Annotated in this window: 197 protein-coding genes, 2 tRNA genes, 5 pseudogenes and 1 riboswitch; of the genes and pseudogenes, 98 read left to right on the top strand and 106 right to left on the bottom strand. The window is 60.7% G+C overall.

Annotated features, from left to right (window positions below; translation table 11 throughout):
* Positions 1-1,074: 1,074 nt before the first annotated feature.
* Both M0D69_RS00005 and M0D69_RS00010 read right to left on the bottom strand, forming a co-directional pair.
* Positions 1,075-1,296: pseudogene (locus M0D69_RS00005) on the bottom strand (DDE-type integrase/transposase/recombinase); the annotation flags it as partial.
* A gap of 45 nt (positions 1,297-1,341) precedes the next feature.
* Positions 1,342-2,241 (bottom strand): LysR family transcriptional regulator, encoded by a 900-nt coding sequence (locus tag M0D69_RS00010; RefSeq protein WP_301780067.1) that lies wholly within the window; start codon positions 2,239-2,241, stop codon positions 1,342-1,344.
* A gap of 121 nt (positions 2,242-2,362) precedes the next feature.
* Between M0D69_RS00010 and M0D69_RS00015 the strand changes: the two genes are divergently transcribed.
* The 9 genes from M0D69_RS00015 (at position 2,363) to M0D69_RS00055 (ending at position 9,951) form a co-directional block, all read left to right on the top strand.
* Positions 2,363-3,145 (top strand): glucose 1-dehydrogenase, encoded by a 783-nt coding sequence (locus M0D69_RS00015; RefSeq protein ID WP_301780068.1) that lies wholly within the window; start codon positions 2,363-2,365, stop codon positions 3,143-3,145.
* A gap of 55 nt (positions 3,146-3,200) precedes the next feature.
* Positions 3,201-3,608 carry a nuclear transport factor 2 family protein gene (locus M0D69_RS00020; protein WP_301780069.1) on the top strand — a complete coding sequence of 136 codons (408 nt, stop codon included), beginning with the start codon at positions 3,201-3,203 and terminating at the stop codon, positions 3,606-3,608.
* Positions 3,609-3,640: 32 nt separating this feature from the next.
* Complete coding sequence (locus M0D69_RS00025) at positions 3,641-4,051, top strand: nuclear transport factor 2 family protein (RefSeq protein WP_301780070.1); 411 nt, start codon at positions 3,641-3,643, stop codon at positions 4,049-4,051.
* Between the two features lie 207 nt (positions 4,052-4,258).
* On the top strand, positions 4,259-5,326 hold the full coding sequence (locus M0D69_RS00030) for a porin (protein ID WP_301780071.1): 1,068 nt from the start codon (positions 4,259-4,261) through the stop codon (positions 5,324-5,326).
* A gap of 154 nt (positions 5,327-5,480) precedes the next feature.
* Entirely contained in the window at positions 5,481-6,221 is a 741-nt protein-coding gene (locus tag M0D69_RS00035; RefSeq protein ID WP_301780072.1) for an SDR family oxidoreductase, read from the top strand.
* 115 nt (positions 6,222-6,336) lie between these two features.
* Positions 6,337-6,663 carry a putative quinol monooxygenase gene (locus M0D69_RS00040; protein WP_062089694.1) on the top strand — a complete coding sequence of 109 codons (327 nt, stop codon included), beginning with the start codon at positions 6,337-6,339 and terminating at the stop codon, positions 6,661-6,663.
* 126 nt (positions 6,664-6,789) lie between these two features.
* Complete coding sequence (locus tag M0D69_RS00045; RefSeq protein ID WP_301780073.1) at positions 6,790-7,137, top strand: EthD domain-containing protein; 348 nt, start codon at positions 6,790-6,792, stop codon at positions 7,135-7,137.
* A gap of 12 nt (positions 7,138-7,149) precedes the next feature.
* Entirely contained in the window at positions 7,150-7,911 is a 762-nt protein-coding gene (locus M0D69_RS00050) for an SDR family NAD(P)-dependent oxidoreductase (protein ID WP_301780074.1), read from the top strand.
* Between the two features lie 891 nt (positions 7,912-8,802).
* On the top strand, positions 8,803-9,951 hold the full coding sequence (locus M0D69_RS00055) for a porin (RefSeq protein WP_301780075.1): 1,149 nt from the start codon (positions 8,803-8,805) through the stop codon (positions 9,949-9,951).
* A gap of 68 nt (positions 9,952-10,019) precedes the next feature.
* Here the strand turns inward: M0D69_RS00055 and M0D69_RS00060 are convergent, their stop codons facing one another.
* The 3 genes from M0D69_RS00060 to M0D69_RS00070 all read right to left on the bottom strand — a co-directional run bounded on the left by M0D69_RS00060 (position 10,020) and on the right by M0D69_RS00070 (position 13,357).
* Positions 10,020-10,988, bottom strand: coding sequence for a VOC family protein (locus tag M0D69_RS00060; protein ID WP_301780076.1), 969 nt, complete (start codon positions 10,986-10,988; stop codon positions 10,020-10,022).
* Positions 10,989-11,065: 77 nt separating this feature from the next.
* Complete coding sequence (locus M0D69_RS00065; RefSeq protein ID WP_301780077.1) at positions 11,066-12,493, bottom strand: MFS transporter; 1,428 nt, start codon at positions 12,491-12,493, stop codon at positions 11,066-11,068.
* 75 nt (positions 12,494-12,568) lie between these two features.
* Positions 12,569-13,357: a glutathione S-transferase family protein gene (locus tag M0D69_RS00070; protein WP_301780078.1), complete on the bottom strand. Its 789-nt coding sequence runs from the start codon at positions 13,355-13,357 to the stop codon at positions 12,569-12,571.
* Between the two features lie 65 nt (positions 13,358-13,422).
* On the opposite strand from M0D69_RS00070, the gene M0D69_RS00075 reads away from it, so the two are divergent.
* Positions 13,423-14,265, top strand: a complete 843-nt coding sequence (locus M0D69_RS00075; RefSeq protein WP_301780079.1) for a TetR/AcrR family transcriptional regulator — start codon at positions 13,423-13,425, stop codon at positions 14,263-14,265.
* A 38-nt stretch (positions 14,266-14,303) separates the two neighbouring features.
* On the opposite strand, the gene M0D69_RS00080 is transcribed toward M0D69_RS00075, so the two are convergent.
* The 3 genes from M0D69_RS00080 to M0D69_RS00090 form a co-directional block, all read right to left on the bottom strand.
* Positions 14,304-15,467, bottom strand: a complete 1,164-nt coding sequence (locus M0D69_RS00080) for an FAD-dependent monooxygenase (protein WP_301780080.1) — start codon at positions 15,465-15,467, stop codon at positions 14,304-14,306.
* Between the two features lie 118 nt (positions 15,468-15,585).
* On the bottom strand, positions 15,586-16,053 hold the full coding sequence (locus M0D69_RS00085) for a cupin domain-containing protein (protein ID WP_301780081.1): 468 nt from the start codon (positions 16,051-16,053) through the stop codon (positions 15,586-15,588).
* Positions 16,054-16,065: 12 nt separating this feature from the next.
* Positions 16,066-17,799 (bottom strand): CocE/NonD family hydrolase, encoded by a 1,734-nt coding sequence (locus M0D69_RS00090; protein ID WP_301780082.1) that lies wholly within the window; start codon positions 17,797-17,799, stop codon positions 16,066-16,068.
* A 322-nt stretch (positions 17,800-18,121) separates the two neighbouring features.
* Between M0D69_RS00090 and M0D69_RS00095 the strand changes: the two genes are divergently transcribed.
* The 3 genes from M0D69_RS00095 to xth all read left to right on the top strand — a co-directional run bounded on the left by M0D69_RS00095 (position 18,122) and on the right by xth (position 21,105).
* Positions 18,122-18,697: an NADPH-dependent FMN reductase gene (locus M0D69_RS00095; protein WP_301780083.1), complete on the top strand. Its 576-nt coding sequence runs from the start codon at positions 18,122-18,124 to the stop codon at positions 18,695-18,697.
* A gap of 110 nt (positions 18,698-18,807) precedes the next feature.
* Complete coding sequence (locus tag M0D69_RS00100; RefSeq protein WP_301780084.1) at positions 18,808-19,668, top strand: fumarylacetoacetate hydrolase family protein; 861 nt, start codon at positions 18,808-18,810, stop codon at positions 19,666-19,668.
* Positions 19,669-20,328: 660 nt separating this feature from the next.
* Entirely contained in the window at positions 20,329-21,105 is a 777-nt protein-coding gene (gene xth, locus M0D69_RS00105) for an exodeoxyribonuclease III (RefSeq protein WP_301780085.1), read from the top strand.
* 161 nt (positions 21,106-21,266) lie between these two features.
* Here the strand turns inward: xth and ntrC are convergent, their stop codons facing one another.
* The 3 genes from ntrC to glnA form a co-directional block, all read right to left on the bottom strand.
* A complete protein-coding gene (ntrC, locus tag M0D69_RS00110) occupies positions 21,267-22,772 on the bottom strand; it encodes a nitrogen regulation protein NR(I) (RefSeq protein WP_301780086.1) in 1,506 nt (501 codons plus the stop codon).
* A gap of 144 nt (positions 22,773-22,916) precedes the next feature.
* Positions 22,917-24,062 (bottom strand): nitrogen regulation protein NR(II), encoded by a 1,146-nt coding sequence (glnL, locus tag M0D69_RS00115; RefSeq protein ID WP_301780087.1) that lies wholly within the window; start codon positions 24,060-24,062, stop codon positions 22,917-22,919.
* Positions 24,063-24,229: 167 nt separating this feature from the next.
* Complete coding sequence (gene glnA, locus M0D69_RS00120; RefSeq protein WP_047896391.1) at positions 24,230-25,645, bottom strand: type I glutamate--ammonia ligase; 1,416 nt, start codon at positions 25,643-25,645, stop codon at positions 24,230-24,232.
* 366 nt (positions 25,646-26,011) lie between these two features.
* Here glnA and M0D69_RS00125 point away from each other — a divergent pair, with 366 nt between their 5' ends.
* The gene (locus tag M0D69_RS00125) at positions 26,012-26,476 is read left to right on the top strand and encodes a rhodanese-like domain-containing protein (RefSeq protein ID WP_301780088.1); all 465 of its coding nucleotides are present in this window, start codon (positions 26,012-26,014) and stop codon (positions 26,474-26,476) included.
* Positions 26,477-26,511: 35 nt separating this feature from the next.
* Here the strand turns inward: M0D69_RS00125 and M0D69_RS00130 are convergent, their stop codons facing one another.
* From M0D69_RS00130 to M0D69_RS00145, 4 genes are all read right to left on the bottom strand, one after another.
* Positions 26,512-27,324, bottom strand: a complete 813-nt coding sequence (locus tag M0D69_RS00130) for a molybdopterin-binding protein (protein ID WP_301780089.1) — start codon at positions 27,322-27,324, stop codon at positions 26,512-26,514.
* Positions 27,325-27,345: 21 nt separating this feature from the next.
* Positions 27,346-28,203, bottom strand: a complete 858-nt coding sequence (locus M0D69_RS00135) for an EI24 domain-containing protein (RefSeq protein ID WP_301780090.1) — start codon at positions 28,201-28,203, stop codon at positions 27,346-27,348.
* Between the two features lie 175 nt (positions 28,204-28,378).
* Entirely contained in the window at positions 28,379-29,404 is a 1,026-nt protein-coding gene (locus M0D69_RS00140) for a sterol desaturase family protein (protein ID WP_301780091.1), read from the bottom strand.
* Positions 29,405-29,491: 87 nt separating this feature from the next.
* On the bottom strand, positions 29,492-30,505 hold the full coding sequence (locus M0D69_RS00145; protein ID WP_301780092.1) for a beta-propeller fold lactonase family protein: 1,014 nt from the start codon (positions 30,503-30,505) through the stop codon (positions 29,492-29,494).
* Positions 30,506-31,039: 534 nt separating this feature from the next.
* Here M0D69_RS00145 and bamE point away from each other — a divergent pair.
* Positions 31,040-31,552 carry an outer membrane protein assembly factor BamE gene (bamE, locus tag M0D69_RS00150; protein WP_301780093.1) on the top strand — a complete coding sequence of 171 codons (513 nt, stop codon included), beginning with the start codon at positions 31,040-31,042 and terminating at the stop codon, positions 31,550-31,552.
* A gap of 60 nt (positions 31,553-31,612) precedes the next feature.
* On the opposite strand, the gene hrpA is transcribed toward bamE, so the two are convergent.
* Positions 31,613-35,779 (bottom strand): ATP-dependent RNA helicase HrpA, encoded by a 4,167-nt coding sequence (hrpA, locus tag M0D69_RS00155; RefSeq protein ID WP_301780094.1) that lies wholly within the window; start codon positions 35,777-35,779, stop codon positions 31,613-31,615.
* Between the two features lie 559 nt (positions 35,780-36,338).
* Between hrpA and M0D69_RS00160 the strand changes: the two genes are divergently transcribed.
* The 3 genes from M0D69_RS00160 to M0D69_RS00170 all read left to right on the top strand — a co-directional run bounded on the left by M0D69_RS00160 (position 36,339) and on the right by M0D69_RS00170 (position 38,607).
* A complete protein-coding gene (locus M0D69_RS00160) occupies positions 36,339-36,572 on the top strand; it encodes a hypothetical protein (protein WP_301780095.1) in 234 nt (77 codons plus the stop codon).
* A gap of 294 nt (positions 36,573-36,866) precedes the next feature.
* A complete protein-coding gene (gene argA / locus M0D69_RS00165; RefSeq protein WP_047896385.1) occupies positions 36,867-38,237 on the top strand; it encodes an amino-acid N-acetyltransferase in 1,371 nt (456 codons plus the stop codon).
* Between the two features lie 94 nt (positions 38,238-38,331).
* Entirely contained in the window at positions 38,332-38,607 is a 276-nt protein-coding gene (locus M0D69_RS00170) for an oxidative damage protection protein (RefSeq protein ID WP_047896384.1), read from the top strand.
* A 473-nt stretch (positions 38,608-39,080) separates the two neighbouring features.
* On the opposite strand, the gene M0D69_RS00175 is transcribed toward M0D69_RS00170, so the two are convergent.
* Positions 39,081-39,236, bottom strand: a complete 156-nt coding sequence (locus tag M0D69_RS00175) for a hypothetical protein (RefSeq protein ID WP_301780096.1) — start codon at positions 39,234-39,236, stop codon at positions 39,081-39,083.
* Here M0D69_RS00175 and proP point away from each other — a divergent pair.
* A complete protein-coding gene (gene proP, locus M0D69_RS00180) occupies positions 39,235-40,701 on the top strand; it encodes a glycine betaine/L-proline transporter ProP (RefSeq protein WP_301780097.1) in 1,467 nt (488 codons plus the stop codon). The two genes, M0D69_RS00175 and proP, sit on opposite strands and share 2 nt — an antisense overlap.
* A gap of 117 nt (positions 40,702-40,818) precedes the next feature.
* On the opposite strand, the gene M0D69_RS00185 is transcribed toward proP, so the two are convergent.
* Both M0D69_RS00185 and M0D69_RS00190 read right to left on the bottom strand, forming a co-directional pair.
* Positions 40,819-41,283: a metallophosphoesterase family protein gene (locus tag M0D69_RS00185; protein ID WP_301780098.1), complete on the bottom strand. Its 465-nt coding sequence runs from the start codon at positions 41,281-41,283 to the stop codon at positions 40,819-40,821.
* Positions 41,284-41,353: 70 nt separating this feature from the next.
* Complete coding sequence (locus tag M0D69_RS00190; RefSeq protein ID WP_301780099.1) at positions 41,354-41,938, bottom strand: TMEM175 family protein; 585 nt, start codon at positions 41,936-41,938, stop codon at positions 41,354-41,356.
* 257 nt (positions 41,939-42,195) lie between these two features.
* Between M0D69_RS00190 and M0D69_RS00195 the strand changes: the two genes are divergently transcribed.
* The 3 genes from M0D69_RS00195 (at position 42,196) to M0D69_RS00205 (ending at position 44,317) form a co-directional block, all read left to right on the top strand.
* Positions 42,196-42,280 (top strand) — tRNA-Leu (locus M0D69_RS00195).
* A gap of 249 nt (positions 42,281-42,529) precedes the next feature.
* Positions 42,530-42,901: a nuclear transport factor 2 family protein gene (locus M0D69_RS00200; RefSeq protein WP_277047247.1), complete on the top strand. Its 372-nt coding sequence runs from the start codon at positions 42,530-42,532 to the stop codon at positions 42,899-42,901.
* 198 nt (positions 42,902-43,099) lie between these two features.
* Complete coding sequence (locus M0D69_RS00205) at positions 43,100-44,317, top strand: MFS transporter (RefSeq protein ID WP_301780100.1); 1,218 nt, start codon at positions 43,100-43,102, stop codon at positions 44,315-44,317.
* Positions 44,318-44,352: 35 nt separating this feature from the next.
* Here M0D69_RS00205 and M0D69_RS00210 read toward each other — a convergent pair whose 3' ends face one another.
* From M0D69_RS00210 to M0D69_RS00230, 5 genes are all read right to left on the bottom strand, one after another.
* Entirely contained in the window at positions 44,353-44,778 is a 426-nt protein-coding gene (locus tag M0D69_RS00210; RefSeq protein WP_301780101.1) for a response regulator, read from the bottom strand.
* Between the two features lie 13 nt (positions 44,779-44,791).
* Positions 44,792-45,424 carry a response regulator transcription factor gene (locus M0D69_RS00215; protein WP_301780102.1) on the bottom strand — a complete coding sequence of 211 codons (633 nt, stop codon included), beginning with the start codon at positions 45,422-45,424 and terminating at the stop codon, positions 44,792-44,794.
* A 115-nt stretch (positions 45,425-45,539) separates the two neighbouring features.
* Positions 45,540-46,133: a bacterioferritin gene (locus M0D69_RS00220; RefSeq protein WP_301780103.1), complete on the bottom strand. Its 594-nt coding sequence runs from the start codon at positions 46,131-46,133 to the stop codon at positions 45,540-45,542.
* Positions 46,134-46,288: 155 nt separating this feature from the next.
* Positions 46,289-46,450 (bottom strand): DUF1328 domain-containing protein, encoded by a 162-nt coding sequence (locus tag M0D69_RS00225; protein WP_074264073.1) that lies wholly within the window; start codon positions 46,448-46,450, stop codon positions 46,289-46,291.
* 172 nt (positions 46,451-46,622) lie between these two features.
* Positions 46,623-46,799, bottom strand: a complete 177-nt coding sequence (locus tag M0D69_RS00230) for a DUF1328 domain-containing protein (RefSeq protein WP_301780104.1) — start codon at positions 46,797-46,799, stop codon at positions 46,623-46,625.
* A 230-nt stretch (positions 46,800-47,029) separates the two neighbouring features.
* On the opposite strand from M0D69_RS00230, the gene M0D69_RS00235 reads away from it, so the two are divergent.
* Together M0D69_RS00235 and M0D69_RS00240 are read left to right on the top strand one after the other, a co-directional pair.
* Positions 47,030-48,436 carry a sensor histidine kinase gene (locus tag M0D69_RS00235; protein WP_301780105.1) on the top strand — a complete coding sequence of 469 codons (1,407 nt, stop codon included), beginning with the start codon at positions 47,030-47,032 and terminating at the stop codon, positions 48,434-48,436.
* Between the two features lie 319 nt (positions 48,437-48,755).
* A complete protein-coding gene (locus tag M0D69_RS00240; protein WP_277047233.1) occupies positions 48,756-48,896 on the top strand; it encodes an entericidin A/B family lipoprotein in 141 nt (46 codons plus the stop codon).
* A gap of 145 nt (positions 48,897-49,041) precedes the next feature.
* Here M0D69_RS00240 and M0D69_RS00245 read toward each other — a convergent pair whose 3' ends face one another.
* Positions 49,042-50,673 carry a Fic family protein gene (locus M0D69_RS00245; protein WP_301780106.1) on the bottom strand — a complete coding sequence of 544 codons (1,632 nt, stop codon included), beginning with the start codon at positions 50,671-50,673 and terminating at the stop codon, positions 49,042-49,044.
* A gap of 244 nt (positions 50,674-50,917) precedes the next feature.
* On the bottom strand, positions 50,918-51,871 hold the full coding sequence (locus M0D69_RS00250; protein ID WP_301780337.1) for an EamA family transporter: 954 nt from the start codon (positions 51,869-51,871) through the stop codon (positions 50,918-50,920).
* Positions 51,872-52,429: 558 nt separating this feature from the next.
* Positions 52,430-52,558, top strand: a riboswitch (TPP riboswitch).
* Positions 52,559-52,735: 177 nt separating this feature from the next.
* Here M0D69_RS00250 and thiC point away from each other — a divergent pair.
* The 5 genes from thiC to M0D69_RS00275 all read left to right on the top strand — a co-directional run bounded on the left by thiC (position 52,736) and on the right by M0D69_RS00275 (position 58,036).
* Positions 52,736-54,667, top strand: a complete 1,932-nt coding sequence (thiC, locus tag M0D69_RS00255; protein ID WP_301780107.1) for a phosphomethylpyrimidine synthase ThiC — start codon at positions 52,736-52,738, stop codon at positions 54,665-54,667.
* 334 nt (positions 54,668-55,001) lie between these two features.
* The gene (locus M0D69_RS00260) at positions 55,002-55,214 is read left to right on the top strand and encodes a glycine zipper 2TM domain-containing protein (RefSeq protein ID WP_301780108.1); all 213 of its coding nucleotides are present in this window, start codon (positions 55,002-55,004) and stop codon (positions 55,212-55,214) included.
* A 248-nt stretch (positions 55,215-55,462) separates the two neighbouring features.
* Positions 55,463-55,843, top strand: coding sequence for a hypothetical protein (locus M0D69_RS00265; RefSeq protein WP_301780109.1), 381 nt, complete (start codon positions 55,463-55,465; stop codon positions 55,841-55,843).
* A gap of 251 nt (positions 55,844-56,094) precedes the next feature.
* Positions 56,095-56,217, top strand: a complete 123-nt coding sequence (locus tag M0D69_RS00270; protein ID WP_301780110.1) for a hypothetical protein — start codon at positions 56,095-56,097, stop codon at positions 56,215-56,217.
* 220 nt (positions 56,218-56,437) lie between these two features.
* Positions 56,438-58,036, top strand: coding sequence for an L-lactate permease (locus tag M0D69_RS00275; protein ID WP_301780111.1), 1,599 nt, complete (start codon positions 56,438-56,440; stop codon positions 58,034-58,036).
* Positions 58,037-58,054: 18 nt separating this feature from the next.
* Here M0D69_RS00275 and arfB read toward each other — a convergent pair whose 3' ends face one another.
* From arfB to recC, 4 genes are read right to left on the bottom strand one after another with little or no spacing between them, the layout of a single operon-like run.
* Positions 58,055-58,468: an alternative ribosome rescue aminoacyl-tRNA hydrolase ArfB gene (gene arfB / locus M0D69_RS00280; protein WP_301780112.1), complete on the bottom strand. Its 414-nt coding sequence runs from the start codon at positions 58,466-58,468 to the stop codon at positions 58,055-58,057.
* Positions 58,465-60,492 carry an AAA family ATPase gene (locus tag M0D69_RS00285; protein ID WP_301780113.1) on the bottom strand — a complete coding sequence of 676 codons (2,028 nt, stop codon included), beginning with the start codon at positions 60,490-60,492 and terminating at the stop codon, positions 58,465-58,467. Before M0D69_RS00285 ends, arfB begins: the two co-directional genes overlap by 4 nt.
* The gene (recB, locus tag M0D69_RS00290) at positions 60,489-64,166 is read right to left on the bottom strand and encodes an exodeoxyribonuclease V subunit beta (protein WP_301780114.1); all 3,678 of its coding nucleotides are present in this window, start codon (positions 64,164-64,166) and stop codon (positions 60,489-60,491) included. The genes M0D69_RS00285 and recB overlap by 4 nt, the downstream gene beginning before the upstream one ends.
* On the bottom strand, positions 64,166-67,546 hold the full coding sequence (gene recC, locus M0D69_RS00295) for an exodeoxyribonuclease V subunit gamma (protein WP_301780115.1): 3,381 nt from the start codon (positions 67,544-67,546) through the stop codon (positions 64,166-64,168). The genes recB and recC overlap by 1 nt, the downstream gene beginning before the upstream one ends.
* Before the next feature lie 254 nt (positions 67,547-67,800).
* Here recC and M0D69_RS00300 point away from each other — a divergent pair, with 254 nt between their 5' ends.
* Positions 67,801-70,467 (top strand): FUSC family membrane protein, encoded by a 2,667-nt coding sequence (locus M0D69_RS00300; protein WP_301780116.1) that lies wholly within the window; start codon positions 67,801-67,803, stop codon positions 70,465-70,467.
* Between the two features lie 38 nt (positions 70,468-70,505).
* On the opposite strand, the gene M0D69_RS00305 is transcribed toward M0D69_RS00300, so the two are convergent.
* Together M0D69_RS00305 and M0D69_RS00310 are read right to left on the bottom strand one after the other, a co-directional pair.
* Positions 70,506-70,712, bottom strand: a complete 207-nt coding sequence (locus M0D69_RS00305; protein WP_301780117.1) for a hypothetical protein — start codon at positions 70,710-70,712, stop codon at positions 70,506-70,508.
* A 122-nt stretch (positions 70,713-70,834) separates the two neighbouring features.
* Positions 70,835-71,311 (bottom strand): Lrp/AsnC family transcriptional regulator, encoded by a 477-nt coding sequence (locus M0D69_RS00310; protein ID WP_075645426.1) that lies wholly within the window; start codon positions 71,309-71,311, stop codon positions 70,835-70,837.
* A 148-nt stretch (positions 71,312-71,459) separates the two neighbouring features.
* Between M0D69_RS00310 and M0D69_RS00315 the strand changes: the two genes are divergently transcribed.
* Positions 71,460-72,002: a cysteine dioxygenase family protein gene (locus tag M0D69_RS00315; protein ID WP_301780118.1), complete on the top strand. Its 543-nt coding sequence runs from the start codon at positions 71,460-71,462 to the stop codon at positions 72,000-72,002.
* Positions 72,003-72,051: 49 nt separating this feature from the next.
* Here M0D69_RS00315 and M0D69_RS00320 read toward each other — a convergent pair whose 3' ends face one another.
* Both M0D69_RS00320 and M0D69_RS00325 read right to left on the bottom strand, forming a co-directional pair.
* A complete protein-coding gene (locus M0D69_RS00320; protein WP_301780119.1) occupies positions 72,052-74,622 on the bottom strand; it encodes a mechanosensitive ion channel domain-containing protein in 2,571 nt (856 codons plus the stop codon).
* A 160-nt stretch (positions 74,623-74,782) separates the two neighbouring features.
* Positions 74,783-75,268 (bottom strand): hypothetical protein, encoded by a 486-nt coding sequence (locus M0D69_RS00325; protein ID WP_301780120.1) that lies wholly within the window; start codon positions 75,266-75,268, stop codon positions 74,783-74,785.
* Positions 75,269-75,578: 310 nt separating this feature from the next.
* On the opposite strand from M0D69_RS00325, the gene M0D69_RS00330 reads away from it, so the two are divergent.
* From M0D69_RS00330 to M0D69_RS00355, 6 genes are all read left to right on the top strand, one after another.
* Positions 75,579-75,887, top strand: a complete 309-nt coding sequence (locus M0D69_RS00330; protein ID WP_301780121.1) for a hypothetical protein — start codon at positions 75,579-75,581, stop codon at positions 75,885-75,887.
* 688 nt (positions 75,888-76,575) lie between these two features.
* The gene (locus M0D69_RS00335; RefSeq protein ID WP_301780122.1) at positions 76,576-77,406 is read left to right on the top strand and encodes an IclR family transcriptional regulator; all 831 of its coding nucleotides are present in this window, start codon (positions 76,576-76,578) and stop codon (positions 77,404-77,406) included.
* Between the two features lie 469 nt (positions 77,407-77,875).
* Positions 77,876-79,237 (top strand): MdtA/MuxA family multidrug efflux RND transporter periplasmic adaptor subunit, encoded by a 1,362-nt coding sequence (locus tag M0D69_RS00340; protein ID WP_301780123.1) that lies wholly within the window; start codon positions 77,876-77,878, stop codon positions 79,235-79,237.
* Between the two features lie 33 nt (positions 79,238-79,270).
* Positions 79,271-82,390, top strand: coding sequence for an MdtB/MuxB family multidrug efflux RND transporter permease subunit (locus M0D69_RS00345; RefSeq protein WP_301780124.1), 3,120 nt, complete (start codon positions 79,271-79,273; stop codon positions 82,388-82,390).
* Positions 82,391-82,394: 4 nt separating this feature from the next.
* Positions 82,395-85,706, top strand: coding sequence for an efflux RND transporter permease subunit (locus M0D69_RS00350; RefSeq protein ID WP_301780125.1), 3,312 nt, complete (start codon positions 82,395-82,397; stop codon positions 85,704-85,706).
* A 98-nt stretch (positions 85,707-85,804) separates the two neighbouring features.
* Complete coding sequence (locus M0D69_RS00355; RefSeq protein WP_301780126.1) at positions 85,805-86,461, top strand: SDR family oxidoreductase; 657 nt, start codon at positions 85,805-85,807, stop codon at positions 86,459-86,461.
* Here M0D69_RS00355 and kdpE read toward each other — a convergent pair.
* From kdpE to M0D69_RS00380, 5 genes are all read right to left on the bottom strand, one after another.
* Entirely contained in the window at positions 86,437-87,135 is a 699-nt protein-coding gene (gene kdpE / locus M0D69_RS00360) for a two-component system response regulator KdpE (protein ID WP_047896345.1), read from the bottom strand. The two genes, M0D69_RS00355 and kdpE, sit on opposite strands and share 25 nt — an antisense overlap.
* Positions 87,122-89,968: a sensor histidine kinase KdpD gene (locus M0D69_RS00365; protein WP_301780127.1), complete on the bottom strand. Its 2,847-nt coding sequence runs from the start codon at positions 89,966-89,968 to the stop codon at positions 87,122-87,124. Before M0D69_RS00365 ends, kdpE begins: the two co-directional genes overlap by 14 nt.
* A gap of 465 nt (positions 89,969-90,433) precedes the next feature.
* Entirely contained in the window at positions 90,434-91,408 is a 975-nt protein-coding gene (locus tag M0D69_RS00370) for a quinone oxidoreductase (protein ID WP_301780128.1), read from the bottom strand.
* 57 nt (positions 91,409-91,465) lie between these two features.
* A complete protein-coding gene (locus M0D69_RS00375) occupies positions 91,466-91,852 on the bottom strand; it encodes a methylglyoxal synthase (RefSeq protein WP_047896342.1) in 387 nt (128 codons plus the stop codon).
* 38 nt (positions 91,853-91,890) lie between these two features.
* Positions 91,891-92,670, bottom strand: coding sequence for an SDR family oxidoreductase (locus M0D69_RS00380; RefSeq protein ID WP_301780129.1), 780 nt, complete (start codon positions 92,668-92,670; stop codon positions 91,891-91,893).
* A gap of 356 nt (positions 92,671-93,026) precedes the next feature.
* On the opposite strand from M0D69_RS00380, the gene upp reads away from it, so the two are divergent.
* The 9 genes from upp to rng all read left to right on the top strand — a co-directional run bounded on the left by upp (position 93,027) and on the right by rng (position 101,664).
* The gene (upp, locus tag M0D69_RS00385) at positions 93,027-93,680 is read left to right on the top strand and encodes a uracil phosphoribosyltransferase (protein WP_047896340.1); all 654 of its coding nucleotides are present in this window, start codon (positions 93,027-93,029) and stop codon (positions 93,678-93,680) included.
* A gap of 393 nt (positions 93,681-94,073) precedes the next feature.
* Positions 94,074-94,802, top strand: a complete 729-nt coding sequence (locus M0D69_RS00390) for a YebC/PmpR family DNA-binding transcriptional regulator (protein WP_301780130.1) — start codon at positions 94,074-94,076, stop codon at positions 94,800-94,802.
* Positions 94,803-95,366: 564 nt separating this feature from the next.
* Positions 95,367-96,656: a phosphoribosylamine--glycine ligase gene (gene purD / locus M0D69_RS00395; protein WP_301780131.1), complete on the top strand. Its 1,290-nt coding sequence runs from the start codon at positions 95,367-95,369 to the stop codon at positions 96,654-96,656.
* A gap of 190 nt (positions 96,657-96,846) precedes the next feature.
* A complete protein-coding gene (hemF, locus tag M0D69_RS00400; RefSeq protein ID WP_301780132.1) occupies positions 96,847-97,770 on the top strand; it encodes an oxygen-dependent coproporphyrinogen oxidase in 924 nt (307 codons plus the stop codon).
* 93 nt (positions 97,771-97,863) lie between these two features.
* On the top strand, positions 97,864-98,520 hold the full coding sequence (locus tag M0D69_RS00405; RefSeq protein ID WP_367619666.1) for a nicotinate-nucleotide adenylyltransferase: 657 nt from the start codon (positions 97,864-97,866) through the stop codon (positions 98,518-98,520).
* A 4-nt stretch (positions 98,521-98,524) separates the two neighbouring features.
* Positions 98,525-98,962 (top strand): ribosome silencing factor, encoded by a 438-nt coding sequence (gene rsfS / locus M0D69_RS00410; RefSeq protein ID WP_301780133.1) that lies wholly within the window; start codon positions 98,525-98,527, stop codon positions 98,960-98,962.
* A gap of 65 nt (positions 98,963-99,027) precedes the next feature.
* Positions 99,028-99,498: a 23S rRNA (pseudouridine(1915)-N(3))-methyltransferase RlmH gene (gene rlmH, locus M0D69_RS00415; RefSeq protein ID WP_047896334.1), complete on the top strand. Its 471-nt coding sequence runs from the start codon at positions 99,028-99,030 to the stop codon at positions 99,496-99,498.
* Between the two features lie 68 nt (positions 99,499-99,566).
* Positions 99,567-100,187 carry a nucleoside triphosphate pyrophosphatase gene (locus M0D69_RS00420; RefSeq protein WP_301780134.1) on the top strand — a complete coding sequence of 207 codons (621 nt, stop codon included), beginning with the start codon at positions 99,567-99,569 and terminating at the stop codon, positions 100,185-100,187.
* Positions 100,188-100,194: 7 nt separating this feature from the next.
* Positions 100,195-101,664, top strand: coding sequence for a ribonuclease G (gene rng, locus M0D69_RS00425; protein WP_301780135.1), 1,470 nt, complete (start codon positions 100,195-100,197; stop codon positions 101,662-101,664).
* 43 nt (positions 101,665-101,707) lie between these two features.
* Here rng and M0D69_RS00430 read toward each other — a convergent pair whose 3' ends face one another.
* On the bottom strand, positions 101,708-102,901 hold the full coding sequence (locus M0D69_RS00430; protein ID WP_301780136.1) for a glycosyltransferase: 1,194 nt from the start codon (positions 102,899-102,901) through the stop codon (positions 101,708-101,710).
* A 434-nt stretch (positions 102,902-103,335) separates the two neighbouring features.
* On the opposite strand from M0D69_RS00430, the gene M0D69_RS00435 reads away from it, so the two are divergent.
* The 4 genes from M0D69_RS00435 to M0D69_RS00450 all read left to right on the top strand — a co-directional run bounded on the left by M0D69_RS00435 (position 103,336) and on the right by M0D69_RS00450 (position 109,022).
* Positions 103,336-103,557: a hypothetical protein gene (locus M0D69_RS00435; protein WP_301780137.1), complete on the top strand. Its 222-nt coding sequence runs from the start codon at positions 103,336-103,338 to the stop codon at positions 103,555-103,557.
* 452 nt (positions 103,558-104,009) lie between these two features.
* Positions 104,010-107,237 (top strand): multidrug efflux RND transporter permease subunit, encoded by a 3,228-nt coding sequence (locus M0D69_RS00440; RefSeq protein WP_301780138.1) that lies wholly within the window; start codon positions 104,010-104,012, stop codon positions 107,235-107,237.
* A 270-nt stretch (positions 107,238-107,507) separates the two neighbouring features.
* Entirely contained in the window at positions 107,508-108,587 is a 1,080-nt protein-coding gene (locus M0D69_RS00445) for a TIGR03118 family protein (protein WP_301780139.1), read from the top strand.
* 135 nt (positions 108,588-108,722) lie between these two features.
* Complete coding sequence (locus tag M0D69_RS00450; RefSeq protein WP_301780140.1) at positions 108,723-109,022, top strand: hypothetical protein; 300 nt, start codon at positions 108,723-108,725, stop codon at positions 109,020-109,022.
* A gap of 116 nt (positions 109,023-109,138) precedes the next feature.
* On the opposite strand, the gene msbA is transcribed toward M0D69_RS00450, so the two are convergent.
* The 6 genes from msbA to M0D69_RS43655 form a co-directional block, all read right to left on the bottom strand.
* Positions 109,139-110,866 (bottom strand): lipid A export permease/ATP-binding protein MsbA, encoded by a 1,728-nt coding sequence (msbA, locus tag M0D69_RS00455; RefSeq protein WP_301780339.1) that lies wholly within the window; start codon positions 110,864-110,866, stop codon positions 109,139-109,141.
* A gap of 751 nt (positions 110,867-111,617) precedes the next feature.
* Complete coding sequence (locus M0D69_RS00460) at positions 111,618-112,907, bottom strand: O-antigen ligase (protein ID WP_301780141.1); 1,290 nt, start codon at positions 112,905-112,907, stop codon at positions 111,618-111,620.
* A complete protein-coding gene (locus tag M0D69_RS00465) occupies positions 112,904-114,040 on the bottom strand; it encodes a glycosyltransferase family 9 protein (RefSeq protein ID WP_301780142.1) in 1,137 nt (378 codons plus the stop codon). Before M0D69_RS00465 ends, M0D69_RS00460 begins: the two co-directional genes overlap by 4 nt.
* Positions 114,041-114,099: 59 nt before the next feature.
* A complete protein-coding gene (locus tag M0D69_RS00470) occupies positions 114,100-115,329 on the bottom strand; it encodes a nucleotide sugar dehydrogenase (protein WP_301780143.1) in 1,230 nt (409 codons plus the stop codon).
* Between the two features lie 141 nt (positions 115,330-115,470).
* Positions 115,471-116,241, bottom strand: a complete 771-nt coding sequence (locus tag M0D69_RS00475) for a glycosyltransferase family 4 protein (RefSeq protein ID WP_367619667.1) — start codon at positions 116,239-116,241, stop codon at positions 115,471-115,473.
* Between the two features lie 2 nt (positions 116,242-116,243).
* Positions 116,244-116,576, bottom strand: coding sequence for a glycosyltransferase (locus M0D69_RS43655; RefSeq protein ID WP_367619668.1), 333 nt, complete (start codon positions 116,574-116,576; stop codon positions 116,244-116,246).
* 350 nt (positions 116,577-116,926) lie between these two features.
* On the opposite strand from M0D69_RS43655, the gene M0D69_RS00480 reads away from it, so the two are divergent.
* Positions 116,927-117,694 (top strand): glycosyltransferase family 2 protein, encoded by a 768-nt coding sequence (locus M0D69_RS00480; RefSeq protein ID WP_301780144.1) that lies wholly within the window; start codon positions 116,927-116,929, stop codon positions 117,692-117,694.
* On the opposite strand, the gene M0D69_RS00485 is transcribed toward M0D69_RS00480, so the two are convergent.
* Together M0D69_RS00485 and dnaE are read right to left on the bottom strand one after the other, a co-directional pair.
* Positions 117,663-118,754, bottom strand: coding sequence for a glycosyltransferase family 4 protein (locus tag M0D69_RS00485; RefSeq protein WP_301780145.1), 1,092 nt, complete (start codon positions 118,752-118,754; stop codon positions 117,663-117,665). The genes M0D69_RS00480 and M0D69_RS00485 overlap by 32 nt on opposite strands.
* A gap of 11 nt (positions 118,755-118,765) precedes the next feature.
* A complete protein-coding gene (dnaE, locus tag M0D69_RS00490; RefSeq protein WP_301780340.1) occupies positions 118,766-122,326 on the bottom strand; it encodes a DNA polymerase III subunit alpha in 3,561 nt (1,186 codons plus the stop codon).
* Between the two features lie 238 nt (positions 122,327-122,564).
* On the opposite strand from dnaE, the gene M0D69_RS00495 reads away from it, so the two are divergent.
* Both M0D69_RS00495 and gluQRS read left to right on the top strand, forming a co-directional pair.
* Positions 122,565-123,500 carry a sulfurtransferase gene (locus M0D69_RS00495; protein WP_301780146.1) on the top strand — a complete coding sequence of 312 codons (936 nt, stop codon included), beginning with the start codon at positions 122,565-122,567 and terminating at the stop codon, positions 123,498-123,500.
* A 40-nt stretch (positions 123,501-123,540) separates the two neighbouring features.
* Complete coding sequence (gluQRS, locus tag M0D69_RS00500; protein WP_301780147.1) at positions 123,541-124,425, top strand: tRNA glutamyl-Q(34) synthetase GluQRS; 885 nt, start codon at positions 123,541-123,543, stop codon at positions 124,423-124,425.
* 122 nt (positions 124,426-124,547) lie between these two features.
* Here gluQRS and M0D69_RS00505 read toward each other — a convergent pair whose 3' ends face one another.
* The 3 genes from M0D69_RS00505 to M0D69_RS00515 form a co-directional block, all read right to left on the bottom strand.
* Positions 124,548-126,131 (bottom strand): DEAD/DEAH box helicase, encoded by a 1,584-nt coding sequence (locus M0D69_RS00505; RefSeq protein ID WP_301780148.1) that lies wholly within the window; start codon positions 126,129-126,131, stop codon positions 124,548-124,550.
* A gap of 551 nt (positions 126,132-126,682) precedes the next feature.
* Positions 126,683-128,140: an aldehyde dehydrogenase family protein gene (locus M0D69_RS00510; protein WP_301780149.1), complete on the bottom strand. Its 1,458-nt coding sequence runs from the start codon at positions 128,138-128,140 to the stop codon at positions 126,683-126,685.
* 18 nt (positions 128,141-128,158) lie between these two features.
* Positions 128,159-129,811, bottom strand: coding sequence for an acetolactate synthase large subunit (locus M0D69_RS00515; protein WP_301780150.1), 1,653 nt, complete (start codon positions 129,809-129,811; stop codon positions 128,159-128,161).
* Positions 129,812-129,840: 29 nt separating this feature from the next.
* Here M0D69_RS00515 and M0D69_RS00520 point away from each other — a divergent pair, with 29 nt between their 5' ends.
* On the top strand, positions 129,841-130,026 hold the full coding sequence (locus M0D69_RS00520) for a hypothetical protein (protein ID WP_301780151.1): 186 nt from the start codon (positions 129,841-129,843) through the stop codon (positions 130,024-130,026).
* Between the two features lie 40 nt (positions 130,027-130,066).
* On the opposite strand, the gene M0D69_RS00525 is transcribed toward M0D69_RS00520, so the two are convergent.
* From M0D69_RS00525 to purT, 3 genes are all read right to left on the bottom strand, one after another.
* A complete protein-coding gene (locus tag M0D69_RS00525) occupies positions 130,067-130,411 on the bottom strand; it encodes an MliC family protein (protein ID WP_301780341.1) in 345 nt (114 codons plus the stop codon).
* Positions 130,412-130,592: 181 nt separating this feature from the next.
* Positions 130,593-130,739, bottom strand: coding sequence for a DUF6726 family protein (locus M0D69_RS00530; RefSeq protein ID WP_367619670.1), 147 nt, complete (start codon positions 130,737-130,739; stop codon positions 130,593-130,595).
* Between the two features lie 67 nt (positions 130,740-130,806).
* The gene (gene purT, locus M0D69_RS00535) at positions 130,807-132,057 is read right to left on the bottom strand and encodes a formate-dependent phosphoribosylglycinamide formyltransferase (protein ID WP_301780152.1); all 1,251 of its coding nucleotides are present in this window, start codon (positions 132,055-132,057) and stop codon (positions 130,807-130,809) included.
* A gap of 383 nt (positions 132,058-132,440) precedes the next feature.
* Between purT and M0D69_RS00540 the strand changes: the two genes are divergently transcribed.
* Together M0D69_RS00540 and M0D69_RS00545 are read left to right on the top strand one after the other, a co-directional pair.
* Positions 132,441-132,965 carry an META domain-containing protein gene (locus tag M0D69_RS00540; protein WP_301780342.1) on the top strand — a complete coding sequence of 175 codons (525 nt, stop codon included), beginning with the start codon at positions 132,441-132,443 and terminating at the stop codon, positions 132,963-132,965.
* Between the two features lie 347 nt (positions 132,966-133,312).
* Positions 133,313-137,071, top strand: a complete 3,759-nt coding sequence (locus M0D69_RS00545) for a DNA translocase FtsK (RefSeq protein ID WP_301780153.1) — start codon at positions 133,313-133,315, stop codon at positions 137,069-137,071.
* Between the two features lie 61 nt (positions 137,072-137,132).
* Here M0D69_RS00545 and M0D69_RS00550 read toward each other — a convergent pair whose 3' ends face one another.
* Together M0D69_RS00550 and M0D69_RS00555 are read right to left on the bottom strand one after the other, a co-directional pair.
* Complete coding sequence (locus tag M0D69_RS00550; RefSeq protein WP_301780154.1) at positions 137,133-138,194, bottom strand: CorA family divalent cation transporter; 1,062 nt, start codon at positions 138,192-138,194, stop codon at positions 137,133-137,135.
* Between the two features lie 125 nt (positions 138,195-138,319).
* Positions 138,320-139,642, bottom strand: coding sequence for a lactonase family protein (locus M0D69_RS00555; protein WP_301780155.1), 1,323 nt, complete (start codon positions 139,640-139,642; stop codon positions 138,320-138,322).
* Positions 139,643-139,776: 134 nt separating this feature from the next.
* Between M0D69_RS00555 and M0D69_RS00560 the strand changes: the two genes are divergently transcribed.
* Positions 139,777-139,929: a DUF3096 domain-containing protein gene (locus M0D69_RS00560; protein WP_075583384.1), complete on the top strand. Its 153-nt coding sequence runs from the start codon at positions 139,777-139,779 to the stop codon at positions 139,927-139,929.
* Positions 139,930-140,075: 146 nt separating this feature from the next.
* Here the strand turns inward: M0D69_RS00560 and M0D69_RS00565 are convergent, their stop codons facing one another.
* A complete protein-coding gene (locus M0D69_RS00565) occupies positions 140,076-140,324 on the bottom strand; it encodes a hypothetical protein (protein WP_301780343.1) in 249 nt (82 codons plus the stop codon).
* 396 nt (positions 140,325-140,720) lie between these two features.
* Here M0D69_RS00565 and M0D69_RS00570 point away from each other — a divergent pair, with 396 nt between their 5' ends.
* Both M0D69_RS00570 and M0D69_RS00575 read left to right on the top strand, forming a co-directional pair.
* Positions 140,721-142,586 carry a glycoside hydrolase family 15 protein gene (locus M0D69_RS00570; RefSeq protein WP_301780344.1) on the top strand — a complete coding sequence of 622 codons (1,866 nt, stop codon included), beginning with the start codon at positions 140,721-140,723 and terminating at the stop codon, positions 142,584-142,586.
* Between the two features lie 456 nt (positions 142,587-143,042).
* Positions 143,043-144,314 carry a polyhydroxyalkanoate depolymerase gene (locus M0D69_RS00575; RefSeq protein ID WP_301780156.1) on the top strand — a complete coding sequence of 424 codons (1,272 nt, stop codon included), beginning with the start codon at positions 143,043-143,045 and terminating at the stop codon, positions 144,312-144,314.
* A 110-nt stretch (positions 144,315-144,424) separates the two neighbouring features.
* Here the strand turns inward: M0D69_RS00575 and M0D69_RS00580 are convergent, their stop codons facing one another.
* Entirely contained in the window at positions 144,425-145,057 is a 633-nt protein-coding gene (locus tag M0D69_RS00580) for a TetR/AcrR family transcriptional regulator (protein WP_301780157.1), read from the bottom strand.
* Positions 145,058-145,548: 491 nt separating this feature from the next.
* Between M0D69_RS00580 and rsxB the strand changes: the two genes are divergently transcribed.
* The 3 genes from rsxB to M0D69_RS00595 all read left to right on the top strand — a co-directional run bounded on the left by rsxB (position 145,549) and on the right by M0D69_RS00595 (position 147,609).
* On the top strand, positions 145,549-146,442 hold the full coding sequence (rsxB, locus tag M0D69_RS00585; protein WP_301780158.1) for an electron transport complex subunit RsxB: 894 nt from the start codon (positions 145,549-145,551) through the stop codon (positions 146,440-146,442).
* A 5-nt stretch (positions 146,443-146,447) separates the two neighbouring features.
* On the top strand, positions 146,448-147,092 hold the full coding sequence (gene nth, locus M0D69_RS00590) for an endonuclease III (RefSeq protein ID WP_301780159.1): 645 nt from the start codon (positions 146,448-146,450) through the stop codon (positions 147,090-147,092).
* Positions 147,093-147,177: 85 nt separating this feature from the next.
* A complete protein-coding gene (locus M0D69_RS00595; RefSeq protein ID WP_301780160.1) occupies positions 147,178-147,609 on the top strand; it encodes a DUF1841 family protein in 432 nt (143 codons plus the stop codon).
* Positions 147,610-147,713: 104 nt separating this feature from the next.
* Here the strand turns inward: M0D69_RS00595 and M0D69_RS00600 are convergent, their stop codons facing one another.
* A complete protein-coding gene (locus tag M0D69_RS00600; protein ID WP_301780161.1) occupies positions 147,714-148,094 on the bottom strand; it encodes a c-type cytochrome in 381 nt (126 codons plus the stop codon).
* An 89-nt stretch (positions 148,095-148,183) separates the two neighbouring features.
* On the bottom strand, positions 148,184-148,549 hold the full coding sequence (locus M0D69_RS00605) for a c-type cytochrome (RefSeq protein ID WP_089160670.1): 366 nt from the start codon (positions 148,547-148,549) through the stop codon (positions 148,184-148,186).
* Between the two features lie 366 nt (positions 148,550-148,915).
* Between M0D69_RS00605 and M0D69_RS00610 the strand changes: the two genes are divergently transcribed.
* From M0D69_RS00610 to M0D69_RS00635, 6 genes are all read left to right on the top strand, one after another.
* Positions 148,916-149,758: a MoxR family ATPase gene (locus M0D69_RS00610; protein ID WP_301780162.1), complete on the top strand. Its 843-nt coding sequence runs from the start codon at positions 148,916-148,918 to the stop codon at positions 149,756-149,758.
* A 13-nt stretch (positions 149,759-149,771) separates the two neighbouring features.
* On the top strand, positions 149,772-150,383 hold the full coding sequence (locus tag M0D69_RS00615; protein ID WP_301780163.1) for a GNAT family N-acetyltransferase: 612 nt from the start codon (positions 149,772-149,774) through the stop codon (positions 150,381-150,383).
* Positions 150,384-150,401: 18 nt separating this feature from the next.
* On the top strand, positions 150,402-151,577 hold the full coding sequence (locus M0D69_RS00620; RefSeq protein ID WP_301780164.1) for a VWA domain-containing protein: 1,176 nt from the start codon (positions 150,402-150,404) through the stop codon (positions 151,575-151,577).
* 142 nt (positions 151,578-151,719) lie between these two features.
* Entirely contained in the window at positions 151,720-152,907 is a 1,188-nt protein-coding gene (locus M0D69_RS00625) for a benzoate/H(+) symporter BenE family transporter (RefSeq protein WP_301780165.1), read from the top strand.
* 271 nt (positions 152,908-153,178) lie between these two features.
* Positions 153,179-154,132: a transaldolase gene (gene tal / locus M0D69_RS00630; protein ID WP_301780166.1), complete on the top strand. Its 954-nt coding sequence runs from the start codon at positions 153,179-153,181 to the stop codon at positions 154,130-154,132.
* Between the two features lie 160 nt (positions 154,133-154,292).
* Entirely contained in the window at positions 154,293-154,709 is a 417-nt protein-coding gene (locus tag M0D69_RS00635) for a VOC family protein (protein ID WP_301780167.1), read from the top strand.
* A 54-nt stretch (positions 154,710-154,763) separates the two neighbouring features.
* Here M0D69_RS00635 and M0D69_RS00640 read toward each other — a convergent pair whose 3' ends face one another.
* The 5 genes and pseudogenes from M0D69_RS00640 to M0D69_RS00660 all read right to left on the bottom strand — a co-directional run.
* Positions 154,764-155,873: an FUSC family protein gene (locus tag M0D69_RS00640; protein WP_301780168.1), complete on the bottom strand. Its 1,110-nt coding sequence runs from the start codon at positions 155,871-155,873 to the stop codon at positions 154,764-154,766.
* Positions 155,874-156,015: 142 nt separating this feature from the next.
* Positions 156,016-157,566: a monocarboxylate uptake permease MctP gene (gene mctP, locus M0D69_RS00645; RefSeq protein ID WP_301780345.1), complete on the bottom strand. Its 1,551-nt coding sequence runs from the start codon at positions 157,564-157,566 to the stop codon at positions 156,016-156,018.
* Positions 157,566-157,820: a DUF3311 domain-containing protein gene (locus M0D69_RS00650; protein ID WP_047896274.1), complete on the bottom strand. Its 255-nt coding sequence runs from the start codon at positions 157,818-157,820 to the stop codon at positions 157,566-157,568. The genes mctP and M0D69_RS00650 overlap by 1 nt, the downstream gene beginning before the upstream one ends.
* A gap of 260 nt (positions 157,821-158,080) precedes the next feature.
* Positions 158,081-159,001, bottom strand: a complete 921-nt coding sequence (locus M0D69_RS00655) for a spermidine synthase (protein ID WP_301780169.1) — start codon at positions 158,999-159,001, stop codon at positions 158,081-158,083.
* Positions 158,998-159,105: pseudogene (locus tag M0D69_RS00660) on the bottom strand (DNA-deoxyinosine glycosylase); the annotation flags it as partial. The pseudogene M0D69_RS00660 and the gene M0D69_RS00655, both read right to left, overlap by 4 nt.
* Positions 159,106-159,244: 139 nt before the next feature.
* On the opposite strand from M0D69_RS00660, the gene M0D69_RS00665 reads away from it, so the two are divergent.
* Entirely contained in the window at positions 159,245-159,940 is a 696-nt protein-coding gene (locus M0D69_RS00665) for a mobilization protein (RefSeq protein WP_301780170.1), read from the top strand.
* Positions 159,941-159,969: 29 nt separating this feature from the next.
* On the opposite strand, the gene M0D69_RS00670 is transcribed toward M0D69_RS00665, so the two are convergent.
* The 4 genes and pseudogenes from M0D69_RS00670 to M0D69_RS00685 all read right to left on the bottom strand — a co-directional run bounded on the left by M0D69_RS00670 (position 159,970) and on the right by M0D69_RS00685 (position 165,221).
* On the bottom strand, positions 159,970-160,494 hold the full coding sequence (locus M0D69_RS00670; RefSeq protein WP_301780171.1) for a DNA-deoxyinosine glycosylase: 525 nt from the start codon (positions 160,492-160,494) through the stop codon (positions 159,970-159,972).
* A gap of 11 nt (positions 160,495-160,505) precedes the next feature.
* Positions 160,506-161,051, bottom strand: a pseudogene (locus tag M0D69_RS00675) (chorismate lyase); the annotation flags it as partial.
* A gap of 640 nt (positions 161,052-161,691) precedes the next feature.
* Positions 161,692-163,599: a molecular chaperone HtpG gene (gene htpG, locus M0D69_RS00680; protein ID WP_301780172.1), complete on the bottom strand. Its 1,908-nt coding sequence runs from the start codon at positions 163,597-163,599 to the stop codon at positions 161,692-161,694.
* A 179-nt stretch (positions 163,600-163,778) separates the two neighbouring features.
* A complete protein-coding gene (locus M0D69_RS00685) occupies positions 163,779-165,221 on the bottom strand; it encodes a PLP-dependent aminotransferase family protein (protein WP_301780173.1) in 1,443 nt (480 codons plus the stop codon).
* Positions 165,222-165,534: 313 nt separating this feature from the next.
* On the opposite strand from M0D69_RS00685, the pseudogene M0D69_RS00690 reads away from it, so the two are divergent.
* From M0D69_RS00690 to M0D69_RS00705, 4 genes and pseudogenes are all read left to right on the top strand, one after another.
* A pseudogene (locus tag M0D69_RS00690) lies at positions 165,535-166,197 on the top strand (VOC family protein); the annotation flags it as partial.
* Positions 166,198-166,583: 386 nt separating this feature from the next.
* On the top strand, positions 166,584-167,780 hold the full coding sequence (locus tag M0D69_RS00695; protein ID WP_301780174.1) for a PLP-dependent aminotransferase family protein: 1,197 nt from the start codon (positions 166,584-166,586) through the stop codon (positions 167,778-167,780).
* A gap of 124 nt (positions 167,781-167,904) precedes the next feature.
* Entirely contained in the window at positions 167,905-168,369 is a 465-nt protein-coding gene (locus M0D69_RS00700; protein WP_301780175.1) for a RidA family protein, read from the top strand.
* A gap of 599 nt (positions 168,370-168,968) precedes the next feature.
* Positions 168,969-171,374: an EAL domain-containing protein gene (locus M0D69_RS00705; protein ID WP_301780176.1), complete on the top strand. Its 2,406-nt coding sequence runs from the start codon at positions 168,969-168,971 to the stop codon at positions 171,372-171,374.
* A 136-nt stretch (positions 171,375-171,510) separates the two neighbouring features.
* Here the strand turns inward: M0D69_RS00705 and M0D69_RS00710 are convergent, their stop codons facing one another.
* The 5 genes from M0D69_RS00710 to M0D69_RS00730 all read right to left on the bottom strand — a co-directional run bounded on the left by M0D69_RS00710 (position 171,511) and on the right by M0D69_RS00730 (position 179,343).
* On the bottom strand, positions 171,511-171,969 hold the full coding sequence (locus tag M0D69_RS00710) for a CopD family protein (protein WP_301780177.1): 459 nt from the start codon (positions 171,967-171,969) through the stop codon (positions 171,511-171,513).
* Positions 171,970-172,116: 147 nt separating this feature from the next.
* Positions 172,117-174,429: a DNA topoisomerase IV subunit A gene (gene parC, locus M0D69_RS00715; RefSeq protein ID WP_301780178.1), complete on the bottom strand. Its 2,313-nt coding sequence runs from the start codon at positions 174,427-174,429 to the stop codon at positions 172,117-172,119.
* A 59-nt stretch (positions 174,430-174,488) separates the two neighbouring features.
* Positions 174,489-176,504 carry a DNA topoisomerase IV subunit B gene (locus tag M0D69_RS00720; protein WP_301780179.1) on the bottom strand — a complete coding sequence of 672 codons (2,016 nt, stop codon included), beginning with the start codon at positions 176,502-176,504 and terminating at the stop codon, positions 174,489-174,491.
* 305 nt (positions 176,505-176,809) lie between these two features.
* Complete coding sequence (locus tag M0D69_RS00725) at positions 176,810-178,747, bottom strand: ATP-binding cassette domain-containing protein (protein WP_301780180.1); 1,938 nt, start codon at positions 178,745-178,747, stop codon at positions 176,810-176,812.
* Between the two features lie 191 nt (positions 178,748-178,938).
* Positions 178,939-179,343, bottom strand: coding sequence for a DUF4399 domain-containing protein (locus tag M0D69_RS00730; protein ID WP_301780181.1), 405 nt, complete (start codon positions 179,341-179,343; stop codon positions 178,939-178,941).
* A 366-nt stretch (positions 179,344-179,709) separates the two neighbouring features.
* On the opposite strand from M0D69_RS00730, the gene M0D69_RS00735 reads away from it, so the two are divergent.
* On the top strand, positions 179,710-179,892 hold the full coding sequence (locus M0D69_RS00735) for a rubredoxin (protein WP_122176332.1): 183 nt from the start codon (positions 179,710-179,712) through the stop codon (positions 179,890-179,892).
* 44 nt (positions 179,893-179,936) lie between these two features.
* Here M0D69_RS00735 and M0D69_RS00740 read toward each other — a convergent pair whose 3' ends face one another.
* Both M0D69_RS00740 and M0D69_RS00745 read right to left on the bottom strand, forming a co-directional pair.
* Entirely contained in the window at positions 179,937-180,671 is a 735-nt protein-coding gene (locus M0D69_RS00740) for a bifunctional 2-polyprenyl-6-hydroxyphenol methylase/3-demethylubiquinol 3-O-methyltransferase UbiG (protein WP_301780182.1), read from the bottom strand.
* A gap of 42 nt (positions 180,672-180,713) precedes the next feature.
* Positions 180,714-181,517, bottom strand: a complete 804-nt coding sequence (locus tag M0D69_RS00745) for a hypothetical protein (protein WP_301780183.1) — start codon at positions 181,515-181,517, stop codon at positions 180,714-180,716.
* Between the two features lie 175 nt (positions 181,518-181,692).
* On the opposite strand from M0D69_RS00745, the gene M0D69_RS00750 reads away from it, so the two are divergent.
* Positions 181,693-181,983, top strand: coding sequence for a hypothetical protein (locus M0D69_RS00750; RefSeq protein ID WP_301780184.1), 291 nt, complete (start codon positions 181,693-181,695; stop codon positions 181,981-181,983).
* Between the two features lie 111 nt (positions 181,984-182,094).
* Here the strand turns inward: M0D69_RS00750 and M0D69_RS00755 are convergent, their stop codons facing one another.
* Positions 182,095-183,711 (bottom strand): hypothetical protein, encoded by a 1,617-nt coding sequence (locus tag M0D69_RS00755; protein ID WP_301780185.1) that lies wholly within the window; start codon positions 183,709-183,711, stop codon positions 182,095-182,097.
* Between the two features lie 669 nt (positions 183,712-184,380).
* Between M0D69_RS00755 and M0D69_RS00760 the strand changes: the two genes are divergently transcribed.
* Positions 184,381-185,187, top strand: a complete 807-nt coding sequence (locus M0D69_RS00760) for a dienelactone hydrolase family protein (RefSeq protein WP_301780186.1) — start codon at positions 184,381-184,383, stop codon at positions 185,185-185,187.
* 28 nt (positions 185,188-185,215) lie between these two features.
* Here the strand turns inward: M0D69_RS00760 and M0D69_RS00765 are convergent.
* Positions 185,216-185,287, bottom strand: a pseudogene (locus M0D69_RS00765) (FAA hydrolase family protein); the annotation flags it as partial.
* A gap of 6 nt (positions 185,288-185,293) precedes the next feature.
* The gene (locus tag M0D69_RS00770) at positions 185,294-185,719 is read right to left on the bottom strand and encodes a diguanylate cyclase (protein WP_301780187.1); all 426 of its coding nucleotides are present in this window, start codon (positions 185,717-185,719) and stop codon (positions 185,294-185,296) included.
* A gap of 410 nt (positions 185,720-186,129) precedes the next feature.
* Here M0D69_RS00770 and M0D69_RS00775 point away from each other — a divergent pair.
* Positions 186,130-186,204 (top strand) — tRNA-Arg (locus M0D69_RS00775).
* 613 nt (positions 186,205-186,817) lie between these two features.
* A complete protein-coding gene (locus M0D69_RS00780; RefSeq protein WP_301780188.1) occupies positions 186,818-187,078 on the top strand; it encodes a hypothetical protein in 261 nt (86 codons plus the stop codon).
* A gap of 47 nt (positions 187,079-187,125) precedes the next feature.
* On the opposite strand, the gene M0D69_RS00785 is transcribed toward M0D69_RS00780, so the two are convergent.
* From M0D69_RS00785 to M0D69_RS00805, 5 genes are all read right to left on the bottom strand, one after another.
* Entirely contained in the window at positions 187,126-187,302 is a 177-nt protein-coding gene (locus M0D69_RS00785) for a hypothetical protein (protein ID WP_301780189.1), read from the bottom strand.
* Positions 187,303-187,488: 186 nt separating this feature from the next.
* Complete coding sequence (locus tag M0D69_RS00790; protein WP_301780190.1) at positions 187,489-187,680, bottom strand: hypothetical protein; 192 nt, start codon at positions 187,678-187,680, stop codon at positions 187,489-187,491.
* 166 nt (positions 187,681-187,846) lie between these two features.
* Entirely contained in the window at positions 187,847-188,020 is a 174-nt protein-coding gene (locus M0D69_RS00795) for a hypothetical protein (protein WP_301780191.1), read from the bottom strand.
* A gap of 89 nt (positions 188,021-188,109) precedes the next feature.
* On the bottom strand, positions 188,110-188,313 hold the full coding sequence (locus M0D69_RS00800; RefSeq protein WP_301780192.1) for a hypothetical protein: 204 nt from the start codon (positions 188,311-188,313) through the stop codon (positions 188,110-188,112).
* A 56-nt stretch (positions 188,314-188,369) separates the two neighbouring features.
* The gene (locus M0D69_RS00805) at positions 188,370-188,591 is read right to left on the bottom strand and encodes a hypothetical protein (RefSeq protein WP_301780193.1); all 222 of its coding nucleotides are present in this window, start codon (positions 188,589-188,591) and stop codon (positions 188,370-188,372) included.
* A gap of 260 nt (positions 188,592-188,851) precedes the next feature.
* On the opposite strand from M0D69_RS00805, the gene M0D69_RS00810 reads away from it, so the two are divergent.
* Positions 188,852-189,250: a DUF1090 family protein gene (locus M0D69_RS00810; protein WP_301780194.1), complete on the top strand. Its 399-nt coding sequence runs from the start codon at positions 188,852-188,854 to the stop codon at positions 189,248-189,250.
* Between the two features lie 76 nt (positions 189,251-189,326).
* Positions 189,327-189,680 (top strand): hypothetical protein, encoded by a 354-nt coding sequence (locus tag M0D69_RS00815; RefSeq protein WP_301780195.1) that lies wholly within the window; start codon positions 189,327-189,329, stop codon positions 189,678-189,680.
* A 17-nt stretch (positions 189,681-189,697) separates the two neighbouring features.
* Here the strand turns inward: M0D69_RS00815 and M0D69_RS00820 are convergent, their stop codons facing one another.
* Both M0D69_RS00820 and M0D69_RS00825 read right to left on the bottom strand, forming a co-directional pair.
* Positions 189,698-189,856, bottom strand: coding sequence for a hypothetical protein (locus M0D69_RS00820; protein ID WP_301780196.1), 159 nt, complete (start codon positions 189,854-189,856; stop codon positions 189,698-189,700).
* Positions 189,857-189,970: 114 nt separating this feature from the next.
* Positions 189,971-190,645, bottom strand: a complete 675-nt coding sequence (locus M0D69_RS00825; protein WP_301780346.1) for a TetR/AcrR family transcriptional regulator — start codon at positions 190,643-190,645, stop codon at positions 189,971-189,973.
* Between the two features lie 172 nt (positions 190,646-190,817).
* Between M0D69_RS00825 and M0D69_RS00830 the strand changes: the two genes are divergently transcribed.
* The gene (locus tag M0D69_RS00830) at positions 190,818-191,270 is read left to right on the top strand and encodes a hypothetical protein (RefSeq protein WP_301780197.1); all 453 of its coding nucleotides are present in this window, start codon (positions 190,818-190,820) and stop codon (positions 191,268-191,270) included.
* A 35-nt stretch (positions 191,271-191,305) separates the two neighbouring features.
* Here M0D69_RS00830 and M0D69_RS00835 read toward each other — a convergent pair whose 3' ends face one another.
* Entirely contained in the window at positions 191,306-192,712 is a 1,407-nt protein-coding gene (locus M0D69_RS00835; protein ID WP_301780347.1) for a GGDEF domain-containing protein, read from the bottom strand.
* A 206-nt stretch (positions 192,713-192,918) separates the two neighbouring features.
* Between M0D69_RS00835 and M0D69_RS00840 the strand changes: the two genes are divergently transcribed.
* The 6 genes from M0D69_RS00840 to M0D69_RS00865 all read left to right on the top strand — a co-directional run bounded on the left by M0D69_RS00840 (position 192,919) and on the right by M0D69_RS00865 (position 197,166).
* Positions 192,919-193,062 carry a hypothetical protein gene (locus M0D69_RS00840; protein WP_301780198.1) on the top strand — a complete coding sequence of 48 codons (144 nt, stop codon included), beginning with the start codon at positions 192,919-192,921 and terminating at the stop codon, positions 193,060-193,062.
* Complete coding sequence (locus M0D69_RS00845; protein WP_301780199.1) at positions 193,055-193,558, top strand: YbhB/YbcL family Raf kinase inhibitor-like protein; 504 nt, start codon at positions 193,055-193,057, stop codon at positions 193,556-193,558. The genes M0D69_RS00840 and M0D69_RS00845 overlap by 8 nt, the downstream gene beginning before the upstream one ends.
* Before the next feature lie 121 nt (positions 193,559-193,679).
* The gene (locus tag M0D69_RS00850; RefSeq protein WP_301780200.1) at positions 193,680-195,047 is read left to right on the top strand and encodes an MFS transporter; all 1,368 of its coding nucleotides are present in this window, start codon (positions 193,680-193,682) and stop codon (positions 195,045-195,047) included.
* A gap of 267 nt (positions 195,048-195,314) precedes the next feature.
* Complete coding sequence (locus tag M0D69_RS00855) at positions 195,315-195,671, top strand: DUF1488 domain-containing protein (RefSeq protein ID WP_301780201.1); 357 nt, start codon at positions 195,315-195,317, stop codon at positions 195,669-195,671.
* 56 nt (positions 195,672-195,727) lie between these two features.
* A complete protein-coding gene (locus M0D69_RS00860) occupies positions 195,728-196,327 on the top strand; it encodes a hypothetical protein (protein ID WP_301780202.1) in 600 nt (199 codons plus the stop codon).
* A gap of 386 nt (positions 196,328-196,713) precedes the next feature.
* Complete coding sequence (locus M0D69_RS00865) at positions 196,714-197,166, top strand: PA2169 family four-helix-bundle protein (protein ID WP_301780203.1); 453 nt, start codon at positions 196,714-196,716, stop codon at positions 197,164-197,166.
* 245 nt (positions 197,167-197,411) lie between these two features.
* Here M0D69_RS00865 and M0D69_RS00870 read toward each other — a convergent pair whose 3' ends face one another.
* Positions 197,412-197,729 (bottom strand): hypothetical protein, encoded by a 318-nt coding sequence (locus M0D69_RS00870; protein ID WP_301780204.1) that lies wholly within the window; start codon positions 197,727-197,729, stop codon positions 197,412-197,414.
* A gap of 188 nt (positions 197,730-197,917) precedes the next feature.
* The gene (locus tag M0D69_RS00875; RefSeq protein ID WP_301780205.1) at positions 197,918-198,250 is read right to left on the bottom strand and encodes a BON domain-containing protein; all 333 of its coding nucleotides are present in this window, start codon (positions 198,248-198,250) and stop codon (positions 197,918-197,920) included.
* Positions 198,251-198,735: 485 nt separating this feature from the next.
* On the opposite strand from M0D69_RS00875, the gene M0D69_RS00880 reads away from it, so the two are divergent.
* Complete coding sequence (locus tag M0D69_RS00880) at positions 198,736-200,220, top strand: RNA polymerase factor sigma-54 (RefSeq protein WP_301780206.1); 1,485 nt, start codon at positions 198,736-198,738, stop codon at positions 200,218-200,220.
* Between the two features lie 59 nt (positions 200,221-200,279).
* Here the strand turns inward: M0D69_RS00880 and M0D69_RS00885 are convergent, their stop codons facing one another.
* From M0D69_RS00885 to M0D69_RS00920, 8 genes are all read right to left on the bottom strand, one after another.
* The gene (locus tag M0D69_RS00885) at positions 200,280-201,179 is read right to left on the bottom strand and encodes a YihY/virulence factor BrkB family protein (protein ID WP_367619669.1); all 900 of its coding nucleotides are present in this window, start codon (positions 201,177-201,179) and stop codon (positions 200,280-200,282) included.
* Positions 201,180-201,375: 196 nt separating this feature from the next.
* Positions 201,376-202,818: an alpha,alpha-trehalose-phosphate synthase (UDP-forming) gene (gene otsA / locus M0D69_RS00890; protein WP_301780208.1), complete on the bottom strand. Its 1,443-nt coding sequence runs from the start codon at positions 202,816-202,818 to the stop codon at positions 201,376-201,378.
* A 199-nt stretch (positions 202,819-203,017) separates the two neighbouring features.
* The gene (locus M0D69_RS00895; protein ID WP_301780209.1) at positions 203,018-203,281 is read right to left on the bottom strand and encodes a hypothetical protein; all 264 of its coding nucleotides are present in this window, start codon (positions 203,279-203,281) and stop codon (positions 203,018-203,020) included.
* Positions 203,282-203,428: 147 nt separating this feature from the next.
* Positions 203,429-203,686 (bottom strand): hypothetical protein, encoded by a 258-nt coding sequence (locus tag M0D69_RS00900; RefSeq protein ID WP_301780210.1) that lies wholly within the window; start codon positions 203,684-203,686, stop codon positions 203,429-203,431.
* 337 nt (positions 203,687-204,023) lie between these two features.
* Positions 204,024-205,430, bottom strand: a complete 1,407-nt coding sequence (locus tag M0D69_RS00905) for a sigma-54 dependent transcriptional regulator (RefSeq protein ID WP_301780211.1) — start codon at positions 205,428-205,430, stop codon at positions 204,024-204,026.
* A 384-nt stretch (positions 205,431-205,814) separates the two neighbouring features.
* A complete protein-coding gene (locus M0D69_RS00910; RefSeq protein ID WP_301780212.1) occupies positions 205,815-206,075 on the bottom strand; it encodes a hypothetical protein in 261 nt (86 codons plus the stop codon).
* A gap of 96 nt (positions 206,076-206,171) precedes the next feature.
* Complete coding sequence (locus M0D69_RS00915; RefSeq protein ID WP_277049478.1) at positions 206,172-206,489, bottom strand: YqjD family protein; 318 nt, start codon at positions 206,487-206,489, stop codon at positions 206,172-206,174.
* Between the two features lie 60 nt (positions 206,490-206,549).
* Positions 206,550-206,885 (bottom strand): hypothetical protein, encoded by a 336-nt coding sequence (locus tag M0D69_RS00920; protein ID WP_301780213.1) that lies wholly within the window; start codon positions 206,883-206,885, stop codon positions 206,550-206,552.
* A gap of 494 nt (positions 206,886-207,379) precedes the next feature.
* Between M0D69_RS00920 and M0D69_RS00925 the strand changes: the two genes are divergently transcribed.
* The 3 genes from M0D69_RS00925 to M0D69_RS00935 all read left to right on the top strand — a co-directional run bounded on the left by M0D69_RS00925 (position 207,380) and on the right by M0D69_RS00935 (position 210,386).
* Positions 207,380-208,450 carry a sigma-54-dependent Fis family transcriptional regulator gene (locus M0D69_RS00925; RefSeq protein ID WP_301780214.1) on the top strand — a complete coding sequence of 357 codons (1,071 nt, stop codon included), beginning with the start codon at positions 207,380-207,382 and terminating at the stop codon, positions 208,448-208,450.
* Between the two features lie 872 nt (positions 208,451-209,322).
* On the top strand, positions 209,323-209,877 hold the full coding sequence (locus M0D69_RS00930; protein WP_301780215.1) for a hypothetical protein: 555 nt from the start codon (positions 209,323-209,325) through the stop codon (positions 209,875-209,877).
* Complete coding sequence (locus tag M0D69_RS00935) at positions 209,874-210,386, top strand: hypothetical protein (protein ID WP_301780216.1); 513 nt, start codon at positions 209,874-209,876, stop codon at positions 210,384-210,386. The genes M0D69_RS00930 and M0D69_RS00935 overlap by 4 nt, the downstream gene beginning before the upstream one ends.
* Before the next feature lie 31 nt (positions 210,387-210,417).
* On the opposite strand, the gene M0D69_RS00940 is transcribed toward M0D69_RS00935, so the two are convergent.
* The 3 genes from M0D69_RS00940 to M0D69_RS00950 all read right to left on the bottom strand — a co-directional run bounded on the left by M0D69_RS00940 (position 210,418) and on the right by M0D69_RS00950 (position 214,334).
* On the bottom strand, positions 210,418-210,663 hold the full coding sequence (locus M0D69_RS00940) for an autotransporter outer membrane beta-barrel domain-containing protein (RefSeq protein WP_301780348.1): 246 nt from the start codon (positions 210,661-210,663) through the stop codon (positions 210,418-210,420).
* 463 nt (positions 210,664-211,126) lie between these two features.
* On the bottom strand, positions 211,127-212,461 hold the full coding sequence (locus M0D69_RS00945; RefSeq protein ID WP_301780217.1) for an AAA-associated domain-containing protein: 1,335 nt from the start codon (positions 212,459-212,461) through the stop codon (positions 211,127-211,129).
* A 91-nt stretch (positions 212,462-212,552) separates the two neighbouring features.
* Positions 212,553-214,334 (bottom strand): ABC transporter permease subunit, encoded by a 1,782-nt coding sequence (locus tag M0D69_RS00950; protein WP_301780218.1) that lies wholly within the window; start codon positions 214,332-214,334, stop codon positions 212,553-212,555.
* 657 nt (positions 214,335-214,991) lie between these two features.
* Between M0D69_RS00950 and M0D69_RS00955 the strand changes: the two genes are divergently transcribed.
* Both M0D69_RS00955 and M0D69_RS00960 read left to right on the top strand, forming a co-directional pair.
* Complete coding sequence (locus M0D69_RS00955) at positions 214,992-216,668, top strand: sensor domain-containing diguanylate cyclase (RefSeq protein ID WP_301780219.1); 1,677 nt, start codon at positions 214,992-214,994, stop codon at positions 216,666-216,668.
* 117 nt (positions 216,669-216,785) lie between these two features.
* Positions 216,786-217,049 (top strand): hypothetical protein, encoded by a 264-nt coding sequence (locus M0D69_RS00960; protein ID WP_031362550.1) that lies wholly within the window; start codon positions 216,786-216,788, stop codon positions 217,047-217,049.
* Between the two features lie 96 nt (positions 217,050-217,145).
* Here M0D69_RS00960 and M0D69_RS00965 read toward each other — a convergent pair whose 3' ends face one another.
* Both M0D69_RS00965 and M0D69_RS00970 read right to left on the bottom strand, forming a co-directional pair.
* A complete protein-coding gene (locus M0D69_RS00965; RefSeq protein ID WP_301780220.1) occupies positions 217,146-218,498 on the bottom strand; it encodes an ATP-binding protein in 1,353 nt (450 codons plus the stop codon).
* Positions 218,482-219,204, bottom strand: a complete 723-nt coding sequence (locus M0D69_RS00970) for a response regulator (RefSeq protein WP_047896230.1) — start codon at positions 219,202-219,204, stop codon at positions 218,482-218,484. Before M0D69_RS00970 ends, M0D69_RS00965 begins: the two co-directional genes overlap by 17 nt.
* Before the next feature lie 218 nt (positions 219,205-219,422).
* On the opposite strand from M0D69_RS00970, the gene M0D69_RS00975 reads away from it, so the two are divergent.
* On the top strand, positions 219,423-219,983 hold the full coding sequence (locus M0D69_RS00975; protein WP_301780221.1) for a periplasmic heavy metal sensor: 561 nt from the start codon (positions 219,423-219,425) through the stop codon (positions 219,981-219,983).
* Positions 219,984-220,245: 262 nt separating this feature from the next.
* On the opposite strand, the gene M0D69_RS00980 is transcribed toward M0D69_RS00975, so the two are convergent.
* Positions 220,246-220,944, bottom strand: a complete 699-nt coding sequence (locus tag M0D69_RS00980) for a pirin family protein (protein WP_301780222.1) — start codon at positions 220,942-220,944, stop codon at positions 220,246-220,248.
* 506 nt (positions 220,945-221,450) lie between these two features.
* Here M0D69_RS00980 and M0D69_RS00985 point away from each other — a divergent pair.
* The 4 genes from M0D69_RS00985 to M0D69_RS01000 all read left to right on the top strand — a co-directional run bounded on the left by M0D69_RS00985 (position 221,451) and on the right by M0D69_RS01000 (position 225,428).
* Positions 221,451-222,140: an ABC transporter permease gene (locus tag M0D69_RS00985; RefSeq protein WP_047896227.1), complete on the top strand. Its 690-nt coding sequence runs from the start codon at positions 221,451-221,453 to the stop codon at positions 222,138-222,140.
* A gap of 120 nt (positions 222,141-222,260) precedes the next feature.
* Positions 222,261-222,974 carry an ABC transporter permease gene (locus M0D69_RS00990; RefSeq protein WP_301780223.1) on the top strand — a complete coding sequence of 238 codons (714 nt, stop codon included), beginning with the start codon at positions 222,261-222,263 and terminating at the stop codon, positions 222,972-222,974.
* 20 nt (positions 222,975-222,994) lie between these two features.
* Complete coding sequence (locus tag M0D69_RS00995) at positions 222,995-223,774, top strand: ABC transporter ATP-binding protein (RefSeq protein ID WP_301780224.1); 780 nt, start codon at positions 222,995-222,997, stop codon at positions 223,772-223,774.
* 538 nt (positions 223,775-224,312) lie between these two features.
* On the top strand, positions 224,313-225,428 hold the full coding sequence (locus M0D69_RS01000; protein WP_301780225.1) for a porin: 1,116 nt from the start codon (positions 224,313-224,315) through the stop codon (positions 225,426-225,428).
* A 640-nt stretch (positions 225,429-226,068) separates the two neighbouring features.
* On the opposite strand, the gene M0D69_RS01005 is transcribed toward M0D69_RS01000, so the two are convergent.
* From M0D69_RS01005 to zwf, 3 genes are all read right to left on the bottom strand, one after another.
* Positions 226,069-227,997, bottom strand: coding sequence for a bifunctional transcriptional regulator/glucokinase (locus M0D69_RS01005; protein ID WP_301780226.1), 1,929 nt, complete (start codon positions 227,995-227,997; stop codon positions 226,069-226,071).
* On the bottom strand, positions 227,975-228,697 hold the full coding sequence (gene pgl / locus M0D69_RS01010; protein WP_301780227.1) for a 6-phosphogluconolactonase: 723 nt from the start codon (positions 228,695-228,697) through the stop codon (positions 227,975-227,977). Before pgl ends, M0D69_RS01005 begins: the two co-directional genes overlap by 23 nt.
* A 180-nt stretch (positions 228,698-228,877) precedes the next feature.
* Entirely contained in the window at positions 228,878-230,338 is a 1,461-nt protein-coding gene (gene zwf / locus M0D69_RS01015; RefSeq protein ID WP_301780228.1) for a glucose-6-phosphate dehydrogenase, read from the bottom strand.
* Positions 230,339-230,686: the final 348 nt, after the last annotated feature.

Genomic DNA, 230,686 nt, shown 5'->3' on the forward strand with positions numbered 1-230,686 from the left:
CCTTGTTGCCGTCGCGATAGGACTCGCGCAGGAGGATCGCGGGTGGCGAGTTGCGGTTGGGGACGTGTTCGATATACATGAACACCAAGTAAAGCATATATAACGGAAAAATCAAGGATAAAACATGCATTTACATGGCTACATTTACCTTTCAAAAATAGCCGAAACCCAGTGCTAACGTGCGTTCCGGCTAATTGACGGGTAAAAGTTCGGGCTAGCGCCTCAAGTGCATAGACAAACTCATCCCACTGCGCGCCCGTGTGTAGCTCTTTGCACCCGGCACGATTCGCTCCCATGCATCGTTTTTGGACCATCATGCGAATCGCGAAACGGCTCGTCAATACCCCCTCCGACGGTGGAACTGCACGATCGGAATTGGGCGGAATACGCAGGAAACCGGTGGAACAGAAAAATATTCTTTCTACCCTACCCCAACCATCGCCTTTCGCAGATGGACATTTCGCAGCCCAGAGGCAATGAGCAAGCAAACTGACGCGTAGTGACGTGCGGCTAAACGCGCGTCACCTGCCAACCAGCATCCCGTAGTGAGCAATCCCCAACGGAGCGCCGGCAAACCTCAATCGACCATCCCGGCAAACTTGACCCGATAGCTCTGCGGACTTCTCGCGCGCACATCGCAAACCGGCGAACGTGAGCTAGCCTACATGTGGCGGAAACCTGTCAGACTGAGGCTATACGCCGGCGTGGCCGCAGAATAGTCCTGCTCAAAATCGCCCGGATGACCTCGTGAACTTCGGGATCGGAGTCAACATACTGACATTGTCGATCCCGCCGACTCGATAGACGCAATGATCCCAATCTCTCCGCCGCGCTGACAGACTTTTGGCACAGAACCCACGGAATCGCACGGGTGACCACGCAAACTCAGCGGATCAACGTCGCAGAAAATGTCGAATTCTGCAGCCGAAATACAGCATTGAAAAAGTGATGGCAGGATAGGCTACCGCCAGTTCTAGGCGCCATGTGCAACGCACTTCTACTAGATAAGCATGACAGCGGGCTTTGTTGCGGCAAGGATCGAGACGCGAGCGAGATCGATATGCGAAATACTGCTTATATAGCAAGTTTGCAGAATTGATCCGCGGCCGACAGATGGGCTCCGCGAGCGAACTTCATCCGTCCTTTCACGATCATGCGCATCAGTTCGACGCCGGCCAGAAAGATTCGGGCACAGCGAAAAGTCTTGAATCCCAGCATGGGCCGCGTTCGTCGCTTGATCGCCCGATGGTCCTGCTCGACAAGATTATTGAGATATTTCGACTGGCGAATCTTGAGGTTGGCGTCGTAGCGCCGGCGATCGGTTGACGGTTGTCTGCCAATTCACGCAGACGCGAACAATGAAGCTGCCCAATCAGCAAACACCCTGACCTTGGTGCTATATCGTCGGCTAGGCGGATATGCGATATACACCTCGAGCGGATCCGGCCGCCATTGCGCGAGAATGGGCACGAGCTGTTTTTCCTCAATGGACGAGCGAACCATGAAGTCCATGGTGTGGACGATCCCCAGACCAGCCAGTGCGGCTGCATGGTGTGCATTGCTCTCGCTGACAAGAACGTCATTGCGTACGCGATCGAGCGTTATCGTCTCTTCGCCGCGGCGAAAGGCAAGGGGCTGCGTCATACCCGTACTTGCAGAGAAATATCCAACAACAGGCATGTCCTTATCCACGATTTCCTGCGGATGTTTCGGTCTACCGTACTTCGCGAGATAAGCGGGACTTGCACATGTCGTCCATGCAGCCGTGCCGATCGAATGCGCGACGACGTCCGGGTCATCGGAGGTGCTTCGAATTGCACAGTCTATGTTCTCTGCGACGAGATCCACAGTACGGTCAGTGACGCTAAGCTGAATCCGCATCGTGGGATAGCGCGCAAGAAAGGCCGGCAATTGGGGAATGAGGATACAGCTTGCGGTCGATCCTCCAACGTCGACTCTCAGCACCCCGCGTGGGCTCGCCTGTTCCCGACCGAGTGTGGCCTCGAGATCATCGAGTTCACTGAGCAGTTGCCTCGCGCGCTCAAAGTAAGCAGTGCCATCGCTCGTCACACTGACCCGCCGCGTATTGCGCTCAAGCAGCTTTACACCAAGATGCGCTTCCAGCGATTTGACCCATTTGCTTGCCGTGGTGTTGGGCATATTCAGAGAAAGGGCAGCCCGCCCAAAGCCTCCTGTCTCAACAACGCGGACAAAAACACGAATTGCCTGCAAATGGTCCATCGAACCACCTCCAATTATCCACGCATGTGCGTAGAGTGCCCACAATACACGTATTTATCTACACGTGTACGCAATGTAAGCTGAGGTCATTCGTCCATGCAGATAGCCAAGGAACCCTGAAATGACAGCCTCACTCTACGACAACATTCATTCCACCAAGCACGCGGGCAAGGTTGCGCTTGTGACCGGCGGCAGCACCGGGATTGGTCTGGCCACCGCCAAGCGCCTTGCGCGAGAAGGCGCCACGGTGTTCATCACCGGGCGACGTCAGGCGGAACTGGATGCCGCAGTATTGGAAATCGGCCACGGCGCGCGCGCGATTCGCGGCGACATCTCCTCTGCGGCCGACCTTGAACGCGTTGTGGAGACCGTGTCGGAGGCTCACCAAAGAATCGACATCCTCTATGCCAATGCTGGTGGCGGCGAATTCGTGCCCCTTGGCGAGATCACCGAAGCACAATTCGACAAATATGTCGGCATCAACGTGAAAGGCACGTTGTTCACAGTCCAAAGCGCATTGCCATTCATGCCCGCGGGTAGTGCGATCGTTATCACAGGATCGATCGCAGCGGTAAAAGGCATACCCGCGTTCAGTGTCTATGCCGCTACCAAGGCGGCCTTGCGGGCCTTCACGCGCTCCTGGGCAAACGATCTCAAAGGCCGTGACATCCGCGTCAACGTGGTCGCCCCCGGAGTCATCATCACGCCCGCCTACAAGACCGAACTCGGGATGAGTGATGAGCAGATTGACGCGTACTCCAAGGACGTCTCCGGGACGACTCCGCTTGGCAGGGTTGGCACTCCCGACGAGATCGCCAAGGCGGTCTCTTTCCTGGCATCCGACGACGCCAGTTTTGTAACGGGCGCCGAGCTGTTCGTCGATGGTGGACTCGCGCAGGTCTGATCTTTCGACGCCGCGCTCAACCGAATGTGGGGGCGGCATCAGGAGGAGAAATACGATGGGCTCGCAAGAAAAATTTCGTCTCGCTCAGCAGTTTCTTGAAAGACTGCGCTCGGGTGCGGCGCCTGATGAGATTGCGTCGTTGTGTACACCCGATCTCGACTGGAATGTTCCGGGCGACCCAGGCGCGCTGCCCTGGATCGGGCGCAAGACAGGGCGCGAAGCAGTCTCGCATTTTGTTCGAGATGCGCGAATGATGGTCGAAGACATCGGCTTCGATATCAAGGAGGTTCTCGCAAGCGACGATCGCGCTGTCATTCTTGGTCACGTGCACTCGCGGATCAAAGCCACTGGGAAACTGATCGACAGCGAGTTTGCAATCGTGCTCACGTTCGCCGGCGCGAAGATCGCAAGCTTCCTGCTGCTGGAAGACAGCTTCGCCGTATCGTTGGCCGCCCGACACTAACTGGTCCAGCAACCTTCAACACGAAGGATCGTATGCCAGTCGCACTATCGCTCAACCTGATCCCAAATTACTCAAAGGAGTCCACGATGCATTTCTCGGTGAATGAGCTTCTGAGCCGAAACCTGCTCGCCATTTTTGGCGAGCGAGATTCTGCTGCGCGCATGAAGGAACTGGAAACCATCTGGCTGCCGGAGGGCTGCTTCGTCGATCCCGATGGCCGAATTGTCGGACTCGACGCCATCAACCGCAAGGTCGCTACGTTACAGGCAAGATTTCCCGATTTCGAGTTTGTTGAGCGTGGACCAGTTGAAGTCATGCATGGAATCGGGCGCCTCGCTTGGGGATTTGGTCCTGAAGACGATCGAACGGTCGTAACGGGCGTCGACATTGCGATTACACGAGACGGAAAGCTTCTCGAACTATACGCGTTCATAGATCGATGATATTCGAGAATCGTGCGGACACTGCTCCGCCTTCACGATTCTCGCCCACGTGATCCTGTACGGCTCCATTGTCTGCCGAGCCCTTCTTCAAATTTCGGAGTTGTGCCATCTATATGTCTGTCGCGTGAAATTATTATACATAGCATAACTATATAAAAGAGGGGATAAGAAAGGAGACAGAGGGTGAGGCGAAACAACCGCATAAGGATGGGTCTGCGCGGCGCCGTCGCGCCAGCGTTGTTCGCGGGATCGATAGGCTGTGCATACGCGCTGAGCAGCGTAACGCTGTACGGAATCATCGATGACGCATTGTCTTATTCAAGCAAGACCTTGAATCCATCGACAGGCCGCGACGGAGGTCGTCAGATCGCGATGATTGATGGTCAGGCTTTTGGATCGAGATTTGGCATGACGGGTATCGAAGATTTGGGGGGAGGAATCAAGGCTTCTTTCAAACTCGAGAGCGGTCTTAAGACCGCAAATGGCGGTCTAGGCAACTCGAACGGAAACCTGTTCGGCCGGCAGGCATGGGTCCAACTAGCGGGCAATTTCGGCTCTGCCACGGCAGGCGTGCAATTTTCTCCATTCGTCCTCGCGTTAATCGAGTCGGATGCGCGTGGAGCATCAGATTTCGGCTCGCTCGCGCCAATCTACGTGGACAACGTCATCACGACCGGGCTGTTTAACTCCAATGCGATTACCTACTCGAGTCCGACTTTTGCAGGACTGCAGGGAAGTGTCATGGTCGCCCTCGGTGGAGAGGCAGGTAATTTCCGGGCTGCAAGGCAGTACTCGGGAAGCCTGACCTATAACCGGAACGGCTTCTTCACAAACGCGGCCTTCTATCGCGGCGACGCAGGAGATGCAAATACTTCTGCTCCGGCAATCTCGACGGTAGCGTTCACGGGAAGCACCATTGGGGCGGGCTATGCATTCGGCAATTTGACACTCAAGGCGGCGTTCGTGACTTTCAGGGTTGCGGGATCCTTCGACAGCCGTGTGTATGGAGGCGGCGTAAGTTATACCGCGACCCCCGCGCTAGTTCTCGACGCCGGTGCGTGGCTGACTCGGGACGGCAACGACTCGAGCAATCATTCGATCCTCGCCTCTGCCGGTATGCGGTATTTCCTCTCGAAGCGGACGATGCTCTATACACAGTTCGGCTATGTGAACAATAGCGGAAAGATGAACACGGGTCTTTCCAACGATGGGCCTGTGTATTTGCCATCCGGAGGAACTTTCGGAGCCAATGTCGGGATCACCTATTCCTTCTAGCCCCAGGTCAAGTGCAGGTGCACAGTGTTTGACACTCAAGCAGTCAATGATGTTTGACGCGACATTGCGAGAAGGGTCCGTTCATATCGAACGAGCTACCGGAGCGGATCAGAAGCGGAACATCCTTTTTTGACGAACGGAACGGAGACATTAGATGGGAAAGCTAACAGGAAAGGTCGCGCTAGTAACCGGAGGCGCACGCGGGATTGGCGCTGGCATCGCTCAGCGTCTTGCCAGGGAAGGCGCGCACGTCACGATCACCTATCCAGGTGCGTTCGACGGGCCCGATCACGTGCTGCGTGCGATTAAGGACGAGGGTGGCAAGGCGTGGGCAATCGAAGCGGATAGCGCAGTGCCTGAAGCTGTAACCGCTGCGGTCGATCAGGTGGCGCGGGAAAGGGGCGGCATGGATATTCTCGTGAACAACGCCGGCATCATTGTTGTTTCGCATATCGATGAGTTCTCGGCCGAAGATTTCGAACGCATGATGGCAATCAACGTCCGCGGTGTGTTCGTGGCCTCGCAAGCTGCGGCACGACATATGAAGGAAGGGGCGCGCGTCATCACCATCGGAAGTTGTAACGCCGACAGAATGCCGTTTGAAGGAGGTAGTGTGTACGCGTTGACGAAGGCAGCCGTAGCCGGATTCACCCGCGGACTGGCTCGCGATCTTGGTGCGAGGGGGATCACAGTCAACAACGTTCAACCCGGTCCCACGGATACCGATCTGAATCCGTCCGACGGCCCTTATGCGCCGACCTTCCGGCAGATGCTTGCACTACCGAGGTTTGCTCACGTGGACGAAATCGCAGGAATGGTTGCCTGGCTCGCGAGTCCGGAGGCGGCGTTTGTGACAGGTGCCAGCCTGACGATTGATGGAGGGTTTAACGCATAAGAAGGCGGATTGGTTAGGGGCACACGTTCCCGTCGCGTCAGGATCGCCACTGAGGCGGACATTCGTGGCGACGAGAACGAATTCTTTGTGAGTTCTGTGATTCAAGGAGATGGAGATGAAAGACCGTTTCGCCGCTGTGGTCCACCTGAAGATCAAGCCTGAGAAACTCGACAGGATCAAGGCTTTGCTCTCGGACGTTGGGGATGCGATGAGCGCGGAGAAAGAGTTCGTTCACGCATGGGTGCATCATTCGAAGGACGATCCGACATCGCTGGTGATCTACGAAGCCTGGTCCTGCGACATCGACTATTTCATGGAGAACCTGTTTAGCAAGCCCTATCGGAAGACGTACGAAGCCGAGATTGCCAGCGCTCTGCGGGAGGAGCGGAACATCGAAGTTCTCGACTACGTTCAGAGTTATCCGGGACGGCGGGAGAGCTAGCAAAGTGGGAGCGCCGGCTGCACGCACGAGTGCCATCGGCGCGCACCCCATCAGTATTCGCCGGCAAAGAGAACCTGTTTCCTGCGTGAAAAAGTCCAGCGATTTAGAGATGATTGGAGACGCGCTTTGATCAAACTAACAGTATTGCTGCCGAGGAATGCTTCGATGACTCGAGAGGAGTTTGTGAACTACCATCGAGAGATTCATGCGGCGTTGCTTCGCGGAGACGAGTTCACGAGATCGCTGGTAAAGCGGTACGAGCAGGCGCACAACACCGGCACGACGATCCCCGGCATTGATCTTCCAGACCATCATTTTGATGGAATCGCGGAACTGTGGTTCGACAACGTCGACGACCTCGTTAAGTACTATACCGACGACCACTATTTCGAAGTAGTACAGCCAGATGAAATGCGCTTCATCGATTACTCGCGGGCACTCGTCATGATCTCGACTGTCAATGTCGTGTTTTGAGGACATCTAGCTATGCAAGCGATATTTGAAGAGAACCGTTCGGCCCGCCCTTCTCTCGAAGGAAAGGTAGCCATTGTGACCGGCGCGAACGGTGGTATCGGTTCTGCAATCGCACAACAATTTTTGGCCGACGGCGCGTTGGTCGTACTCACGGATCTCGCACAATCAGGCGAGCAACTGGCGTCGCCGGGCAAGCGACCAATTTTCCTCAAGCATGACGTCTCGCAGGAACAGGCTTGGAGCGAGGTCGTAGAGCAGGCGCTAAGTAGATTCGGAAAGATCGACGTCCTGGTTAACGCCGCAGGAATTCATCGGCACGGTGTGATGACCGACACAACAGTCGCCTCGATGGAGGCACTGTTCCGCGTCAATCAACTGGGCACGTTCCTCGGCATGAGAGCGGTCGTCGACGCATTTACGAGCAACCGCCATGGTGCGATCGTGAATATCTCCTCCTGCCTCGCGACGCGCGGCGTGCCCGGACAGTTCGCTTACGCAGCGTCTAAGTGGGCTGTTCGAGGTATGACGAAAAACGCGGCGCTCGAGCTTGCATCGCTGAACATCCGAGTGAACGCGGTTATGCCAGGTCCAACTGATACGCCCATGTTCCGCGGGCTTCCTGAGGCAGACCAGTCGGCGATCGCGGCAATGATTCCGTTTGGGCGAGTAGCGCGCCCCGACGAGATTGCGGCTGCGGTTGCCTTCCTATCTTCAGATGCCGCAGGCTATATTAGTGGCGCCGAACTGGAAGTCGATGGCGCGGTCTTCGCATAGCGCAGCTTCTCGATTGTTGACTTTCCTCGTGAACAATCGCTGCGATCTTATCGACTATCAACAGGCACGGACGGCAGGCTGGAGACCTGTTTCGCCAAGCGGTTCCCTCATTTTAGATCGCCTGAGTTCACCCGACACTGAACCGTCCCTCCCCATTTCTTATCCACTCCCGTGGATCTCGGATGGTGCTGCTGATTACGCTGCATGGACCTCACGGCAGACGGACTTCAGGCGTACCGCAGTTGAGGGCCGCCACGCCGATGGCCGCTTTGGCCTGCTTGGCATTGGGGACGCCTGCTCGTAGAAGTAGTTTGCAGCATGAGCAATCTGCCCAGGAGTGACCAAAAGATGCGGCGACATCGATGGATTCGTGGACCGGAGTCCAAGGCGCAGATTACGATGACTTTCCTGGCCATGATCGCTCCTCTGCTCGTACTTTCGATGTCATGCCTCACGGCTCGTCACAGATGATCTGGGCCTGGCTTCCCGGGGAAGCTCCGCGCTGTTAGCAAAGGCACCACGGAGTTGACCACCCCGCCATGTCGTCAGATCGGCCGAGCCGCTTCGTGCAACGACTAAGGGAAATCCTTCCCAACCAGTCAATTGACAATTCCCCATTGTAGGAATATAAATTTCATCCATGCAATCCCATTCGTGATGCGAAGCACGGCTTTGCGCACGCGATCGGATTCAGCATCGCTGTCTGGCGCGTTTCGGTCGCGAGAACTGTAGTCGCATCTTCAGCGAAGTTGCCCGATAGAGAAAGCGCCGGTGGCCCACCGCGCACCAAGGGAACGCGAAAAGGCCGGAGGTCGCCAGACGCTCGGGTGAAATGTTTTTTAAACCGCTTCACATCAATTAGTACTATTAAAATATACATTGGAGACAGGCATGAATCGGATCACAGCGATCTCAGGCGTTCTCGTAGCTGCGCTCGCTTCAACGTGGTGTAGTGCGGCCCGCGCCCAGAGTGTCACGCTATACGGAATCATCGATACGGGCATTGAATATGTGAATCACGCGAACCCAGCGGGCGGTTCGCTCGTGCGGATGCCAGGCACCACGGGCGAGCTACCCTCACGGTGGGGCGTGAAAGGCTCGGAGCCGCTCGGCGACGGCTACAACGCGGTGTTCACACTCGAAAGCGGTTTTGCAACCGGCACGGGCAGCCTCAATCAGGGTGGCCGGTTGTTCGGCAGACAAGCCTTTGTCGGGATTGACGGTCCGCTCGGTGCGTTGACCTTCGGTCGGCAGTATTCAATGTTGTTCTGGTCGCTGCAACCCGCTGATCTCGTTGGCACCAACATCTATGGACTGGCCTCGCTCGATGCATGGATTGCGAATCCTCGCAGCGACAATACGGTCGTTTATCAGAAGCACGTTGGAGGTCTGACGGTCGGCGCAAGCTACTCGTTCGGTCGCGACGCGTCGCCGGCAAACGGATTCAATACACCCGGAGAGGGGACGTGCGCAGGTAGTATTCCCGGCAATGCCGCGGCATGCCGGGAATGGTCGCTCCTGCTGAAATACGACACCAGCAACTGGGGCGCCGCTGCGAGCTACGACCGTCAGAATGGTGGTCCAGGTGCCGCGGCCAGCCTGTTCAACGGCCTGACACCCGTTGCTTTGACCAGCAGCGGCAATCGGGACGCGCGTCTGGTGCTGGACGGGTATGCGAAGGTGGGCAAGTTCACCTTCGGGGCAGTATGGCTGAATCGTCACGTGAACTCAGCCTCAACGACAACACCCACCATTACGTCGAATCAATATGCGCTGGAGGCGGACTATCAGATGTCGCCGGCCCTGTTTTTTGACATGCTGCTGCAGCGGATTATCGATCGCCAGCAAGATACGCGAGCAAGCATGGAAGTGGCCCGCGCCACCTACCTTTTGTCGCCACGCACGGCAGTGTATGCGCAACTTGGTTTTCTGCAGAACAGCGCTAAAGCCGCTTATTCCGTAAGCGGCGGCGGAGCGTCCACGCCAGGCAAAGGGATGAGTCAGGCGGGCAGCATGCTTGGCATCCGGCACTCGTTCTAGCCGCTCCCCGATGAACGGCCGCCTGCTCGATTGTTTTAAGGCTGGCCGTTCTGATGCAAACCTTCCGGCTACTCCGGAATGCTGGCCAGTTCGGGATCGATCTCGGCCAGCAGCCTCACATCTTCCTCGGGATGCTTGATCAGAAACTCCGGCAGATTCGCAACCCAATGCTGATTTGCAAACGGCGGGTTCCATGTCCTCGGTTGCCAGCGATCGTCCAGACAGTCGGTATCGGCCGAATACTCCGCCTCACCGCCTGCTGGATTGTTGATGTAAGCGTAAATCGTCGAAGAAAGCCGGTGTCGCCCGAGCCCCAGGTTGCTCGTCCAGCCCGTGCGTTGCATATGATTCGCACCAGCCACAAGCTCATCCAGATTTTCTACCCCGAACGAGATATGGACAAATCGGGCGCGCGTGTCTTTTAGCCAGAACAGGTTGTGATGATCGGACCGTCCGTCGGCTCGAAGAAATATGCCGCGATCGCGCGAAACATCCGTTACGCGAAACTTAAGTCGATCCCGATAGAACCGGGCCGCCTTCTCGTAATCCGGGCAGGCAAAGACGACATGATGGATGAGCTGAGGCGCCGCCCGCTTGAACCATTTACGGTGGCGATTCCAGCGCAGCGAGCGGCCAGGCGAGTTGACCAGCTCCTCGTCCGAAATCAGCGGTTGGCGCTCGAAAAGACCAAACCCGATTGACAACCCCGCATCGTCGAGACAATAAATCCGCCCGTTAGCGTCTTTTTCGACGGCACGGTCGCGACGCAGGTCAGCCTCGATCGCGTCGAGGCTTTCCTGGCTATCGACTCCCCAGATAACCTGCCGGACACCCGGACCCGAACCGAAAGACGGCGGCAGCGAGGAATCTGCACTTTGCCGCAGAACCACGTTCGAACCTTCGCGTAGTTTGTACTCTACGGCATCGGTATCTTCTTCGGTATCTCCTCTCACCAGGCCAAAATCATCGAAGAACTGTGTGCAGCGCGCCATATCGTCGACGCCGAACACCACTGTTTGCACACCCAATATAGCCATTTTTATCTCCATTCAATAAAGCGAAAAAGCCGCTTATTCCAATTCTCCGAAGCGGCCACGCTGTCGCAAAGACAGCTTCAAACGGAGATTTCTTCGAGAATGCGGCCCTTGGTTTCGATCGCGGCAACGGCAACCGTCAGGCCACCGATCAATCCCATCGCGGCAAGGAAGAGAAACACCGCACCAACGCCGATGTGGCTAAGGAGTGCTCCAATCACAAGCGGACTCACCACCTGGGCGACACGCAGCCAGGCCATGGCCGCGCCTGCACCTAGCGCCCGCATTCGGGTCGGATAAATTTCAGTGGCATAGGTATGGATACTACCGAGCCCGATTGCGAGCAGGTAGTTGCTCACCGTCAGCAACGACACCACCGCGAGCATCGGCACCTGGCCGGCCAACCCCAGCGCGATCAGCGGCACGGCGCTGCCGAACAACGACAACATGAAAGTGCGGCGACGGCCGATGCTGTCGATCACGAGAACGCTCGTAATGGCACCAGACAGGCCCGCGATGCCCAGCACACTGCTCAGCAGGAACGTGTTGGTAAGAGTGACGTGATAGACGGTCTTGTAGATCGTCGGCAGCCAGGTGATCAGCGCATTGCCACATGCGGACATGCAGAACATCAGAACCCAGATGCAGACGGTACGAACCGCGTAGCCGTTGCGGAATAGATCCGCGAATCGGCCGTGTCGCCGTATCGGATGAAGTGTGAGCGGGCCGACCGCCGGAAGGGTTCGCGTGCCCTGCTTCGATATGGCCGCCTCGATACGCTCCGTGGCCGCGGTGGCCTCATCGATCCTGCCTCGCAACGCGAGCCATCGCGGCGATTCCGGGACCACGCCGCCAATCACAAATATCAGCAAGCCCGGCAGCGCGCCCAGGTAGAACATCGATTTCCAGCCAAACTGCGGAATCAGCCAGACCGCGGCGAATGACGTCAGAAAAAGACCCGCGGCGAATATGCTCTGTAACGAACTGATAACGCGGCCACGAAAACGGGCCGGTGTTAGTTCGTTGACCAAGGTGGCGGCAACCGGCACTTCGCCACCGAGCCCCAGTCCCTGGATCAGGCGCAGGATAACGAAGGTCATGTAGCTGCCGGCGAAGGCGGTCGCCAGGCTAAGAACGGCCATGATGCCCAGCGCGAGACGCAGTACGCGAAGGCGCCCGAAGCGTTCCGACAACCAGCTCAAGCCGATCGCTCCGACGATCTGCCCGAGATACCCGATGGAAAAAACCAGACCGACCTGACCCGGGGAAAAGTGCCAGAGTTCGATCAGTACAGGCAGCACGAGCGCAATGGCCAGCGAGTCGAACGCATCGAGCAGATGCGCGATACCGACCACGGTAACCAGGCGCACATGCCAGGAGGAGAACGGCAGTCGCTCGATACGTGCGGTGATCTCTGCCGCAGCGGCCGCATGATTGGCATCGGCCGCTGTTGCCGGCGAATGGGTTGCATGCTCCTCAGTGGGAACGATTGCTTTTACCGTCAACACGTCAAGTCTCCTGATATCGTCTGCCCGTCGACGAGGGCAGTTATTATTGAACGTCGATTCCGACGATGAATGAATCTAAGCTTGTCCCACCATGCGGCCGATGTCTGGCCAGGGATCGACGGAAATCTCTTCGAACGGCGCCCGATCCACCGCCGCCATGCTGCTGACGATTGCGCGCTCGACCGCCGGACGCTTTCGCATGCGCTCGTACCATGCCGCCACATGAGGATAGGAATGCCACATTGGCGCGAGGCGCAACATGTCCAGACGGATCACATAGGGTATGACCGCGATATCCGCGAGCGAGAATTTGTCGCCGGCCAGAAAGTCATGATCGAGCGTTGCACGTTCGATCCACTGCAATAGCTTGATGAAATGCCCAACTGCCTCGACACAGAATTTCGAGTCCATGCCTTGGGCTATCACATCGCGCTTGTAGTCGGAACGCTTCTGGTTCGGTGCGCCCGATAGATAGCTTTCGCGGTTGACCGGATCCATTTTCTGGAAGCGTGTCCGGAATGCGATAGCAAAAGTCAGCACAGTGCACGCGTTATGCACGTACTCGTCAATGAACTTGTTGAATAGCCGCACGGTAACGCGATCCATCGGGTCTTCCGGCATCAACCGCACGTCAGGAAAACAATCCTCCAGATAGTAGAGGATGACCGACGATTCGATGACGGGCTGTCCGTCATGGATCAACGTCGGAACCACCCCGTTCGGATTGAGCTTGAGATAGGCCTCGTCGAACTGGTCGCCACGTAAGGTCATCTGATGGCTTTCCCAATCCAGTTCCTTTTCTGCCAGTTCGATCCTGACTTTCTGGGCGCAGACGGAGTTCACCGTGTGATAAAGCTCGAGCATTGACTTTCTCTCCTATCCGCTGAACACTGTCAATGATTTAATTCCCATTTATGGGAAATGTCAATATGCTTCGACTACGGGTACCGCCAACCTCGTCCTCACTACAATCGCGGGTTGGGCATAATTCCGCTGAGATGCTCCAATCCCCGAGTACGATTACCCTTCACCACCAGGAAAAGAACCACCCGGATATGCCAGCTCGAAAAACTGAAAAGACTCGACGCCCCCAGGGCCGCCCGTCCACGTCTGGGGCCGTCGGCAAGGAAGCCATCCTGGCCGCGGCGCGGGAGACACTGAAAACCGTACCGCCGGGAGAGATCACGTTCCAGCAGGTAGCGCTGCTGGCAGGCATCGACAAGCGGTTGATCCGCTACTACTTCGGCCAGATGCCGGATCTTCTCAAGGTGGTCGCCATCCAGATCACGGAGGAACTGCGCAATCGCTTCATCGCCTCCAACGTCCGCGACGGTTCCGTCAGAGATCGCCTGCGTCTGCGCATCTCGATCTTTTTGGACTTTTTCGGGAGCAACCCGCACTATCATCGTCTGGTGGTCGACTATCTCTTCAACACGATCGGCCCCGAGCGTGATGCAGCGCTCGACAGGTTCCGGCATTCCATCGGCGAATTGCAGACGCTCCTGAGCGGTGAACATGCTACCGGACAAGCCTATCCACTAGACGCGCGGTTTATTCACGTTTCGATTGCTGCGCTTTGCGAATTCATGTTCAGCGCGAAACCTGTCTTCACTGCATTGTTCGGCAACGAAGTCGACGCCCCCGCATTCAAGGAACGATTTTGCGACTTCGTCACCGATCTGGTGATGGGCTCCGCCGCAATCAACGTAGCGGCGAGCGACAAAAGCACGGACAAGTTATCGGCAACCGCGCGAACGCCGCGCAAGAGATGACCAGTGAACCTGCTCCCTTCACCGTTCTCCGACACTATCTAGATCGGCTCCGCGAGGCGCCGTTCGTGCGGCCGCGGCTGCGGGTCCTGGAAGGCAGCGCGCATTCGCTCGTTGCGCAGTTCGCAAAGGACGGGGTCGTCGAGATTGCCGTCCTGTCCGATCTGGTGCGAGATGTCCTGCACGAATTTGCAACGCTCATAGCGGCGTTCCATGAACCTCGCGAGCGTTTTCTCCACGCCCTCACCCTCCGAGATCAACTCCGCCAGCACGACGGCATCCTCGATCGCCATGGTCGCTCCCTGCGACACGTGTGGACCGGAGGCATGCGCGGCATCGCCGATTAGCAGCACACTGCCTCTGTACCAGGGCGATGGAATGATGACCTCCTCGATCGGACCATAGATGACGCGTGCCGGGTCTTCGATCTGTTCGCGGATCTGTCTGACGAGAGGCGCAGTAAATGATTGCAGGCGTTCGCGCAGCAGGCGCGGAAGCTGATCGGCTTCGAACCGCGGATTGCCGGGTTCGTTGGTGACCAGCAGGAGATACATCTGGTCCTTGGAGACTGGCATGATCCCCGCTTTAACCCCCACACCGAAATACATGATCTGATGGTCGATCTCAGCGGGTCGGGTGGTCGTAAAACGCCAGACACCGTGACCCGTGTATTGAGGGTCGAACTGATTACCGAATAGCAACGACCGGACCCGCGAGCGGATGCCGTCTGCCCCCACGACGAGATCATATTTCTCCCGTGAACCATCGGTCAGAGTGACATCGACCTCGTCGCCGACCTGTTCAAGCGCCTGCACGCTCAACCCCAGCCGAATCCTCGCGCCAAGAGCCGTAGCCGTCTCCGTCAGGATGCGGTGCAGCGCCGTGCGCGGCAAACCGTTGACGGCCGGAATATCCGGACTGGCGATCCGCAGCAGCTTCATTCTGGCAATGAACTCGCCGTCACTGTCGTTCATCACGTAGTAGTCGATCTGAAGCCCTTCGGCGAGACAACGCTCCATCAGCCCAAGACCGTTCAACGCACGCAGCGCATTACCGGGCTGGATGATGCCCACACCGTAGACGTTGTGTTCAGACTTGATCTCGACGATCTCAGCCTGAATTCCCCGGCGCCCCAATGCGACGGCCAATGACAGACCGCCGATACCTCCACCCACAATCAGCACCCGCCTAATCGGCTTCATCATATTTCCTTTCATAGTGTTCAACTGCTGAGGATCTTCATTCATAAATTTGCGAATCATGCAGGCAGTGCGGCTGTGAATCACCGGCAGGTGACCAGTACCGACGACCGGTGTCTTTGCATCATCCGACCGCGCTCATCGCGTCGCCCGCGATCGTCACCGGCGCGGCATCGATCAGGACAAAAGCAATGACACATGGCGCATCACCTCGATTGACCCAGTTGTGAATCGTGCCGCGCTGCACGAGCACGTCTCCAGCGCGCAGCACCACGGCCTCGTGATCGATTTCCATCGTGATCTCACCGGCGAGCACGATGGCGTAGTCGATCGAATCGGTCCGATGATTGCGCGGCGCGACACCCGGCGCGTATTCGATGACACGGAAGACCGAGCGCCCTTTCATCGCAGTGCCCACGATCTGTTTCGCTCCGTCGTTCGGGTCGTCGTTATCGGCCGGCAACGCTGCCGACCAGATATTGCAGACGGTGGCGCCTGGACGGAAGCTGACAACATCGTTAGACGGTTCGTCGATCAGGATCGTGGCCTCGCCGTTCGGCTTGTGTCCGGTGACTACCCTTCGAATCTGCATCGCCTGGTCCTCTCAATCGTTAGCGCTGGGGATATGGGGAAGCGTCAGATAGGACGCACGAGTCCCGCCGGTCAGAATGCGAGTGCTGCCATGGAAGGTGGCGCCGCCGCGGTCGGATGCGTGCTTGTGCAGAATCCGGCCCGGAATGTCGGGGAACTCGAAATCCTTGCCCATAATGGTCAACACCAATCGATAGCCCTTCGGAAAGACCATCGACGTTGGCCAGATCTCGACGTCCACTTCATAGAACTCACCCGGCACCAACGGCTCGACCCGGTCATGAGCATGGAAGGGACGTAGCGCATTGCTCCGCTGTGGATCGAGCCTGCGATGCGACACGCGCAGCCAGCCGCGCGACACGGGAGACGCTTCGTGCGCACCATTGATGACGAGCTCCTTGCCGGCTTCATCGACGATTCGCAAGACGGCAAACAGGTCCATGTCTTCCGTCGACGATGACACCCAGAGATGGGCCGTGATGAAGCCGGTAAATTCGGTATCGACTTCAAAGGGTGCTGTCGTGAAGCTCACCCCGTCCCCCATCGCGTCGAAGATCGCGCTGCACTCCTCTGCAGGACAATCGGTGGAGAGCATGCCCGACGAGACGTCGAGGTAGTGGCGCGTGAGTTGTGTCTCCGGCAGTGGGAACGACGACGCTGTGTGCACCCGATCGCCTCGTGGATCGCGCACAACGATCCGCACTTCAGGCTCGTTCTGCCAGCCGTTCTGCTCATCGCGCAAAAAATGGTTGAAGAAGCGTTTCTGCATGGCGACGTATTCGGGAAGATAGAACCCCTCCCAGTGCTTCCCGACGTGCAGGGAGAGCCACTTCTGCTGCGAACCCGTTCCGAGAAAACCCTCGATGTTTCCGCGTAGATGCATGCCGGGACCGCCCCAGTTGCCGGCCGACAGCACCGGCACCTCGATACGATCGAGCACCGGCGTTCGTTCACGCCACCAGGCGCTATCCAGCGAGTGCCGCAGAATATCGGCGACGTAGTCAGTGCGATTGGCATTGAGCTCCTGTTCACTCAATGCCTCTTCGCCGGTGACACGCTTGCCGGACTCCCGTTCCCGATGCGGCGAGGCGCCGTTGCCGTGCTGCACGGCGAGACATTGCTTCGGCCACCAGTAATTAGCGAAACCGCTGCTCAGGATGCCGCCGTGATGCGTGCTGTCGCGGTAGTAGTCGGTATAACCCTCCCAAGGGCAGATCGCTGCCAGATGTGGCGGCCTCAACGTCGCGACGCGCCACTGCGTCACGGCGTAGTAGGAAATACCCAGCAAGCCGATTTTGCCGTTCGACCAGGATTGCCGGGCCGCCCATTCGATAGCGTCGTAGTAGTCCACGATCTCGCGCGGCGAGCGAGGATCCAGGTAGCCGGGCGACTTTCCGCTTCCCCGCGAATCGATCTGGATGATCACAAAACCGTCCGGAACCCAACGTTCAGGATCGGCTGTTTCCCAACGAAGATATTTGCCTGTGGAACCGTTGCTGCAGAGATCCGGATATACGCCGATTAGCTGATCCCATTGCGTCTTGAAGCCGTCCTCGAAATGGAGATCCTTGCCGTATACGCCCTGCGCCATGATCACGGGAAAGTTGCCTTCTGCATCCGGACGGAATACGTTCGCACGCAGAACGAGCCCGTCGCTTACGGGAATGGGAACGTCCTGTTCGAAGATCACGCCGTAGGAATTTTTCTGATCCAACTCGCTTCGTTCCAATCCTGTTTCTTCAGTCATCCTCATCCTTATCTCCACCTCTTTGCACTGGACCGATGCCTTCATCGGTCGCTTTTCTGAACAGCCCGGAACACGTAGCCCATCCAGACCGTGGACGACACCGATCGCCCATGCTTTCGTGCAATATATTCCCCATAATGGGAATATGTCAAGACGGTACTCACCTCCTTCGGTGACTGTCCTGCCTCACGGAACAACAGCCTCGAAGGCGAAAAGAAATGCGACTTCCACGGAAGTCTTTGGATTTCAGTTGAAATATTCCTATTTTTAGGAATAAACTGGCGACTGCATGATCTTCTGAGCACACATCTGGAGAATTTAAATGGCTGATCAACCTGTTTTGCTTGGAATCTCGGGAAGTCTGCGCAAGGCTTCGCTCTGCACGGCAATCCTGCAAAACATCGCTGGCCTCACTGAGAGCCGCGCGACACTTGAAATTTTTCCGCTCGACGCTGTGCCCTTGTACAACCAGGATCTCGATAACGAATCGCCTCCCGAGTCGGTGACTGCCCTGCGGCAGGCAATCGAACGCGCGGCAGGTCTGGTGATCGTCACGCCGGAATACAACTACGGCATGTCCGGCGTCCTGAAGAACGCGCTGGACTGGGCGTCCAGACCCTACGGAAAATCAAAACTGAAAGGAAAATCCTTCCTGACGCTCTCGGCATCGCCGGCCTTCACGGGAGGAGTAAGAGCACAGGCGCAACTCAACGAAACACTGCTCTCGAATGCTGCATTTCTCGTGCTGCGTCCGCAGATCGTCATCGGCATGGCGCATGAAAAAATACGGGACGGCCGGGTCGTTGATCAGGAAACCACACGATTTCTTTCCGACGGATTAAACGATCTGCTCCGCGATATCGCCGGCAAGACAACAGTCGCCGATCGGGAAGCCTGAGCCGTCCCGTAACAGCTATTCGTTCACCGTGCTTGCGTATCGGTATCTATGGCAAACGTCCGGGATAGTCCCGGCAAAGTCGTCGCCTCAGTCGACGCAATGGAGATAGCATGAAACTTCTGTCTTACGAGTTCGAAGGCGCTGCCCGTCTAGGGGCGCTCGTTGATGACGGTGTCGTCGACATCGGCAGGCGGCTCGGCGTGAACAGCTTGCGCCAATTGCTCGAGGCCGGGAAGCTTGCGGCGGCGGCTGAATTTGAGGGGGCACAACCCGACCACGCTCTCGGCGACGTGGTCTTCCTGCCGCTTATCCCTGACGCTGCCCATTTCTATTGTGTCGGCGTTAACTATGCGGACCATTTGAAGGAAGTTCAGGATGCCGGCATCGCACGCCCGAAGCCGAAGCACCCATCGCTGTTTCCCCGTTTTCCGGAATCGCTGGTCGCGCATGACCAGCCTCTGCAGATACCCAAGGTATCGGACGAATTCGACTACGAAGCAGAACTGGCCGTGGTCATCGGAAAAGGTGGGCGCTATATCGACGAAGCCGACGCATTGAGCCATGTCGCCGGATATACCTGCTTCAACGACGGCAGCGTGCGCGACTGGCAATATCATTCGAGCCAGGTCACCTCAGGCAAGAATTTCTGGCAAACCGGTGGCCTCGGTCCGTGGCTTGTCACGGCAGACGAGATCCCCGATCCGGGTTGCCTTGACATCAAACTTTTGCTCAATGGCAAGACCCTTCAGGACAGCAATACCCGCCACCTGATCTTCGGTGTCGCGCAAATCATCGCTTATGCGTCGGCACTCATACCGTTAAAACCGGGCGATGTCATTGCCACTGGAACACCATCTGGTGTGGGCTTCTCCCGCACGCCGCCGATTTTTATGAAAGCCGGCGACATTTGCGAAGTCCAGATCGAGAAAATCGGTACCTTGCGGAATATGGTGGAGAAGGCAGTCGGGTAATCCGTTCGCCGCGCAGGCTGCCGCTGAAGCAACGCCATCGCCTCGTAAGGCAACAGGCTGATCGTGAACAGCAATGTCAGACCTGATTTGCACGCGGTCCCGGGTAGAAATACGGTTGATCCAGCCGGAGGGTCAGTGCGGCGGAACAACCGCACGATCGCATTCCTCGATATGAGCCGGGCCATCGTTCTAGTTTTTCCGTGCGATCCGGCACTTTGATGTCCGCTCGGCATCCATAAGGCACCGCTCGATTGACTGCGACTCAGGTCGCGTCGTCGGACAACTAGCCACTCGATTGATGTTTCCCGGATCATTCATTGCAGGTGGGGCGCAGCGTCAAGCTATGTCTCCGTCCCGCGAGGCTCGTGGCACCGCCAATTCGCGCCGTCAAATTTCAGAACCGCTATCGGAGTAACATGGCGCAATTTCTTGGTAAAGCGGAATGAGATGATTACCAACTGCCGAGTCCGGCCGACGACTATAGGTCCGGGAAGAAACCCTGTGATTCCGCCTGGGACGCCACGACTAGCCTGCGACGCAGGGCCGGCGTGGCGTGTGAGCTCTGAGTATTGGCACCACACGTGAAATCGTATATCAATACGTATATCACCCGCTGAACCAAGCAACATATCTACTTATAATCAACGTATTACGTCATTGATGAAAATCGCCACCTGGAACGTCAACTCACTCAAAGTCCGCCTGCAGCATGTCATCGACTGGCTGGCGACGAGTGGCATCGACGTGCTGTGCCTGCAGGAACTCAAACTCACTGACGACAAATTCCCTGTCGCTGAACTCGCGGCCGTCGGCTACAAAAGCTGGTTCGCCGGCCAAAAGACCTACAACGGCGTCGGTATTCTGGTTCGCGACGGCCTGAGCGTCGACGAGACCACCATCGTTCGCAACATCCCCGCGTTCGAAGATCCGCAGCAACGCGTGATCGCCGCGACCATCGAAGGCGTGCGGATCATCTCGGCCTACTTCCCTAACGGCCAGGCTCCAGGCACCGAAAAATTCGCCTACAAGATGCGCTGGCTCAAGGCGTTGCGGGACTGGATCGAGGGCGAGATGAAGACCTATCGGCAACTCGCGCTGCTGGGCGACTACAACATCGCGCCGGAAGATCGGGACGTCCACGATCCGAAAGCATGGGAAGGCCAGAACCTCGTCTCGCCGGAAGAACGCGCCCATTTCGTGCAGTTGGTAGAACTCGGTCTTACCGACACCTTCCGCAAGTTCGAGCAGCCCGAGAAGCTTTATACGTGGTGGGATTACCGGATGCTGGGATTCCGCCGCAACGCAGGGTTGCGCATCGATCACATTCTGGTGACGGCCGAACTCGCCGCACGCTGCACGGCGTGCGAAGTGGACAAGGTGCCGCGAAAGTGGGAACAACCGTCGGATCACGCACCGGTGATCGCAACGCTTGGCTGAAGGGGCGATGGTTCTAGAGGCAGAGCGCTAGCGCAAAAGCTGCGCCAAGCGCTTGGGCAATGGCTGGACCGAACACGTGGACGCTTAAGGCTCATTGCTAACGCACGCTTAAAAACGCGCGGCGAAGCGTCGCCAGGCCCGCCCCGCCGCGAATATCGCGATCAAGCGTCCAGATGCAACTCCTGGATCTTGCGCGTGATCGTATTCCTGCCAATCCCCAGCCGCTCAGCCGCTTCCACTTTCCGGCCGCGCGTGAAGTCGAGTGCCTCACGGATCACCGCAGCCTCAAACCGGCGCGCGAGTTCGTCCATGACATCGGCGGTATTCTCGCGCAGCAATCTCGCGACCTCGGTCCGCAACCCGTTTTCCCACACGCTGGCGGGAATGCCGGCAAGCGGTACGCCGAGCGAAGCCGGCAAACCGCTTACGCCGCCCGGCAGGGTCGCGTTCGACCCACCGCCCATTTCCACGACCGACGCTGTCAGCGCCGTGCTCTCACCGGCATATTCCTGAGTCGGCGTGAGATCGGGCGGCAAATCCTTTTGTTCGATCGTCTGCGCCGGCGCCATCACGGTCAGCCAGTTACACAGGTTTTCAAGTTGCCGGACGTTGCCGGGAAACGGCAGCGACGCCAAAAACCCAAGCGCATCTTCCGATACGCGTTTCGGCTCGACACCCAGATCACGCGCGCTTTTTTGCAGGAAATGCCGCGTCAGCAGCGGAATGTCTTCGCTGCGCTCGCGTAACGCGGGCAAGCGCAAGCGAATGACGTTCAGCCGGTGATACAAGTCCTCGCGAAACAGGCCTTGCCGCACGCGCGATTCGAGATTCTGATGGGTCGCCGCAATCACGCGGACGTTCGCCTTCAACGGGTTATGCCCGCCCACGCGATAAAACTGCCCATCGGATAACACACGCAACAAACGCGTCTGCAGATCGAACGGCATATCGCCGATTTCATCGAGGAACAGCGTGCCGTTTTCCGCCTGCTCGAAACGCCCCTGACGCATGGCCTGCGCACCGGTGAACGCGCCACGTTCGTGGCCGAACAGCTCGGACTCGAGCAGGTCCTTCGGGATCGCGGCGGTGTTCAACGCGATGAACGGTCCGTTCGCGCGCGGGCTATGGCGGTGCAACGCGCGTGCGACAAGCTCCTTTCCGGTGCCTGATTCGCCCGTGATGAGCACGGTGGCCGCGGAATGCGACAGACGGCCGATGGCGCGGAACATGTCCTGCATCGCCGGCGCCTGACCAAGCATTTCGGGCGCTTCAGTGAGACTGTTGTCGTAAGCCGCTTCGCCACGCATGCTTTCATCGACGGCGCGCCGGATCAGCTCCACCGCCTTGTCCACATCGAACGGTTTCGCCAGATATTCGAACGCACCACCCTGGAATGCGGCGACGGCGCTGTCGAGATCGGAGAACGCCGTCATGATGATGACAGGCAAACCGGGCAACTTGTCGCGCACGGTCTGCAACAATTCAAGGCCCGAACCGCCCGGCATGCGGATGTCGGACACGAGCACTTGCGGACTCTCCTGTTCAAGCGCCGTCAGCGCGTCGCGGACGCCGGAAAAACTGCGCGTGGCGAAGTTCTCTCTTGCGAGCGCTTTTTCGAGCACCCAGCGGATGGATTGGTCGTCGTCTACTATCCAGATCGGCTTCATATAGTTCGGCGAGATGTCTTCGTGTGGTTCGGTATAAGCCCGTCGAAACGGTCAGGCGCACTAGCGCTTTTCAAAATGTCGATGAACCCTCGTAATCGATTCTTGACTCCGTGCTTCGGTGCTTCGTCCTTCATATGAGCAAGCTCACCCTTCGAACGGCAACAAGATGGTGAACTCAGTGCAACCCGGCTTGCTTTCCACTTCGATCAAACCATCGTGCTGCTGCACGAAAGTCTGCGCGAGCGTGAGGCCCAATCCGCTGCCGTCTTCTCGTCCGGACACGAGCGGATAAAAGATCCGGTCGCGTATTTCTTCCGGAATGCCGGGACCGTTGTCAGTGATATGCAAGTCCAGTGCCAGTTTGTGTAAGCGTTTTCCAATCGTCACTTTGCGCGCAATGCGCGTACGCAATTCAATACGTGCATCGCCTTGCGAAATACGTTCGCGCAGCGCTTCCGCCGCGTTGCGCACGATGTTGAGCAGCGCCTGGATAAGCTGCTCCTTGTCGCCTCGCAAATCAGGGACGCTCACGTCGTAGTCGCGCTCGAGCGTCAGGCCGCGTGGAAATTCCGCGAGGATCACGGCGCGCACGCGCTCGCAGACTTCGTGAATATTCACATCGCCGACAATATGAGGATGCCGGTGCGGCTCAAGCAACCGGTCGACCAGCGTTTGCAGCCGATCCGATTCCTTGATGATCACCTGCGTGTATTCGCGCAATTCATCGCGTTCGCGCGCACCCAACTCGAACTCGAGCAGTTGGGCAGCGCCCCGAATGCCGCCAAGCGGATTCTTGATTTCATGCGCGAGATTGCGAATCAGTTGCTTGTTGACTGCAGTCAGATCGTGAATACGCTCTTCGCGGTCAGTCTTCAGATGCCGCTCGTTCTCGAACAGTTCGAGCAACACGTAATTCGGTGCAACTTCCAGATACGCGACAATCGCGTGAATGTGCAGCGGCTCGCGGCCGGGACGCTCGAGCACGGCGTCAAGATGCGTCGCGTTAAAACGATGATCGGCAATCGACGCAATGGTCGTGACCAGTTCGTCTGCATTGGCGAACAGTTCGGGCCACGCGGTTTGAGCCAACTGCTTGCGTGAGCGCTCGAGCATGGCTTCCGCCGACGGATTCGCAAACGCGATCTTGAGGGTCAGCTTGTCCAGCACGAGCACGACTGTGGGCAGCGCTTCCATGCCCGGCAGTAAATGAGTAGCGACGAGCGCTGCGTCGTCGGACAACGAGTTGTCGGGAGGACTCTTTCTCGCCTTGATGAGATTCTTGAGAACCATCGTGCAGTGAGACCCCGTCTTGAAACTTGTCAGGAGAAGCGCCGGCGATTAAAAAAAGGGACGGCACGCCGTCCCTTTTTCGTTCATCCGACACTTCTGCTTCGCGTCACACGACGCGCTTCTCCGTGATACGGCAACCAGAGAAGCGCGCACGCCATGTAAGACGCTTACAGCGAGTAGTACATTTCGAACTCGATCGGATGCACAGCCTGGCGATAGCGCTGCAATTCGGTCGTCTTCAGTTCGATATACGCGTCGAGCATCGAGTCCGTGAACACGCCGCCAACCGTCAGGAACTCACGGTCAGCGTCGAGCGCGTCGAGCGCCTGGTCCAGACCGGAACACACGGTCGGGATCTTTGCATCTTCTTCCGGCGGCAAGTCGTACAGGTTCTTGTCCGCTGCTTCGCCCGGGTGGATCTTGTTCTGCACGCCATCCAGACCGGCCATCATCAGCGCCGAGAAGCACAGGTACGGGTTCGCCATCGGATCCGGGAAACGCGTTTCGATGCGGCGGCCCTTCGGGTTCGACACGTGCGGAATGCGGATCGAAGCCGAACGGTTCTTCGCCGAGTAGGCGAGCTTCACCGGTGCCTCGAAGTGCGGCACGAGACGCTTGTACGAGTTCGTCGACGGGTTCGTGATCGCGTTCAGCGCGCGAGCATGCTTGATGATGCCGCCGATGTAGAACAGCGCGAATTCCGACAGGCCTGCATATCCGTCACCGGCGAACAGGTTCTTGCCGTCCTTCCAGATCGACTGGTGAACGTGCATGCCCGAGCCGTTGTCGCCAACGATAGGCTTCGGCATGAACGTCGCCGTCTTGCCGTACGTGTGCGCCACGTTCTGGACGATGTACTTCAGTTGTTGCGTCCAGTCAGCGCGCTGAACCAGCGTCGAGAACTTGGTGCCGATTTCGTTCTGGCCCTGGCCCGCCACTTCGTGGTGGTGCACTTCGACCGGAATGCCGATCTGCTCGAGCAACAGGCACATTTCCGAACGGATGTCCTGGAACGTGTCGACGGGTGAAACCGGGAAATAACCACCCTTCGTGCCCGGACGGTGACCCGTGTTGCCACCTTCGAATTCCATCGACGACGACCACGGCGCTTCTTCCGAACCAACCTTGACGAAGCAGCCCGACTGGTCCGCGCTCCAGCGCACCGAATCGAAAATGAAGAATTCCGGCTCCGGGCCGAAGAAAGCAGCGTCGCCCAGACCCGAGCTCTTCAGGTACGCTTCAGCGCGCTTTGCCAGCGAACGCGGATCGCGTTCGTAGCCCTTGCCGTCCGACGGTTCCACGACGTCGCACGACATCACGAGCGTCGACTCTTCATAGAACGGGTCGATAAACGCGGTGTCAGCGTCCGGAATCAGCAGCATGTCCGACGCTTCGATCCCCTTCCATCCGGCGATAGACGAACCGTCGAAAGCGTGGCCGCTTTCAAATTTGTCTTCGTCGAATGCCGAGACCGGCACCGAAACGTGTTGCTCTTTACCGCGCGTGTCGGTGAAACGGAAGTCGACAAACTTGACGTCCTCGTCCTTGACGAGTTGCATGACGTCGGCCACGGATTTGCTCATTACCTATCTCCTGATTAACAAAAGTCGACGAACATCCATTCGCCGCCTAACCGATTCGAAACCATCGGCAAAGTCAAAAGCAGCTTCCATGCCAAGTGCACCAATGTTGCGCTAAGCGATTGAAGCTGCGCGCTTTTTCGGGGAAGCACCATCACCCTTCAAGGGGCTTACTCGATCAAAGTCGTGTCGCAATGCACATTTTAGGTGCATGCAATTGTGGGACCCATTACGTTAGCACTGATTCAGGGCAATTTAAACGCTTCGCACCAGCCCGATGCGTCCCCCGCCTCAAGCAACCGAGCACGATCGGACCGCTATCAGCACGCTAGAATGCCTGATTAAAATGTCCGATTGGAGACCCTGTCCATGAGCACGCTCGAGCAGTTGTACGCCCAGGCCATACATCGCGCCGATCAAAACCAATTGCCTTACGCGGGCGCCATTCTCCCCGCCGAGGCCTTCGAGCTTCTGCAACTCGACCCCTCCGTTCGTCTGGTCGACGTGCGCACGCGCGCCGAGCTCGACTGGGTGGGCCGCCCTGCCATCGATACCGCGCAATACTCGCACATCGAGTGGATTCAGTATCCGGGTTCGGTTCCCAACCCAGTATTTATCCAGCAGTTGCGCGAAGTGGCCGCGCCCGACACGCCTGTCCTGTTTCTCTGCCGCAGCGCTGCACGCTCGAAACTCGCAGCCGTCCTGGCCCAGAAAGAAGGTTTCACCAAGGCCTTCGACCTGCTCGAAGGCTTCGAGGGCGACAAAGACGGACAAGGTCACCGCAAAACCACTTCGGGATGGTGCTTCCGCGGTCTGCCCTGGATCGGCGCGTAAAACTTTTAGCGCAACGGCCGACCTCGTAGCGGCGTCTAAACCGCTGTGCCCGGCTCGACCTCGACCATCTCACCCCCGAGCGCCGCCACGCCCTCGCGCAGCCTGGCGAACGCGGCATTCGCCGCTTCCGGCTCACCTTTGACGCCCAGATCGATGTGAGCGCGCTCGAACACCGGTCCGCGCGCCGCGTCGCCAACGCTTGGCAGGCTGAAGACACGCACCCCGGTGAAGTCGCGTTCGATCGCCTCCATCAGCGGCGTGATACGCGATTCCGGCAGTCCGAAGACCAGCACCGACCGCTCGACATAAGGTGTCGCGTGATGCAAGTGTGCGTATTTCGTGTCCAGCACCCATTCGATCATCGGCCACGCCATGACAGGGAAACCGGGCACGAAATGGACATTCCCGACTGAAAAGCCGGGAATCCGGTTGTAGCTGTTCGGAATGATGCTCGCACCCTTCGGGAACGTGCCCATGTTCAGCCGATGCAGGTTTTCCGGCAACTCCAGATCGACCGGCTTGTCGCCCGCTGTTTCCCGTATGCGCGCGCGGATCAGTTCTGCGGCTTCCTGATGCAGTTCGAGCGGCACACCGAGCGCGGCGGCGGCACACTGCCGCGTGTGATCGTCGGGCGTGGCGCCAATGCCACCCGTCGAAAACACGATGTCGCCGGACGCGAAACTCCGTTTGAGCGTGGCTGTAATGCGTTCCCGGTCGTCGCCTATATATTCCGCCCAGTCGAGCGCCAACCCGCGTGCCGACAACAATTCGATAACTTTCGGCAGATGCTTGTCGGTCCTGCGACCGGACAAAATCTCATCGCCAATGATGACCATGCCAAAGCCCATGAATGCTCCCTGATCTTGAAATTAGCCGGAAATTCGGAATTCCGGTGGCTCGCCGGGACCGCCCAGCGGCGGCGCGACAGCAGCCGTTTCCACACGCAGGCGTTCGAGCGCGTGCAGGCAGTAATGTGCGAACCAAAGCGCCGAGAAAACGAGAATGAACGCGTAGATCCAGATGGTCACGGCCGCGACGACTGGAAACAACGGCAGCAGCCAGACGGACCACGCCCACAGCATGGTCGGCAAGGACCCGAGCAGGCCGCTGATCACGCCGATACCCAGGAGAGGCCAGCGCGCGCGCCGCACGATAGCCCGCCGCTCCTCCACGCTCGCGTGCAACGCGAGCGCGTCATACGTCATCACGCGATAAGTCAGCCAACCCCAGAGCAGAGGCGGAATGATCGCGAAAAATGGCGGAATCAGCCACAGCGGCAGCGTCACAACCAATAGCACCAGACAAACGAGCGTCGTGATGACTGAATGCCCGAGACTCCCGTACCAGGAGCCGCCGCGCCGCATTTCGAGTGCCGCGTACTGGCGCCGCGTGAGCAGCTTGAGCACTGACGGCATGGAAAGCGTCGCGATGAGCAACAAAATAGTCACGACGATCAACGGGATCGCCATGATCACGATGAAAAACGGCGCAATCACCGCGTGCAAAGCCGAGAACCCGATGGAATCGAAGAGCCGGTACATTGCCGACGTGAACGCCCAGCCGTCGAGCCAGTCACGCGCCGCGCCCGTCAGCGTTTGCCAGGAGAACCACAGGACAGCGCCCCACACGGCAGTTGCCACGGCAAATGGCATGAACGTCAGCCACAGCATTCTCGGGTGAAAAGCGTTCGCGAGCGCGCGCACGAACGAACGCAGCAAGTCATTCATGCAAGGATCGTTTGAAGAGGAAAGAAGACAGGATAAACCAGAGAGCGTTTGCCGCGCTGCTCGTCCGGATGGCTAACGCTGCAGGCTAAAACAGGAGCGCCGGCGGGCGGCCGGCGACAAGGTCTGAGGCAGTGCGTTGCGGTACGTTATGCACGCGTCGGACCCAGACCGCAGATCACACAGCGGCCGCGTCCGAATCCGAACCTGGAGCGCTGGTTGCCCGATTCGACGCAATGCGCGCCCCGATGCGTTTAAACGCAAGCCAGTGCTGCTCGATAAAGCTATCGCCGTAATTGCAGCCCGGCGCGCCGTTCACCGCGAGCTGATCGCGAATGCCGGTAGGTTCGAGTTCGCGATTCCACGACACGCTCCTGAAAAGCATGTCCCACCACGGCAGCAACACGCCGAAATTGCACCCGTAAGCGGTGCCTTCGTGGCCATAACCGACCGCGTGATGCCGCCGGTGGAACGTCGGGCTGACGAGCAAACGCTCGCCAAGCCAGCCGTAATGTAACCGGATATTGGCGTGTTGAAGGCTTTGCATCAGATTGGTGACCGCCACGAGCACCACGAACTGCGATGGTTGCACGCCGATCACCAGCGCCACGGTGGCGAAAAATCCAGCCTGCAAAATGTCGTCGAGCAAGTGGTTACGATCGTCGGACCACAGCGACATCTTTTGCTGGCTGTGGTGAACCGCGTGCAGCTCCCACCAGATACCGATCCGGTGCTCCATCCGGTGATACCAATACCCGGCGAAATCGAGCACGACAAGATAGATAGCGAACGCGACGAGCGGCTGGGAGGTCACGCCCGGCCAAAGGTTGTCGAGATCGATGTTGGCGATGTTGTGCAGCCGCAGCCAGCTTTGAAAGCTGTCGAAGAAAGGCTGGAAGGTGAAGAAAAAGAACAGGTTCAGGAGCCCGAGCTTGACGATCCATGTGTAAAGCGCGTCCACGCGCACGCCCTTGCGATCCGGCCACTTCTCAGCGGGCCGCAACGCTTCCAGCGGACGCAGGATGGCGTACATGGCGAGCACCTCCAGTACACCCACGATCACCCAATACAGCGCGTCGTAGGTGCCCTCGTCGTAACCCATCAAGCCGGTTTTGAACATGAACGGCTGCACCAAGTCGATGTAAAGCCACGTCTGTACGGTCGAGACGAAGCTGTCGAAAAGGGAGAAGATCGAATGAAACATGGTGCTCCGGTACAGGGTGCTGCTTGCTAGTCAATCCGCGATTCACGCGCAGGGAGAGATTTGCCCTCCCCGGCCCTACGCGCGCGCCTAGCCGCCATTCGGCCCGGTCACTGGCGCGCGATCGAAAAAGTAGATCCCGTGCGGCGACCGGCCGACAGCGATCGTCTGGATCAGTTTGCGATTGGTCATATCAATGATACCGATATGCTTCGCGAAGCGGAACGTCACCCAGAGATAGCGTTTGTCAGCAGAAAGTTCCATGTCGTCGGGTCCTGGCATCAGACCGGTGATGTCGCCAACGTTCGTCAACGCATCTTCGTCGATGATGCTGATCGTGCTCGCCACACGGTTGGACACAACCACATGCTTGCCGTCCGCGAGCGAGCGGAAATTGTGCGCGCCGTTGCCTGTCTTGATCGTCTTGACGATCTTCTGCGCCTGCCAATCGACAACCGCTACGTAGTCGGCGCCGGTCATGCCGACGAGCAGGTATTTGTCGCCGGGGGTCATCCAGAGGCCAGCCGGCACCTTGCCGACCTTCATCTTCCACTTGATCGTCTGGGTCGCCAGGTCGATTGCCGCGACTTCGCCTGAAACCTGCAGCGAAATAAATGCCGTCTTGCTGTCGTTCGTGAACGCGATATGGCTTGGCATGACCGCTAGCGGCAAGCGCTTCGCAATCGAAATGTTCGCGCCGTCGTAGCGATAGATATCCACGCGGTCGAGCCGCAATCCGGTTGAGACGAACCACTTCTTGTCCGGCGAGAACCCAACCTGATACGGATCCTCGATGTTCTCCACCCAGCGCTGCGGCTTGCCCGTCTTCGGGTCGACGAACATCAGGTTGTTCGACACCGAATTTGCCACGATCAGGGACGCGTTGTCGGGCGTCGCCATTAGATGGTGCGGCTCCTTGCCCGTCGGGACGGTGGAAACGACCTGATGAGTGGTCTGGTCGATAAGGCTCAGCGTGGCCTCACCGGAATTCAGCACGATGACGTTGTTGGCGCGCGCAGGCGCGGACAATGACAAGGCGGCGACGATCATTGCAGCGCCGGCAGCGGACGCGCGAACGAGACGGATAGGGAAAGAGTTACGCATGAAAGCTCAGGTCGGAAAACAGCGGCCATTGTAGAACGTTTGCGCCCATCGAAGTGTTGATCCAAAAGGGAGTTTTCTGCGTTTTTTGGCATCCGCGGCACAAATGCGACGGCGGCCGCCCTGAAGCGTCGTTCTCGCGAGTGGGAGCGTACCTATTAAGAGTGAATTGAGAATAAGCCGCGATGGCGCTCTCGACCAATCGCATCGCACAGAATGAAGCGACAACATTTCACGTAATTTTTCATTAGTTTGCATTCCAAAGTTTATGTAGTGCAATCCGATATTTTTTAGGAAAGATCGTGTATTTCACAAGCTCAATAAACGGGATCATCCCGAGCTTCTGAGTCCGAAGCGTAGCAATGCAGGAAGGCTGTCCGACGCCCGATCGGGCCAGAATTTACGAGGCGGAAGATCCTCGTTCCAGGGAGTGTTCGCGTTCAGGTGTCTTCCTATTACGTTAGGCAGGCTCGGACGCGATGTATTCCATCGATCCATCCGACATGTATTTGTCAAATTGTTAGACATCCTTCTTTCATGAATAGAATCTTTAAAGCAATCTGGAACGAATCCTCAGGCACCTGGGTTGATGACGGTGGCCAGGATCAACTGGTATTCCCGGCAGTCGAATCGGCGTCGAATCGCGGCGCCAGCTATCGGTCGACCGATGCCCTGCGCAAGCTCAAGCCTGGCATGAACAAGCCCCAGATTGCCAGCCTTCTGGGTCGTCCGCAGTTTCATGAGGGGTTCTTTGGCGTGCGCGAATGGGACTACGTGTTGAACGTGACGAACGACGCAGGTGCGCTGCAAATGGTGTGTCAGTTGAAGACAGTGTTTACGTCGCATGACGAAGCGGGCAATTTCTATCGCAAATGCGGCGACAGCGTGGAAACGCTGACTGACGGCAAATGGCAGAAATACCAAGCAACTCGACAGGATGCGCAAACGAGTGGGCAAGTTAACGCTCAGGCCGCCACCCAACCTAGCGTTCTGGTAGCGACGCCCCTGAACCTTGAAGTCGTCCAGACCTCGAGCGAATCGGCGAAGTAAAATCTTGTAGAAACCGGAAAGCGCGAGACTTGCTTCAGCAGGTCCCGCGCTTTTCTCAGTTTACCGCTGCATCGATTCCCACACCTTGTACAAGCGCTTGACCGATATCGGCATGGGCGTACGAAGTTCCTGCGCAAACAGCGACACGCGCAGTTCTTCCAGCAGCCACCTGTACTCACTCAATCGCGCATCCGCCACACCACCGCGTTGTGCAATCGCCCGCTGATAGTTTTGCAGCAGCGGCGCTATCTCCGCCGACAACCGCGCGTCTCTCACCGCATCGGCTTTGAGCTTTTCGATACGTAAGGCCATCGCGTTCAGGTACCGCGGAAAGTGCGATAGCTGCGTGTACGGCGTATCGATAACAAAACGCTTGCCGATCAACGCATTCAACTGCGCGATCATGTCCGTGTATGGCGTGCCGAACGACTTGGCCTGTGTCAACTTCTTCGATACCGACGCGTACTCGGACAGGATCTGCCCCGCCAGGCGTGCGATCTCCTGCGCGAGCAAGGTCAGCCGGCTCTTCCCCTGATCACGTCGCGTGTAGAAATCACCATCGTTATCAGGCAGCGGATCTTGCAGGCACGCGCGATCCAATGCCGTTTCGATAATCTGACTCCCCAACTCCTCTTGTGTGCCCAGCGCCATGTATTGCAACGACATCTCGCGCAAACCGCCGAGATTACGCTCGAGATAGCGAATCGGTTCACGCAACTGCAGCGCGAACAATCGACGCAAACCCGCCCGATGAATCCGCGCCGCTTCCTCCGGCGAATCGAACACTTCGACGTCGCAATGTGTGACCCGATCGACGAGCGCCGGATAGCCAAAAAGCGTCTGGCCGCGCCGCCGAATCTCCAACAGTTCGGGCAGCTTGCCGAAGTCCCACGTGGTCAGGTTTTCGTACAGCGCGGTGCTGGAACTGGAACCGGACGAATCGGATGTTGAGGCGGCTCGCGTGACCGGTGTCGCTACATCATTGCCGCCATCCAACGTCGCGCCCGCAGCCAGCTTCTGAAAATGCTGCTGCGCCTGTCCGCCAAGTTCAGTTCGCAATTGCGCCAGATTGCGGCCCATCGCGAGCTGCCGGCCGTGTTCGTCGATGACCTTGAAGTTCATGAACAAATGCGCCGGCAAAGTTTCGAGCTTGAAGTCCGACGGTTTCATCGCGATCTGCGTTTGCTCGCGAATGTCCGCGATCAACGCTTCGAGCAAACCGCCCGCGCCGAACGTCTTGCCGCTATGCCGCTCGACCACGCCGGCCGAGAACTCGGGCAAGGGCACGAGATGCCGCCGCAACTTCTGAGGCAACGACTTCAGCAGCAACTGTATTTTCTCTTTCAACATGCCGCGAACCAGCCACTCGGAGCGGCGTGCATCGACTTGATTCAGACCAAATAGCGGCACGGTCAGGGTCACCCCGTCGCGTGGAGAGCCCGGCTCGAAGTGATAGGTCAGCGTCATTTCGATGCCGGCCATCGTCATCCGTTTCGGAAACAGGTCGGTCGTGACGCCGGCCGCTTCGTGACGCATCAAGTCGTCGCGCGACAGGAACAAGAGACGCGCCGCGCCGTCCTTCTTCTCCTCATCCCGATACCAGCGTTCGAACGCCGCGCCGGAATAGATGCCCTTTGGCACAAGTGAATCGTAGAAAGCGAAAATCAGTTCATCGTCGACGAGCACGTCCTGGCGACGCGACTTGTGTTCCAACTGTTCGATATCCGCCAGCAGCTTGCGGTTGTGCGCAAAAAACGGCAGCTTCGTCTCGAACTCACCGTCAACTAGCGCACCGCGAATAAACAACTCGCGTGCGCGCACCGGATCCTGCTTGCCAAAACTCACACGACGTCTTGCATAGACCGTCAGGCCATGCAACGTCGCGCGCTCGAAAGCTGCGACCTGCGCCGCCTTCTTTTCCCAATGGGGTTCCGAGATCGATTTGCGCAGCAAATGCGCGCCGACTTGCTCAAGCCATTCCGGTTCGATTTTCGCGATGCATCGCGCATACAACCGGCTCGTTTCGACAAGCTCCCCTGCCATCACCCAGCGCCCGGCTTTCTTCAACAGCGCCGAACCCGGCCACAGATAAAACTTGATGCCGCGTGCGCCGAGGTAATACGGCTCGTCGTCGGCTTTCAGGCCCACGTTGCCGAGCAAACCCGTCAGCAAAGCGAGATGAATCTGCTCGAACGTGGCTTCGGATTCGTTCAGGCGCCAGCCGTGTTCGCGCACGACAGTCAGTAATTGCGAATGCACATCGCGCCATTCACGCAGACGCACGTGATTCAGGAAGTTCGCGCGGCAGGCGTCAGTGAGCTGCTTGTTCGATTTCTTGTGCGCGATGGCGTCATCGAACCATGTCCACATCCGTGTCCATTGAAGGAATTCGGAGCGCTCGTCGGCGAATTTCTTGTGCGCCTGGTCGGCCTGCTCCTGCGCCTCGATCGGCCGGTCGCGCGGGTCCTGAACCGACAACGCGCTCGCGATGATCAACACTTCGCGCAACGACTGATGGTCGCGCGCGGCAAGAATCATCCGGCCAACGCGTGGATCGAGCGGCAAACGCGCCAGCTCGCGGCCGAGCGGCGTGAGGGCGTTGTCGTCATCGACAGCGCCGAGCTCGTTCAAAAGCTGATAACCGTCGGCGATCGCGCGGCCCGGCGGCGGTTCGAGGAACGGAAACGTCTCTATGGCCGTCAGGTGCAGCGACTTCATCCGCAAGATCACCGAAGCAAGCGAGGACCGCAGGATTTCCGGATCGGTGAAACGTATTCGAAGGTTGTAATCGTCTTCTTCGTAGAGACGAATACACACGCCGTCCGCCACCCGCCCGCAACGGCCTGCGCGCTGATTCGCCGAACTTTGCGAAATCGGCTCGATCTGCAACTGCTCGACCTTGTTTCGATACGAATAGCGTTTGACGCGGGCAAGCCCGGTATCGACGACATAACGAATCCCCGGCACCGTCAGCGACGTTTCCGCGACGTTCGTCGCCAGCACGATCCGGCGCGTGTTCGATGTGCGGAACACCCGCTCCTGCTCGGCGGCGGAAAGGCGCGCGAACAGCGGCAGGATTTCCGTGTGCGGCGGATGGTGCTTGCGCAACGCTTCGGCAGCGTCGCGGATTTCGCGCTCGCCGGGGAGGAACACGAGGACGTCGCCGGGACCTTCGCGGCAGAGTTCATCGACGGCGTCGACAATCGCTTCCATCAAGTCGCGATCGTTTTCGCGCTGGGTCTTTGGGCGATCCGGACGATCCGGACGGTCTTTTTGCGACGTTCCCGACGTCGTTCCCTGCGCAGCCTTGATGGCCGGACTGTCTTCCTCGACCGGCCGATACCGCACCTCGACGGGATACAACCGCCCGCTCACTTCAATGACCGGCGCGGGTTTTTCATCGCTGCCGAAATGGCGCGCGAAACGGTCGGCATCGATCGTCGCCGATGTCACGATCACCTTCAAATCAGGCCGCCGCGGCAGGATTTCGCGCAGATAACCCAGCAGGAAATCGATGTTCAAGCTGCGCTCGTGCGCTTCGTCGATGATGATCGTGTCGTACGCGGCGAGCATCGGGTCGGTTTGCGTTTCAGCGAGCAAAATGCCGTCGGTCATCAGTTTCACCGACGCGCCGGGCGAGAGGTTGTCCGTGAAACGGACCTTGTAGCCGACTACCTCGCCGAAAGGCGTACCGAGTTCTTCCGCGATCCGCCGTCCTGTCGCCGATGCCGCAATCCGCCGCGGCTGCGTATGGCCGATCAGCCCTGTGCCGCCCGCCCCGAGCCCGCGCCCGAGCGCGAGACAGATTTTTGGCAGTTGCGTCGTCTTGCCGGAACCCGTTTCACCGCTCACGATCACCACTTGGTTCGCCTGGATCGCGGCAGCAATTTCGTCGCGCCGGGCGGAAACCGGCAGCGCTTCAGGGAAACGGATTGGCGGAATGGGGTTCGGTTCGACTACGCGGCGCGGGCGTGGGGTGTCGCGTTGTTGAGGACGCGCGTCGGGGCGTGTGGCGTCGGGTTGCGGGCGAGCGACTCGCCCGGCGGCGTCAGGCTGCGAGCGAGCTGCGAGCCGGGCAGCGTCCGCTGGGGGACGCGCAGCAGGCCGCTTAGGATCGCGTTCTGGTCGGCGGCGCTGTTGCGCATTTTCTGGTGAGTGTCCGTCTTCCTGCTCGCGAGTGTCGCTCGCGCCCGGTTTCTGATCGCTTCGATTGTTCGCAGGTTGCACATGAGCGCTAACCACCGGTTGCACGATATCGGTGCGTTCACCAATGCGGGATTCCTGCGTACGTTGAACATTTGCGTCCTGTAAAGGACGCTCACCGCCGACGCGTTGTTGTACAGACGCATCGGCTGGCTTATGAATCCGGGGTTTCCGCTGATCGCTTCGCGGCCGGGTATCTGAAGCTGACCGTTCGTCCGTTTTTTTCGCCGAACCGCCAACCATCGCCGCGGTTTGCGCTTTCGTTTCAGGTTCGCGCCGCAGCGACGTTTCGATGGCTGGCTTCCCCTGCTGCCCCGACCCAACCCGGGAAACGCGGTCACTGCGCGGTACGTTGAAACTGGCAGCCGACGCAACGTTGGCGCCACTGTTCGCAGCCCCCGGACTTCTCGAACCACCGGTGGACACACGTTCGTCCCGCGCCGTCGTTGGCGTCGTTGGCGTCTTCACTGCATCGGTTCGTTTTGTCGCCGGGGCGCCCTCCTGGGTACCGACACGCACAGTCGCGCTTTCACCACGCCGCTCGGAGGCCGCAGCAGGAGCCGGAGAACTGGAGGGGATTATCTTGCCGGACGACAAAGACAATGACGCCAGCGCTGACAGCGACGATAACGAAACCGCGCCGCCGCGCTCGTCTTTTCGCGCCGAACCTTGCCGCGAGGCGGAAGACGCGGAAGACGCGGAAGACGCAGAAGACGCAGAAGACGCAGAAGCAGACGTAGAACCGGACGAACCTTTCGGTTCACTTCGGGAAGAAGAAAAAGACGGAGAAGAAGAAGGCGAAACCGCCCCCTTCTGAACGCTTTTTTTCGATGCTTGCTGACCAGCAGCCGAACCCGCAGCGGAACCGGACGCCGCACCGCCCGCTGCTGCCCCCGACACCCCTGCAAACCGCCGCGCAGCCGCTTCCTTCTTGCGATTCGAGGCGCTTTCAGCACCGCCTCCCGCGTCATCTTCGCCATCGCTTTCGCGCGCCGCTGCATCGCGCAGCAGCGCTTCACGCAGCTTTTTCAACTGCTCCTGGGGGTCAAGCTTGTCCGCATCGGCGGGACGTTTGGAAACATTCGGCATAGCACGGCATTATAATCCCGGCATGAATTCTCAAACCGACCTCCCCGCCGCGCCTCCGCCGGTTACGACCGAGCCCGAAGCGCCTGATGACCACGCCCAGTTCGTCGACTGGATGCGCTCGGTCGCCCCCTATATCCACGCGTTCCGCAACAAGACCTTCGTGGTTGCGTTCGGCGGCGAGCTGGTGCAGGAAGGACGTCTGAACGCACTCGTCCAGGACGTCGGGCTGCTGCACGCCATGGGCATCCACGTCGTGCTCGTGCACGGTTCGCGACCCCAGGTGGAAGAGCAGTTGAATCTGCACGGCGTGGAATCGGAGTTTTCGCACGGCTTGCGCATCACCGACGCCCGCGCGCTCGAATCCGCGAAGGAAGCCGCCGGCGAAGTGCGCCTCGACATCGAAGCGGCGATCAGCCAGGGCTTGCCGAACACGCCGATGGCGCACGCGCACATCAGCGTCGTATCGGGCAATTTTGTGACAGCGCGGCCAGTCGGCATCCTGGATGGCGTCGATTTCCAGCACACCGGCGTGGTGCGCAAGATCGACGGCGATTCCATTCGCCATTCGCTTACCAGCAGCAAACTCGTTCTGCTTTCGCCACTCGGCTTTTCGCCGACAGGCGAGGCGTTCAATTTGTCGATGGAAGATGTGGCGTCGGCGGCGGCAATTGCACTGCGCGCCGACAAGATCATTTTCCTCACCGAAACCCCTGGTCTCGTCGATGAAAACGGCGAACTAGTGCGCGAAATGTCGCTGGACGATGCCTACAGGCTGCACGAAAGCGGTGAATTGCAAGGCGACGCCGCGTTTTACCTGAAGCACACCATTCGCGCCTGCCGTGGCGGCGTGGCGCGGGCGCACATTATTCCCTACGCGCTCGACGGCAGCATCCTGCTGGAATTGTTCCTGCACGATGGCGTGGGCACGATGATCTCGTACGAGAACCTCGAAAGCCTGCGCGAAGCGACACCGGATGACGTCGGCGGGATCTTGACGCTGATCGAGCCGCTGGAAATGGACGGCACGCTCGTGCGGCGCGGCCGGCACCAGATTGAACGCGATATCGACCATTTTTCGGTCATCGAGCACGACGGCGTACTGTTCGGTTGCGTGGCGCTGTATCCGTACACGCAGGAACGCATCGGCGAAATGGCTTGCCTGACGGTCTCGCCCGAAGCGCAAGGTTCCGGCGACGGCGAACGTTTGTTGAAGCGCGTCGAGCAGCGTGCGCGCGCCCGCGGCCTCACGCATATCTTCGTGCTGACCACGCGGACCGAGCACTGGTTTCTCAAGCGCGGCTTCGTGAAGGTGACCGTCGACGATCTGCCGGAAGACCGCCGCCGGCTGTACAACTGGCAACGCAAATCGCTTGTGCTGATGAAGCAGCTTTAATCACTCTATTTGGAGACGTCCGTCGGACGAAGGCGCCAATTAACGCGCCGCTCGACACGAGGCGTCCAGCTACCCCGCTACAGGAGAATGACAGATGGCTCGAATGGTTCAATGCGCGAAGCTCGGCAAGGAAGCCGAAGGACTCGACTTTCCGCCGCTGCCGGGCGAACTCGGCAAGCGGATCTATGAAACGATATCGAAGGAAGCGTGGCAAGGCTGGCTCAAGCAGCAAACCATGCTGATCAACGAAAATCGTCTCAACATGGCTGATCCGCGTGCGCGTCAGTACCTGTTGAAGCAGACGGAAAAGTACTTCTTCGGCGAAGGCGCCGACACCGCCCAAGGCTACGTGCCGCCGACGCAGAGCTAGTCGAACCACGCCGTTCCGGACTAGTTTCGGTCGACAAAAAGCCGGTCTTTCGAGGCCGGCTTTTTCATTTCCGAGACCGGGGTCCAAGGTCCCCCGCAGCCCACCGGTTTGCGCATCGTCTGGCATCGTGCTAACATCTCCCCCTTTCCAACTGCAATTCAAAGTCAATTTCTTAGCAATGACGCGCCTGAAGCATGCTTTCAAGCGCTAATTCGAGATATCGGCGAGTGTTGTGGAGGCTTCCCCGGGTCTGGATTTTCCCGTGGACAAGTTGAACTCAAGCCTCTTCAATCGTGACGCAGCATGCAACAGGACAACAGCGCCGTTGGCGCCCCCCGTTGTCAAATTTCGCCGCGTCCAGCCATCAATCCCCGTAGCACCCGTGTAGTTATCCACGAGTTATCCACGAAGTGCCCTTTCGCGACCATCGCCGCGAGGCATAGGCATTGTCCAACGCGCCATCGACACATCTCTCATGCGTGCGGCGTGCGGGCAACGGCTTTCAGTTCACGCACGGGAATTCGCCAACTCGCCTCGTCGCGAAACTGCACTTTCCCGGCAACGTGCGCCTGGCGCACGCCGAACCGTCCCGTGGGCGGCTCGGCAACAAACCTGGAGCTTTTCTTCATGGCAACACCGAACGACGGCCTCTGGCGACAAACCCAACCCGAAAAAGACCTGTCGCTCGACGACATCACCATCGTCGATAAATCGCTGCTCAAGCGTGCAGTCGGCGCGATGGCAATCGGCAACGCGATGGAATGGTTCGACTTCGGCGTCTACAGCTATATCGCGGTGACGCTCGGCAAAGTGTTCTTCCCGTCGGCCAATCCGGGGGCTCAATTGATCGCCACGTTCGGCACTTTCGCCGCGGCGTTTCTTGTGCGTCCGCTCGGCGGCATGGTGTTTGGACCGCTGGGGGATCGCATCGGCCGCAAGCGAGTGCTCGCGATGACGATGATCATGATGGCCGTCGGCACGTTTTGTATCGGCTTGATTCCGGCTTACGGAAGCATCGGCATTTTTGCGCCGATCCTGCTACTCGTCGCGCGTTTGGTGCAGGGCTTTTCGACGGGCGGCGAGTATGGCGGCGCGGCGACGTTCATCGCGGAATTCGCGACGGACAAGAAGCGCGGTTTCATGGGCAGTTTTCTCGAGTTCGGCACGCTCGTGGGGTATGTGCTGGGCGCGGGATGCGTTGCTGTTCTGACCGCGACGATGTCCGAACAATCGCTGCTCTCCTGGGGATGGCGCATTCCGTTCCTGATCGCGGGACCGCTCGGGTTGATCGGTTTGTATATCCGGCTGAAGCTCGAAGAGACACCGGCATTCCAGCGTGAAGCCGATAAACGCGAGAACGAAGCGCACAGCACGCCCAAAGAGCAATTGCGCGATATGTTGGTCAAGCAGTGGAAACCCATGCTGCAATGTGTCGGGCTCGTGCTGATTTTTAACGTGACCGACTACATGGCGCTGTCTTATTTGCCGAGTTATCTCTCCGCCACGCTGAAATTCAACGAAACGCACGGACTCTTCATCGTGCTGGTCGTGATGGTGCTGATGATGCCGATGACGCTTGGTGCCGGCCATCTGTCGGACAAGGTCGGGCGCAAGCCGGTGATGCTGTTTGGATGCGTCGGTTTGCTGCTGTTGTCGATACCCGCGCTGACGCTGATCCGCATGGGCACCGTGTTGCCCGTCTTCAGCGGCATGCTGATTCTCGGCATGTTGCTGTCGTGCTTCACCGGTGCGATGCCGTCGGCGTTGCCGGCGCTCTTCCCCACCAAGATCCGCTATGGCGCGCTTGCTATCGGCTTCAACGTATCGGTTTCGCTGTTCGGCGGCACGACGCCGCTGGTGACGGCGTGGCTGGTTTCATCGACGGGTAATCTGATGATGCCGGCGTACTACCTGATGGGGGCATCGGTGATCGGGATTGTCTCGGTGCTCGCACTTCATGAGACCGCCAGGAAGCCGCTGAAGGGATCGCCGCCGTGTGTGGGTTCGCGCTCGGAAGCGCATGCCGTGATTCGCGGTGTGCGGCAAGCCGCCGAAATGGATGACCGAGTGCCGGAGGTGACGGCACACGCGTAACGCTGGGCAACGAGTTGTTCAGCTAACAGCAAAGAGGCCGTTCCAAGTCACGTGGAACGGCCTCTTTGCCTTTCGGTCGCGTCAAGCCAACCGCTAACACTACGTTCACCCCTGCTTTCACTCAACCAGCCGCACGATCTCGACCTGCACCTCGCCCTTCTCGATCAGCATGATGCCCAACGTCACCGGCAACTTGAATCGACGCGGCCCGGCGCTTCCCGGGTTCACGAAAAGCGTCGCGCCGCGGCGCTCGACTAATGGCTTGTGCGAATGGCCGGTGACCACCACGTCGATACCGTCGAGCTGCTCTGGAACATCGGCGATATCGTGAACGACATGAATCGCCGTATCGCCGATACGAAATGTCCGCGCTTCCGGCAAGTCGTCGATCAGCGCGCCCGAGTCGTTATTGCCGCGGATCGCGGTGACGGGCGCGAGTTCGTTGAGGGTATCGAGGACGGCGGGATTGCAGATATCGCCGGCGTGGATGATGTGCTCGCAGCCGCGCAACGCATCGAGCGCTTCGGGACGCACGAGGTTGTGGGTATCGGAGATGATGCCAATGCGGATCACGGATGACATGGGCTTCGCTCGCAGAACTTCATGGCCCGAGCGTAGCACTGTTCATGCCGATGAAATCAGCGCGCAAAGGTCATTGCTCTTCCGTCAGCAAGACTTTTTCCACGCGCCGGTCGGGCACGAGCCATACGACTGCCACGATCGCGTATAAGGCCGCGGCAACCCACGGCTCCCAGAACGACGCGGCGATTGCAACCAGATACAGCACCACTGAAATCTTGCCCTTGCGGTCCGAGCCGATCGCGCGTTCGAGCATCGAGTTGGCCCCGTGCAGGCCGATCAACGCGCGCGTGAGGATGTACCACGCAACCGCCGTCATGAAGAGATCGAAGCCGTAAAGCGCGGTGGGCCATGACGCGAGATGGCTCTCGCCCATCCAGTTGGTAGTAAACGGGAACAGAGACAGCCAGAACAGCACGTGGAGGTTCGCCCACAGCACGCTGCCGTTGACACGCTTGGCCACGTGCATCAGGTGATGGTGGTTGTTCCAGTAGATGCCGACATACACGAAGCTCAGCACGTAGGCGCAGAACACGGGAGCGAGCGCGCCGAGCGCCGCGAGATCGGCGCCGTGAGGCACCTTGAGTTCGAGCACCATGATCGTGATGATGATGGCGATCACGCCGTCGCTGAATGCCTCGATCCGGTTCGTGCCCATCTTCGTCCTTTCTCGTGCTTCGTCGTTTTGCCGCTGGGGTCCACCGTCCGGCGCACAGGTGCTGGCCTTTGAGGTTGAGGGAAGCGTGTCCGCGTGACGTGGCACTCCCCGATTGCGGCCGCACCCAGGCCGCGCGCAGCAAATTATGCGTGAGCGGCCCGGCGTTGTCGATTTAGCGTGAAAGAAACCGCATGCGCGACGCTAGCGCCTGTCTGGATTGGCCCCTCAGCCGTCCGATGGTAGAATCGCGTCCGCCTGGCGGGGTGATGAAATTGGTAAACATAGCGGACTTAAAATCCGCCGCCTAACGGCTTGCCGGTTCAAGTCCGGTCCCCGCTACCATGCGTCAGATTCAACGAACGTTTCCGGATCAAAGAGGGCGTTTGGCTGCCGCGCGCAGATCAATGCGATGATCACTGTATATTCATACAGCAACGTATCGACGCCATTGCGCGCCTTCCCGGATTTCATACGCTTCGGTTGAAAGAAACGAGAAGCCGTGGACACGCTTTATCGATGCGAAACCGCTAGTCACCTGTCTTCGCCTAACCGACTGAAGTAGACTGCGCGTCCTACCTAGCGCGAGCCATCATGAAACATCGAACCTTTTATGCGGTGGCCGCTGCTGCCGTTCTTACCTGCACTGCAGGTTGCACAACGGCGTATCGCAACGGCCAGGAATGCAAGGCCAAGATGGTCGAGACCTATCCGGCCTCGAAACCCAAGCTGAGTTACGACCCGCCCCGAGTCGCTTATGAAGGCACGCGTGTCGTGGTCGAGGGAAGCTACACCAAAAAAATCCCGCCGACGGGCGTCACCCCCATCAAGACGACGTCGCAGACGGTGCCGGCAGCGGTCGAATGTACGTTCGCAAGCGGCACGCTCAAGACGTTCCAGTGGCTGACACCGGCGGACCTCGCAGAAAAGTACCCGCTGAAGCCGGGCACCGACGACACGGAGTAAGTGCTTCGTCAGCCAGCGCAGGAATGTGGCCCGATTGGCTCGCCTATGAAAGCCTGGGTTCGTGCAGGCAAACGCGGACGCCGGACATGCCGGCAGCTTCTCCAAAGTAAAACGCACCCAGCGTCACGGTCAGCAGACTCCGATCGTCTTTAGTATCATCAGCGGCTCGCTTCATGCCTTGAATCATCGAGCCCCGCCATGTCCGCTGCCGCCACCGATTCCGATTCCAGTTCCACTTCTCACGCCCCGCATCATCCGCACTACTCGCGCGCCACCTTGCTCGTCCTGGCGACGATCGCAGGCGTATCGGTGGCGAATATCTATACGAATCAGCCGCTGCTCGCGGCATTTCGCGCGTCGTTTCCGGAAAGCGCGGGGCTGATCGGTGCGGTGCCGGCTGTCACGCAACTCGGCTATGCGATCGGCATGTTATTGCTGGCGCCGCTCGGCGATCGCTTCGACCGCCGCCTGATCATTCTTCTGCAACTGGCCGCGCTCGGCATCGCGCTGGTCGGTGCAACGGCCGCGCCCACGCTCGGCGTGCTGATCGCCGCGAGCCTCGCGCTCGGCATTGTGGCAACCATTGCACAGCAAGCGGTGCCGTTCGCCGCCGAACTCGCGCCGCCGGCGCAACGCGGTCACGCGGTCGGCACAGTGATGAGCGGCTTGCTGATCGGCATCCTGCTCGCGCGCACGGTCTCGGGTTTCGTCGCGGAATACTTCGGATGGCGCGCCGTCTACGGCGCTTCGGTCGCGGCGACAATCGGGCTCGCCGTACTCGTCGTGATGCGCCTGCCGCGCAGCAAGCCGACGTCCACGCTGCCCTACGGCCGCCTGCTCGCATCGATGTGGCATCTCGTGGTCGAAACGCCGGCGCTACGCGAAGCATCGATGACAGGCGGCGCCTTGTTCGCGGCGTTCAGCATCTTCTGGTCCGTGCTCACGCTGTTACTCGCGGGCGAGCCGTTCCATCTCGGTCCTCAAGCCGCCGGCCTGTTCGGCATTGTCGGTGCGGCGGGCGCGCTGGCCGCGCCGCTCGCGGGCAAGTCGGCGGACAAGCGCGGACCGCGCGCAGTGGTTTCGCTGTGCATCGTGCTCGTGGCCGTGTCGTTCGTGGTGTTCGCGCTGTCGGGACGCAGTCTCGTGGGGCTGGTGATCGGCGTGATCGTGCTCGATATCGGCGTGCAAGCCGCGCAGATATCGAATCAATCGAGGATCTACGCGCTCAAGCCGGAAGCGCGCAGCCGCGTGAATACCGTGTACATGGTCGTGTATTTCATCGGCGGCGCAGCGGGATCGGCGGTCGCATCGCTGGCGTGGCATGCGTTCGGATGGGTCGGCGTGTGTATGGCGGGGCTTGCGGCCACCGGGCTTGCCGGGCTGAGCCATTCGCGAAGCCGGTTAAAGAAAGCCTGAGCGAATCACTGAGACACTCAAGCACGCTCCCGCGATCAACCCCGCTCGCGCGCGTAGTGATGCAGCGCGTCGAGGACGCGGTCGAATTCCAGGGATTTATCGAAGAAATGGCGCACGCCGTATTGCAGGCAGCGCTCACGATACGCCGGCAGCGCATGGTTCGTGAGCACGGCGGCGAAGGCCGACTCGGTCATGCCGGTGCGCTGCAAATACGCCAGCACCTCAACGCCCGAACCGCGCTTCAATTGCAGATCGACGATCACCGCATCGAATCTCTGCGATGCCAGCAGCGCAATCGCAGTCTCAGGCGTGTCGGCCCATGCGGTGACCCGCAGTTCGCCGGACGCATCGATCGCTTCCACCAGGCTGCGCCGGATCAACGGCGAGTCTTCGATCAGCAGTACGCTCAGCGGCCGCTCACGCGCGAATCCGGTTCCGTCGACGATCGTTTGTTGGCCCACGGCGGGCATCCTCCTACTCGATCAAGCCGTTCTTGATCGCGTAATACGTGAGATCGGCATTGTTCGCGAGCCGCATTTTTTCGAGAACGCGCGCGCGATATGTGCTGATCGTCTTCACCGATAAATGCAATTCCTCCGCTATTTCCGTCGGAATCTGGCCGCCCGCAAGCTTGCAAAAAATCTGGAACTCCCGTTTGGACAAAGTCTCGTGCGGGCGCTCGGTCGCGGGTTTCTCGAGCTTGTCGGCAAGCGCATCGGCGATAACTTCCGACAGATACCGGTGGCCCCGCGCCACCGTGCGAATGGCCCGCACGATCTCGTTGGGCGCCGCGTCCTTGTTCAGATAACCGTTGGCGCCCGCGCGCAGCAGGTTGATCGCATACTGGCTTTCCGGATAACCCGACAGCATCAGCACGCCCTGCTCCGGGCGAATCTGCTTGATCACGCGCAAGGTGTCGATACCGTTCTTGTCCGGCATGGCGATATCCAGCAGCACGACATCGAACGCGCTTTCGCGCACGAGCGCAATGGTTTCGTCGCCGCTGGACGCTTCGGCGGCGACTTCCATGTCGGGTTCATCGGCGACGAATTGCCGGAACCCGCTTCGCACAATGGCGTGATCGTCCGCTATCAACACTCGAATCATCTGCGCTGCCCGCGGGCGTTTTTATGGTGAGTCATTGTACTGACGACGCGCGGCGGGAAAAATCCCGACGCGCGTCGTCCTGGAGCTTCGATATTCCTATACCACCAACCAACGATCAGCCGTCGAGACCGTCGAGCAGGTCCGCCATGTCGTCGGCGTGCTCTTCCTCGACTGCCAGGATCTCTTCGAAGATTCGGCGCGTGGTGACATCCTTTTCGCCGAGATAGTGAATGATTTCACGATACGTATCGATCGCAATACGTTCAGCGATCAGGTTCTCGCGAATCATGTCGATCAGATTGCCGCCTTCCTTGTACTCGGAATGCGAGCGCGACGCGAGGCTATCGGGTGCGAAATTCGGCTCACCGCCCAATTGCACGATGCGTTCGGCAATGGTGTCGGCGTGTTCCTGCTCTTCGGTCGCGTGCTGCGCGAATTCCGCCGCGACGGCTTCCGAATGAATGCCCTTGGCCATGAAGTAGTGGCGTTTGTAGCGCAGCGTGCAGACAATCTCGGTCGCGAGCGAGTCGTTCAGCAGTTTCAGTACGACTTCCTTGTCGGCGCCGTAGGTCGATGTGACGGGGCCATCGTCCATGTGTTGACGCGCATCGGCGCGGATTTTTTCCACGTCCAGCACGAACGGATCGGACTTGCGGCCGGATTCCTTCGATGGTGCCGGTGCAGCTTTTACAGCAGACGATTTCGACATGGACATGCTCCAGAAAGAGGGTGTTTTTCGTTCTACGGCAGGACAGGTTCGTGACAGGAGCTTTGCCGGAGACCGGCTCGCGCGCGGGCCACAGTCACTTTGCGCAGTCACTCGGAGATCGTTCGCATACGGCGTGCCTGCTCGCGCCATGAACATCACGTTCGAAACACGCCCAGCAGTAACGTGACAACGAACACCACGAGAAAAATGTAGAACAGGATCTTCGCGATCTCGGCGGCGCCCGCGGCAATGCCGGTGAAACCGAACACGGCCGCGATGATCGCGATGATGAAGAAAACAACGGCGTAATGAAGCATGGCGACCTTCCTCCTGTTGGTTTTTTCAGGCCTCAGATCAGGCATCGAATCCGGCTTTGCCGGGGCGGACCTGTCACGTGGGTCGTGAAGCGGTCCACCCGGTGAACGGGTATCGAATAAAGCCGGTCGAAGCGTGTGAGGGCGTGATAGCACTAGCCAAGGATTAAAACCGCTAATCGATTATTTTCTTCGTGACGACAAAGCCGAGCACGAGGAACACCGCGCACAAGATCAGGAACAGTACGAACAGGAACTTCGCGATGCTGGCCGCGCCCGCTGCGATGCCGGTGAAGCCGAGCAAGCCCGCGACGATGGCGACGATGGCAAAAAACAATGCCCACTTCAACATGATCGGTTCCCCAATAAGGTTGGACTAGTAACGGGATGTTAGCGAGGCGGTCGCGGACTGCCATCTGGACGCACGCCGTTTTTCGTGTAGGACTCCACCGACAAACGCTTTCAATTCACCTTTAATCCGTCGCAAATCGTGTGCGATTCATGTGCGGTTCATGTGCGATTCAGCCACCCCGCGCGGCGCGAAAAGTTACACTGGCCGAACGGAAAACCCGGCGACTCCCTATGACTTCCTCTTTGCACGATGGCGGCGCGGCGAACCCGGTAGCGGGCGTCACGCGGCGCGCGACCCGGTTCGGCATGCGTTTGAACGGCTGGATGCGCCGCTGGAGCTGGGCCGTCGCAATGACCGTGGCCATTGTGATTACCGTCGGCGGCCTCGTGATACTCGAATCCGGCCGCATGCGCATCGCAGCGGAATACGAGACCGCGCTCGAGGCGAAAAGCGCGACCACGCAGTTGACCTCGCTCGCGGCAGATATCGCGTCACTCACCGCCGATGAGCGCGCGTTCCGCCTCGCACCCGATAACACCTACACCGCGCACTACGACGCGACGGCGACGCGGATCCGGCAAACGGTGGGCTCGCTTGATGCGTACTATCGCCGCAAAGCCGACGACACCGCGCTCACCAGTTTCAATCAGGTCAGCGCGATCCTTGACGCGCGGATCGGCGCGGGACTGGCTGCACGCTCCGTGTCGCAAGCAGGAGCAAGCCCCGATACCCTCGACGGCGCCCTCGCCCTGCTCCGTCTCAATGAAGAACGCCGGGCGCAAGCCGCGCTCGACGCAAGCCGCGCCGATCAACGAATTTCCACGTTCTGTGTGGGGGCGTTGTGCGCGTTGAATATCGTGTTGTTCCTGCTGTTGTTCCGCAATCTCGGCATTCAACTGGACAAGCAGGATCGCGTGCAGCAAAAGCTGATTACGCAGCAGGAAGAGCTCGATCAGCTCGTGTTCGAGCGCACGCGGCAACTTGAAGCGCTCGCGTGGCATTTGCAATCGGTGAGTGAAAACGAGAAGACCCAGCTTGCCCGCGAACTGCACGACGAACTCGGTTCGATCCTGACGGCCAGCAAAATGGATGTGGCGTGGGTCAACAACAAGCTTAAAAGCACGGAACCCGCGATGGCCGAAAAACTCGGCCGGGCGCTCGCCAATCTCGACCAGGGGATCGCGCTGAAGCGGAGAATTATTGAAGACATGCGGCCGACCGTGCTCGCCAACTTCGGGCTGGTCACGGCGCTGCGCACACTCGCCGATGAAACCGCGCAACGCACCGGCTGGACGCTCGAACTCGCGCTCCCGGAGGAGGACATCAAGCTCGGCGAAGAGGTCGAAATCGCGTTGTTCCGGGTCGCGCAGGAGTCGCTTACGAACGCGGCCAAATACGCGCGCGCGTCGTGCGTGTCGATCGCGCTGGCGCTGGACGACGAGCGGGTATCGATGCATATAGCCGATGACGGCGTCGGCATCCTCCCGCAGGATCTGCTGCGCACGCACACGCACGGGCTGCTGGGCATGCGCCAGCGGGTCAGCGCACGCGGCGGGCGTATCGAGATCGAACGGCGCCAACCGCATGGCACCGATATCCGCGTGACCATGCCGCGTGTGCGCAACTTCGATGTCTAAAGCGCGCCTCCGGTTTCTGTCGCTCATGTAGGACGGCGCCTACGCAAGATACAGACCGCGCCTACGCGATAAAAACATCTGCGCCTACAGCCGGCGAACGCGCAGTTTTTTATGATTCTCCAGACCGGTGTGGTCGATCGAAGCGGTTGTCGGCAGGGGTTGTCGCTGGATGTTCAAGCCCCGCGAAGGCGTTTCAAGGATCGGTCGTAGCCAAGGCCGCACTGCGTTTGAACGCCGGGTGGCCGGGATTCGAACATCGGGCACGCTTTCATGGCTACAGCGGCCAGCGTACCCGGATCAAACTCAAGGGGAATTGCTCATGACTCGACTCATCGTTTTGCTGTTGATCGCTGGAACCGCCGCACTTGCGGGTTGCAATACGATGGCCGGCGCCGGCCAGGACATTTCGAAGGGCGGCAACGCAATCACGAATTCCGCCGACAAGCACGGCGCGGAGTAACAGGAATGGCCAGGGGGGCCTTGCTTGTCCTCCGCTGGCTCATCTGCGACCCCGTCCGATGCGCTACTGGCGCCGGCTAGTGCCGGCACACCGGGATCGAGAGCTGGATTGAAAAAGAACCTCCTCGCGGAGGTTCTTTTTTGTCTCACGCAAACGCACGCGAAGAATCGGAATCAGGCGGTGGAGCTGTCCAGCTTCCGGACTCGGGGCGCTGCGTAATGCGCTCGATAGGCTCAGCCGCTTGAGACTCGATCAGTCCGCAAATCAAATCGGCGAAAGGCTTGATGTTTCGATACGTGCTCGCTTGCTCCAGCGCCGCGAGATACGCCGTTCGGGATTGCACGGTCACGATAGTCCAGGGATAGCCGCCTGTTGTCAGCAAGTAGTTCATCAGAAAACGGCTAAGACGGCCGTTACCGTCCATGTACGGATGGATGAACACAAAGATGAAGTGACCGAGTACGGCGCGTACGCCCGGATGATCTTCAGCCAGCAGCAAATCGAAGAGCGCGGGCATGCAATCGCGGACGGCTTCCGGCGCGAGGGGCACATGCAAGGCATTCCGAATAAACACATTGTTGTTGCGATAACCGGCCAGGTCGCTGGCCTTCAGGATACCGGCGGTGACGCTCGACGAAAACAGCGTCACGTACCATTGTGAAAAGTCCCGTCGCAGAGTGATAGCGGGTTCGGTCATTTGCGACACCACCTCGCCAATCAAGAGGCGAACTCTTTTGTGGGCTTCGGCGTATCCCTTGGCTGCCATCGCGTCGCGCACCTGGCGGTCCTCTTTGTTGATCAACGGACTCCAATCGCCGCTGCGGACCTTTTCGATAAGGTCCGTGCCTACCCGATAACCTTCGATAGACAGCGAGTGGTACGCATCCGCCACGTACCTCGCTTCGATATCGTGGAGAAGCGCTTCGCTGTCGAGATTCGACAAACGTGGAATGCCCTTGAACCGGTCGATCACGATTTCCCGCATGCTCGACCACATGGCCTGGATGCGCTGCACGTACGGGGACTCATTCATCCGGCCGCCAATATGGGCCAAGGGCCGCTCGAACGGATTGTCTTCGACCACTACGTATGTTGCCGCCCTCATCGTCTGGACGAGCTGCTCGGCGTCGGTGGCTCTGCCGACCGCCCGGAGCGCGCCTGCCATGCGACCGGCGACGACGCTGTGACCGCCCTCGAGTAATCGGGCCGTGAGTGCACTGATGTCAACCTGACGCGTCACAATTTGCGCCGCAAGCTCATGCGTGTGGAAAAAACTCGGACTAGCTCGAATCAATGCTTCGGGCAGGGGGACGAGCAGCAGCCCGCTTGCATTCGGCGCACGACCGTCAGCTAGCAACTCAGGCTTGGTTTGATAGAGGAACATCGAGCAGCCGTGGGGCAATGCCTGCGGCTGATTGGCCGCCAAGGGCGAATGCAGCAGGATTTGTTTCTCGACGCTCGTGTAGCCGCTGTGCTTGAGAAGCGAGAGCTCAGGGCTCAACTGCCATTGATCGCCGAACCTGGCGTGGGCGTATGCCGCCACGAACGTCTCCATGTTCGCGTACCAGTGCGTGGAGTGGCCCTCGTCTTCTCCGGGATTGTTGGACTGGTACCAACCTTGTATGACTGGCTTGAGGAATCCGGCCGCGAGGAGCCTTGCGCGGTGTGTACGAGTAAGCTCGGGATGCGCACTGCCCCGGAATACCGAAATACCACGGTCCTGCAGCGCCTTGAGAATCTGCAGGGAAGACGCAAGTTTTTCGTTGGGTGCAGCCACGAGATTCGCCCCGAGAAGTCAGACCATATATAGAGTTTTGTGTCGTATTATATCCAGAGTTTTGCGTCGTACTATTTATAGAGTTCTGTGCTTTACTAGAAACAGAGTTTTGTGCTTTTTTTGATGCATATTTCATATGGACATTGGCGTTGCCAACGATCACATGTTGCCGCGAGTTCAAATAAAACGGCAGACTGTTTCGGAAAAACAGTCTGCCGTTTTTGCCCCCGGTCCTCACACTCCTTCAAACCAGCCCACGCCTCTTGTAGTCGAACCAGAACGACAAACCGACGCTCGCCAGGATGATCAGCGTCGCCATCACCGTCCATTTCGTGATCACCTCGCCGAGGAACAGCGCGCCTATCACGACGGCCACCACGGGATTCACGTACATGCAGCTGCTCGCAATGATCGGGCTCGTATGCCGGATCAGATAGGCATACGCAACATACGCTGCCATCGAACCGACCAGCATCAGGTAGAGGTAGGCCAAAAACGGCGTGAACCCCATGCTCACGATGCGCTCACCCGACACCCACGCGACAATCGTCGCCATCGCGCCGCCGAGGCTGATCTGCAGCGCAGTCGATACCAGCAAGTCGGACGGCAACTTGAGACGCCCTGCGAGAAACGAACCGCCAGCCCAGAAAATTGCGCCGCAGAGAATCGCAAGGCTGCCGGCAGTGGAACCCGACGACGGATCGCCATGATTCAGCAACGCGATCCCGACCAGCCCGAGGCCCACCGCGACCCACTCGCCTTGCGCCACTTTACGGCCGGCGATAGCCGCGATAACCGTCGCGAACAGCGGCACGGTCGCGACCATGACGGCAGCCGTGCCGGTCTCGACCGTGCGCATGCCAAACGCGAGCATCCCGCTCGATAACCCCACGAGCAGCGTTCCGACTGCCGCTGCGTTACGCACTTCGGCGAAAGTCGGCCAGACCGGATCGCGGCGCGCGGCGAAGATAAACAAGCCGATACCGGCGAACAGGTTGCGCAGCCCGGAGAGCATCAGCGGCGGAAACGATTCCAGCGACAGATGCACCGCCATGTAGGTCGAACCCCAGACGAGGTACACCACGCCGAGCGCGAGCGCTACACGGCCGCTGCGCGTCGCGGGAAGGCGAAACGGGAAATGGTTGGGAAGATTAAGCGGGCGACGCGCGGGGGCATCGACTGGCGCTTGTGGCGGCATTGCGCTCGGCGATTCGACCGTCGATTGCGATTCGACTCGCTGTCGCGCGTCAGTTGACGGCGGCGGAAATGGCAGCACGTCGGCCGAGGGCGGCGCCGGTGGCTGCTGTGGCGGCACGAACCGCGAAGCTGAGGATGACGATGACGAAACCGGTGATTGCGAGGGCGGCAACGGTGTGGACATCCGTTACTCCGCAGCAAAGATGACTGCAACATCAGCCGGCCAAACGGCCGAGCTTACAGCCGCCGGTTCCGCTACACCCGAAACCGGGTGAAGCGATGAACGGCGCGCATGCCGCTTGAGCGTCGCGGCAAAACGGGCAAGGCAGGACAACATGTCGGAAGCAGAAAAAAGGGTCGGGCAACGAGGTGCCGAAGCTCGTGCCGGCTTCAAAAGCCGGCACGAGCCGCCGCGAGTTTGCCGGACCGATCGGGCGAAAAAATGTCGGAACGCATCCGGGAAAACACGGTGGTCGCCATTATGCAGTAAGCGCTGCGCGCGCACCCGGTAGTGTTACAGATGGTTGCCAACACGCTACGGCGCAGTGTATTGTGACGGCTGCTAACGCGGGGGTCCTGCGCTGCACATCGCAATCTGCTGCTGGATTGTCCGTGTGTCGCGGGTGAGAAATACCCTTTGAACCTGATCTGGATAATGCCAGCGCAGGGAAGCGTTCGGATTTTGCCGCGCTGGGGTCTTTCTGGGTCTGTCTCTTCCTCGCGCATCCTCGCCAAATCCGCCCGACTTCTCTCTCTGCTTTTTCTTCGGTCTCCCGTAGCTAGCGTTTGACTCAGCCGATTGCGCGCGCCTATGCGTTTTTCGCCGGCCGGCTGGGAAACACCCGTCCCCAGAGGAGAGAGCCGCATGAACGCCAACCCGAAATTCCTGTCCGACGACGCTGTCGTCGACGCCGCCGCGATCGCGCCGCTGCCCAATTCGCGCAAGATCTACGTGACGGGCTCACGTCCCGACATCCGCGTGCCGATGCGCGAAATCACGCAATCCGATACCAACGAAAGCTTCGGCAGCGAGAAGAACCCGCCGGTGTACGTCTACGATTGCTCCGGCCCGTATTCGGACCCGGAAGCAAAAATCGATATCCGCTCAGGTCTGCCCGCGGTGCGTCAGGGCTGGATCGAAGAACGCGGCGATACGGAATCGCTCGGTGGTCTCTCGAGCAATTTCGGCCGCGAACGTGCCGCCGATCCGGCCACCACCGACCTCCGTTTCAAGGGTTTGCATCGCACGCCGCGCCGCGCGCGGCCGGGCAAGAACGTCTCGCAGATGCACTACGCGCGCCAAGGCATCATCACGCCCGAGATGGAATACATCGCGATCCGCGAGAACCAGCGCCGTGCCGAATACCTCGAATCGCTGCGTACGAGCGGTCCGAACGGCGAAAAGCTCGCCGCGATGATGGGCCGCCAGCATCCCGGTCAAGCGTTTGGCGCCCAGGCTTTCGGTGCAAACGCGCCCAAGGAAATCACGCCCGAGTTCGTGCGCGAGGAAGTGGCGCGCGGCCGCGCGATCATCCCCGCGAACATCAACCACCCGGAAAGCGAGCCGATGATCATCGGCCGTAATTTCCTGGTGAAGATCAACGCGAACATCGGCAATTCGGCGGTCACGTCGTCGATTGGCGAAGAAGTCGACAAGATGACGTGGGCAATCCGCTGGGGCGGCGACACGGTCATGGATCTGTCCACCGGCAAGCACATTCACGAGACGCGCGAATGGATCATCCGCAATAGCCCGGCGCCTATCGGCACGGTGCCGATCTATCAGGCGCTCGAAAAGGTCAACGGCAAGGCTGAAGACCTGACCTGGGAAATTTTCCGCGACACGCTGATCGAACAAGCGGAACAAGGCGTCGACTACTTCACGATCCACGCCGGCGTGCTGCTGCGCTACGTGCCGATGACCGCGAACCGCATGACGGGCATTGTCTCGCGCGGCGGCTCGATCATGGCGAAGTGGTGTCTGGCTCATCACAAGGAAAGCTTCCTGTACGAGCACTTTGAAGACATCTGCGAAATCATGAAGGCCTACGACGTGAGTTTCTCGCTCGGCGACGGCCTGCGTCCCGGCTCCATCTACGACGCCAACGACGAAGCCCAGCTCGGTGAACTGAAGACGCTCGGCGAGCTGACGCAGATTGCGTGGAAGCACGACGTGCAGGTGATGATCGAAGGTCCGGGCCACGTGCCCATGCAGCTCATCAAAGAGAACATGGACCTGCAACTGGACTGGTGCGACGAAGCGCCGTTCTACACGCTTGGGCCGCTGACCACGGACATTGCGCCGGGTTACGACCACATCACCTCGGGTATTGGAGCCGCGATGATCGGCTGGTTCGGCACGGCGATGCTTTGCTACGTCACGCCGAAAGAACATCTCGGCCTGCCGAACAAGGACGACGTGAAGACCGGCATCATCACGTACAAGCTCGCCGCGCACGCCGCCGATCTGGCGAAAGGCCATCCGGGAGCGCAGGTGCGGGACAACGCGTTGTCGAAGGCACGTTTCGAATTCCGCTGGGATGACCAGTTCAACCTCGGTCTCGATCCCGACAAGGCGCGCGAATTCCACGACGAAACCCTGCCGAAGGATTCCGCCAAAGTCGCGCATTTCTGCTCGATGTGCGGTCCGCACTTCTGTTCAATGAAGATCACCCAGGACGTTCGTGAATATGCGGCGAAGCAAGGAGTATCGGATATCGAGGCGCTGAAGCAAGGCATGGAAACGAAGGCGATCGAGTTCGTGAAGAAGGGCGCGGAGATTTACCAGCGCACGTAAGAACGACCCAACTCGTCCCGTCTCGCGCGCAAGTAGAAACGGCCTGTCGCATGTCATGCGCGACAGGCCGTTTTGCGTTGGCCAGCGCTCAATTCCTCAATTCCTCAATTTCTCGATTCCTCGATTCAGTACTCGTCTGTTGAATACCGCAGTCGGGCACTGTTTCTGCTCTGATATTGAAAGGATCGGCGAAAGCTGTCTTTCGTCTCGGGTTGAACGTGGACAGTCAGGCTCATCCGCTCAGGGTAATCCCGGCGTGATCACGAGCCGAGCCGTTTCAGCTTTCAGCTACAACCCGTCACACCTTCGTGAATCATCGATTTGGAGAGTTGAAATGGACAAGATCAAACAGATTGGCGCTGCTGCTCTCATCGCCGCACTTCTCGGCGGCCTTTCTGCCTGCGACAACATGTCAACGCGGCAACGCGATACTGCCATCGGCGCGGGCGTCGGCGGCGTTGCGGGCGCGGCAATCGGTGGCAATGCGCTATCGACCCTTGGCGGCGCGGCCGCGGGCGGTCTGATCGGTAATCAGGTCGGCAAGTAGATCGCTCAACAGCTCAATAACCAAGCGTATAACCAAGCGTATCGAGGGCTTTGCTTTGATCGCTTCGCCCGGCCGCTCTCTTTCGCGCTCTCTTTCGATCACGGCGGCCGGGCGTGAATTCCAGGTGGTGAAACAGATCGAAACATTGAGGTAAGCACCGATCCTTTCCCCCGTTTCAGCGATGCGCTAGGCTCTAGATATGCCGTTCATTCGAACGGTCGCGTTTCGACGCAATCAGGAGTCGCATCATGAGCCCGAAGCTCGCACTATCTGCCCTCGTGGGGGCTTTGAGCTTAAGCGCTTGTTACTACGTGCCGTACGGTTATTACCCGGCGTATCCAGCCTACCCCGCCGCGCCCGCGGTCAGCACAGCCCAAACGCAGCGAGAAATTCCGGTCACGCCGGCCGGCTCTTACAGCACGAATAACGCACCGTCCACGTATTCATCGACCACCACGCAGTACGTCGCCGCGCCGCCGGTCGTCTACGCTCCGTATCCCGCCTATTACCCGAGCTACCCCGTCTACGCGCCCTATCCTGCCTATTACGGTTATCCCGCGTATTACGGACCGTCGTTGTCGATCGGCTTCGGCTGGTGGGGCGGCGGTGGCCACGGGCATCACCACTGAGCCTCAGTGACGGTCATGCCCTTCGGCGCTACCGTCTGGCCCAGCCTTACCCGTTCGATGTAACGCTTCCACACAAGCCGCGCTGAAAAAAGCGAGGCTTGTCTTTTTGCGCCCTCATCAGCGCGATATCCAGCCTTGTAAAAAGCCCGTTGCGAAAAGCGTTGTGGTGGTCACCTTGATCTGGCACGCTTTTCGCTGAAATTGCCCGTCGCTGCGCCGCTCCGCGCGCTGCCGTTACGGAAACCCTCACCATGCTGGTCTTCGCGCTGATCCTGCTCTGGCTTGCCGCCTGTCTTGGCGTCCTCGCCGTCTGGGTATTTCGCGACGCGCCCGCAAAGGATTCTCCCGAGACGCAGGAACCCACCGCCCGCTGACGCTCCGTGCAACCGGAGGACTATGGGTATTCCCCTCTTTGACACGGGTCATCCTCGCTCTATTCTTAGTCCAGACACATTAGGCAAGTGCTTACTTCGCACTGTGTGTCGGGCGACGGCGCGCTTTTTGCGCACCGAACAAGCTCACGGGGCTGTCAGCACCGGTCGCCCAAGATCGGAGAACGCCACGCGTTCATCAAAATAAGAAGCAGGAGACGTTATGTTTCATCAGATTCTGACGCCTGTTGGCGGCTCACTTGGCTTGTCCTTTCTCGTCGCTGCATTACCCATTGTCGTCGTGCTCGTGCTGCTTGGCTGGGCGCGCCGGCCAGCCTGGCAAGCGTCGCTCGCCGGATTGATCGTCGCGATCGTGATTGCCATCGCCATCTGGCATTTCCCTGTGGGTCTCGCAATCAATTCCGTCGCGGCGGGCGCCGTGTTCGCCGTCTGGCCGGTCATGTGGATCGTCTTCGCGGCGATCCTGCTTTACAACATTGCGCAGCGCTCGGGCCGGTTTGAAGCTTTCCGGGTCTGGATGATGGATAACCTGCCCAACGACCGGCGCATTGTGCTGGTGGTGATCGGCTTCTCGTTCGGCGCGCTGCTGGAGGGAATCTCGGGTTTCGGCACGCCCATTGCGATCACCAGCTCGCTGCTGATCCTGCTCGGTTTCCCGACGCTCGAAGCGCTCACGTTCACGCTGATCTTCAACACCGCGCCGGTCGCGTTCGGCGCGCTCGGCGTGCCGATCACCGTGCTCGGCGCAGTCACCCACCTGCCCACCGATGCCCTCGCCAAAATGGTCGGCCGACAGCTGCCGTTCTTCGCGCTGATGCTGCCGTTCTACGTGATCGGCGTGTACGCGGGCTTTCGCAACATGCTCAAGATATGGCCGGTGCTGCTGGTAGCGGGCGGAACGTTCGCACTCACGCAATTCGTCACGTCGAATTTCATCAGCTACGCGCTCACCGACGTGCTCTCGTCACTCGTGTCCCTCATCCTCACGATTGCGTTCCTGCGCGTCTGGAAACCGGCGCCGGACGAGCGTTTCGCCGTCAACGTGGAGCGCGCGGCACAGACCCGCGGACAGCTTTCCGGCGGACACGGCTGGGTGCCGTGGATCGTGGTATCGGTGGTCGTGATCGTGTGGACGGTGGCGAAGATCTTCCTTATCGGCGATGTCAAAGTGCCGTGGCCCGGCCTCGACAAAGCCGTCTTCATCACGCTCTATAACCAGCCGTACGGCGCGATCTGGGACTTCCAGCCGCTCGCGACCGGAACCGCGATCCTGGTCGCGTCGATCATCACTGCGTTGATCGTGCGGCTGCCGGTGAGCGAATTCGGCGCAGCGATTGTCGATACGTGGGTGCAGACGCGTATCGCCATTTTCACGGTTGCGACCATTGTCGGGCTCGCGTATCTGATGAACTACTCGGGGATGAACTACACGCTCGGCCTGGGCGTGGCGTCGGTGGGTGCGTTCTTCCCGCTGGTGTCGGCGTTCCTCGGCTGGGTCGCGGTGTTCCTGTCCGGCAGCGATACGTCCGGCAATGCGCTGTTCGGCAACCTGCAGGTAGTGGCGGCGCGGCAGCTCAATCTCAATCCGATCCTGATGGCCGCCACGAATTCGTCCGGCGGCGTCATGGGGAAGATGATCTCGCCGCAGAACATCTCGACAGGTGTGGCCACCACCGAACTCAAAGGCAAGGAAGGGGTGGTTTTTGCCAAGACGTTCAAGCATTCCATCCTTCTAACGGTGCTGCTCGGTGTGCTGGTCTGGCTGCAACAGAACGTGCTGACGTGGATGATTCCGCATTGAAGGCGGCCGGGGGGTGCCTCACTCCCCCGTTACCCGTCCCCGCGTTGCTTTCACGGCTCCTCGCCGCACTTTCCCCTCCACTCTTCGCGTCTGCGATGCCCGCGTCGGCTTCGTCGCCACGCGCGTGCGGCGTGTCACGCTGACGCGCTGGATCATCTCGTCGAGCCGCGCAAGCGCCGCTGCACGATTCATGTCCTGCGTGCGGTGCTCCTGCGACTTGATGATGATCACCCCGTCGCGCGTGATGCGGCTGTCGCGTAACGCGAGCAGGCGCATCTTGATCGTGTCCGGCAGAGTCGACGCGTGAATGTCGAAACGCAGATGAATCGCGCTCGACACCTTGTTGACGTTCTGTCCGCCCGCGCCTTGTGCGCGCACGGCGGTCAGCTCGACCTCGTTCGGCTGGATCACGTACTCGATCGAATGATTCACGATGCCGCCTCCACAATGCGCGCGGCCAGACCCGAATCACGCCGCGTAGGTGTCCGGACAGCCTGCGCGAACACAGCCGCCGAGCCGATCACATCGACGCGGCTGCGCGCCCGCGTAATCGCCGTATAAACCAGTTCGCGCGACAACATCCGGCCAAACGCGCTCGGTAACACGAGCGCGGCGTGATCGAATTCCGAACCCTGCGATTTGTGGACGGTCAGCGCGAACGCCGTATCGTGAGGCGGCAAAGCGGCGGGCGAAAGGGTTCGCAACGTTCCGTCGGCCATGCGGAAGCAGACTTGCATTGCACCGCCCGGCGCCGGCAGCGCAATACCGATATCGCCGTTGAACACACCTAGTGCGTAGTCGTTGCGTGTGACGATCACCGTCCGCCCCGCGAACCATTGCGCGCCCGCTCCCAGCGTGACCGATGCAGCCGCGCGAACCCACGCCGAGACACGCGCGTTGATTTCATCGACACCACGCGGTCCATGCCGTGTCGCGGCAAGGATGCGGAAGCGATTAAGCGCATCGAAAAGCGGCGCTGCGCCGGTTCCCGCCTGGAGCGCGTCGGCGAGCGCTCGCGCGTACGGTTCGAAACCGGCATTCAAGCGCGCGAGCGTGCGGTCTGAGAGATGGGGTCCGGCGTCGTCGATAAGCATCGCTGCTTTCGTTTTGTCATCCTTGCTATCGGGCGTCAAAGAGGCAAGCGCATCTTCCACGGAACCGCGCCGGATAGCGACCGACAACCTGCCGATATCCGAATCCAGGCCGAACCGGTAATTTCGCTGCAACCACACGACGCAATCGGTCAACGGACTTGCCGCGGTTTGGTCGAGCGCTAGAGGCACCACCGGATGCCAGTCGACTTCGGGCAAGCTGGCGAACGCTTCGTAGCCGTCGGTGCCGTCGTCGGGGATCAGGTAGCCAGTCTCGTCGAGCCATGAAGGTTCGGTTTCTTGGGTTTCTTGTATCGGCGCCGCTTGATCTTCGCCATCGTTCGGCAGCTCGGCGATGAACCGATCCGCCGGCATCGACAACGCCGCAGCGATCCGCACCGCGCCTGCATCGCTGAAAACCGGCCGCGCACTTAGCTCGGCGAATACAGCGCCCGCTTCCACGGCAGCGAGTTGATCCTTGTCACCGAGCATCACAAGCCGTGCGCCAGGCGCGACCGCTTCGAGAAGATGCGCGGCCAGCGCGACGTCGATCATCGATGCCTCGTCGATCACGATCACATCGAACGGCAGCGGATTGTCGCGATGATGCCGAAAGCGCCCGTTCGCCTGCGTACCAAGCAGGCGCTGGAGCGTGAACGATGTGCGCGGCAGACGCGCGGCCAGCTCGGGCGGCAAGTCGCTGGCGCGCTCCACCAGCGCCTCCTGCATGCGCTGCGCCGCCTTGCCGGTCGGGGCCGCGAGCGCGATGCGCAAAGCCGGATTTTCATCGAGCAGGCACGCGAGCACGCCGACGACCGTCGTCGTTTTCCCCGTTCCTGGCCCGCCGCTCACGATAGTCAAACGCCCCGACAACGCGACCAACGCAGCCACACGTTGCCAGTCGATGTCGTCATTTTTTGACGCCGTGAAATACCGCCCTACGCGCGCTTTCAATTCAGCCGGATCAATTGCCTCAGCCGACACGCGGGCGCGTTCGACCAGCGCCCGGGCGAGCCGCCGCTCGTAGTCGAAATATCGGGCGAGATAGATACGCCGGCCGGAATCGATGACGAGTGGCAGCAGATCCGCAGCCGCTTCTTCACCGTCACATACCACGCCGCTCGCCATCAACGCGATGTGCACCGTGCCCGCGGTCTCGCCGTACCGTTGCGCGAGCGCATCGAGGGCGATGCACACATGACCCTGCGTAGTCGCGCGGCTCACGGCGAACGCAGCGCGCTGCGCCCAGCGCACGTTGTTGGCATCGCCCTGAAGGCGCTTCGACAACGCGCCTATGCGGCGCGCGAAACCGTCGGCGAGCGCAACGCTTTCGTCGGGAATGAGAGTGAGATCGGGCGCGTTCATGCGGCGACTCCTTGCATCAGCCGGTCGAGCGCGTCGATCAGCTCCAGCGATGGCTTGCCCACATGCACACCCGCTGGCCGGTCGCCGTCCTGCCAATCGGGCCGCACACCGCGCACGAACAAATACAAATAACCACCGATATGCCGCTCGAACGCATAGTCGCGCAGCCGAATCCGCAGATAACGATGCAACGCGACAACATAAAACAGGGCCTGCAAGTGGTAGGCATGCGAGGCCATTGCAGCATTGAGCTGCGGCTCGTCGTAATCGGCCGGCGTCAGCCCAAGATGATTCGACTTCCAGTCGACGATCCAGAAGCGCCCTTCGTGCTCGACGATCATGTCGATAAATCCTTTGACGAAGCCGCGCAAACTTCCGGCTTCGAGTGCGACGTCGGGGAAACCGTGTGCAACGAGCACGCGCCGCAACGCCGTGAAATCGAGCGATTCCACCGGGAAGAGGAACTCAAGTTCGTTCATGCGCCGTTTCGTGGCGATGGCGTTCAGACGCATGCCGGGTAAGAGTTCGGTCGCGACCGTATCGGCGAGAAGGCGCGACATCATCGCGGGCAGGTTGACAGTCAGTGCTTCGGACGCGAATACGGGAATGGGATGTTCATGCAGCGCGCGCTCGATCGCTTCGGGCCACGTGGCGGAATTGGTGAAATCCGCGAGTTCGTACATCCGGTGCAGGCATTCGCCCGCCGACGGTCCGCGCGGGAACGCGAGGATATCGTCGGCATCGAGTGGGATCGGAGCCATGGGCGACGGGGCCTCGATGGCCGTTATGGCATCGATCCGACCGTCGTGGTCAGGACGTTCATCGGCGGGCTGCGGCTGGTTTGACTCCTCGCGCGCGCCGGCCGCGATCATCGAACTGAAGCTCGCGGTTCGCCAACTGTCCCGCACCACGCGTCGACTGGTTCGTGGCTGCGGCACAAACGCCGTATCACGGCGCACGACCAGCGGTTCGCGAACGTCGATCACAGGCAAGGGTTCTACCGAAATCGACCCCGTTGCAAGCGCTTGCCAACTTCCGATCACATCGTCTTCTTCGGGCGGCTCGGCGAGCCAGTCGCCGAACTCGCGACCCGCACCCGCGATCAGCCAGTTCAGCACGCTGCGCCGCGATTCCTTCGCCGATTTACCGATCAGATACACGCCGCCGACCACGTAGCACCGATACACCGCGCGCGTCAGGGCCACATACACGAGCCGCGCGCGCTCGGCCGCTTGTTCGCGCGTGGCGAAGCCGGCTGCGCGCTCACCCTCTTCGTCGGTATAGCCGTAATGCAGCACGGCCGCGCCATCGTCGTGATATTCGCGGGCATCAGGCAGTCCAGACGAAGGCGGCTCGCGCAACGCGCCGTCGTTCAGGAAAGGACAGAATACAACTGCGTATTCGAGTCCCTTCGATTTATGCACCGTGACGATCTGCACCAGATTGCGGTCGGATTCAAGCCGCAACTGCGCATCTTCTCCGCCGCCCTGCTCCGCGCGTTGCGCGGCAAGCCAGCGAAGCGTCGGCGCAATGCCCGGCTGCACCGCGCCACGCGCTTGTATCAACTCAGCCAGATGATTGACGTTCGTCAGGCGGCGCTCGCCGTCTGGACCAACGACCAGACGCTGCGCAATCAACAACTCACGCGCGAGCGTGCGCCACATGACCGCGAAACCGCGCTCGTGCCACAACACCCGATAACGCGAAAAACGTTCGACCCAGCTCATGGCGTCGGCGGAACCTTCTACCGCTTCGCTATGCTCCAGGTTCCACAAGGCTTCAGCGTCGAGTCCCAGCCAGTCCGTTGCAAGCGCCGCGCGCAGACGGCGCAAGTCGCCAGGGGTATCGATAGCGGCCAGCAGACGCTCGATCTGCTCAGCATCGAACGTTCCGAACACCGACGCCTGTGCCAGTTCCACGCTACCCACGCCCCAGCTCGCGAGCACGCGCTTGACGAGACTTCCCTGCCGATGCGTCTGCACAAGCACCGCTATCTGACCAGGCGACAAGGGCTTTTCGCCGATGGTGACTTCGCCGTTCTGAGCGCCGCGCAACATACGCACGATCTCCGCCGCGCACGCCTCTGCAGCCTGACGATTCGCGTTCGTTTTCGACAGCGCCGAATCGCCTTGCGGCAATAACCACACGCAAAAATCGGCGGTATCGGAATACGCGGCCGATGCGGTGTTGTCGCTGAACGGCTTGCGCTCACGCGTGCCTTCACGCACCGGCTGGTACGTCAATCCATCGAGGATGAACGCCGCCGGGTTTGCACTGAAAATGCGGTTGCAGGCATCGATGATCAGCGCGGTCGAACGCTGGTTGACCGCGAGCGTATATCGCGCCGACGCCCGCTCGCGCGCCTGCAGATACGTGTGTAGATCAGCGGCACGAAAACTATAGATGGCCTGCTTCGGATCGCCAACCAGGAACAACGGCCCTTGCGGCGCGAAAATGCTGTTGAAGATCTCGAACTGTAGCGGATCGGTGTCCTGGAACTCGTCGATCAACGCCGCCGGATAACGTGTCCGAAGGGCATGGGCGAGCCACGGATTCGCGGCCAGCGCCTGATACAGGTTGGACAGCAGATCGTCGAACGACACCACGCGCCTTGTCCGCTTGCGCGCCGCCAGCTCCAGCGGCGCGTAGTCGAGCCACTCACGCACGATGCCAAGCCAGGCCGCGCGCTGCGCCGCTTCCGCGGCGGCAGCGGCGGCGGCCAGCGTCTCGGCGTGATCGAAGAAAGCGTGCGAAGGCGGCTCGTTCTTCACCTTCGTGCCTTTCTTCAATGCGCTCGCCGTGAGCTTCAACGCTTCTTTCGGGGGCGCGGCGTGACAGTCGTTGTCGGCAAAATAGTCGGACCACGCGGCAATCGCGGCATCGATCAAGGTGCGTTTGTGCGTGGTCTTGCTGAGCTTCGTTTCGGCGTCGAGCAGCAACTGAACGATCGTGTCGCGCTCGGCGTGCCACAACGCGCCGGCGGTATCGAACAAGGCTTGCGCGTCTTCGCGACCACCCACTTCGAGCTCGCCCCAACGCAACTTGGCGAGCGGCTTTTTCAACCGGCGCGAAAGCTGCACATCGAGCGATGCCGGTCCTGCGCCCTTGCTCACGAGCCACGCGGCAAACGATGAATCGCGCGCCGCCGCCGGCTCGACCCGCTCACGCCAGAAGTCCGCTGCCATCTCGAAACGCAGCGCGCTGTCGTCGGCTTCAAGTTCGAACGCGAACGGCATGGTTGCAGCGAACGGCGCTTCCTGCAGCGCACGCTGGCAGAACGCGTGAATAGTGTGGATGGCGGCTTGATCGAAGGTATGCAACGCGATGTTGATCCGCTTGAACGCCTCATCGGGATCGACGCGTTGAAGCGTTGTGTCAAACAGGCGCTCGAGAAACGCGTCGCCTGCAGTGTCGCCGGTTTCCATCGCGTGCGCGATCTGCACGAGGCGCGAGCGGATGCGTTCGTGCAATTCAGCCGTGGCCGCCTTCGTGAAGGTGACGACGAGAATTGCGTCGGCGGCGAGCCTCTTTTCGAGCAGCAGGCGCACGTAGAGCGCGCAGATGTTCCACGTCTTACCCGTTCCCGCCGATGCCTCGATCTGATTCACGCCATCGAGCGAACATTCGAAGACGTCGAGTTCGGCGGCAGTCATTGCCGTTGTTTGCGTATGCATCAAACGTCGCTCCGCATGTGCCGGATCAGCGGCTCGAAGACGATTCTGGCCAGCGTAGCGAAGGTTTCATCGAGTCTCAGTTCAGCGCCGCGAAACGCGATACGCAACGCGGGATCGTCCGATTCACCGCGCGTCCTGTCCGATATCCACACGCCCTGCGCCTTCGACTCGCTTTCCTTGACCCACGTCCAGGCGCTCTTTGGAAAGAACCGCAACGGCAACCGCCGCCCGGCGCGATACAACGCGGCGAGCGTCGCTAAATGTGCATAAGGATCATCGACGGGCGTCAATTCAAAGCCGCTCGATTGCGAGCCGCGACCATGCCACACCGTGCGTCGTGGGCCATCGGGCAAAGCGGCGCAGTAGGCAAGATGCGCGAGCCACGCGGAGAGATAGTCGCGAGCGCGCGGCACGTCGTATCGATAGATGATCTGGCCTTCGTCAGTGAGCAAATTCAAGGTGCCGTAGATTTGTAGCGGCTGCAAAGCATCGGGTTGCAACGCGGCGTCGTAGCGGCCGAACAGTTCGGCATCCGGCCAATGCGGCGCGATATCAAGCGTGAACGGCAAGCGCACCGCGCCTTCCTCCGTCGCGGCACGCACGCGGTTGGCAAGCGAATGCAACGCGCCGATTTCCCGCGATTGCCACACGCCGCCCGTCGCGCCACCCGGCATTTCGGGACTCGCCCGCGCGACGCGCCGCGCACGATCGAGCGCACGGGATTCGTCGTCCGCGGTGAGAGCGAGAAGCGACGGCAACACCCGATCGGCCAGCGCAGCACGGCCTGGATATTCAAGCTCGAACGGTTCTGTATCGCCGAGTTCGGTTTCAGCGTCGAAGAGCGCAATGCCGAGCCGATCGCGCAATATCGCGCGTGCAGGATGACGCCAGAAACGCTCGAAGTCGTCGAACGCGACGGGCTCCACCTCTTCGGCCTGCAACGGCGCGCTGAAGAATTTCATCGATGGTTCGATCCTGCCGAGGGCCAGCGTTCGCGCCAGTTCCGCGCGCTCCGGCTCGTAGGTGAACAACGGCGCGCTGAAGTATTCCGGTGCGAACGGCTGCAACGGATGCTCGAACACGAAGCGGCGGCGCGCGTTCTCAAGCTCCTTCGGCGATGCACCCTCGCCCGCCACCGTATCCGCCAGATAGTCGAGCAATTCGTCGATCAGCGCGGCGGGCGGCAACGCGGCGTTGTCGCGAATGCTGCGTCCCGTGTACGCGATCATCAAACGGTCACGCGCGGACAACAGCAAGTCGAGGAACAGGTTGCGTTCATCGTCGCGGCGTTGCCGGTCGCCTAATTTTCCGAAGCTCGCCATCAGGTCGAATTCGTCGGCACGCGTGAGACTCGGCAACATGCCGTCGTCCATGCCGAGCAGGCAGATCACGCGATACGGCAAGCCGCGCAAGCTCGTCAACGATGAAAACGTCACGCCGCCCCAAGGGACGCCGCCACGCGCGGCGTCGTCAAGGGCGTCGGTGAGCGCCGTGCGCAGGACATCGGCGGCGATTTCCGTGTCCACCGCGCCTTCGCCCATCGAAAGCATCAATGAGTCGAGCGTCGCCCGGACGTCGGCGATTGAATCCGCGAACGGCAGGCCGGCATCGAAGAACAGCGTGAGCGCCTCCAGCAGCAATTGCGTCCAGGCCTGGGGCGTACGCGGCGTGGCGATACGCTCCCCGAACGCATCGATATCGTCGATAAACCGCGTCAACCGGCCGAGCAATTCAGCGTCCGACCCTTGCGCGCCGCCAACCGGCAACCACTCGTCGACTGGCGCGCCGCCGTCGGGCAGCGCGTAGCCGAGGAAAAGCCGCGTGAGAGCATCGGAGAAAGTGTGGCGGGCTGCGGGCACATCAACGCCGGTTACTGCCGACGGGGCAAGCCCTCGCCGCGCGCCGGCCGCCGCGAGCCACGTCTGCGCAGTTTCCAGCGCAACGGCGTCAATGCCATAACGCGCCGCGACCGCATCGACCCGCAACCACTCGATCAGCTCCGGCGCGCCGACGCTGCGGTCAGGCAACGCCAGCCAGTCGAGCAACACGCGCGCGACCGGATTCGCCTGCGACGGCGGCAAGCCCGTGATCCGGTACGGAATCCGCCGCCGCTCACCCGCCACACCAGCCGGCGCGGTGCCAAACACGCCATCGATCAGCGGACCCGCCGCCGCGAGATCCGGAAACGCCACGAGCACGTCGGACGGCTGGAGCCCGTCCATCTCGTCAAACCAGCCGAGCAAACGGTCATGCAACACCTCGAGCTGCCGCGACAAGCTGTGACACACGTGAATTTCGATTCCGGGTTCAAGCGCTTCATCCGGCTCGGAAATCTCGTTCAAATTGAGAATCGCGTTCTGCACGTGCGCAAGCCACGTTGGCGCTGAATTTTCCTCGAAATGACTGGCTTCCCGAGATGCCGCGCTCTCTGTCAACTCGTGCAGCATGTGCAACTGCGCCTGCGTCTGACGGCCCCATTCGGCGAGCAACGGATGACCGACTTCCTGAAAATCCCGCTTGCCCGCCAGTTCGAGTTGCTCTACGCGCGCCTCACTCACGATGTCAAACCAGAACTCGCGGCACGGATTGATGGCGTAGATACGCACGTCGACCCAGCGCGACAGTTCACGCAGCAACGCGATATGCAGCGGCGGCATGGTCGGCAACGCGAACACACTCACGCGCTCCGGCCACTCGGCTTTCATCACGGCATCGAGATCGAGTTTCGGCGATTCAGTGAGAAACCGGTACGCGGGTGGCGTGGGATCGCGCGCGTCGGCATCCAGCGCAAGATCCGCGAGCAGCGCACGCCATAGCGCGGCCTGCCAGCGCTCGTCCTCGCGCTGGATCGCGGTCGCGTTCGGCAGGCGCGGGCCGTTCGGGTCGACCGCGCCGCCCGTGGAGGCCAGGATCGAGCCGCCCGCCTGCCAGTGCTGCAGCCATTCCGGCCGATACGTCAGATAGTGATCGAACACCGTCGCAATACGGCGCGCGAGTTCGTAGCGCATGGAGTCGTCGGCGGCATCGAGGTAGGCACGCAGCCGCGACGAGCTCTCCGGCGCAGCCTCGGTCATTGCGCCGAGCAGCCGGAAACAGCGCCACACCAACCGGTCGGGCGCGAACGGCGAATGCTCGGGCACCGGCAACACCCCGCCGATCCGCGCCCACAGCCATTGCGCGAGATAACACAGGTCCACATTCGCGCAGATGCCGAAGCGCGCGGCCATGTCCAGCTCGAGCCGCCGGCGCACCGCCGCGCTCGGCACGATGATCGTCTGGCTCGCGAACGGATCGCCGTCATTCAATGCAAACGCGGCGACGTCGTCGAGCAACGCCTGCAACAGCGTTTCATGGCGATTCGAATAAAAGAGTTCGAGCATGGATCCTGCTGGTTGAGCGTGAATCGAACGTGATAGGCAACGGCTTGTTCTGCAAACCCAAGGACGTGTCGCGAGGTGAAACGACAGGATAGCAAAGGCCGTTCTCAACCGGGATTCGTCCGAACGGCCTAGGTTTCGATGCCATCGAGTTGGGTTAGACTCGAAGCCACATTGAAACAGGTCCGAGTGCCCAATGTGGCAAACCGAGACCATGCCGGGACATAAGACACCCCGGGCAGCAAACTAGGAAGTCGATGCGTTACTCGCTAGAAATCAGAAAATTCATTTATAGCCAGTACTTCTTCGGTGGCTTGCGGATCGCGCTCGGCGTCTCGCTGCCGGCCATACTGATGCTGACGGTGTTTCACAATCGTGAACTCGGCTTCACGATTGCGACCGGTGCGCTGGGCGCGAGCGTCGTCGACATGCCGGGGCCGCTGAAGTACAAGCACAACGAGATGCTGGCGTGCACGGTGATCGGTTTTTTATCAGCGCTGGCTACCGGGATCGCGAGCGCGAATGCAGTGACGCTGTGGCTGACTGTCGTGCCGCTCACGTTCGTGTTGTCGCTGATCGTCGTGTACGGCAACCGCTGGCCGCAGATCAGCTTCGCCACGCTCTTCATGATGATCGTGACGCTGGAAGAGCATTTCACGCCCATGCAGGCGCTCGTCAACGCATCGTGGATCTTGCTCGGTGGCCTCTGGTACACCTATTGGGCGACGTTCGTCAGCCGCTCTCTGGTTCATCGGATCGAGCGGCAAGCGCTCGCTGAAAGCGTATTCAGTTGCGCCGAGTATCTGTTGGCGCGCTCTGAGTTTTACGATCTCGACACCAATCTCGACGAGTGTTATCGAAAGCTGATCGAAAAGCAGATTGCCGCTGTAGAGCGTCAGGACGGGGCGCGCGACATCGTGCTGCGTAACCTGCCGAAGTTGCGAAGCGGCAAGCTCGACGCACGGCGCGTCATGCTCTTCAACCTCTTTATCAATGTGGTCGACCTGCACGAGATGTTCGTGGGCGCGCACACGGACTACCCGATGGTACGCAACACCTTCGGCGGCTCGGACATCCTGATCTTCTATCGCGACCTGATGAGAAAGGCCGCGCTCGATCTCGAGGACATTGGCCTCGCCGTGCTGCAAAACCGGCCAGCGCGCGCGCGGATCAACGTGAAGGCCGAGTTGCGCGCAATCGAATACGAGCTCGACCAGATGCGCCGGCACGGCGTCCCGCAGAAAAACCCGGAGGCCTATTCGGCGGTGTCGTCAGCGTTCAGACGGCTTTGGAGCGCGACACGGCTCATCGACAAAATGCGTCGCCGGACGCGGCATGATCCGAGCGTGACCGAGACCGAGATTCGCGTCGACCCCATGTTGTCGCGTTTTGTGTCAAGCCGGCGCGTGCCGTTCATGCAGATTTTTTCGAACCTGTCGATGGCCTCGCCGAGCTTCCGGCACGCACTGCGCGTAACGATCGCGGTCGGCGTCGGGTTCTGGCTCGCGCGTCTGTTGCCGCTCACCAACGCGTACTGGATCGTGATGACCACGGTCATCATTCTCAAGCCCGGTTATTCGCTCACCAAGCAGCGCAACGTGCAGCGGATCATCGGCACGGCAATCGGCTGTGCCGCGTGCGTCGGGTTGATCCTGGTGGTGAAAGACCCGCACGTGTTGCTTGTGGCCATGTTCGCCTGCATGGTCATGAGCTACAGCTTGCTGCTCTTCAACTACACGGCGAGCGTCGCGTTCACATCGGCTTATGTGCTGCTGATGCTGCACTTGCTCGCGCCGGGCGGCATGCGGCTGATCGGAGAGCGCGCCATCGACACGGCCGTTGGATGCGCCATCGCAATCGCCGCCAGTCATCTGTTTCCGTACTGGGAATACCGGCTGATGGGCAAGCAGGTGCGCGACATGATCGCCGCGATGCGCAATTACCTGGAGGCAAGCTGGTGGTGGACCGGCAAGCCCGGTGCGCCAGCTGAAGCGAAGAGCGCGGCGGACGCCAATCTTTTCGCCGATACCAACGCCGGAACGGCGCAAGCGGCGACAGCCGCACTTGCACGGGCCGAGGCCGGCGAAGCGGAACTTGCGGCAGCGGGGGAAAGCGCTTCGCGCAGCGCGCTCAGTGGGACCGGCGCCGGTCAGTCATCGGTCGCGAGCAACGTGGCGTCCGCTTCCACAGAAATGGCGACATCGGAAAGAAGCGGCGCAGCTACCAGCACGGACGAAGACGTAACTACGAAGCAAACGGACGCTGCGACAACCAAGACCCCGGATCAATCGGCGGCACGACGCGAACCGGCTCTGGCTGAAACGAGCGGCAAGAGCTCGGCATCGGCATCGAAGAAGAAAACCGTTGCCGGCGAAAGCGCGGCCGCGACCGCTATTTCAGGTGCCTCCGCCGCAGCAGCCGTGGCAGCGGAAGCGCTGGACAGTGACTTCCGCTATCGCCTCGCGCGCAAGAACGTGCATATCGCGTTTGCCAATCTCGGCCAGGCGTTTCAGCGCATGATGCTCGAACCGAAGGCGCAGCAGAAGTTCGTGCCTGAACTCAACGATCTGCTGATCCGCAGCCACGTGCTCGCGTCGCAGATCACGGCGGCGGGACCGTTGTTGCAATCGGTAGGAAAGTCCGCTGCGGGTCACGCGGCGCAACCCGTGCAGCGCGCGCTGACCGTCATCCGCGACAATCTAACGCAGGCGCACGACGGTGTGCCCGCCCCCGACGATCAAGCCGAGCAGTCGAAGCTACTCACGCGCGAACTGGATTCAATGGTGGTCGGCGCGGAGCGTGCCGAAGATATCCCGGCCGACGCCGTCCAGGATCTGAAGCTGCTCGCGCACCAGTGCAAGCAGATGCTGACGGCGTCGCTCCTGATTCGCAAGGACGCGAGCCTCATCAACTTGCCGGAGTGAGTGGCTGATCAGGCCACTGACGCATGAGCCGGAGAGCGTTACTGAGAAGCACCGGCCGCGGATGCGGCGGATGCAGCAGCGCTCGCTTGCGCCGGCGGGTTTTCTCTTTCGTACTCACGCTTGTCGCGGATCGCGTTGAAGAACAATGTGCCGATCACAAGCAGCACCACGACCACGATAAGAATGCTGATCGCGAAGGTGGGGTTCTTCCGCGTCGGGGCCTTTTTGCGGCGGTCATCGGTCATGAAATCGAAGCTCTGAGTGGGATTGGGCGAAGCGCAGGATCTTACCCGACATGGATTTCAGAAGGGTTGCACCGGTCTGCCACTCGCCACGCTGCAACGCTTTCCACGTCGCGCCCAAAACCTCAGTTTCCTGTGACCCCGAGCGGCGGCCGCACGGGCAGCGCGGTGGAATATTTAATCTGTTCCATCGCGAAACTCGAACTCACGTCGTAAAGCGGGACAGCGCGGATCAGCGACTTGTAGACGCGATCGTAATCGTCGATATCCGACACCACCACGCGCAGCAAATAATCGGTCTCCCCGCTCATTCGATACACCTCGACCACTTCGGGGATATCGCGTACGGCGCGCGTGAAGTCCTCCGCCCAGGTCTGCGTGTGCTGGTTCGTCTTCACCGCGACAAACACCGTTGTCCCAACGCCCAGCTTGCGTGGGTCGCAAAGCGCGACCTGAGCGCGGATCACGCCGGTCTCCTTCAGCCGTTGCACGCGTTTCCAGCATGGCGTCTGCGAGAGATTGACGCGTGTCGCCAGCTCGGCAATCGGCATTGTCACATCTTCTTGCAGCAGTTCCAGCAACTTGCGATCGATGAGGTCCATGCCCACAGCCTGCCCCTTATAGGAAATTATTCTACTTTTCCACGCCTCGACGAAATTATATGGAAACTTTTTCCACATGCAAACCGGTATAAATGAGGCTCAGCTTTCCGCTCCTTTCAGCCCGATTCCGCTTCTTCACGAGCTCGCCATGACCCTCGCCCTCGATACAAAATCGCCGCTCGCGCTGTTGTCCCAAACACTCGATCAAGCCTGTTGCCTCGATCCGTCGTCGGCGGGGTTCGCACTTGGCGTGCGTGCGGCACTGAGCGGGTTATCGAGGGAAACCGGCCTTTTATCGGACGCCCAGCGGGAAAGCGGACTGGATTGTTATCGGCGGCATTTGCTCGTCGCCGATCCGCTCGGCCGCTACGCCGTCGCGGCGCTCGTCTGGCAAGCCGGTCAGGCAAGTCCGGTGCATGGCCATCACACGTGGTGCGCCTATACGGTGATTGAAGGAGCGCTGTCCGAGACGCTGTTCGCGTGGGATGCCGACGCGCATCGGGCAGTTGCGACGCGCCGCCATGAGCGGGCTTGCGGCGCGGTGTCCTTTGTCGGCCCGGGGCGTGGGGCAATTCACCAGTTAGGGAACGCGTCGGCCACGGGACAGACCGCCGTTTCCATCCATGTCTATGGCGTGCCTGGCGCGCAAATCTCGACGCACGTCAACGATCTCGTCACAGTCGCCGCCTAGCGCGCGTTGGCTTGGGCGTTGGGCCAATACTGATGCCCAAACCCCCACGCTACGCTTTTCCCGGCTCCGACGCCGTCGGAATCTGGGGCGGCACCTGGACGGATTGATCGGTCGGCGGCGGCGCGGGCTGCGGCTCATGCGACACGTCCCGGGCCTTCGCGGCCGCGCTCCGCTCCACAGGCGACAATGGCACCGGCTCTGTCACCTCCTCCATCTCCTCCCACGACGTGTCTTTATTCGCCGCTTCCCGCGACACGCGCACCTGCATTTGCGGCACGGGAACGTCCATGCCGATCTCGTCCATCTTGCGCTTCACCCTTACGTTGAACGCCCGCGCGACGCTCCACTGCTGCAGCGGCAGCGTCTTGATCTGCCCTTTCACGACCATCCAGTTGGGATCGAAACGGTCCAGTCCCCACACTTCGATCGGCCCCAGCATTTCGCGCCGGTATCGGAAATCGGCCATCAATTCCGCGCCGACCTCGCGAATCATCTGCGTGATCTGGTCGACATCGGCGGAAAACGGCACTCGCACCTCGAACACCGCATAAGCAAAATCGCGCGACAGGTTCTTCACCACCTTGATCTGCGAGAAAGGAATGGCGTGAATGGCGCCCTGCCCGTCACGCAGCCGCACGGTACGGATGGTCAGCGTTTCCACCACGCCCGCGTGGCCGCCGTCGACCTCGATCGAATCCCCAACGGAAATGGTGTCCTCGATGATGATAAAAAGCCCCGTGATCAGATCGGCCACCAGCGACTGCGCGCCGAAGCCCACCGCCAGCCCGATCACGCCGGCGCCGGCGAGCAGCGGCGTCACGTTCAACCCGAGATTGGCGGCAGTAACAATCGCCGCGACGCTCAGCAGTCCGACAAACACCACGTTGCGGATCAGCGGCAGCATGGTGCGCGCGCGCATGCTCGGACCGCGCCCCTTGCCGCGCGGCGTATTCGGATTGAGCGCCTCCTGAATCCCCGTATCGATCAGGATCCACGTCAGCCACGCGATGAGAATAGTCAGCAGGATCGCACTCACCGCGTGCGTGATGCCGCGCGCGGCGACGCTTTCTTCGGCGAGTTTCGTGAGCGAAAAACCCCAGAAACGCGACGCGAGTTCGAGGAAAACCATCCAGATGGCCAATACGACCAGACGGCCAAAAAACTTGAAAAGCCGACGCACGTAGGCCGATTGCCGGCGCGTCTTGCGCTGCGGCAAACGCGTCACGCGCAACACGACGGCGCTAAGAAACAGTCCGACCACCAACAGCCCAGCGGTTGCGATCGCCATCTGCAGCACGTTCTCGGAGGTCCCGATGCCCGCGAGCGTCGCGATCACCGACGCCGATGCAAGCAGCAGCATAGGTACCTGCCAGAGCGAGCCCACCACTTCGAACGTCTCCGTCGCGGCCTTGTGCCGGCTGCGCTGCTCGTACGAGCGGCTGCGGATCAGATGGGACACCGGCCGCTGGAACGCCAGCGTGAAATAGCCGGTCAGGACCGCCGCGCTCATGTTCGCGACCGTCGCGAGCAGCGCGGACAGATTCGTGCCGAGTTGCTGCGCCACGTCGTAGTTCGATGCGGCGTCGCCCAGTGCGCCGAGCGTGCCGATCAGGAACAACAGGCGGCGCGCATGCAGAATCAGCAGATTCACCGCCACCCGCCGATGCGCCGAGCCGAACAGCGAAAACATGATCAGGCAGATCGACGAAAACACCGCACCCGCGACGATGGCGTAAGCCGTGACCATCGCAAGTGTGCGGCCGAGCGACACGGGCATCAGCCGCACAAAAGTGAGCGCCGCGATAAAAGCGAAGAGATACGGCCCGACTCGCCGCAGTGCGAAGATCAAGAGCTCGCTGGTGGTCGGATTGGGACGCAGGCCGAAATGCACGTTGTAACGGGCGTGCAAGTACCGCTGGAAGTACACCAGCAGATAGGCGCACAGACCCCAACCTGCGAGTGTCAGGAAAGAGTTGAACAGCGTGCGCCCAAAGCTTTCACGGCTTTGGCCCGAGACGATGGTGAACAACTCGTTGCCGGCTGCATTCAGGCGGCCGCCCCAGTAGTTGAGCGGCGTATGGCCCCGACTGAAATCGGCCTCGATATTCGCCAGCCCCGACGCAATCGCACCCAGCAACCCAGTTTTCGGCGTGATGGCCGCGACGACCGCCGACGCTGCCGTCGATGCGCTCGCCGGCGCAGACACAGCAGCAGCCACGCCAGCCAGCGCTGCCGTGCCCGTGCCGTCGGACGCCGCGGCTGCGTCGGCGGGTTGCGCTGCGGCATCGGCGTCGCGCTTGGCGTCGCGGAGCTTTTTCAGTTGCGCGACCAGCGCCGTGCGTTGCCGGTCGCTGTCGAGCGTAGAGATAACCGTGTCGAGCGAGCGAGCGAGGTCCGCCTCGCTGGCCGGACTCGCCGCGGTGCCCGAGGCACCAGAAACAGCGGCGGAAGCCGATGCCGGGCCGGGTGCCGCAGGTTTGTTGATGAGCTCCTGAAACGACGGCAGCGTGAGCGCCGGCGGTGCGGCATTGGCGTTCGGAGAGGTAACGGTGAGCGCCGCGCTGACCAACGCGGCAAATGCCAGCGCGCCAGCGAGCGCCCGGATGCAGCTTGGCTTCATGGCGGTGCGAAAAAGGTAAAAGACCGCCAGTTTAGCCGCTGCGCTGAAATTATCTTTAGACAAAACAGTCACGCGGGTAACGAGATGTTAGCCCGCAGCGACCTTGTTCGCGGCATTGAGAAGCACGACGGCACGCTCGAGAAGTCCAGTCGGCGCCCACCTATTTGTCCATATCCGCGCGTGCATTTCCCGGGTCCGACGACGTACTGGACGAACCGCCCGAGCTCGTTCCCGACATTCCGCTGGTCGCGCCTTGAGCCGCCGCCGAGCTTGCCGACCATGCCTGCAGCTTGCGTCCTGTGGCTTGCAGACCCGCGCCGGTATCGCTTGCGGCATTCACGATAGCCGCGTTTGTCGCACTGGCCGCGCCTTCCATGTTCGCACGCGCTGCTGCCGCCACGCTGCTCGCCGACATATCCGGCAACGTGCCCGCCGACTGCAAGTTCTGCTGCGCGGACTGCTTTACCGAGTCCGCCTGCTGGCCGACATAGCTCGCCGCCTGATCGAATTTCTGGCCCGCCTGGCTGGCCAGGTTATTCATCGCGCCGACAGCCTGCCCCGCCGCAGCTTCGTGCTTCTCGCACGCAGCCAGCAACCCAAGCGCCACCGCAGCGCCGGCCAGCCGGTTCATCCAGTTCTTTTGCATCGTTGTCATCATCCTGTTGGGAGTGCCGACTTGCCGCCCACCCGATGGTTACATTCGCCGGTTCAACGGCTCACTCGAGACTCATGATAACCGTGCGCGCTCAGCCCCCATCTTTCCGGGGTGCAACGCTGGCCGTTCGGCCGGGTTTCGGGCACGTTCCTGACAAACGGCACTAGTGCCACGAGCAAAGCCACCAGCACCGTCTCGCAACGTTGACAATCCAACCCGCTTTAAGACGCTTCTGATTCATTTCATCGACGCCAGTTCTTACAGTGCTGGCCATCCCTGAATTCGATATTGAAGTGTTGCCTTGACCCTGATGAATCTGCTGATTGCCCTCGTTGCCGGGCTGATCCTCTTCGAACCGTTCACGCGCACGCCGATGTCGCGTTCCGTGCGTTTTTCCGGCCACCGCGACCGGGCCAAGCGCGCCTTTGCGCAAGCGGGCGTAGCGCTGGTCGCGGCCATGATCGTCGCGACGAGCAATCCCGAGCCTCAGCAGGTTTCTCCGGTACTCGTGTTCGGCAGTGCGGCAATATTAGGTATCGCAGGAATCTATTGGGCGTTGCGCGGCCGGCGCCTGCTAAAACCGGGCAAGATATTCACCGCGCACCGCTAGTGGCATTGATAAGGACATCTGTCCTGCGCGCGGGTGTATCTCACCGTGTCCTTTCGCTTTAAAAAGGCATAACCTTGATGGCGAAAAACCCCGCATCTTTGTAGTTCACCTGAAAATACTAAACACGCGGGGGAACGAAGCGGTATAAAAAGAAAATAAGATGGCGTAAGGATTTGAATAGCCGATGCGCCACGTCGAGCGTCCATCGCCTTTGACACCGCGGCAAGTCCGTACCAGTCAGCAGCGCTTTTCCGTACACGCACATACGAACGCAGCACACGCCCATAGGCCGCGACGGCCACAGCGCTTTTGCGAGAGCCTTTGACGAACCAAAAAAAAAGGCGCTACGTTGCCGTAGCGCCTTAAAAGTTCTAGCCATTCCGAGGGCCGTGCTAGAACCTGAGAGCTGGTTATCGATCGCAATTCGACGCGCGCAACTAGCGCTTCCGGAGTGCTTTCGAAATCGGGTTCCATTTTTTACGTTATGCGAAACCTAGTCAAGCGAAATTTCGAGGATTGAGCGATTATCTAGCGGTATGGTACGCGGGTTTAATGACAAAAACGGGTCCAGCAAATACACGTTTTCATTGCTGGTTGATACGATTCCGGCAAGCGGAGACGCGCGTACTCAGTCAGCTTCGATGAATGGCGTCTCCAGCCTTTCCAACGAAACCAAGTTCCAAAAATAATGCACACCACTGAGAGCCGGCCTTCGAGCCGGGAAAAGGAAAAAGGGCGTGATGGGGAAGAAGTCGTCGCGTTGTCGCGAGGCCTCGACGTACTCAGGCGAATCGCCGCCGCCGACGCTCCGGTCAGCAATCGTGAACTAGCCGAATGGACGGGCATTCCGAAGCCGACCATCTCGCGGTTGACGGCGACCCTCGTGAGCGCCAATTTGTTGTTTCAATTACCCGACAGTGAGCGGTTCGTGCTCACGGCCTCGGTGCTGGAGTTGAGCAATGGTTTCCTGCGCAACTTCGACATCCGTGCACGCGCACGGCCGTTTCTCATCGAACTGGCGGACCGGACTACGCTGAGCGTTCATCTGGCCGTACGCGACCGGCTGGACATGGTCGTGATCGATACCATCCGGCCACGCTCGGCCGTGCTTGTATCGCGGCTGGAAGTGGGCGCACGGATGGATCTGGGACGCACCGCTGTCGGCCGCGCGTATCTGGCGGCGCTGGGCGAAGCCGACCGGATCGGTCTGCTCGACAGTCTGCGGACCGCTTCGGGCGACGACTGGCCGAGCATCGACAGCAGCCTGAAGCCTGGCCTGGAAGACGCGGTGCGCCGTGGCTTCGCCATCTCCACCGGTGACTGGCACCAGGGGCTCAATGCCGTGGCGGCGGGTTTCGTCGGGCCGTCGGGGCAACGTTATGCGGTCAATTGCGGCGGCGCCGAGTACCAGGCACCGCGGGACGCACTACTGAACAAGGTCGCGCCGGCCCTGCTCGAGTGCGTCGCGAAGATCACGCATGAGATCGGCGGAACACCGTCGGCGCGCCTGAGCGAATAACGCGCCGCCGCCTGATCGACGGCGAAACACCTCATGTGCCGCTTTGCACCTGCACCGGCATCTAGGGCGTTTCGTCGTCGATCACCTTGTCCTGCGCATCTTCCCGGCCCACGCGGTTTCGTCCAAGGCGATGCGTAACAACCTCTTTGCGTGACTCGCAAACGCACAAGACGATACGATGTCGCCGCGCCTTCTGAACGCCCTTTTCGAATTGCCTTCTGTCCCACCCGGCACTCGTAACGTTCGTAATCAATCGAAAGAAAGATAGCTGGACTGCAACGAAGCACGGGACGTAGCATCATGCTTCGCGCGCCCGGCCAATCTTTCAAAGCTTTCGCTCTGGTGACTGCTCCAGGCGCCTATGGCGTTTTCGGCACGCATCAGGATCCGTCCGCTCAAACGCCCAAATCAACGCGCCAGCACCTCAAGACAGTTTCCGAGCCCACCGACTCACCGAGCCACTGAAACGATGGACGAACAGAAAAACCACCCAGCGCCACCGCCTCACTCTGAACGCCGTTCGCCCACCTCCCAAGCCTCGACTCCCCCTCTGTCAGCCTCCCAGCCTCGCCGGCGCCGGCTTCTGTGGATCGTCGTCATAGTCCTGATCGTGGCGGGTTTGTTCGCATGGCATCCGTGGAACCGGGGCAGCGCGAATAACCCGCAGCAGCAGGCAGGCGGCGGGCGGCGCGGTGGTGGTCCCGGCGGTCCGGGCATGCCTGCTCCGCCGCAGCCCGTGCATGTCGCTACGGTGACGCAAGGCGAAATGCCGGTGGTGATCAACTCGCTCGGGACGGTGACGCCGCTGGCGTCAGTGACGGTCAAGACGCTGCTCAACGGCACATTGCAGGACGTCGCCTTCCAGGAAGGCCAGATGGTCAGGAAGGGGGACGTGCTGGCGCAGATCGATCCGCGCCCTTACGAGATCTCGCTGCGCAATGCACAAGGCACGCTTGCCAAGGACCAGGCGCTGCTACAAACGGCGCGCCTGGACTTGAAGCGTTACCAGATGCTGCTCTCGCAAGACTCGATCGCGAGCCAGCAGGTGGACACGCAGGCGTCGCTCGTCCAGCAACTCGAAGGCACAGTGAAGGCGGACCAGGCGAGCGTGGATACCTTCAGGCTCGACCTCACCTATGCGCGCATTACGGCGCCGGTGTCGGGCCGTGTCGGTTTGCGGCAGGTCGATCCGGGCAATTATGTAACGACAGGTGACACGAACGGTGTCGTCGTCATCACGCAACTGCAGCCTATCAGCGTCATCTTCACGACCTCTGAAGACAATCTCGCCGCCATTCTGAAACCGCTGCATGCCGGCACGAAGATGTCGGTGACCGCTTATGACCGCGCGAACACCACGTCGCTCGAAAGCGGCTACCTTGAAACCATCGACAACCAGATCGACACCACCACGGGTACCGTCAAGCTGCGCGCGCGCTTCGACAACAAGGAAAGCATGCTGTTTCCGAACCAGTTCGTGAACACGAAACTGCTCGTCAATGTCATCAAGGACGCGACCATCGTGCCCACGCCCGCGGTGCTGAACGGCTCGTCGGGCGCGTTTGTGTATGTGGTGAAGCCGGACAATTCGGTGACAGTGCGTAACGTGAAGATCGGCCCGATCGATGGTGAACGCACCAGCATCAAGACAGGTCTGCAAGTGGGTGAACGCGTGGTGATCGACGGCTCCGACCGGCTGAAGGAAGGTGCGAAGATCACTATTCCGGCAGACAAACCCAAAGCTGCTTCAGGTGCTTCCGGGGTTGCTGCTTCGGGTGCCATAGGCGCGTCGGACGCGCGTCGTGGCCACCATCGTCCGGCGTCGCAATGATGCACTCATGATCCATAACCGCACTGCACCCGCATGAATCCATCGCGTCTATTTATCCTGCGTCCGGTCGGCACGGCGCTGCTGATGGCGGCAATCATGCTGGTCGGCCTCGTCGCGCTGCGCTTCTTGCCGCTCTCCGCGCTGCCGGCCGTCGACTACCCGACTATCCAGGTGCAGACGTTCTATCCGGGCGCGTCGCCGGACGTGATGACCACCTCGGTCACCGCGCCGCTTGAAAAGCAGTTCGGGCAGATGGCCAGCCTGAACCAGATGTCGTCGCAGAGTTCGGCGGGCGCGTCCGTCATCACGCTGCAATTCAGTCTCGACCTGCCGCTCGACATCGCCGAGCAGGAAGTGCAGGCGGCCATCAACGCAGCGGGCAACCTGCTGCCGTCCGACCTGCCCGCACCGCCGATCTACGCGAAAGTGAATCCCGCCGACGCCCCCATCATCACGCTTGCGATCAGTTCGAAGACCTTGCCGCTCACGCAAGTCCAGGATCTCGCCGACACCCGTCTTGCGCAGAAGATCTCGCAGGTCGGGGGCGTGGGGCTGGTGTCGGTCAGCGGCGGCAATCGCCCGGCTGTTCGGATCCAGGCGAACACACGCGCACTGGCGTCGTACGGCCTGAACATCGACGACTTGCGCACCACTATTTCGAACCTGAACGTCAACACGCCAAAGGGTAGTTTCGACGGCCCTTCGCGCGCCTACACGATCAACGCGAACGACCAGCTCACCGACGCCAACGCCTACCAGAGCGCGGTCATCGCTTACAAGAACGGCCGGCCGGTGATGCTGACCGACGTCGCAACGGTCGTCCAGGGTCCGGAAAACACCAAGCTCGGCGCGTGGGTGGACAACACGCCGGCCATCATCCTGAACGTGCAGCGCCAGCCGGGTGCGAACGTGATCGCAGTGGTCGACGGCATCAAGGCAATCCTGCCGCAATTGCAAGCGGCGCTGCCCGCCGCGCTCGACGTGCGCATCGTCACCGACCGCACCACGACCATTCGCGCCTCGGTGCGCGACGTACAGTTCGAGCTAGCGCTTTCCGTGGTGCTGGTCGTGCTGGTGATCTACCTGTTCCTCGCGAACGTCTGGGCGACGCTGATCCCGAGTTTGTCGGTCCCTGTTTCGCTGATCGGCACGCTTGCCGTGATGTATCTGTGCGGCTTCTCGCTTGACAACCTTTCGCTGATGGCCTTGACCATTGCGACGGGTTTTGTCGTCGACGACGCCATCGTGATGATCGAGAACATCGCGCGTTACGTGGAGGACGGCGAGTCGCCGCTCGAAGCGGCGCTGAAGGGTTCCAAGCAGATCGGCTTCACGATCATTTCGCTGACCGTATCGTTGATCGCGGTGCTGATTCCGCTTTTGTTCATGGGCGATGTGGTCGGGCGCCTGTTCCACGAATTCGCGATCACGCTCGCGGTGACCATCGTGATCTCGGCAATCGTCTCGCTCACGCTCGTGCCCATGCTCTGCGCGAAGCTGCTGCGGCATACCCCGCCGAAGGAGAGCGGTCGCTTCGAAGCGCGCGCGCATCAATTCATCGATTACGTGATCGGGCGTTATGGCGTCGCGCTGACATGGGTGCTCGACCGGCAGCGTTCGACCCTGGTGGTCGCGCTGCTCACGCTCATTCTCACCGCCCTGCTCTACATCTGGATTCCGAAAGGCTTCTTCCCGATCCAGGATACCGGCGTGATCCAGGCGATTACGCAAGCGCCGCAAGCCGCTTCGTACCAGGCAGTGGCCGAGCAACAGCAGGCGCTTGCCGCGCAGGTCCTGAAGAGCCCCGACATCGAGAGCCTGACGTCGTTCATCGGCGTGGATGGAACCAATATCACGCTGAACAGCGGCCGGATGCTGATCAACCTGAAACCGCGCGACGACCGCAGCAACACGTCGAGCGACGTGATCCGCGCGCTGCAGAAGGACGTGGCGAACATTCCGGGCATCCGGCTCTACATGCAGCCGGTGCAGGACTTGACCATCGATTCCACCGTCAGCCCGACGCAATACCAGTTCATGCTGACCGACCCGAATTCGGCCGAGTTCGCGGAATGGGTGCCGAAACTGACCGCGCGCTTGCAGCAATCGCCTGAACTGGCGGATGTCGCGACCGACCTGCAGCAGAACGGCCAGTCGGTGTACGTGGAAATCGACCGGGCGACGGCTGCGCGCTTCGGCATTACGCCGGCTACCGTCGATAACGCCCTCTACGACGCATTCGGCCAGCGCATCATTTCGACCATCTTCACGCAGTCGAACCAGTATCGCGTGATCCTGGAATCCCAGCCGACCGACGCGCACTACAGCGAGACGCTGAACGGCATCTATCTGCCGTCCTCAACGGCCACGAGCGGGCAAGTGCCGCTATCGACCATCGCGAGCTTCCATGAGCGTGCCGCGCCGCTGCTGGTCACGCACCTCGGCCAGTTCCCCGCGACCACGGTCTCGTTCAACCTCGCCCCCGGCGCGTCGCTCGGCGCGGCGGTGAAAGCGATCGATCAGGCGAAGCAGGACATCGGCTTGCCTGCGTCGTTCCAGATTCGCTTCCAGGGCGCGGCGCTCGCCTTCCAGGCGTCGCTGTCAAACGAGCTGTTCCTGATCCTCGCCGCGATCGTCACCATGTACATCGTGCTGGGCGTGCTGTACGAAAGCTTCATTCACCCGATCACGATTCTGTCGACGCTGCCGTCGGCAGGCGTTGGCGCGCTGCTTTCGCTGATGATCACCGGGCACGACCTCGACATCATCGGGATCATCGGCATCGTGCTGCTGATCGGCATCGTGAAAAAGAACGCCATCATGATGATCGACTTCGCGCTGGAAGCCGAACGCGAACAAGGCAAGAGTCCACGCGATGCGATCTATCAGGCGTGTTTGCTGCGCTTCCGGCCCATCCTGATGACGACCATGGCTGCGCTCCTCGGCGCCTTGCCGCTGATGCTCGGCTGGGGTGCGGGCTCTGAACTGAGGCGGCCGCTGGGCATTGCGATCGTGGGTGGTTTGATCGTGTCGCAAGCGCTTACGCTATTCACTACGCCGGTGATCTATCTCGGCTTCGATTCGCTCGCCCGCCGCGTGCGAGCGCGTTTCCACCGGGACGCGCCGCCACGCCCGGCTAGCGAAACGGAGTAAGCGCATGAACCTGTCGCAACCGTTCATCGCGCGCCCGGTCGCTACCACGCTGCTGGCCATCGGTATTGCGCTCGCCGGCCTGTTCGCGTTCACCAAGCTACCGGTCGCGCCGTTGCCGCAAGTCGATTTCCCGACCATCTCGGTCCAGGCAAGCTTGCCCGGCGCGAGTCCGGAAACGGTCGCGACCAGCGTGGCGAGTCCGCTGGAGCGCCATCTCGGCTCGATTGCCGACGTCACCGAAATGACGTCGCAAAGCTCGGTCGGCTCGGCGCGGATCACGTTGCAATTCGGGTTGAACCGCGACATCGACGGCGCTGCGCGTGACGTGCAGGCCGCCATCAACGCATCGCGCGCCGATCTTCCCACATCACTCAGAAGCAATCCGACGTATCACAAGGTCAACCCGGCCGACGCGCCTATCCTGATTCTCGCGCTCTCCTCCCCCACGCGCACGGCGGGTTCGCTCTACGATTCCGCCGCGACCGTGCTGCAGCAAACGCTCTCCACCGTGCCGGGTGTCGGCGAAGTGGACGTGAGCGGCTCGGCGAATCCGGCTGTGCGCGTGGAACTGGAACCGAACGCGCTGTTTCACTACGGCATCGGCCTGGAAGATGTTCGCGCGGCGCTGGCGTCGGCGAATGCGAACAGTCCGAAGGGTGCCATCGAGTTCAACGGCACGCACTTCCAGCTCTATACCAACGATCAGGCGAGCAAGGCCGCGCAATATCGCGACCTGGTGGTGGCTTACCGGAACGGCGCGGCAGTGCATCTGAGCGATGTAGGCGAAGTAGTCGATTCGGTCGAGGACCTGCGCAACCTGGGCCTCATCAATAACAAGCGCGCCGTGCTTGTGATCCTGTACCGGCAGCCGGGCGCGAACATTATCGACACCATCGACCGCGTGAAGGCGATGGTGCCGCAACTCCAGGCAGCGCTCCCGGCCGACGTCGAGATCACCCCCACGTCCGACCGTTCGACCACGATCCGCTCGTCGCTGCATGACACGGAATTCACGCTGATCGTTGCGGTGGCGCTGGTCGTGATGGTCGTGTTCCTGTTCCTGCGCAACTGGCGCGCGACGCTGATTCCGAGCGTGGCTGTCCCGATCTCGATCATCGGCACCTTTGCCGCCATGTACCTGCTCGGGTTCTCGCTCGATAACCTCTCGCTGATGGCCTTGACCATTGCGACGGGTTTCGTGGTCGACGACGCCATCGTCGTGCTCGAAAATATCTCGCGGCATATCGAAAATGGCGTCCCGCGCATGAAGGCCGCGATTCTCGGTGCGCAGGAAGTGGGCTTCACGGTGCTGTCAATGAGCATTTCGCTGGTGGCCGTGTTCCTCCCGATCCTGTTGATGGGTGGCATTGTCGGGCGGCTGTTCCGCGAATTCGCGCTGACGCTGTCGCTCGCGATCGCCGTTTCGCTGGTCGTCTCGCTGACGGTCACGCCCATGATGTGTGCGCGTTTGCTGCATGAGCCGCAAAACCAGAAGCCGCCCGGCCGGCTTTCGCGCTGGCTCGAACGCCAGTTCGTCCGCATGCAGGGTGGCTACGCGCGCACGCTTGGCGTCGCGCTCGCGCATCCGCGGGTCGTGTTGCTGGTGCTCCTCGCCACCGTCGGCTTGAATGTGTACTTGTACATCATCGTGCCGAAGGGATTTTTCCCGCAGCAGGATACGGGGAGGATTGTTGGCGGTATCCAGGCCGACCAGAGCACGTCGTTCCAGGCGATGAAGGGCAAGTTTTCGGAAATGATGCGGGTGGTGCAAGCCGATCCGGCCGTTGAAAGCGTTGCGGGTTTCACGGGCGGGCGGCAGACCAATTCGGGCTTCATGTTCATTTCGCTGAAGCCGAAAACCGTGCGCAAGGTGTCTGCCGAACAGGTGATCCAGCGCCTGCGTGCGCCGCTTTCCGACGTCGCGGGCGTGCGGACCTTCCTGCAAGCCGTGCAGGACATTCGCGCGGGCGGGCGGCAATCGAACGCGCAATACCAGTTCACGCTGCTCGCCGATTCCACCACCGATCTCTACACGTGGGGGCCGAAGCTCACTGACGCCCTGCTGACCCGCCCCGAACTCGCCGATGTCAATTCAGACCAGCAGCAAGGCGGCCTGGAGTCCTTCGTCACGTTCGACCGGGCAACGGCGGCGCGCCTGGGGATCCAGCCGGCGCAGATCGACAACACGCTCTATGACGCCTTCGGCCAACGCCAGGTGTCCACCATCTACAACGAGCTGAGCCAGTATCACGTCGTGATGGAAGTCGCGCCGAAATACTGGCAAGACCCGGAAATGCTCAAGCAAATCTATGTGAGCACGTCGGGCGGTACTGCGAGCGGGGCTGCATCGACGAATGCGACCACGACGACGTCCAAGATCACATCCACGTCCATCAGTTCGAGCAGCGGTACGTCATCAACCGATACGACGAGCACACTGGCGCTCGCGTCCATCCGCAATGCGGCGACAAACGCCATTGCGGCTAGCGGCAAGTCCAGTTCGTCGTCGGGCGCGGCGGTATCGACGTCGAAGGAAACGATGATCCCGCTTTCGGCCATCGCCAAGTTCGGGCCGGGCAACACGCCGCTGTCGGTGAATCACCAGAGCCAGTTCGTGGCATCGACGATCTCATTCAACCTGCCGCCCGGCAAGTCGCTCTCGGATGCCACCGCTGCCATCTACGAGACCATGGCGACCATCGGTGTGCCCAGCACGATTCACGGCAGTTTTGCGGGCACGGCACAGCAGTTCCAGGACTCCACCAAGGATCAGCCGGTCCTGATTCTCGCCGCGCTCGCGGCGGTGTATATCGTCCTCGGGATTCTGTATGAGAGTTATATCCACCCGATCACGATTCTCTCGACATTGCCGTCAGCGGGTATTGGCGCGCTGCTTGCACTGCTGCTGTTCAAGACGGAGTTCAGCATCATCGCGTTGATCGGGGTGATCTTGCTGATCGGCATCGTGAAGAAGAACGCGATCATGATGGTGGACTTTGCGATCCAGGCGCAGCGCCATGGGGCCGCGACGTCGCGTGAGGCGATTGAAGAGGCGTGTTTGCTGCGCTTCCGGCCGATCATGATGACGACTGCCGCGGCGCTGTTAGGCGCGTTGCCGCTGGCTTTCGGGACCGGCGAGGGATCGGAGATGCGCGCGCCGCTCGGGATTGCGATTGTGGGCGGGTTGATCGTGAGTCAGTTGCTGACGCTTTATACAACGCCGGTGGTTTATCTTTATATGGACCGGATTCGGATCTGGTCGGAGGAACGGCGGGGGCGCAGGGGTCGGACTGGACCTGCTCGTGTCATTGAGTGAGGAGTTTGGGCGGGGGGGTAAGCGCCTCCCGCGTGCATGGATTCCAAAAATCGCTTACCGTTTTAGCTCCTGCCCACAAACAGAAGGAGCCAACAGCAATGAAAGTCCTGCTCATCGGCGCGCACGGCCGGACCGGCCGCCACATTGCCCGGCAACTCCGCGCCGCATCCCTGCCCTTCAAAGTCCTGCTGCGTAAATCCGCGCACCGCGGTGAGTTCGCCGCACTCGGCGCCGAAATCGTACTCGGCGACCTGACAAACGATTTCTCCCACGCCTTTGACGACGTCACGCACGTGGTCTACGCCGCAGGATCGGCGGAAAGCGAAGGCGTGAACGAAGAACGCGCGATCGATCGCGACGCCGTGCAACGCACCGCCGACTACGCCAAACGCCGCCGCACAAAACAGCTCGTGGTCATCAGCGCGATCTCCGCGTACTGGCCAGAATCCAGCCCGCTCGCGCTCAAGCACTACTCGAAAATGAAGCGCCAAGCCGACGACTACGTCCAGGCAAACGGCGTTCCGTACGTGATCCTGCGACCCGGACCGCTCTCCGACGAAGTCGGCCGCGGCACAATCGCACTCTCCACCCAACGCGGCTTGAACGCAGCGCCCGTTTCACGCGAAGACGTCGCCCGCGTCACGGTGGCATGCATCACACGTGACGTGCGGGACGAGGTGATAGGGTTTGTCGGCGGCGACGTGCCGATAGACGACGTGCTCGACGCGCTTCAGACAGCCCCGATCAACCGATAACCCACACCGGTCTCAGTCACGATGTGCTCCGGCTGCGCGGCATCGCGTTCAAGCTTCTGCCGCAAATGCGCCATGTAGATGCGCAGGTAGTGGTGGCTTTCCACATGCGACGGCCCCCACACTTCGCGCAGTAACTGGCGGTGCGTCAACACACGGCCAGCGTGCCGTACGAGCGTGGACAGCAGCCGGTATTCGATCGGGGTCAGATGCACGGGCGCACCCGCACGCGTGACCTGGCGCAAGCCGAGATCGATGACGACATCGCCGAATTTCACCAAAGGCGATTCACTCGACGCCGCCTGATTGCGACGCCGCAAATGCGCGCGAATCCGCGCCATCAATTCCGATACGCCGAACGGCTTGGTGAGGTAATCGTCGGCACCGGCGTCCAGCGCCGCGACCTTCTCCTCCTCCTGAGTTCGCGCCGACAGCACGATCACCGGCAGCTCGGTCCAGCTCCGCAACTCACGGATCACGTCGAGGCCGTCGGTGTCGGGCAAACCGAGATCGACGATCACGAGATCCGGCTTGCGCGTCGCCGCGTCCACCAGCCCCTGCTTGCCCGTTTCCGCCTCGTGCACGGTAATGCCTTCGGCCTCCAGCGACGCACGCACAAAGCGGCGAATCTGCTTTTCGTCCTCGATCAACACGACGGTGAGGTTAGGTTCGCTCATGGGCTTTAGGGTCCGACGGAGGAAAATCGACGAAGTCCTGCTCGGCTTCATCGGAGAAACTTGGCACGGGCGGTGGTGCATCGACGGGCAAGGTGAACCAGAAGCGCGCGCCCTGAACCGGCGCGTCGGGAAGGCTCACATCCAGCCGGTTATTCGCGCCGATTGTACCGCCGTGCGCTTCCACAATAGCGCGGCAAATCGAGAGCCCAAGTCCAATGCCCGGCTTGGCCGACTCCTTCTCGCCACGCGTGAATTTCTCGAACACACGGTCTTCCATGTTCGCCGGCAAACCCGGACCGAAATCGTCGATATGAACCCGCACGAACGGCTTGTTATCCACACTGACGCTCTCCGCCCCGATGATGAGCTTCGAGCCCGGCGGCGTGTACTTCGCGGCGTTCTCCAGCAGGTTCGAAAACAACCGCTCCATCAGCACGGCATCGAGTTGAAGGAACGGCAGATCGGAAGGTAGACGGACCTCGACCGGACGGCCATTCAAAACCCGCCGGCACGCCCGCAACGCGGCGCCTACCGTCTCCTCCAGCAGCGACCATTGCAGGTTCAGCCGCAAACCGCCCGCCTGCAAGCGCGCCATGTCCAGCAAATTCGTGACAATGCTCGTCATGCGCAGCGATTCGTCGTGAATTGCTGCGATCAATTCGGCATTTGCCGGCGAACGGGTGTCGCCCCGCGCTTCCGCGAGCATCGATGCAAAACCAACGATGGTCGTGAGCGGCGTGCGCAAATCGTGCGAGATGGCGGACAGCAGCGAATTGCGCAGGCGCTCGGACTCCATGCTGACGAGCGCATCGCGGGCAATCTCGACGTAATGCACCCGTTCGAGCGCCAACGCGATCTGCGCGGCAAACGCGTCGAGCATGCGCTTTTGCTCGGGCACGTCGAGCTCGCCCGCATTACGCGTGGCGACCGCGAGCACGCCGCGCGTGCGCATTGGCGCCTTGAGCGGCAGATATAGCGCGGCCGCTGCAGGCAGCGTGTCCGTGCCGCGGCCGGCCGGCTTCTGCTGGTCGTACACCCATTGGCCGACATCGAGATCCAGCGTACTTGCATCGAGCAGCAAGGCGGCAGCGGACGTATCCGACGGGTCGAGTTTCTGGCGGACCTTGTCGGTGGAATCGGGCAGCAACATGGCGACCTTCGCGCGAAACACTTCACTCACATGCCGCATGCCGATACCCACGATCTGCTCGGTCGCCAGCGCCGCGCCGAGTTCGCCGGCCATCGCGTACATCGCGCCCGTGCGGCGCTCGCGCTTTGACGCAACGCGCGCCTCGCCCCGCAAGCTCGACGTGAGATGGCTGATCACCAACGACGTCAGCAACATGCCGGCAAAGGTCAGCAGGTATTGGGTATCGGAGACGGACAGCGACATGCGCGGCGGCACGAAGAAGAAGTCGAAGGCCGCGACGCTCAGGAACGAGAGCAGCACGCCCGGACCACGGCCGATGCGCGCCGCCGCGTAAATCACGCCGATGAGATAAAACATCACGAGATTCGTGAGATCGAAATGATCGCGGATCTGGCTTGCAAGCAGCGTGATAGCCGCGCAGATCGCGATGGCGTACGCATAGCCACGCGGCGCCGAGCGCTGCTCGCGCGCGGCGCTCAACGCGTCGCGCCAGTCGGGAGCGATCCCTTCCTCTTGCGGCAATGGAGCGCCTCCCTCTCTTTGCTCACCCTCCCGCGCGCGAATCAACGTGAGATCGAGGTCGCCCGCGTGTTCCGCCAACCGCTCGCCGAACGAGCGTTTTAGCCAGCGGGCGAAACCGCGCCGCTTCGACGCCCCCGCCACCAGCTTCGACGCGTTGCGCGCCTGCGCATAACCGATCAGCGTCGCGACCGCATCCGCACCGGCCAGCGTCACCGTCTCCGCGCCAAGTTCGGCGGCGAGTTTGAGCGCGCCCAGCGTGCGTTCGCGACGGGTATCGGAGAGTTTTTGCAGTCGCGGTGTTTCGACGTACACCGCGATCCAGTCGGAACGAAGACTTGCCGCGAGCCGTGCTGCGGCGCGCACCAGCGTAGGCGCCTCCGGCCCCGGCCCGATGCACACCACCAGCCGGTCGCGCGCCTGCCAGATCCTGTCGATAGACCGGTCCGCGCGGTACTCGCGCATCTGGGCATCGACGCGATCCGCCGTGCGCCGCAGCGCCAGTTCGCGCAGCGCGATCAGGTTGCCTTTGCGGAAGAAATTGCGAACCGCGTGTTCCGCTTGCTGCGGCATGTAGACCTTGCCGTGGCGCAGCCGTTCGAGCAGTTCCTCGGGCGGAAGATCGACTAGCGTGACTTCATCGGCTTGATCCAGAACGCGATCCGGCACGGTCTCGAAGACGCGGATCTGCGTGATCTGCCCCACGATGTCGTTCAGGCTTTCCAGATGCTGGACATTGACCGTGGTATAGACGTCAATACCCGCGTCCAGCAGTTCATGCACGTCCTGCCAGCGTTTCAGATGACGAGCACCGGGAACGTTCGAGTGAGCGAGTTCGTCGACGAGTAAAAGCTGCGGGTGGCGTTGAAGCGCTCCGTCGAGATCAAATTCCTTGAGCGCATGGCCGCGATACATCATGTTCGCCGGCGGCAGTTGTTCGAGGTCTTCCAGTAACGCGGTGGTTTCGCTCCTGCCGTGCGTTTCCACTATGCCGATGACTACGTCGTCGCCCTGCTCCTTTCTGCTTCGCGCGGCAAGAAGCATGGCGTAGGTCTTGCCCACTCCGGCCGAGGCGCCAAAAAAAATCTTCAGCCGTCCGCGATGACGCTTTTCCTCCTCTCTTTGCAGCTTTCCGAGCAGCTCGTCTGGGTTTGGGCGGTTCATTTTTTAGCTTGTTGGCGCAATCGCATCCAGGGCGAGGATCAGGTTCTTCGGGTTCGCCGGTGTCCACGCATTGACGCGTGACTTTCCTAGTATGACCAACTGCTGGTTCTTGCGTTTCCGCTATCCGGTTCGTTATAGGGTCTTTCGTCAGGTTGGCTCGTCTCGCCACCTGTTGGTCCGGGTATTGAACGATGGCCTCGAACATTAAGCGCGTCGGCATAAAAGCCGGGTCAAAGATCGGAACGCAGGCGTAAATAATGTGTAAAGGACGCCGTGGAAAGCGTTCGCAGCGAGATGTTTCACGCTGATCCTGGCGCTGACGTTTTTGTGGCGCAGATAGAGCGGCAGCCCATACGCGCTCACCCGCCGACAACTTTTTACGCGCGCTTATTCGCCGCTTCCGCACAAGACCACAAGACGGTGCGGCACGAAAGAATCCCGCCGCCCCGTCCTTTCACGCTCCCATCAAGGCAGGAAAATAGTCGATCCTGTCGTCCGCCGCGCTTCCAGATCCTCATGCGCTTTCGCCGCTTCAGCCAACGGATACCGCTGCCGCACGCTCGTCTTCACTTGCCCCGTGCTCAACACGTTGAACAACTCGGCCGCCGTCTCCTCGAGATCGCTGCGTTTGGCGATATAGCTGAACAACGCCGGCCGCGTGAAATAAAGCGAACCACGCCCGGCGAACTCCGACGAATCGATGGGCGGCAACGGCCCCGACGTATTGCCGAAACTCACGAACATGCCCAACGGCGCGAGGCAGTCGAGCGATGCCGTGTACGTGTCCTTGCCGATCGAATCGTAGACCACCGGCACGCCCGCGCCGCTCGTGATTTCGCGCACGCGCTTCGTGAAGTCCTCACGGGTATAGACGATCGGATGATCGCAGCCGTGCGCCTTCGCCAGTTCGGCCTTTTCGTCCGATCCAACCGTGCCGATCACCGTCGCGCCCAGCGCCTTGGCCCACTGGCAAGCAAGCATGCCCACGCCGCCGGCCGCCGCGTGGATCAGGATCGTATCGCCGGCTTTCACGCGATACGTCCGTCGCAGCAGATATTGCGCGGTCAAGCCCTGCAACATCACCGACGCCGCGTCCTCATACCCGATTGCGTCAGGCAAGCGCACGACATATTGGGTCGACATCACCCGTTCCTCTGCATAAGCGCCCGGCGGCCGCGACGCATAGGCCACACGATCGCCCGCTTTGAAATCCGTCACGCCTTCACCGACCGCGGTTACCTCGCCCGCCGCTTCCATGCCGATGCCGCCGGGCAGCGGCATTGGATAAAGCCCGGTACGAAAGTACACATCGATATAGTTCAAGCCGACCGCATGATGCTTCACGCGAATCTCGCCCTTGCCCGGCTCGCCCACCTCGACGTCCACCCATTTCATCACTTCCGGGCCACCGGTTTTATTGAAGCGAATTGCTTTTGTCACCCTTGTCTCCTTTTGCCGGCGTCAGCCGGTCACTGTGCAGTACGACCTGAACTCGACCTAAGCTCGACCCAGGCGTAGCTTCAGATCATCGAGAATCATGCGTGCCGTCGCGAGGTTCGTCGCACACGCTACGTTGTGCACGTCGCACGCGCGCACGAGCGCGTTGATATCGGGTTCGTGCGGTTGCGGCGTCATGGGGTCGCGCAGGAAAATCACCACGTCGACACGCCCCTCCGCCAGTTCGGCGCCAATCTGCAGGTCGCCGCCGAACGGACCGGAGAGCTTGCGCTCCACCTCCAGCCCATGGGCCGCCGCGATTCGCGCGCCGGTCGTACCGGTTGCCACCAGCCGGCACTGCGCCAACGTGGCCGCAAACTCGCCGGCCAGCGCCACAATGTCGTCCTTCTTCATGTCATGCGCGATCAACGCAACGCGTGGGGTCATCGAATGCCTCTCTGTTGTCATGTTTTATGGAATTCGAATCAATACGTGCCCGGATAAGCACCGCCATCGATCAGCAGGTTCTGCCCGGTGATATAGCCCCCATGGACGCTGCACAGGTAGGCGCACGCCTTGCCAAACTCCTCGGCCGTACCGAAGCGGCCAGCGGGCAGCCGGCTCATGCGGCGCTTCTTGGCTTCTTCCACTGTGATGTTGTTGGCCTTCGCGTCCGCCTCGAACGTGGTGACGAGCCGGTCGGTGTCGAAAGAGCCCGGTAGCAGGTTGTTGATCGTGACGCCGCTTGCCGCGACCTTGCGCGACAAGCCCGCGATGAAACCCGTTAGCCCCGAACGCGCGCCGTTCGACAAACCCAACACGTCAATAGGCGCCTTCACCGACGAACTCGTGATATTCACGATGCGCCCAAAACCACGCTCGATCATGCCGTCGAGCGTCAGCTTGATCAGTTCGATGGGCGTCAGCATGTTCGAATCGAGCGCCTTGATCCAGTCGTCGCGTGTAAATTGCCGGAAATCGCCCGCCGGCGGGCCACCGGCGTTGTTCACGAGAATGTCCGGCGCAGGGCACGCGGCCAGCGCCGCGGCGTGCCCTTCTGTCGTGGTGATGTCGCACGCCACCGCCGTCACATTCACGCCAAAGCTTGCACGAAGATGCTCGGCTGTGGCTTCGAGCGGTCCTGCCGTGCGCGCTACGATCACGAGGTTGACACCCTCAGCCGCCAGCGCCTCCGCGCACCCGCGTCCCAAACCCTTGCTGGCCGCGCACACGAGCGCCGTGCGCCCCTTGATTCCCATGTCCATTGCTGTCCCCTTGTGGTTGCCCGCGTTGAAACCGGTAGAAATCGATCAAAAGCCAGGTCATGAAGTCTTGTGTCGAATTCTGGCTCGCCATCCGTCATGCGGATCGCGTGATGCAATTCTAGAAGAATGAGGGATCGGACGTCGGCCGCGCAATAGACCAGACGGCCTATCGCCCGCAATCTCTGCTTTGGCCGCGCCTAATTTGGGTAAACTGGCGTCACTGCCTAAGCTCAGCCATGCGAGGCCGTGCCGCCTGCGGCCCCGGACACGCCTCTCGGCAATGCGGCGCCCGAACCAGACGCACCACCCGATTTACTCGAATCCACACTTAATGCCGCGGCAACCGCGCGAATTCCATGAAACAGGACAGCCGCTTTCCCAATCTCTTCATCCTCAACCACCCGCTGATCCAGCACAAGCTGACGCACATGCGGGACAAGGACACGTCCACGCGTACGTTCCGGGAGTTGCTGCGCGAAATCACGCTGCTGATGGGCTACGAAATCACGCGCAATCTTCCGCTGACCACCAAGCGTGTCGAGACCCCGCTGGTCACCGTCGACTCACCCGTGATCGCCGGCAAGAAGCTGGCTATCGTGCCGGTGCTGCGGGCCGGCATCGGCATGTCTGACGGGCTGCTGGACCTGATTCCGTCGGCTCGGGTCGGTCATATCGGCGTGTATCGCGCGGAAGACCACCGGCCAGTCGAGTATCTCGTGCGCCTGCCCCCCGATCTGGAAGAGCGCGTGTTCATCCTGTGCGATCCAATGGTGGCGACCGGCTATTCGGCGGTCCACGCCGTGGACGTGATGAAGCGGCGCAAGGTGCTCGGTGAGAACATCATTTTCGTGGCGCTGGTCGCGGCGCCGGAAGGCGTGAAAGTTTTCTCCGATGCCCACCCCGACGTGAAGCTGTACGTGGCCTCGCTCGACTCCCATTTGAATGAGCACGCGTATATCGTGCCGGGCCTGGGCGACGCCGGCGACCGGCTGTTCGGCACGAAAAACTGACGTGCAGCAGGGGCAAACAAGGCAGGCGCGCACGGATGCACGTACCGTCTGAGTACGGCCAAAGCCTGCTGAAGCGGCGCGCCATGATAAAATTCGGGTCCGCCAAATAAGCGGTTCGTGCGAGCGGTTCGTGCGCTGACGGATTGGCTGGCGTCATTCGGCTGGCGGCAGGTCGTCGGAGGATTTATTCGCAGATTCGCCGATCATCAGCGTCCGGTCCTGCCCCGAAGAACCGCAAAAACAGGGCGTGCGCCGCTCCTCGCCGTGCCACACGCCCTGCAACGATGCAGCGCGAACAAAAAATGCCGGCCGGCGAAAAGCGCCTTTTCGGGATAGGGCGGCATCATTGACACACAGGCGTGCGAGAAAAGCTCGCGCGCGATGGAGAAAGGTATGGCGGGTCATTCAAAATGGGCCAACATCAAGCATAAGAAAGCGGCGACCGATGCCAAGCGTGGCAAGGTCTGGACGCGTCTTATCAAGGAAATTCAGGTCGCGGCGCGCTTGGGCGGCGGAGAGATCGACACGAATCCGCGTCTGCGGCTCTCCGTTGAAAAGGCCTATGACGCCAACATGCCCAAGGACAACATCAACCGCGCGATCCAGCGCGGCGTGGGTGGTGTCGACGGTGCGACGTATGAAGAAATTCGCTACGAAGGCTACGGTATCGGCGGTGCGGCGATCATCGTGGACACCATGACGGACAACCGTACCCGGACCGTCGCGGAAGTCCGCCATGCGTTCTCGAAGTTCGGCGGCAACATGGGCACGGACGGCTCGGTGGCGTTCATGTTCGACCACGTCGGCCAGTTCCTGTTCGCTCCCGGCACGTCCGAGGACAAGCTGATGGAGGCGGCGCTCGAAGCAGGCGCGGACGACGTGGTGACGAATGACGACGGCAGCATTGAAGTGGTTTGCCCCGCCAACGACTTCCAGAAGGTGAAAGATGCGCTGGAAGCAGCGGGTTTCAAGGCGGAAGTGGCCGAAGTCATCATGAAGCCGCAGACCGAAGTCGAGTTCACCGGCGAAGACGCGGCAAAAATGCAGAAATTGCTCGACGCGCTGGAAAATCTGGACGACGTGCAAGAGGTTTACACCAACGCGACCATCGACGAAGAGTGATCGCCGGGCAGGTGAGCCGCGCCGGACGGGCTTGGCTGAGCACCCCTGGGGTAAAGGTGCGCCCGATGAGCGCCGGATAACCCGCCGGATAACCCGGTAGCCACTTCTGGCTCGGTTGGTGCATGTGCAGTATGTGTTGAGTCAGCGTTGAGCACGTGTTTTGGCAGCCGAGCACGGATGCGGACGCAAGCGAATATCGGCGGCCCATGCGCGAATAAACCCGCCGGTTCGCGCGTTATGTGAGAGGCGCCCGCATCAGGCATGTGCGCCAGAACGTGAGCCTGAGATGCGAGCTGAGATGCGAGCTCGACATAGTCGTTGAAGTGAGTCGAACCCAGCCGTAAGCGGTGTTTGGCAGCCGGGAAGTTGCGTGGCGCAGCCGCGTGATGGCGCGAACCGCTTCCCCGAGTCAATGCGCACGGCGGGCATTCGGCAGACGTCCGGCAGAGATCCGGCGCACGGCAAAGCAATATCCGCGGATCAGGCGCGGCGAACCGGTTCAGATGATTCATACCGGTCCGCCCTGCTGCCGCCATGAATTTCTTAAGATCTTCGAGGATTTAAATGAAGTTACTCGTCGTCGGTTCCGGCGGTCGCGAACATGCGCTCGCGTGGAAACTCGCGCAGTCGCCGCGCGTGCAGATGGTTTATGTCGCGCCGGGTAACGGCGGCACGGCTCAGGACGAACGTCTGCTCAATGTCGACATCACCGATCCCGCAGCGCTCGCCGATTTCGCCGAGAAGGAGCAGATTGCGCTGACCGTGGTCGGCCCCGAGGGTCCGCTGGCGGCGGGTATTGTCAATTTGTTCCGCTCGCGCGGCCTGAAGATTTTCGGCCCGACCAAGGAAGCTGCGCAGCTGGAAAGCTCGAAGGACTTTGCGAAGGCGTTCATGAAGCGCCACGCCATTCCGACGGCCGAATACGAGACCTTCACGGACATCGCTGCCGCCCACGCGTATCTCGACACGAAAGGCGCGCCCATCGTCATCAAGGCTGACGGACTTGCGGCCGGCAAGGGCGTGGTCGTGGCAACAACGCTGGAAGAAGCGCACGCGGCCGTCGACTCCATGCTCGCCGACAACAAACTGGGCGACGCCGGTGCGCGCGTGGTGATCGAAGAGTTCCTGGATGGCGAGGAAGCGAGCTTTATCGTGATGGTGGACGGAAAGCACGTGCTGGCGCTGGCGTCGAGCCAGGACCACAAGCGTTTGCTCGACGGCGACAAGGGTCCGAACACCGGCGGCATGGGCGCGTATTCGCCCGCGCCAATCGTCACACCGCAACTGCACGCGCGCGTGATGCGCGAAATCATCCTGCCGACCGTGCGTGGCATGGAGCAGGAAGGCATCCGATACACCGGTTTCCTGTACGCCGGCCTGATGATCGACGCGCACGGCAACCCGAAAACGCTCGAATTCAATTGCCGCATGGGCGATCCGGAAACGCAGCCGATCATGGCGCGCCTGAAAGGCGATTTCTCGAAGGTGGTTGAACTGGCCATCGCCGGGACGCTGGCGACGGCGGAAATTGAGTGGGACCGGCGCACGGCGCTCGGCGTCGTGCTGGCCGCGCACAACTATCCGGACACGCCGCGCAAGGGTGACCGGATCAACGGCGTTCCACCGGAAACGCCCGAAGCCGTGACGTTCCATGCCGGCACCACGCTGGAAAACGGCAAGCTCAGCACATCGGGCGGACGTGTGCTGTGCGTGGTGGGGTTGTCGGATTCGGTGCGCGGCGCGCAATCGGTCGTCTACGATACGATCAATCAAATCACGTTCGACGGCATGCAGTATCGGCGGGACATCGGTTATCGCGCGTTGAATCGTAAAGCGGCGGATCGGCAGAACTGATCCAAAACCGCGGGAAACATTGCCGGAAGCACCGCAACGCAGCAAATCGAGCAGCTGCCGGACCTTCGCGTCCGGCAGTGCGTTTTAGAGGGAACGTGCTTTGGGCCACGCAATTTTGGACTAGCCCAGCGCCAATCCAACCCGCGCACTCCCGCGCGCCCTTTCCCCACAAGCCGTAAAGCAGCACACAATGACCGCTCCAACCTACGACGTACAAGCTGTCCGAACTTATCTGACCGGTTTGCAAGAGCAGATCGCACAGACGCTCGGCGCGTTCGATGGCACCGAATTCTCCATCGATTCCTGGCAGCGTGGTCCCGAAGAACGGTTGCGCGGCGGCGGCAGCACGCGGATTCTCGAAGGTGGCCAGTTTTTCGAACGGGGCGGCATCGGTTTCTCGGATGTGGCCGGCGACTCGTTGCCGCCATCGGCGAGTGCCGCGCGTCCGCAACTGGCCGGGCGCGGTTTCGAGGCAATGGGCGTCTCGCTCGTCATGCATCCGCGCAATCCGCACTGCCCCACCGTGCACATGAACGTGCGCCTGCTGATCGCGACGAAAGCCGGCGAGCCGCCGCTGTTCTGGTTTGGCGGCGGCATGGATCTCACGCCCTATTACGGCTGCGAGGACGACGCCCGCCATTTTCACGGCGTCTGCCGGGACGCGCTTGCGCCCTTCGGCACGGATCTGTATCCGCGTTTCAAGAAATGGTGCGACGAGTATTTTTATCTCAAGCATCGCAACGAGCCGCGGGGGATCGGCGGGATTTTCTTCGACGACTTTTCGGAACCCGGTTTCGACGAATCGTTTGCAATGATGCGCAGCGTCGGCGACAGCTTCCTGGCCGCGTACTTGCCGATCATCGAACGCCGCCGCAATACGCCTTATGGCGAAGCGCAGCGGGAATTCCAGGCGTACCGGCGCGGCCGATACGTGGAATTCAACCTGGTCTTCGACCGGGGCACGCTGTTCGGGCTGCAAAGCGGCGGCCGCACGGAATCCATCCTGATGTCGATGCCGCCTGCCGTGACGTGGCGCTATAACTGGCAACCCGAACCGGGCACGCCTGAAGCGCAGCTTTACTCCGACTTTCTCGTCGTGCGAGAGTGGGTATAGCAAAATGAGACCTGAGCGCTGCACCTGTTGCAATCTGTCCCCGATGAGGATTGTCCACTGAAACCGAACCTTCCTTGCGCTCGACGCGTCGGCTTGCTGGGCGGCACGTTCGACCCGATTCACGACGCTCACCTGGCGCTCGCGCGGCGTTTCGCCGAGTTGCTCGACCTGACCGAGCTCGTGCTGCTGCCTGCCGGACAGCCATGGCAGAAAAAGGATGTCACCGCGGCGCATCACCGGCTTGCCATGACCCGCGCGGCGGCGGATTCGCTGCATATCGAAGGCTTGCAAGTCACCGTCGCCACCGACGAAATCGATCACGACGGCCCGACCTACACCGTGGAAACGCTGGATCGCTGGCGCGCGCGGGAAGGCACGGACGCGTCGTTGTCGCTTTTGATCGGCGCCGATCAGCTTGTGCATCTGGATTCATGGCGCGACTGGAAACGCCTGTTCGAATTTGCGCATGTGTGCGTGGAAACCCGCGCGGGGTTCGACCTTTCGACGGTTTCCCCCGCCGTAGCCACCGAAATTGCAGCGCGCAGCGCCCCGGCTGAGGTACTGCAATCCACGCCTCATGGCCATCTGCTGATTGATTCCGCGCTGACGCTCGAAGTGTCGGCGACAGAAATTCGCGAGCAGTTGGGAGAGCGCCTGCGGGCGCGCGCGGCGGGTGAAATCGACGCCGAGAGTCATGTACCGTCCGCCGTATGGGACTATATTGTTCAACACCACTTGTACCATCGGTAAAAATATGGAAATTCAAAAGCTTCAACGCGCGATCATCGACGGTCTCGAAGACGTCAAGGCGCAGGACATCAAGGTGTTCAACACCACCCACCTGACGGCCCTCTTCGACCGTGTGATCGTCGCGAGCGGGACGTCGAATCGTCAGACCAAGGCGCTCGCGAACAGCGTGCGCGACAAGGTCAAGGAGCTGGGCGGCGACGTCATCAGCACCGAAGGCGAGGAAGTCGGCGAGTGGGTGCTGGTCGATTGCGGCGATGCGGTCGTCCACATCCTGCAACCGGCGCTGCGCCAGTACTACAACCTCGAAGAGGTCTGGGGCGACAAACCCGTGCGCGTAAAGCTGCAAAGCTCGGGTGGCTTCAGCGGCGCCCAGGTGAGCGTGTCGGACGACGAAGACGACGAGCCAGCCGCCAAACCGGCTCGCAAGACCACACGCCGCTGACGCCGGTTCGACGCGAAACGTCCCGCTTTATGTAGAAGTGGACGCGTCGCGCCACGCATGTCGCCATGAAACTTCATATCCTTGCGGTCGGCCACAAGATGCCCGACTGGATCGCGACCGGCTTCGACGAGTATGCGAAACGCATGCCGCCCGAGTTGCGCATCGAGTTGCGGGAGATCAAACCCGAGCAACGCTCATCGGGACGTAACGCCGAGAGCGTGATGGCCGCCGAACGCCTGCGGATCGAAGCGGCGCTGCCGAAGAATGCGCGGCTTGTCGCGCTCGACGAACGCGGCCGCGACTGGACCACGATGCAACTCGCCGGCGCGTTGCCGGACTGGCAGCAAGAAGGCCGCGATGTGGCGTTCGTGATCGGCGGGGCCGATGGTCTCGACCCGCAAGTCAAGGCACGCGCCGAAGTCCTGCTGCGTGTTTCAAGTCTCACGCTGCCGCACGGCATGGTCCGCGTGCTGCTGGCTGAACAGCTTTATCGCGCGTGGAGCATCACGCAGAACCATCCCTATCATCGCGCGTGAGGCGTGGCACGGAGGCGTTGAAGGAGCGCGCCTGGCTAGCCTGCGCGTGACCTTCGAGATCCGCGAACATGGCATCGCCCAGCTTCCCTTTTGTTTATCTCGCGTCGCAAAGTCCCCGGCGGCAAGAACTGTTGCAGCAACTCGGCGTGCGCTTCGAGTTGCTGCTGCCCCGACCCGATGAAGACGCCGAAGCGCTCGAAGCCGAGCTCGCCAACGAAGCCCCGGACGCCTATGTGCTGCGCGTTTGCGAGGCAAAGGCGCTGGCCGCTTATGCGCGCCGCGTAAAGGGCGAGCATCGACCCGCACCCATTCTCGTCGCCGACACCACCGTCACGCTCGACGGCGCAATCATGGGCAAACCCGACGACGCAGATCATGCCGTCGCGATGCTCGAACAACTATCCGGACGCGATCACGAGGTCCTGACCGCACTCGCCGTAGTCGATGCCGACGGCGTTCTGCTCGCGCCTGTTCTATCACGCTCGCTGGTGCGCTTCGCCGCAGTCGAGCGTGCTGCACTGCAGCGTTACGCCGCCACCGGCGAACCGCTCGGAAAGGCCGGTGCGTATGGCGTTCAGGGACGAGCGGCGGCGTTTATCGAACGGATCGACGGGTCCTATTCGGGTATCATGGGCCTGCCTCTTTTCGAAACAGCAGCACTCTTGCGCGTGGCGCGCGTCGACTTCTAAACCGTCCATGAACGAAGAAATCCTGATCAACGTCACACCGCAGGAAACCCGCGTTGCCCTCGTTCAGCAAGGCGCGGTGCAAGAGCTTCACGTCGAGCGCACGCTGTCGCGCGGACGAGTGGGCAATGTGTATCTCGGCAAGGTCGTGCGCGTGCTGCCGGGCATGCAGTCGGCCTTTATCGATATCGGGCTTGAGCGCGCTGCGTTCCTGCATGTGGCCGATATCTGGCATCCGCGCATCGCCGGCGAAACGCATGCGAACACGCCACATACGCCCATCGAGAAGATCGTGTTCGAAGGCCAGGCGCTGATGGTGCAGGTGGTGAAGGATCCTATCGGCACCAAGGGCGCGCGGCTTTCCACTCAGGTCAGCATCGCTGGGCGCACGCTGGTTTATCTGCCGCAGGAACCGCATATCGGGATCTCGCAGAAGATCGCCAGCGAGGCCGAGCGCGAGGCCATCCGGGCACGGCTCACGGCTGTTCTGCCTGTGGAGGAGAAAGGCGGGTATATCGTCCGGACGATTGCGGAAGATGCGTCCAGTGAAGAGCTCGCCGCCGATGTCGCGTATTTGCGCAAGACGTGGGCAACGATTGTCGCGCAGGCGCAGCGTGTAGCACCGACCTCGCTGCTGCATCAGGATCTCAATCTCGCGCAGCGCGTGTTGCGCGATTTCGTGAACGATGAAACCTCGCGTATTCAAGTCGATTCACGCGAGACATATCAGATGCTGGCCGACTTCGCGATCGAGTTCACGCCGGCTGTGGCTTCCCGGGTGCATCACTATGCGGGCGAGCGGCCGCTTTACGACCTGTACAACATCGAAGCCGAGATTCAGCGCGCGTTGTCACGCCGGGTCGATTTGAAATCGGGTGGTTATCTGATGATCGACCAGACCGAGGCAATGACGACCATCGACGTGAATACGGGTGGTTATGTAGGTGCCCGTAATTTCGACGACACGATCTTTAAAACCAATCTCGAAGCGGCTCACACGATTGCACGGCAACTGCGATTGAGAAATCTTGGCGGGATCATCATTATCGATTTCATCGATATGGAGAACGTCGAGCATCGCGATCAAGTGCTTGGCGAGTTGAAGAAAGCGTTGTCGCGGGATCGGACACGGGTGACGGTGAACGGGTTTTCGCAGTTGGGCCTGGTTGAGATGACGCGCAAACGCACGCGTGAATCGCTCGCGCATGTGTTGTGCGAGCCGTGTCCAACTTGCGATGGCAAAGGTCAGGTGAAGACGCCGCGGACCGTGTGTTACGACGTGCTGCGCGAGATCATGCGTGAGTCGCGGCAGTTCAATCCGCGCGAGTTTCGCGTGGTGGCGTCGCAGCAGGTGATTGATTTGTTTCTCGAAGAAGAGTCGCAGCATCTGGCAATGCTGATGGACTTTATCGGGAAGCCGGTGTCGCTGCAGGTGGAGTCGAATCTGAGCCAGGAACAATATGACATTGTGCTGATGTAGGAAAACTGGATCCACCCGGTCACGGCGGGAACCACCGTCCCGCTCAGCCCACCAGCGCCATCAATCTCTCAGCAGCCTCGACCGGATGATAACGCTTGACTCGATCGAAAGCGTGTTCAATAAGTCTTTCCCGCAAATGCGCGTCCGTCAGAATCGTCCGTATCGCAGCGCTCATCGCCAGCGCATCGCCAACAGGCACTAGCAGCCCGGCGCGCCCATCGTCGAGCAAATCCCGCGGGCCAGTAGGACAGTCCGTCGAGATCACTGGCACCCTAAGCGCCATCGCCTCGCCAAGCACCATTCCGAAGCCCTCATAACGGCTGCTGAGCACGAGCGCTTTCGCGCCCAGGATGAACGGGTGCGGATTCGACTGGAAACCGACGAAATGAACTGTCGAATCGATGCCGAGTTCGCGTGCCAACGCTTCTAGCTCACCCTGGAACGGCCCCTCACCGACAATACACAGGTCACACGACGTCATGCCCGACTCGCGGAGCTTCGCATACGCGTGCAACAGGGTTCTGTGATCCTTCTGCCTTTCATCCAGGCGAGCCACCGAGACGATGTAAGGCGATGCCGGAATCTGAGCGGGCTCGAGCGCGCGACGCATCAACGCATCTCCATCGATGATATTCGGCAGTTCCGTCAGCTTGTCAGTGAGGCACGGGAACACCTGCATGCCTTCACGGAGCATTTCACTGGTTTGCACAGCAATCGCGTCATAGCGCACAAACTGCGCCCCGCGCTGTTCGATCCGCTTGCGCCGCAGACCTGAGAAGCGCGCCGCGATGCTGTAGTGGTTCACGCCGAGCCACAACACGTCATATTTTCCCGCGATAGTCCTAAGGGTCATGTCGAAGTCGCAGATGACGTCGACGCTTCGCGCAAGCGCCTTGATCTTGCGATGAAACAGGGGACGTAAAACGCCGTAGGTCAGAACGTTTTTCACCACCTTCATGCGCGGCGTAAGTTTGTGCTGCCGCCTGATTTCATGCAGTGCATGCATCCAGGGTTTTGACGCCAGCACATGCACCGGCACGCCGGCAGGCAGGGAATCGCGCCAGAACTCGAGATCATCGGTCGGGAACGACACGCACACCTCAACCTGGAAGTGCGCTGCACACAACGCGTGAAGCCAGGCAATCAGCGCCGTTTCAGTTCCACCCCGGCCGAAGTCACTGACGTGGAACAAGACGCGCGGACGCGCAGGCGGAAAATTCGAATCCAGCTTGTTCATGAGCGGCGCCGCCTTAGGAGAGGCGCCATTATAAGTTCTGACCTATATAAGATCTAATTTATGCCGACGTATAAAACTGCATCCCTGACTAGTAATCCCCCTACGTAACGTGGCACGGCGTAACGGCGTAACGCCGTAACGCGCACAGCTCCACATGCACGGCCGGGAATTTCTGTATCGCCCGCTGAGCCTTGTCCATCAACCGCCGATGGCATTTTCCCGGAGCGTAGGCCGCCGTGGCACGACTCATGCGTAGAGAACATCAAGCCGGGCGTTGACCAGTGCACCGGCGAAGCGGCTCTCCATTTAATTCGTCAGAGCCGGATTTTAATGAAGTGCAGTGCCGTAGCGGCTTTTACAAGGCATATAAAAGCCTTGAACCGGACGGTAATAATCAGCGACCGCCAAAAATGACGGAGCTACCGGGGAACACAATGAATCATCAACTCATAGAAACCGATCTTGTGCATCTGGAACACATCATCAACCGGATTGCATCGAGTCACGGACTGTCTTTATCCTATTGGCGAAAACGAGTCGACTCCGTATTGTCGATGAGTCTCATGCCCGCGCAACGCAAGCGCATTGGCCATATCGACGCCGTTATTTCAATGCTCGAGAAAGCGGCTTCGGGCAAAACTGCCCATTTCAGTTGAGGAATCAGCGAGGGTCGACAGGCCGCCAGCACGGCCTGTCTGCTTTTCCCGCACCCATCTTTATCGGATATCACATTCGATAATAGATCATGCATTAAAAACATAATCGCAACGCCCGCCGATAATAAATAATAATGAAAGGCGCCGCGATCCGGCGAGGTTCAGCGGCAAGTTCAGCATCAAAGCCATGATCCTCAATTAATAATGCTGGACACGATTATTTTATATTTTTAAGATCAGTTCGCTGAAGCTTGGACGCCCCCCCATCGTCTCGATTTCCAAAGCCCGCTTAACCAAGTAACGATTGGCGCGATCCCGGGCGCAATCCTGCCTGAGCCTCCACGCGCGGGTCGATCGTGTGAACTACACAGGTGGCGCGGCACCCCGGCCCCGGCGAAAGTCGGCGAATGCCGGTAGCCTCCGATAAACCTCATTGAATCGACAGGACCCGTGTGCCGTCTTTTTTCATCGATCGACCGGTTTTTGCGTGGATTGTCGCCCTGGCCATTTTCGTGGCGGGTGCACTGGTCACGCCGTTTCTGCCTGTCGCGCAGTATCCGCGGCTGACGCCGCCGCGCATCGTGATTGCCGCGATGTATCCGGGTGCGTCGCCGGAAAGCGTGGACAACACGGTCGCGAGCGTGATCGAAGAAAGCCTGGACGGTGCCGAGGGCTTGCAATACTACGAAAGCACGAGCGACAGCCTCGGCGAACTTGAAATTGCGGCCACGTTTTCGGCGGGCACGAACCCGGACATCGCCATGGTCGATGTCCAGAACCGGATGAAGCAGATCGAGTCGCGGCTGCCGCAGCAAGTCGTTCAGCAAGGCATCACCGTCTTCAAGTCGACGGGCACATTCCTGATGCTCGTCGCGCTCACGTCCACCGACGGCCGGCGCGATTCCGTGGAACTGAGCGACTACGTCAACCGATACATGCTGCGCGACCTGAAGCGCGCGCCGGGCGTCGGCTCGGCCGAGTTGTGGGACGCCGGCGAAGCGCTGCGCGTCTGGATCGACCCGATGAAACTGCGCGAGTACAACCTGGCCGCAGCCGACGTCACGCAAGCCATCGCAGCGCAAAACGCGACGGTCACCGCCGGCACGCTCGGCGACGTGCCGTTTGTCACGGGTCAGCAACTGACGGCATCGGTCACGGTCAGGGGGCAATTGATCTCACCGGCCGAATTCGGCGAGATCGTGCTGAAAGCGCAAACGGATGGCTCGGCCGTACGGCTAAAGGATGTCGCACGGGTCGAACTGGGCCGTGACAGCTATGCGTCGTTTTCGCGGCTGAACGGCAAGCCCGCGGCGACGGTCGGCATCCGGCTCTCCCCGCAGGGCAACGCGATGGAAACCTCCGATGCAATTCGTACCAAGCTCGCGGAATTGTCGCGCAGCCTGCCACCGGGCGTGGCCGTGGAGATCCCCTTCGACAGCTCCAAGTTCGTCCACGTCGCGCTGCACGAGGTGGCGTTGACGCTGTTCGAAGCGGTGCTGCTGGTGTTCCTCGTCATGTGGCTGTTCCTGCGCGACCTGCGTTACGCGCTGGTGCCCACCGTGGTCATCCCGGTTGCGCTGACCGGCGCGCTGCTCGCGCTTTATGTGCTCGGCATGTCGATCAACGTGTTCACCATGTTCGCGCTGGTGCTCGCGATCGGGATCCTGGTCGACGATGCCATTGTCGTGGTCGAGAACGTCGATCGCGTGATGCGCGAGGAAGGTCTCGCGCCACGCGCCGCGACGCGCCGGGCGATGCAGCAGATGGGCAGCGCGATCGTCGGCATCACGGCCGTGCTGACTGCCGTGTTCGTGCCGATGGCGTTTTTTCCCGGCAGTGTCGGCGGGATTTACCGGCAATTCACGGTCGCGATGATCGCGTCGATCCTCGTGTCCGCGTTCACCGCCCTTTCGCTCACGCCGGCGCTGTGCGCAAACCTGTTGAAAGCGCCGCCGCGCGACGCCTTGCGGCATGGGCTGCATGGCGCTCACCGATCACACGATGCGCACGCTTCACACGCAGGCAGTAGCCGTTCGTTCGGTTTTTCGGCGGCCTTCGACTGGACCTCGCGGGGTTATCGCGGACTGGTAGCGCGGGTGTTGCGCCGGGCGGGCTCCATGTTCGTGGTGTATCTCGTGCTGGCCGGCGCGTGCGCTGTGCTTTATCTGCATATGCCGGGCGGCTTCCTGCCTCAGGAAGACCAGGCGCAGCTTCAGGTGATGGTGCAGTTGCCGGCGGGCGCCACGCAGGCGCGCACGCTTGCGGTCGTCGAACAGGCGGAAGCCATCCTGAAACGTGAGTCTGCCGTCGCGAACGTGACGAGCGTGGTCGGCTGGAGTTTCCAGGGCAGCGGCCAGAACGTGGCCATGCTGTTCGTCGACTTGAAAGACTGGTCATCGCGCAATACCGACGCGGGCACGCTGCGCGACACGCTGAACCGCTCGCTCTCGAAGATCATGGATGGCGACGTGGCTGCCCAGATGCCGCCGTCCGTACCCGGCATGGGCCATTCGGAAGGGTTTGTAATGCGGCTGGAAGATCGCGGCGGCATCGGCATTGCAGGATTGACTGCCGCGCGCGAACAACTTTTCAATAAAGCCCGCACCAATCCCGCTTTTGCGGACGTGCATTCGGAAGCGTTGCCGGACGCGCCGCGTATCGTGCTGGATGTCGACCGCGCGAAGGCTTATGCGCTGGGCGTATCGTTCGACAAGATCGGCGACGCGCTGGGGAACACTTTCGGTTCGACGTATATCGACGATTTCCCCTCGGGCGGCCGCATGCGCCGCGTGATGGTCGCCGCGGACGCACCTTCGCGCATGACCGAAGACAGTCTCATGAACCTCTCGGTGCGCAACGCCGCGGGGCAGATGGTGCCGCTGTCGTCGGTGGCGTCGTTGCACTGGACGACCGGCCCTACCGTCCTCACGCGTTACAACGGTTCGCCTTCACTCGATGTGAGCGGCCGTCCCGCCAACGGCGTAAGTTCTGGCGCGGCGATGGCCGAAATGGAGCGGCTTGCGCAGGCGCTGCCGGTGGGCGTCGGTTTCGACTGGACCGATACGGCGCTTGAGGAAACCCGTGCTGCCCGCCTGACGCCGATGCTGATCGGCTTGTCGCTGCTTGCCGTGTTCATGGCGCTCGCGGCGCTTTACGAGAGCTGGACCATTCCGCTTGCGGTGCTGACTATCGTGCCACTGGGTGTGATTGGCGCAGTGATCGCGATGCTTCTGCGTGACATGCCGAACGATGTTTATTTCAAGGTCGGGATGATTACGGTGATCGGTTTGTCGGCGAAGAACGCGATCCTGATCGTGCAATTCGCACGCACGCTATCCGCCGATGGCACACCGCTGGCTGAGGCGATTGTCGCCGCGGCGAGTGCGCGCTTCCGGCCAATCGTGATGACGTCGGCGGCGTTTTTGCTGGGCGTCGTGCCTTTGCTCGTGTCGAGCGGCGCGGGTGCGGAGAGCCGGCGATCGATCGGGACTGGCGTGTTTGGCGGCGCCATTACGGCGACCGTGCTGGGGCTGGTGTTCACGCCGCTGGCGTTTTATATCGTGGTGTCGGGGCAGCGATTTATTCAACGCCGGATAAAGTCGATGACACGAGACAAGGTGACGGCAAGCGTCGAGCCAGATGTACCGCGTGGTGATGTTCAGGGGTCGCAGGAGGGGTAGATTTCACTCCCGCTTTAAGCCAAAGACTAACTAAAACAAGCAATAAATTCAGGCTAATCATAGAGCCGGTTCGGGCACAACCGAGCCGCCGCCGCGCGCAAGCAGCGCCGACCCGCCGCGCAAATCCCGACTCGCATCGCATCAGAAAAACTTCGTATCCCGATGGAATAAGTTGGCTCGTGCGTCCGTTTAACCATGACATTGAAACAACGAACGAACCCACTAACCCAACCAGCGAAATAGCGTGCCCTGCACGCGGGAGACGACATCATGAAACGGCACGTACTGTGGCCGGGCATTGTCACGCTCGGAATAACGGCCTTCCTCGCCGCCTGTGGCGGCAGCTCGAACAACTCAATGGACACGCACTTCAAGAGTACGATCCTCGTCTCCGACGGTGCGGTCGCGGCCGCCCACGTCGACCCCAATCTGAAGAACGGATGGGGCGTCGTGTTCAACCCTAAAGGCGTCGTCTGGGTGGTGAACAACGGCACGCAAACCTCCACCCTCTATGACGGCAACGGTGTTGCGCAATCGCTGATCGTGACCATCCCGGCAGTTGCATCGGGACCGGCAAACCCGACGGGCATCGTCTTTAACGGAAGCACCGACTTCGTGGTGTCGAGCGGCGGCAAGAGCGGCGCCCCGCCCTTCATTTTCGCGGGCGAAGGCGGCACGCTGAGCGCCTGGTCACCCGGCGTACTGCCCACCACCGCGGTCACGGTCTTCGACGGCAGCAGCGCAAACGCCGTCTACAAAGGCCTCGCGCTTGCCGCAAGCAGCAGCGGCAACCGCCTCTATGCGGCTGACTTTCACAACGCTCGCGTCGATGTATTCGACAAGACTTTCACCAAGCTGTCCCTGCCCGGCGCGTTCCAGGACACATCGCTGCCGGCCGGCTTCGCGCCGTTCGGGATTCAGACGATCGGCACGAAAATCTACGTGGCATATGCGAAGCAGGACTCCGCCCTGCACGACGAGGTGGACGGCCCGGGCCTGGGCGCCGTCGATGTCTTCGATACAGACGGCAACCTGCTCCAACGTCTCGCACAAGGTGGTCCGCTCAACGCGCCGTGGGGGATTACTCAGGCACCTGCTAATTTCGGATCACTAAGCAATGACATCCTGATCGGCAATTTCGGAGACGGCACGATCAGCGCCTTCGACCCGACCAGCGGCAAGTTCATGGGCAAGCTGCTGCAGGCAAACGGCAGCAACTTCGTGCAAGAGGGCTTGTGGGGTATCGCGTTCGGCAACGGCGTGGATTCGCAGCCGGTCAACACGCTGTTCTTTGCAGCGGGCCCGAACCACGAAGCCGATGGCGTGTACGGGCGGATCGATATGCAATAACGCTTCGCATCTTCGCCACTCAGTAACCACGGCGGCCAGCCCAACGCGCGTCTGGCCGTCGTTCTCATCCTGCCGATGCGCTTCCCCTATGATGGCAACATCTCGCGTGCTTTCACGCGTTTCGGGAGGCATGTCATGCAATTTCCAGCCGGAGCAGTTCAGGCACTCAGTTCGGCCGCATCGACGGTGTTTTCCATCGGTATCGTGTTCCTCGGTTACTGGGGCCTCCACGAGGGGGCGCACTGGCGGTCAATCGATGTATCCGTCGCCGTCCTGGCGCTCGCCGGTTTCGCAAGTCTCGGTTTGGTCCCGTGGCTCGCCACGTCTCCAACAAAAAATCCCGACGATGAATCCCGCCTCCGGCTAGCGCGTCATGCGTTCCTGGCCGGCGTGGGTGTGCTGTGGCTGGCGATTATTGTGTCGGTGTTCACGTGATGGATATTGCCCGCGCCGTTCGGTAAAGAGAAATGGCCCAATCGGCTTATGCCGGTTGGGCCATTTCGGTCACGCTGACTAGCTAACTAATTCCCGACGGGCGAGCGTCGATTAAATCAAGCCGCCTCGGGCGCCTGCTGCTGATATTGAATCCGATGAAGATTCGCGTACAGCCCGTTTTGGCGCAGCAAATCCGCGTGACTCCCCTGCTCGGCGATCTTGCCGCCATCCATCACGAGAATCCGGTCGGCACGCTCGATAGTCGACAGCCGGTGCGCAATGACCAGCGTCGTGCGCCCTTTCATCAGCGTTTCCAGCGCTTCCTGCACATGCCGCTCGGACTCGGAATCGAGCGCGGACGTGGCTTCGTCGAGGATCAGAATGGGCGCGTCCTTGTAGATCGCCCGCGCAATGGCGAGCCGCTGGCGCTGGCCGCCCGACAGGCGCATGCCGTTGCCGCCCACGCGGGTGTCCACTCCTTCGGGCATTGCCGCGACTACATCCGCCAGATTCGCCGCCGCCAGCGCCGCCATCACCCGTTCGCGATCCGGCGTCTGGCCGTACGCAACGTTGGCCGCGATCGTGTCGTTGAACAGCACCACGTCCTGGCTCACCATCGCCATCTGGCCGCGCAGATCGTGCAGGCTGTATTCGGGAATAGGCACGCCATCTACCAGTACCGCGCCGCTGGCGGGATCGAAGAAACGCGGCAGCAGGTTGACCAGCGTGGTCTTGCCGCTTCCCGAAGCGCCCGCCAGCGCCACCATTTCGCCTGGCGCGACCTTGAACGAGATGCCGTCGAGCGTTGGCAGGCTCGACGATCCATAACTGAACGACACCTCGCGGAACTCCACCGCGCCAGTGGCGCGCTCGAGCGGCCGGCCGCCGCCTTCGGGCTCGATGGGTTCATCGATAAGACCGAAGATCAGTTCCGCCGCCGTCATGCCGCGCTGCAGCGGCTGGTTGATATCGATCAAATGCTTGAGCGGCGAGATCACCAGCAGCATGGATGTGACGAACGCTACAAAACCGCCGACAGTCGTCTGGTCGTTCGCCGACTGGACCACTGCAATAGTGATCACGATGGCAAGCGCGATCGACGCCAGGAACTGCGTGAGCGGCTGCGCCAGGCCGCCGGATACGGTCATGCGCATGGAGTAACCGCGCAGGCGATTGCTCATGTCGGTGAAGCGGTCGTTTTCGTAGCGCTGGCCGTTATGCACCTTGACGACCTTATAACCGGCTACCGTCTCTTCCACGATGTACGACAGTTCGTTCGTCAGTAACTGTGACTCGCGATTGAGCCGCCGCAGCCGGCGGTTGATCTTGCTGACGAGCCAGCCGATAGCCGGCAGGATCACCGCGATGACCAGCGTCAGCCGCCAGTTGAGGATGAACAGATATCCGAGCAGGAATACCACGGTGAGCGAATCGCGCACGAGCGTGACGACCACGCTCTGGAGCACGTTGAGGATCTGGTTCACCTCGAACACGATTGCGTTGATGATCGTGCTGGCCGTTTCCCGCTGGAAGAAACCGGCGCTGGTGTGGATCATCCGGTCGAACATCTTGAGGCGCAGCTGGAGCAGGATCTTGTTGGTGACATACGCCAGCAAGTAGCCCGACGCGTACTGCGACCCTCCACGCAAGACCGCGAGCCCGACCACGGCGAGCGGCACGAGCCATTTGGCGCTGGCGCTGCCGTGCGCGCCGAAGCCGTGATCCAGCAGCGGTTTGAGCAGCATCGGGATTCCGGCTTCGCTGGCGGCGACGAAACCCATGGCGATCAGGCCCAGCGCGACAATGCCGATCAGAGGCCGGATGTACGGCCAGAGCCGGCTCATCACGGCGGACGGCGACGTGTTCTGGCCGCTGCCGATCGTTTTGCTCAAGGTTGGCTTCTGACTCAAAAGGTGTCCTTAGTCGTGGGTCGGGCGGCGGGAGAAGCAGGAATGTACCTGCTTCAGGGCTGCACTGAGCGCTCAAGTCCCGCCGGCACGGCAAACCGCTATTGTAATGCGCCGCGCGCCGTGTCTCATTTTGACGTCGTTGCGAAATTGACCGAATGAGCGGGGGGAGGTTTCGCTCGCGCTCGGGGTTTGGGGTGAGGCTGCTGGCGCGGGGGGCTGGGGCTGGGTCGATGCCGGGTTGCTGCTTTCGGCCTTAGTGGTCTGCGTGAATTAGCTGATTTTTGTTTGTGGGTCATCGTGCTTGCCCGAGAGCGTTGGGGGCGAAGCGTGTTCGTGTCAGGATTCGCGAGAAGGAGGGGTTCACACATCCTCCAGTCTGGCGAGCGCGGTGCTATCAGGTGCCAAAAACTTCTAGCCTGCACCCTACGGACACTAACTTGCCGGTGGTGGGAAAGCGCTTTCTTTGCTTCGTTTCTTTGTCGCTTTCGGCTTTAGACAAAGAAACGACCTGCCGCCACGCACAGTGGCTAATAGTGATAAAGAAATCAGCTAATTCACGAAGACCACTGACAACGAAAGCACCAACCCGGCATCGACCCTGACCAACAGCCCCAGAAGCCACCCCCACCCAAAGGCAGCAAACCGCGGCGCACACCGGGCTCGGTATAGGAGGGCAGCAACCCCCTTATTCCCGCGACAAGGCCCGCCGCACCGGCGCCACCCTGCCGCTCAAGCGCTCGCCACGCCCGAGCAGGAACCCCGAAAAACACCAAAACGCCAGCGCGGTGGTCTGCCACATGAAATCGTCGGTGAAATTCTTGGCGATCATCCCGCCCACCAGCGCCATGCCCGCCGCGCTCAGCCAGGGCACCGCACGCCGCAGCCGCCAGAAACGCCAGATCAACGCGAGCAGCAGCGCCGCCTCCAGCACCACGCCGACAATCCCCGTCTCCAGCCAGGTATTCAAAAACAGGTTATGCGCATGCGTCAGCGCCTGCGGCTCCTTCTCCAGCAGCGAAGGCGGAATCTCGCCCTGAAACACCCGGCCCGGCAAAGGCTTGCCAAAACCAATGCCCGTCCACGTATGCGCTTCACCTTCCTTACCGTAGAACGCCCACAGTTTGGGACGCGTATCGGAAGACATGACATCGCCAATACCAGCCAGCACCTCCGGCACATAGACCTGGTCTGCGCCCAACTTCAGTTCCCGCGCAGCGGGTTTCGGCATGGCGTGGCCGTAACGCAGCCGGGTGCTCAGTTCGAGTGTGCCGACGGCAGCCACGCAAATCACAGCAACACACACACCCGCAAACAGCAAATGCTTGCGGTACAGCGGATAACACGCGATCACGAGCGTGACGGCAGCGGCCGGCCAGAAGAACCGATTGAGCGTCGCCAGGCCGATCACCAGGGCAAGCGCCAGCCCGCTCACGCCGATCGGCCACCAGCGGCGGTTCAGCATCAAGCCGGTAAAGAGCGTCATCGAAAAGATGACAAGCGTGCTCGTATGGCCAACGCGGTTGTAGTAGTGGAGCAGGACATCGGCGGGATCCGTGGGCGGCTGCAAACGGCCCCAGTAATACAGGCTGCCGGCGGCGAGCAGCACGCAGGCCACCCAGTTGATCAACACGATCCGCTCGGGCTTCGTGGTGCGCGTGCCCATCAGCCAGAACGCGAAGAACGACACCAGCGGATACAGCACTTCGTCGAGCCAGGCGTGCATGCTGTCACGCGGATACGGCGACCACGCGACCGACGCAAGCGCCCAGGCACTCCACGCAGCAATAGGCCACAGCAGCGGCCAGCTCAGCGGCGACGGCCGTTCAGAAGAACACGACGCGGCGATCGTACCGATACCCACCAACCCCAGCGCCAGGTTTTCTAGCGCAGTCATGTGCGCGAACATCGCGACAAACATAATCACGGGACACGCCACCCACAGGACGCGCTCCACCTGCATACACGTCTTCGTCATTGCACTCCCGGAAGGACCGCCTGCAAGCTGTTGCAAACGGCCTCAAGCGAAATAAATCCCATGCAGTCCGCATGGTCACCGCGCCACGCGACACACGTCGACGCATTGCGGTCACAGCGGCGAGCCCAAGCCACGTGCCGCCTGAATATATTCGGTTCGTCGCGGCACGGCATGTCCGGGATAGTAACCGGCATGAACGGTGCGTCGCGCCAGTAATTTCCCGCGCCATGAATCAAGGCATTACCAGGGCCGAACAGCGTGACGGTAGGCACGCCGGTCAGACGCCCGAGATGCGCCACGCCCGTGTCCGGACAGACGATAGCCCGCGCGCCGGCGAACAGGTGCCACAGCTGTCTCAGGTCGATCCGGCCTGCGAAATTCGGGTAACGGGCCTCGGGATCGATTGCGTCGATGAGCGCCGTTTCGTTCGGTCCGCCACTCCAGACGGGCGTATAGCCACGCGCCTCGACAAACGCCGCCAGTGCCTGCCAGCGGTCATCGGGCCAACGCTTGACTGCCGTGCTCGCACCCGGATGTAAGACGACGTAAGGACCCTTCAACAGAAGGGCGTCGCTTTCTGACAACGCGGCGGGCTCAGGCGCCGGCCAATCGCTCAGCCGATACGGCCGCGGCGGCGGTCCAGGCACCAGTTCGGTGGCGAGATCCGCCCACGCGGCGGGCGCGTCGGGATACGGTACGGCTTCATTGAGCGGCAGGTTTTTCCAGGCGGGGACATCGGCCGCGTGTCCGACGATCCAGCGGCATCCCGCCGCCAACGCCAGCCACGCATGCCGATTATCTCCGGCCACGATGCCAAGATCGTACGGCCCCGAACGCAGCACGGCATTGACCGAGAGGAAATCGCGCGGGTCGAAGGGAATGACGTCGAGTCCAAACGGCCGGCCCGCATAGAGCGGCACGATCGGCTTGGGGCAGGTCAGCACGATCTGCGCGTCAGGATATTGCGTGCGAAGTTTCGCGACGAGCGGCGTGAGCAGCAGCGTGTCGCCGAGCAGCAGATGGTGCGCAATCAGGATGCGCTTCAAGACCTGCGGCTTGCGGCGCAGCGGCTTCAACGCCAGCCGGGGCAACGCGCGGGCGAAGATGCGCACGCGTCCGGGAAGTCGGCTCATCGGGTGGCGTTCCTACGTGAAATTCAAATTATGCCGGTTGGTGGTGGCGAGTCAGGATTTCATAAGCGCCATACTACGAGACCTGCCGCACTGATCGCATCAAGCGACAGGCTCGACTTGACATCGGCGAACACCGCGCCCGGCTTCGCCAACGCCAGCAAGGCGTCCGGTTTCACCAAAAAATCGCGATGCGGCACCGCCAGCACGATCAGGTCGGCGGGTTGCAGCGCGTCAAAACCCGTCAGCGTCACGCCGTACTCATCGAAGGCTTCCACGGGGTCCGCGAGCGGATCGTGAAGCTGGACCTCAAGGCCGTAGTCTTGCAGGTGATGCACGATATCGATGACTTTCGAATTGCGCAAATCCGGACAATTTTCCTTGAACGTCAATCCGAGCACGATCGCCTTTGCACGCAACGGTGCGCAACCAGTCCGGATCAGCGTCTTCACGGCGCGATCGGCCACGAAATGGCCCACGCCGTCGTTCACGCGCCGCCCGGCGAGGATCACCTGCGGCGTGTAGCCGGACACCTGCGCCTTGTGCGTCAGATAATACGGGTCCACGCCGATACAATGCCCGCCCACCAGTCCCGGCGTGAAATCGAGGAAGTTCCACTTGGTGCCCGCGGCGTCCAGGACTTCGCGGGTATCGATATCGCGCTGCATATTCTCGATCACCTTCGCGGCCTCGGCCACCTTGATCGAGCCGGCGCGATACACGCCGGCCGTTACCACCGAGCTATAAACATCGGCCACCAGATCGAGCGTCGCGGCATCCGACCCGGACACGAGCTTCACGATATTGCGAAACGTGTGCTGCTTGTCGCCGGGATTGATACGCTCGGGGCTGTAGCCGACGGTGAAGTCGGTGCCGAGCTTCAGGCCCGATTCGCGCTCAAGGATCGGCACGCAGATTTCTTCGGTGACGCCGGGATAGACCGTCGATTCGTACACCACCACGTCGCCGCGTTTCAGCGCCCGGCCGACTGTCTCCGACGCCCGTTTCACCGACATCAGGTCCGGCTGGGCACCCGCGCTGATCGGCGTCGGCACCGCGACTATATGAAAATTCGCCTGCCGCAGCACATCGATGCAATCGGTCAGTTCCAGGTGAGCGGCGGCCAGTTCCTCGCGGCTGGTTTCGCCGTTGCGATCGAGGCCCGCGCGCAGATCGGCGAGCCGGGCCGGGCTTGTATCGAAACCAATGGTGCGGCGTTGCAGACCGAATGCTATGGCGACGGGCAAACCCACATAGCCTAGGCCGATGATGGAGACATGGCGATCATGCATGGTGATAAGTGTTCGGAATGGTCATGACGGGCAGACCCAAGGTGTCATCCGGCTTGTCACCAAGGGATCGGGACACCACCGGCCGGCCGTCATTTGATTTTCGGGTAAAGGTGGCTGAACAGCGGACTGCCTTTCAGCCACTTAGGCAACGCCCCGCTCGCTCAGGCTGTTCTGGTAGAACGCAGCCATCTCGCTCGCCATGGTGTCGACGGAAAAACGCGTCTGCGTGATTCGCACGCCGGCCGCGCCCATACGGCGGCGCTCGCCGGGGGCATCGACTAGGCGCAGCAGCGCAGCCGCCAGCGCACGGTCGTCGTGTGCGGGTACGAGCAGGCCGTTGATGCCGTCGTCGATCACTTCAGGCACGCCATCCACCGCCGTACCGATCACCGGCAGACCGGACGCCATTGCCTCGATGAACGACGTACCCAGCGCTTCCTGGTGGGTCGGCAGGACGAACAGGTCGAAGCCCGCCAGCACGTTCGGAATGTCACGGCGCAGACCCAGCAAATGGATGTGATAGGAGAGGCCTTGCGCCTGCACGTCCGCGCGGAGTTCATCGAAGAGCGGGCCGTCACCGGCGAATACGAAATGCAGGTTCGGGCGCTGTTCGACCAACGGCTTCGCGATGCGGATCAGATCGGGATGACCTTTCTTGTCGCGCATGATCGCAACCGTGGCGGCAATCACGGCGTTCTCGCCGAGACCCAGTTCCGCGCGCAACGTGGAACTCGCCCGGCTCACCGGTTGCTGTTTCACGATGCCCGTATAGATTGTCACGATGTCCTTCTCCGGCACGCCGGCGGACACCAGGTAACGCATCACCGACTGGCTCACTGCCACCACCTTGTGCGGCAGCCACGTGTAGGTTGCCCGCGACGTGATGGCGAGCGCCAGATGCCGGGTGCGCACGATCAGCGGCGTGCCCGCGAGCCGCGCCGCGGCGCCGCGGCGCCGCCAAGCAGGCTGTCGCGGCCGCTGTGCGTGTTGAGCACATCGAAACGTCCTTGCTTCAGAACCCGCCGCATCTGCGCGACAGCGCTTATGTCGGCGCCTGAACGCATAGGCGTGGTATGGACCGTAAAACCTTCGGCTCCAAGACGCTCGCCGAGACGCGCGCCCGGCACGCAGATGAGTTCGAGCGTATGGCCGCGTTCGCGCAGCGCGAGCATTTCCTTGAACGTCCGATGTTCCTGACCACCCCACCCGTTGGACGACTCGCTGTGCAGAATTCTCAGCGGTTTCATTACTATGGCGAACTCCGAGTGAATCTTGATAGTGTCAAGCTGGATAGAGCTGAATGTCTGGATTTTCGGCTGCGGACTCTGCATTTCGCTGGCCACACCACGGGTCCCGCTTTTTTTGAGGCGGTGCCCCTGCCGGCGGGGGCGTGCGAACATCGGTCTGGTATAACGTTGGCCGAACGGCAAACATTGACGCGGGACGAGTATGGCGTGGATTCAACCGGCCTCGCGAGCACCGCGTGTCTGCAAATGGACAAGACAGAACAGCGAGACAGTGACTATAAACGCCGCATTCACCGCTGAAACTTTTAGTATCAAATACTAGCAATTCGCATACCCACCGCCTAAGCCACATGACTCGTCCAACGCTCGGTATTGCCCTCATCACCTTCAATGCAGCCGCACGCCTCTCGCAGTGTCTCGAAGCTGTTTCTTTCGCCGATGAAATCGTCGTGGTTGACGGCGGCAGCACCGATGCAACGGTCGGCATAGCGGAGGCGCATCGCGCGCGCGTGATCGATGCACCCGGCTGGCCGGGCTTCGGGCCGCAGAAAAATCGCGCGCTCGATGCGCTCAGGACCGACTGGGTGTTGTCCATCGACGCCGACGAAGTCGTCTCGCCGGAACTGGGCGCCGCGATCCGCGCGGCGCTGTCGAAGCCGCAAGCCGATGTCTACGCGGTCGACCGGCTATCGAATTTTTGCGGGCATTGGGTGCGGCACAGCGGCTGGTATCCGGACTGGATTCCACGTCTGTTCAAACGCGGCACAGCGCGTTTCTCCGACGACCTCGTGCACGAGCGGCTCGTGCTGGCGAACCCGGACGCACCGAAGATCGCGCGCCTGCAGGGCAAGCTGATGCACTACTCCTACGAGGACTTCGAGACCGTCTTGCGCAAGCTCGATACCTACTCCACGGCCGGTGCGCGCCAACGCCACGCGGCGGGAAAACGCGGCAGTTTCGGCACCGCGGTGCTGCGCGGGGCCTGGGCATTCGTTCGGACCTACTTTCTACGACGCGGTTTTCTCGACGGCCGCGCGGGCTTCATGATTGCCGTGTTCAACGCGCAGACCGTGTATTACCGGTTTCTCAAGCTCGCGCAGTTGAACCGGATGCACTAACCGGGATTGCGATTTTCTCGGCGAGCGCCAGCAACGACTCGACATGCGCGGCAATACTGGTGTCGTAGAGAATCGACGCCGCCGTCACCTTCGCGCTTTTTGCATCCAGCGCGCGTTGCACGGCGCGTCGCAGACCGTCTGCGTCGCCCGGCTCGAACGTGAACTTCGCGTTGTCCGCAATCGCGCTGCAACAGCCAATGCTCGTTGGAAAAATCACCGGCGTGCCGCACATCACGGATTCGATACCGACCAGCCCGAACGGCTCGTACTTCGAAGCGAGCACGGTGAAATCGGCGGCGCGATACGCGTCCTCGATATTCTTCGCATAACCGATGTAGCGCACCTGCTCAGATGTCTGCGCAGGCGGTCGCCCCGCGACCGCAACCACCACCGGCAGGCCGCTGTCGCGCAACGCCGCCTCGATCAGCGGCAGCCCCTTGCGCTCATGACTGCTCGATGGAAACAGCAGCACGATTTCGTGATCGGCGAAACCGAACTGCTTGCGCAGCTCAGCGCGCTTCTCGCTTGGCACGGGGGCAAACCGCGTGCCGTCGACCGGGGGATAAAGCACGCGGATCTTTGTGTCGGCCACGCCATAGAGCGTGCGCAATTCGTCACGCATCATCTCCGAGTGCGCGACGATCACACTGGCCTGCTGGTATTGCAAACGCTCCAGCACGACCTGACGGCTGTCCGAGCGCCGCTCGCGCCGGCCAGTCGCAGCCAGAAAGCCAATATGCGTACCGCCGCAAATCGCGATCTCCGAGGACTCCACGCGATTGCAGCCGATCAGCACATCGACCCGCGCCTTCTTGCGCGCCCGTTTGAGCGCCCAGTTGAAGTACGTATCGCGCAGCTTGGAAGGCAAGAACGACACGTTGATCCGGTGCGCGTCGACCATCCCGCTTTCCGGCTGCGACGTATCGATCTTGCGGGCGAAAAACGCGGGTTTGCGGTCGCCCGTGAACCCGGCGGCGTTGAACCCGCGAATCAGATCCAGCGCGTAACGCTCGAGTCCGCCACTCAGTTTCAGCGCGTTGGCGGAAATACCGACTTTCATCCCGGCGCGCATCAATACACGATTTCGATTGAGCTTCCCGCGAATTCTCCGCGCAATGCCGTGATGAGGTCGTCGGTTGGCTTCACGCGCCACGCGTCGCCGAGCCGCACTTCGCCCTCCGCATGTTCGCTCCGATACACGATGCTCACGTTCAGGCCATTCGGGATATGCACCGGCGGCCGCTGGCCACGGCCGCCCTCGCGCTCACCGCCTCGTGAAGCTCCGCGCGACGGCGCCTGCACCGCTGCTGGCGCTGCCGCTTGCTCAGGCGGCGCACTATGCGCTTCCAGCACCTTCTTCAGCCGCAGCGCGTCGGCGTTGCCGTTCATTTCCACCTTCACCGCCTGCGCGTAGCGGCTGCGGGCGCGTTCGAGATCCATCGCTGCTTCCACCGTGAAGCGGATACCGCCGGTGAACGCATCGTTACGTGCCTGACCCTGCACGACCAGCAACTCGTCTTCCTTGTAGAGCGCCTTGTTGGCTTCGAACTGCTCGTTGAACACGGTGACTTCGCACTGGCCGGTGCCGTCGTCCAGATTCACGATCAGCATCTTGCCGCGCTGGGTCATCTGCGTGCGCATGGTGGTGATCACGCCCGCGACGAGCTTCTCGCGCCCTTCCTTCAATTCACCGATTTTCTGCCGCACGAAGCGGCGCACTTCGGTCTTGTAGGCATCGAAGAGATGGCCTGACAGGTAAAAGCCGAGCGCGCTCTTCTCTTCCTGCAAACGCTTCTTGTCCGACCACATGGGTTCATCGACGAGATCGTGGCCCTGCTGCGGCTCGTCGCCCATGTCGAAGAGACCCGACTGCATGGCGTTGGCCGCGGCCTGATCGGCTGCCTCCATTGCGAGCGATACCGACGCAATCAATTGCGCGCGGTTGTCATGCAGCGAATCGAACGCGCCGGCACGAATCAGCGCTTCCACCGTGCGCCGGTTCACCATGCGCCGATCCACCCGCATGCAGAAATCGAAGAGATCGGTGAACGGCGCTTCATCCCGGGCACGCAAGATTTCTTCGATGGCGCTCTGCCCGCTACCCTTCACCGCGCCGAGGCCGTATCGAATGGTCTTGGAACGCGTGCCCTCGGCCTCTGCTACCGGCTCGAACCGGTACGCCGACTGGTTGATGTCCGGCGGCAACACGGCCATCTTGTTGGCGAGGCAATCCTCGAACAGGATCTTGACCTTGTCCGTGTCGTCCATGGCGAGCGACATATTCGCCGCCATGAATTCGGCCGGATGATGCGCCTTGAGCCACGCCGTGAAATACGCGAGCAACGCATACGCGGCGGCGTGCGACTTGTTGAAACCGTAACCCGCGAACTTCTCCATCAAGTCGAAGATTTCGTCCGCTTTCTCGGCCGTCAGACCGTTCTTCGCTGCGCCCTGCCGGAACAGTTCGCGATGCTCGGCCATCTCCTCGGCCTTCTTCTTACCCATCGCGCGACGCAGCAAGTCGGCGCCACCGAGCGAGTATCCGCCGATGATCTGCGCCATCTGCATCACCTGCTCCTGGTAGACCATGATCCCGTAGGTCTCTTTCAGGACGGATTCCACGCGCGGATCGGGATATTCCACGATCTCGCGGCCGTGCTTACGCGCGCAGAAGCTCGGGATCAGGTCCATTGGACCCGGCCGGTACAACGCCACCAGCGCGATGATGTCCTCGAAGCGGTCAGGCTGTGCGTCCTTCAGCATGCCCTGCATGCCGCGGCTTTCCAGCTGAAACACGGCCACCGTGTTCGCTTTCTTGAGGATCTGGAACGAAGCGGGATCGTCGAGCGGAACCTGCGACAAATTCCAGTCTTTCTTCGATGGATCCAGACGGCGGATATACCGCTCGGCCCAGTCGAGAATGGTGAGCGTGGTCAGGCCCAAGAAGTCGAACTTGACCAGCCCGACCGCTTCGACGTCGTCCTTGTCGTACTGGCTGACCACACCGCCGTCTTCGCCCTGCGTATAAAGCGGGCAAAAATCCGTGAGCTTGCCCGGCGCGATCAACACGCCGCCCGCGTGCATGCCGACGTTACGCGTGAGCCCTTCCACGCGCTGCGCAAGTTCGATCAGCTGATGCACTTCGTCTTCGTTGTCGAAGCGTTCCTGCAGCGTGGGCTCCTCCTTCAACGCGTCCGCGATGGTCACGTGCTTGCCCGGCTTGAACGGGATCAGCTTGGCGATGCCATCGGTGAACATGTAGCCCAGATCGAGCACCCGGCCGATATCGCGTACGGCCGCCTTGGCCGCCATCGTGCCGAAGGTCGCAATTTGGGAAACCGCATCGGCACCGTACTTTTGCTTCACGTACTGGATGACGCGGTCACGTCCTTCCTGACAGAAGTCGATGTCGAAGTCAGGCATCGACACACGGTCCGGGTTCAGGAAACGTTCGAACAGCAGGTTGTATTTGAGCGGATCGAGGTCGGTAATGAACAGCGCGTATGCGACGAGCGAACCGGCGCCCGAGCCACGGCCCGGGCCGACCGGCACGCCATTATTCTTCGCCCACATGATGAAGTCGGCGACGATCAGGAAGTAACCCGGAAAGCCCATGCCGATGATGGTCTTGCACTCGAATTCCAGGCGCGCGTAATACGTCTCGCGCTGCGCTTCGCGCGCGGTTTCATCCGGATAAAGCTGGGCGAGCCGTTTCTCGAGACCTTCCTTCGACAAGTGCACGAGGTAGTCGTCGAGCGACATGCCGTCGGGCGTTGGGAACAGCGGCAACTTTGGCTTGCCGAGTTCGAGCTTCAGATTGCAGCGCTTCGCGATTTCGACGGTGTTGGCCAATGCCGAAGGAATATCCGCGAACAGCGCGCACATCTCCTCTTGCGTGCGGAAATATTGCTCGGTCGTGAACCGCTTCTGACGCCGCGGATTCGCGAGCATATCGCCCTCGGAAATACACACGCGAGCTTCATGCGCGGTGAAATCGTCCGGCGTCATGAACTGCATCGGGTGCGTGGCAACGACCGGCAACTTGAGCTGCGCGGCCAGCGCGACGGCTTGTTGAATATAGGCCTCGCCGCCCGGATGCCCGGCGCGCTGCAACTCGATGTAAAACGCGTTCGGGAACAGCTTGGCCCAACGCTCGGCGTGACGCTGCGCGGCCTGATCGTTACCGGCGGTGAACGCCATGCCGATATCGCCGTGCTGCGCGCCCGACAGTGCCAGCAAGCCTTCCGATAATCCGCTTTCGAGCCACTCATACTCGACTTCGGCGCGGCCACGATACTGATTCGTCAGCCACGCTTTCGACAGCAGTTCGCACAAGTTGAGATAACCACGCTGGTTTTTCACCAGCAGCAGCAAACGCGCGGGCTTGTCGCGATCTGCTGGATTGGTGATCCAGACGTCGCAGCCGGCGATGGGTTTCACGCCCTTGCTGCGCGCCTCCTTGTAGAACCGGACGAGGCCGAAAGCATTGCCGAGATCGGTCAGCGCGAGCGCGCCCTGACCGTCTTTGGCCGCGGCTTTAACGACGTCGTCAAGGCGCACGATGCCGTCAGCAATCGAGAATTCGGAGTGAACACGAAGATGGACAAAACGGGGATCTGACATGACCGATATTGTACATGCGCCTATTCGCGAAAATACCCTTGGGCGCACGCGTTAGCCATTCGTCCAAGGCTATTCCATACGATGAAAAAAGTGCCGTATCGGCGCGGGCCCATCGGCCAACCGGTCTAGTCGGAAGCCTGCGCCGTTTGCGGGATAATACGGACTCGATGAGCGCCTGCCGGCAATCGTCGAAACGCTTTTTCCTCCGGCAACGCCCGTTTTTCAGCACTTTGAGAGCATTTGCGTCATGAGCATCGTCAACCTTTCCGCCTATAAGTTCGTGACCATCGAGAGCGGCACCGACTGGCGTCCGCTGATCGTCGAGCGCTGCCAGTCGCTTGGCCTGCGCGGCACGATCCTGCTCGCGCCGGAAGGCATCAACCTGTTCGTCGCGGGCGAGCCTGAGCAGATCGGCATGTTCATGGAATACCTTCGTACCGACCCGCTTTTCGAAGGGAAATTCGCCGACCTCGAATTCAAGGAAAGCGTGTCGGCCACGCAGCCGTTCGGCAAGATGCTCGTCAAGCTAAAGCGCGAGATCATCACCATGAAAAAACCCGCGATCCGGCCGGAACTGGGCCGCGCGCCGTCCGTCGGCGCGGCTACGCTCAAGACGTGGCTGGATCGCGGACACGACGACGAAGGCCGTCCGGTCGTGATGCTGGACACGCGCAATGCGTTCGAAGTCGATGTCGGCACATTCGATCAGGCGCTGGATTACCGCATCGGCAAGTTCAGTGAGTTTCCGGGCGTGATAGAAGAGCATCGCGCGGAGCTGGAAGGCAAGACCGTGGTGTCGTTTTGTACCGGCGGGATTCGCTGCGAGAAAGCGGCGATCCACATGAAGGAAGTGGGCATCGACCACGTCTATCAACTCGAGGGCGGGATTCTTAAATACTTCGAGGAAGTGGGCGGCGCGCACTACCACGGCGAGTGTTTTGTGTTTGATCACCGTACGGCGTTGAATGCCGCGCTCGAACCAGCGGCGATTGCGCAGAACGATGAGGATCGAGCGGCATCGGCCACGGCAAACACCGAAGACGATGCCGCCGATACCGACGAAGCGCACGCGGCGATCACGGCAGACGGCCAGGCGTCGTTTCCTGGCCCAAGCGATGCACGGCACGAGCCGCACGCGGGCGCGCGAGCGGCGGACGGCCTTTCACCGGACACCCGGCGCTGATGATCGAATTGAAACCCACGCTTATGGATCAGCCTGCGGAATGAGCCCGAAACCGGGGTATCGCGGGCGTTTTGCGCCCTCACCCACCGGGCCGCTGCATTTCGGCTCGCTGGTGAGCGCGTTGGCGAGTTTCCTCGATGCACGGGCTCATCACGGAACGTGGCTGGTCAGGATCGAGGACATCGACGGGCCGCGCACGGTGCCGGGCGCGGCCGAGGAAATCCTGGACACGTTGGGCAGGTTCGGCATGCATTCCGCCGAGCAGCCGGTCTGGCAAAGCCAGCGTGTAGCCGCGTACGACCAGGCGCTCGAACAGTTGCTCGCCGCCGGCTTGGTGTTTCCGTGCGGTTGCACACGTCGCGAAATAGTCGATTCGCTAGCTCACAGCCATGCTCGACACGCCACGTTAGCTTACCCGGGCACGTGTCGCGACGGACTGCATGGCAGACCGGCGCGCGCATGGCGAATGCGCGTTCCGGACGGCGATGCCGCCGTTCTGAGCTTCGAGGATCGCTGGCAAGGAATGCAGACGCAGGATCTGGCGAGCGAAGTCGGCGACTTCGTGCTCAAACGTGCGGACGGAGAGTGGGCGTATCAACTGGCGGTTGTCATCGACGATGCGCATGCGCGCATTACACACGTCGTGCGCGGCGCCGATCTGCTGGACTCGACCGCGCGCCAGCTTTACTTGCAGCGCTGTCTGGGTGTTCCGACGCCAACCTATTTGCACGTACCCGTAGTGGTGAACGAGTACGGAGAGAAACTCAGCAAGCAAACGGGCGCCACGGCGCTGTATCGCGGGGCGCCGGTGGAGACACTTACGCAAGCGGCCAGGCATCTCGGTCTGGACCCTGCTCCGGCAGCATCGCTCGAAGCGTTTTACTCCGATGCAACGGCGCAATGGGCCAAGCGTTTTGGACCTTAGCTCGCTGAGCTGATTGCTGCAGTTCTTCTCCACGCCAAAAAGCAAAAAGCGGCATCGCTGCCGCTTTTTGCTTTCCCGGCCGAAAGTCAGCCAGTCAGCCAGTCAGCCGAAATCCCGAACCATCAAGACCCCGACGGCGTCCTACGCGGCATACCCAAGCCACCCAGCAACGCAGCCAGCGGCTGGCGCGGCGTGTTCTTCCGTTCGGCTTCCGCCGCTGCGTCGTCTTGTGTTTTTCTCGTCGATGCCGCCGACGGTACATACGGCTTCAGGAAGAAGTCATCGATAGGTTGCTGACGCGTATGCGAACGTTCGAACGACGTCGAACGCCGACGCGGTTCCTCGCTACGCGCATGCCGATGTTCACCGCGCTCCGGCCGGCCCGATCGCTCTTCACGACGGGGAGACGAAGACGACTCGCGCCGCACCGGCACCTCAACCTTCAGCACCATCACTTCGAGCGGCCGCTTGATCAGCTTTTCGATATCGGCGAGTTGTTTCCGCTCGTTCGGGCTGCACAGCGACAATGCGTCACCCGTTGCCCCCGCGCGTCCCGTACGACCGATCCGGTGAACGTAATCTTCAGCGCTGAACGGCAGATCGAAGTTGATCACTGCCGGCAAGTCGGTGATGTCGAGACCCCGAGCGGCGACATCGGTTGCAACCAGCGCTTCGATTTCACCCTTCTTGAACGCATCGAGCGCTTGCATCCGCTCGCCCTGCGTACGGTCGCCGTGAATCGCCGTTGCGACGATTCCATCTTTTTCCAGCACGCGCGCCAAGCGGCTTGCGCCAATCTTGCTGTTACAGAACACCAGCACCTGTTTCAGGCCGCGCTCACGAATCAGTTGCGTCACCGCGCCTGATTTATCGCTTTCGGCCACTTCGAAAACAATCTGCCGAACGTTCGCGTTCGTGGAATTGCTGCGCGCGACTTCGATAGTCTGCGGACTGCGCAAATAAGTCGCCGCAAGTTTCTTGATTTCGCCCGAGAACGTAGCGGAGAACAGCAGCGTCTGACGATCCTTCGGCAGCAAATTCAAAATGCGCTGCAGGTCCGGCAGGAAACCCATGTCGAGCATCCGGTCAGCTTCGTCGAGAACGAGAATCTGCACCTGGCCGAGATTCAGCGTCTTTTGCTGAACGTGATCGAGCAACCGTCCGGGCGTAGCGATCAGAATTTCCACGCCGCGCCGCAGCGCTTCCGATTGCGGGTTCATGTCGACACCGCCGAACACCACCGTGCTGCGCAACGGCGTGTGTTTGGAGTACGCCTGCACGTTGGCGGCGACCTGGTCGGCGAGTTCGCGCGTTGGCGTGAGAATCAGCGCGCGCACCGGGTGGCGGGCGGGCGATGCGCTCGTGCTCGCCATGGGCAGCAGGCGCTGGATGATCGGCAGCGAAAAGCTCGCGGTCTTGCCTGTGCCGGTTTGCGCGGCGCCCATCATGTCGCGGCCGGCCAGCACCACGGGAATCGCCTGCGCCTGGATCGGCGTGGGGATCGTGTAACCGGAATCGACCACCGCTCGCAGGATGTCGGGGGACAGGCCGAACTGGTCGAACGTGGGCACGGGACCGGGCACCGCGGATTCAGTGGCGCCCAACTCGAGCGCGGCGTGAATCGCTTGAACTTCAGTGCTGGAATCAGCCCCGGGTGCGGCGTCGGATGAAGCGGCGGACGGGTTCGTGGCGACGGAATCGGACATGGTGACTTTGGTGGCTTTCGCTTTCGCTAAAAATGCGCCGGAGCGGCGCGCGAGCGGTCATTCCACCGCTCATGGACATCGGATGAGAAGCCGCGCGTTTCGTCGATGCAACCGGCAAACGACGATCAACGCGCGGACTTCGGATCCGCAGGGTTTCGATCGCTGCGAATCCTCGCTTGATCCGGTCTGACACAACCGGATGGCGTAGTACATAGGGCTAGTACAAACGGCTATGAATCAGCTAAAAACCGGCTAGCGAGTACTTGTGCTGCGTTGCCATGACGGCAACCGGCCTGGGACATGAAACACATCATGGAAAGCGATATGAAAGCACATCGATCCTGCCGGCTTCACGTCCCGCTCATCATCCGCGCCCGGTCCCGCCGCTTGAGGCGTTCGGAACAGGCGTTCGGACTACGGGAAAGCCGGCTATTGTAGCACTCCCCTGCTTGGCATCACTGCTCATTGGCCGCGATCGCTCAGGCGGCTCGTTGGCCCTGAAGCCCGGCCAGCCGGGCTTCAGGGCCAACGAGCACGGCAACTACAACAGCCTATTTCGCTTTAACCGCAGGTTTCGGCGCATCCCGCACGACCATCAAACGCAATTCCGTCATGTCCTCGATGGCGTATTTCACGCCCTCGCGGCCCAGCCCGGAATCCTTTACGCCGCCATACGGCATGTTATCGACGCGAAATGACGGAACGTCGTTGATCACCACGCCGCCCACTTCCAACTCGTCCCACGCAAGATTAACGTTCGTGAGGCTGTCCGTGAACACGCCGGCCTGAAGGCCGAAATCGCTGTCGTTGACTGTTTCGAGCGCTTTGCCGAAGTCGGTGAACTTTTCGAGGATCGCGACCGGCCCGAACGCTTCCTTCCTGTACAGATCCTGATCGCGCTTCACGCCTTCCAGCAGCGTCGCTTCGAACATCGCGCCATCGACTTTGCCGCCCGCAATGATTTTCGCGCCGCTCGTCACCGCGCTTTCCATCCAGCCGGCCAGCCGGTTCGACTCGGATTCCGAGATCATCGGGCCGACAAAAGTCTTTTCGTCCTTCGGATCGCCCATTTTCAGCGACTTGGTCTTGGCGATGAGCTTTTCGCGCAACGCGTCGTAAATATCGACGTGAACCAGGATCCGCTGCACGCCGATACAACTTTGTCCCGACTGATAAAACGCGCCAAACGCCAGCCGGTCCACGACGTAATCGAGCCGCTCGGCCTGATCGCGATCGACAATCGCCGCCGCATTGCCGCCCAGTTCCAGAATCACCTTCTTCTTGCCCGCTTTTTTCTTCAACTCCCAGCCGACCGCCGGTGATCCGGTGAACGACAGCAGGCGAAACCGCTCGTCGGTGGTGAAAAGATCCGCGCCGTCGCGATGAGCCGGAAGGATCGAGAACGCGCCCTTCGGCAGATCGGTTTCCGCGAGAATCTCGCCCATGATGAGCGCGCCGACCGGCGTGCGGCTCGCGGGTTTCAGCACGAACGGGCAACCCGCCGCGATCGCCGGCGCGACCTTGTGCGCGGTCAGGTTCAGAGGGAAATTGAACGGCGAAATGAACGAACACGGGCCAATCGGCACGCGTTTGTAATAGCCGTGGTAACCGGCCGCGCGCGGTGCGATCTCCAGATTGATCATGCCGCCGTCGATACGCACCGACTCCTCCGCCGCGACGCGGAAGGTATCGATGAGCCGCGTCACCTCGCCCTTCGAATCGTTGATCGGCTTGCCCGCTTCTATGCAGAGCGCCTCGGCGAGTTCATCGAAACGTTCGCGGAAACGCTTCACGCAATGATCGAGCACCGCCTGCCGCTGATACGGCTTGAATTCGCGCATTGCACGCTGCGCCGCGACGGCGTGGCCGATAGCCGCGTCGATTGCCTTCGCGTCCGCCATTGCCACGCGGGTCGCGACTTCGCCGCTGAATTTATCGGTGACTTCCAGGTCCGTGTTCGCCGCGACGGCCTCATTCGCCAGGTAATACGGATAGGTTTTCTTCAGCATGTCAGCCTCTCCATGAGTCTAAAGTTGCGCGCTGAGCCGTTTGATCTCGCGATTCAGCACGCGCTCGTTATCCGAATAGTCGATAGGCACGTCGATCAGATGCACACCCGGCGTCGCGAAACATTCGCGGATCAAAGGCGCCAGCGCCTCCGCCGATTCCACCCGGTGCCCGATCGCCCCGTAACTTTGCGCATAGGCGACGAAGTCGGGGTTCTGCAGCGTCATGCCGTAATCCGGAAAATTCATGTTTTCCTGCTTCCATCGGATCATGCCGAACGCATCGTCGCGAAGCAGGAGGATCACCAGGTCGAGCTTGAGCCGTACAGCCGTCTCCACTTCCTGCGAATTCATCATGAAACCGCCGTCGCCGCAGACTGCCATGACGTTGCGGTCGGGGTGCACGATCTTGCTTGCAATAGCAGACGGCAGGCCCGCTCCCATCGAAGCCAGCGCGTTGTCCAGAAGGATGGAATTCGGTTCGTGCGCCCGGTAATAACGCGCGAACCAGATCTTGTACATGCCGTTATCGAGGCAAATGATTCCGTCCTTCGGCATGGTGTCGTACACGTCCTTCACGATGCGCACCGGGTATAGCGGAAACCGGTCGTCGTGCTGGCCCTTCGCGAGTTGCGCGTCGAAGTGTTCCTTGATCATCTTGAAGCGCGAAAAATCCCAGTTTTGCTCGTGCTCTTTCAACAATTCCTTCATCTGCCACACGGCGTTCGCGATGTCCCCCACCACTTCGATCTGCGGGAAATACACCGGATCGACCTGAGCGCCCAGAAAATTCACGTGGATCACGGTCTTTTCGCCAGCGTCGCCGCTGCGCATGAAAAACGGCGGTTTCTCGATCACGTCATGGCCAATATTGATGATGCAATCGGCGTGATCGATCGCGCGATGCACGAAGTCGCCATCGGAGAGCGTGGCGTTGCCGAGCCACAGAGGGTGCGATTCATCGATCACGCCCTTGCCCATTTGCGTGGTGAAAAACGGAATGCCGATCTGGTCGACGAATTCGCGCAGCATCTTCGTCGTGGTCTTGCGATTTCCGCCCGCGCCGATCATCAGCAGCGGAAATTTCGCCTCGCGCATGGCATCCACGGCACGCGCCACCGCCTTTTCCTCGGCTATCGGGCGGCGGCTGAAGCTCTTCGGAATCGGCGCGCCGTCGCCCTCCTCGTGTGCGACGTCTTCGGGCAATTCGAGGTGCACCGCGCCCGGCCGCTCTTCTTCCGCGCGCCGGAACGCCTCGCGCACCGACGCCGGAATGTTGCCGATGGACACCATCGAACGTGTGTATTTGGTGAGCGGTTCCATCATCCGCACGACATCGACGATCTGGAAGCTGCCCTGCTTGCTCGACTTGATCGGCTTCTGGCCGGTGACCATCAGCATGGGCATGCCGCCGAGTTGCGCGTACGCGGCGGCGGTTACAAAGTTGGTCGCGCCAGGGCCGAGCGTTGCCAGGCAAACACCCGTTTTACCCGTCAGGCGGCCGTAAGTTGCGGCCATGAAACCCGCGGCCTGCTCGTGCCGGGTGAGGACCAGCTTGATTTTTGAGCGGCGCAGTGATTCGAGAAGGTCGAGATTTTCTTCGCCGGGGATGCCGAATACGTATTCGACTTTTTCTGCTTCCAGCGCTTTGACGAACAGATCCGATGCTTTCATGGAGGGTCTCGCTTGTAGCGACGTGCACGATGAACGCCGTGCAAAAGACGGAAATGAAATGGATCGGCTGCTGCAAAGCAAGGCCGCGCGGCAGCCGCCCGTCCGTTGATTCGCGCGCGGTTTCCGCGCGCGAATACAACCTTACTCCCGATAGCCATTTGATGCTGTGGCGGACGGCGACCGGCATCAAATGCAAAAAACCCGCTCCGATATGAACCGGAACGGGTTTTTTGCATCATCCAGTGGGCCTGCGCTTCAGGTTCCCGTCTTGCAGCCGGCAAGCATCGGCGCGGCGTTGGGGTCGGCGGTATCGTCGGTGAGCGAACCTTCCGGGCCCTTCGTCCACCAGGTGTAGTGATCGCCAACGTATTTCGCCCCCGATGCCGCGAGCACGTTCACAAACAGCATCTTCCGGCCATCGACGGTCAGCAGCGCAAAACTCTGCTTGTTCTTCGTGTTCATGTACTGGACCGTCAGCGAATTGCCGCTGCTGCATTTGTAGCGCAGCGTGTTGGTCGTCGCCGTCTGAATCTGCGGCACGGTCAGCGGCATGGCGAAAGCCAAATGGGTCGCGGACATCAGGCACAGCGTACCCAACATACCCAACGTCAAGCCAAGCGATTTGATCGTTCGTTCGGAAACCGCTTTCATCTTCGCATCCTTCATCGTTCCATCCTTTTGTCACTTCTTGCTCAGTGAACCAGCCGTGCAACAGCCGATCTCCCGTTGCACGGAGCGGCGCCGAATTCAGTCCGCCGAAAAGCGGCGTCCTTAAAACACCTCAAGGATCGATTACGTCAGCGCACACATCGGTCGGCGCAGCCGCCACGTGACCGACAAGCGGCACCATCTTCAATCCCGCCGATGCCACGCGGCACGGCGCCGCTGCAACCCCACATCCAGCCAACGTCGCGCAAAGCGCGACCATTGCACACCATTTCACTTGAAACCTCCGTGCCGCCCGCGAAAAGCTCGCCGCGAGCGGCGTGTTGCCGTCATCGAGTGGAGACGGGTCTTACCTTAGACGCGGCCAGCTTGGCGCGTTCCCGCGCTTCGTCTGTATCGCGTCCGGTTGCAAGCGCGACACCCATGCGGCGCTTCGCAAAACTCTCGGGTTTGCCGAACAGGCGCAGGTCCGAATCCGGGACGGCGAGCGCCTCGGCGACGCCTTCGAACGCGACGCCCGCTTCGTCCAGTCCACCATAAATCACCGCCGATGCACCCGGTGCGCGCGGCGCCGTGTCGACGGGAAGACCGAGGATCGCGCGCGCGTGCAGGTCGAATTCGGAGAAGCGCTGCGTGGCGAGCGTGACCAGACCCGTGTCATGCGGACGCGGGCTGACTTCGGAAAACCAGACGTCGTCGCCACGCACGAACAACTCGACGCCGAACAAACCGCGGCCGCCCAGCGCTGTGGTGACTTTTGCCGCTACATCGCGCGATTTCGCTAAAGCCGCGGCGCTCATGGCCTGCGGCTGCCACGACTCCACGTAATCGCCCGCCACCTGGACGTGGCCGATCGGCTCGCAGAAATACGTCTGCAAATTGCCCGTTTCCGGGCTGATCGCGCGCACGGTGAGCTGCGTGATCTCGTACTCGAAGTCGATAAACCCTTCCACGATCACGCGCCCGTGATTGACGCGCCCGCCGGCCATGGCGTGCTGCCAGGCGGGTTCAATGTCGGCGACGCCCTTGAGCACCGACTGCCCTTTGCCCGAGGACGACATCACCGGCTTCACCACGCACGGAAAACCGATCTTGCCGATGGCCGCCGTCATCTCGTCCAGCGACTCGGCGAAGGCATAAGGCGACGTCGGCAGGCCGAGCGTTTCGGCGGCGAGGCGGCGAATGCCTTCGCGGTTCATCGTGAGTTGCGTCGCGCGCGCAGTCGGGATCACGACGGCGAGCTGCTCGGCTTCAATTTCAGCAAGGGTATCGGTCGCTATAGCCTCGATCTCCGGCACGATCAAATGCGGCCGTTCGGCTTCGATCAATGCGCGCAACGCCGCCCCGTCGGTCATGTCGATCACGTGCGAGCGGTGCGCGACCTGATGGCCGGGGGCATCGGCGTAACGGTCGACCGCGATCGTCTCCACGCCGAGCCGCTGCAACGCGATGATCACTTCCTTGCCGAGTTCGCCCGCGCCGAGCAGCATGACGCGCGTCGCGCCGGGCGTGAGGGGCGTGCCGATCGTGCCGGATTGAAGGGAAGAAACGGCGGACGCAGGGGACTTCGCGCTCTGCATGGATGCTCCAGAAAAAGAGGCCTGATAAGCCCGCGATGTTAACACGCGGACCCTTGACCGGAGATGATCAGCGAGGGTTTTCCGGGCACGGGCGGGAATGCAGGACGTGGCGGGGAAGCTGCCCGTCAGCTCGTGTGAAGGCGTGTGTAAGGCCATTTTTGCTCCGTCGAACGGCCAGCCCGGTTAACTTTTCTTTACATGTTGCGATGCCGTTGCCGCAATCTGCCTTGGTCAATCTTAGGACGAGTGCGATACCCTTACGGTTTTGCCAGCCCCAAGGAAATTCCATGTCGATGCAGCCTTCCCGTTCGCAACCTGCGCGTGTTTCGGCGCGCAGCCGGGTCCATGCTGCGTTCCCACGTTCCAGGCCGTCATTTGCCGCCATGGTTTCGATCGTGACAATTGCTTTCGGCAGCGTGCTCGCCGGTTGTGCGATGCCAACACATCCGGACAGCGCCGCGCCGCCGACCGATCCGTACAACCCCGCCGCGACCCAGCTTCTCGACGACACCCAATGGCAACTCACCAGTTGGGCTAACGCCGACGGCAAGACGCGTCCGGTTCCGGCTAATTCGGGCGCGACTTCGGGCGCGACTTCGGGCGCTGGCGGCGAGCCAATCACTCTGAATTTTTCGACGCAAGGCGGTCAGCGCAAAACGAATGGCTTTTCCGGATGCAACCGTTACACGGGCACCTACGATCTGAGCGGCGGCAAGCTCTCGTTCGGGCCGCTCGCGAGCACGCGAATGGCGTGCGCGCCGGGACCGGGAAGCACGCTCGAACAACCGTTCTTGCAGGGCCTGGCTGATATCGCGAAAACCGGCGTGCAAATGCAACCGCCGCAACAATTGCAGATCACGCTCAAGAACGGCGATGTAATGACGTTCACACAACGCGCGCAGCCTTGAGGTCGATGAAGGTTGGTTTGGAGGAAGGTTGAAGTTTGGGGGCGGCCGTTGGGTTCGGGCGACCGTTGGGTTCGGGCGGCCGTTGGGTTCGAGCGGCCGTTTCGGGGTTTGAGGGACGGTTTGGCGTGGGGGCATTCGGTAAGCTTCGAAACGAAATCTTCGACGCCCGCCCGACCCGGCCCGCATCGGCTCGATGCACGCATTGCCGCCCCTGACCGATTGCCTGATCGCTTGACTACGGCTCTCCATCGCCGCGTTCAGGGCGGTTAAACTCGGCGGTATCGATTCATCTTTGTCTGAGCCTGGGTTCGCCGCTCACATCGCTTACATCATTCCTGGTTCCTTGCATGCACACGGTAGTTTTCGGCTGGTTCGGTGCTTCGGCCGTCTGGTTCATTCCCCTTCTATGGCGCATCGTCAAGTCCGTTCTGCCGAACGGCGGCGGCCTGCGCGGCCCCGGCACGATCCGGCTTTGGCTCGGTTTCTTCTGCGTGCTCCTCGCGAGCTGCACGCTCGAAGCCGCGCTGTTTCATTCGTTTGCATTCGCCGCCAATGTCGACCATCTCGGCCATGCGCTGCTCACCGGCTTGGGCGGACACGCCGGGGTGATCAGCACGACGGGCGCGCTGAGCGTGGGCGCCGGCGCGGCCGCCGTTTTCCTGATCAGCTTGCCGTGGCTCTGCGGGTTCAAGTGGCGCGAAACCCTGAGCTGGGCAAACGGCGCGTTTGGCTTGGGCCTGAAACCAGAGTGGTTCGCGGCACGGGAACGCACGGTCCGGGAGAAGCCATCACGCGGCCGGGCATCGCGCGATAAGGCAGAGACGCGAGGCGCCAGCGCTGGCCTCGGCGGCTTCAGGACGAGTGGCACAAGCGGCGTTACGCCTTCGGGCAGAACCTCGCACGAAGCTCCTGCGCTCGGCTTGCCGACGGCAACGCAGCGTCAGGGTGGACGCTATCAGCGGCCGACCGTCTGGAGGCCGCAACCGGCCCGGCGAAGCGAAGCCGAGCGGCCGATGCGTGGCCCTGAGGCAGCGCGTCCGATCGAACCTGTATCGGCGAATAATCTTGAACCGGGTAGCGGCAAGGATAGTTATTCCGATCGTTTCCCCGATGCGCGCCCGGCGGCTTTGCACAATGGTCGTGGCGTTGGAGCAAGAGAGCCGCTCGAACCTGTTGCGCCGGCTGGCTGGTTGAAAACCGGCGCGTCGTCGGGAACCCGGGAACAGGCAGCGGGCGGGAATGCGCCCGCTGCCGGGTTGACGGGTGCCGCTAATGCAGCGGGTACGGCGCCGTCGAATAGCACCCGGACGGCGGCAACACGCGGGACCGATCGTTCCGCCGATGCCGGCACGTCGCGTCGACCGGAAGTATCGCGTTCGTCGCTTAACGGAAGCGCGCCGGGCGCCGTCCGTGCATCTGGTTCTTCTGGCGTTTCGCAGGTTTCGCAGGCCGCTTCGCGCACTACATCGATAACCCCGGCCCGCGGCGTGTCTTCTCCTCCCATCGTTTCGAGCGAATCTTTTTTTGCGGCGACAGCGTCGTCGGCGGCTGTTCCCACTAAACCCGCCGGTGCGCCGCCAGCTCCTGAACGTATCAAGGAGACGTTGCGCTCCATCGAGCAAAACGCCGCGCAATGGACCACGCGCGCAGGCGATATCGATGCGGCGCGGGACGCGGGAGCAGAGCCTGATTCAGACGATGCGAACAGCGAGCGCGACGCCGCGCCGTTGGATGCTTCGAGCGCTTCGGAGGATGCGGCTATTTCGCCGGCTACGGAGACTTTGGCCACGTCCAGTGCGCCGATAGTTGCCCCGTCCGCGAACCAACCCGGCCAGCCGGGACTAACGGAAGGCGTTGCACCGATGGCGGCATCGAGTGTCGCGGGCACGTACTCGTCGAGTGCTTCGCTGCGCGACGGCTACACGTTCACCACGGGCGCTCAGACCATCGGGCGCGAACCGACGCCGCTCGATAAGAGCACAAACACAAACGAAGCAGACATCCGCGACAACGCCGCCCTGCCCCATCCGGCAGCCCCGGACACAACGGCGACGAACGCGCCAAGCTCACCGCCGACGCCAACGCCGACATCAACCCCGGCTCATCCCAGCGATCTCCCGCAGTGGGCGATCCGTGCCGCGCAAACGCATGCCGTGCAGACGACGCGAGACAACGCCCCGACGGCACCGTCATCGCCGATATCGGAAAGCTCGGCAACCTCGCCCGTCAATCCGGTCCAGACGCCGCCATGGCAGGACGGAGCAAGCGCTGCACGTCCGCCTGTGCCGCCGTTTAGCGTTATCGATACGAACGCCACGCCGAACGGAACCACGCCGAACGGAACTGACATCAACGCCAACGGGGAAGGCCCGCTCACCCCCATAGCCGCGATCCCGAACGGATACGCCGCGCAGGTTCCCATCGACCAGTCAGTAGAGCGGGAACCGGAAACCGAAGCACAACAAGACCCGACCGACGACCACCCCTCGAACGTCGTCCACTTCCCACGCGCGGCTGCGGTACCTGAAACGCTCGCACCTGATGCATCGCTGCTCCAACCCGATCCCCGTCCACCGGTGCGCGGTTTCATCGCGACCGAATTCGAGTTCCATGCGCCGGCAGCGTCAGCCGTCGATCTCCCCGGTCTCGATCTCCTCGAACCTGCGTCCGACGAAGTCGAACCTGTCTCCGAGCAACATCTCGCCGAAACCGGCCAGTTGATCGAACAGCGGCTGCAGGAATTCAAAGTACCGGTCACGGTAGTCGGTGCATCGGCGGGACCGGTCATTACGCGCTTTGAAGTCGAACCGGCGCTTGGCGTGCGCGGCAGCCAGATTGTGGGCTTGATGAAAGACCTGTCGCGCGGACTCGGGCTGACGTCCATCCGCGTGGTCGAAACAATTCCCGGCAAGACCTGCATGGGGCTCGAACTGCCGAACGCCAAACGGCAGATGATCCGGCTCTCCGAAATCCTGGAAGCCGATGTCTATCGCGACTCGAAGTCGTTCCTGACCATTGCGATGGGCAAGGACATCGTCGGCAATCCGGTCGTGACCGACCTCGCTCGCGCGCCTCACATGCTGGTCGCGGGTACGACGGGTTCGGGCAAATCGGTGGCGATCAACGCGATGATCCTGTCGCTGCTCTACAAGGCGAAACCGGAAGATGTGCGCCTGATCATGATCGATCCGAAGATGCTGGAACTGTCGGTGTATGAAGGCATTCCGCATCTGCTTGCACCGGTCGTGACCGACATGAAACTCGCCGCTAACGCGCTGAACTGGTGTGTCGGGGAGATGGAAAAGCGCTACAAATTGATGTCGGCGGTGGGCGTGCGCAATCTGCAGGGTTTCAACCAGAAAGTACGCAACGCCGACGCTGCCGGCAAGAAGCTGACGAACCCGTTTTCGCTCACGCCCGACGCGCCCGAACCGCTCGCCAAGCTGCCGATGATCGTCGTCGTGATCGACGAGCTCGCGGACCTGATGATGGTCGCGGGCAAGCAGATCGAGCAGTTGATCGCACGGCTTGCGCAGAAGGCACGCGCCGCCGGGATTCATTTGATTCTCGCGACGCAGCGGCCATCGGTGGATGTGATCACTGGCCTCATCAAGGCGAACATTCCGACGCGCGTGGCGTTCCAGGTGTCCTCGAAGATCGATTCGCGCACGATCCTCGACCAGATGGGCGCGGAGTCATTGCTCGGCGCCGGCGATATGTTGTTCCTGCCGCCCGGCACGGGTTATCCGCAACGTGTGCATGGCGCGTTTGTCGCCGATGAAGAAGTCCACAGCGTCGTGGAATATCTGAAGCAATTTGGCGAGCCGGAATACGAGGAAGGGATCTTGTCGGGCCCAACGCCCGAAGGCGGCACGCCGGATCTGTTCGGCGAGACGCCGGATGCAGAAGCGGATCCGCTCTACGACGAAGCCGTATCGTTCGTGTTGCGCACGCGCCGGGCATCGATTTCGTCGGTGCAGCGGCAATTGCGCATTGGCTACAACCGCGCGGCACGGCTGGTCGAGCAGATGGAAACAGCCGGCCTGGTCTCGCCGATGGGCACGAACGGGAACCGCGAAGTGCTCGCACCGGGGCCCGCGGAATAAGCGATTATCGATGCTCAAACGGCGGTGCCGTGTAACCGCCGCATGAGCACTTCATCTCAACTCACCACAACCGCAATCGCCGCAGCAAATAAAGCGTGAAGGCCGCGCAAACACCCATCACACCTATCACGATCATGAACGAATAGCGCTCGTGCGTGCCGGGCAATCCGGCCACGTTCATGCCGAAGATACCGGACACGAGCGTCGCGGGCATCAGCAACGCGGACAGGATCGCGAGCCACAGCAGCTTGCGGTTGATGTCCTCAGAGAGCAGCGCCGCTATCTCGTCCTGCAGCAGCTTCGAGCGTTCGTATTGCGCCTCGAGCCCGGCACCCAGTCCATTGAGCACTTGAATCGCCTGGATCAGCGTTTCCATCGATCGCGGTTCCGCCCATTCCAGCCTCCGCAGCACCAGTTGCGTGAGCGCGTTGCGTTCCGGATCGACAAATCGCTTCACCTCTACCAGACGCCGCCGCACCGAACCCAGCTCGGCGCGCCAGTTCGAATGACGACCGTCGAGTACGCCCTCCTCGACATCGTCGAGCCGGTCGCCGATTTCATCGATACGATCCGCAAACGTCTCGTTCAACGCGCGAATCAGGCCGGCGAAAAGATCGACGGTATCGCGGAACATCGCGCCTTCGAGCACGGCATGACGCAGCCGGTCGGTGGATTGCAGCGGCTGCGCGCGCACCGTGATCATGCGGTTTTTATCGACGTAAAAGCGCAGCGCGCCCGTCGCCCGGCGCGTCGCCTGGGCGTTCGGATCGGCGTCCGGCGTGTCCGCGACGCGCTCCAGATCCGCGACCACGCCGTACATGAACGTCGCCCCCATGTGCACGCGCGGCCGCTTGTCCTCGCCGTTCAGGAATTCGCGGGCGACATCGGGCATCGCGGTCACGCCGGTCAGCCAGCTTTCGACGGTGTCGTCGTTTGCGCTCAGATGCAGCCACGTGGGACCTTCGCCCACGATCTCGCGACGCGCTTCGTCCCATGACAACCGCAACGCCTCCGCGCCGGCAAAGCGGAACGCGCAGATGAAGCCCGGCGGTGTGGGCGCGTCCTGTAATGCATTCCCGGCGACATGGCCGGATTCCCTGCTGGGTGCTGACGTAATGTTCAACGTTGAATTCCTTCTATACCGGGTCGAGCCCCGGCCTTACTGGTTAAACCATCACCACGTTGATTACGAAACTGCGCCGCGGTTCGCGAAACTCCTTCGCCCCGCGGCGCAGATAGACACAATCATCAGGAAGGCGAAACAAATTTGAAATCGACCGGCGAACCGAGCTCCAGGCGCTTGGGATCCGACGCGAGTTCGCCCGTGTCCGGATTGCGCCTGAAGAAGTAGACGCTGTCGCTACCCTGATTGCCGACGATCAACCAGCGTCCAGTCGGATCGATGGCAAATTCGCGCGGCGTCTTGCCGAGCGTGGAAGTCCGGCCGAGCAGCTTGAGATGACCATCGGACGGATTGACGGCATAGCGCACGATTTCGTTCGCATCGCCGCGATTGGTGGCGTAAAGAAAGCGGCCATCCGGCGACAGATGGATCGCGCCGCCGCCAATCTTGCCCTTGAAACCGGGCGCGGTCATGGGCAGGGTTTGCCTGAGCGTGAGCTTGCCGTCGTCATAGTCGTACATCGTTACCGATGCATTCATTTCCGTCGTCAGGTAGGCGTGTTTGCCGGCTTGATCGAAGATCAGATGACGCGGCCCGGAACCGGGTTTCACGAGCGTATAACGCGACTCGGTCGGCCCGAACAAACCGCGGCTGCCGTCGGGCGTGTATCGATACGAATACAGCTTGTCCGCACCCAGGTCCTGCGCGAACAGATAGCGGCCATCGGTCGAAAACACGGTGGAGTGCACGTGCGAATTGTCCTGGCGCCCTTTCACGGGACCGCTGCCGTCGTGATGCACGGTGAGCACCGACGGCCCCACGCGCTCGCCGTCCAGCGGAAACACGGCAAAGCTGCCACCTGGATTCGACGCCACCGAGTAATTGGCGGTCAGCAGATAGCGGCCATCCGGCGATATCGCGAGATACGCGGGATCGTTGCCATCGGCGGAGACGCGGTTCACGAAGGTGAGCTGTCCGCTCGATGGATCGAAGCGAAACGCGCTGATGCCGCCGCGTTGGGTGGCAGGGCCGTTGTCGCCGGGCAATTCGTTCACGGCGTAGACGTGCTGCCGATCCTTGCTCACCACGAGATACGACGGATTCACCGCCTGCGCCGACGCAAGCCGCGTGGTCTCACCGGTGCCCGCATCGAATCGATACACATAGATGCCCTCGCTCTTGCCGCTGCCGGTGTACGTGCCCACCAGCAAGTCGAACACGTTGCTGCCGGGCGCAGTGCCGGCACTTTGCGCGAAGGCTTGGGCGGCAGTGAGCGACAACACCGCGGCCAGGCTCGCCGCGAAACCTCCTAATAGAATTCGACGCTGCCCGGACTGATGCAAACGCACCGGTCCAGCGGCGCGGCACGCTGTTTGCGTGAGAGCCAAGCCCTGGACGCGGAGCGCAGAAGCAAGACGTGTGAAACGAGTGAAATCCGCCACATGCATACAACCTCCTGATCGTTCGTTACTACGGCTTGTTTCAGGTCTTATGGGTCGTGGAAAGAGCCCGATTGTCACCGGCTACTGCTTCGGCGCATGATGCAACCCAATTCCCATCAAAAAATCAACAAGGAGTCGCCATGAATATCCATCTGAGCCTCGGACCGCTGGTCGCGCTGATAGCTGGCATTCTGATCCTGATCGTGCCGCGCCTGCTCAACTTCATTGTCGCGATTTACCTGATCATCATTGGACTGATCGGCGTATTCGGGCTTAGCGCGACGCACTTCTGACGGCCGCGGCCATAGGTAACGCGCCCTGTAAGACGCGGTTACGAGAGCGAGGTTCCAGAGGCGAGCAAACACTGAACGCGGGATCTGAGGCCCCGCGTTCCATGAATGTTCTGAAGTCGAATGAAGGCTTGCGTGTTGCAGCGCAATCAGTTGTTGGCGAGCTGGTCGAGCCGCATGCGGCCCTGCAGCGACAAACCGCCGACGGCGGTTTGTCCATTGATCTCGCGATGCCGCATGAAGCAGTCGCGTTCAATGAGGAATGACGCCGCGGTTTCCATCCCGTTGCGGGACAAACCGAGATTCTTGTAGTTGAGATCCAGGAGCGTGGTTTGATCGGCGATATGGCTCGCAGCCGACAGGATGGCAATGCAATCGGCTCTTGACGGATTCAGCATGGCTTTCACTTTCGATGTCCTCGAAAACGTTAAGCAAGCATGGAGCGCGTGACGTGCATTGGCGGGTCCGGCGATGTGAACCCGCGCGGCCACTTCCGGCAAACCGTCAGGCGCGAAGTTTCATTCTAAACATTTGTCACACGTTTTTCCAACCTCGTTTTTTAACTCGTTTTTCAACCTTCGCGCACTTGTTGTTCTTGCAAGGCGGCTTTGGCTCAGCGTCATGGGTCGAAGCTGGATTGAACTTAGGGTCGGAGCCTTGGATCGGGACAGTCATGAAGACGCGAATCGCGAATGCGCTTCATAATCGACGGCTCGAAGGACTGGAACAGCCTGGCCCCCAACAACCACGCGGCGCCTGAACTGCGGCCGCATCGAGATCGAACGCCCAAGCCTATGCCTGCACTGATTGAGGATTACGCCCTGATTGGCGATGGCCACACCGCCGCCCTGATTTCAAAAGAGGGCTCGATAGACTGGCTATGCTGGCCGCGCTTCGATTCCGGCGCGTGTTTCGCCGCGCTGCTGGGCACGCCCGAAAACGGCCGCTGGCTGATCACCCCCGACCTGCCCGACGGCGCCGTGCCGCCTGTGATCACGCGGCGCTATCGCGGCGATACGCTGATCCTCGAAACGGACTTCGAGACGCCCGAAGGCCGGGTTTCGCTCATCGACTTCATGCCGGTCCGCGACGGTGTGTCCGACCTCGTGCGGATCGTGGTCGGCCGGCGCGGCACCGTGAAGATGAAGATGGAACTGGTGCTGCGCTTCGATTACGGTTCGTCCATTCCCTGGGTCAGCCGTCTTCCCGACGACAGCGGCATTCGCGCGATCGCCGGTCCCGATCTGTGCGTGATGCGCACGCCCATCGAACTCACGGGCGAGAACATGCGTACGGTCGGCGAATTCACCGTCACTGAAGGCGAGCGTGTGCCCTTCTCGCTCGTGTATTCGCAATCGCATTTGCGCCTGCCTCCCGCGCTCGATCCCCATACGCAATTTGCACGCACCGAAAACTTCTGGCTGGAATGGTCGGGGCGCAGCAATCTGGACGGCCGCTGGGGTCCGGCCATCCGCCGCTCGCTGATCACGCTCAAGGCGCTGGCCTATGAGCCGACGGGCGGCATCGTTGCGGCTCCGACCACATCGTTGCCGGAGCAATTGGGCGGTACGCGCAACTGGGATTACCGATACTGCTGGTTACGCGACGCCACCATTACCCTGCTCGCGCTGATGCGCAGCGGTTACTACGACGAAGCGCGCGCATGGCGCGCCTGGCTGGGGCGCGTGATGGCCGGGTCGCCAGAACAGGTGCAGATCATGTACGGCATCGCGGGCGAGCGGCGCTTGCCGGAATGGGAAGTCGACTGGCTGCCGGGCTATGAGAATTCGAAGCCGGTGCGCATAGGCAACGGCGCGGTCAACCAACTGCAACTCGATGTCTACGGCGAAGTGATGAACGCGCTGCATCTCGCGCGCGTGGGCGGCCTGCAAGCCGATGACACCGTATGGTCGATCCAGCGCGCCATGCTCAATCATCTCGACACGGTCTGGCAGGAAGCCGACGAAGGCATCTGGGAAACGCGCGGCGGGCGGCAACAATTCACCTTTTCGAAGGTCATGGCGTGGGTGGCCTACGACCGCGCGATCAAATCGGCGGAGCAGTTCAGCCTGGAAGGTCCGCTCGATCACTGGCGCAACATGCGCGCCACCATTCACGCGGACGTGTGCGAAAAGAGCTGGAATGCGTCGATGAACTCGTTCGTCCAGACCTACGGCGGCGACGATCTCGATGCCAGCTTGCTGCTGATTCCACTGCTGGGCTTTCTGCCGCCGGAAGATCCGCGTGTAATCGCAACGGTGCACGCCATTGAGCGCGATCTCACGCATGACGGGCTGGTGAAGCGTTATCACACGACGGAAGTCGCAGATGGCCTGCCACCCGGCGAAGGCACGTTCCTGGCCTGCAGCTTCTGGCTGGTCGACAATCTCGCGCTGCAAGGCCGTCTCGACGAAGCCCATGCGATGTTCGAACGTTTGCTCGGTCTGGCCAACGACGTCGGCCTGCTCGCCGAGGAATATGACACGGTCGCGAAACGTCAGGTCGGTAACTTCCCGCAAGCGTTCTCGCATGTTGCGCTCGTGCATACCGGCATGAACCTGATGCGCCACGAACAGGGTATGGCGAAGGCGACGGGCCAACCTGCACGGCGTCAGGACAAACCCTCGGGTGCGACACTCACAAAAGAAAGTAAATCGTAATGTTCTTGGAATAATTGACGGTAATTAACGAATTAGCCGCAAATTTGACGCCGGATAGCGGCATAGAGCACGTATGTTGCATTGCACAAGAGCGCATTCTTGGCTATGATCGACAAGGCTTTCCGACCGGTCGTTCAACGAATGTAATTTTGAATGGGGTTTAGTGTCACGGCTTAGCCGGCATGTGTTTCGTGTGCTGTTCCATGTTCAGCCCAGAAGGCGCAACGCCGGCTTATCCAGTCCCTGCCCCCATTTCCCGTGACCCCTCGTTCGGCAAATAAGCAACGACGAAGCAACGAATAACTGCCAGCACCAGCAACGCGGTGCGATCGACGAACTGCACGCCGAGCCGGGAGCCTGCGAAAGCCTGACCCCGGCAAGACGCCACCGCCGATAGAGGCCAACCGCCGGACACGCTCACGGACACGGGCGCTTCCGGTTTTACACAGGTCAAACATGCTCTATCAATTCCACGAATTTCAGCGGGCCTTGTTGAGCCCCCTTACGGCATGGGCGGAAGCGGCATCGAAGTCGTTCACCAATCCTTCCAGCCCGCTCGCGTATGTGCCCGGTTCCACCCGGCTCGCGGCCAGCTATGAATTGTTGTATCGCCTGGGCAAGGACTACGAAAAGCCCGAGTTCGAACTGCATCAGATCGAGAAGAACGGTCATGCCATTCCTATCGTCGAGCAGATCGTGCTGGAAAAGCCCTTCTGCCGGCTGATCCGCTTCAAGCGTTTCTCGGATGACAGCGCTACCGTCACCGAGCTCAAGACCGAACCTGTCGTGCTGGTCTGCGCTCCGCTTTCGGGCCACCACTCCACCCTGTTGCGCGATACGGTGAAGACGTTGCTGCACGACCACAAGGTCTACCTGACGGACTGGCTCGACGCGCGCATGGTGCCGCTCGAAGACGGCTCGTTCCATCTCGACGACTACGTTGAATACATCCAGGAGTTCATCCGCCAGATCGGCGCGAAGGACCTGCACGTGATCTCGGTATGCCAGCCGACCGTGCCGGTGCTCGCCGCGATCTCGCTGATGGCCAGCCGCGGCGAAGACACGCCGCGCACCATGACCATGATGGGCGGCCCGATCGACGCACGCCGCAGCCCGACGTCGGTGAACTCGCTCGCGAGCGAACATTCATATGAATGGTTCGAGAACAACGTGATCCACACGGTGCCGGCGAACTATCCGGGTGTAGGCCGCAAGGTGTATCCGGGCTTTCTTCAGCACGCAGGCTTCGTGGCAATGAATCCCGAGCGCCACGTGACCGCGCATTGGGACTTCTATCAGAACCTGATGCGTGGCGACGACGAAGATGCGGAGCAGCATCGCCGCTTCTACGACGAATACAACGCCGTGCTCGACATGGACGCCGACTACTACCTTGACACCATCCGTGTCGTATTCCAGGAATTTCGCCTGGCCGAAGGCACGTGGGACGTGAACGGTGAACTGGTACGCCCGCAGGACATCAAGAACACGGCGCTGCTGACCATTGAAGGCGAACTCGACGACATCTCCGGCAGCGGCCAGACGCGTGCGGCGCACGACCTGTGCACCGGTATCCCGGCGAAGAACAAACGCCACTACATGGCGGAGAAGGCCGGCCACTACGGCATTTTCTCGGGACGCCGCTGGCGCACGATGGTGTATCCGCAACTGCGTGAATTCATTCTCACGCACGACAAAGCGCCGAAGAAGGAAGCTGTCCCGGCTTGATTTAGTTGACCGTCGGGAATTAATTGGCACGACAAAACACGCCGCGCGTTTTCATTTAGCGTGGCGTGTTTTCGTTTGTGGGCGCCCTCTGCGGCGAGGGCGCCGATGCGTCAGCGCCTCAGCAAATAGGCGAGCAGCAATTCCGTATTCATCTTGATGATTTCATCGCGTTCGGCGTCGCGGCTGAAGTCGAGTCCGAACGTGGCTTCGAGCGTGAATCGATTCGATACGATGTAGTACCCAAGACCCGACAAGGTCACGTAAAAGCGCAGCGGGTCGACGTTATTGCGAAATAGTCCGGCGTGCTGACCACGCTCGAGAATCCTCGCGAGCGTGGCGACCACCGGCGAAATCAACTCGCGAATGCGCGTGGAACCCTTTATGTAGCGGGCTTCGTGCAGATTCTCGTTATTGATGAGACGCAAGAGTTCGGGGTGCTCACGATAGTAATCCCAGATGAAATGCGCCAGTTGCGTCATGGCTTCCACGGGTGCAACGCCATCCAGGTCGAGCGTCTTTTCGGCTTCGGTGAGCGCGGCAAACGCGTGCTCCAGCACGGCCGTGAATAACTGTTCCTTGCTGCCGAAGTAGTAGTACAGCATTCGCTCGTTGGTTTCGGCACGGCGGGCGATTTGGTCGACACGCGCACCAAACAAGCCGCCCGCAGCAAATTCCTCTGCGGCGGCAAGCAGGATTCGGCGACGTGTACCCTCAGGATCTCTTTTGATTTTTGGCTGGTTCATGGTGGCTTTGTGATCGACAAACCGCGTTTTCCGGATAGCGTCACGCGTTCCCGTGTCCTTAGGAAGCGTGCGATGGATCGGTTACGCCAACGTGATTGGGGGATACCGTCCTGCAGTCAATCGAAAGCGATTTGATTATGTGCACATCGCTGGCATGTTGGCAATTGGGAATGATTGGGAACAGCTTGAAATTCGGCGATAATGCCGCTTCCCGTGCAACGGTTGGAAACGCTCGACATGACGTCAAAAACGAGCGCAAACCTGAGCGTTCGACATGTCTCCACGTGCCGTCGCCGGGTGTGGATCGAACAAGTTGCGCCAATGGTCAATCGTCTGTTTTGTCCCACCCGCCGGGTGCGTCGCGTATGCTCGCGTTTGCCCTCGTAGGTGCTCCACGCGCTCGGCCAGCGCCCGCTGCACGGACCGTTCGCATTGCACACGGTCGCGCCAACTTGTGAGCCCGCCCGTGCCGCCTTCCCCAAGCCGTTAATGTGATTGTAGTGACTGCAACCTCCCCCAAGACTCTCGCCGACCAGATTGAAGACCGGCTGCCTCAGACGCAATGCACCAAATGCGGCTATCCCGCTTGCCGGCCGTATGCGCAGGCGATTGCGGCAGGCGAGGCAAACTACAACCAGTGCCCGCCGGGCGGACAGGAAGGCGTGGCGCGCCTGGCCAGTTTGCTCGGCAAGCCCGTGATCCCGCTCAACCCGGACAACGGTGTCGAACGGCCGCGGCCGCTGGCGATCATCGATGAAAGCCTGTGCATCGGCTGCACGCTGTGTATGCAAGCGTGTCCGGTGGATGCAATCGTCGGCGCGGCAAAGCAGATGCACACGATCATCCCCGAGCTTTGCACCGGCTGCGACCTATGCGTGCCGCCCTGCCCGGTCGATTGCATCGCGATGGTCCCGGTTACCGACGATAAAACCGGCTGGGACGCATGGAGCCAGCGCGAGGCCGACGCGGCGCGCGAGCGGCACGATCAGCGGCAAGCGCGGCTAGAACGCGAACGCGACGCGGCCGAAGCGCGCAAGGCGGCGCGTGTGGCTGAGTCGGACAGATCGGTTGCATCGAAGGCGGCTGAGCCATCCGGCGATCAGCCCGCAACGCAAACCGGCGCTGCTGCCGACGACGATGCCCAGGCAAAAAAGCGCGCCATCATCCAGGCTGCCATGGACCGTGCGCGAAAGAAGAAAGAGGAACTGGCCAAACTCGGCGCGGGGCCGAAAAACACCGACGCGGTCAGCCCGGAAGTTCAGGCACAGATCGATGCTGCTGAAGCCCGGCGGCGGCGTCTCGGCATGACTCGCCCGGATGAAGACAAAAGTTCGACGCCTGCCGTCGACCCTGACCATGAACCTGGTAACGATAACAACGCCTGAACACGATGAACCCGAAAAAACGCCTTGCGATCTTCGAGACGCTGCAAAGCCTGAACCCGCATCCGACCACCGAACTCGAGCACGAGTCGCCCTTCGAGTTGCTAATCTCTGTAATGCTCTCGGCGCAAGCCACCGATGTCTCCGTGAACAAGGCCATGCGGCGCATGTACCCGATTGCCAATACACCGGCCAAGGTGTTGGCGCTCGGAGAAGAAGGCGTGACGGAGTACATCAAGACCATCGGGTTGTATCGGACGAAAGCGAAGAACGTGATCGCTACGTGCCGGATTCTCATCGAGCAATACGGCGGCGAAGTGCCGGACAATCGCGAGGCGCTCGAAGCGCTGCCGGGCGTCGGGCGCAAGACGGCAAACGTGATTCTGAATACGGCATTCGGCCATCCGACCATCGCTGTCGACACGCATATCTTTCGCGTATCGAATCGAACCGGATTGGCGCCGGGCAAAGACGTGCGCGCGGTGGAAACGGCACTGGAAAAGTTCGTCCCCGATGAATTCAAACAAGACGCGCATCACTGGCTGATCCTGCACGGCCGTTATGTCTGCCGGGCACGTGTGCCGCAATGCTGGCATTGCGCAATCGAGCCGCTGTGCGAGTACCGGCCCAAGACGCCGGCGCCCATTGAATGATCGAGTGGGCGTGTTCCGAGCGACCGCTATGGATGCAGCTTAAAATGGGCCTTTGAAAACGACACCCGCAAGCGACGCACCCACCATGTTCAACCCCAGCCGCGACGAAGTTCGCCAATTTTTCACCGACACCTGGCGCAAGCAGCGCGAAGGTGGCGTCCTGACGCCGCTCGAGAGCATTGCGGCGGACTGGATCGGCGAGCATCCGGAATATCAGCAAGAACTCGCCGATCCTGACGTGGCCCAAGCCGATTACTCGCCCGATCAGGGCAAGAGCAACCCGTTCCTGCATTTATCGATGCATCTTGCCATCACCGAACAACTCTCCATCGATCAGCCGCCCGGCATCCGGCGCGCGCATGAACGGCTGGTCGGACGGATGGGTTCGACGCACGACGCGCAGCACGCGATCATGGAATGCCTTGGGCAGATCATTTGGGAATCACAGCGCAACAACACGCCGCCGGATACGGACGCGTACCTTGCGCTGATCGAACAGCGGGCATCGCGAGACTAAAAGCCGAAGCCTGAACGTTGAATCAAAAACAAAAACGAAAACACCCCGCATTGAGCGGGGTGTTTTTTCATGCGCAGACAACCGGACGATGACCCGGGCGATATTTACTTCTTCACAACCAGATCGCCCTGCAACGATTCGATATACGCCGAGATGTCTTTCAGATCGCTTTGCGACAAGCTTTGCACCTGCGCCGCCATGATGGCGTTGTTGCGGCCGAAGTTCGGATTGCCGTTGCCCATCTGGTACTGGCGCAGCGCCCAATAGAGGTAGTCGGCATGCTGGCCTGCGAGCTTCGGATATTCCGCGCTCACCGGCTTGTTCAGATTCGGGCCGTGGCAGGCCGCGCAATTGTGGGCTTCGGCGAGCACCTTGCCGTTGCCTGCATCGGCTGCCTGCGCCGGCTGCATGGCCAGAACGCCGATCGCGCCGATCAGCGCGGCTGCCGTGCATGCTGTCTTCAACACTGTGTCGAGTGCCTTCATGAATTCTCCTATCCGCGATTAGTGAAAAGCCGGGTGACGGGCGCCCTCGAGTCTTGCGATCAGATTCGGGCAGACTCGGGCGCAGCGGATCACTTGTCGGGATTGTTCTTCGAAGAGGGGGTTTGCGCGGCGTAATACGCAGCGATGTCGGCGATATCCTGATCGGTCAGCGTGGTTGCTATGCCATGCATCGTCTCGAAGTGGCGATCGCCCTTTTTGTAGGCATGCAGCGCGTTCTCGATATAGCGGGCGCTTTGGCCGCCGAGCATCGGAACCCGGTACACCTCGGGATACGCGGTGCGGTAACCGGGGATGCCGTGGCACCCGATACACATCGCAACCTTGCCCTGGGCTGCTTTCGCGTTGCCCACGACATCGGCGGATGCCTGTGTCGCGAAGCCGGCAAGCCCCGACAGCGCTGCGATCACGGCACATTTGCCGACGAATTTATTCATAGCTTCTAACCTGGCATGAGGGGAAATCCGGCACCTTGGACGCCTGGCGTTCCGGGACTTTCTCGGGACTGGTCAAACGGACGAGCGCTAAACCACGATGCTGCGAGCGCCGATCCGGTTTCCAGCCACGCGGGCCAAAAAAATCGCGCTAATTGTACCGCGCGACCTACCCTCCGTCCACCGGCCGCAGCGGGTTGGGCCGCATCGCGCAAGGCCGTGGCGCTTGAGGCCCCGGGGACTGCGACAATCTGCCCGATGGACATTTAGCTTTCACCTTCCTCGGTCGGCTGACGGGGGTTCGGCCAGCGGCGCTGGCAAAACCCTTCTGACTTATACTGCAATTTTTCCTTCTCCGAGGGACGTGTCATGCGTTTTGAAGGTTCATCGCAATACGTCGCCACCGACGATCTCAAGCTCGCCGTCAACGCCGCCATCACCCTGCAGCGCCCGCTGCTCATCAAGGGCGAGCCTGGCACCGGCAAGACGATGCTGGCCGAGGAAGTCGCCGCCGCGCTCGGCATGCCGCTCCTGCAATGGCACATCAAGTCGACCACCAAGGCGCAGCAGGGCCTCTACGAGTACGACGCGGTCTCGCGCCTGCGCGATTCCCAGCTCGGCGACGAACGCGTGAAGGACATCCGCAATTACATCGTCAAGGGCGTGCTGTGGCAGGCCTTCGATGCCGATGAACCCGGCGTGCTGCTGATCGATGAAATCGACAAAGCGGATATCGAGTTTCCCAACGACCTGTTGCGCGAGCTCGACCGGATGGAGTTCTATGTGTACGAGACCCACGAGCTGGTGAAGGCGAAACACCGGCCGCTGGTGATCATCACATCGAACAACGAGAAAGAGCTGCCCGACGCGTTCCTGCGCCGCTGCTTTTTCCACTACATCAAATTCCCCGAACCCACGACGATGAAGGAAATCGTCGAGGTGCATTTTCCGGGCATCAAGCAGGAATTGCTCGCCGCCGCGATGCAAAGTTTCTTCGAGTTGCGCAATGTGTCGGGGCTGAAGAAGAAACCGTCGACATCGGAATTGCTCGACTGGCTGAAGCTGCTGCTGGCAGAAGACATTGGCCCGGAAGCGCTGCGCTCCACCGATCAGAAGCAGATTATCCCGCCGCTGCACGGCGCATTGCTCAAGAACGAACAGGACCTGAGCCTGTTCGAGCGCCTGCTGTTCATGAACCGCAACAACCGTTGAAAAGGCTGCAAGCATGAGCCGCTGGATCGAACCGGTTACGCTGGAAGGCAAGCACGTGAGGCTCGTGCCGCTCGCGCGCGAGCATCAGGACGCACTCGCCAACGCCGCCTCGGACGGCGAGTTGTGGACGCTCTGGTACACGAGCGTACCCTCGCCCGACACAATCGCCGCATGGATGGACACGGCGCTCGCCATGCGCGATTCAGCCGGCGCTCAACCGTTCACCATCATCGACGTGAAAACGGGCGACGTGATCGGCAGCACGCGTTATATGAATGTTGAAGCGGCGCATCGGCGGCTCGAGATTGGCAGCACGTGGTACGCGAAACGCGTGCAGCGCACGGCGATCAACACCGAAGCCAAGCTGCTCCTGCTTTCGTATGCGTTCGATACGCTCAAGACCATCGCCGTGGAGTTCCGGACGCACTTCATGAACCGGCAATCGCGTGCGGCTATCGCGCGGCTGGGAGCGAAGGAGGACGGGATTCTGCGCAATCACCAGATCGGCCGCGACGGTATTTACCGCGATACGGTGGTGTTTTCGATTATCGAGTCCGAATGGCCGGCCGTGCGCGCAAATCTGCTCGCGAAACTCGAATCCCGGCCCGAATTCCGGCTCGATTGATTGGGCAAGGAGCCCGGCATGCTGATCGACTTTTTCTATTCCCTGCGCGGCGCCAAGTTACCGGTTTCGGTAAAGGAATACCTGACGCTGCTCGAAGCGCTCAAGGCCAAGGTAATCGGGCCTTCTATCGACGAATTCTATTTTCTCGCGCGCATGACGCTGATCAAGGACGAGAAATACTTCGATAAATTCGACCAGGCGTTCGGCGCGTATTTTCACGGCATCGCGGCGCTGGATGAAGATGCGTTCGACGTTCCGCTCGACTGGCTCAAAAAACGCCTGGAGCGGGACTTCACGCCGGAAGAAAAACGTCAGATCGAAGCGCTTGGCGGTATCGATAAATTGATGGAACGCCTGAAGCAACTTCTCGACGAGCAGAATGAACGGCACGAAGGCGGCAGCAAGTGGATTGGTTCAGGCGGAACGTCGCCGTTCGGAAATGGCGGGTTTAACCCCGAAGGGATTCGCATTGGCGGAGATTCCGCGGGGAATCGAACGGCCGTTAAAGTTTGGGATGAACGCGCGTATAAGGATTACGACGATCAGGTCGAGATCGGAACGCGCAATATCAAAGTGGCATTACGGCGCTTGCGGCGTTTCGCACGCGAAGGCGCCGCCGATGAACTCGATCTCCCCGACACCATTCGCAGTACCGCAGCCAATGCGGGCTGGCTCGATCTGAAGATGGTGCCGGAGCGCCATAACAACGTGAAGGTCCTGATGCTGCTCGATGTAGGCGGCTCAATGGACGATCACATCAAGCGCGTTGAAGAACTCTTTTCCGCGGCTAAGTCGGAGTTCAAGCATCTCGAGTTTTATTACTTCCATAACTGCGTGTACGACTATCTCTGGAAAAACAATCGGCGACGCCATGGAGAGCGCACAGCTACTTTTGATGTGCTGCACAAATTCTCGCCCGATACAAAGCTGATTTTTGTCGGCGATGCAACCATGAGCCCGTACGAGGTTGTGCAACCCGGTGGCTCGGTCGAGTACAACAATGCCGAGGCCGGCGCGGTCTGGTTAAGGCGGCTCGCCGATCAGTATCCCCATTTTGCCTGGCTCAATCCGGAGCCGGAAAGGCTGTGGGAATATCGGCAATCGGTATCGATTATCCGGCAAATACTTGGCGGCAGAATGTTCGGCCTTACGCTCGCGGGACTGGAAAGTGCGATGCGGGCGCTTTCTAAATAACCGGCGGTTGTCACGCGCGATTCAGCGCCCCTTTCAGCTTTATTTGTCAGCTTTCAAGTGGCTCGGCAATTTCTTTTCAGACTGTCACTGCCCTTCAGGCTTTTTGGCACGTACGATCTGCGATCGCCCCCCGAGGTTCCGCATGAATCCGCCCGCCACGACCTTCCGCCCCCTCGCTGACTCGTCGCTCTCCGCCCTCGTCGCGGGTTTTGTCGCCATGATGACGGGCTATACCAGTTCGCTCGTCATCATTTTCCAGGCCGGGCGCGCCGCTCATCTCTCCGATGCCCAGATTTCCTCCTGGATCTGGGCGCTCTCCATGGGCATGGCCGTCTGCACGATCGGCCTCTCGCTGAAGTTTCGCGCGCCCATCGTCGCCGCCTGGTCGACACCCGGCGCCGCGCTGCTCGTGACGTCGCTGCCGAATGTGGCGTATCCCGATGCAATCGGCGCTTTCATCGTCTGCGCGGTGCTGCTGAGCGCCGTGGGACTCACCGGCTGGTTCGATACGCTCATGCGGAAAATTCCCGCCGGTATCGCCGCCGCGCTGCTGGCCGGGATCCTGTTCGAGATCGGCATCGAAATATTCAGGGCCGCGCAGTTCCAGACCGCCCTCGTCCTGTCGATGTTCTTCACCTATCTGATCGTGAAACGCCTCGCGCCCCGCTACGCGATTCTCATGACGCTTGTGATCGGTATCGTGGCGGCCGGAGCGCTCGGTTTACTCGATTTCAGCCAGTTCCACGTCGCGCTCGCCCGTCCCGTTTTCACGATGCCGCACTTCTCGCTCGCGGCGGCCATCAGTATCGGCGTGCCATTGTTCGTGGTCGCCATGGCCTCCCAAAACGTGCCCGGCATCGCCGTGCTGCGGGCGGACGGCTACACCACGCCGTCCGCGCCGCTAATCGCCACAACCGGCCTTGCGTCGCTTCTGCTCGCGCCGTTTGGCTCCCACGGGGTCAATCTGGCCGCCATCACGGCCGCCATCTGCACCGGCCGCGAAGCTCACGAAGACCGCTCCCGGCGCTATATGGCCGCCGTCTGGTGCGGGATTTTTTATCTCCTCGCCGGCGTATTCGGTGCGACCATCGCCGCCTTGTTCGCCTCGATGCCCAAAGCGCTCGTGGTGTCGGTCGCCGCGCTGGCCTTGTTCGGCTCGATCATGAGCGGCCTCACCAACGCCATGAGCGACCTGCGGCAACGCGAAGCCGCCCTCGTCACGTTCATGGTCACCGCGTCGGGGCTGACGCTGCTGTCGATTGGCTCGGCGTTCTGGGGCCTGGTGGCGGGCATCGTCACGCAGATTGTGCTCAACGCGCACCGGGCGTAGATTTATCGTATCGACGCGAAATGTTCACGCGGCGAACGTGTAATAGACGCACCGTATGCGAGCGGGCAATCCGGCGCCCGAACGCAGCAAGCACGACCGTGAACGGCGCCGTACTCTGCGCCAAATGGCGCGGCAGGAATAGAATGGCAATCTTGGGCGAGCCGCTCGCCAGTTGTTTTGGCACAGCATCCGCACCGGCGGCCTCGCAAAACCCTTTCACCCGCGGGCATTCCGCATCTTTGACAACGGCACAACGCGCCGAAGACCAGATATGACCACCGCTCTCGACCAGCTCAAGCAATACACCACCGTTGTCGCCGACACCGGCAACTTCCAGCAACTCGGCGAGTTCAAGCCGCAAGACGCGACCACGAACCCGTCGCTGATCCTCAAGGCTGTCCAGAACGACGCGTACAAGCCGCTGCTGGAGAAGACCGTCAAGGAGCACGCGAGCAAGCCGATGAGCCAGATCATCGACCAGTTGCTGATCGCGTTCGGCAAGGAAATCCTGACGATCGTCCCGGGCCGCGTATCGACGGAAGTCGACGCCCGCCTGTCGTTCGACATCAAAGGTTCCATCGCCAAGGGCCGCGACATCATCAAGCTGTACGAAGACTCGGGCATTGACCGCAAGCGCATCCTGGTCAAGCTGGCGTCCACGTGGGAAGGCATCCGCGCGATGGAAACGCTTCAGAAGGAAGGCATCCACTGCAACATGACGCTGCTGTTCTCGACCGCGCAAGCCGCGGCCGCGGCGGACGCCGGCGCGCAACTGATCTCGCCGTTCGTCGGCCGGATCTACGACTGGTACAAGAAGTCGGCCGGCGCGGACTGGGACGAAGTCAAGATGGGCGGCGCGAACGATCCGGGCGTGCAGTCGGTGCGCAAGATCTATGCGTACTACAAGAAGTTTGGCTACAAGACCGAAGTGATGGGCGCGAGCTTCCGCACGGTGAACCAGATCACGGAACTGGCCGGCTGCGACCTACTCACCATCAGCCCGGACCTGCTGAAAAAGCTCGCCGATAGCAACGAAAAAGTCGAGCGCAAGCTGTCGCCGGAAGCGGTCGCGAACGACCCGGTAAGCAAGATCGAAATCGATGAATCGAGCTTCCGCTTCCTCGTCAACGACGACGCCATGGCCACCGAAAAGCTCGCAGAAGGCATCCGCGCGTTCGCCGCCGATGCAGTCAAACTCGAGAAATTGATCGAAGCGCTGAAGTAATTTCGCGACTGTAAATCGGCTCTGGAAACGGGCGTCGGCGCTATTTCGCCGGCGCCTTTTTTTATGCGGATCGAGGCCATGCGGTGCGTTTGCAGCCCTCGGACGTGGGCTAGACTTTTGGCACGGGCGGCTTGGCTGCCCGACACACCAGGAGTTGCCAATGCGTCTCGAACCCTATCTGTTCTTCAACGGCCGCACTGAAGAAGCGCTCAAGTTCTACCAAAAAGCCATCGGGGCGGAAACGCTGTCGGTGCTGCATTTCAAGGACTCCCCCGAGGGCGTGAACGCCACACCCGAATGGCAGGACAAGATCATGCACGCCACGTTCAGGATAGGGCCGAGCGTGATCATGGCGTCCGACGGCGTGGACGCCGCGCCCCAGGTGTTCTCCGGATTCAGCATTTCAATCGCCGCCGACGACATCGAATCCGGCCAGAGGATGTTCGATGCCCTTAGCGTTGGCGGCGACGTGCGGATGGCCTGGCAACCGACCTTCTGGACGAGCGGTTTCGGCATGGTCTCCGACAGGTTCGGGATGCCGTGGATGGTGACCGTCATGGACGAACTGGGGACATGACGCAACGTGTGACGATCGCTGCACAGGCAGCACGTAAGGCCTGACACATTCGATTTATCGATGAAACGGCTGCGCGCCCTCGATGTTCCATTGCCGCTCGATTTCGATCAGCCGCAAGCGCAGCCGGTCCACCTGTTCTGCCAGCCGTTGCGCGAGCCAGTACGGCCCCTGTAAATCGGGCGCGAGGTCCGCGGCAACACCCGTGGCCCGCTCCAGTCGAGCAGCCGCTGCGGGAGAACCGCTCGCGGCATGCAGCAAACCCACACGCCCAAAACGCAGCGCGCGTGCCATCAGCAGCAACGTGTGCCGCACCGCGCGCTCTTCTGCATGGCCGCTCGCGAGAAGCCCCGGCGCGTCGTGCGGCATGGCTCCCGCCATCATTTCGAGCGCGGTGAGAATCGACCGGTGCTGGCGCTGGATATCGTCGAGCACGGCAACCGGCACATTGATCTCCTTTGCCACCGACGCCAGCAACGAACGCGACGCGACCAGCCTTGCGTTCATCGTGAGCAATTGTTTCGTCAGGGTTTCGTTGGGCATCGGCCGCCCGTCGACGATCGCGCCATAAATCCGCGCGCTGTCGCGCATGTTGTCGGCGAGCCGGTAACGCCATGAATAGGTCGCGTATTGCGGCAGCACGAACGAAAACGCGAGCGCGATCACAATCCCGATCAGCACCGTCAAGGTGCGCCACAGGCCGACTTCGATAGACAGATCACCATGTCCCGCGACGATGATCGTCGTGATGGCCGTCAGCAACGCGATATATCCCGGCTTGCCGATGGCGTGATACGCGCAGACGCCCGCTATCACCGCCAGCAGCACATACGTGATCATGGTCGAATGGGTGGCCGATTGCAGCAGAATCAGCCCGAGGCCCAGCGACGCGCCAAGCAGCGTGCCGACCGCGCGCTCCGCGGCTTTCTTGCGGATATTGCCGTGATGCTGCAAGCCGCCGATCACCACCAGCAAGGTCACCGACGACCACTCGCCATGCGGAATATTGATACCCGACGTCAGCGCAATCGACGCAAGCATGGCCAGCGCCACGCGCGCCCCGTGCAGATATTTGGCGTAGCGATAACGAAAATACGGCGAGCCCAGCACGTGCAGTAAGCGCCGCGCCTGGCTGCGGTGAGGTTTGGTCGTATCGGTCGAGGACATGCGGCTCCGGTTAGCCTGGCGAGCAAAAAGCTGATGAAAACGGGACTCGGAAAACAAAACGCCCGCAACATCCGTTACGGGCGTTTTACCAGCTTTCTTGAGACAACGGGGTGGATCGCCCGTTTTCCCTTTCCCTCTCGGATCAGGTTTCCGCGACGTCCAGATAATCCTCGGGACTCGTACGGTCATCCGACCGCTTCAGGCCGATCACGCGCACCAGGACGCTCACCACGATCGATACCACGAGGTTCACGACCAACGCCCACACAGCGGCGTAACCAGGAATCGCGTAACCGAACAGGTGGATCGTGAAGATGGAGCTGGCCAGTTTCAGCGACACCGCCATCCACGTACCTGCAGCAATACCCACAGCCCAGCCCAGCAGCAAACCACGGTGATCGAGAACCCGCGTATAAAGCCCAAGCACCAGCGCCGGCAGCGTCTGGATGATCCAGATCCCGCCGAGCAGTTGCAACTGAATAGCGTACGTCAGCGGCAATGCAAGAATAAACACGACGGCGCCCACCTTCACCAGCAGCGACACCAGCTTGGCGACGTTGGTTTCCTGCTCCGGCGTCATCTTCGTGTTCACGAACTCCCGATGCACGTTGCGCGTGTACAGGTTGGCCGCTGCAATCGACATGATCGCCGCGGGCACCAGCGCGCCGATACCGATCGCCGCAAACGCCACGCCCACGAACCACGACGGGAAGAAGTGCAGGAACAGCGCCGGGACCGCGAAGTTCGAACCGTACGCCTTGAAGTACGGTGCGAATTCCGGCATGTCCTTCACGCCCGATGCCAGCGCCATGTAACCCAGCAGCGCGAGCAGGCCGAGCACGAGCGAGTAAGCCGGCAAGAGCGCCATGTTGCGGCGGATCGTGTTGCCCGACTTCGACGACAACACCGCCGTCACCGAGTGCGGATACAGGAACAGCGCGAGCGCCGACCCAACCGCTAACGTTGCATAGGCGCTATAGCCGTTCAGGCTCGATGCATCCGGTGCCTTCAGCAGGATCTTGGCCGGATCGACATGGCTGAAGATCGCGCCGAAACCGCCGAGTTGCGCCGGGATGATGATCATCGCGGCGATGATCGTGATGTAGATCAGCACGTCCTTCACGACCGCGATCATGGCCGGCGCGCGCAGGCCCGACGTGTACGTGTACGCAGCAAGAATCGCGAACGCGATAATCAGCGGCAGGTCACCGATGAAGCCCGTCGTATCGAAACCGAGCGCGCCAATCACCACTTCAATACCGACAAGCTGCAACGCGATATACGGCATCGTCGCGACAATCCCCGTCACGGCGATAGCCAGCGCCAGCATGCGGCTGTTGTAGCGCGCGTGCACGAAGTCGGCGGCGGTGACATAGCCGAATTTCTTCGAGATCGCCCACAGCTTCGGGAACACGACGAACGCGAACGGATAGATCAGGATGGTGTACGGCAGCGCGAAGAAGCCGGTAGCGCCAGCGCCGAATACGAGCGCGGGAACCGCGACGAACGTGTACGCCGTATAAAGATCGCCGCCCAGCAGGAACCACGTGACGATCGTGCCGAAGCGACGGCCGCCGAGGCCCCATTCATCGAGCTGTCCGAGATCGGCCTTGCGCCAGTGAGCGGCCACAAAGCCAAGAATCGTCACGCCGATAAAAAACAGGACGAAGACGAAGGTTGCGGTGGAGTTCATCATCGCGGGCTCCCGGGTGTGAGCTTGGGAACATCGTGGATGGGTTTGGTCTTCATATAGACCACCGCCGTAATTGCCGCGCTGATCAACACCCAGAGCAACTGATACCAGTAGAAAAACGGAAAGCCCCAGAGCACCGGTTCAATCTTGTTGTAAAACGGCACCCAGACGACTCCGATCCAGGGAAGAACCAGCAGCCAGAGCCACTGCTTGTTGCGGACTTGACCCGTGGCGGTCACCGCTTCTTGAGCCATGACGGCCTCCTCTTTTCTCTTGAAATATGCTTCCAGACTGTTGCTCTGCGCGGATCTCGCGGTAAAGCTCAGTCTAATAGCGCCCCGAAATAACACGTGGAGTATATGGACGCGTAAAAGTGGGTCAAGCAGGGCGAACCCGAACCGTAATGACTGAAGAAAGCACTATGTAATACTCGCTTTCTTTCGTGGTCCGGCTTGTCGCGGGTTCATTCCTCGTCGTTCGTCGTCCTTCGTCGTCGCTCGTCGCTCGTCAGCGGCTAGATCGAAAAGCTCGCTGCGTTTTCCGCGCCCGCGCTGATCGACAGGCCCTTCACCCATTCACGCGCCGGCAGCTTCAATTCCTTCTCGATCAGCTTCGCCCGCTTTTCAAGCTGCGCATACGTCACGTCGAGTTCCGGGCCGGCGAACGCGATGGCAATGCGGTTGCCGTCGTGGACTTCGGGCAGCGCGATCACGCGGCCATCGAAGGCTTCGTTCAGGCGCTTCATGTTGCGCACGAAGCTCGGATGATCGCCGAACAGGTTGACCGTCACCATGCCCGCCGGCGCTGTCAGGCAAGCCCGGCAGGCGCGATAGAACGCCAGGCTGTCGAGCACGGGGCCGCGCGCGGTGGCATCGTAGACATCGATTTGCAGCGCACCGATCGTGCCGTGATTCGAACGATCGTTGACGAAATCCCACGCGTCTTGCTCGTGGACAGTGAGACGGGCGTCGTCGTTGGGCAGCTCGAACATCGTGCGCGCCGCTATCACGACGGACGGGTTCAGTTCGACCGCTTCCACCTTCGCGCGCTTGAGGAACGCGTGCGCAAACTTCGTCAGCGCTGCCGAGCCGAGACCGAGCTGCACAATGCGCTTCGGCGTTTCGATGAACAACAGCCACGCCATCATCTGCTGCGCGTATTCAAGCTCGATATGGTTCGGCTTCTTCAGACGCATTGCGCCCTGCACCCATTCCGTGCCGAAATGCAGGAAACGCACGCCGTCCTCTTCCGAGAACGTCACCGGCGCGAAACGCGGTTTGCGGGGGACATCGATGCGCGGCGCGTCGTCGAGATCGTCGTCGCGCTCGCGCTTGAAGCGCTTGCCTTGCTTCTTGTCTTGTTTGTCGAGCCTGGCTTGGCGCTTGCCGCCGAACGCGCGGGCTTCCGCCGACGCGCGTTTGATTAATTGGGTCATTTAAGGATGTCGCGCCAGATGCGCAATTTTTGAACGAACGAGAGGATAGCATTCGCGGAACTCGACGACGGCAGCACGAGGGATTCATCGCCCGCCGCGCGAAGGCTCGAGACCTTCGACAATAACGCGGCGCACTGTACTCACGCATTTCTTTTCCGTGTAGCCTGTTTCGCTGTTTCGTCACCGAAACCTGATATTTTTTCTCTTCGACCTGACCCGCTCCACGATAGGAAATCTGCAGAAATGAGCTATATCCACTTCATTGGTGGCGAAAAAGGCGGCGTTGGCAAATCGCTTGTCGCCCGCGTACTGGCGCAGCACTTTATCGATCGTAGCGTGCCGTTCCTGGGCTTCGACACAGACAAATCACACGGCGCGCTGTTGCGGTTCTATGCAGACTTTGCGGCCCCAGCCGTACTCGATCAGCACGACAGCCTCGATCACATCATCGAATACGCGGTTGAAGATCCGCAGCGGCGCATTCTGGTCGACCTCGCTGCCCAGACCCAGCAGTCGCTTGCCAAATGGCTCGACGATTCAGACGTGCTCGGTCTTGCTGAAGAACATGGCCTGACGCTGACCTGGTGGCACGTCATGGACGCAGGACGCGATTCAGTCGATCTGCTGCGCCAGTGGCTCGACCAGTTCGGTGGACGGCTCAAGCTGGTGCTCGTCCTGAATGAAATCCGCGGCGATCGTTTCGACATACTGGACGCGTCCGGCGAACGCGAGCGCGCCGAAGCACTTGGAGCGAGCGTGATTGCCTTGCGTCGCCTGCCCGATACAACCATGCAAAAGATCGATCAGCAAAGCTCGAGCTTCTGGGCAGCGGTCAATCACCCCGACCGTGCCGCCACCGGGCTGGGCCTGCTTGAGCGGCAGCGTGTCAAAGTGTGGCTGAATCGCGCTTATGGGGAAATGAACAAGCTCGCGTTGTAGGGTTGGGCGAGCGCCGCACACGCGTGAAGCTAGTCCTCGGGGGTGCGTTGGGCGTCCGTCTCGACAACCCAAGTGCGCAACGCTTGCCATGCGTGAAGCTTCTCGGCATAGGGCTTGGTATGCGCGGCACTGCTTGAAGGAAGGCTGATGAATTGATACTGCCCCGCTGCGTCCTCCAAAGCGCGCATCCCGAGCCGTGCCGCCGTTCCGCCGTTGAACGCTATTGCGACAAGCTGCGGCAGCGACTCAACCAGCGCGATCAGGTCGTTGCTGGCGTGATTGCGTATGTTGCTGTCCAGGCTTCCTTGACGTTGTGCCTGTGCGACGACATCCCACAGTCCAACCCGATGAAGCAGCAGCATTTGCAAGCGCGCTTCGTAGTCGATGCCGGCCAGGTCTCTTCCGATAACTTCGCCCATCAACTGCCAAAAGCGGTTTTGCTTGTGCGCGTAGTACTGGGATTGCGCCAACGACACCTCGCCTGGCAGGCTGCCTAGCACTAGTACACAGGTGTTTGCATCTACGACGGGAGGAAAGCAGTGTTTCTGCGTCATGAGTCGCGACGCGCAAGAAACGACCACAGCGACGGCAGGAAGCACTCGGTGACCATCAGCGGTGCGCCCAGTCTCATGAACACCGAGCGGCGCGCGACGAACGCGTGCGGTTTTTCAAGCGGCGTTTGCCGGGCGGCCAGCCTGTATAGCGGATCACATGCATCGATTCGTCGGCTGGTGAGCGGCGAGCGCCACACGCTGCTATCGCTATATAACAACTCGGCCAGCGGCCGCGTCCGCAATCGGCGTATGGACTGCCATACGCCCGAACTCGAGTCGAGCGGCACGATACTATGCGCCGCGACGAACGGCACGTGGTTCACGCGCAACACCACTTCGCGGATCCATACCGGCGTGCGCGCCGTGATGTCCAGCGCCGCCGCTTCATCGCGCCAAGGCTGGCCCACGGCCTCGCGGGTCACTTCAACGGTGACATCGCCTAGTTCGCGCAGATGCGCGGTGAGCGAACCGCCACGCGTGAGCCAGTCTTTCTGGTCAGCAGTGAAGGTGGGAAGCGGACGGTCGCGCCATTGAGTCGTCGTAAGGTCTTTCGGCATGCGCGAGATTATAAAACCGGCTCGTGGATATAGGACAAATCGTATGGAAGTGCGGTTTTTGCGCGGGAAAACTGGCGGTCCGGTTGGGACATGACCGGCGCTCGCGTCGCATACGTTGCACGATCCGAAGGCTTCGGCAATAGAAAAGAGTCTCGCCGCGTCGGCGCTATCGCAAACTCACACACAGAATCAAACCGGCGCCGAGATGGAGCACAAGGCTTCACTCGTTTTGCACGACCCGAAAGCGTCACCCGAAGCAAAAACCTTGGCGGCATCGATCGTGGCGCAAGCCAATAAAGAACGCAAAGCGAAGTAACAAAAACGAAAACCGCTCCAGGATGGCTCCCGGAACGGCTTTCTGACTTCATCCAGGCGAGCGTCGCCTGGTCAGCGAACGCGCAACCCCAATATGTTCAATGCAAGGCGACCTGCACGCCTTGCTGAATCAGCAATTCGGCCTGTGCCGTCTTCGCCACCTTCGATATGCGCCGTCGATTACTTGAAGTACACGCTCGGATCGACATTCAAGTCAGCCGTTGCATGAGTCATCGTCACGACGAAAACGGGACTTCATGCCTTTAGCGCGGCCCCAAAAAAATGCGCCCCATATGGGGCGCACCGTAAAACAAACCTCGCTAACTTATCGCGCCAGCAACAACGTGTTCGTTCGCTTCACAAAGCTTGCCGGATCTTCCAGCGTGCCGCCTTCGGCGAGCATCGCCTGATCGAAGAGCAGATGACACCAGTCGCCGAAATTCGCGTCATCGGCGTGAAGCTTCTTGACCAGCGGATGCTCGGGGTTCACTTCCAGGATCGGCTGCATCTGCGGCGCTTGCTGCCCTGCCTGCTTCAGCATGCGCTGCAAATATCCGCTCATGTCGCCTTCATCGGCAACGAGACACGTCGGCGAATCGGTCAGGCGGAACGTCAGGCGCACATCTTTCGCCTTGCCTTCCAGCGCGGCCTTCATGCTTTCCACCAGCGGCTTGAACTCTTCGCCAACCTTCTCCTGCGCCTGCTTTTCTTCGTCGTTCAGCGCACCAAGATCCAGGTCGCCGCGCGCCACGCTTTGCAGCGGCTTGCCGTCGAATTCGTTGAGGAACGAGAGCATCCATTCATCGACACGATCCGTCAGCAGCAGCACTTCCACACCCTTCTTGCGGAACACTTCGAGATGCGGGCTATTCTTCGCGGCTTGCCAGGTGTCGGCCGTGACGTAATAGATCTTCGTTTGCTCGGGCTTCATGCGCGAGACGTAGTCGGCGAGCGCCACGGTCTGCTCCGACGACGAATCCGTATGCGTCGATGCAAAGCGCAGGAGCTTCGCAATACGTTCGCGATTGCCGTAATCCTCGCCGATGCCTTCCTTGAACACCTGTCCAAACTCTTTCCAGAAGGTGGCGTATTTGGCTTTCTCGGCGTCATCCGTGGCTTCTGCCGACGACGATGCCACTTCCTCCAGCATCGACAAAACGCGCTTCGTCACGCCCTCGCGAATAGCCTTCACATCACGGCTTTCCTGCAGGATTTCACGCGATACATTCAGCGGCAGATCCGCGGAATCAACCACGCCCTTCACGAAGCGCAGATACGTCGGCACGAGCTGCTCCGCGTCGTCCATGATGAACACGCGCTTCACATACAGCTTCAACCCGCCGCGATGATCGCGGTTCCACATATCGAACGGCGCATGTTTCGGCACGTACAGCAACTGCGTGTATTCGCTACGGCCTTCCACGCGGTTGTGGGTCCACGCGAGCGGATCGTCGTGATCGTGGGAAAGGTGCTGATAGAACTGCTTGTATTGTTCGTCGGTGATATCGCTCTTCGGACGCGTCCAGAGCGCGCTCGCCTGATTCACCGTCTCGTCTTCGTCCTTCGTAACCATTTCGGACTTCTCTGCATCCCACTCTTCCTTCTTCATCAGGATGGGCAGCGCGACGTGATCGGAATACTTCTGGATGATCGACTTCAGCTTGTGCGTGGAGAGGAACTCATCTTCTTCCGGACGCAGATGCAGCGTGATGCTCGAACCGCGTTGCGCACGCTCGATCTGCTCGACCACGAAATCGCCTTCGCCCGCGCTTTCCCAGCGCACGCCTTCGCTTGCCGGCAACCCGGCGCGACGCGTTTCAACCGTGATCTTGTCCGCGACGATGAAACCCGAGTAAAAACCCACGCCAAACTGGCCGATGAGCGCAGCGTCTTTCTGCTGATCGCCGGACAGCTTCGAGAAGAATTCCTTCGTGCCCGAGCGCGCGATCGTGCCGAGATGCGAGATTGTTTCGTCGCGGCTCATGCCGATGCCGTTATCGTCGATGGTCACGGTGCGAGCGGCTTTATCGTACGAGATGCGGATGCGCAGATCCGGATCGTTTTCATACAGCGCGCCGTTTTCGATACCTTCGAAACGCAGCTTGTCCGCCGCGTCCGATGCATTCGAGATCAGCTCGCGCAGGAAAATTTCCTTGTTGCTGTAAAGCGAATGGATCATCAGGTGCAGAAGTTGTTTCACTTCTGCCTGAAAGCTCATGGTTTCTTGTGCCATGGTCGGCTCCTCTAGTTGTCTGTTGTTGACGGGATTTTGAAGCGGCGGCGATGCAGCCGGACAGCGCGGGAGCGTCATGGCCTCCTGCCGGAACGCACCGCGCGAATTCTGCGGAACATGAGGTCGCCCGCGATAATTTCAAGAGGCGCGTCGCGGAACCCGATGAGCCCTGAACCGCCCTAGCCCACGCGATCCGCGTAACCGGCGAGCATCGCAGGCAGGCCCGGATCGCCACAGTTCGCGATGTTGAAGCGCATAAACGTGCTGGGCAGTTGATGCGGCGAAAACAGGCTGCCGGGCGTCAGCAAAAAGCCGGCTTCGTGCCCGGCGGCGGCGAGCCCTTCAGAGTCCACGCCGGTATCGGCCCATAAAAACATCCCCGCCGATGGCACCAGATACGGCTTGTAGCCGACTTTTTCGAACATCCGGACGGTTTTTTCGCGGACGCTGTCCAGTTTCACGCGCAGCCGTTCGACGTGACGCCGGTAGTGGCCATCGGTGAGCACTTTGTACAGCACGCGCTCGTTGAGTTCGGGACTCGTCATGCCGACCAGCATTTTCTGATCGGCGATGGCGTTCGCCACCTCCGGCGCGCAAGCGACGTACCCCACGCGCAGGTTCGGCGCGAGCGTCTTCGAATAGCTGTTGAGGAAGATTACGCGCTTGAGTTGATCGAGGCTCGCGAGACGCGTCGCGGCGAAATTGGTCGGGCACAGATCGCCGTAGATATCGTCTTCCACGACGATGAAATCGTAGGTTTCAGCGAGCTGCAGGATGCGAAACGCCTGCGCCGCAGTCAGCGACGTGCCGGTCGGATTCTGCAGCACGGAATTGATCACGAGCATCTTCGGGCGCCACGTCCGGACCATGGTTTCGAGCGCGTCGAGATCGGGGCCGTCCGGCGTGTACGGCATGCCGACCAGCCGCGCGCCCTGCGCCACGAAACGGCCGAACATCTGGAACCAGGCGGGGTCGCCTACTATGACCGTGTCTCCTGGTTTCACGAAGACTCGCGCGATCAGGTCGATGGCCTGCGTGACGCCGGACACCATCACGATTTGCTCCGTCGATGCGCCAATCTCCAGCTCTTCCAGCCGGGTCTGGATCTGCTGGCGCAACGGCAAGAACCCCTGCGGCGTGCCGAATCCGAGCATTTGCGCGCCACTTTGCCGGCTCAAGGAGCGAAATGCGCTGGTCAGCAACTCGCCATTCAGCCAGCTAGCCGGCAAGTAGCCGATGCCCGGCCCTTTGGCCGGATTCGACGTGTGCAGCATATTGCGCAGCAGCCAGACCACGTCGATAGTACTTGGCACCGGCGCCCGATCAGTCGGGGACGGCGGGTGGACGTGGGAATCGTTGGAACTGGCCCGGTCGCGCACGAAGAAGCCGGAACCGCGCCGCGAGTCGAGATAACCGTGCGCGACCAGCCGTTCATACGCCTCGACCACCGTGAAACGCGACACGCCTTTGTCGACCGCGAGCTTGCGGATCGACGGCATGCGCATGCCCGGACGGAACACCCGCTCGTCGATACGACGCCGGCCCCACTGGACCAGCTGGTCGACAAGCGTCAGTTGCGGCGCGCCGTGCGGCGCGGGAATCTGGTCGAGCGGGACGGACATGTCAGGTTCCATCGGGTTGGAATGCGTGTGATGACTGTACCGTGGAGTATCGGATGGATTGTACCGTTACTGTTACGGTCGGAGTCGATACATTTAAGACTGGGACGATAGGTAAAATTGGCGGTTTCCGTGCGGCTTTTATGCGTGTCTCAAGCCTTCCGGGGCGTTTCTGAAACGGTTTTCGGTCGTTTGGGACTCTGCGCCAATTACCCGGCCGGATGGCTAACGCAGCGGCACGACCGGGCGGAACGGGTATGCTTGTGAGCTTAGCCGGGGTTGTCCGGGCAATTTTCCTTCAAGCTATTCGTGCACTATGACCGCTCATCCGCTGGAACTTGACCACCTCGTTATCGCTGCCCGTACGCTGGAAGAAGGCGAGCGTTTTATCGCCGCGAAACTGGGGATCGAGATGACCGGAGGCGGTGCGCATCCGCTGATGCGCACGCATAACCGCCTGCTGAACCTGTGGGGCGGCACGTATCTGGAAGTGATCGCGGTCGACCCGGACGCGGCTGCGATTGAAACGCCGCGCCCGCGTCTGTTCGCACTCGACGACCCGGCGCAGCGCAAGCGTCTTGAAACGGGTCCGCAGCTCGTGCACTGGGTTACCCGGGTGAACCGGCCGAAGCTGCTGACGCGCTGGCAGGCGCAATATCCGGAACGCATCCCGGCTGTCGTGCCAATGACGCGTGGCGCGTACACGTGGGATCTCACCGTTCCCGCCGATGGCACTTTCCCCTCGTGGCAAGGCGCCGGCGACGGACTTCTGCCGTCGCTGATCCAGTGGGACACGCCGCAGCATCCGAGCGTGTCGCTGCCGGAAACGGGTATCGCGCTGAAGTCGCTGACGGGGTTTCATCCGCGCGCGCATTTGATTTCCGAGCAATTGGCGTGGCTCGGAGCATCGCATTTGATGCAGGTCGAGGTGACGGAGGGGACGCCGGTGCTCGTCGCGGAGTTTGAGCTGCCGGATGGCTCCATTGTCATGCTGGGAGAATCGGCGGAGTCGATCGAAGCGGCGAAACAGGCTGAGGCAGCGCCGGTCAAGCCGGCCCGCAAGCGGGCCAGGAGCAAGAAGACCGAGGACGCAACGGACGCCGCGGACACGCCCGAGAATACCCCCGATCCGGCACAAGACGAGACGCAGCGGGAAGACGCACGCTAGTACACGGGACCACTGGACCACTGGACCATCGAACACGCGATAATGAGCGTCCGCCGCCGCTCACCGATTGCACTGAATTGAAACGAGCCAGGAAACGCGGCGTGCAAGACCCTATTCGAAGCACCGTGCAGCATTCCATCAACCCACCCGTACGCATCAAGTATTAAAACCGCTCACCGAGACCAACTGAGGACCCCATGAATCAAGCCGACCTTCAAGCCAAGCCGTGGCAACTTTCCGAACGCGCCAGAAAGCTCACCAGTTCGGCGATTCGCGAAATCCTGAAGGTCACCGAGCGGCCCGAAATCATTTCGTTCGCGGGCGGATTGCCGTCGCCGGCGACGTTTCCGGTCGAGGAAATGCGCGTGGCGTGCGACCGCATCCTGCGTGACAACCCGTCCGCCGCGCTGCAATACAGCGCCACCGAAGGTTACCTGCCGTTGCGCGAATGGGTCGCGCAACGCTACTCGGTCAACGGCGCGTCGATCCGGTCATCGCAAGTGCTGATCACGACGGGCTCGCAACAAGCGCTCGACCTGCTCGGCAAGGTGCTGATCGATCCCGCGAGCCGCGTACTGGTCGAAACGCCGACGTACCTGGGTGCGCTGCAGTCGTTTTCCATGTACGAACCGAATTACGTGCAAGTCCCCACCGACGAACACGGCCTGATCCCGGAAACGCTTGACGCCACGCTGACTGCCGGCGCGCGCTTGCTGTACGCACAGCCGAATTTCCAGAACCCGACGGGCCGCCGCCTGTCGCTCGAACGCCGCACCGCGCTGGCCGCCTTCGCGCAGCGCGCCGGCTTCCCGGTGATCGAGGACGATCCGTACGGCGCCCTCGACTACGCGGGCGCACCGCTGCCGACCATGCTGTCCATGGCGCCTGATCACATCGTCCATCTGGGTTCGTTCTCGAAGGTCCTGTCGCCGGGCATGCGCGTGGGTTACATCATTGCGCCCGAGGAATTGCACTTCAAGCTGGTGCAGGCAAAGCAGGCGACCGACCTGCATACGCCGAGCCTCACGCAGCGCATCGTGCACGAGGTGGTCAAGGACGGCTTTCTCGAGACGCATATCCCGAAGATCCGCGCGTTGTATCGCGATCAATGCGCGGCCATGCTGGCGTCGCTCGAACAGCACATGCCGGCGGGCGTCGAATGGAACCGGCCGGAAGGCGGCATGTTCGTGTGGGTGAAGCTGCCGAAGCACATCGATACAATGAAACTGCTCGAGCAGTCCATCGAGCAGCACGTCGCGTTCGTGCCGGGCGGCCCGTTCTTTGCGAGCGAAGCCGAACACAACACGCTGCGCCTGTCGTTCGTGACGGTACCGCCGGCGAAGATCGACGAAGGTGTCGCGAAGCTCGGCGCGCTGATCCGCGCATTGGTCTGATCTTGTTGCAATGAGAGTGTCTCGAGGCGGGATGCATGCCTCTATACACTCTCCCGCCCGCCGCGCCTGACCGGCATCGACCAGTCGGGCGCGGGTCATCTTTTCCATTTCCAGGGAGCACTCCATGACCCAACTGAACGTCTATGACAAGCTGAAGGAACTCGGCATCGAATTGCCGACGGCCGGCGCCCCCGCCGCCGCCTACGTGATGAGCGCCCAAAGCGGCAACACGGTCTATCTGTCCGGTCACATCGCGAAAAAGGACGGCAAGGTGTGGGCGGGAAAACTGGGCGCCACGCTCACGACCGAAGAAGGCCGTGCCGCCGCACGCTCCATCGCCGTCGACCTGATTGCGACGCTGCATGCGCACGTCGGCGACCTGAACAAGGTGACGCGGATCGTGAAGGTGATGAGCCTGGTCAACTCCACGTTCGAGTTCACCGAGCAACATCTGGTGACCAACGGCGCATCGGAATTAATCGCCGACGTGTTTGGCGAGCGCGGTAAACACGCCCGCTCGGCATTTGGTGTGGCGCAGATTCCACTGGGTGCGTGCGTCGAAATCGAATTGATTGCCGAAGTGGGCTGAAACCGCTGCTTTAAACGCTTAAGACGCATAAATCGTTGTAACGAATTTTGTCTCGCACTTAATCCCTGGGCTTAATCCCGATGCCGCCCGGCATCGGGATCCGGATTACCACAGTTTCCTGACTTAAATTCACATTGTCGAAACGATCGCCGCCCCCGCCAGGGCCGCTCCAGATAAGCGTTTCAGCCTATCCGTGTATACCTCGATACTTCGCCTCACCGCCGCGCTTCCTTAAATGGGTCGCCTTCAGTAATATCTAAGCCGGTTGTCATTGGTATTATCTGACTCAACCGCCATTATGGAAATCAGCCTCACGCGGGGGAGACTGGATAACCAGCGGGCGCCGGGCAATGCCGAACGAGTTTGTGAACGGCGGCATGGCTAAAACCATCGTAAGCGAAATGCAAGCGTGCTCGATGCACGCACAGGCTCGGGCCTGCAAACGAATTCGAACGATGGGCCCGGATTCACCGAATACCGGCAATAACGCCCCGCCTCACCGGCATTGGACGCGCTTCAGCAATGCCGAAATTCATTTGTGTTGTTCCGGACGCACTATCGGCGCAACGCGTCACAGGGTCCATGGACTGACCAAACCCATGAATCGATCACGGCCCAGAGCGCCACGCGACATGAAACATGCGGATTTTCCGCGCCGGCGTCGCGCATTGTTCGCCATTCCGGCGCTGGGCGCGCTCGTGCTCGTGCTGCTGTGGACGGTGATCTTCGCGCGCCTGTCGGTGGAGCGCGACGCCGCCACGCACGCATCGATGGCATCGGCGGCGATCCTTTCGTCCGCACTTGAGCAGCACACGATCAAGGCCATTCACCAGGTCGACCAGATCACCCGTTTCGTCAAATACGAGTTCGAGAAAACGCCCGGGCAGTTCAATCTGGCGAGCACGGTTGAAAAAGGCGTCGTGCAGAGCGACACGCTCGTGCAGGTCTCGTTAATCGACGAGCACGGCATGTTGATCTCCTCAACCTCGGGAGCCACGCCGAAACCCGTCGATCTTTCCGATCGCGAACATTTCCGGGTTCACCAGCTTTCCAACGACGACCTGCTCTACATCAGCAAGCCCGTTCTCGGCCGCGTCTCCCGGCAATGGACGCTCCAGATCACGCGCCGCCTGAATCATCCCGACGGCTCGTTCGCGGGCGTGGTGGTGGTGTCGGAAGATCCCAGCTATTTCACGAGCGACTTCTACAACGTAGCGTCGATCGGACGCGAGGGCGTGGTCGCCGTGATTTCGGACAACGGCTCGGTGCTCGCGCGCAGCACCGGAGTCGGCGCCGGATCGACGCCCTCCAAACAGGACAGCGTCTTGATGAAAAAGGTCGACGGCAGCGGCGACCCGAAAGGCGCGTTCACGGCAAGCGGTGTGTACCCGACCTCCGAGCACGCATCCGGCATCTATGTCGACCCGATCGACAACGTCACGCGCATCGTTTCGTATCGGCATATAGACGGCTATCCGCTCGGCGTGCTCGTGGGGCTCTCGCAGGCCGAGGAGTTCACCGACTTCAATCACACGCGCCGCGTCTACCTGCTCATGGCGACTTTCATCTCGCTCGCCATGCTCGGTTTCTTCGCAGTCGCGACCGGGCTGATCGGCAAGCTGCTCGGGCGTGAGCGCGAGATGACCCATCTGGTCGAATACGATCTGCTGACCGGTCTGCGAAACCGCTATTCCACGCTGCAGATGCTGCGCTATGACGTCGCGAAGCCGGAGAACGTCGGCCATCTTGCGCTGCTGTTCATCGATCTCGACAACTTCAAGACCGTCAACGACACCCTCGGCCATAACGCCGGTGACATTGTGCTGCAGATGACAGCGTCGCGGCTGGCGGAAACGGTCAGCGACAACGGCATGCTGTCGCGTATTGGCGGCGATGAATTCGTCGTGGTCGTCAAGGGCGCCGATGTCGAGCGGCAAGCGGTCGAGCTGGCAGAAGCGGTGTCGCACATGTTCGCGACGCCATTCGATGTACGCGGCAGCGCGTTCGTGCTGCACGCGAGCATTGGCATTGCATTGTATTCAGTGTCGAGCGAAAGCGAAATCGACTTGCTGAAGAAGGCTGATCTGGCCATGTACAGCGCGAAGGATGCGGGCAAGAACTGCTATCAGTTTTATTCGCCGCAGTTGTCCCATCGCGCGGATCATTTGATGAAGTGGGAGCAGCAGTTACGGGTGGCGCTGGCCCAGAATCAGTTGTTTCTCGCTTATCAGCCGAAGATCGACCTGACCCGGCGATGCATCACGGGCTTCGAGGCGCTGGCGCGATGGAATCATCCGCAGCACGGGCTGATTCCGGCTAACGAGTTCATTCCGGTCGCGGAATCGACGGGGTTGATCGTGCCCATCGGCGACTTCGTGATTCATACCGCGTGCCGCCAGTTGGCCATCTGGCAGAGTCAGGGGTATGACGGGTTGTCGCTGGCGGTGAATATCTCGGCAGTGCAGTTCTGGCGCGGGGATTTGCTCGAGACGGTCGCGGCCGCTATTCGCGAAAGCGGTATCGCGCCGGGCAAACTCGAACTCGAGATTACTGAAACCGTGATGATGGAGTTTCCGGATATCGTCGCTGAAAAGATATCTGCTTTAAAGCGGCTTGGTGTCAGGATCGCGCTCGATGACTTCGGCACGGGGTATTCGTCGCTGTCTTATCTGAACCGGTTTGCAGTGGATACGCTCAAAGTCGACCGGTCGTTTATTCAGGCTATTCCACACGATCGCAGTGTCTGCGTGATGGTTTCTGCGATTGTTAATCTCGCCCGGTCGCTTGGGTTGACGGTTGTGGTTGAAGGGACGGAAACCGAGGAGCAGATTGCGTGGTTATCGCGGCTCGGACCTATCGAGGCTCAAGGGTTCCTCTTTTCTCGTGCTGTCCCGGCCGAGGGCGTGCAAGCGCTGCTCGACCGGTTTGGTGTCTGCGGCCTTGGGCTCGTGGTCGATGTTGCTGCCCTGCCGTTTGGCGAAGCGCCTTCTAATGCCGTTGATTGAATTGGTCACGCGACCGCCGCTGTATAGGGCGATCGCCGTAGTGGTCCCGCTAATTGTCGATCCGTTGTTGACAATCACGGGATGAAATGCCCGGACTCGCTGCTGCAATCTGCGAGCAGATTGATTCAACAGCGCGCTACATTCCCCGCGATAAAACCGCGGCGCCGATGGTCACAACGCCCAGCACGATATTAATCAGCACCAGCCTTCTGATCGTGCCCACCGCCCTCGCGCCATCCGGCCAGTTTTGCGATTGCACTGCTCGCCGGATTTTGGGAAATACGCCAAACCGGATGTGTCCGAAAATCAGCATCATCGCAATGCCGAGGCCTGCCATCGTGTGTAACGGCAAGGACGCGTGCCCGCCACCAAACTGCGTCAGCAAAAAGCCGCCTGTCAGCAATATCACCAGCACCGACGCCGCCACCCAGTTAAAAAACCGGCTGAATACCGATTCCCACAACGGCAAGCGCAATTGCGGCGATAAATCCGCAATTGCCGGACGAAGGCAAAAGTGCGCAAAGATCATTCCACCAATCCACACCGCCACCCCCAGCAAATGCAGGAACAACGCCACTTCAATCGCCTTATTCATTAACGTTCCTAAATGCAGGTGAATCACTGATTGCCAACGTTCGGGCGTTCGACTCGACTAAACGCAGCCAGTTCAAGTATTTTCACGATAAAGAAACGCCCCGGACCGACGTTGCGGACCCGGGGCGCTCAACCACTCATCGTTTGATCAGCCTTCGAACACCGGCCGCAATTCGGTCACCTTGATAGTCGAGTCCGGCGCACGGCCCTTGCGTGCCCGCTTGCCCACGTGCGCTTCCAGCGCCGCGCCCGCAAGTTTCTCGTCACGCGCCTTGCCGCCCCGGCCTGTGCCAATCAGCACCAGACCGCGTGCATCGATAGCCAGCGCCTGCCGCAACGTCTCCTTCGGATCGAGCGCCATCAAGATGACGCCACGGCCACCGCCCGACAAGGTCTTCATCTCGTCGATATCGAACGCCAGCAGGCGCCCGTTGCTCGACAGGCAAGCAACCTTCGTCGCGCCCGGCAATACCGGCATGGGCGTGAGCGGCATAGCGCCTTCGTCGATGGTCATGAACGACTTGCCCGCCTTCACCCGGCTCACCATGTCACCGAGCTTGGCCATGAAGCCAAAGCCGTTACTCGATGCCAGCAGCAACGGCTGCTCCACCGAAGCAGCAAAGTAATGCAGCAAATGCGACCCCGACTCGAGCTCGATCAGCGACGTGACCGGCACGCCGTCACCGCGTCCGCCCGGCAGGATCGCGACGGGCACGGAATACACGCGCCCGTTGCTGCCCCACGCAATCAGCATGTCGGGCGTGCGCGCCTGGAACGCGGCGTAGATGCCGTCGCCGGCCTTGAACTGGAAGCTTGCCGGATCCAGGCCATGACCCTTCAACGCCCGCACCCAGCCCTTTTGCGATACCACCACCGTCACCGGCTCGTCGACCACCCGCGCCTCGAACGTCGCCCGCTTTTCCGGCTGGATCAGCGTGCGGCGATCGTCGCCATACTGCTTGGCGTCGGCTTCGATTTCCTTGATCAACAGCCGCTTCATGGAGGCGTCGCTATTGAGCAACTCTTCAAGCTTTTCCTTCTCGCTGCGCAATTCCTTCAATTCCTGCTCGATCTTGATCGCCTCGAGCCGCGCCAGTTGACGCAAGCGGATTTCGAGGATGTCGTCGGCCTGACGCTCGCTGAGACTGAACCTGTCCATCAACGCCTGCTTCGGCTCGTCGGCTTCACGAATGACGCGGATCACTTCATCGATATTCAGAAAGACGATCATCCGCCCTTCGAGAATATGGATCCGGTCGTTCACCTTCCCCAACCGATGCTGCGTGCGCCGCGTGACCGTGGTGAAGCGGAAGCCGACCCACTCGCGCAGGATCTCGCCAATACCCTTCTGACGCGGCCGGCCATCGGCACCGATCATCACGAGATTGATCGATGTATTCGATTCCAGGCTCGTATGCGCGAGCAGCGAATTCACGAACTCCGTCTGGTCGATACGGCTCGACTTCGGCTCGAATACGAGCCGCACCGGCGCGTCCCTGCCCGATTCGTCCCGAACCGTGTCGAGCAGAGCCAGCAGCGTCTGCTTCGTCTGCAACTGGTCGGGGCTCAGCGCCTTCTTGCCGAGCTTGATCTTCGGATTCGTCAGTTCCTCGATTTCCTCGAGCACCCTCTGGCCCGACGTGCTCGGCGGCAATTCCGTGATGACGAGTTGCCACTGGCCGCGCGCCATGTCCTCGATCTTCCAGCGCGCCCGCACCTTCAGGCTGCCGCGTCCGGTTTCATAAGCCGCGGCGATCTCGGCCTGACTCGAAATGATCTGGCCGCCGCCGGGGAAATCCGGACCTGGAATCAGCTCGGCAAGCCGGGTGTGATCGATCTTCGGATCGCGGATCATCGCGACCGCTGCGGCTGCGACTTCACGCAGATTGTGCGAAGGAACTTCAGTCGCCATCCCCACCGCAATACCCGATGCGCCGTTCAGCAACAAGAACGGCAAGCGCGCGGGTAAAAGCTTCGGCTCCTGAAACGAGCCGTCGTAGTTCGGCATGAAATCGACGGTACCCATGTCGATTTCATCGAGCAGCAATTTCGCGATCGGGGTGAGGCGCGCTTCCGTGTACCGCATGGCCGCCGCACCGTCGCCGTCGCGCGAGCCGAAATTGCCCTGCCCGTCGATCAGCGGATAACGCATCGAAAACGCCTGCGCGAGGCGCACGAGTGCGTCGTAGGCCGACTGGTCGCCATGCGGATGATATTTACCCAGCACGTCGCCCACCACGCGCGCCGATTTCACCGGCTTGGCGGTGCTGGCGAGGCCCATCTCGTTCATGGCGAACAAGATGCGGCGTTGCACAGGCTTCTGGCCGTCGGAAACATCGGGCAGCGCCCGGCCTTTGACCACGCTCACCGCATAGTCGAGATACGCGCGCTCGGCGTAATCGCCAAGCGTCAGTTTTTCGCCTTCGGGCGCGGCTTCTTGGTCCGCGAAGAGATCGTCCATCGAATTTCCAGTGTTATGCGTTGACGAGGTTCAGGGGCGTCTTTGGGTTTCCGGCGGCGTCAAATGTCGACTTCGACTTCGTTGCCCTTCTCTTCGAGCCAGCTACGCCGCGACGCCGCCTCACCCTTGCCCATCAGCATCGTCATGCGCGTGACCGTGTCATCAAAACCGAGATCGCCGAGCTGGACCGGCAGCAAACGGCGCGTGTCCGGGTTCATCGTGGTGTCCCACAATTGCTCCGCGCTCATTTCTCCCAGGCCCTTGAAGCGGCTGATCGACCATTGCGTCTCGCGAACGCCGTCCTTCCTCAATTTGTCGAGGATGGCCTCGAGTTCACCTTCATCAAGTGCGTAGAGCTTTTGCGCCGGTTTCTTGCCGCGCGCCGGGGCATCGACGCGAAACAGCGGCGGCCGCGCGATGCACACATTGCCCTGCTCGATCAGTTGCGGAAAATGCTTGAAGAACAGCGTGAGCAGCAGAACCTGGATGTGCGAGCCATCCACGTCCGCGTCCGACAGGATGCAGATCTTGCCGTAACGCAGATTCGAGAGATCGACCTTGTGGTCAAGGCTGTCCGGACTGTGCGGATCCACGCCGATCGCCACCGCGATGTCGTGCACTTCATTGTTCGCGAACAGCCGGTCGCGCTCTGTTTCCCACGTGTTCAGCACCTTGCCGCGCAGCGGCAGAATGGCCTGGAATTCTTTGTCGCGGCCCATCTTCGCCGAACCGCCCGCCGAATCGCCCTCTACGAGGAAGAGTTCGTTGCGCGAGACATCCGTCGATTCGCAATCGGTCAGCTTGCCGGGCAGCACTGCCACGCCCGAGCTCTTGCGCTTCTCCACCTTCTGCCCGGCGCGCGTGCGCGCCTGAGCCTGGCGGATCACGAGTTCCGCGAGTTTCTTGCCGTACTCGACATGCTGGTTCAGCCACAGTTCGAGCGCGGGCCGCGAGAACGACGACACGAGTTTTACCGCGTCGCGGCTATTGAGGCGCTCTTTGATCTGCCCTTGAAACTGCGGGTCGAGCACCTTCGCCGACAACACGAACGACACCCGCGCGAACACGTCTTCCGCAAGCAGCTTCACGCCCTTGGGCTGCAGGTTGTGCAATTCGACGAAACTCTTGACCGCCTGGAACAAGCCGTCGCGCAAACCGGATTCGTGCGTGCCGCCGGCGGGCGTAGGGATCAGGTTGACGTACGATTCGCGCAGCAACGGACCTTCCTCACTCCACGCGACGACCCACGTCGCACCTTCACCTTCCGCGAAGGTTTCCTCGTTCGACTTCGCGTTGCCCGCAAAACGTTCGCCTTCGAACAGCGGAATCAGCAGGTCGCTGCCGCCCATTCCTTCCAGCAGATAGCCGCGTAACCCGTCCTCGTATTTCCAGCTTTGGCGCTCGCCGGTTTTTTCGTTGATGAGCACGACTTCCACGCCCGGCAGCAACACCGCCTTCGAGCGCAACAGCCGCTGCAACTCACCGACCGGCAGATTCGGCGAATCGAAATATTTGGGATTGGCCCAGGCGGTGACCCGCGTGCCGGACTTTTTCTCACCGCGGTTCATCGGGCGCATTTCGAGCGGCTTCACCACATCGCCATTCGAAAAGCCGAGTTCCGCGACCTTGCCGTCGCGCCACACGGTCACGTCCAATTGCGTGGACAGCGCGTTCGTCACCGACACGCCCACGCCGTGCAGACCGCCCGAAAACGTGTACGCGCCGCCAGCGGCCTTGTCGAACTTGCCGCCTGCATGCAGGCGCGTGAACACGATCTCGACGACCGGCACGCCTTCTTCCGGATGCAGACCGAACGGAATGCCGCGCCCATCGTCTTCGACGGACACCGAATGGTCGGCGTGCAGCGTGACCGTGATCTGCTTGCCGTAGCCGCCGAGCGCCTCGTCAGAGGCGTTGTCGATGACTTCCTGAATGATGTGCAGCGGATTTTCGGTGCGGGTGTACATGCCGGGCCGTTGCTTGACCGGCTCGAGACCCTTCAGCACCTTGATCGATGCTTCGCTGTATCCGCTGTTCTTGCCGCCGTCGGCGGCGCTGGGTTTTTTCGTGGACATGTCTGGACGTGGGTCCGGCACTCCGGGCGGCCGCGGCGTGAATTCGGTAGCGGAATTCAGCAGCGGCCAGGCCGGACAACCGGCGAATGCGTGAACATAGCGGGCCAACCCGGCCGACCGCGCCGGATTGCGCGTTATAACTCGAAAACGCGACGGCCTCTTGCTTGACTACAGCGTTTCACTACAAGGTTTCACTACGGTGTAACCGTGGCGATCCTCGAGGCCGTGCGCCCGAAAACGCGACGTATTTTACTGTTTTCGACAAATTTTTCGATATGAGGAAGACGCCGGACCCGAAAGCCGGCTCACTTGCGCTTTGCTTCCAGTTCTTCCCAGCGTTCGAGCGCGACCAGCAACTCCTCGTCGATAGCCGCGTGCCGCTCACTCAGACGCGTACCTTCTTTCGGATCTTTCGCGAACGCGGAACCATCTTCAAGCTTCGCCGCAATCGATTTTTGCTCGGCTTCGAGCGCGGCGATCTGCGCGGGCAGCGCTTCCAGCTCGCGCACTTCCTTGTACGGCAGCTTGTTGGAACGCTGCGAATTGCGGCCGGCGCCGCTGTCTTTCGGGCCGTCGTCCTTCTTCGCCTGCTTGGCTGTGTCGCGTGCGGCCTCGAGCGCGATTTTCTCCGAGCGTTCGCTCTGGATCTGCCAGTCGGTGAATCCGCCCACGTACTCGCGCCACTTCCCGCCACCTTCCGATGCAAACACCGAGGTCACCACGTTGTCCAGGAACTGGCGGTCGTGGCTCACGAGCAGCACGGTACCGTCGTAATCCGTGAGCAGTTCTTCAAGCAGCTCGAGGGTCTGGATATCGAGGTCGTTAGTTGGCTCGTCCAGCACCAGCACATTTGCCGGCCGCGCGAACAAACGCGCGAGCAGCAGCCGGTTGCGTTCCCCGCCCGACAGCGAGCGCACCGGTGAGCGGGCGCGTTCCGGCGCGAACAGGAAGTCGCCGAGATAACTCATCACGTGTTTCTTCACGCCGTTCACTTCGACCCATTCGCTGCCTGGGCTGATGGTGTCGGCGAGGGTTTTGTCGAGATCGAGTTGCGCGCGCATCTGGTCGAAATACGCCACTTGCGTGTTCGTGCCGGTGCGCACCGTGCCTTCATCCGGCGCGAGCTCGCCCAGGATCATCTTGAGCAGCGTGGTCTTGCCCGCGCCGTTCGCACCGATGAAACCGAACTTGTCGCCGCGCATGACGGTAGCCGTGAAGTTGTCGACGATGGTTCTGTCGCCGTACCGCTTTGTCACGTCGGTCAGTTCCGACACGATCTTGCCCGAGCGCTCGCCCTGCCCGACGTCAAGCTTCACATTGCCCTGCACGTTGCGCCGTTCGGCGCGCTCGTTGCGCATTTCGACCAGCCGTGCGATACGCCCGACGCTACGCGTACGCCGCGCCTCCACGCCCTTGCGGATCCACACTTCTTCCTGCGCCAGCAGCTTGTCGAACTTGGCCGCTTCGACTTGTTCGATTTCGAGCTGCTGCGCCTTGCGTGTCTGATACGCGGTGTAATTACCCGGATACGACAGCAAGCGCCCGCGATCCAGATCGACGATGCGGGTGGCGACCTTGTCGAGGAACGCCCGGTCATGGGTGATGAACAGCAAACCCGTGCGCAACGTGACCAGCAGCTCTTCCAGCCAGCGGATGCCTTCGAAGTCAAGGTGGTTGGTGGGTTCGTCCAGCAGCAGCACGTCCGGCTGCACGACCAGCGCGCGGGCTAGCGCCACGCGCTTTTTCATGCCGCCCGACAACGCGCCCGAACGAACGTCACCGTCCAGGCCGATTTGCTGCAGCGTGGTCGCGACGCGGGTTTGCCAGCTCCAGGCATCGTGCAAGTCGAGCGAGGACTGGAGCGTGTTCATGCGCGACATCAGCGCGTCGTGCTCAGGGCCTTCTGACGGCGCGTCTGCGAGCTTGTGCGCCACGACGTCATATTCGCCGAGCAGTTCCCGCTCGTGCGACAAGCCGGACGCGACGACGTCGAATACCGACGCCTCCAGGTCGAACTCGGGTTCCTGCGGTACGTAGACCGTGGTGAGCTCGTTCTGGCGCGTGATGAGGCCGTCGTCCGGCTTGGCAAGCCCGGCAATGATCTTCAGCAGCGACGACTTGCCGGCGCCGTTACGGCCGATAAGACCGACGCGTTCGCCTGCTTCGAGTGAAAAGTCAGCGTGATCGAGCAACGCAACGTGGCCGAACGCGAGTTGCGCGTCCGAAATGGAATAAAGCGACATGGGAGGCAGCCGGAAAAGTGCAAATACTGGAAGCGGCCATTGTACCGGTCTTGACCGGCGCGCTTCGAGGCCGCTTGGGGCCCTATGCCATCAGGACAAGGCGAGATTGCCCGATAAGATCAAAAAAAACGCGGCCGCGCCGCGTTTTTTGAGATTCGCGCGAGGATCAGCAAGATTCTGCGAACTCGCCGTTATTTCACGTGGATCTTGATCGTCTGGCTCATTTCCGGTCCAAACGACTGGTGTGCGCCATCGCCGAATTGCAGGGTCAGCGTGTGATCGCCGGGAGGCAGTTTCACGTCCGCTTCCGTCTGCGCCTTGCCGAAATGCAGCGATTTATCGTTCGCCGGAATCACGAGACCCTTTTGCATCGGGCCTGCGTCGATCAAGAGATGGTGATGGCCCTTGTGCGGATCCGGATCACCGGCTGGCGCGAGCTCCATGCCTTCTAGACCGAACACCACATGCACCGGACTTGTGACGGTCGCGCCGTCTTTCGGCTCGACGAAAAACACGCGGGCTTGCGCATGCGCCAACATGGGCATGAGAAATACGCTCGACAACACCGCTCCCGACAACAGTTTCTTGAACATCATTTTTTTGCCCCCAGAAGAATGCGGCTGCCAGATGAACGATCCCGACAGGCCAAAACGGTCGTGCGACGCACGGCGAATCGACACGGCACCACCGGCCGGACGACACGCAAGGTACTCAAAAACCGCCGTGGAGAGGATACACCGAGCATGTGAAACCACGCAGATCTGTGCTTTTGCCGCTTTTTGCCCTATCCCGCGCGGCTGTTTCACTTCGATGAACCGATTCCGACATTCCGGTACTATGCGGGTCGCCGGAAGTTTCGGCGGCTGCGCACACCACAGCCCCGGAAAGCGATTCCGCGAGCGAATACGCCGCCCGGTGGAATATTTACCGGTGTTTTGTCGAACGAAATGAAAGAGTCTGTCGTGAGTGAAGTTTTAGAATATAAAAGCTGGGTTTGCCTGATTTGTGGTTGGATATACAACGAAGAGGACGGTTTGCCGGAAGAAGGCATTGCGGCCGGAACCCGTTTCGCCGACATCCCGGACGGGTGGCGTTGTCCATTATGCGACGTCGGCAAAGACGATTTCGTGGCAGTCGAGTTCTGATTCCGCTGACGGGATCGTTCGTTTCAGACTGATTTTGCGCCCGTTTAGCGCGCGACCACAATCAGTTCACGGCTCGATGCCGATACTGGCGCGCCGTTCCAGTCGCCCTGCCACGAGAGGTGGCTGAACCCCGCTGATTCGAGTAGCGCGGCGAGTCCGTCCAGAGTGCGAAAGCGGAGTTCGCTTGCGGACGTCAGCGTCTCGTCTGTCGCCTTGAATCGATAATAGGTGTTGAAGCGAATGCCCGATTCCGGGCTGCCGCTCGCATCGTCTTGCCACACTTCCACCTCACCGATTCCATCCACATCGACTAGTCTGCGCGACTTCGTAGGCGTCCACGATTCCCACGCGCGTGCGGCGGGATTACGGCTCTCGAACGCCAGTTCGCCGCCGTTGCGCAGCGCGTAGCGGGCAGCTTTGAGCGTGTCGAGGAACGTGGTGTCGTCGAGGAAAACTTGCGCTACGTGGCCCGTCATCAATAGCAGATCGGCGGGTGGCAGCACGGCGAGCGCGCGGGCATCGCCTTCTATCCACTGAACGTGCTCGCCTTCCCGCCGATGTCGCGCTACGTGCAACATCTCGGGCGCGGGATCGATAGCAACGACACGATGCCCCCGCGCCGCCAGTTCACACGCAAGCAAGCCTGTTCCGCAACCGAGATCGATTATGTGATTTTTGCCTTCGGCCAGCGTCAGGTAGAAAGCTGTGTCGGCGGCGATGGGGTTCAGCGTGTCGTACAGCGCGACGAGGCGTGGGTCAGTGTAGAGCGTAGATGACATTGGATCGATGGCTGGATAATTTTGCTTATGCGGCTAAGCGTTTCAGCGGTTGAGGTAAGCGAGCGCGTCGCGCATGGGCTCGCTCGGCACGATGATGGAACCGGTGAACGGTGTGTCGAGATCGAGGATCACGAACACCGCGGACGCTATCGATAATCCCCCGAGCATGATCGTCACTAGCGCCAGCGCGTTGCGCGGCGTAATCAGGCCGAAGCAAAGGAAGATGACGAGCAGCCAGAAGACCAGAATCCGGTCGAACGGCGATGAAATCGAACCACGCGCTTCCTCGACGATTTTCCAGCGTTGCTGGATGAGCCGGTCGAACCGGCCAAGCGCTTCTTCCAGGACCTTTTGATGGAACGGATCGCGCGGCTGCAACTCGCGAGTGTATCGCTGCGCCCGTTCGAGCAAGGCGCCGAGCACGCGGCTGTCGAGATGATTCGCGCTGCGGTCCGGTGGGAGCGTTTTCTGATAATAATCGCCAGCGGGCGGAGGCTCCTGCGCCCAGGTGGAAGCGATCGCCGCAGCAGTGTAGGCGCGTAGGATCTGGCGTGAGGCGTCGGCGTCCGCGCCGTACTGGCGCAGGCTGTTGTCGAGCTGGATCAGCGCGGTGGCGTAGGTGCGGATGTCGGTGTTGGTGGTATCGAATAATGTTTTCGCCGATGCAGTGAGCAAACCCAGCACGAGTGCGGCGAAGGTGACGAGCATGCCGACCACTAGCTCCAGCAGTTGTACGGTTTCGCGCGCTTTGTGTTCCTCGGGCAGTAATGGACGCACGACAACGCCAAGCGCCGTGGCAGCAAGTAGGCACAGGAACACGACGGCAGCAGTTTCGAGTTCGGTCATGGTGGGCAGCTGGGGATGTGTGCATTATGGGAGGAAGTGGTGGGTTATTCCAGATGGGTGAGTTGCTGGTGCGGGGTTTGGGGTGGGGTTGAGGGTGATTAAGTTGACCCTGTTGTGAAGTGAGAACCATAATTAGCAGTTGAGCTTGCCAATCTATCGCTGAGAGAGAGAGACCATGGGAAAGACGAAACACTGGGTGGCTGCGTTTGGATTTGGATTGGCCGCCAGCAGTTGCGCGTTCGCAAGCGTCGCCGCCGATAACGTCCAGCGGAGCGCAGTGCCCCCGAATGATCGCTTTATCGGTAACGAGTGCACGGACCGTTCAATCAAACCGTTCGCACGGCCGAAGGACAGCGCGCTGTCGGACGATGTATTGCGAGCAGCGTTGACCTTGGTCAAGGGTATGGCGGGCGCGACCGATCATATGGGCGTGACTAGCGTGTGTGGTGAGCGGTCCGCGATGTAGATTGGCCGTGACCAGGCACTCCCGAGCTGGCTTCGGGGGGCCATCTCCTATCTTCAGTACAGCATCCCGAGCTTGCGCTCGCGACACGGCATCGTGCGACGCCGCCGCAACTTAACGACCCACTTGCGGCAACGCGACATCGCCGTACAGTTGCCGCAAGAAGTCGATAAAGTTTGGATTCATGATGTCGTCGTGGTCCTTCATGACTTCGCCATCTGTTTCGATATTCCAGACCAGCGCATTCGAGTTGTCCGTGCCCGGCATTTCTGGATGGTTCACCACCTCGAGATGATCGCCGCCGCAAAAGTTGCGGGTCCAGCCGGAAGCAAGTAAACCGGAGGGCTTCCGCCACTCCGTTAGGAATTTCTCGGATTGTACGACTTCAAGGGATTTGTTTCGCACCGTGATCGATGCGATGTTCTGGCTGTCGCTCGCGCCAGTTTGCTCGGCCGCCCGTAGCGTGGACTTCCAACCATGACACGTAGCGTCGTCGGTGCTGGCCGGGGTTTCGATGCTCGAGGCACCATCCGCCGCTGAGCGTGGCCCATGCAGGCGGTGAGTCAGGTAATGGTCGATATGCCCGGGGGTATGGTTCATTGCGACGCTCTGTGCGTCGGAGGAAGCTGGGCGCTCAAACACTGTATATACGGCACGCCCCGCAGGAAAAGCCATTCCGGTCGCCCAATCGGCTGTGGACGTGATCGATACGAGCAGCGGCGGCTGATAAGTACGCGGTTTATACCGATCCGCGACAGCGAACAGAGGCTCATATCGCACTGCCTCGAATGCCGGATTGACCAGGACAATCATGTCAGCGATCCTTTCCGCCGGGTCGTATCCCCCATCGGTGCCCGGCAGGTCATCTTGCGCCGACAGGACCTCGGTAAGCGGACCCGAGGTCGCCGCAAAGAGAATCAGCGCGCCGAAACTGTGTCCGATCATCAGCGTGCGGATACGCGGCCGATTGACCGACTGCTCGTTCTGCGGGCCGAGGGCCTTATTTTCACCTGCGGGTGTCGCGTTGTAGTAGCGCTGCATGGCGCGCATCCGCGCGAAGAGCTCTCGAGCGGAACCTACTGATACCCGGCGTGCCGCCTCCTTGCGGCCCCAGAACGACAGGTCCATCACCGGCCCGGAATCTTTGCCGGGCCAGCTTGCACCTCGCCAAGCAACATAGATGCCCACTACCTTGCGCCGCTTACCGCCGTGCGAGGCCTGGTAGAGTTCGTCGCCAGCGAATGTCTGCAGCAGATGGCGGAAAATATCAACGTTGCTGTCGTCGACATCGGCGTCGTGTTTCCAGCCATGCACAAACACGATGATGCTGAGGTCATCGCCATCATCGAGCAATTGGCGGAGGCGTTTCATCACGTGTTCGATCTGGCCGGAAGGAGTCTCCGCGGGCTGCGTCGCGGAAGCCGGCCTGTCGGGGTAGAGCCATCCTTGATCGTCGAACTCCACCACATGCATCTCGTAGGCGTCGGAGCCTTTCACGATCTCCGGCGTCACATGCCCGCATTTTTCACGCCTAGCGAGCTTGGCCGTGGGACAGTCCACAGCACTGGCCTCGAGTAGCTGGGTTCGATAGGGGGGAATGTCCGTGCAGGCGGAAAGCAACAGAGCCGACAACAGGACGATCGCGGCCGCGCTATTGGTTCTGGACATGTTCAGGTATCCGTAGATGGAAGACCGTTCGTTCGAGGTGCAGGCTGACTCGTGGATATTCAAATGCTTTACCGTTCAAATCGATCTTTTCTATGCCCGATTTTTCGGCGTCGGCGCGAATCGTTTAAATGGACGCCAGTGTCGGGATCGCAAAATCATCTACTGTTTTACGCGTTGAGTCCGATCAGCCTGATACGCCCCGTCACCCTCGTTCGCTTGATGCGCCTGACTCTTTTCATGGATCCGAGGTGATTCCGAGGCGCGTTTTGTGCGCTCGGCATACGCATTGCGGCTTCCACAAAAAAGCGTACGTAACGCAACAGGCGCTCGGTGGGAAACTCGTTGAATTGTTGCGTATGGCTCTCGTCGACGCGGAGTCTTTTCGTCCATGGTTCGCACGGACCGATTCGATATAAGTCGGCCAACCCGGAGGCTTGCACGTCTCACGTCATTGACAAAAGGTTAGATAACCAAATTGATATCTCAAGGCGTATCTGGACATATCGACAAATTATGTGGCCGAGCGCACTAACACGGCCGATTTTCCCGGCGAGAAAGATGATTTGACAGTTTTCGCTTTGAACGGGTAACGATTCAGTGCAGCCGTGCCGGGAGACGACAATGCGATGCCAAAATCGACGAAATTTTTTGAGACTCGCTGCCGGGACTACGCTGCTCACGACCGGTGCGGCGGAAGGTGAAGCTGCTTTGGAAGTTGCGAAGTACGCGGACATGACCATGCAGCAGCGAGGATTCGACTGCTTCACGTTCAGCGATGGACGCTACGAGCACGCCGTGTTCATCAAGGGTTCGGGGCCGCCCGTGATCGTCATGCACGAACTGCCCGGCTTTGCGGAGCCTCTCGTCGGGTTCGCCGATCGGCTTGTCAACGCAGGCTTTCGGGTCTACGCGCCGCATCTGTTCGGGCCGTTAATGTGGGAGGACCCAACGCTCAACTATGCCCGGCTATGCATCAGCAAAGAGTTCGGCTATCTCAGAGCCAATCGCTCTGCGCCAATCTGCGACTGGTTGCGCGCTCTTGCGAACTCGCTGAGCGAAGAGCCGCCGGGAACGAGAATCGGAGTGATCGGAATGTGCCTGACCGGTGCCTTCGTCATCCCGATGGTGATCGAGCCGGGCGTGCGCGCCGGCGTCATATCGCAGCCGGCTATTCCCATCTCCCTGCGCTACGTTCAAACGGGCCGCGGGGAAGGTGACTGGATGCGCGAGATGAATATCTCCGACGAGGAACTGCGAGAGGCGACCGAACGTTGCGCGCGCGACCACGTGCCAATCCTCGTAGAGAGATTCCTAAACGATCGTCGCAGCACCCATGCGCGCGTGGAGCGCATCGCGCAAGCCTTCGGCAGCAACGCCACCGTGTACGAGTACAAGAACCCCGGTCCAGGGCCGTATCCCCATGCCATTCTGACCTCCGAGTACGATCTGGCGGATGGCGATCCGGCCAACCCCACTCGTGTTGCGCTCCAACGGGTCATCGCGTTTTTGACCACCAACCTCGCGCCACGCTCGACATAGCCTGGCATGTCACTTTGTCAGACCCGGCGAAGGGCCGCTCTCGGTCCGGGTCGAAGCCCATCTCGCAGGCGTGCGCGGCATAGCCGCGGCCGACGCAATATCGATATCAAGTTGCAGTCGGAGACGAAAGCTTACCCTTGGAGGCTAGTACTCGATTGCGGCCCTTGTTCTTCGCCTCATACAACGCCTTGTCGGCAGCCAGTATGAGCTCGGCAGGATCGCTCGTGCCTCGACTCGGGACCCGCGCATCAACACCCGCGCTTATCGTGATGAAGCCAGCGGGGCTGCCCGAATGTTCAATTTCCAGAGCGCGAATAGCGCTGCGGATATTGTCTGCGATCGCTACGGCATGAGCTACATCGGTATTCGGCAGAAGCACCGTAATTTCCTCTCCACCATACCGGGCGGCGAGGTCCCCCGGACGTCGGGCTGTCAGATCCCCGATGAGACGGCTGATCGTGCGCAGACACTCATCGCCGGCTGCATGTCCGTAGATGTCGTTGTATTGCTTGAAGCAATCGACATCCATCATGACCAGTGCCAATCGTGACTGTTTGCGCATCGACGGCATTACGGCCCTTATCGATTGCGCTCTCGTGCTCGCGTGCCCACGCCAGAGCCGCACCTTTCGTTTTAAACGTCTTTGATATACTCTGCCCGCTGCGCCGGATCGGTGCTCGCCAGCGCTCGCTCACGGGTAAGATTGATTTGCCCCGAAGCCGTTGTGCTGCAGGACCACGCGATCTGGCAGTACTACAAATTGCCATAAGTCGCCCAAAAGGCTGTCTTGTAGCAAAAGTGCAGCAGAGAGGTTGAGAAATTAGGGATCACAGTGCGTCACGGCGCTTCATTTAGGAAGAAGCGAATCAGCCGAAAACGCATACTGGGTAAGACAGAAGCCTTTATCTATAGGGCTTCATTCTACTCATTGAAAATATCCATCTCCCCGTAGTTCAATGGATAGAACAAGTGCCTCCTAAGCGCTAGATGCAGGTTCGATTCCTGCCGGGGGGACCAGTAGCACATCTACTAACATCCCAGAATATCCATAAACCCCGCACGGCGTAAGGCTCTGCGGGGTTTTTCTTGTTCCATACCATCCAAGAGCATTCCCCTGAATCCGGGGTACATGTGGGGTACAGTATCGGGGTACAAGCCATACCTCTCCTCGGAGATACCCCACCATGCCTCTACTCACCGCCCCGCAGTGCGCAATGCCAAGCCCACGGAGAAGCCCCGCAAGCTCTGGGATGGGGATGGATTGTTCCTGTTGGGACCTTCGATGTGTTCCGCACCGCGTCACCGAATCTCTAAAAGCCCCGTAAGCCTTGCGCTGTGGGGCTTTTTCTCTGCTGTGATCGTCTCGTCACATCTACGGCATCCTTCCAGACCATGCTCGTTATAGACTCGTCTCGACGACGATGACGCGACCAAATCGCATCGGCGCGGCCCCGCATTGCAGAACAGACGTTTTTTTGTAGCCGGCTAACGGCTCAGGAAAAGTCGCGCGTGACGCAGAACGAAAACAATCGCGCGCATGACATACGGGTTACCTAATGCACGAGGCCCCTGGAAAGCGCTACCCTTAGCGAGCCCTGTTTCCGCTTGCAGTCATCTCCGGGACACCACCATGGCCACGACCTTTACCAGTTTCAAGGCTCAGCTCAACATGCTGCTTCGCGACCAGCCGCGCGGCGTGACCGCGGACCTAACCGATTTTGCAGTGGCGTATTGGGATGGACGACAGGTGGTGGGCGCCTACCTTCGCGACGCTGGCCATGTCGACGAAGTATTCGATATGGACGAGAACGCTTTCGAGCAGTGGCACGACGAGTTTGTTGCGTGGCTCGCCGATCCGCGGTTCACGGCAAGGCCGGACCTGCTGGCATAGATGAGGGACGACCGGGCGTTCAATGCAAACCGCCCCGCCCCTCTCACTTACCGGGCGCCGATCCAGAATTCGTCATCGAGTGCCTGGAAGAAAAACGCTTCCAGCTCTTCCTCGGACAAATCGTCGAGCGTGATACCGCGCAGGCGGCAAAGCACATGCAGCGTCTCGTCGGCAGCAATGACGAGATTCCGAAAGGCGGCGGCGGAGGGATTGGTCGTGTTCATGCATGGGCTAACGGCCAGCACGCGGCAAACTTTAGACGAAATGCGCGATATTTTTAACCAACTGCGCTCGACCCGAAAATCGCATGTTCAGGTAATTTTCCGTAAGCAGCTTAGGCCTCGGCGCAAGCTTAAACCGCTCTTCGCACGCGCTGCGAAACACCAGTCGCATCGCCATGAAAACGATCCTTACATGCGCCCGTTCAAATACGCAGCCCCACCCAATTCGTCTTCGAGCGCGTTGAAAAAGTACTCGCCCAACGCGGCATCGGAAAGGCTATCGACGGAAACCCCTCGCAGACGGCAAAGCAATTCCAACGCTTCATCGGCGGCGTTTAATGCGCTGCGGGTATCGGTGTAAGGGAGTTTGCTGAGGTCCATGGCCGAAATAACGGCAAACGTTTAGCGGACTTTAGTGTCCCGCTGAAGGTCAAAAGATCCTTACGCCGCGCGGCATCGTCCAAAGGCAAATCTGCCAGCCAGCGCTTCGCCATGTCGCAGAGCAGAGCACGACACAGCAACACAACACAGCACGTCCCGGTTCAAATCACCAGGACCCGCACATATCATCGCTGAGTGCGTTCGAAAAGAACTCACCGAGCTCGTCATCGGAGAGGTGTTCGATAGCCACGCCACGCAGGCGGCAGATCAATTCCAGCGTTTCCCCCGCGGCTCGAACGATGTCGCGGGACGCTTCAGGAGAGGGGTTTTGTGTGTTCATGCCAGCACTAACGGCGTGGCCGCGACGAACTTGAAGTCCGCATCTTCCCGCGGTAAGGAACGTCCGAGAGCAGCCTCAAACCACCGCTCTCACTCCGGTTCCACCGGAAAGCGCCGGTTCAGCTCACGCTTCGCCCAATGCAGCGCTTCGTTTTCTGCAACGTTGCTGGTCGGCGCCATCTCGCCCGTATTCGTCTTGAGCGGCAATGTGCCCGCCTTCACGGACCAGTCCCAGCGGGTGCCGCGTTGTTCGACGAACACATCGATGACATGTTCATTGTGCATATAACGCATGGCTTCTCCCGTTGACAGGACGCGATCCTAGCATGGTGTCATTCCCAGGCTTTCCATCAGGCTTCATGCTCATGACACCAGTCGAGCGCCCATGCCCGCGCGCACGCAATCGCATCGCCGTCGTTATCGAACGCATCGATGTCGCCCGACTCATGCTTCTCCGGGTGCGTATGGGCCGTCGTCGGTATGCGAATGATGCGAGCCTGCGCGTAATACAAGCCGTCCTGGTCGTGTCGTGAGCGGCAGTCGATGTGAAAGCCCTTGTAATCGAAACGCATCGGCGGATTCCTCGCATAAATGTGAACATCGCTGGGCCGCGCGCAAAACCCGTTCCACGTACTCGCGCGACAGGCGTCGTCGGCGGGTCGCATCGACCCCATCGGTCCCCACAAACTCGTTAAAATACGCCGACCCTGCCGGGACGAACGGACGTGCAATTGTCGACACGCCCGCCCGTCCCGACCAAACGAGAGGACATCTCGTGTGGGTTAGACATCGTTTGACCCTCAGCCCAATCTCGTCAGCCACGGATTCCGCCATGAAATTGCTTGCCGCCGTCACCTTAAGCCTGTGTGTGTCGGCCGCTCACGCCTCGCAGGAAACCGACGCCTGCGATGCCCATCGACAAGCCCTCGAAAGGCAGATGGCCACCGCGCTGACCCAGGACAACTCGGCGCAACTCAGCACGCTGCAAGCCGAACTCGACAAGACCAATACCGAATGCACGCCCGACGCGATTGCGCAGAGACACGCAAACGCGTTGAAACGCCACGAGAGTGCTGTCGCCGAAGCCAGAAACCGTCTGCGTGACTGGGAAGCCGAGCTGGCGAGGGCGAAGAAAAAAGGCACGGATCAGCTCAACATTGCGGCCTGGGAGCGCAAGGTGAACCGGGCACGCGCGGATCTGAACCGCGCAATGGCCAGACCCATTCAGTGAGCCGCCCACTCTTATTAAGGGTTTATACCGACCGAAAATCGGCTAAAGCTTTGCCTGACGTTGCCGTTAGGCACTGATGGACTCACTCATCGATATGAAACCGCAAGGCGCGTTCTCCGCGCTGTTGGCGGACCAGGAGCTGACGCACCTTGAACTGGTGCTGCGGCGTACTCTCATCGACGATGCGCTGTGCCCCATCATGCCGCCCACTTACTGGCGGGACCGGCTGGCGCTGGTCGCACGGAACTCGCATCTTTCGCATACGCAGATCCAGACGGTTCATCGGCTGTATTTGCAGATCGACGCCTACGAAGCGAGCAACCGGGCGCTCGACACCGCACCGGAACTCACGCCCGATCCGATGCCACGGATACCGCGCGCAGTCCCGCAACTGGATCCGGCCGAAGCCTCCGGGAAACACCACTCGTAAGCGAGTCGCGCCGGCGCTCAGTGCCGGTGCCGCATCCACCAGTCGTGGAATGTGCCGTGACTGCTGCGGCCCAGCATGCGGTCGCGAAACTCGTCGCGCCAGTCGTGCGCAAGCACGGCGATCGCCAGCGCGGCAAGCGCCGCGATGCCAACGAGGATATGCGCGAAACCGTCCATGGCGCCCTCCCTATCGATCGACTTCCATGATCAAGCATAGGTCAATCGCGCGGGATCGGGACATGGACAGCGGGTTTAAAACGCTAGTAGTTCCATGGATCGCGTGCGCTGAATTCAGCGCTGCATGAAACGCAGCACAGTGTCGACGATCATCGTCCGATGCCGCGCCCGCGATCTCACCCCCGACGGATCGCGCCCGAAAGCCACGGTGAAGGTATGCCGGTTCGCAACACGATGAAAACATAGCGAACTGATCAGCAAATGCAGGTCGACGGGATCGACGTCGCCACGAAATTGCCGCGTCGCAACACCGCGGACAATCAGGTCCTCGATAGTTTTCACGGCGCTTGCGTTACGTCCCCTGAACGTCTTCAAGTGACTCACGTACTTGGCGCCGTGAATGTTTTCGATGGTCACGAGCCGGACGAAATCGTGGTGTTTGTCGTGGAAGTCGAACGTGAATTCGACGAGTTCGCGCAGGCCTTCACGCGGGTCCATCGTATCGAGATGCAACGACTGTTCAAGCGCGCGGATGTTGGCGTACGCCTCCTCGATCACTGCCTCGTACAAACCTTCCTTGCTGCCGAAGTAGTAATACAGCATCCGCTTAGTCGTATTGGTGCGCTCCGCGATAGCGTCGACCCGTGCACCGGTCAAACCCATCGCCGCGAACTCCTGTGTGGCGATATCGATAATGTTTCGTTTCGTTTGTTCCGGATCGTACTTTCGTTTGGTGTCCGGTGCCTTGACCGAACCAACTGGCGCTGCGACTTTGCTTGCCTTTTTCATCATTTATTGTGCAGAGCGCCTCAAAGTGGAAAAGATTTTAGCATGAGCATTTGGGCTCTGATCGCGTGGAAATTCTCCACGAAAACCCTTGTTTCAAGGGGTTTCGCCGGGGTTTCGCTATACTTCCGCAGAATTTTGCAGACCCTGGCTGCACGCCCTCACAAGGAATCGAATGACTCTCAAGCAAGCCATGCCGCATTTTGCGTTGGCCCTCATCACGTGCGTTCTCGCGTGCACCGTGCCATTGAACGCCGTTGCACAAAGCGCGCCTGCCCAGCAGCCATTTCCCGCTCAAGCGCTGCCGCCGGGCCATCCCGCAGTGCCACCGCCATCGCCACAAAGTCTCGCGGCTGAGGGCGTGCGCACGAGCGCGAACATTGCACGCGGCGCCCTCGATATCTGCCACATCGACCGCACGAAAGTCGAACGGTTCAAGACAATGGCACGCAAGAGTTTTCCCGCTGCGCCCGACTTCGACGGCGAGTGGAATCTCGGCTACAAGGAAGCGCAATCAACAGTCGATCGCTTCGCGGCGCTGAAAACCAGCAACCCTGCCGAGTATGCAAAGGAGATCGGCGAGGCATGCCCGGCGCTGACCCGGGGTATCGATGAAACGACGAAGTGATCAGCGCCTAGCCTGTTGATCCATACGTAGTGCGCTCAGCCGGATGCGCCGTAATGCGCGCGCTTTTCGGCATACATGGCGGCGTCGGCGCGTTGCATCATGACTTCGAGCCGCTCGCCATCCTGCGCGGTGGCCGCGCCCATCGCAAAACTCAAGGGCATGCCCGAGTAGAACTGGTTGTTGACCTCGACCAGTTGCCTGATGCTTTCGATCACCGCTGCGCCGCCGCGTTCGTCCACACCCGGCAGGAGCAGCACGAACTCGTCGCCGCCAATGCGCGCCGCATGGCTCGGCTTTTCGACGGCCTTGCTGAGCACCTCACCCGCGCGCCGCAATAGCGCGTCGCCGGCGGCGTGGCCGAGTTGATCGTTGACGATCTTGAGGCCGTTCACGTCCACGGCCACGGCGGTCACCGGGAACGGACCTTTGCGCTCCAACCGGTTCATTTCATCGATGTAAAACGAGCGGTTCTTGAGCTTCGTGAGCGCGTCATGCTTGCCGAGGAACTCGAGGTACGCCTCCGCTTTCTTGCGCGCGGTGATGTCGGTGAGCGCGACGAGCACGAGGTCCCAATCGGCTTCGTGGCCGGGAAACACCGAGAATTGCAGATGCACATTCAACTGGTGGCCTTCCAGCGAATAGTTGACCACCTCGCGCTGATGGAACAGGCGGTGATCCCAGAGATCGATGAGCTGCTCCTGGAAATGGGCCACCATCTCGTCGCGGAAAACATCGCCCAGGCGGCCGAGCAGCGTGGCTTTATCGGGCGCCCCGAACATGGTCAGCGTGTGCTGGTTCACGTCGAGCACGTGGATTTCCTGCATGCACCGCTCGATGAATTCCGGATGCACATTCGTGAAGGTCCGGAAATCCACGATCCCGCGTTCACGAATATCGTCCAGCAGCGCTTTCACACTGCGGAAGTCTTCAACCCACAGCGACACGGGTGAATGCTCGAACAGGCCACGCGCATAAAGCTCGCTCAGCGCGGCCTTGCGGCGCACGTCCTCGAGTTCCGTAATGTCTTCCACGGTGACCAGCACGCGGTCCCAGGTCGCTTCGTGGCCGGGCAGGATCACCGCTTTCAGCAACACGTCGAGCCGCTTGCCATCGAGCGCGTAGTTCACTGTCTGGCTCACGAATCTCGACTTGCCGGACCACAGTTGCTCGAGCTCGTCGGCGTGGGTGAGCAGCATGTCGTCGCGAAAAACAGCGCCAAGATTAAGCACCAGATGATCGATATCCTTCGCGCCGAACAGCGTGAGCGTGCGCTGGTTGACCTTGATCAGCCGGATGCGCGACGAGCACTCGGCAATCCGCGCCGTGTCCTCGCGCAGGAAAGCGCGCAGGTCGACAACCCCTTGCGCGCGCCAGTCTTCGAACAGCTCACGCACGGCGCTGAAATCCTCGAGCCACAGCGAGACGGGCGCGAGGTCGAACATGTCGGCGTCGTCCGCCGGTACACTCGATGCCGTCGTCGACGCCGTCGCCGCACTCTGCAAAACGCGCCCCTGGTTGTTCGGCATGTCCATCCCTTTCCGATAATCGGGCTTGAAGTGCCCGGCTTCGCCATTTTATGCGCAGACGTGGCGGAAAAAGGCTAGAACGAAAAGTCGATGCGACGCAACGGCGGCGGCTTTGAGCAACAATGAACGGACCTCAGGCATGTTTGCTGCACGAGGGCGCTGAACTGCCGCGGGACGTGCGCTTCACGCGCACACGCGCGAACGGCTCAGCACCGGTCTACGCCGGTATCTTCAACCCCATCAAAGGAGACACGTTCCATGGCTGACTTTCGAATCTGGTCCGATGAATTCGCGGCCAACGGTCATCTCTCGAAGAATCACGAATTCGATCAGCAGGCATTCGGCGTAAATGGCGAGAACCTCTCGCCCGCGCTGCAATGGGACGGCGTACCGGCCGATGCCAGCAGCCTCGCCCTCACCGTCTACGATCCCGACGCGCCCACCGGCAGCGGTTTCTGGCACTGGATCGTGGTGAACATTCCGGTGGAGACACGCTCGCTGCCGCAAAACGCCGGCAAGGCCGACGGCAGCCTGCTGCCCGCCGGCGCGCTGCAACTGCACAACGACTATGGCACGGTCGGTTTCGGCGGCGCTGCGCCGCCGCGTGGCGACAAGCCGCATCGCTACATTTTCCGGATCCACGCGCTGAAGGCGGAGCACCTGCCGCTCGATATCACCGCGACCAACGCAGTCGCGCGTTTCATGACGCATCTGAACGAAATCGATTCGGCGACCTACACCGGCCTGTATCAGTTGAAATAAGCACCGGGCTCAAGGTCCGCGCGTCAGCTGCCTCAGCTTTAATGCCGCGCGGACCTTTTTGAAGTAACCCATCTGAAAGGCGCGAGCCTTACACTTCGCGCTCCCCTCTCCTTCCCTATCGATGGACGCAGAACAAGGCCTTCCTCTTCCCCAGCGCTATTGGGCCATCCTGGTCGTGGCGCTCGGCATCACGCTCGCCGTACTCGATGGCGCTATCGCCAACGTCGCGCTTCCCACCATCGCCCGCAACCTGAACGCCAGTCCAGCCGACTCCATCTGGGTCGTGAACGCGTATCAGCTCGCCATCACCGTCTCGCTGCTGCCGCTCGCCTCGCTCGGCGACCGGATCGGCTACCGGCGTGTGTACATGTCGGGGCTCGCGCTCTTCACCATCGCGTCGTTCGGATGCGCGCTCTCGGGATCTCTGAGCTCGCTGGCTATTGCACGCGTGATACAAGGCTTCGGCGCAGCGGGCATCATGAGCGTCAACACGGCGCTGGTGCGCATGATCTATCCCACCGAACATCTTGGCCGCGGCGTCAGCATCAACGCCTCCGTGGTGGCGATCTCGGCGGTCATCGGACCGACGGTCGCATCCGGCGTGCTCGCGGTCGCACCGTGGCCGTGGCTCTTCGCGATCAACGTGCCCATCGGCATCGCTGCGTTAGCCTTGGGCTGGAAAGCGTTGCCGCGCACACCGGGACACCGGCAACCCTACGACTATCTCAGCGCGCTGATGAACGCGGCGGTGTTCGGGCTCGCGATCACGGCTATCGATGGACTCGGTCACGGTGAACATCGTCCGTACGTGCTCGCCGAGTTTCTGGTCGCAGGCGTGATCGGATACTTTTTCGTGCGGCGGCAACTGACGCAAAGCGCGCCGCTCCTGCCCATCGATCTGCTGAGAATCCCCGTGTTCGCGCTGTCGATTGCGACGTCGTTCTGCTCGTTCACCGCGCAAATGCTGACGTTTGTCTCGCTGCCGTTTTTGCTGCAGAACACGTTTGGCATGAGCCAGGTTCAGACAGGCTTTCTGATGACACCGTGGCCGCTGGTGATCGTGTTTATCGCGCCGCTCGCCGGCATGCTGTCCGACCGGTATTCCGCAGGCGCACTGGGTGGTGTCGGGCTGGCTCTCATGACCCTCGGCTTGCTGCTGCTCGCGACAACCGGAGCGCATCCCGCGCCCTTCGATATCGCGTGGCGCATGGCACTGTGCGGCCTCGGCTTCGGTCTGTTCCAGTCACCAAACAATCGCCAGATGTTGTCGTCGGCGCCGCGTAGTCGCAGCGGCGGTGCAAGCGGCATGCTAGGGACGGCGCGGCTCTCCGGACAGACACTCGGCGCGGCGCTTGTCGCGCTGATTTTCGGCAGTGCGCCGCAGCACGGCGCGACCATCTCGCTGGTCGTCGCGGCGGGGTTCGCTGCTGCGGCGGCGCTCGCCAGCCTGATGCGTATTTCGCACAGCAAGACACCTGCGACCGCCTGAATCCATCGCCAATCCGGTCCCGCATTCAAAAACCGTCAAAAGCCATTGGGCACACCCTTTGCTGAATCGAGCGAGCGAGACTCCGCACGCCGGAGCCGCTTCGTTTACTGCACTAGGGAGCTTATTTCATGGCTGGTTCACCGACGAATATTCGCCAAAGTCGGCGCGGTTGGCATCCGGGAATAACGCTGCGATCAAAGCGTTGCCGATTATCAAGTATCACTATGCAATGGCCCGGCAACTCGCCAAGCTCAAGGGCGTGACCTCATGAACGCCGCGTCTGGTCCGCTCGCCCCAACCGTCCCTGATCCCCGGCCAGTCTATGAGGACTCGACCATGCACATCCAGTTTTCCAACGACCCGCCGACCTATGACGGCGACGATTTCGCGCTTCACTTCACCGCGCTCGTCGATGCTCAGCCGGTAGTGTGTTCCATCTCCGCCGAAGCGCTCGAGGACCATTTTGGCGCTGCATCCGTACGGGAAGACGATTTGCTGCCGGCGTTCGAACGGGGCCGCGCGCGAATCCACGCGGTGTGTGCGGAAGCCCTTGACAGCAATGGCGGAGAGAGCGTCGTATTACGTAGCGGATTGTTTCGCGTTGCGGGCATGGAACCGGAATGACCGCGGCGGTCCATCCGTCATCGGTTCACTGATTCACACGCTTCCCGGAGGTCCTCATGTCGCTGATCATTGCAGGACGGTTTCAAACCTTCCCCAAAGCCGAAGCCGCCGCCCAGCGCCTCTTCGCGCGCGGGTTTCTCGAAGAAGATGTCACGCTATTCTACGTCGCCCCAAGCGGTCAGCATGGACTGATCGGCGGCGACCACCAGGCCGACGCAAGCGCGCAAGAGGTATCGAAGGGTGCGGGCAAAGGCGTCACGATCGGCGCGGTGCTCGGGGCGATCGTCGGCGCGGCCTTGTTCGTGCTGTTCAAAGCTCCCTGGCTGGCTGCCGTGCTGGCCGCCGGCGCGGGTGCGTATGTCGGATCGCTGATCGGCGCCATGGCGCATGCGCGTTCCGGCGAACGCGCGGCGGCCAGTTCAACCAGCACCGGCAATCATGACTCGGCGAATGCCGTTGACCCTCGGCACTCCGGCGTAGTCGTCGCCGTTCACGTTGCGCCGGAATTGCAGGCGGAAGCAGCAGCCATCCTTCGAGATGCGGGTGGCAAGGAAGTCGAACGTGCTTCGGGGCAATGGCGAAATGGCCGCTGGGCCGATTTCGATCCTGTCAAACCGCCGCAACCGGTTCGCGAATTTGCGGAACCGCGTGCATAAGACCGGGTGATTTGAGCCGCTCCGCGCGTTGAGCGCCGCGAGCGGCTTTTTCGTTGTTTTATGTTTTCAGAACCTTACTAACTACACCCCGGGGTTGAACGCGAGAAGCTCGTGCGTATCGAGGGTAATTGCTTCTTCAGTAGAAAATTTTGGCCATGGTTGGGAGAGCAAATGCCGCCCATTTACCCTCTTGGTTGCCAAGCAATTTTTGCGCTCGCGCCGGTAACCTGGAAGCGCGTCATGCGCCGCCTTTTTATGCTGATTCGCGGCGTCGGGCGCTCCCGGTTTCGCAGTATCGGGCACGGCTGTTGCGTCTCTCCCCTCGACCGCAGTCCACGGCAAAAAGAGGACTGCGGGCCATCTTCGATCACTCACAGGAGGTTCATATGAGCACTAATATCGTATCGGCACTGAACGATCTGGTTGAAACGTCGAAGGACGGCGAGAAGGGTTTCCTGAAGGCCGCTGAAGACACCAAGGATCCCACCCTGAAGCAACTCTTCACCGGTCGCGCCGAAGACTGCGCGCGCGGCGCACGCGAGTTGCAGGACGTGGTCCAGCGGCTAGGCGGAAAACCGCATACTGGCGGCACGGTTGGCGGCGCTTTGCATCGCGGCTGGGTCGATGTCAAGTCGGCAGTGGCGCACCGTACCGATCACGCGATCCTCTCTGAATGCGAGCGCGGCGAAGATGTGGCGAAGAAAAATTATCGGGATGCTTTGGACAAGGAACTGCCCGCCGACGTACGTGCCATCGTGGAACGCCAATACCAGGGCGTGATCGAAAACCACGACCGTATTCGCGATCTGCGCGACCAATACGCGGCAACTAAGCCATAGTCACTGCTCGTAGGCTGCAGTCGAGCCGCTGCGCTGAAAAGCGTGGCGGCTTTTTTACATCGATGCGAATAGTTACGTTTGGGGGTTCGCTATCAGTCACGATTCAATCGTCCAGCGGGCTCGCGCGGCCGTTGCAAAATCCATCGGGACAGCAGATCAGAAACCACACGGCGCACGTTAAAGAACCCGCCGGCCGCGAGAGCGGCCGGCGGGTTTTGCAAGGCAGCCCCAATGCATAACGCAAGCTACTGCGGCGAGCCTTTGTCGTTGGTACCCATCGCCGATGCCGCAGCAGCAGCCGACGCGCCCTTGGCATGCATTGCCTTGTTCTGTTTGTGCATAGTCGTACCACCCATGCCCTTCTTGCTCATACCCATGCTGCCGGAAGCCGCCATACCGCCTTCAGTCGGCGCCGCAGTGGCACCGCCGTGCCCACCTACTTCACTGGCGCCCGCGCCGGCCGTCGGCCCTCCTGACGAGCCACCGGCAGATTGAGCCAGTACCGGACCTGACAGCGCAAAAGCCATCGCGCCAAGCAATGCAAACTTGTTCGTTCGATTCATGAAAAATCTCCTTTTCCCTGAGGGCCTGGTTCGCCGATACCCGGATCGAGGACCGAAGCCGTTATGAGTGACGCACTACGTGCAACCATAACAATTCGTACTTCTTATTTATTTAATCCCACAATCATCCTGCTACCGACAACACCAACAAACGGGCAGCACCCGCGCCGCCCGTTTCGCTAAAACACTTACTGGACGACCTTCAGGTGATTGCGCACCGACGCCACGCCATCCACTTTGGACACCACATCTTCCGCGCCGCTCTTGTCTTCAGACGACGGCACCGTGCCCGTCAACGATACAACGCCAGCCCGCGTCTTCACATGAATGTGCGTGGACTTCACGTTCTTCGCGCCCAGCAACTCGGCCTTGACCTTGGTCGTGATTGCCGTGTCATCGACCTTTGTACCTATCGACGTGGAGGCGCCCGTTGATGTGGTGGCGGTTTGTGCATTGACGTTAAGCGCAAACACGACACACGCGATACAACCGGCTGCCTTCAGGATCTGGGTCGACTTCATAGGTTTCTCTCCTTCTATACGGTTTAAAAAACTGCGGGTGTTCCCGCTGTCTTATTGAACGCAGGCCGCCTCGTACGGCCGCAGCATGAGCGCTGCGAAGACCTGCTCGTTTTCATACAGGCAGCGCCAACACGCCACCCGTAGCGATATGTCATTCGCAAGTAGCATGCCGCACCGCAAACAACAATCGGCAAATGTAACCCGGAGAACAGCGTTGAAACCGCATGTGGCAACGCTTACCCGATCTTTTGTCCCGCCGATGTTCACCAATCGCAGGCGACTCACAGCGAGTCTTGATACGCGCAGTCCTTTTGCCCGCGCGCGTGTAAAAAGTGCGCGCCGTCAGGGCTTGATCGAACGCCCGGCCATGCCGCCGGCCAAGGGAATCGCATTGAAACCTAGCGCTCACGCGCCCTGCGACCCGCATGGCATGACTGTTGCTATTAAGGGACCACAAAAGTCCCAACATTGAGGAATAACACGCAATGCCGCCTTCTCTCGAACTACGTACCAAGCAAAGTCTTGCGCTCACGCCGCGCCTCCAGCAATCGGTTCGTCTGCTGCAACTTTCATCGCTCGAGTTCCAGCAGGAATTGCGCAACGCCCTGGATACGAATCCCTTCCTCGAATACGACGAGACGCAAGCGGAAGATAACGCGCTCTCCACCGATAACGGCAACTCCATGGGCGACGCGCCCATGGCAAGCGATCAGAACGCGCCCGCCGATGTGCCGATGGCCGCCGAGAGCAACGCCGATGCTTCGGACAACAGCGACTCACAGTCGCATGAGGACTCAATGAGCGAGTTCTCGTCCGATCCGTTCGGCCGGAGCTCGACTCGCAATAACGGCGATGGCGACGGCTCCGACCCGGCTGACTGGGTTCGCATCGAACCGTCGCTGCATGAAACGCTGCACGATACGCTGCGGCTCTATCCCATCAACGATCGCGACCGCGCGGTGGCGCAGCTCATCATCGAAGCACTCGATGACGATGGTTACCTGCGTCAGGACTTGCAGGAGTTGTCGGAGCTGGTCGATATCGAGCCGGCATTGTCCGAGGACGAATTGAATATTGCATTGAAGCTCGTGCAATCGCTCGACAAGCCAGGTGTCGGCGCGCGTACCTTGTCCGAATGTTTGTCGTTGCAACTCGAGGCGTTGTGTCCCGAAACACCGGGACGCGACGTCGCGCTCGAGATCGTTGTGCATCACCTGGAGCGGCTGGCGCGACGTGAGCAGGCCGAGTTGCAAAAGAAGATCGGCTGCAGCGCGGAAGAACTGCGCATTGCCTGCGCGCTCGTGCGCAAACTCGATCCCAAGCCGGGCGCGAATTACGGTGCGGCGGAAGACAACTACGTCGTGCCCGACGTGATCGTGCGCCAGGTCAAGAAGAACTGGGTCGTGACGATCAACCCGGCCGTGCTGCCCCGCGCGCGTATTCATCGCATGTACGCCGAATTGTTCGCGCAGTCGGCGGGCGCAAGCCGCTCGCCGCTTGCTCAACAATTGCAGGAAGCGCGCTGGCTGATCCGTAACGCGCAGCAACGCTTCACGACCATTCAGCGCGTGGCGGAATGCATCGTGTCGCATCAGAAGGCGTTCTTCGACTATGGGGAAATCGCGCTTAAACCGCTGGTTTTGCGCGATGTCGCCGATGAACTCGAACTCCATGAATCGACCATTTCCCGCGCGACGGGCAACAAGTACATGTCCACGCCGCGCGGTATTTTCGAGTTCAAGCACTTCTTCCCGCGCGAACTCAGCACCGAAAGCGGCGGTACGTGTTCGGCGGCCGCCGTGCGGGCCTTGCTGAAAGAAATGATCGCGAAGGAGAACAGCAGCGATCCGCTGTCCGATGTAAGTCTCGCCAAGATGCTGGCGGATCAGGGAGTGATCGTGGCGCGCCGGACGGTGGCGAAGTATCGCCATCTGATGAAGGTGCCGCCGGCGGAGTTGCGTCGGGCTTGATGATTGATCGCATTGTTGCCTGAAAAAAGCGCCCCCTTGAGAAATCCTCGGGCGCTTTTTTATCGCCAGCCGGAGACTCGTTGCGTGCGTCTGCGCGCGGCCATCGCCGAGACTTCCGCGCCCAGCAGGAACACCGCCGCCGAGTAGTACAGCCACATCAGGATGACCGCGAGCGACCCCGCTGCGCCGAAGGTGTTCGCCATGCCCGCGTGCTGCAGGTAGAACGCAAACAACCGTTTGCCGCCTTCGAACAACAATGCCGCGGTCAGCGCGCCGAGCGCGGCATCGCGCCATTGCATGCGCGTGCTGGGCAGGAATTTAAGCAACACCGAGAAGGCCAGGACCATCATCAGCAGGGAGATGGCTCGCTGCGCCAGCGCCGCGATCAGGAAAGACGGGCCGCCCGTGCCCAGCACCCATTGACCGACGATGACCACAAGGGCGTCGAGTACGAGCAACGCGACAATCAGCAAGGCCGCACCCAGGACGAACGCGAAGGAGATCGCGCGGACTCGCAGTATTGCCAGGATGCTTTCCCGGGTACCCGCGATGGGCGCCGGCCAGATGACGTTGAGCGCGGTATGAAGCGATGAAAAGGTCGCCGATGCCCCCACCAGCACACCCACGCCCGATACGATCGCAGTGCGCGTTGCGATGTCTGCATGCCACGCATTGGCGACGATCGCTTCCAGGGCATGGGCCGCATCTGCGCCTACTACGTCAGCTATTTCGCCGAACAGACGCCCCTGGACTGCATCCGCGCCGAAGAAAATGCTCGCCACTGCGATGATGATCAGCAGGGTCGGGGCTAGCGAAAAAGCCGCGAAAAACGCGATCGAAGCGGAAAACATGACGCAGTGGTCCTGCGACCATTGGACGATCGGGTCCTGGATCCAGGACCAGAAGGATTTCAGTCTTCCGTCTTTTGTTGCTGTGTTCAAGGCGTTGCGCTCCCGCAAGTTTTGCTTTTCTTGCGATGGTAGCGCGGATTTCGGGTTTTCCCTTGGGCCTCCCGGTTTGCAGCGGCAGCTTGGTTCATTTATTTAGTATTTCTTACTTTACGGCTCTCCCGGTACTGTCTTTCCGCTTAACGCAAAACCCCGCGGCGTTTTATCGGCGCGGGGCTGGATTTGTCTTACGTGTGCAACGCAATACTTAGCTCGAAGCGCGGGCTGGGCGTTTCGCCTCCGTCACCTGGCTCACCGCTTTTTTTGTCACCGATGCCGCCGTCGCCACGCTCCGCAAATCGGTCAGGAACGAATCGCGCCACACTGATAGATTGTTCTCGCGCAGCGGCGCCATCATGTCGGTATGACGCGCCTGACGCTCAGCGAGAGGCATCGACAACGCCCGCTCCAGCGCCTCCGACATCTGCGACAAATCGAACGGATTGACCACCAGCGCGCCCGGCAATTGATCGGCCGCGCCGGCGAACTGCGACAGCACGAGCGCCCCCGGATCGGCCGGATCCTGCGACGCCACATACTCCTTCGCGACCAGGTTCATCCCGTCGCGCAACGGCGTGACATACCCGACCTGCGACAAGCGGAACAACGCCATCAGCAGACTGCGATCGTACTTGCGGTTGAGATACTGGATCGGGGTCCAGTCGAGTTGCGCAAACCGGCCGTTAATACGCCCGGCCTCGCCCTCCAGATTCTGCCGGATGCGCTGATACGTCTGAACATCGGAACGCGTTGGCGGCGCGATCTGCACCATCGACACCCGCCCATGCCACCCCGGCGCATGCAGCAGCAGACGCTCGAACGCCTGGAAACGCTCGGCAAGCCCTTTCGAATAATCGAGCCGGTCCACGCTCATGATCAACTTGCGCCCGCGCAAACTGTCGCGCAGGCTTTTTACCGGCTTGCGATTCGAAAATTGCTCGGCGGTCTTTGCAATGGCGTCCGGATAAATGCCGATAGGATACGCACCCACCTTCAGCATCCGCCCATGCGCCTGCAGCATCCCGTCTTCGCTGAGATGCCCCAGCTGCCCGCGCTCGATGTAGTCGACAAACGACTGTTTGTCCGCCTCGGTCTGGAAACCTACGATGTCGTAACTGCACATCGCCTTGATCAATTCCTCGTGCGGCGGCACCGTACGCAGGATTTCAGGCACCGGAAATGGGATGTGCAGGAAAAAACCGATGGGATTCTTGATGCCCGCCGCCCGGCATTCCTGCGCAAACGGCAGCAAGTGATAGTCGTGGACCCAGATGATGTCGTCGGGCTCCAGCAGCGGTTTGAGTTGCTTCGCGAGGGCCTCGTTCACGCGCGCGTAACCGGCATATTCCTCACGATCAAACCGCGACAAGTCGTTGCGATAGTGGAATGTCGGCCATAACGTCGCGTTGGAAAAGCCGCGATAGTACTGATCGTAATCGCGCCGGGTCAGCCCCACGGTCGCATACGTCACGTTGCCGCGCTTCTCGATGACCGGCGCCGATGCCTCACCCACAATCTCGCCGCTCCAGCCGAACCACACACCGCCTGTCTCCTTCAGCGCGTCCAGGACACCGATCGCCAAACCACCTGCAGCAGGTTTGCCTTCCTGGATCGGTGCGACGCGATTCGATACCACGATCAATCTGCTCATTACAGCTTCACCTCATCAGTTGTCGTTGCTCGTTCGAATTGACCGGCTTACCAATGCAAGACACGTGCCTTTTTTACAATTTGGAAAATAAAAATTGTGTATAAATGTGACAGGCGAACAAAAACAAGCGGTTATAGCGCGCCACGCAGAAGATTTTCGTGGTGGCGCGCATCGCATGAAACGGCTGTATCGACGTGATTCAGGCGTCCTGTTCCGACCCGAGATCCCGTTGATAATCGATTCCTTCCTTCCGTATGCCGCCCTGGTTGTGGTCGCCGTCCGGCGGCACGCCCGGGGCCGGGCGGTTCTGTCCGGCGGGATCGTGCGGTGGTTGCAGGCTGCCTGGATCAGCCGGACTTCCGGGATCTGCAGCGGCGTCGGGCGGGGTCATTTTGGCTGGATCAGGCCGCGCTTCACGCTTCGATGAATGGCGTGCTGAACGACGGAGTGCGGGGTGCCTCATGGATGCCTCCAGAAAAGAAGGCCGTCGGAGAACAGGTTCGGCGACGGATTACCAACAAAATCCAGCAAAAACAACCGCACACATCACATCTATCCGGTCACTCTTGCGTAATGCGTTGTAATGCCTACAGCACCGATGGAAATATGTTCAATGCAACGTGCCCGAGACGTGCGGCGTTTCATTCGGCCCCGGAGGCGGATCGCCGATCGGTTGACTCGGCGGCGACGGCGGCTCGCGGGTCGGATCCGGAATCGTGTCGGGCGGCTCCTGCGGATCGGGCGACGGCGGCATGTCGGGATTGAACGGCGGGTCGGGCGGCTGCGGTGTTTGCGCGTGGACCGGCATGAAGCGTAACGTGAAGCATGACGTGCGCGATGGGCGTTGAAGCGAGGCGAGATCGGTCATGGCGGGCTCCCTGGATCTTATGATGATGACACTCGTCCGGATCTGGCGCCGCGGCCAATCCGGCCAAGGACTCTCGAGATTGGCTCGATGCGCTGCAAGGTGCCGGATCTCGCACGAGCCAAGCCATTCAGTCGCAGCAAAGGCCATGCCCCGAGTCCACGTAATGCTTGCATCAACCCACGGGCCTTTTGACATTATCGGCGCTGCATTCGCGAGCGCCAATGAAAAACGCCCGTCCAAAGCAGACATCTTTCGATGTCCCAATGACACGGGCGTTTGACTCACCTGCTGCTCGTTGCCGGCCATTACGCCGGCTTGAAAACCTTGAGCCCTGGTATCAGCGGCTGCCGGTACCGGCGTCGCCTACTTCGCTGGCTTCGCTGATCGCCGCCTTGTTCGCGGCGTCATCGCCGTATTCGACCAGCCGGTTGTACAGCGTCTTCAGGCTGATGCCGAGGATCTCCGCTGCCCGCGTCTTCACGCCGCCGCACTGTTCGAGCGTGGCGAGGATCAACTGACGATCCGCTTCAGCGAGCGACGTGCCGAATGGAATGGTGACCGCGGTTCCCGTCGATGGCTTCGCCAGCGAGATCTGCAACGGCACGGTCGCGGTACTGTCGGACTCGGCGCCCGACATGATGTACGCACGCTGCACGTAGTTCTTGAGCTCACGCACATTGCCCGGCCATGGATACGACGCAAGCATGTCGCGCACCGAGGGCGGAAACGTCTTCTTGGTGTTGTAGCGTGAATTAAGTTCGTCGAGGAACGCCTGGCCCAGCAACTCCACGTCGGCGCCACGATCGCGCAATGGCGGCAGGTTGATCGGGAACACGTTGAGCCGGTGATACAAGTCGAGCCGCAACTTGCCTTCGAGTACGGCCTGCTCCGGATCGCGGTTGGTCGCGGCGATCAGGCGCACATCGGTCTCGATTTCTTTCGTCGTACCGACCCGCATGAACATGCCGGTCTCGAGCACGCGCAGGAGTTTCACCTGCAGTTCGATCGGCATCTCGGTGATTTCATCGAGGAATAGCGTGCCGCCGTTCGCGCGTTCGAAGTAGCCCTTGTGCTGACGATCCGCGCCGGTGAACGAGCCGCGCTCATGCCCGAACATCTCCGATTCAATCAGGTTCGGCGAGATCGCTCCGCAGTTCACCGCGATAAACGAATGCTTGCGGCGCAGGCTCAGCTCGTGAAGCGTCTGCGCGGCGACTTCCTTGCCGGTACCCGATTCGCCGATCAGCAGCACCGACGCCGCCGTAGGCGCCACCCGGCCGATCTGGTCGTAGACCGTTTGCATGGCGGGAGAATTGCCGAGCATCAGACCGAAGCGGCCCATGCGGCGTAGTTCGCCTCGCAACGTGCCGATCTCGGCCTTGAGGTCGCCGGGACGCGGCAGGCGGCTCAGGATCGCCTTGACGCGCTGCATGTTGATGGGTTTGACGAGATAATCCGTCGCGCCCATCTTCAGCGCGTTGACCGCCGACTCCACGGTCGCGTGTCCGGTAATGACGATGATTTCCACGCCGGATCGGGGATCGAGATCCTCGAACAGATCGACGCCCGAACCATCGGGCAATTTAAGGTCCGTGAATACAACGTCCGGCGTCTGGCGCACAAGCTGAATCCGCGCTTCGCGCAGATCGCCCGCCGTGGCTGTTGTCAGTCCGTCTTCGCCGATGATCGCGGCTAGTGCCTCGCGGGTACTGGGATCGTCATCGACAATCAATACGTGTGGCATGCGTCTCGAATTTATCCAAAGCGTTGAGGGTCACACGATGCAGAAGGCGTCGTGGAGGTCTCTGGGACGGAGCTAAAAGAACTGCGCGCCACCAGGCCGAATGCGCACCGAGAGAAACTCAAGTACGCCGAAAGATGAAAGACTTTCCGGTTTCGCGAATGGCGCCTGACTGTATCGGGCAATTATTGCCATTTAGCAAAATTATTACTGAGGGTCAGTCGATTATAAGGCTTTATCAAGATGAAACGCACGCCAAGGCGTGCGTCTCGAATAGTCCGCTTAATAGTCCACTTACGTCATGCGCGGCGTACACACCTCATGCTCAGGTAGCACTCAGGTAGCACATCAAGCAGCGCAATTTGAGCCGGCAAACTCGTGTGAATTTCAGCTATGCGGAAAGTGCCACGCCTCCGGTGTGCCACCCAGCGTGCCGTTGCCCTGGCCGTTCGACGACCTGACCGGCGACACAGGCGTGGCAGCTGATGCGCTCGCCGGCGTGACGACCTTGCCGCCCTCGCCCTCCCAGCGATGGAGTTCACGCGCTCCGCGTTTTGAAGCGTCGCGTTGGGATTGCGCCCAGCGCCAGGCAAGCACGCCGCCTATCGCGAACAACGCACCGAACAGGCCGAATTTGGGTCGTGCCATTGTGTTTCCTCCGTTTGTTGCGATGTGTTGCGATGTGTTGCGATGATCGGTCGCGGTGATCGCGTTTGTCGCAATCGTCGCGGTTATCGGTCGCGGTTATCGCGAAACCAGAATGCCCGCCAAGAAGCCGATGCCCGCCGCAATGCCCAGCGCCTGCCACGGGTTGTCGCGCGTGTATTGCACGGTACCGTCCAGACTCGCGCGATATCGCTCCTGCGCGGTGGATTGCGCTGCTTCGAGCGCGTTGCGCGCTGCATCGACGTGCTCTCGCAAGCGCGTACGCAACGCGTCGACACCTTCAGCAGGCAGCGACGCGCTCAGCCTCACGAGCTCTTCCGAATCGTTCAGCAAGACCTTGATGTCTTCGATGATCTTCTGCCTGCCCAGTGACATCTGGACAGTGGTTTGACTCATGCTCATGTTATGAAACCCCTTGCCATTGACTATCGTTGAGTGCTCTTAAGTTGAGTGCCCTTAAGTGCCCTTAATGTCTGACGAATGCACCGACTGCGCCGAGCGCTGCAGTCGCATGGCGCGCAGCATGCCGCCGAGCACCAGCGCGCCACCCAGCGCTCCAAACACCGCACTCGTAAAACCCGCCGCGTGCGCGAGCGTCGGCGTACCGGCAGCGCACGCCATCACCACGCACATCAGCGCGGTAACCAGCGCAACCGCGGCCCAGTGATAAACGTTGATCGGTTCAGCCGAGAGGAGTTCCGGACGCTCGGCTGCGCGCTGCGGCGCGCGTACCCGGCGGACGGGGCGCATGCGCTGTTGCACGGGAATGTCGAAATGAAGGGAATCTTCCATGGCTTCTTGCCGGTTATCGGCCGTTCTATTGCAGATGCCACCCTCTGCGCAGATTTCGTGCCATCCCGGTCAAACAAGGTCGGTCGGGCTCTATTCATTAACGATTGCATAGGTCGAGTAGCATCGAACGCGTAACTATTACGCCCGTCGTAGGTAAATTTCAGGCGGTATCGGTGAAGCTTTCCGGCGCGCGCTCATTCGTATGCTTATTCGGTGTCCGATTGCGTGACAAAGCTCAAAGCCCACACAAAGCACATTGCCGCTGAGTCGTTACGAATGGTTAAATACGGTTTATGAGATAAGCCGCATGCACGTACCGGCCATTGCAACAACTGGACCGGTGCCCGTCGAACGATGCTTCGCCCACTCGAGCGGCAGTGAGAATCCAGTTTGCCACCCGACGCGGCGACGACCCGCTCGACCTTGCGGCGCCGCCGTGTCTTCCCCCAGCGGCCGACTTGTCGCCCGAACAACATTTGCAGGACAAAAGACTCATGGCGTCAACCGATCTGGACTTGCCGGCCGTTGCTTCCGGCGACGCGCCATCGCAGAAAAAACGCAGTGCGGGTGAAATCGCCGGGCTGAAGTCGTACGGGCTTTTGTACGGATCGTCGCCCGTGATGATGGAGCTTTACTCGCAGATCGAACGTGTCGCCGCCACCGATGCCACCGCGTTGATCATCGGTGAATCAGGGACGGGCAAGGAGTTGATTGCGCGTACGATCCACGACCAGAGCGTGCGCCGCGAAGCGCCGTTCGTCGCCGTGAATTGCGGCGCGATCCCTGACAACCTGATTGAACCCGAACTCTTCGGCCATGAGAAGGGCAGCTTCACGGGTGCCGTGCAGGGACGCCTGGGTTACTTCGAGCATGCGAATGGCGGCACGCTGTTCCTCGATGAAGTGACAGAGATGTCGCCGGTACGCCAGGTCAAGTTGCTGCGTGCGCTTGAAACGGGAACGTTCTTTCGTGTGGGCGGCAATGACCTGATTCACTCGGATGTCCGCGTGATTGCGGCGACCAATCGCGACCCTATCGTGGCGGTGAAAGAGAACGGCTTGCGGGAAGACCTGATGTATCGGCTTGCCGTATTTCCGTTGCGCGCGCCGCCTTTGCGTGAACGCGATACCGACCGCGAATTTCTTGCGCAGCACTTTCTCGCCGAGATGAACGCGCAGGAAGGCACGAACAAGTCCTTTAGCAAACGCGCGTTGGACATGCTGCGTACGTACTCATGGCCGGGCAATGTGCGTGAGTTGAAGAACACGGTGTATCGCGCGTTTATTCTTGCCGAGAAGACGGTGGAAATCGCGCATCCGCATCTGACGTCGCGGGTTAAAAAGCCGGTCACGCAAGGCGATGCGATGAACGTGTGGGTCGGCACGCCGCTCGCCGATGCACAGAAGCAGATCATCCTCGGCACGCTCAAGCATTGTGGAGGAGATAAGCGACGCGCCGCCAAGGCGCTCGGCGTGAGCCTCAAGACTCTGTACAACCGTCTCGGTATTTACGAGAACGAAGGCGGCGAGGCGGATTCATCGACGTCGACGGGTGCTGAGGGGTAGCTGTTGTTTTCGTTCGCACTCGGGGTTGGATGGGGTCTGCTGGCGCTCGCGCGGCGGGATGGGTGCCGGGTTGCTGCTTTCAGTGCGAGCGGTCTGCTTGAGTTGGATTTTCTCTTTATCACTATTAGCCACTGTGCGTGGCAGCACGTCATTTTGCAAACGCGCAAAGAAACGCGTTTCCAACCATCGTCGAGTTAGTGTCCCTAGCGTGCAGGCCATAGTTTTTGGCACCTGATAGCACGGTGCTCGCCAGACTGCAGGATGTGTGAACCCCTCCTTCTCGCGAATCCTGACACGAACACGTTTCGCCCCTAACACTCTCGGGCAAGCACGATGACCCACGAACCAGTACGGCCTCACGTGTATTCGTTGCCTCGTTTCGTGGTGGGTTGACTACGAGATCTGCGAGGATATTTTTGCAGTGGTTGTTTGCGGATAGCGCGGGGTGTTCCTTGGGCAGGTTCAGTCACTGATGGCGAAGCGTGTAGGTATCCGTGTTCGGAGAGGTCGGGGTTCAAACATCGGTGATGTCTGGCAAGCACCGTGCTATCAGGTGCCAAAAACTTCTATAAAGGCCGAAAGCACCAACCCGGCATTGCTCCAGTCCCAAGAGCGCAAGAACTCCCGCAAGAACCCCCGCAAGAACCCCAAACCAAACCCCAAGTGCGAACGACCCCATTTGTGACGGTAGTTTTTCATTTCCCGTATTACGTTCCCCGTATTTGCAATTTCTTGCAAATTTCTTTGCCCTTCATTTCGCTGCGTCATTCAAAATGCGCGGGCGCTCCGATTGCTTAGTGTTCCTTCAGTGCGCACAAGCAAGCCGGCTGCCGTCATCGAAAGAATAAGGAAAGGCGAGGAAGGTACAGCACATGCAGAAAACGATTCACCGGCGTCCCCCCAACGCCGTCGCACTGGTAACGCTCATGATCGGAGCGCTCGCATGCTCCACCCTTTCAGGTTGTAACTCCCTATATGGCGAAGGCGCCGTGGCAGGTGCCGGGATTGCCGGCGCGGCTATCGCGGGCAGCGTCACCAGGAATGCCGCAGTGGCAACCGGCATCGGCCTGGGCGCCGTCGCCGCGGCCAAAGCAGGCGTGCAATATAGCGAGCGCGTCATGCACACCTATACACAGGACAGGATCGCTGGCGCAGCCGGGCCGCTTGCCGTTGGGGCAGTGGCAACGTGGGCCGCGGTGCATTCGGTGCCTATCGAACCAGATGAGAAAGGCCGCGTGACGGTCAGCCGGACCATCAGCACCGGCACGCTCGACTGCAAGGAAATCGTCTTCTCCGTCGATACCGACGCCACCAAGGATCATCCCGCCGACAGCGGCTTCTACGTAGCCTCCATCTGCCGCGACGGCCAGACCTGGAAGTGGGCGTCAGCGGAACCTGCTACGCCGCGCTGGGGCGCGCTGCAATGAGGCCCGGCCTCAGCTTGATACTCGCGGCCGGCGTCGCCGCGAGCTGCGTCTTCATGAGCGGCTGCGGGTCGATCGGCGCCGCGGCCGGCGCGGCAGCGGGCGTTTCAACGGGCGTGGTCACCAGCAATCCTGCGATTGGCTTCGGCGTGGGTATCGCGGTCCAGGCCGCCACCGACGAAGCCATCCAGCGCCTCATGAAACGCCTGCACACCGACCAGCAGATCGCGATAGCAACCACCGTGGGCGACCTGCCCATCGGCGATACGAAACCGTGGCGCGTGAAGCACGGGCTGCCAGTGGAGAACGGCCACGGCGACGTGCGCGTGCTGCGCGAGTTCAGCAGCGCACTGGCCACATGCCGGGAGTTTGCGTTCTCCGTCGCCGACGGTGACAAACCCGATGCACATCAGGACTGGTTCCTCGCCCAGGCATGCAAGGGCAATGACAGTGGCGGCTGGAAATGGGCATCGGCGGAACCGGCGGTGGAGCGCTGGGGGAATCTACAGTAGCAACCGGCGGGGTCGACGCTTCGAGTGCGCTTCACCAGCGCCAGTGCACACCTGCGTCCCCGCCTATCGTCGTGCGACGCGCGCCGGTCACGTTCATCGCGTAATGCACGTTCACGAATACGCTGCCGCGCGCCGTCACGTTCACGTCCACCCCGGCCGTGACGTCGGCGATCGCCGCCGATGACGGCGCTGGAGTCACCGTCGTGCCGCCAAACGTCACGTGGTTCGTGGCATTGAAATAACGCCAGAGATTCACGCGTGCATACGGCTGCCAGATCGCGCAGTCCTTCCATCCGGCTCGTCAGGCGCAAGCCGAGGCGGGCTGCGAGGGAGTTGGTGTTCGTGACAAGCCCTGGCGAAGCATCAAGGGACACGACGCCGTGCGCGTTCGATCCGAATACATCGATGGACCCGTGATTTGTCAGCGTCGTGCTGCCGGCTGCCGATCCACGGTCCGCGAACAAACCGTACGCACGCGCGCCTGCGGTCGTAATCGCGCCGTTGTTGACGAGCGCGTCCCTGGATGTTTGGGCGGCCATACCGTGGGAGTCATCGCCGGAAGTGGCAAGCGTGCCGTTGTTGGTCAGCACGCCGCCGCCCGCCGCGGACAAATCCAGCATCGCCGCCGACCCCGTTCCGCTAGTGCCCAAACACAACGCGCAAAATGCAAAAAACGCGGCGTCCGTTTCCGGATCAGCCGCGTTTTTTTGCGCCAGCCAGCGCCCTTCAATCTCCGCGCATCAGGACTCGACGTCTTCCAGACTGAAAATCTCGGTCTGGTCGTTGTACGAGAAAATCTCGCCGTAACGGCCCCAGTTGATCACCGCGTCGAGCGTCTCCTCGGCGGCTTTATCGGAGAGGAAATCTTCCAGTTCCTGCTCGAAGCGCACGCGCGGCGCACGATGCCCCGGCCGCTCGTTCAACACCTTCTTGATCCGCGCTGCCAGCGGCACGTGCCGCAACAGATGCTCCGCGAACATCATCTTGCGTTCCTGCGTCCCGAATTCGGCGAACACGCGCGCCGGCGGGGTCAGGAAAATGTCGCCCTCGCGCACATCGGCGAAACCGAGATGCTGCAGCACTTCGGCCACCGGAAACAGATCGTCCACTTCCAGATGCAGCGAACGCGCGATCTCCGGCATGTCGGCGCGGCCGTGGTACGGATCGGCGGCAAGCGTCTCGATCAGACCGGCCATCAGGTTGGTCGACACCTGCGGCAGCCAGCTGCTCAGCTCCAGGCCCTTCTTCTTCCCTTCGTCAAGTTGACGCGCGGTCATCTTGGCGTAGATGTCATCGACCAGACGGCGAAACGCCGGATCGAGACGATTGCGCGGATGCTTGAACGGCACGCGGATCTCGGCCATCACGCGCCCCGGATTCGATGCGAGCACCAAAATCCGGTCGCACATGAACACCGCTTCTTCAATGTTGTGCGTCACGATCAGCACCGACTTGATCGGCATCTTGCCCTGCGTCCAGAGATCAAGCAGGTCAGTACGCAAGTTTTCAGCGGTCAGCACGTCGAGCGCGGAAAACGGCTCGTCCATCAGCAGCAGCGTGGGGTCGACCACCAGCGCGCGCGCAAAACCCACGCGCTGGCGCATCCCGCCCGACAACTCGCGCGGATACGCGTTCTCGAACCCGTCGAGACCGATCAGGTCGATTGCTGCCAACGCACGCTCGCGCCGCACCTTCGCCGGCACACCCTGCGCTTCCAGCCCCGCTTCCACGTTCTGCAGCACGGTCAGCCAGGGGAACAGCGCGAAGGTCTGGAACACCATCGCGACGCCTTTGGCCGGGCCGCTCAGCGGCTCGTTCAGATAGGTGACCTGGCCGCCGGTCGGCTCGATCAGGCCGGCGATGATCCGCAGCAGCGTTGATTTGCCGGAACCCGAACGGCCGAGCAGCCCGACGATCTCGCCTTCGTTAAGCGTCAGGTTCACGTCTTCGAGCACGAGCAGCTCGCCCTGTGTCTTGTTAAAACCGCGACTGACGTCTTCGACGCGCAGGATTTCCTGGCCGAGGCGCGGCGGCATCGGCGGCGTTTGGGTGGTCGTATTCGTCTGCGTTGACATAGGCGCTCGCGCGTTGCTGATTACAAGAATTTAACGATGTGGCCGCTGGCGGCAGGCGTTCAGCCGGTATGTAACAGATCCCGCATCACGCTCAGTCCAGCCTCAGGCGCGCTTCGGCGTAGGCGAACAACGGTCGCCACAGGAGCCGGTTAAAGAGCGTGACGAACAGTGACATTACCGCGATCCCGAGGATGATTTTCGGGTAATCACCGTTGGCTGTGCTTTCCGCGATATACGCGCCAAGCCCGTGCGCCACGATTTTCGTATTGCCCCACGACACCGCCTCAGCCACGATACTCGCGTTCCACGCGCCGCCCGACGCCGTGATCGCACCGGTCACGTAGTACGGGAAGATGCCCGGCAAGATGGCCTGGCGCCACCACTGCCAGCCCTTGATCTGGAAATTGGTGGCCGCTTCGCGGTAATCGTTCGGATACGACGTGGCCCCGGCGATCACGTTGAAAAGGATATACCACTGCGTGCCAAGCACGATCAGCGGCGAGAGCCAGATATCCGGGTTCAGATTGAACTTCACGATCACCACGACAAACACCGGGAACAGCAGGTTCGCCGGGAACGCGGCCAGGAATTGCGCGAGCGGCTGGATCTTGCTGGCCAATGCGGGGCGCAAGCCGATCAGCACGCCGATGGGCACCCAGATCACCGAAGCGACCGCAATCAGCACCGCCACCCGAAACAGCGTGATCAGTCCCAGCCAGACAACATGTCCGACTTCGCTCCAGGTCACACCGGTGCTCACGAAGACTGTCACCTTCCACACGACGAACACAGTGAGCGCCAGCACGATGGTGGCCCACACAATATCGCCGGTACGGGACGGATTACGGGACTTGCTGCGCGCCGAAGCCAACGCGCCGCCTATCTGGAACTTCGGCAGGCGGCCTTGCAGCGACGGCAGCGTCAGCGGCACCCGGGCCAGCTTGCCGATCATCCAGCCCGCTGGCACAAGCAACTGGTGAATCAGGCGCGTGCGGCGAATCAGGTCGAGCAGCCACGACTCCGGCACGTTGCCCGAACTGGTGTTTTCCATGCGGAATTTGTCGGCCCAGGCAACCAGCGGGCGAAACATGAGCTGATCGTAAGCCAGGATCACGACGGTCATCGCCAGGATCACCCAGCCGATCGCGCCAAGATTGCGCTCGCCGATAGCCGTCGCCAGATACGCGCCGACACCCGGCAGCACGATGGTGCGATTGCCGACCACGATGGCTTCTGAAGCGACCACGAAGAACCAGCCGCCCGACATCGACATCATCATGTTCCAGATGAGGCCGGGCATCGAAAACGGCACTTCGAGCTTCCAGAAGCGCTGCCAGTTGGTCAGGTGGAAACCGCGTGAGACTTCGTCCAGGTCGCGCGGCACGGTGCGCAGCGACTGATAGAAGCTGAAAGTCATGTTCCACGCCTGGCTCGTGAAAATGGCGAAGATCGCCGCCAGTTCCGCGCCGAATACGCGGCCCGGGAACAACGCCAGGAAGAACGTGACCGTGAACGAGATATAGCCGAGCACCGGCACCGACTGGAGGATGTCCAGGATCGGCACGAGCACCATGGACGCCCGCCGGCTCTTGGCCGCGAGCGTGCCGTAGATCAGCGTGAAAAGCAGCGACGCCACCATGGCGGCCAGCATGCGCAGCGTGGTGCGCAGCGCGTATTCGGGCAGGTTCGCCGGATCGAGCGAGATGGCCTGGGTTTGCAGCGTCGAGATGGGTGCGAGCGTCTCGTGAAAACCGACTGCGGTCAGCGCGAGCACGCAGATAATCAGCGGGAACGCGACGAAGTCCCATCGATTAGGCAGGAGACGCCACGCCGAAGCGTTCGCCGTGCGAGTCAGGTTAAAGCCAAAATCCATTACACGCCCTTCCCGTTTAGGCTCGTTGCAGCCGGCACCGTCGCGTGAGGCTACGTCCAGCGTCCGTGTTTTTGTTTGTAAGCGGGGTAACTCCCGCTCCCCCTTATCCGCCGGCGCGCGCAGCGGAGTTCTGCACGATCCAGCGCGCGTCCGGCGCCGCCACGCCCCCGGCGACACACAAGTTGACTATTTCAGAATCGCACGACACTACACCAACCTTCGTTTCACGCACAACCTCGGCGGGCGGGTTTATGTCGTGTATGTACGATCGGGCCACCCTTCACCTCACCCTTCACCTGCGCCAGCGACTAAACGGCTAACCCCCTGCCGGCGTGGACACACCGTTCAGAAAAGCACGCTCGCGCCGATAAGAACTTGATGGCCAAAAGAAAACGTCGTCCAATCGGGGCGTACGGGCATGAGCCGCGTTGGGTGAAGCCGCGCAAACCTGTGCCATCGGGACTGGGGCCGGTCGCGACGGGGCAGACAAAGCATGGTGTGCGGCTGACGCCAGTTCCGTCGCCCAAGCAAACGGCGCGTGGACCAACTATCGCAGTGCGCGCGATTGCGCCCGGTAAGATGCTCATATGCCGGTAAAACATTCATAACATGCTCGTGGCGCGGAGTCGCGCCACAGTCAGACAGGCCAGAGGATCGATGAACAAGACAACCTTCCACCGCGCCATCGCGACGCTCGCCTTCGCGTTGCTCGCATGCGTGTGCTGGGTTGCCGCCGGGTTGGCGTCGGACCGAATGGTACAGCAAGAATTGGCCACTTCGATGCACGTGGAACAGCAAATGGCCGCGTCCATCGTCGACAACACCGCGCAGATCATTGCCAGCGACCTCGCCATGTCGCGGGCAATCCCGGCCACTATCGCCGAAATGGACATGATCCAGCTGGCGCTCGCGCAATCCCACAGTTCCGCCAGCGAAACCGCCGCAACCGACTCCGAGCGGCGCACAAGGTGGCTCGCCGTACCGGCGCTCATGAGAATCGGCAATTTCCTGCGCAACGCCCGTGGCTTCACGGGTCTCGACTACGTGTGGGTGGTCAATAGCGACGGTTTTTGCGTCGCGTCGAGCAATGGCATCGACACGAACAGCTTTGTCGGCGTCGACATGCGGGCGCGAGGTTATATCCAGAAAGCGCTGCTCGGCGCGTTCAACGAAACCTACGGCGTGGGCCGGACGAACGGCGATCCGGGGATTTTCATCGCGACGCCGGTATATCGCGACGGTTTCCTGGTGGGCGCGGTGATCGCGAAAGTGAGCGTCGACCGCTTGCGCCACTGGGTGGCGCGCGCGGGAACGTTCGTCACCGACAACAACGGCGTGATCGTGATGGCGCACGAAAGCCAGCTCGAAAACCGCGTGATGCCCGATTCGCCGGTGCTGCGGATGTCGCGTGCGGAGCGGATGGATGCGTATCGCCGGGTCGACTTTCGCACGTTCCGGATTACGAACATCGGCGAACGGGTGCGTATGGATGCGCCCTGGCTGCCGCCCACGCTCTCGCGCGCATTTTTCGCCGCCGACGACAGCACCGCGCCCTCTCTCTATGACGAGCGCACTGGCCTGAACTCGGGGCTGGCCGCGCATATTGTCCATCCGCTGCCGAACTGGGCGGAAATCGTGAGCAATCAACGGCGTGACCGGCTGCTTGTGTTCATCACGGCGCTGGGTGTCAGCCTGCTGGCAATCGTGATTGCCGTGTCGTACCTCCGTGAGCGGCGGTTACACCGGGCCACGCGTCATCTCGCCGACCAGCTGCAGTCGGCCAATACGCTGTTGTCCGCCGAAGCGCGCCACGACGCGCTGACCGGGGCGCTGTCACGGCGTTATTTCCTCGATACCTTGCGCCGCGAAGTCGATCTGGCGCGCTCGGCGGGCATGCCGATGTCGGTTGCGATCGCCGATCTGGATCATTTCAAGCAGGTCAACGACCGCTTCGGCCATGCAACCGGCGACCGCGCGCTCGAGCATTTCGTGAGGATGTGCGAAGAGCAACTGCGCGCAAGCGACGGTGTCGGGAGATTGGGCGGCGAAGAGTTTGGGCTGCTGCTGCCGCAAACAGCACTCGCCGATGCCCACACGGTTCTCGAACGCTTGCGCACGCGCTTCAACCAGGAGCATTGCGCCTATCTCCCGGACGAGACCACGCTGAGCGTGAGCATTGGCATAACGGAGCTGAGCGACGGCGACACCGCCGAAAACCTGCTCAAGCGCGCGGATCTGGCGTTGTATGCGGCGAAATCGGGAGGACGCGACCGCACCGAAGTGCATCCGGCGGACAGCAAGCCGCCTATGCCGCGACATCCTGAAACGGCCTGACACGAAGTTAAAACAGGAAATAAGCGAAAGATTGGCCGAACGGCGTACTGGGGAAGCGGCGTGACAGCAGGTATTATCGATCTTCAAGTTCGATATCTGCCGTTATCAGGAGGGTGCATGAAGGGAAATCTGGTCATTGTCTGCCGCGATCAGGACGCTGACGCATTCGATCACTTGCTGGCCGAATATGGTGCGTTCCAGACGCGACTCTCTTCGACTGCCTGGTATTTGCGTCTCGACGTCGCGCCCGAAGTAATTCAGGAGGAAATCCTGGCGCGGTTCGGCAAATACACGACGCACTATATTTTCGAGGCCGCCACGGTGACGTACAACACCGTCGACAGTGAAGCGGCTTCTGCGCTTAATACCTTGTTCGACTAGCGTTTTCGCTCGTGCGAGAGTTGGCTTGAAGGGGGTTCTGCCAGCGGCCGAACCCTCGCCCGCTGGCGCGAGCCCCCTCGAAGGCCAATCGCACGATCACATCATGCGCATTTCATGGAGCGCGTCTCCGTGCAGCATCTCGGCCGAGCGCGCCACGACATCGAAAGAAAAGGTCATGGTGATCTGCAGACCGCCTTCCTCGCGATTGCGGATGTCGCATTCTCCGCCCGCACGCCGCACCAGCCGCTCCACAATGGCCAGCCCGAGCCCGCTGTGGCCACTGCCGCCTCGCGCCGGGTCCAGCCTCACAAAAGGCCGGCTCGCCTTGATGAGATCCTGCGCCGCGATCCCGCTGCCGTTATCCATGACGCGCAAAATCCAGCCATTCGCCCCGCGCAATGTTTCGATCACAACCGGCGGCGCGCCGTATGCGTGAGCGTTGTCGAGCAGATTCGACAGCAAGCGGTCAAGTGTCGCGGCCGGCAAGGCAAAATCGCGCCCCGCCGTGAGCCGGGTCTGAACGGACGGCGCGCCCACCGTGACCGCACGATAACTGCGTGCAATGCGCTCACACTGCTGATCGACTTCCGCGGGCTCACTTCGATCCGAGCCGTCGTGCGCGAACACCAGGAACTGGTCGACAATATGCGCCATGGAATCAACGTCGCGCACCACGCCATCGCGCACCTTCGCTTCATCCATCATTTCAGCACGCAGCCGCAAGCGCGCAAGCGGCGTCTTGAGATCGTGCGCAACACCCGCGAGCATGACCGCGCGATCGCTTTCCGTCTGCTCGACTTCGCGCACCATCTGGTTGAAACCGTGAGTCAGTTGCCGCAGTTCCCGAGGACCACGCTCGGGCACCGGCGGAGTGGGTTCGCCCCGGCCGAAGCGCCCGACCGCCTGCGCCAGCGAGCGCAACGGCGTCTGTAATTGCCATGCCGCAAACAGCGCAGCCATGACAGCCGTGGAGAAAATAATTGCCAGCCACAGCAGCATCCGGTCGCGCGAGCGCGGCGGACGCAACGGCTGCACCGGCACGACAATCCAGTTGACGTCCTTCGCGCCGCGCACCCAAAGACGCGGCGGACCGCCCGGCTCGCCGACCCGAACGTCGGTACCGTCCGGCAAACGATCCCGCAAGTCTTCGATAAACCGCCCGAACGACGGCGGCATGCGATTGGTATCGGCATCGGTGAAGGGTTTGGGGATCTCGGGACTGCCGGGCTCGACTACGCGCACGCTAGATGGCAGCGGTTGATCCGGTGAATTCGCGATGTGCTGGCGCACGGCGTCGACCAGGAACGCGGCTTCTTCTACCGCATAGCGGGTTTGCGTCTGATCGCGCTCTAGCCGGATGACCGTGAACCACGCGACGTGCGACAACACCAACACGCCGATGACCAGCACAACCAGCCGGCCGAACAGCGAATCAATGGGCCGACGCATTTTGCTCGCCGTCCGGCACGAACACGTAACCGCGCCCGCGCACCGTCTGGATGAAGCGCGGCGTGGACGGATCCGTTTCGAGAATACGGCGCAGACGCCACACCTGCACGTCGATACCCCGGTCCGTGCCGTCGTATTCGGGACCGTGCAGCAGTTCGAGCAGGCGCTCGCGCGTCAGCGTGCGCATGGGGTGATTGACGAAAATCTTCAGCAATGCGAATTCGCTGCCCGACAGCGTGAGCGGCGTCTCGTCCTGATGGAGCGTGCGCGACTGGAAGTCGAGCCGGAACCGCCCGAATGAAAACGGTTCGCGCTGCTCGGGCGCCGCCGACGGAATCGTGCGGCGCCGGCGCAATACCGCCTGCACGCGCGCCAGCAACTCGCGCGGATTGAACGGCTTGCCGAGGTAGTCGTCAGCACCGAGTTCCAGTCCGACGATGCGGTCCACGTCGTCCGCGCGCGCCGTCAGCATGATCACCGGGATGTCGTCACCCGATGCACGAAGTTTGCGCAACGCGGTCAGTCCGTCCACACCCGGCATCATCAGGTCGAGCACGATCAGGTCCGGGCGCTCGCGTTCGAGGCGCCGTTCGAGTGTGCCTGCGTCATGCAGCACCGATACCTCGATGCCCTGCCGGACCAGGTAGTCGCGCAGAAGGTCGCGCAGTTCAGCGTCGTCGTCGACGACAAGTATTTGAGTAGCCATGCGACGCAGTTTAACGCCTGCGCGGGGCCACAAGATTGCAAACCCTCCAGAAACGGTTACTGGGTGTTACCGCGAAAGCCGAAAGTAAACCGGCGTAATAACGGGGCCGCTACTCGTAACACGCGCTTCCCGGCGACTGTCTACGCTGTGTCTTACCGAAGGCGTGACCATCGAAAAGGCGCCGCCAGATCGGCTTTGAAAATCAAAAGGAGTACACCATGTTGAAGCAGTCCCGATTCCTTGCCATCACCGCTGCTGCGCTCGCTTTATCGCTTGGCGCGGTCAACGCCGCCAGCGCAGCCGCGCCGGACGCGCAGCCGCCCGCAGGCCCGGGCATGATGGGCGGCCCCGGCGGTCATGACGGGCATAAAATGGAAATGCGGATGAAGAAAGAGTTGGACAAGTTGCACGGCCAACTGAATCTCAACGCAGACCAGGAAAAGCTGTGGCAATCCGCGCTCGAGACCATGAAGCAGAATCATGCGGCCATGCGTCAAAGCCACGAGCAGATGCGTGCACAAATGCAAACAGTCAAACAGCAACCCATCCTCGATCTGAACGCCATGTACGCGGCGCATCAGAAGATCGAGCAACAGAACGCCCAGTTGCGCGACCAGACCAGCGCCGCATGGCTTAACTTCTATAACGCGCTGAACGACCAGCAGAAAACCACGGTCAGCACGGCGCTCAAGCAGCGTTTTGCAAAAATGGAAGCGCGCCGGGAGCACTGGGGTGAGCACCGTGGCATGCAGGGAGGCGCGTCGGCGGCCAATCCTTGATCGTTGCTTAAGAATCAGCGACGAGGATTGAACCGGCACGGTTCGCCGGTTCAATCCAATGGCGTCCGACGAGCCGCCGACCCGCGGCCGGGCGAAACGATCGCAGTACGCCGCGGTACACCGCAGTACACACCACGCTGCGGCAGCATCCGGACACCATCCGGGCAAATCGAAGCGCACATCAAAAAGGCCGCGGAATGACTTCCGCGGCCTTCTGCCCATCTATCCAGCCGAAGCCGGCAAGACCAACCGCTAACGTCGTTTATGCCAGATCGAACAGGATGACTTCTGCGCCGGCGCCTTGATCCAGCGTGACCTTCGACACCCCTTCGAGCTTCGCAGCGTCGCCGGCAACCAGCGCTTCGCCGTTCACCGAAATCGCTCCCCGCGCTACGTGAACATAAACACGACGCCCCGCCGGCACGTCGAATTCGGCGCGCTCTTCGCCATCGAAAAGACCTGCGTAAACCTCAGCATCGGCACCCAGCTTCACGGCGCCATCCCGCCCATTCGGCGATGCAATCACCCGCAGCCGGCCACGCTTTTCAGCGTCGTCGAAATGCTTCTCCTCGTAGTCCGGCGCATTGCCCATTGTGTCGGGGATGATCCAGATCTGCAGGAAATGCGCGGTCTCAGTGGCTGAGCCGTTGAACTCGCTGTGCCGCACGCCCGTGCCGGCGCTCATGCGCTGAACGTCGCCAGGATGGATGGTCGAGCCGTTGCCCATGCTGTCCTTATGCGCCAGTCCGCCTTCGAGCACATAACTGATGATCTCCATGTCGCGATGGCCGTGTGCCCCGAAACCCTGGCCGCCCGCGACGCGATCTTCGTTGATCACCCGCAGCGCGCCGAAATGCACGTGCTTCGGGTCGTCATAGCCGGCGAAAGAAAAGCTGTGATACGAATCGAGCCAGCCGTGGTTAGCGTGGCCGCGTTCATTGGCGCGTCGAATTTCGAACATGTCGAACTCCCGGTGATATTGCGATGGAGAGAATGTAAGGGCGCACAGCCCGCTCGACAACCGCCTGCGCGGGCACCACACCGTCCCGAAAATGCATGTAATCGTGACAATGCGTGGCGTTGCCCGGGGATATCGGAGAACCGGAAGCCTGGATCGACGTCCGGGCGCTCACTGCGGCTTCGGGTAGAATACCGGCCTTTTCAGAGGTCGCCGGGTGCCGGAAGATTCTATGCCTCGCCGGAAAGCCGCGCCGGGAAAGCCTCGACGCGCAGCCGGAGATTTCAGCCGATGTCGCGGTTTTTTTCGGCTCTGAGGCCGTTCTCGGCAAAGCGCACCAATTTTGGACACCTAGAATAAGCACCGCCGAAGATGGTCGGGTGGCAGCGGGGCACCTAAGCGCGGTCGAAGCGACGACAATGGCGGCCACGCGAATTCAGGCAAAAAAACGCGGCTGAACAGGCAACAGCAAAGGCCACGGCCCAAGCGCACGTCATCAAGGAATCACCATGTTTCTGCAAGGCTACGGGCCGCTTATCCTCTCGGGCACATGGCAAACCGTCAAGCTGGCGGTCTTGTCGCTCGTGTTCGCATTCGTGATCGGCCTCCTTGGCGCGGCGGCGAAACTGTCGAGAAACCGCGTCTCGTCGGGCGTCGGTACGATCTACACGACGCTCGTGCGCGGTGTTCCCGATCTCGTGCTCATGCTGCTGTTGTTCTACAGCATCCAGATCTGGCTCAATCACCTCACCGACTTCCTGGGCTGGGATCAGATCGATATCGACCCGTTCGTCGCCGGCGTCGTCGTGCTCGGTTTTATCTACGGCGCGTATTTCACCGAAACCTTCCGCGGTGCGTTTCTCTCGGTGCCGCGCGGCCAGCTTGAAGCGGGCGCGGCATACGGCATGACGCCGTGGCAAACCTTCTCGCGGATCATGTTTCCGCAGATGATGCGTTTCGCGCTGCCGGGCATCGGCAATAACTGGCAAGTGATGGTGAAAGCGACGGCCCTGGTGTCGATCATCGGTCTGGCGGACGTGGTGAAGGCCGCCCAGGACGCCGGCAAGGGCACGTTGCGGTTCTTCTTTTTCACGTTGCTCGCCGGCGCGGTTTATCTCGTGATCACGACGCTGTCGAATCTCGTGCTGATGTGGCTCGAACGGCGTTACTCGTCGGGCGTGCGCAAGGCCGATCTTTAGCCATAAACGAGTCATAAACGAGTCGTAAGCGAGCCATAAGCAGCATGCGGCGTTTCTGTTCCAGCGCCCTCGCTCAAAGATAAAAACCAGCGAATCCAGACACCCCACGCGGCGGAATCCATGCTCGACATCATCCAGGAATACTGGCGCAACTATTTGTTCACCGACGGTTATCGCGTCACCGGCCTTGCCATCACCTTGTGGCTGCTGGTTGTATCGATAGCGCTCGGCTTCTGCCTGTCGATCCCGTTGTCGGTCGCGCGGGTATCGAAAAACAAGTTTCTCTCGCGCGGCGTCTGGGTCTACACGTATATCTTTCGCGGCACGCCGCTCTACGTGCAACTGCTGCTCTGCTACACGGGCCTCTACAGCTTGCAGGTGGTCCGCGACCACGTGCTGCTCAACCAGTTTTTCCGCGATGGCATGCACTGCACGCTGCTCGCATTCACGCTGAACACCTGCGCGTACACGACCGAGATCTTCGCCGGCGCAATCCGCGCGACGCCTTACGGTGAGATCGAAGCGGCGCGTGCATACGGAATGTCGTCGTTCACGCTTTACCGGCGCGTGATCCTGCCGTCGGCGCTGCGCCGGGCGCTCCCGTACTACAGCAACGAAGTGATCCTGATGCTGCATGCCACCACCGTCGCGTTCACCGCGACCGTGCCGGACATCCTCAAGATCGCCCGCGATGTGAACTCCGCTACGTATCAGTCGTTCCAGGCGTTCGGCATCGCCGCCCTGCTCTATCTGTTTATCTCGTTCGCGCTCGTGTGGCTGTTTCGCCGTGCCGAGTATCACTGGCTCGCCTACTTGCGGCCGCAGGGTAAATAAGCCTCAAGGATCGGCACATCATGAATACACCGGCATCCAAGCTTTTCGTCGACGACCTGCACAAGCAGTACGGCGACAACGAGGTCCTGAAGGGCGTTTCGCTAAGGGCGAAAGCCGGCGATGTGATCAGCATCATCGGCTCGTCGGGGTCGGGCAAGAGCACGATGCTTCGCTGCATCAACTTTCTGGAACAGCCGAACCAGGGCCGGATTTTCGTCGATGGCGAGGAGATCCGTACGCTCAAGGACAAGTACGGCGCGCTGAAAGTGGCTGAGCCCAAGCAGTTGCAGCGCATGCGCACACGCTTGTCCATGGTGTTCCAGCACTTCAACTTGTGGTCGCACCTGAGCGTGATGGAAAACGTGATGGAAGCGCCGCTCAAGGTGCTGGGGTTATCGAAGCAGGAAGCCCAGGACCGGGCACGCAGGTATCTCGAGAAAGTGGGACTGGCTCCTCGGCTGGAAAAACAGTATCCATCGCATCTGTCGGGCGGCCAGCAGCAACGCGTGGCGATTGCGCGTGCGCTGGCCATGCATCCCGACGTCATGCTCTTCGATGAACCCACCTCTGCGCTCGATCCCGAACTGGTGGGTGAAGTGCTGAAGGTGATGCAGACGCTGGCCGAGGAAGGCCGCACGATGATCGTGGTGACGCACGAAATGGCGTTCGCCCGCAACGTGTCGAATCACGTGGTGTTCCTGCATCAGGGACGTATTGAGGAGGAAGGACATCCCGACGCCGTTTTCGGCAATCCCCGCAGCGAGCGCCTCAGGCAATTTCTGTCGGGCAGCCTGAAGTAAAACTACATGCAACCGGAGATGGAAATCTGAAAGCGCCCCAAGGGGCGCTTTTTTAGTTGTTATATCTAAACACGCACTCGTTTTTAAGCTCCGGCGTATTAACCTCACGCGCATCGTCCGTCAATAGAGGCAATCCATAGCGTTAAGATTAAAGAGCGCTGACTTCCTTATCCCATAAGGCTTTTCGAGTCGTTTCCCATAGTTTGTGCAATCTCGCAACACACCAATCATTGCATTTTCGAGACAGAAAGTAGGCAAACAACAATTTTCTTGGCGGCACAAAGGTATTTTGCTAAATTAGTAATCAAAGTACGGAAACGAAGTTCATTAAAAGTAGTTTTACTTCAAAAAGAACTGAGGAGACACCAATCCCAAAGGTTGGTTGTGACGCGGGAGGATCATTCGACATGCCGCCCCACGTCACGGACACCGCCCCTTCGGGTGTCACCCCTCTAAATAGTTTCCGGTTCGGTGCGCTGACACCGAACCAATACCGCCGCACTTGGGCTTCTATTTTTTGACAGGGTTGGAGGAGATGATGAAGAAAGCTTTGCTCGCGGCTTCGCTGCTGACGGTCGGCGTTGCGGCACACGCCCAAAGTAGCGTGACGCTCTATGGCCGGCTCGACGCCGGTCTGGAATACATGACGGGCGTGCCGACAACCTCGGCTACTGCTGGCGGCGCTGCTACCGGCAGCGGACACCGCTTCCGCGCAGAATCGGGCGACTGGGGTACCAGCCTGTGGGGTATGAAGGGCGTTGAAGATCTGGGTGGCGGCAACAAGGCCGTGTTCCAGTTGGAAGGCAGCTTCAACACCATGACCGGCGCGGGCCCGGGCGGTGGCGGCCTCTTCAATCGCTGGGCGACAGTCGGTATCGCCAATGACCAGTTCGGTACCTTCTTGCTGGGTCGCGAACTCTTCATCTCGAACGGCGTGTGGGACTTCGATCCGTTCGGTCAGTCGAACTGGTCGTCGGCTTCGCTGGTACGTGGCCGCAACTGGCCGCAATCGAGCAACAACGTGTCGTACCAATCGCCGAAGATCGCAGGCTTTGACTTCTACGGTCAGTACGCCTTGTCGAACGCAACGAGCTGGAACGGTAACGGCACGACGGCTCAGGGCCGTGAGGCTGGTGCGCAGATCACGTACACGGCATCGCTGTTCCAGATCCGTGGCCTGTACGACGAAATTCGCAACCCGGCCAACGGCGCGCTTACCGACCCGTACAACTTCTCGCGTGAATACATGCTCGGCGCGAACGTGTTCCTGGGCCAATTCAAGTTGCAGGCCGTGTATCAGGCATCGCGTACTTCAGGCGGCGCAGCATCAACGTCGGTGTCCGGTTCGACCTCAACCGATCAGGAATGGGGTGGCGTAACGTGGCAAGCAACGCCGGCTGCAGCTTTGATCGCAGCGGTCTATCACGTCAATGCGAACAAGGGCGGCGGCAACGGCAACATCTACACCGTTGGTGGCACGTACAACCTGTCGAAGCGCACGCTGCTCGACATCCAGATCGCGACAGTGCGCAACAGCAAGACGGCCAACTACGGCCTGAACGCGAACGCTGCGGGTGACACGGTTTCCACCGACAACCCGCTGCCGGGTCACAGCCAGTCTGGTGTGTACGCTGGTATCCAGCACTCGTTCTAAGCTGAACGAAATAGCCGGAGCAAGGGCGACAGAGAGAGACTTATAAGGTTTTCACGCTGCTGCGAGAGGCGCGTATCGGTGCGGTGTCCGAAAGGGCATCGCACCGTTTTTTATTTTTGTCGGCACCAGCGAAGGGGGCGTTCGCACTCGGGGTTGGGGGTTGGGGGTTGGGGTTTCGGGTTCTTGCGCTCGTGGGAGGGGGTTGGTGCCGGGTTGCTGCTTTCAGTGTTAGTGGGCTGCGGGAGTTAGCTGATTTTTTTTATCACTATTAGCCACTGTGCGTGGCAGCACGTCATTTCTTTGTAAACGCGCAAAGAAACGAAGCAAAGAAACGCGTTTCCAACCACGGGCAAGTTAGTGTCCCTAGCGTGCAGGCTAGAAGTTTTTGGCACCTGATAGCACGGTGCTCGCCAGACTCACCAATGCTTGAAACCCTCCTTCTCGCGAATCCCGACACGAACACGCTTCGCCACCAACACTCTCGGGCAAGTTCAAGCGCCCCAAAAACCCGTACCGCTTCTTGTCTCTTGTGTCATCTGTGTCATTTGCGCGCTTTGCGTTCGGCCAGCCCCAAACACAAAAGCCGCCGATGCGAATCTCGCATCGGCGGCCTCTTACTGCCGCAGTCAATCAAACGCCGTTAATCACGTGCTATGCCCGCCGCGCCGTGACTCAGCCAGTCAAGCACTGCGCCCGTGTCGTCGTCGCCCGCTTCCCGCACCTTCGTCATCGCCTCACTCACGTCAGCGCTCGCGTTCGGCACCGCTCGACGGATCGCCACGCCAACCGCAAGAATGTCGATCATCACGAGATGCAGAATGCGCGAAATCATCGACATCTGTGATTCACGAATCTCAATGTGATCGGTTTCCAGCGCCACCGTCGCGCGCTTCGCCAACGGCGTGTTGCTCGACGTAATGGCCACGACCGTCGCGCCCTGCTGCATCGCAATCTCAAGCACACGCAACAACTCAGGCGCACGCCCCGACTTCGATACAGCCACAATCACATCGCCCTTGCCCAGCAACGCCGCCGACGCCGCCTGCATGTACAGGTCGCCATAAGCAATGGTCGGGATACCAAAACGGAAGAACTTGTAGTGCGCGTCCTGCGCCACGATGTTCGAATTGCCCAACCCATAAAACTCGATTCGCCGGGCACCATTAAGGATATCGATGGCACGTTCCACGTGATCGAAGTTCAGGTGCTCACGCAGTTGCAGGATGGCCGACACGGTATTGTCGAGCACCTTCGCGCCGAAATCCGTGGCGGTGTCGCCAAGATGCACCTGGCTGTGACTCACCGGTATCGTGCCGGTCAAACCCGTCGCCAGCTTCAGCTTGAAATCCGACAAGCCCTGGCAACCGAGCGACCGGCAAAAACGGATCACCGTCGGCTGGCTGACGTCAGCTTTGCGAGCAATATCGATAATCGGATCATTGATGATCGAACGCGGATGGTTCAGCGCAAGGTCGGCCACACGGCGCTCGGCAGGCGTCAATGCATCGCGCATCTGGCGGATACGCTCGAACACCGCGGACGAGCCGCCGTTCGCGCGATTCGACAGTTGCTCGGACAGAATCGCCGATACCCCGAGAAACGCCGGATATTCCGCCGTGATGATGAACGTGGGCACGCTCGACAAATACTGCTGAAAGCGCCCTTTCGCTTCAAAGCGCTCGCGAAACGGCGACTTCGTGAACAACTCGCCCAGCTTCAGCACCACCCCGCCGCCAATAAATATCCCGCCCAGCGCACCCAACGTCACCGCGATATTGCCGGCAAACGTGCCGAGAATCCCGCAGAAACAATTGACGGTTTCAAGTGCGAGCGCCTCGCCATCGTGCGCGCGCTGCGTGATGCCGGCCGATTCGAGATCGTCCGGCACGCTCACGCCATCGCGGTCGGCAAGCGCCTGATAAATCAGCAAAAGACCGGGGCCAGCCGCCACGCGTTCGAACGACACATGCGGCCATTTCATGCGCGCAAACCGCATCACCAGGTCTTCGCGTTCATTCGACGGCGCGAAGCTCGCATGGCCACCTTCGCTGCCAAGTGCGATCCAGCGGTCATCGGCAGGAATCAGGCCGGACACGCCCAGGCCCGTACCCGGCCCAAGCAAGCCGATCACACTGTTCTGCCGGCGTGAACCGCCGCCGACTTGCACCCGCTGTGCATCGGTCAGGCCAGGCAACGCCATGGCCAAAGCGGTGAAGTCGTTGACGACCAGCAGCGTGTCGAAGCCAAGCGCGCGGCGCGTGGCCTCGATCGAAAAGCTCCAGTCGTGATTCGTCATCGAGACGTGATCGCCGTCCACCGGATTCGCGATCGCCACGGCCGCGTGATTGACGCGGCTCACCTTGATGTCCTTCAGATATTGCTGCATCGCTTCAGCAATGCCCGGATAGTCGCGGCCGGGATACACGCGGATTTCGCCAATCACGCCCGGCGCCGCTTCGAGCGCAAAACGCGCGTTCGTGCCGCCAACATCGGCCAAAAGCCTTGGTCCGTCGGCGTGCTGACTTCCGGCCGCTACCGGTACGGCCTTACTTTGCACACCAGTAGACATCGAGCCTGACTCCTTGAGCATTAGCCAACGTCGAGATGGCGTTTTTTTGCGGCGCGGCAAGCGCAGCGTTTAGTACATCCAGCTTCTTCTGGCCACTAATGAACAGATAGAGCTGCTTGACGTCTTTGAGCGCAGACATCGACAAGGAAACACGCGCGTGCGGCGCACTGCCCGGATGAACCGAGATAAACCGGTCAGCGGTCGATATGGCGAAATCCCACTCGGGCGCATCGGCGAAAATGGACGCCGTATGCCCGTCTTCACCCATGCCGAGCACGGCGACATCCGGCACCCGGCGCTGTGCATCTGCGTTCAGGTCGGCAATGTGCGCGTCCAGCGGACGCGACGTGTCCACCAGCGGCAGGAAATAGGCGCCGCTCGCCGCGTTCTGCAACAGCGTTTCATGCGCGAGGCGCGCATTGCTTGCGCTGTCGGTCTCCGGCACCCAGCGGTCGTCGACCAGGGTGACGTCGATATGCGCCCAGTCGAGCGCGCGGGTCGAAAGGGTTTGCAAGAATGGCTTCGGGCTCGTGCCGCCCGATACGGCGAGCGTTGCGTGTTGGGTGCGGTTGCCAGCCACAGCGGCATCTGCCGACGCCGCTCCGCGAGCCGCGAGCGTTGCGGTAAGCGCGTCGCCTACCGCTTCTGCCAATGCGTCGGATTGGACGCTTGGCTCGTCAAAAGTATGAAGCTCGATCACTGCTCCTCCATGCTGCCTTGTTTTGGTTTCATTTCGCCCGTTGCGACAACGCTTGAACCCGCTTCTGCGTCGCGCAACAGGATTTGTCTCGGCTTTAATTGCAACATGTCTACAGCACGTACGTCTTAGAACACGTTCCACCGACCCATTACAACGGTCTCAACTCCAGCTTCTCCAGCTTCAATTCTCTTCTTCCAGCCAGCACGTTCCGTGCTGCGCCAGCATCGCGCTTGCGGCCGCCGGTCCCCAGGTGCCCGAAGCATAAGGCTTCGGCGGTTTCTGCGACGCCGCCCATTCGTCCAGGATCGGTTCCACATAACGCCACGCCGCTTCCTGCTCATCACGACGCACGAACAACGCGAGACGCCCGTTGATCACGTCGAGCAGCAGGCGCTGGTACGCCTCCATCTGCCCTTCCTTGAAGAACTTGTCGAAGGCGAGATCCAGATGGACGCTCGCGAGATTCATGCCTTCGCCAGGTTGCTTCGCGAGGCAATACAGGCGGATGGTTTCGTTCGGCTGCAGGCGAATCACTAACCGGTTCGCTCCCGCGCGCAACGCGTTCGCACCCAGCGCCGAGTGCGGCACGGGGCGAAAATTCACGACAATCTCCGCCGTCCGGTCCGCGAGCCGCTTGCCGGTGCGAAGGAAAAACGGCACGCCAGCCCAGCGCCAGTTTTCGATCTCGACCTTCAACGCGACAAACGTCTCCGTATGGCTGTCGGGCCGCACACCCTTTTCGGTGGCGTACGCCGGCACCGACGTGCCCTTGATCACGCCCGCATGATATTGGCCGCGCACCGTGACCTTGCTGATGTCACGCGGATCGACGGGCTTGAGCGCGCGCAGCACCCGCAGTTTTTCATCGCGCACGGAATCGGAATCCATGGAGTGCGGCGGTTCCATCGTCACGATGGAAAGCAGCTGCAGCAAGTGGTTCTGCACCATGTCGCGCAAGGCGCCGGTGTTGTCGTAGAAATCGCCGCGCGCTTCCACGCCGAGTTCTTCAGCAATCGTGATCTGGATGCTTTCCACCCATTCGCGCCGCCACAGCGGTTCGAACAGCGCATTGCCGAAACGCAGCGCGAGCAGGTTCTGCACCGGTTCCTTACCCAGATAGTGGTCGATCCGGTAGATCTGCTCTTCCGCGAAGATCTCGCCGACAGCGTCGTTGATTGCCTTCGACGACTTCAAGTCGTAACCCAGCGGCTTTTCCAGCACGATCCGCGCGTTTTCGTTCAGGCCGACATCGGCGAGCGCACGGCAGATCGGCACGAACAGCGACGGACCTGTCGCGAGATAAAACACGCGCGTGCCGCCGAGTTCGTTCACGGCTTCGCGCAGCAGCTTGAAGTCTTCCGGCTTGCCGAGATCGAGCCTCACGTACACAAAGCGCGCGAGGAAACCCTTCCACACCGAGTCGTCGACACCATTCTTCGAGACGTGCGGTTTGACGTGTTCGTCGACCCAGTTCAGATACGCATCGCGATCTTCAGCCGCGCGCGCCACCGCGACGATCTTGCCGCCTTCCGCAAGCATTCCGCCACGATGCGCTTCGAACAGCGCCGGCAGAATCTTGCGCATCGAAAGATCGCCTGTTCCGCCGAACAGAACGAACGTGAAATTCGAGTCGTTTTGCATGTGTCTCCGCAGGGGTTCTGATGGACCGTAGTCCAATAAAATTTTTTTTGACACTGAATTGTAGTTTAACTACAATTCAAATCAAGGGGTAACGTGATCCCGGAAAAAAACACTTAGTCAATCAGAACATGCGTGTTTTCCCGGAGATTCATGTCTAGTTGCATGGTAATTGACCTGAGCCGTTGACGCTTTTGCCGTAAGGCCGCGTCGCAGCAAGGGCGAAAGCCGCTTCATGCGAGACCCCGGACGCACGCCACGCTGGTCGACGCCAGTGTGAACGGGCAAAAATCAAAAGAGGAGACAACAGTTGCGATTCGACACACTCATCTCTTGAGAGCCGTGTGGCCG

This window comes from Caballeronia sp. SEWSISQ10-4 2 (assembly GCF_030464885.1).
Lineage (GTDB): Bacteria > Pseudomonadota > Gammaproteobacteria > Burkholderiales > Burkholderiaceae > Caballeronia.

Excerpts from the sequence above, each read along its gene's own strand:
- M0D69_RS00575 (WP_301780156.1), top strand. The coding sequence starts at position 143,043 with ATGCTCTATCAATTCCACGAATTTCAGCGGGCCTTGTTGAGCCCCCTT.
- M0D69_RS00850 (WP_301780200.1), top strand. The coding sequence starts at position 193,680 with ATGGACGCAGAACAAGGCCTTCCTCTTCCCCAGCGCTATTGGGCCATC.
- M0D69_RS00205 (WP_301780100.1), top strand. The coding sequence starts at position 43,100 with ATGTCCGCTGCCGCCACCGATTCCGATTCCAGTTCCACTTCTCACGCC.
- M0D69_RS00925 (WP_301780214.1), top strand. The coding sequence starts at position 207,380 with ATGGCGTCAACCGATCTGGACTTGCCGGCCGTTGCTTCCGGCGACGCG.
- M0D69_RS00190 (WP_301780099.1), bottom strand. The coding sequence starts at position 41,938 with ATGGGCACGAACCGGATCGAGGCATTCAGCGACGGCGTGATCGCCATC.
- M0D69_RS00795 (WP_301780191.1), bottom strand. The coding sequence starts at position 188,020 with ATGAACACACAAAACCCCTCTCCTGAAGCGTCCCGCGACATCGTTCGA.
- M0D69_RS00225 (WP_074264073.1), bottom strand. The coding sequence starts at position 46,450 with ATGCTTCATTACGCCGTTGTTTTCTTCATCATCGCGATCATCGCGGCC.
- recC (WP_301780115.1), bottom strand. The coding sequence starts at position 67,546 with ATGCTCGAACTCTTTTATTCGAATCGCCATGAAACGCTGTTGCAGGCG.
- kdpE (WP_047896345.1), bottom strand. The coding sequence starts at position 87,135 with ATGAGCGAACCTAACCTCACCGTCGTGTTGATCGAGGACGAAAAGCAG.
- M0D69_RS00060 (WP_301780076.1), bottom strand. The coding sequence starts at position 10,988 with ATGGCTATATTGGGTGTGCAAACAGTGGTGTTCGGCGTCGACGATATG.
- M0D69_RS00390 (WP_301780130.1), top strand. The coding sequence starts at position 94,074 with ATGGCGGGTCATTCAAAATGGGCCAACATCAAGCATAAGAAAGCGGCG.
- M0D69_RS00920 (WP_301780213.1), bottom strand. The coding sequence starts at position 206,885 with ATGGAAGATTCCCTTCATTTCGACATTCCCGTGCAACAGCGCATGCGC.
- M0D69_RS00145 (WP_301780092.1), bottom strand. The coding sequence starts at position 30,505 with ATGCGTAACTCTTTCCCTATCCGTCTCGTTCGCGCGTCCGCTGCCGGC.
- M0D69_RS00220 (WP_301780103.1), bottom strand. The coding sequence starts at position 46,133 with ATGTCGAAATCGTCTGCTGTAAAAGCTGCACCGGCACCATCGAAGGAA.
- M0D69_RS01000 (WP_301780225.1), top strand. The coding sequence starts at position 224,313 with ATGAAGAAAGCTTTGCTCGCGGCTTCGCTGCTGACGGTCGGCGTTGCG.
- M0D69_RS00605 (WP_089160670.1), bottom strand. The coding sequence starts at position 148,549 with ATGAATAAATTCGTCGGCAAATGTGCCGTGATCGCAGCGCTGTCGGGG.
- M0D69_RS00815 (WP_301780195.1), top strand. The coding sequence starts at position 189,327 with ATGGACTCACTCATCGATATGAAACCGCAAGGCGCGTTCTCCGCGCTG.
- M0D69_RS00685 (WP_301780173.1), bottom strand. The coding sequence starts at position 165,221 with ATGTCCGTCCCGCTCGACCAGATTCCCGCGCCGCACGGCGCGCCGCAA.
- M0D69_RS00030 (WP_301780071.1), top strand. The coding sequence starts at position 4,259 with ATGGGTCTGCGCGGCGCCGTCGCGCCAGCGTTGTTCGCGGGATCGATA.
- M0D69_RS00230 (WP_301780104.1), bottom strand. The coding sequence starts at position 46,799 with ATGTTGAAGTGGGCATTGTTTTTTGCCATCGTCGCCATCGTCGCGGGC.
- hemF (WP_301780132.1), top strand. The coding sequence starts at position 96,847 with ATGACCGCTCCAACCTACGACGTACAAGCTGTCCGAACTTATCTGACC.
- M0D69_RS00050 (WP_301780074.1), top strand. The coding sequence starts at position 7,150 with ATGCAAGCGATATTTGAAGAGAACCGTTCGGCCCGCCCTTCTCTCGAA.
- otsA (WP_301780208.1), bottom strand. The coding sequence starts at position 202,818 with ATGAGCAGATTGATCGTGGTATCGAATCGCGTCGCACCGATCCAGGAA.
- thiC (WP_301780107.1), top strand. The coding sequence starts at position 52,736 with ATGAACGCCAACCCGAAATTCCTGTCCGACGACGCTGTCGTCGACGCC.
- M0D69_RS00495 (WP_301780146.1), top strand. The coding sequence starts at position 122,565 with ATGAGCATCGTCAACCTTTCCGCCTATAAGTTCGTGACCATCGAGAGC.
- M0D69_RS00845 (WP_301780199.1), top strand. The coding sequence starts at position 193,055 with ATGGCTGACTTTCGAATCTGGTCCGATGAATTCGCGGCCAACGGTCAT.
- purD (WP_301780131.1), top strand. The coding sequence starts at position 95,367 with ATGAAGTTACTCGTCGTCGGTTCCGGCGGTCGCGAACATGCGCTCGCG.
- M0D69_RS00465 (WP_301780142.1), bottom strand. The coding sequence starts at position 114,040 with ATGAGCCGACTTCCCGGACGCGTGCGCATCTTCGCCCGCGCGTTGCCC.
- M0D69_RS00985 (WP_047896227.1), top strand. The coding sequence starts at position 221,451 with ATGTTTCTGCAAGGCTACGGGCCGCTTATCCTCTCGGGCACATGGCAA.
- nth (WP_301780159.1), top strand. The coding sequence starts at position 146,448 with ATGAACCCGAAAAAACGCCTTGCGATCTTCGAGACGCTGCAAAGCCTG.
- rsfS (WP_301780133.1), top strand. The coding sequence starts at position 98,525 with ATGGAAATTCAAAAGCTTCAACGCGCGATCATCGACGGTCTCGAAGAC.
- M0D69_RS00345 (WP_301780124.1), top strand. The coding sequence starts at position 79,271 with ATGAATCCATCGCGTCTATTTATCCTGCGTCCGGTCGGCACGGCGCTG.
- M0D69_RS00380 (WP_301780129.1), bottom strand. The coding sequence starts at position 92,670 with ATGGACATGGGAATCAAGGGGCGCACGGCGCTCGTGTGCGCGGCCAGC.
- M0D69_RS00945 (WP_301780217.1), bottom strand. The coding sequence starts at position 212,461 with ATGTCAACGCAGACGAATACGACCACCCAAACGCCGCCGATGCCGCCG.
- M0D69_RS00655 (WP_301780169.1), bottom strand. The coding sequence starts at position 159,001 with ATGACCCAATTAATCAAACGCGCGTCGGCGGAAGCCCGCGCGTTCGGC.
- M0D69_RS00305 (WP_301780117.1), bottom strand. The coding sequence starts at position 70,712 with ATGACCGATGACCGCCGCAAAAAGGCCCCGACGCGGAAGAACCCCACC.
- bamE (WP_301780093.1), top strand. The coding sequence starts at position 31,040 with ATGAATAGAATCTTTAAAGCAATCTGGAACGAATCCTCAGGCACCTGG.
- ntrC (WP_301780086.1), bottom strand. The coding sequence starts at position 22,772 with ATGAAGCCGATCTGGATAGTAGACGACGACCAATCCATCCGCTGGGTG.
- M0D69_RS00175 (WP_301780096.1), bottom strand. The coding sequence starts at position 39,236 with ATGAAGAAAAGCTCCAGGTTTGTTGCCGAGCCGCCCACGGGACGGTTC.
- M0D69_RS00710 (WP_301780177.1), bottom strand. The coding sequence starts at position 171,969 with ATGAATAAGGCGATTGAAGTGGCGTTGTTCCTGCATTTGCTGGGGGTG.
- rng (WP_301780135.1), top strand. The coding sequence starts at position 100,195 with ATGAACGAAGAAATCCTGATCAACGTCACACCGCAGGAAACCCGCGTT.
- glnA (WP_047896391.1), bottom strand. The coding sequence starts at position 25,645 with ATGAGCAAATCCGTGGCCGACGTCATGCAACTCGTCAAGGACGAGGAC.
- parC (WP_301780178.1), bottom strand. The coding sequence starts at position 174,429 with ATGGACGATCTCTTCGCGGACCAAGAAGCCGCGCCCGAAGGCGAAAAA.
- M0D69_RS00240 (WP_277047233.1), top strand. The coding sequence starts at position 48,756 with ATGACTCGACTCATCGTTTTGCTGTTGATCGCTGGAACCGCCGCACTT.
- M0D69_RS00320 (WP_301780119.1), bottom strand. The coding sequence starts at position 74,622 with ATGAAGCCAAGCTGCATCCGGGCGCTCGCTGGCGCGCTGGCATTTGCC.
- M0D69_RS00015 (WP_301780068.1), top strand. The coding sequence starts at position 2,363 with ATGACAGCCTCACTCTACGACAACATTCATTCCACCAAGCACGCGGGC.
- tal (WP_301780166.1), top strand. The coding sequence starts at position 153,179 with ATGACCACCGCTCTCGACCAGCTCAAGCAATACACCACCGTTGTCGCC.
- M0D69_RS00420 (WP_301780134.1), top strand. The coding sequence starts at position 99,567 with ATGGCATCGCCCAGCTTCCCTTTTGTTTATCTCGCGTCGCAAAGTCCC.
- M0D69_RS00615 (WP_301780163.1), top strand. The coding sequence starts at position 149,772 with ATGAGCCGCTGGATCGAACCGGTTACGCTGGAAGGCAAGCACGTGAGG.
- M0D69_RS00875 (WP_301780205.1), bottom strand. The coding sequence starts at position 198,250 with ATGAAGTCGACCCAGATCCTGAAGGCAGCCGGTTGTATCGCGTGTGTC.
- mctP (WP_301780345.1), bottom strand. The coding sequence starts at position 157,566 with ATGAACTCCACCGCAACCTTCGTCTTCGTCCTGTTTTTTATCGGCGTG.
- M0D69_RS00445 (WP_301780139.1), top strand. The coding sequence starts at position 107,508 with ATGAAACGGCACGTACTGTGGCCGGGCATTGTCACGCTCGGAATAACG.
- M0D69_RS00285 (WP_301780113.1), bottom strand. The coding sequence starts at position 60,492 with ATGAACGCGCCCGATCTCACTCTCATTCCCGACGAAAGCGTTGCGCTC.
- M0D69_RS00480 (WP_301780144.1), top strand. The coding sequence starts at position 116,927 with ATGACTCGTCCAACGCTCGGTATTGCCCTCATCACCTTCAATGCAGCC.
- M0D69_RS00570 (WP_301780344.1), top strand. The coding sequence starts at position 140,721 with ATGCCTGCACTGATTGAGGATTACGCCCTGATTGGCGATGGCCACACC.
- M0D69_RS01005 (WP_301780226.1), bottom strand. The coding sequence starts at position 227,997 with ATGTCTACTGGTGTGCAAAGTAAGGCCGTACCGGTAGCGGCCGGAAGT.
- M0D69_RS00635 (WP_301780167.1), top strand. The coding sequence starts at position 154,293 with ATGCGTCTCGAACCCTATCTGTTCTTCAACGGCCGCACTGAAGAAGCG.
- M0D69_RS00750 (WP_301780184.1), top strand. The coding sequence starts at position 181,693 with ATGGGAAAGACGAAACACTGGGTGGCTGCGTTTGGATTTGGATTGGCC.
- M0D69_RS00130 (WP_301780089.1), bottom strand. The coding sequence starts at position 27,324 with ATGGGCTTTGGCATGGTCATCATTGGCGATGAGATTTTGTCCGGTCGC.
- M0D69_RS00170 (WP_047896384.1), top strand. The coding sequence starts at position 38,332 with ATGGCTCGAATGGTTCAATGCGCGAAGCTCGGCAAGGAAGCCGAAGGA.
- purT (WP_301780152.1), bottom strand. The coding sequence starts at position 132,057 with ATGCAGAGCGCGAAGTCCCCTGCGTCCGCCGTTTCTTCCCTTCAATCC.
- M0D69_RS00140 (WP_301780091.1), bottom strand. The coding sequence starts at position 29,404 with ATGTTTCATTCGATCTTCTCCCTTTTCGACAGCTTCGTCTCGACCGTA.
- M0D69_RS00800 (WP_301780192.1), bottom strand. The coding sequence starts at position 188,313 with ATGCGTTATATGCACAATGAACATGTCATCGATGTGTTCGTCGAACAA.
- M0D69_RS00960 (WP_031362550.1), top strand. The coding sequence starts at position 216,786 with ATGAAGGGAAATCTGGTCATTGTCTGCCGCGATCAGGACGCTGACGCA.
- M0D69_RS00955 (WP_301780219.1), top strand. The coding sequence starts at position 214,992 with ATGAACAAGACAACCTTCCACCGCGCCATCGCGACGCTCGCCTTCGCG.
- M0D69_RS00080 (WP_301780080.1), bottom strand. The coding sequence starts at position 15,467 with ATGATGAAGCCGATTAGGCGGGTGCTGATTGTGGGTGGAGGTATCGGC.
- M0D69_RS00450 (WP_301780140.1), top strand. The coding sequence starts at position 108,723 with ATGCAATTTCCAGCCGGAGCAGTTCAGGCACTCAGTTCGGCCGCATCG.
- M0D69_RS00995 (WP_301780224.1), top strand. The coding sequence starts at position 222,995 with ATGAATACACCGGCATCCAAGCTTTTCGTCGACGACCTGCACAAGCAG.
- M0D69_RS00825 (WP_301780346.1), bottom strand. The coding sequence starts at position 190,645 with ATGAAAAAGGCAAGCAAAGTCGCAGCGCCAGTTGGTTCGGTCAAGGCA.
- M0D69_RS00930 (WP_301780215.1), top strand. The coding sequence starts at position 209,323 with ATGCAGAAAACGATTCACCGGCGTCCCCCCAACGCCGTCGCACTGGTA.
- M0D69_RS00725 (WP_301780180.1), bottom strand. The coding sequence starts at position 178,747 with ATGTCGCTTTATTCCATTTCGGACGCGCAACTCGCGTTCGGCCACGTT.
- M0D69_RS00855 (WP_301780201.1), top strand. The coding sequence starts at position 195,315 with ATGAACGCCGCGTCTGGTCCGCTCGCCCCAACCGTCCCTGATCCCCGG.
- M0D69_RS00840 (WP_301780198.1), top strand. The coding sequence starts at position 192,919 with ATGAACGGACCTCAGGCATGTTTGCTGCACGAGGGCGCTGAACTGCCG.
- M0D69_RS00720 (WP_301780179.1), bottom strand. The coding sequence starts at position 176,504 with ATGTCCACGAAAAAACCCAGCGCCGCCGACGGCGGCAAGAACAGCGGA.
- M0D69_RS00810 (WP_301780194.1), top strand. The coding sequence starts at position 188,852 with ATGAAATTGCTTGCCGCCGTCACCTTAAGCCTGTGTGTGTCGGCCGCT.
- M0D69_RS00260 (WP_301780108.1), top strand. The coding sequence starts at position 55,002 with ATGGACAAGATCAAACAGATTGGCGCTGCTGCTCTCATCGCCGCACTT.
- gluQRS (WP_301780147.1), top strand. The coding sequence starts at position 123,541 with ATGAGCCCGAAACCGGGGTATCGCGGGCGTTTTGCGCCCTCACCCACC.
- M0D69_RS00830 (WP_301780197.1), top strand. The coding sequence starts at position 190,818 with ATGACTCTCAAGCAAGCCATGCCGCATTTTGCGTTGGCCCTCATCACG.
- M0D69_RS00435 (WP_301780137.1), top strand. The coding sequence starts at position 103,336 with ATGAATCATCAACTCATAGAAACCGATCTTGTGCATCTGGAACACATC.
- M0D69_RS00025 (WP_301780070.1), top strand. The coding sequence starts at position 3,641 with ATGCCAGTCGCACTATCGCTCAACCTGATCCCAAATTACTCAAAGGAG.
- M0D69_RS00760 (WP_301780186.1), top strand. The coding sequence starts at position 184,381 with ATGACCATGCAGCAGCGAGGATTCGACTGCTTCACGTTCAGCGATGGA.
- M0D69_RS00520 (WP_301780151.1), top strand. The coding sequence starts at position 129,841 with ATGAACGCCGTGCAAAAGACGGAAATGAAATGGATCGGCTGCTGCAAA.
- M0D69_RS00070 (WP_301780078.1), bottom strand. The coding sequence starts at position 13,357 with ATGCTCGAGCTTTATCACACGGTGAACTCCGTCTGCGCCCAGAAAGTC.
- M0D69_RS00325 (WP_301780120.1), bottom strand. The coding sequence starts at position 75,268 with ATGCAAAAGAACTGGATGAACCGGCTGGCCGGCGCTGCGGTGGCGCTT.
- M0D69_RS00235 (WP_301780105.1), top strand. The coding sequence starts at position 47,030 with ATGACTTCCTCTTTGCACGATGGCGGCGCGGCGAACCCGGTAGCGGGC.
- M0D69_RS00085 (WP_301780081.1), bottom strand. The coding sequence starts at position 16,053 with ATGCAGATTCGAAGGGTAGTCACCGGACACAAGCCGAACGGCGAGGCC.
- M0D69_RS00095 (WP_301780083.1), top strand. The coding sequence starts at position 18,122 with ATGGCTGATCAACCTGTTTTGCTTGGAATCTCGGGAAGTCTGCGCAAG.
- M0D69_RS00530 (WP_367619670.1), bottom strand. The coding sequence starts at position 130,739 with ATGGTCGCGCTTTGCGCGACGTTGGCTGGATGTGGGGTTGCAGCGGCG.
- M0D69_RS00835 (WP_301780347.1), bottom strand. The coding sequence starts at position 192,712 with ATGTTCGACCTCGCGCCCGTCTCGCTGTGGCTCGAGGATTTCAGCGCC.
- xth (WP_301780085.1), top strand. The coding sequence starts at position 20,329 with ATGAAAATCGCCACCTGGAACGTCAACTCACTCAAAGTCCGCCTGCAG.
- M0D69_RS00990 (WP_301780223.1), top strand. The coding sequence starts at position 222,261 with ATGCTCGACATCATCCAGGAATACTGGCGCAACTATTTGTTCACCGAC.
- M0D69_RS00870 (WP_301780204.1), bottom strand. The coding sequence starts at position 197,729 with ATGAATCGAACGAACAAGTTTGCATTGCTTGGCGCGATGGCTTTTGCG.
- M0D69_RS00020 (WP_301780069.1), top strand. The coding sequence starts at position 3,201 with ATGGGCTCGCAAGAAAAATTTCGTCTCGCTCAGCAGTTTCTTGAAAGA.
- M0D69_RS00895 (WP_301780209.1), bottom strand. The coding sequence starts at position 203,281 with ATGAGGCACCCCGCACTCCGTCGTTCAGCACGCCATTCATCGAAGCGT.
- M0D69_RS00745 (WP_301780183.1), bottom strand. The coding sequence starts at position 181,517 with ATGACCGAACTCGAAACTGCTGCCGTCGTGTTCCTGTGCCTACTTGCT.
- M0D69_RS00200 (WP_277047247.1), top strand. The coding sequence starts at position 42,530 with ATGAAACATCGAACCTTTTATGCGGTGGCCGCTGCTGCCGTTCTTACC.
- M0D69_RS00250 (WP_301780337.1), bottom strand. The coding sequence starts at position 51,871 with ATGCCGCCACAAGCGCCAGTCGATGCCCCCGCGCGTCGCCCGCTTAAT.
- glnL (WP_301780087.1), bottom strand. The coding sequence starts at position 24,062 with ATGGTTCTCAAGAATCTCATCAAGGCGAGAAAGAGTCCTCCCGACAAC.
- M0D69_RS00915 (WP_277049478.1), bottom strand. The coding sequence starts at position 206,489 with ATGAGTCAAACCACTGTCCAGATGTCACTGGGCAGGCAGAAGATCATC.
- M0D69_RS00670 (WP_301780171.1), bottom strand. The coding sequence starts at position 160,494 with ATGACGCAGAAACACTGCTTTCCTCCCGTCGTAGATGCAAACACCTGT.
- M0D69_RS00335 (WP_301780122.1), top strand. The coding sequence starts at position 76,576 with ATGCACACCACTGAGAGCCGGCCTTCGAGCCGGGAAAAGGAAAAAGGG.
- M0D69_RS00820 (WP_301780196.1), bottom strand. The coding sequence starts at position 189,856 with ATGGACGGTTTCGCGCATATCCTCGTTGGCATCGCGGCGCTTGCCGCG.
- M0D69_RS00185 (WP_301780098.1), bottom strand. The coding sequence starts at position 41,283 with ATGTCATCCGTGATCCGCATTGGCATCATCTCCGATACCCACAACCTC.
- M0D69_RS00540 (WP_301780342.1), top strand. The coding sequence starts at position 132,441 with ATGGTTTCGATCGTGACAATTGCTTTCGGCAGCGTGCTCGCCGGTTGT.
- M0D69_RS00375 (WP_047896342.1), bottom strand. The coding sequence starts at position 91,852 with ATGACCCCACGCGTTGCGTTGATCGCGCATGACATGAAGAAGGACGAC.
- M0D69_RS00485 (WP_301780145.1), bottom strand. The coding sequence starts at position 118,754 with ATGAAAGTCGGTATTTCCGCCAACGCGCTGAAACTGAGTGGCGGACTC.
- M0D69_RS00600 (WP_301780161.1), bottom strand. The coding sequence starts at position 148,094 with ATGAAGGCACTCGACACAGTGTTGAAGACAGCATGCACGGCAGCCGCG.
- M0D69_RS00625 (WP_301780165.1), top strand. The coding sequence starts at position 151,720 with ATGAATCCGCCCGCCACGACCTTCCGCCCCCTCGCTGACTCGTCGCTC.
- M0D69_RS00700 (WP_301780175.1), top strand. The coding sequence starts at position 167,905 with ATGACCCAACTGAACGTCTATGACAAGCTGAAGGAACTCGGCATCGAA.
- M0D69_RS00355 (WP_301780126.1), top strand. The coding sequence starts at position 85,805 with ATGAAAGTCCTGCTCATCGGCGCGCACGGCCGGACCGGCCGCCACATT.
- M0D69_RS00515 (WP_301780150.1), bottom strand. The coding sequence starts at position 129,811 with ATGAAAGCATCGGATCTGTTCGTCAAAGCGCTGGAAGCAGAAAAAGTC.
- M0D69_RS00965 (WP_301780220.1), bottom strand. The coding sequence starts at position 218,498 with ATGCGTCGGCCCATTGATTCGCTGTTCGGCCGGCTGGTTGTGCTGGTC.
- M0D69_RS00100 (WP_301780084.1), top strand. The coding sequence starts at position 18,808 with ATGAAACTTCTGTCTTACGAGTTCGAAGGCGCTGCCCGTCTAGGGGCG.
- M0D69_RS00580 (WP_301780157.1), bottom strand. The coding sequence starts at position 145,057 with ATGAACCAGCCAAAAATCAAAAGAGATCCTGAGGGTACACGTCGCCGA.
- M0D69_RS00640 (WP_301780168.1), bottom strand. The coding sequence starts at position 155,873 with ATGTCCTCGACCGATACGACCAAACCTCACCGCAGCCAGGCGCGGCGC.
- M0D69_RS00865 (WP_301780203.1), top strand. The coding sequence starts at position 196,714 with ATGAGCACTAATATCGTATCGGCACTGAACGATCTGGTTGAAACGTCG.
- M0D69_RS00430 (WP_301780136.1), bottom strand. The coding sequence starts at position 102,901 with ATGAACAAGCTGGATTCGAATTTTCCGCCTGCGCGTCCGCGCGTCTTG.
- M0D69_RS00905 (WP_301780211.1), bottom strand. The coding sequence starts at position 205,430 with ATGCCACACGTATTGATTGTCGATGACGATCCCAGTACCCGCGAGGCA.
- recB (WP_301780114.1), bottom strand. The coding sequence starts at position 64,166 with ATGCATACGCAAACAACGGCAATGACTGCCGCCGAACTCGACGTCTTC.
- upp (WP_047896340.1), top strand. The coding sequence starts at position 93,027 with ATGAAACAGGACAGCCGCTTTCCCAATCTCTTCATCCTCAACCACCCG.
- M0D69_RS00265 (WP_301780109.1), top strand. The coding sequence starts at position 55,463 with ATGAGCCCGAAGCTCGCACTATCTGCCCTCGTGGGGGCTTTGAGCTTA.
- zwf (WP_301780228.1), bottom strand. The coding sequence starts at position 230,338 with ATGCAAAACGACTCGAATTTCACGTTCGTTCTGTTCGGCGGAACAGGC.
- M0D69_RS00010 (WP_301780067.1), bottom strand. The coding sequence starts at position 2,241 with ATGGACCATTTGCAGGCAATTCGTGTTTTTGTCCGCGTTGTTGAGACA.
- M0D69_RS00275 (WP_301780111.1), top strand. The coding sequence starts at position 56,438 with ATGTTTCATCAGATTCTGACGCCTGTTGGCGGCTCACTTGGCTTGTCC.
- M0D69_RS00790 (WP_301780190.1), bottom strand. The coding sequence starts at position 187,680 with ATGGACCTCAGCAAACTCCCTTACACCGATACCCGCAGCGCATTAAAC.
- M0D69_RS00310 (WP_075645426.1), bottom strand. The coding sequence starts at position 71,311 with ATGGACCTCATCGATCGCAAGTTGCTGGAACTGCTGCAAGAAGATGTG.
- M0D69_RS00730 (WP_301780181.1), bottom strand. The coding sequence starts at position 179,343 with ATGATGTTCAAGAAACTGTTGTCGGGAGCGGTGTTGTCGAGCGTATTT.
- M0D69_RS00975 (WP_301780221.1), top strand. The coding sequence starts at position 219,423 with ATGTTGAAGCAGTCCCGATTCCTTGCCATCACCGCTGCTGCGCTCGCT.
- M0D69_RS00770 (WP_301780187.1), bottom strand. The coding sequence starts at position 185,719 with ATGATGGATGTCGATTGCTTCAAGCAATACAACGACATCTACGGACAT.
- M0D69_RS00620 (WP_301780164.1), top strand. The coding sequence starts at position 150,402 with ATGCTGATCGACTTTTTCTATTCCCTGCGCGGCGCCAAGTTACCGGTT.
- M0D69_RS00740 (WP_301780182.1), bottom strand. The coding sequence starts at position 180,671 with ATGTCATCTACGCTCTACACTGACCCACGCCTCGTCGCGCTGTACGAC.
- M0D69_RS00785 (WP_301780189.1), bottom strand. The coding sequence starts at position 187,302 with ATGAACACGACCAATCCCTCCGCCGCCGCCTTTCGGAATCTCGTCATT.
- M0D69_RS00215 (WP_301780102.1), bottom strand. The coding sequence starts at position 45,424 with ATGATTCGAGTGTTGATAGCGGACGATCACGCCATTGTGCGAAGCGGG.
- M0D69_RS00090 (WP_301780082.1), bottom strand. The coding sequence starts at position 17,799 with ATGACTGAAGAAACAGGATTGGAACGAAGCGAGTTGGATCAGAAAAAT.
- M0D69_RS00705 (WP_301780176.1), top strand. The coding sequence starts at position 168,969 with ATGAATCGATCACGGCCCAGAGCGCCACGCGACATGAAACATGCGGAT.
- M0D69_RS00470 (WP_301780143.1), bottom strand. The coding sequence starts at position 115,329 with ATGCATGATCGCCATGTCTCCATCATCGGCCTAGGCTATGTGGGTTTG.
- htpG (WP_301780172.1), bottom strand. The coding sequence starts at position 163,599 with ATGGCACAAGAAACCATGAGCTTTCAGGCAGAAGTGAAACAACTTCTG.
- M0D69_RS00950 (WP_301780218.1), bottom strand. The coding sequence starts at position 214,334 with ATGGATTTTGGCTTTAACCTGACTCGCACGGCGAACGCTTCGGCGTGG.
- M0D69_RS00970 (WP_047896230.1), bottom strand. The coding sequence starts at position 219,204 with ATGGCTACTCAAATACTTGTCGTCGACGACGACGCTGAACTGCGCGAC.
- M0D69_RS00350 (WP_301780125.1), top strand. The coding sequence starts at position 82,395 with ATGAACCTGTCGCAACCGTTCATCGCGCGCCCGGTCGCTACCACGCTG.
- msbA (WP_301780339.1), bottom strand. The coding sequence starts at position 110,866 with ATGAGCCGGCTCTGGCCGTACATCCGGCCTCTGATCGGCATTGTCGCG.
- M0D69_RS00665 (WP_301780170.1), top strand. The coding sequence starts at position 159,245 with ATGAGCTATATCCACTTCATTGGTGGCGAAAAAGGCGGCGTTGGCAAA.
- M0D69_RS00650 (WP_047896274.1), bottom strand. The coding sequence starts at position 157,820 with ATGGCTCAAGAAGCGGTGACCGCCACGGGTCAAGTCCGCAACAAGCAG.
- M0D69_RS00565 (WP_301780343.1), bottom strand. The coding sequence starts at position 140,324 with ATGCTGAATCCGTCAAGAGCCGATTGCATTGCCATCCTGTCGGCTGCG.
- M0D69_RS00125 (WP_301780088.1), top strand. The coding sequence starts at position 26,012 with ATGAGCACGCTCGAGCAGTTGTACGCCCAGGCCATACATCGCGCCGAT.
- M0D69_RS00510 (WP_301780149.1), bottom strand. The coding sequence starts at position 128,140 with ATGCTGAAGAAAACCTATCCGTATTACCTGGCGAATGAGGCCGTCGCG.
- M0D69_RS00055 (WP_301780075.1), top strand. The coding sequence starts at position 8,803 with ATGAATCGGATCACAGCGATCTCAGGCGTTCTCGTAGCTGCGCTCGCT.
- M0D69_RS00595 (WP_301780160.1), top strand. The coding sequence starts at position 147,178 with ATGTTCAACCCCAGCCGCGACGAAGTTCGCCAATTTTTCACCGACACC.
- M0D69_RS00300 (WP_301780116.1), top strand. The coding sequence starts at position 67,801 with ATGCGTTACTCGCTAGAAATCAGAAAATTCATTTATAGCCAGTACTTC.
- M0D69_RS00270 (WP_301780110.1), top strand. The coding sequence starts at position 56,095 with ATGCTGGTCTTCGCGCTGATCCTGCTCTGGCTTGCCGCCTGTCTTGGC.
- M0D69_RS00460 (WP_301780141.1), bottom strand. The coding sequence starts at position 112,907 with ATGACGAAGACGTGTATGCAGGTGGAGCGCGTCCTGTGGGTGGCGTGT.
- M0D69_RS00560 (WP_075583384.1), top strand. The coding sequence starts at position 139,777 with ATGAATATCCATCTGAGCCTCGGACCGCTGGTCGCGCTGATAGCTGGC.
- argA (WP_047896385.1), top strand. The coding sequence starts at position 36,867 with ATGAATTCTCAAACCGACCTCCCCGCCGCGCCTCCGCCGGTTACGACC.
- M0D69_RS00935 (WP_301780216.1), top strand. The coding sequence starts at position 209,874 with ATGAGGCCCGGCCTCAGCTTGATACTCGCGGCCGGCGTCGCCGCGAGC.
- M0D69_RS00040 (WP_062089694.1), top strand. The coding sequence starts at position 6,337 with ATGAAAGACCGTTTCGCCGCTGTGGTCCACCTGAAGATCAAGCCTGAG.
- M0D69_RS00315 (WP_301780118.1), top strand. The coding sequence starts at position 71,460 with ATGACCCTCGCCCTCGATACAAAATCGCCGCTCGCGCTGTTGTCCCAA.
- M0D69_RS00340 (WP_301780123.1), top strand. The coding sequence starts at position 77,876 with ATGGACGAACAGAAAAACCACCCAGCGCCACCGCCTCACTCTGAACGC.
- M0D69_RS00505 (WP_301780148.1), bottom strand. The coding sequence starts at position 126,131 with ATGTCCGATTCCGTCGCCACGAACCCGTCCGCCGCTTCATCCGACGCC.
- proP (WP_301780097.1), top strand. The coding sequence starts at position 39,235 with ATGGCAACACCGAACGACGGCCTCTGGCGACAAACCCAACCCGAAAAA.
- M0D69_RS00135 (WP_301780090.1), bottom strand. The coding sequence starts at position 28,203 with ATGAATGACTTGCTGCGTTCGTTCGTGCGCGCGCTCGCGAACGCTTTT.
- rlmH (WP_047896334.1), top strand. The coding sequence starts at position 99,028 with ATGAAACTTCATATCCTTGCGGTCGGCCACAAGATGCCCGACTGGATC.
- M0D69_RS00365 (WP_301780127.1), bottom strand. The coding sequence starts at position 89,968 with ATGAACCGCCCAAACCCAGACGAGCTGCTCGGAAAGCTGCAAAGAGAG.
- M0D69_RS00860 (WP_301780202.1), top strand. The coding sequence starts at position 195,728 with ATGTCGCTGATCATTGCAGGACGGTTTCAAACCTTCCCCAAAGCCGAA.
- M0D69_RS00610 (WP_301780162.1), top strand. The coding sequence starts at position 148,916 with ATGCGTTTTGAAGGTTCATCGCAATACGTCGCCACCGACGATCTCAAG.
- M0D69_RS00525 (WP_301780341.1), bottom strand. The coding sequence starts at position 130,411 with ATGTTGGGTACGCTGTGCCTGATGTCCGCGACCCATTTGGCTTTCGCC.
- M0D69_RS00555 (WP_301780155.1), bottom strand. The coding sequence starts at position 139,642 with ATGCATGTGGCGGATTTCACTCGTTTCACACGTCTTGCTTCTGCGCTC.
- M0D69_RS00980 (WP_301780222.1), bottom strand. The coding sequence starts at position 220,944 with ATGTTCGAAATTCGACGCGCCAATGAACGCGGCCACGCTAACCACGGC.
- M0D69_RS43655 (WP_367619668.1), bottom strand. The coding sequence starts at position 116,576 with ATGAAACCGCTGAGAATTCTGCACAGCGAGTCGTCCAACGGGTGGGGT.
- M0D69_RS00880 (WP_301780206.1), top strand. The coding sequence starts at position 198,736 with ATGCCGCCTTCTCTCGAACTACGTACCAAGCAAAGTCTTGCGCTCACG.
- M0D69_RS00900 (WP_301780210.1), bottom strand. The coding sequence starts at position 203,686 with ATGACCGATCTCGCCTCGCTTCAACGCCCATCGCGCACGTCATGCTTC.
- M0D69_RS00545 (WP_301780153.1), top strand. The coding sequence starts at position 133,313 with ATGCACACGGTAGTTTTCGGCTGGTTCGGTGCTTCGGCCGTCTGGTTC.
- M0D69_RS00910 (WP_301780212.1), bottom strand. The coding sequence starts at position 206,075 with ATGGCACGACCCAAATTCGGCCTGTTCGGTGCGTTGTTCGCGATAGGC.
- M0D69_RS00695 (WP_301780174.1), top strand. The coding sequence starts at position 166,584 with ATGAATCAAGCCGACCTTCAAGCCAAGCCGTGGCAACTTTCCGAACGC.
- M0D69_RS00075 (WP_301780079.1), top strand. The coding sequence starts at position 13,423 with ATGCTTCGACTACGGGTACCGCCAACCTCGTCCTCACTACAATCGCGG.
- M0D69_RS00035 (WP_301780072.1), top strand. The coding sequence starts at position 5,481 with ATGGGAAAGCTAACAGGAAAGGTCGCGCTAGTAACCGGAGGCGCACGC.
- M0D69_RS00780 (WP_301780188.1), top strand. The coding sequence starts at position 186,818 with ATGGCCACGACCTTTACCAGTTTCAAGGCTCAGCTCAACATGCTGCTT.
- M0D69_RS00805 (WP_301780193.1), bottom strand. The coding sequence starts at position 188,591 with ATGCGTTTCGATTACAAGGGCTTTCACATCGACTGCCGCTCACGACAC.